The sequence below is a fragment of the Alterinioella sp. B-7 genome (assembly GCF_056857775.1).
In genome coordinates this window covers 282,619-453,894 of record NZ_JBSXNT010000032.1, presented here as the reverse complement: position 1 = coordinate 453,894, position 171,276 = coordinate 282,619, and the positions used below count along the sequence as shown (strand labels likewise).

Sequence of the window (171,276 nt, the reverse complement as noted above, 5' to 3'; positions counted from 1 at the left end):
AGACCGGCTCAGAGCAAACGGCAAAGCTCCAAAACAGGCCATCATCGCTGTCACGCGCAAACTGCTCATCATTCTAAATGCCATGATCCGCGAAAACAGGCCATACCAGCCAACCTGAACAACACACTTGCCCGGGGGGTGCGGGGGGCAGACAGCCCCCCGCGGGTCGGATTGCCGAAGGCAATTCGACACCACGTCTCAGAACGCCCGATCCTTCACCGCCTCCATCGACACATGCGTACTGCTCTGCCCGACATGGGGCAGGCCCGAGACCACCTCGCCCAAGACCCGCCGATAGTCCCGCATATCCCGCGTGCGCACCTTCAGAAGATAGTCGAACGCCCCCGCGATCATGTGGCATTGCTCGATCTCGGGCACCGCCATCACCGCCGCGTTGAACCGGCGCAGCGCGGCCTCGGTCGTGTCGGTCAGCTTGACCTCGACAAAGGCGACGTGATCGCGGCCCAGTTTCGCGGGGTCCACCACGGCGCGGAAGCCGCGGATGACGCCCGCCTCGCGCAGCCGCGCCAGCCGGGTCTGCGTCGGCGTCTTCGACAAGCCGATTCGCGCCGCGATCTCGGTCACGGGCAGGCGGCCATCGGCCAGCAGCAGATCGACGATCTTGCGGTCATAGGCGTCGAGTTGGCTGTCCATCGGTAAAACTCCGTCCATCAGGATCGAACCATACCAAATCTTAGGGCAGATTGCCTGTCAACGGGCGAACCAAAGGCAACCTGCCCGATTGCACGATGCTATCTTGCGCCATCACCCGCAATTCCGCCCCCGAGGTTGCCCGCCCATGTCCACGCTCGACCAACTCCGCCAGCAGATCCGCGCCGCCCATACCGCCGACGAGGCGCGGCTGATCGAAACCCTCACCGACGCGCATGCGCCCGACACCGAGATCCGCGCCGCGATCAGCGCCAATGCCGCCCGGCTGGTCCATGCCATCCGCAATGATGCCAAGCCCGGCCTGATGGAGGTGTTCCTCGCCGAATACGGCCTCTCGACCGAGGAGGGCGTGGCGCTCATGTGCCTGGCCGAAGCGCTCTTGCGCGTGCCCGATGCCGACACGGTGGATGCGCTGATCGAGGACAAGATCGCGCCGTCGGAATGGGGCAGCCACCTGGGCAAGTCGGCCTCCAGCCTGGTCAACGCCTCGACCTGGGCGCTGATGCTGACCGGCAAGGTTCTGCGTGAAGACAAAGAGCCCGGCATCAGCGCCACCCTGCGCGGCGCGGTGAAACGCCTGGGTGAGCCGGTGATCCGCGTCGCCGTGGGGCGGGCCATGCGCGAGATGGGGCAGCAATTCGTCCTGGGCGAAACCATCCGCGACGCGGTCAAGCGCGGCCAGACCAAGGTGCGGCAGGGCTTCACCTACAGCTATGACATGCTGGGCGAGGCGGCGATGACGGCGCATGACGCCGCCGGTTTCATGGCCGCCTACAAGGACGCCATCGCCAAGCTGGCGGGCGAATGCCGCTCGGGCGATATCCGCAACAACCCCGGCATCTCGATCAAGCTCTCGGCCCTGCATCCGCGCTACGAGGAGACCAAATCCGCCCGCATCATGGAGGAGCTTGTGCCGCGCGTGTTGGAGCTGGCGCGCGATGCGAAAGCCGCCGGGATGGGCCTCAATATCGACGCCGAGGAGGCCGACCGGCTGGATCTCTCGCTCGACATCATCGAGGCGGTGCTGCGCGATGACAGCCTTGCCGGGTGGGACGGGTTCGGCGTCGTGGTGCAGGCCTATGGCAAACGCGCGCCGCATGTCATCGACTGGCTGAACGCGCTGGCGGAGGAGCTTGACCGCAAGCTGATGGTGCGCCTCGTCAAGGGGGCCTATTGGGACACCGAGATCAAGCGCGCGCAGGTCGAGGGGCTGGAGGGTTTCCCGGTCTACACCCGCAAACCCGCGACCGACGTGGCCTATATGTGCTGCGCCGCCAAGCTGCTTGGCTATTCGACCGGCATCTATGCGCAATTCGCCACCCATAACGCCCATTCCACCGCCGCGATCCTGGAAATGGCCGGGGACAAGGACGCGTTTGAGTTCCAGCGCCTGCACGGCATGGGCGAGGCGCTGCACGACATCCTGCACCAGCGCCACGGCACCCGCTGCCGTATCTACGCGCCTGTCGGTGCGCATCGCGATCTGCTGGCCTATCTGGTGCGGCGGCTGCTGGAAAACGGCGCCAACAGCAGTTTCGTCAACCAGATCGTGGATGAGGATGTGCCCGCCGAGGTGGTGGCCGAAGACCCGTTCACGGCTTATGCCGAGGCGATCAGGACACCCGCGCCGGGCGTGTCCGACCCCGCCAACATCTTCCCCGGACGTCGCAACTCGCGCGGCTTCGATATGCATTCCCGCGATGACCTGGAAGAGATCGAGGCCGCCCGCGCGCCCTTTGCGGACCACGAGTGGCAAGGCGGGCCGATAATCGCCGGAGAGGTCGCGGGCGAGCCCCCGCATGACGTGATGAACCCGGCCCGTCCCGATGAGCGTGTCGGCCAGTTGACCGACGCGAGTGGCACGGATGTGGAAACCGCGCTTGCCGCCGCGCGCATTTGGGACGCGGCGCCCGAAACCCGCGCCGAGGTGCTCGTGCGCGCCGCCGACCTTTACGAGGAGCACTTCGGCGAATTCTTCGCGGTCCTGACGCGCGAGGCCGGCAAGGCGCTGCCCGACTGCATCGCCGAATTGCGCGAGGCAGTCGATTTCATCCGCTACTACGCAGGCCAGGCCAATGCCGATGCCCCGCGCGGGATCTTCACCTGCATCTCTCCCTGGAACTTCCCGCTGGCGATCTTCTCGGGCCAGATCACCGCCGCGTTGGCGGCGGGCAATGGCGTGCTGGCGAAACCGGCGGAAAACAGCAGCCTTGTCGCCTGCGTGGCGGTGCGGCTCCTGCATGAGGCCGGTGTGCCGCGCGAGGTGTTGCAGCTTCTGCCCGGCAAGGGCAGCGCGCTTGGCCCGGTGCTGACCGGCGACAGCCGCGTCTCGGGCGTCTGTTTCACCGGCTCCACCGCCACCGCGCAGCGCATCAACCGGACGATGGCGGACGGGTTGGACCCGCGCGCGCCACTGATTGCCGAAACCGGGGGCCTGAACGCGATGATCGTGGACAGCACCGCCTTGCCCGAACAGGCGGTGCGCGACGTGATCGCGTCGAGCTTCCAGTCGGCGGGGCAGCGATGCTCGGCGCTGCGCTGCCTCTACGTGCAGGAGGATATCGCGCAAGGCTTCCTCAAGATGCTGAAAGGCGCGATGGATGAGCTGAAACTCGATGACCCGTGGGATACGGCACATGATATCGGGCCGATCATCTCCGAGGCGGCGCGCGACGAGATCGCGGACTATGTAGCGGCGGCGCGCAAGGACGGGCGGTTGCTGCACGAAATTCCGGCCCCGAAAGACGGGGCCTTCCTGGCACCCGCGCTGATCAAGGTGACGGGTATCGCCGACCTGGAACGCGAGGTCTTCGGCCCGGTCCTGCACCTGGCCACCTTCAAGGCGCATCAGGTCGATGACGTGCTGGCGGCGGTGAACGCGCGCGGCTATGGCTTGACCTTCGGGCTGCACAGCCGCATCGACGACCGGGTTCAGCATGTCTCGGACGCGCTGAAAGTCGGCAATATCTATATCAACCGCAACCAGATCGGCGCCATCGTCGGCAGCCAGCCCTTTGGTGGCGAGGGGCTGTCGGGCACCGGCCCCAAGGCGGGCGGGCCGAACTACGTGCCGCGCTTCCGCGCGGTCGATCATGATCTGGAGCCGATGAAAGACGGCGGTGCGGCGGATGTGCAGGCCGTGCAGGCGGCGCTGGCGCGGGCAAATACCGACACTCTGGCGCGGCGCAAGGTCATGACCCTGCCGGGGCCGACGGGGGAATCGAACCGCCTCTCGACCCATGCGCGCGGCACGGTGCTCTGCCTCGGCCCAAGCGCGGACGCCGCCGCCGACCAGGTGCGCATCGCCGAATGGTCGGGCTGCAAGGCGGTGGCGGTGGCACCGGGGGCCGAGATCGACGGCACGCTGTCGCCCGACGCCCTGCGCGATCTGCAGGGGGTCGCGGTCGTGGCTTTCGATGGGCCCGAGACCCAGGCGCGCGCCATCCGTCAGGCGCTGGCGGCCCGTGACGGGGCGCTCATTCCGCTGGCGGGGCAGGCCGACCTGTCGGGCTTCTGCCGGTTGGAGCGCCACGTCTGCATCGACACTACGGCGGCAGGCGGCAACGCCTCGCTTCTGGCCGCGGCAAGCTGATTTCTCCGCCCGGCCCTTGCCCCCCGCGCCCGATCCGCGCAATGAAGGGGCTGAGGTCAGACGGGGAGAGGACGATATGGCGAAACTCGCATTTCTGGGACTGGGCGTCATGGGCTACCCCATGGCGGGTCACCTGCAAAAGGCGGGCCATCAGGTCACGGTCTACAACCGAACCGGGGCGAAGGCCGAGAAATGGGCGGCAGAGCATGGCGGCCATCACGCGCCGACCCCGCGCGAGGCGGCAGACGGCGCGGCGTTCGTCATGGCCTGCGTCGGCAATGATGACGATCTGCGCTCGGTGGTCCTGGGCGAGGACGGCGCCTTTGCCGGGATGGCGGATGGCGCGATCTTCGTCGATCACACCACGGTTTCGGCCATCGTCAGCCGCGAATTGGCCGAGGAGGGCGCGAGCCAGGGTTTCGGCTGGGTCGACGCGCCGGTCTCGGGCGGGCAGGCGGGGGCCGAGAACGGCCAGCTTGCCATCATGTGCGGCGGCGAGGAGGCGCATTTCAGCGCCGCGCGCAAGGTGATGGATCCCTACGCCAAGGCGGTGGAGCATTTCGGCCCGGTCGGCGCGGGGCAACTGACCAAGATGGTCAACCAGATCTGCATCGCGGGCCTGGTCCAGGGCATGTCCGAGGCGTTGTTCTTCGCCATGGAGGCGGGTCTGGACGCAAAGAAAGTCGCGGGGCTGGTGAGCCAGGGCGCGGGCGGATCATGGCAACTGGCCAACCGGGCCGGGACCGTTGTGGACAACAAGTTCGACCACGGATTTGCCGTCGACTGGATGCGCAAGGATCTGGGGATCGCGCTGGAACAGGCGCAGGAAATGGGCGTCAGCCTGCCGGTCACGGCGCTGGTCGATCAGTTTTACGGCGATGTGCAGGGCATGGGCGGCGGACGGTGGGACACGTCGAGCCTGATCCAGCGGTTCCGCAAACTGGCAGGGCAGGGCGTGTAACCTGGCCTCGAATTGCCTGTCGGCAATCCGACCGGGGGCGGGACCTCACGGTCCCGCGGCCTCCGGCGGAGGTATTTTGAGCAAAATGAAAGAGAAGGCGGGGCATTGGGTTTCGAGCTTGGCGAAATCTGGCGGGCAGAGTGGGCGCAGTTCGATCAGGTGATCGACGTGCGCGCGCCTGCCGAATTTGCCGAGGATCATCTGCCCGGTGCGGTTTCGATGCCGGTGCTGTCCGATGCCGAACGGGCGCGGGTCGGCACGATCTATGCGCAGGAGAGCCCCTTTGCCGCGCGCAAGATCGGGGCGGCGCTGGTGGCGCGCAATGCAGCAGCCCATATCGAGGCGCATCTGATGGGCCATGACGGCGGGTGGCAGCCATTGGTCTATTGCTGGCGCGGCGGGCAGCGCTCGGGCTCCTTCGCGACGATCCTGCGTCAGATCGGCTGGCGGGTGGAGGTGCTGGAGGGGGGCTATCGCAGCTACCGGCGGGCTGTCGTGGCGGCGCTCTATGACAGGGATCTGCCGTTCCGCCTGATCCGGCTGGATGGCAATACCGGGACGGCGAAGACGGCGCTGCTGCCGCTTCTGGTCGCGCGCGGCGCGCAGGTCGTGGATCTGGAAAATCTGGCGCGGCATCGCGGCTCGATCCTGGGGGCGGTGGCCGAGGATCAGCCAGCGCAGAAGGGGTTTGAAAGCGCGTTGATGAGCGCGTTTCGCGGGCTCGATCCGACCCAGCCCGTGGTGGTGGAGGCGGAATCGAGCCGCATCGGATCGTTGCGCCTGCCGCCTGCGCTGTGGCGCGCGATGTCGGGCGCGCCGCGTGTCGTGATCGAGGCTCCGCTTGAGGCGCGCGCGCGGTTCCTGCGGGTGGCCTATTCGGACCTGCAGACATCGCGCGGGGGGCTTGTGGACCTGCTGGAAGGGTTGCGCCCGCTGCGCGGCGGGGCGCTGGTCGAGACCTGGCAGGAACAGGCGCGGGCGGGAGAGTGGAAGGCGCTGGCCGCGAGCCTTATGCAGCATCACTACGATCCGGCCTATGCAAGGGCGCGCGAGGCGGGTGCACCTGCCGCAACGGTGCGCGCCGAGCGGCTGGACACGCGCGACCTGCCGGGGTTGGCGGATCGGGTGATGGCGGCACTAGCTCAGGTCGAGTGAGGGCGCGCCTTCGGTGATCTGACCGATGACGGTGCCGGGCGTCTCCGTTCGGGCAAGCGCGGTGATCGTCGCATCCACCGTGTCGGCTGGAACGGCGGCCAGCAGCCCTCCGGCGGTTTGCGGATCGAAGAGAAGCGGCAGGGCGGGGTGATCGCTCGGGCCGATCCGACCCGCAAGTGCCGCCTCATTTTGCGGCTTGAGGGTCGAGGCGATTCCCCTTTCGCCAAGGTCCATCGCGCCGGGCAGGAGGGGGATGGCATCGAGGTCGAGACGTGCCGCGACCCCGGACGCCGCGCAGATATTCATCAGGTGGCCCGCAAGGCCGAAGCCGGTCACATCGGTCATGGCGTGGGCGATCTCGCCGAGGGTGCGGGCGGCGGGACCGGAAGTGAGGCACATGCTGCGCCACGCCTCCGCGACGACCTTACCGGGCGCGGCAATCTGCATCTCACCCGCAAGGATCACTCCGGTGCCGATGGCTTTGGTCAGGATCAGCACGTCGCCCGGTTGCGCCCCGGCCAGCGTGATCGGGTCGCGCTCGGTCAGCCCTGTCACCGTGAAGCCAAGCGTCATCTCGTCGCCCTGGCTGCTGTGACCGCCGACAATCGCCGCGCCCTCTGCGGCGAAGACGGCGCTGGCCTCACTCATGATCTCGCTGAGCCAGCGCGATTGCAGGTCCGGCACGGCGCGCGGCAGGATTACGGTCGCCAGCGCGCTTTGCGGCGCGGCCCCCATGGCCCAACAATCGCCAAGCGCATGGATCGCGGCGATCCGGGCCATCAGGGCGGGATCATCCGTGAAGGCGCGCAGGTGGTCGGTGGTCAGGATCTGACGGTCCTCGCCATGGCTCAGGATCGCGGCATCGTCGCCGGGGCGCGACAGGATATCGGCGCGTGTGGGCGCGGGGAGGGAGGAGAGCGCGGCCGTCAGGCTGCCCGATCCGAGCTTGGCCCCGCAGCCGCCGCATAGGGGCTTGTCGCCGAGCGCTTCGGTGACTCCTGCGGCAGTGGTCCGTGGTGGAGCGGGCGGGCGCATCGGCTCCAACCCCCTGAATTTGTCCATGAATTTCTGGTCGATACGGTCCTTCCAGCGCCACAGGAGCGGCCCCCTCAGGGAAAACCCCGCCTTTTCGGCCAAGGCCCGTCTGGACCCGAGCGAGATCAGCTTGAGATAGTCGCGCTGCGGTTTGAAACGGTGCATCCCGTCCGCGCGCCCCATCGCCATCGCGCGCAGGTTATGGGTCAGGATCGGGGCGGCGCGCACGGCGAAGACGCCTGCCTTGGGGCGCGGCGCGAATCCCAGATGCGCGCAATCGCCTGCCGCGAAGACGCTAGGGTTGCTGGTTTGAAGCGTGGGCGAAACGGCGAGGTATCCGGCCTCGGTCTCCAGGCCGGTTTCCGACAGCCAGCGATAGGGGCGCGGGCCGCCTGCGCCGAGGGTGAAGCGGGCCGGAATGGCGGTGCCGTCGGCCAGTTCCACGCCCGTGCAGGTGATACGGGCGACCTCGGCCCCCTCGTGGCAGGCAACGCCCTGCCGGGATAGTTCAGCCGTCAAACTTTTCCGCGCGCGTTCAGGCAAGGCATCCAGGAGGCGGCCCTGATCGAGCAGCGTGACCTGCGCGTCGCCGGTCGCCTGCCGCAGCCGATGCGCGGCTGCCATGGCCAGCTCCGCCCCCGCCACACCGCCACCGATCACCGCCACCGGGCCGCCGTTCCCGGCCACGAAACGCGCCCATGTATCGGCAAAGCGGTCCAGCGGCTTGGCGGCGACGGCGTGCGCGGAGAACCCCTTGATCTCTGCCATCTCGCCATGGCTGCCGATATCGAGCGAGGCGATGTCATAGGCGATCCGCCGTCCCCCCTTCAGCGTCACGATGTGTGCCACCGGGTCCAGCGATATAGCCGCGTCCAGCACGATCCGCGCGCCCGCGAAGCGCGCCAGTTGGACGAGGTCGATATCCAAGGCTTCCCGCGTGTAATGCCCCGCGATATGGCCGGGCAACATGCCCGAATAGGGCGCGGTGGGGCCGGGGTTGATCAGCGTCAGGCGCGCGCCGGGCAGGCGCTTCATGCCCCAGGATTTCAACACCAGCGCATGGGTATGCCCGCCGCCGATCAGCACGATATCGCGGGTGGCGGGCAGGGCGGGAGTCATGGCGCGGGACCGAAGACGGGGGCGGGATAAATCACGTCGGACAGGTAGAGCCCGTGCGGCGGGCAGACCGTGCCGCAGGCCGCGCGGTCGCGCGCCTCAAGCGCGGCCTTCACGTCCTCCGGTTGCCATGATCCGGACCCGACATGTTCCAGCGTGCCGACGATGGAGCGGACCTGGTTATGCAGAAATGACCGCGCCCGCAGGAAGATCGCCAGTTCTTGGCCCTCGGCGCGGGGAATTTCGCGGATGGTGATTTCATCGAGCGTCTTGACCGGGCTTGCGGCCTGGCAATGGGTGGCGCGGAACGTGGTGAAATCATGCCGCCCGATCAAGTGCGCGGCGCCTTCGCGCATCGCCGCCACGTCCAGCGGCTGTTTCACCTGCCAGGCGAACCCGGCGTCATGGGTCAGCGGCGCGCGGCGCGCGATGAGGCGGAAGATGTATTGCCGTTCGACCGCCGAGAACCGCGCGTGCCAGTCATCCTTGACCCGCGCGCAGGCGACGACGGCCACGGGCTGCGGTTTCAGGTGATAATTCAACGCCTCGGACAGGCGAAAGGGTTCCCAATCGCGGGCCATGTCGCAATGCGCCACTTGGCCAAGCGCGTGAACGCCAGCATCGGTCCGGCCCGCCGCCGCAATCCCCGGCACGCCCGCCTCCAGCCGCGCCAGTGCGGCCTCGACCGCGCCTTGCACCGAGGGCTGGTCAGACTGGCGCTGCCACCCGGCAAAGGGCGCGCCGTCATATTCGATTTTCAGGGCATAGCGCGGCATGGTGTTGCGCTACCCCAATTGACCCTTGCGCGCAATCGGGCCTGTAAACTGCCCGTCCGAATGCCTATTCTCGACCGGAACGGATGGAAAAGGACGTGTGGCGTGGTGATTGGGGCGATCTCCGACAGGATTGGCCGTGGCGTGGAGAGCGTGACCTCCTCGGTGTCGGAGACATTCTTCGAGCCGGTGGTCCGGCTTGGCGTCACCGGCCTCAGCCGCGCGGGCAAGACCGTGTTCATCACCTCGCTGGTGGCGAACCTGCTCGACCGGGGCCGGATGCCCGCGTTGCAGGCCGCCAGTTCGGGGCGCATCCAGTCGGTCTTCCTGCAACCGCAGCCCGACGATACCGTCGCCCGGTTCGATTATGAGAACCACCTGGCCGCACTGACGGGCCGCGAACCGCATTGGCCCGAAAGCACGCGCACCGTGTCGGAGCTGCGGCTGTCGATGCGGGTGCGCCCGTCTGGCCTGCTCTCGGGTCTGTCCGGCCTGCGCACCGTGCATCTCGATATCGTGGATTACCCCGGCGAATGGCTGCTGGATCTGCCGCTGATGGGCCAGAGCTACGAGGAATGGAGTGCGACCAGCCTCGCGCGGGCCGAAGCGCGGCGGGAAGGCGAGGCGTTCATCGCCGCGGTTCGCGATGTCGACGGGGCCGCGCCGCTGGAGGAACCGCAGGCGCAGGCCCTCGCCGCACGATTTTCGGCCTATCTTCGCGACGCGCGCGAGGCGGGCTATTCCGATTGCACGCCGGGCCGGTTCCTGTTGCCGGGAGAGCTGGAGGGCAGCCCCGTCCTGACCTTCGTGCCCCTGCCGCAGGGTGACGCCCGGCGCGGCAGCCTGCGCCGGGAAATGGCGCGCCGGTTCGAGGCCTACAAGGCGCAGGTGGTCAAACCCTTCTTCCGCGATCACTTTGCCCGGATCGACCGTCAGGTGGTGCTGGTCGACGCGCTTGGCGCGATCCATTCGGGCCCCCGCGCGGTCGAGGATCTGCGCGGCGCGATGGTCGAGATCCTCAAGGCGTTCCGGCCTGGCCGCAACTCGTTCCTGACCGCGCTGATGGGACGGCGGGTCGAGAAGATCCTCTTCGCCGCGACCAAGGCCGACCACCTGCACCACACGCAGCACCCGCGCCTGACCGCGATCATGGAGGCGCTGTTGCGCGACGCCCGCGACCGCGCCGATTATGCGGGAGCCACGACCGAGGCCATGGCCATCGCCGCCTTGCGCGCCACGGTCGAGGAAACGCGCGAGCATGGCGGGCGCGATCTGGACCTCGTGCGCGGGCGGCTGCTGGAGACCGGCAAAGAGGCCGCGTTTCACCCCGGCACCCTGCCCGAAGACCCCAATCACCTTCTGTCGCCCGCCCGTGCCGGTGAGGCGAATTGGCTGGACGAGGATTACCGGGTGATGCGCTTCGCGCCCGCGCGCCTGTCGCTGAAACGCGGCGAAGGTCCGCCGCATATAAGGCTGGATCGCGCCGCCGAGTTTCTTTTGGGGGATAAACTGCGATGACTGACCGCAAGGGCCCCGTGCTGATCGAACTGGACGACACCCCCGGTGCCACCCCCGACACCGCGCCGCCCGTGCCGGATATGGATATGCCCGCGCCCTCGGGGCAGGCGATGCAGACCATGGCGGCGCTGGCCACGCGGCGCGGCTCGCGGATCGGGCGGCTTTTCTGGGGGGCGCTGTTGGCGCTGGTGACCTTCGTGGTCTCGCTGGCGGCGTGGAATTTCGTCACCGGATTGCTGGCCGCGAACCCTGTACTTGGCTGGATCGCCACGGTCCTGATCGGGCTCGTCCTGCTGGCCCTCCTCATTATCGCGCTGCGCGAGGCCGCGTCGTTCTTCCGGCTCGGCAAGCTCGACGATCTGCGCCAGCGCTCCGAACATGCGCTGGCGGCGGGTGATCTGGCGGCGGCGCGCGGGGTGACGGAGGATCTGCGTGCGCTCTATGCGAACCGGCCCGAGCTGCGCCTGGGGCGCGAGGCGTTCGAGAGCCGCAAGGGCGATGTGTTCGACGCCGACGGGCTCCTGCATCTGGCTGAAACCCAGATGCTGGCCCCGCTCGATGCCGCAGCACAGGCGCAGGTCGAGGCCGCCGCGCGGCAGGTCGCCATGGTCACGGCACTGGTCCCCATCGCGCTGGCCGATGTGTTCACCGCGCTGACCGCCAACCTGCGCATGATCCGCCGCATCGCGGAAATATACGGTGGGCGGGCCGGGACGCTCGGGGCCTGGCGGCTGACGCGGGCGGTGCTGACCCATCTGGTGGCGACCGGCGCGGTGGCCGTGGGCGATGACCTCATAGGCTCCATCGCGGGGGGGTCGCTGCTGTCCAAGGTTTCGCGCCGGTTTGGCGAGGGCGTGGTGAACGGCGCGCTGACCGCCCGTGTCGGCGTCGCCGCGATGGAGGTCTGCCGCCCGTTGCCCTTCCATCGCGGCACCCGGCCTTCGGTCACGCGGATCGGGCGGCGCGCGCTCAGCGGCCTCTTTGGATCGGGAACATGACCGGCGACCGCCCGGTTCTGGGTATCGTTCTCATGCTCGGGTTCTGCGTGTTGGCGCCCCTGGGCGATTCCATCGCCAAGCTGCTCGGTGGCACCATCCCGCTGCTGCAACTCTTGCTGGTGCGCTTTGCCGTTCAGGGCCTGATCCTGCTGCCCTATGCCGCCGTCATGCGCACGCCGATGCGGATGAGCCCCCGCGTGCTGCGGCTGACCCTGGTGCGCACCGTGCTGCACATCATCGGGATCGCGGCGATGTTCACCTCGCTGCGCTTCCTCGAACTGGCCGATGCCATCGCGATTGCCTTCGTGATGCCCTTCATCATGCTGCTTCTGGGCCATTTCGTCTTGGGCGAGGAGGTCGGCGCGCGCCGGTTCCAGGCCTGTATCGTGGGCTTCATCGGCACGCTTCTGGTGATCCAGCCCAGTTTCGCCGAGGTGGGCTGGCCCGCGCTCTTGCCGTTGACGGTGGCGGTGGTCTTCGCGCTGTTCATGCTGGTCACGCGGCAGGTGGCGAAAGAGGTCGACCCGATCGCGTTGCAGGCGGTCAGCGGGCTGGTGGCGACGCCGCTCCTGCTGCTGTTCCTGGCTGTCCCCGGTGATTACACGCCGCTCAGCCTGGTCTGGCCCTCGGGGGCCGAGGCGGCGCTGCTGCTAGCCATCGGGGTTCTCGGCACGCTCGGGCACCTCCTGATGACCTGGAGCCTGCGCTTTGCCCCCTCGGCCACGGTTGCGCCGATGCAGTATCTCGAGATTCCCATGGCCACGCTGATCGGCTGGCTGATCTTCCGCGACCTGCCGGACGGGCTGGCGGCGATTGGCATCACGCTGACGGTGGCGGCGGGGCTCTACATCATCCTGCGCGAACGCAGGCTTTCCCGCGTCGCGGTGTAAGCGCGGGCATCGGCGGCACAAGGTCGCCGCAGACCAGCCGTGTCAGAACCCGCGTGATCGGCCACATACCCGCCATCGGGGCCAGGACCCGGTCGCGCAGCACCGGCAACACGCGGCTGTCGGACTGGTATTGCGGGGTGAAGGCGGCCGACATGGTCTGATAGGCCCGCACATGCCAGCGCCGTGCGCCCGCATAGAGGCGCAGCGCCTCGTCCCCCCGCGCCTGCCTGAGTGCCAGTTGCAACGCGCGCGCATCCAGCAGCGCCATGTTCGCCCCTTGCCCCAGTTGCGGACTGGCCCGATGCGCCGCGTCCCCGATATGGGCGATGCCGCTGTCCCAGGGCCTGCGCAATGTGCCGTGGCTGTAGCTGGCGAAGGTGAAGGCGGCGTGACCCTCGATCCAGCCCAGGTAAGGGCCGAACGCGGGCCAGAGGTCCGTTGCCGCCTTGCGCCAGTCCTCGAAATCCTGATCCAGCCAGTCGGGATGATGCGCCACCGGCAGGGAATAGAAGATCGCGGCCAGCGGCTGGCCGGGGTTCGAGGGCATCGACCCCACCGGCAGCACGCCCAACATCCGGTCGGCGCGGCGGTAGCGCTGGCTGAGATGATCCTTGGGCAGGCGGCTGTCCTCGGGCCAGGGCACGGTGGCCCAGACCGCTCCGTAGGGCAGGGCGCGGGCCGTCAGAGGCGATAGCGGCGAGCCTGCCCCGCAGGCATCGACAATGAGGTCGAACGGTCCCTCGCGCCCGGCCCCGAAATGCAGGTATCGCCCGTCGCGCCCGGTGGCGCGGTGTTCGGGCGTGATCTCCACCCCCGCCCGGATCGCGGCGCGGTGGATCGCATCAAAAAGGGCCGCGCGGTGGATGCCAAGGCCCTGGCGCTCCGGGGTTTGGCCATAGCGCACGTCGAGGACGCGGCGGCCGGATGTGGCTTCGTTCCCCGCCATCCGGTCTAGGCGCTGGCCGAGATCGCGGGTCATCCGCCCGGCCCCCATCGCGTCCAGCACCGCCATGCCGACGGGTTGCACGACCAGACCAGAGCCCACGGGCGCGGGCCGTGCGAACTGATCGAAGAGGGTCACGCGATGCCCGTCCGCGGCCAGAAGCGCCGCCGCTGACAGGCCCCCGATCCCGGCCCCGGCTATGCCGATTTGCAATGTCATTTCCGCAGGTTAGTGCAGGACTGCGCCGCCGGGTATCGGAAAACGCACGCCGGACACTCTTCCGGTCCCTCACGCCCCCCGCCATGTGGGCCAGGCGCGACAGGTTCCGAGGCCGAGCCTTATTGATCCATCGCATTGTCGCTGCGCGGGCCGTTTGACAGACTCCTACCTGATCGAAACAAAACGGCACAAAGACGATGACACTGGAACACGGACACACGCAGGTCGAGGTTGAGGCGCGGATAAGAACCGGCGGCGGGCGCGGCTACCTGCGCGACACGGTCTATGGCGCTATTGACGGTGCGGTAACAACCTTTGCCATCGTCGCCGGTGTCGCGGGGGCGGGCCTTGCCCCCGGCATCATCATCGCGCTTGGCGTCGCTAATGTGTTGGCCGACGGGTTTTCGATGGCAGCGGCCAATTATTCGGGCACCAAGGCCGAGCTTGATGACATGCAGCGCCTGAAGCTCATCGAGGGTCGCCATATCGACCAGGAACCCACCGGCGAGCGCCGCGAGTTGCGCGAGATCTTGCGACTGAAAGGGCTGTCGGGCGACGTATTGGAGGCCGCAACTGATCAGGTCGCGGCCAGCCGGGCGTCCGCGATCCAGATGATGCTGGTCGATGAATACGGTCGTCCCCCCGTCGATCCGCACCCGATGCGTGCCGCCTTGGCGACCTTCGTTGCGTTCCTGCTGGCCGGGCTGATCCCGCTGCTGCCTTTCCTGTTCGGCATGGCCGAGGCGTTCCGCCTCTCGATCATCCTGACGGGGGCGGTCTTTTTCTCCATCGGTGCAGCCAAGAGCGTCTGGTCGCTGTCGCCCTGGTGGCGCTCGGGGGGCGAGACGCTGGCTATTGGCGGGACGGCCGCAGCGATCGCGTATTTTGTCGGCACCTTGTTCAACGTCTGACCGACAATCCCGCTGCGAGGCTGACGTAGACTGAGGTCGAATGGCCCCTGAAACGGTCCAATCGGCGTCTTTACCCCATGCCGAGAGGCCCCTATAACCGCCCCCATGACTTATGCCACTTTGCGCATCATTCAGCGAATTACTGGCCCGGCGCTCTGAAAGATCGAGCCGCCGGGACACAGGTGTTTGAGCCATCGCACCGCCCTGATATACCCCCCATACTCCGATCAAGACAGGACCGCATCCCATGTGCGCCGACACGCCCGAGCCGTCGCTCGACTACAAATCCACGCTGAACCTTCCGAAAACCGATTTCCCGATGCGCGCGGGCCTGCCCAAGCGCGAACCGGACTGGCTGGCCCGGTGGGACAAGTTGGACATCTATGGCCGCCTGCGCGCCAAGGAAGGCCGCACCCCCTTCACGCTGCATGACGGGCCGCCCTACGCCAACGGCCACCTGCATATCGGCCACGCGCTGAACAAGACCATCAAGGACATGATCGTGCGCTCCCATCAGATGATGGGCCATGACGCGCGCTATGTGCCGGGGTGGGACTGCCACGGGCTTCCGATCGAATGGAAGATCGAGGAGCAATACCGCAAGAAGGGCCGCAACAAGGACGAGGTGGATATCGTCGATTTCCGCCAGGAATGCCGCAAGTTCGCCGAAGGCTGGGTCGATATCCAGCGCGACGAGTTCAAGCGCCTCGGCATCACCGGCAACTGGGACGATCCCTACCTGACCATGGCCTATCACGCCGAGGCGGTGATCGCCGAGGAGTTCCAGAAATTCCTGATGAACGGTACGCTTTACCAGGGCTCCAAGCCGGTGATGTGGTCGCCGGTCGAGAAAACCGCCCTGGCCGAGGCCGAGGTGGAATATCACGACAAGGAAAGCTTCACCATCTGGGTCAAGTTCAAGGTCACCGATTTCCACATGCCCGACCTGGTCCTGTCCGATGAGGAGGAGACCGACGATGCCCGCGAGGCAGTGACGCAAGCCAAGGCCGACGCCGCGCGCGATTTCAAGGGCGCCTATGTGGTGATCTGGACGACGACACCCTGGACGATCCCCTCCAACAAGGCCGTCGTCTTCGGCGACAGCTTCGATTACGGGCTCTACGAGGTCACCGACGCGCGCGAGGAATGTTGGGCCGCCAAGGGCGACCGCTTCATCCTGGCCGACAAGCTGGCTGCGGATGTGATGGCCAAGGCGCGGCTGGAGCCCGGCCAATACCGCCGCCTGCGCAACGTGACACCCGCGCAGTTGTCCGGCATGACGCTGCATCACCCGCTTGCCGGGGCCGAGGGGGCGAACGGTGAATGGGATCAGCCCCGCGATTTCCGCGCCGCCGATTTCGTGACCGATGAGGAAGGCACCGGCTTCGTGCATTGCGCGCCGAGCCACGGGATGGAGGAATATGAACTCTATCGCGGTTTGGGCATGCTGCCCCAGGTGATCACCTATAACGTGATGGACGATGGCGGCTTCCGCGCCGATCTGCCCTTCTTCGGCGGCACCTATATCCTCAACCGCAAGGGCGGCGAGGGCGACGCCAACACCGCCGTGATCGACAAGCTTGCCTCCGTCGGCGGCCTGCTGGCGCGCGGCAAGATCAAGCACAGCTATCCGCACTCGTGGCGCTCCAAGGCCCCCGTGATCTACCGCAACACCGCCCAATGGTTCGCCGCCGTGGACAAGCCCGTCGGCGACGGTCAGGACGATCACGGGCTGACGATCCGCGAACGCGCGCTGACCTCCATCGACAAGCTCGTGAAATGGACGCCGCAGACGGGGCGCAACCGGCTCTACTCGATGATCGAGCAGCGCCCTGACTGGGTGCTCAGCCGCCAACGCGCCTGGGGCGTGCCGCTGACCTGCTTCACCCGGAAAGGCGCGCTGCCGACGGATGAGATATTCCTGCTGCGGGACGCCGTGGTGAATGCGCGCATCGTGCGGGCCTTCGAGGAAGAGGGTGCGGATTGCTGGTATCAGGACGGGGCCAAGGACCGGTTCCTCTCGGGCATCGTCGATCCTGAAGATTACGATCAGGTCTTCGACATCCTCGATGTGTGGTTCGATTCAGGCTCCACACATGCCTTCGTGCTGCGCGACCGCGAGGACGGCACCGAGGACGGTATCGCCGATGTCTACATGGAAGGCACCGACCAGCATCGCGGCTGGTTCCACTCCTCGCTCTTGCAAGCCTGCGGAACGATGGGCCGCGCGCCTTACCGCAACGTGGTCACGCACGGGTTCACGCTGGACGAGAAGGGCATGAAGATGTCCAAGTCGCTCGGCAACACCATCGTGCCCGAGAAGGTGGTGCAGCAATACGGGGCCGATATCCTGCGGCTCTGGGTGGCGCAGGCCGATTACACCAACGATCAGCGTATCGGGCCGGAGATCCTGAAAGGCACCGCCGACAGCTATCGCCGGTTGCGCAACACGATGCGGTTCATGTTGGGCAGCCTCGCCGATTTCAGCGAGGCCGACCGGGTCGAGCCCGCGGATATGCCGGAACTGGAGCGGTGGGTGCTGCACCGGCTGGCGGAACTGGATCACGTGGTGCAGGACGGCTATCGCCGGTTCGACTTCCAGGGCGTGTTCCAGGCGGTTTTCGCCTTCGCCACCGGCGATCTTTCCGCCTTCTATTTCGACATCCGCAAGGACGCGCTCTATTGCGACGGCGACACCGACCGCCGCCGCGCCGCGCGCACCGTGCTGGACCTGATCTTCCACCGGCTGACGACCTGGCTGGCGCCGGTGCTGGTCTTTACCATGGAGGAGGTCTGGCTGGAGCGTTTCCCCGGCGATGACAGCTCGGTCCACCTGGTCGATTTCCCCGTCACGCCTGCCGATTGGCGCGACGAGGGGCTGGCTGCGAAATGGGCGCGTGTGCGCCGCGCCCGCCGCGTGGTGACGGCGGCCCTGGAGGTGCAGCGCCGCGACAAGGTGATCGGTGCCTCGCTGGAGGCCGCGCCCACGGTCCATGTGCGCGATGCGGAGGTGCTGGCGGCGCTGAAAACGGTGAACTTCGCCGATATCGCCATCACCTCGGGCGTGACGCTGACCGGCGATCCCCTGCCCGGTGAGGCGTTCCGCCTGCCCGAAGTGGAGGGCGTCGGCGTTGTCTTCGAGAGGGCGGAGGGCGAGAAATGCCAGCGCTGCTGGAAGATTTTGCCCGATGTGGGACGCCACGATCACCCCGGCGTCTGCGGGCGCTGCGACGCGGCGCTTGGCTGACGTCGAAAGCCGCTGACAAGACAGTCTGACAAGACCCGCGCCGGATCACATTCCCGGCGCGGGTCTTGTCAATTCTTTGAACGCTGACGGTTCTGTCGCCGACCCACAGGCATCAATTCGTTTCCCGGATTGCCTGCCATTGGTCACGAAAGGATCCCCGCCATGCCCGCCGATCTGTCTCTCCGCCTCGACAAGCGTTCGCCCGTCATCAGTTACCCGCCCCGGATCGGGCCGCTCGACCCGGCCTGGCGGGACGCCGCCACATTCGTCCGCGTCACGCCCGAACCGGTGATCGACGGCGACGAGGTCGGGCTGCGTTACCGGTTCCAGTTGCCCGGCAACGTGCTGAACGCGGTTCGCAACTATTCGGAGGAGATGATCGCGGCTGCCGAACGCGCCATCGGTAGCGCCGCGACCGGCAACATTCCCAACGTGGTGCGCGTGCTGCTCAATGACACCAAGTCGCTCACGCGCGATAAATCCTTCACCATCGGTTACAAATTCGTTGCCGACCCGACCCCGGCCAAGGGGATCGAGCGCCTCGGCGTCAAGCGCATCCTCGATCTGGCACATGACACCAAGGAGGCCGACGCAAGCTACAGGGTCTTCACCGAGGTCGATACAACCCGCTTGCCAGCCTTGCGCGGTTCAATTCCCAAAACCGACGACGCCAGCCAGTTCAGCAGGCCCGATTTCCTGCGACTGTCCGGTGACGGACGTCCTGTCGAGATCATCGAAGAGGTCTCGGTCAAGATCGAGCTTGCGGGCATTGCCGACCACGCCTTCGACCATGTGCAGCAGGCCGCCGATGCGATCCGTGACTTCTTTGCCAACGAATCCGACGAAACCTCGCGCCTGGCGCGGGCGCTGGTGTTGTTGAACGGCCTCAAGGACACCCTGGTCGATTTCTTCAAGGACAAGGAAGCCTCCGTCGTCCTCAATTCCTACATCATCCAGCTCAGGACCGTCAGCGAGGAGGACGCCGCAAAGCTACGCGCCGCGCTGGAGGCCGCGATTACCGCGCTGGAGGGGGCCGCGCTCGGTCTCGATGGGGCCTATGAGGCAATGGGCTACGAGTTCGAGAACCCCTTGTACGCGCATGCCGATGACCTGCGTGACCTGGTGCAGCGCCTCGACTAAGGCACCGCGCCGGGACTCGACACGCGCCAAGATCGCGGGCACGGTGTCAGTCTCTGCCCGAAAGGAACATCCATGCCAGTCACACCCGACGCCGTCGCACGCATGGCGAAGGATTACACCGCCGCCTGGAATTCCGGCTCTGCCGATGCCGTCGCGTCCTTCTACGCGCCCGATGTTGAGATCGTTATCAATCGTGGCGACCCCTGGTCGGGGCGCGACAGGGTGCGCGACATGGCGGCAGGCTTCTTTGCCGATGTCCCCGACCTGAGCCTGACCTGCGACGATCTCAGGGTTTCGGGCACCCATGCGATTTTTGTCTGGAGCTTTACGGGCCATGACGCATCCAGCGGGCGGCCCCTGAATGTGCGCGGATGGGAAGAATGGGAGATCGGCGAGGACCTCAAGGTTGCGGCCTCGCGCGGATGGTTCGATGCCGACGATTATGCGCGCCAGGCGTCAGCTGCGTGACCTTGTGCGCATTTGCAGGGGCGATTGTGCCCTTGGCGCCGGACTGAGTCCGTATATCTTTGGGTGAATGACTGCACTCCAACAGGAAGCACCCTATGACCGATAGCTACACGCCCCCCAGGGTCTGGACCTGGGACAAGGAAAACGGCGGGGCCTTCGCCTCGACCAACCGGCCCATCGCCGGGCCGACCCATGAAAAGGCGCTGCCGGTCGGCAAGCATCCGTTCCAGCTCTATTCCCTGGCGACGCCCAACGGGGTCAAGGTCAATGTCCTGTTCGAGGAGTTGCTGGCCGCGGGCCACGCGGGGGCCGAATACGACGCCTGGCTCATTCGCATCGGCGATGGCGATCAGTTCGGGTCGGGCTTCACCGAGGTGAACCCCAATTCCAAGATCCCGGCGCTGATGGACCGTTCGGGGCCGACCCCGGTGCGTGTCTTCGAATCCGGCGCGATCCTGCTGCACCTGGCCGAGAAATTCGACGCCTTCCTGGGCGCGCCCGAGGATCGGCCCGAGATGCTGTCCTGGCTCTTTTGGCAGATGGGCAGCGCGCCTTACCTGGGCGGCGGCTTCGGCCATTTCTACGCCTATGCGCCCGAGCCGATGGAATACCCGATCAACCGCTTCGCGATGGAGGCCAAGCGCCAGCTTGACGTGCTGGACCGTCACCTTGCCGAGCGGGAGTGGATGGCCGGCGACAGCTACACGATTGCCGACATGGCGATCTGGGCCTGGTATGGAAACCTCGCCCTGGGCCGGGCCTATGACGCCGCCGAGTTCCTCGATGTCGCCAGCTACAGGAACGTCGTGAAATGGGCCGAGAAGATCGACGCGCGGCCTGCCGTGAAACGCGGGCGGATGGTCAACAAGACCTCGGGCGATCCGGCGACGCAGCTGCATGAACGCCATGATGCGTCCGATTTCGAGACGCAGACGCAGGACAAGATCGGCCCCGACGCATGATGCGGGCCGGGGTCTCGACTCCGGTCGGGACCCTGATCCTGTCGGCACGGGACGGGGCGATCACGGCGGTTGAGTGGCGCCAGCCGTTGCACGACGATCCCGCGCCGATTTTCGATCAGGCGCGGGCCGAGTTGACGGAATATTTCGCGGGCGCGCGACGGCGTTTCTCCGTTCCGCTGGCCCCCGGTGGCAGCCGGTTTCAGCAGGAATTCTACGCAGCCCTCACGGAAATCCCCCATGGCGAGACCCGCAGCTATGGCGATCTGGCGCAGCGGCTTGGCGTCTCCGCTCAGGCGATCGGGCAGGCGTGCGGGGCCAATCCGATCCCGGTCTTCATCCCCTGTCACCGAGTGTTGGCGGCAAACGGCCTTGGCGGCTATTCCGGCGCGGGCGGGATCGAGACAAAGGTGGCGCTGCTCAGGCTGGAAGGGGCGGCATCGCTTCTGATCTGACCCGCGCGGACCGAGTTCTTTCAAAAGAACTCGTGAAATCCTGTGTCAGGATTTCGCCCCCTCCGGCCAGCGGATCGCAGCCTCACCCGCCGTCAACGCCCCTTTCGCCCGGTCAAAGCGCAGATAGGCCAGCGCCTTGCCCCCCGATTGCGTGAACAGTCTGCCCGCCGGTTTCTCACCCGCGAGAATCTCGGTTCCGACCGGCGCCGTGCCCTCGATCTCGACCTGCGCCAGCCCCTTGCGCAATTCCGTCTTGTGCTTCATCCGCGCGGTCACTTCCTGGCCCACATAGCAGCCCTTGCGATGATCGACGCCGTTCAGCCGGTCGAACCCCATTTCCAGGATATAGCTGTCATCGGGGATCAGCTCGACACCCGCCTCGGGGATGACATGCGCCACGCGCAGCGCGTCCCAATCCGTCACCTGACGCTCGCCCGCGATCCCATAGGCGCGCCAGCCAAGCCCCGCATCGCGCGGATCCGGGTGGCTGCCCTCCGGTCCGTCCTCGCGCCCGCGCGTGACCTCCAGGTCCGTCTCCTCGATCCGCACATCGGCGCGCAGGCGGTACATCGCCAGCCGCTGTGCCAGCGCGGGGGCCAGATCGTCCTTCACGTCGATCAGGATATCCTCGCCCCGGTCCAGCAGGAAGAAATCGGCCAGGTACTTGCCCTGCGGCGACAGCAGCGCGGAATAGACCAGCGCGCCGGGCCTCGCGTCATTCGTCACCAGCCCTTGCAGGAAATCGCCGCGCTCTGACCCCGTCAGGCGCAATACGGTCCGGTCGGCTGCGGTTTCGGCGGTCATGGCGGGCGTCCTCCTTCGGTATCCTGCCCCATATATGCGTGTCTCTCCCCAACGGCCAGAGGGTCCCCGATTGACCATCCCCGACCGCCACGATACCGATTTCACAACCCGTCAGAAAGGACCCGCCATGAGCCTCGCCAATGGCCGCGAATATCTTGCCATCCCCGGCCCCTCGGTGGTGCCCGACCGGGTGCTGCGTGCGATGCACCGGGCCGCGCCGAACATCTATATCGGTGAGTTGGTCGAGATGACGCATGGCATCGTCCGCGACCTGCGCCGTGTCGCCCGGACAAGCCATGACGTGGCGATGTATATCTGCAATGGCCACGGCACCTGGGAGGCGTCCCTCAGCAACACCATGTCACGCGGCGACAAGGTCCTCGTCCTGGATACCGGGCAGTTCGGCCGGGGCTGGGGCGCGACGGCGCAGGGTCTGGGGATCGAGGTCGAGATGTTGCCCGGTGACAGCCGCAAGCCCGTCGACCTGGCCCGCCTGACCGAGGCGCTGCGCGCCGACAGGGACCACCGGATCAAGGGCGTGCTGGCGGTGCATGTCGAGACCTCCTCCTCCGGGCGCAGCGACATTGCCGGGGTGCGCCGCGCGCTGGACGACGCGGGCCATCCGGCGCTGCTGTTCTCGGACAATATCGCCAGCCTGGCGGTGGACGAATTCCACATGGATGATTGGGGCGTCGATGTGATGGTCTCGGCCAGCCAGAAGGGGCTGATGGTGCCGCCGGGCATGGGCTTCGTCTTCTTCTCGCCCCGCGCGGCGCGCGCGAGAGAGACCGCCGACCTGGCCACGCCCTATTGGGATTGGCGCCTGCGTGCCCGGCCCGAGATGTTCTACCAGCATTTCGGCGGCACCGCGCCGACGCATCACCTCTACGGGCTTCGCGAAGCGCTCGACATGATCCTGGACGAGGAGGGGCTGGAGGCCGTCTGGACGCGCCACGCCGCGCTGGCGCGCACCATCTGGGCCGCGGTCGAGGCCTGGGGGCAGGGCAGTGACGTGGCGCTCAACATGACCGACCTGGCGGCGCGGTCGCATTCCGTGACCACGATCCGCATGGGCGAGGGGCAGGGCGACCGGTTGCGCGCCTGGCTGGAGGCGGAAACCGGCGTGACCCTCGGCAAGCCGCTCGGCGCGGAAATGCCAGAGGCGAGCGGTATTTTCCGCATCGGCCACATGGGCCACGTGAACGCGCATATGGTGATGGGCGTGCTTGGCGCGATGCAGGCCGGGATGATCGCGCTGGATATCCCGCACGGGGCCGGGGGTCTGGACGCGGCGGCGGCTGTGGTGGCGGCGGGGTGACCAGCGGGATCAGCCGCGCGCGTCCGCAAGCGCGCCGGGCAGCGCCCCGGCAAAGGCCGCAAGGTCGGCCTCGGTCCCGCAGGAAACCCGGATGCAGCGGTCCTGCGGGGCTGTGAAGGGCATCCGCACGAAAATGTCGCGCGCCCCAAGACCCGCCACGACCTTGCGCGCGAAATCGCCGTCATGGCCGCAATCCATGGCGACGAAATTCGTGGCCGAGGGCAGGGGCGTCAGCCCGTTGTCGCGGGCGATTCGGGCGATGGTCTCGCGCGCCGCGCCGATCCGGGCGACCGTGTCGCGCAGGTGCTCCTGATCCTGAACGGCGGCGAGGGCCGCGGCCTGCCCCAGGCGCCCGACGCCGAAATGGTTGCGGATCCGGTCGAACCCGGCGATCAGCGCGCTGGAGCCAATCGCATAGCCCAACCGCATCCCCGCCAGCCCGTAGGCCTTGGAGAAGGTCCGCATCCGGATCACGCGCGGGGTGTCCGGCGCGAGCGGCGGGATCACGCCCTCGGGCGCGGTGTCTGAATAAGCCTCGTCCAGCACCAGCAGGCAGCCCTCGGGCACCGCGGCGATCATGCGCTCGATCACGTCGGCCCCGTGCCAGCTTCCCATCGGGTTGTCGGGGTTCGAGATATAGACCAGCTTGGCCCCGGTCTCCCGCGCCTTGGCGATCAGCGCCTCGGGGTCTTCATGGTCGCCCTTGAACGGCACCTTGTGCAGAACGCCGCCAAAGCCCGCGACATGGTAGTTGAAGGTAGGATAGGCCCCTTGCGAGGTCACCACCGCGTCGCCTTCGGCCACCAGCAGGCGCACGAGGTTGCCAAGCAGCCCGTCAATGCCCTCGCCAACAAGGATATGCTCCATCGCGATGCCGTGATGGGTGGCCAGCGCGTGGCGCAATTCATGCGAGGCGGAATCGCCGTATTTCCATGCCTCACGCGCTGCCTCGGCCATGGCGGCGATGGCGCGCGGCGAGGGGCCGAAGACGCTTTCATTCGCGCCGAGCCGGGCGGCGAACGGCCTGCCTCGCTCCCGTTCCTGCGTTTCTGGTCCGACAAAGGGAACCGAGGCAGGCAGGCGGGCGACAAGCGGGGTGTAGTTGGGGTTGGACATGGGGGGAATGAATGCGCGGTTGGGGCGGGTTTCGCAAGGGGGAGGGTGGGTGGTTGGTTGGGACGGGCACGCATCGTGCGAGGTCACTCACCTTTGCGGTCTCCACTTCCTACTGCGCAAATCGGGGGATTTGATCGACATCATGTCTCGGTGAACGCGACGAGTCTATTGTCGGCCATCAGCTTAGATACAAGGCTAGGTCCAATGAGAGAGCCCACAGAGCCCCGCTCGCATCATGCGATCCCGTCTTCCGCCATAATGGCCTTTGTCGGTCTGACCTTCACCATCACCTGGGGATTGATCGGGGTTTATGTGCTCCGACCTGATTGGGCCGCAACCACGTTCGGCCAGATCAGCGGCACTCACCCGTTTTTCTTTCTGGCCACTTGGGCACCGGCGATTTCAGCCTTTGTACTGATCCTCTATTTCGCAGGCCTGCGCGGGCTGAGGGCTTTCCTCTCACGACTTCTCATATGGCGCTGCGCACCCGGATGGGTAGCATTTGTCGCCGTCGGCATCCCGTTGGTCTACATAGCAGGCTCGATCCTGAAGGGCGGGCCGGTTCTGGCACCAATGCCACCCGAGGGCATTGGCCCCATGATTGCGCTGCTCTTCATGATGCTCTTTCTTGGCCCGATCGAGGAGTTCGGCTGGCGTGGCGTCGCGCAACCCATTCTCCAACGTTACATGGCCCCGGTCTGGGCAGGGGTGCTCATCGGCACGGTCTGGGGCATCTGGCACCTCCCGGCGTTCTTCCTGTCGGGGACGGTCTTCGGCGACTGGAATTTCCTGCCGTTCCTCGTCGGCAACATCACATTGGCGATTTTGGTGACGCAGATCTTCAACCGCGCCAAGGGCAGCCTGCAATGGCCAATGCTGTTCCATTGGCAGTTGATCAACCCGTTCTGGCCGGACGCGCAACCTTATGACACGTTGATATTGGTGGCTGTTGCGGGCTGCGTCGTATGGTGGAACCGGGACACCATGTTCAAGCGCGCGGGGGCCGTGACACGGCTCATCCCCTGACGAGGACGGACGGAGCTGCAACGAACAGATGGTGCGACATCATTTTTGGGCTGTAGAGTGCGCTTCTGCGTACCTTCCCACCGTCACGGCAGATCGTAAACCGTCACGTCCACGCCCGCCTCGACCAGGCATTTTTCGATCAGCGGCTCGATCTTCTCCCATGACCCGCCTGCCAGCCCTGCCCCGATGCGCGGCATGTGAACGCTGGCGCCTTGATCGGCGGCGCGCTTCGCCACCTCGCAGAGGCCCGCCTCAATGGCCTCGTAGCGGATCGGCGGCACCGGTCCCTGGGGACGGATGCCGTGCTGGCCGATGATGTTGGCGACGCAGAGACCGTCCTCCACCTCGACCACCTGCACCGCACCAAGCGCGAAGCCCTCGCCGCTGGCGTACCAGTCGCGATAGGCCTGCTCGGGCGCGGACCATTTTTCCGAGAGCGCAATGACAAAGCCCTTCCCCCAGGCGCCCTCATCGTTGCAGACATGCGCGATGATGGCGGGGCGGGGCTCCGGCGCGGTGGCATCGCCTTTGGTATAGGTCAGCGAGCCCGCCATCAGGCGACCTCTTCCAGCCGCGCCAATGCGGCCCTGATCTTGGCCTCTTCCTCTTCGCGCGCGTCGAGGTTGGCTTGGGTTTCCTCGACCACTTCCGGCGGGGCGCTTTCGGCGAATTTCGGGTTGTTCAGCCGCCCGCGCAGGCCCCCCAACTCCTTCGCCAGCTTGCCCAACACCTTCTCAAGCCGCGCCTTTTCCTCGGCCACGTCGATGAGGTCGGCGATCGGCAATCCGAAGACCCCGCCCGCGACCGCGATGGTGACGGCCCCCTTGGGCAGGGCATCGACGCGGCTGACACCTTCCACGCGGGCAATCCGCAGGATCATCGCTTCGTTGCGGTCCCAGGCGGCCTGGCCCTTCGCGTCCAGTTCCGCCTGCAACAGCGGCACCTTCAGACCGGCGGGCACGTGCATCTGCGCGCGGACCGAGCGGATTTCGTCAATCAGCGAAATCACCCAGTTCATCTCGGCATCGGCCTCGGCGTCGATCAGTTCCGCGCCGTATTCCGGCCAGTCCCGATGCACCAGCAGGGTGTCGCGCGCGGCGATCTCGCCCCACAGTTCCTCGGTGATGAAGGGCATGACGGGGTGCAGCAGGATCAGGCACTGGTCGATCACCCAGGCCATGGTGGCGCGGGTCTCGGCAATCACCGCTTCGTCACCGCTTGCGAAGAGCGGCTTGGCAAATTCCAGATACCAGTCGCAGACCTTGCCCCAGACCAGCGCATAGAGCCCGTTTGCCGCGTCGTTGAAGCGGTAGGCGGCCAGCGCCTCGTCATGTGCAATGCGCCCTCGTGCGATTTCACCCACGATCCAGCGGTTGACGGTCTGGGTCACGCTGGCGGGGTCGAACCCGTCCACCGGCTTGCAGTCGTTCATCTCGGCAAAGCGCGCGGCATTCCAGAGCTTGGTGCCGAAGTTGCGGTAGCCCTTGATCTTGTCGACGCTCAGTTTCAGCACGCCGCCAAGCGCCGCCATGGACGCATTGGTAAAGCGCAAGGCATCGGCGCCGAACTCATCCACGATCTCCAGCGGGTCGATCACGTTGCCTGTGGTCTTCGACATCTTCTTGCCCTTCTCGTCGCGGACAAGCTGGTGCAGGTAGACGGTGTGGAACGGGTTCTGCTGCGTCACGGCCTGGGACATCATCATCATCCGGGCGACCCAGAAAAAGAGGATATCCTGCCCGGTGATCAGCACATCGGTGGGGAAGTATTTCTTCGTGCTCTCGTCCCAATTGGGCCAGCCAAGCGTGCCGAAGGGCCAGAGCCCGGAGGAAAACCAGGTGTCCAGCACGTCGGGATCACGCCAGACGGGATAAAGCAGTTCTGTCGGGTCTTCCGTCACCTCGTAGCGCGCATAGCTATGCGCCAGCATCTCCTCGGCGGCGCCCCGGTCGGCCACTTCCGTGATGCGGGCGTGGTTGAGCGGCGTGGGCAGCGACGCGATGCGATCCTTGAAGCGCGGGGTGATGTCTTCCAGCGCAGCGCCACACTCGGCGGCTTCGCCGGCATGGACCATATGTTCGGTCACCAAGAGGCGGCCAAGCTCGACATGGTCCAGCGTGCCGTCGCCCTCGTCATCGGTGAAATCCGGCGCGGACAGGTCGAGACCATACCAGACCGGCACCTGATGCCCCCACCAGAGCTGGCGCGAGATGCACCACGGCTCGATGTTCTCCAGCCAGTGGAAGAACACCTTCTCACCGCTCTCGGGCATGATGGTGACGTCGCCCTTTCGCACCGCGTCCAGCGCCGGGCCGACGATCTTGGCGGTATCGACGAACCACTGGTCGGTCAGCATCGGCTCAATCACAACCTTGGACCGGTCGCCGAAGGGCTGCATGATCTTCTTGGATTCGACGTAAGGGAGGGTTTCGGTGATCTCCTCGCCGGTTTCCTTGTCCTTGCGCGTCACCTCATGCGTGACCGCCAGCCCCTCGCCGGTGATCTGCGCGACAACCAGTTTGCGCGCCTCGAACCGGTCCAGCCCGCGCAAGTCATCGGGCACGAGGTTCAGCGTATCGACCTCGGTGCCGGTGAAGTCGGCCCCGTTCGCGATCTCCTGCGCGCGCTCCGCCGCCTCGGCATAGGGCGCGCCATCGGCCCGCATCGCGCCCTTCGTATCCATCAGGCGATACATCGGGATGCCGCCGCGCTTGGCCACTTCATAATCGTTGAAATCATGCGCGCCGGTGATCTTCACCGCGCCCGAGCCGAAATCGGGGTCCGGATACTCATCGGTGATGATCGGGATCAGGCGGCGATGTTCCTTTGGCCCGACGGGGATCTCGCAAAGCTGCCCCACGATGGGGGCATAGCGCGCGTCCGAGGGATGCACCGCGACCGCGCCGTCGCCCAACATGGTCTCGGGCCGGGTCGTGGCGATGGAGATATAGTCGCGCGTCTCGCGCAGGGTCTCAACGCCATCCTCGTCGGTCTCGACATATTCATAGGTGGCTCCGCCCGCGAGCGGGTATTTGAAGTGCCACATATGGCCGTCGACCTCGGTGTTTTCGACCTCCAAGTCGGAAATCGCGGTCTCGAAATGCGGATCCCAGTTCACGAGGCGTTTGCCGCGATAGATCAGGCCCTTTTCGTACATATCGACGAAGACCTTGATCACGGCATCATGGAAATCGGGGCTGTTCTCATGGCCCGTGCGCGGGTCGCCCTGCGCGCCCGCCATGGTGAAGGCGTTGCGGTCCCAGTCGCAGGAGCATCCCAGGCGCTTCAACTGCTCGACGATGGTGCCGCCATATTTGCCCTTCCATTCCCAGACCTTCTCCAGGAACCTCTCGCGCCCCATCTCGCGGCGGCTTTCATTGCCTTCCGCCGCCAGCATCTTCTCGACCTGCAATTGCGTGGCGATACCCGCATGGTCCTGCCCCGGCTGCCACAGCGTGTCGAAGCCGCGCATCCGGTGCCAGCGCACGAGGATATCCTGCAACGTGTTGTTGAAGGCGTGGCCGACATGCAGCGCGCCGGTCACGTTGGGCGGCGGGATCATGATGGTGAAGGTCTCGGGCCGCGATGCATTCGCCCCCGCCGCGAAGGCCCCTGCCTCGTCCCATTTCGCCGTGATCCGCGCTTCGGCCTCGGCCGCGTCAAAGCTCTTTTCCATCGCCCGCATATCCTGTTTCCACTGTCGGACGTGACTTAACGGCTTCGCGGCCAAAGGCCAAGACTGCGCGCGCCCCGGTTGCGGCGATTTGCGCCCTCTGGACAGCGGCGGCGCGGTTGCTACCAATAGGGTCAAGGTGGGGGCAGCGGATAAATGCACGCGGTTGAACACGATAGGCGGCGTCATGGCCGCTAGGGGCGGGTTCCTGACCCGGTTGCGCGGCTTTCGCAGCCGGCCTGAGCCGCGGCTTGCCGACACCCGCGCCGCCCGCACCCATGTCGTGCTGCTCGACGGCACCATGTCGAGCCTCAAGCGCGGTTACGAGACCAATATCGGCCTGACCTACCGCCTTCTGTCCGAGGTCGGTCCCGCCGCCAACCTGATGGTCTATTACGAGCCCGGCATCCAGTGGCGCGGGCTCAAACGATCTGTCGAGGTCATCGCGGGCATCGGCATCAACCGCCAGATCAAGCGCAGCTACCTGTTCCTGGCGCGCAATTACCGCCCCGGCGACAGGATCTTCCTGATGGGGTATTCGCGCGGGGCGTTTGCGGTGCGCAGCCTGGCGGGGCTCATTGACAAGCTCGGCCTGATGCGGCCCGCGCAGATCACCGAAGAAACCATGGCGCGGCTCTATGACCTCTATGAGCGCGAACCGGATGGGGCCTCGGCCCGCGCCTTCCGCGAGACGCGTTGCCATCCGCGCGTCGAGATCACCATGGTGGGCGTCTATGATTGCGTGCGGGCGCTTGGTGTACGCTGGCCGGTGCTATGGCGGCTCGCGCCGCAGGCGCATGAGTTCCACAATCACAGGCTCGGGCCCGCCACACAAAAGGGCAGTCACGCGCTGGCACTGGAGGAGACGCGAGATGCTTACGCGCCGCTTTTGTGGGATGTTCCGCCCGAGCGCGAGGGCGATATCGTGCAGATGTGGTTTCGCGGCACGCATGGCGATGTCGGCGGCAATCTCGGTGACTGGCACGCGGCGCGGCCGCTGTCGAATATCCCGCTGGTCTGGATGCTGGAACGCGCCGAGGCGGCGGGGCTGGTGCTGCCGCCGCATTGGCGCGGTCGCTACCTGACCGATCCGGGCGTGCCCTCGGCGGGCAATCTGCGCGGGTGGGGCTTGCTCTTTCCGCTGCGCCACCGCCGCAAACCGGGCCGCGATCCCTCCGAGAGGGTGCATCCCACCGCCGCTGCCCTGCTGCGCGGCTGGGGCTATGCGGTCGATGCAGAAGGGCGGATCGGGCCACAATAGGGGTGTCGCCGCGCTGGCGCGCGTCGATCCGCCGGGGCTCTGCCGTCGTCATTGTCGCTCGGACCAATGGCGCAACAATGACGACCCCGAGGTTTTTCTGGCAAAATGAAAGGAGATGCAGACAGACTTGACCCGGGTTACCCCTTGCGCGGCTTGGCTCTCAGTGTCGGATCGGCGCTTGCCGGGTCTTCCGGCCAGGGATGCTTGGGATATTGCGCGCGCATGTCCTTGCGCATGTCGGCATAGGAGCCCGCCCAGAAGCCCGGCAGGTCCAGCGTCACCTGGACGGGACGGCTGGCGGGGGACAGCAGCACCATGCGAATGGGCAGGCGCTCGGGCCCGATCACCGGGTGTTTCGTGGTGCCGAAGACCTCTTGCACGCGGCACGAGATCTCCGGTTGGTCGCCGCTGTAATCGACCGGCACCCGGCGGCCCATCGGGGTGGTCCAGTGGGCGGGGGCCAGCCGGTCGACGTCCTGCATACGGTCCCAGGTCAGGCTGGCACGAAGCGCGTCCGCGGGGTCGAAGCGGCGCAGGTCGGCGGCGCTGGTGCAGCCCGTCAGGTAGGGCGCAAGCCAGTCCTCCGCGCGCGCCAGCAGGCCCGCCTCCGACATGTCCGCAACGCCGGAATAGGCAATGCGCGCCCGCAACAGGCGCGCCGCTTTCGTCCAGTTCAGTGCCTCCAGCCCGAGCGCGCGCAGCCCCTCCAGCAGCGCGCCGGTCACGGCCTCTTCTGGCGGGCCTTTCCACGCCTTGTCCTGCAAGACCAGCGCGCCGAACACCTCTTGCTCGCGCGCCATCACCCGGCCTTCGCGCCGTGACCAGTGGCACACCCTGCGCGCCGCGATCTGGCCGCCATAGAGCCCGCGCAATTCCGCCTCGTTCAGCGCCACCGCCTGCCGGATACGCGCCTCGCGCGGGTCGCCGTCCAGATCGGTCGCCACGATCAGACGTTGCCCGGCCAGCGCGTCGCCATCGGGCATCACCGCGCCCTTGCCTCCGGAGAGGACGTAGCGCGGGGCGCTCCCCTTGCGGCGCAGCCCGATCCGGTCGGGATAGGCAAGTGCGGCCTGTTCCCCCAGGCTGCGCGCGGGGCCCTTGGCAAACCGCGCCAGCCGTTTCGCCTCGGCCCTGATCCGGGCGACCGCGCCCGGATCGGCGTTCAGTGCCTTCGGGTCATCCAATGCCCGCAGCCGCAGCCCCAGATCGGTGCCCTGTCCGCGCAGGGGATCACGCTCGGCCAGGATCGCGGCCAGCCGTTCCGCCCCCTTGCCGCCAAGCGCCAGCATATGCGCGAGGCGCGGATGCAGCGGGATGCGGGCCAGTTGGCCCCCATGCGGCGTAATCCGCCCCTCACCGTCCAGCGCCTCCAACCCGCGCAACAGCGCCTGCGCCTCGGCCAATGCGCCTTCGGGCGGCGGCGTGAGGAAGGCCAGCCCCGCGCCGTCGCCCGCGCCCCATTCGGCCAGGTCCAGCGCCAGCCCCGCCAGGTCCGTCGCCTCGATCTCGGCGGGCGGAAAGGCGGGCAGGGCGCCCTCGGCCCCCCTGGTCCAGTTGCGATAGCAGACCCCCGGCGCCACGCGGCCGGCGCGGCCCCGGCGCTGGTCGGCCTCGGCGCGCGAGACAGCTTCTGTCACCAGCCGCGCCATGCCCGAGGAGGGATCGAACCGCGCCCGGCGCGCCCGCCCGCCATCGACCACGGCGCGGATATCGGGGATGGTCAGCGAGGTTTCGGCAATCGCCGTTGCCAGCACCAGCTTGCGTTTCGCGGGGTCGGGCCTGAGCGCCGCGCGCTGTGCCGCCAATGGCATCGCGCCGAAGAGCTGATGCAGGGCGATGCTGTCGGGCAGGTCGCCAAGCAGCCCCGCCACCCGCCGGATCTCGCCCTCGCCGGGCAGGAAGGCGAGGATACCGCCCTCGGCCTCGGCCAGCGCCGTACGGATCAGTTCCGCCACGCTGGTCTCCAGCCGCTCGCGCGCGGGCGCAGGCCGGTCGCGCCAACGGGTCTCGACCGGAAAGCTCTGCCCGTGCGAGGTGATCACCGGCGCGTCGTCCAACAGCGCCGCGACCGGCCCCGCATCCAGTGTTGCCGACATCACCAGCAGCACCAGATCCTCGCGCAGGGCGCCGCGCACTTCCCAGGTCAGGGCCAGCCCTAGATCGGCGTTCAAGGACCGTTCGTGAAACTCGTCGAAGATCACCGCGCCGATGCCCGGTAACTCGGGGTCGCCTTGCAGCATCCGGGTCAGGATGCCCTCGGTCACCACCTCGATCCTCGTCTCCGGCCCGGTCTTGCTGTCGCCCCGCACGCGGTAACCCACGGTCTGCCCGACCGCTTCGCCAAGCGTTTCCGCCATGCGTTCGGCGGCGGCGCGGGTGGCCAGCCGTCGCGGCTCCAGCATCAGGATGCGTCCCTCGACCTGGTCCAGCATCGCCAGCGGCACCCGCGTGGTCTTGCCCGCCCCCGGCGGGGCCTGCAACACGGCCCGCCCCGCGCGGGACAGCACAGCCATCAGGTCGGGCAGGACGGCATCTATGGGCAGGACAGGGGGCAGGGCGGTCTCATTCGGCTCGGCGGGGGTCGCGCCCATAAGGAGGGGCTCATCCGGCCAAGGTCAAGCGGCCCGCACCGGTCCCTCACCCGCCAGCATCGCGGCGCGCAGGATCAGCCCGAAGGCGACCAGTTCGACGATCTCCTCCCAGACCTCGCTGCGCGGCAGGCCAAGCCCGCCCTTCTCGAACGCCATCGACAGCGCGAAGACCGCGACCGCCGCGCCGATCCGCAGGCTGCTCGGCGAGCGCAGCAGGCGTAGAAAAGCGGCAAGCCGGTCGGGCACCTTGCGCACCCAGATCGTCAGCGCCGCCCCGAGCAATGCCAGCGTCAGCACCGACAGCGCGACCTCGACCCCGGTCACGCCCCGCGGCGGCAGGCCGAGGTTGCGGCCAAAGGTGGTCTCGCGCGCGGCCCCGATCAGCGGCACGCAGATCAGCACCAGGCTATAGGCCAGCGCGGCGGCGGCCCGTGGGGTCTCGATCCGGGCGGCAAGCCGGGCGATCCGGTCGAGGAAGACCCCTGCCGCCAACAGCAGCACCGCGATCTGGAGGTTTTCGAGGGGGCCGTTCTCGGCGGCCAGGGGCAAATCACGACCCTGCCATAGAAGGAAACCGGCGATCATCGCGAAGACGATCAGGAACGGGGTGTCGCGGGTCTCAACTCGGGTCTCGGAACGCACGGGGGAAACATGACTCTTCGGAAACGGTTGCAGGCATAACACCGGAATCGGGCCAAGGTTCCCGCAATCATGGGCACGGCCGCCGCTCTGGACAATTCCGCCCAAGACGACAAGGTTGCGTCCAGACACCGCGCCAAGACGAAAGGACCGCCGCGCCATGCCGGACCCGCGCCTGCCCGCCGATCTGCCCGAGCGTATCCTGAAGGGCGAACGCCGTGCGCTGGCCCGCGCCGTCACGCTGGTCGAAAGCACCCGCGCCGATCACAGGGCGCAGGCGACGACGCTCTTGGAGGCGCTGTCGGGCCATGGGCGGCAGGCGCTGCGCCTTGGCCTCTCCGGCACGCCGGGGGTGGGCAAATCCACCTTCATCGAGGCGTTCGGGATGATGCTGATCGAGGCCGGCCTGCGCGTCGCGGTCCTGGCCGTCGATCCGTCCTCGACCCGGTCGGGCGGCTCTATCCTGGGCGACAAGACCCGGATGGAGAGCCTGTCCCGCGAGAAGAACGCCTTTATCCGGCCCTCGCCCTCGCTCAGCCATTTGGGCGGCGTGTCCCGGCGCACGCGCGAGGCGGTCGCGCTGTGTGAGGCCGCCGATTTCGACGTCATCCTGATCGAGACCGTGGGCGTGGGCCAGTCGGAAACCATGGTCGCCGAGATGTGCGACATCTTCGTGCTGCTGCTGGCGCCCGCGGGCGGGGATGAGTTGCAGGGCGTCAAGCGCGGCATCATGGAGATCGCCGACCTGATCCTGGTCAACAAGGCCGATGGCGACCTGAAATCCACCGCCACCCGCACCTGCGCCGATTACGCGGGCGCGCTGCGCCTGATGCGCAAACGCGCCAATGACCCCGAGGGCTTTCCCAAGGCGCTGGCGGTCTCGGCGGTCGAGGGCGACGGGCTGGCGAGGGCCTGGGACGAGATGCGGGCGCTGGCCGACTGGCGCAAGGCAAACGGCCATTGGGACAAGCGCCGCGCCGAGCAGGCCCGCCACTGGTTCGAGGAGGAGGTGCAGAGCGGCCTCCTGGCGCGGCTCACCTCAGACCCCGACACGCGCGCGCGGATCCGCGATCTGGGGGCAGAGGTCGCCGCCGGGACCACCTCGCCCGATGCGGCGGCGGCGGAGGTTCTGGCCGGTTTGATGCCGCCCGATTGATCACCGTCAGGCCGTTTTTTAGGCACCCTCAAAGGGCAGGGTGACGTGAGGGCAGTCAGGCATGCCGAAATCTGCCGATGCCGCTTCCGAAAATCTCAAATCCCTTGCATTTCAACTGATTCCCTCACATATTTTTGCCTGCGACGTTACCACTATCGACCATACTGCTCCTTTCGGCTCAGTCCCTCGATCTTGCACTGACAGAGCCGACCTGCCGCATACTGCGGGCAGCACTACCTAGGAGAAGACGACGATGGCAACTGGCACCGTCAAATGGTTCAACACCACCAAAGGCTACGGCTTCATCGCACCCGATGGCGGGTCCAAGGATGTGTTCGTGCACATCTCCGCGGTTGAGCGCGCGGGCCTCACCGGTCTGGCCGACAACCAGAAAGTGACCTTCGATATCGAGCCCGGCCGCGACGGCCGCGAAAGCGCGACCAACATCGCGCTGGCGTAGGTCGTTTCGGGTTTCACCAGTGTCTGTGTCGGTTTTCGCGTTCGTCCGCAGCGTGCGAGAGGCGGAGAAATCCGATGCGATTGGTAGCCTGACAACGACCAAGGCTTCGCCCCTTTGGGCAGACCACGGGTGAAGAAACGGGCGTGCCGCATCGGTTCGCCCGTTTCTTGTTGCCGAAGACGCATGTTACGTCCGATCCGGTCCGCGGCCATTCTTGCGGTTCGCGACGTTAATGCTTGGTTCTTCGTGGCAGTGCGTCCATAGACACACCATGCTCACACGTCCGGTCAAATCAGCCTGGCAACATGTCAGGTATCTCCCGCTGTGGTCGGCGCTCGTCTATTCGCGGGGGCGTGCCTTTGAGCGACGCTCGCGTGCGCTCGGCAAGGTGGTCGGCTGGACGATGCGGTGGTTTCCCCCCGCGCGCCGCAGATTCGACCGTGAACTGCTGCGGATCTTTCCCGATATGGCGCGCGACGCGCGGATGACGCTTTGCCGCGACATGGGCCGCAACATGGGCCAGACCCTGTTCGAGATCTATCACGGGGCCGAATTTGCCACCCGCCTGAGCCGGTTCTCCGTCTCCGGTCCCGGTCTGGACGCGCTCGATGCCGCGCGGGCCGCCGGCAAGGGCGCGATCATCGTGTCCGGCCATTTCGGCCAATGGGAGGCGGTGCGTGCCGTCCTGCGGGCGCGGGGGATGGAGACCGGCGCGGTCTACCGCCCGCAAACCAACCGCCATTACCAGCGCCGCCTGTTGGCCGGAATCGAGGCCGGCGGCAGGCCGATCGTCGCCACCGGTTTTGGCGGCACCAAGGAAATGGTCGCCCATCTGCGCGTCGGCGGCGTCATCGCGATCCTGTTGGATGAGAAATACGCCGATGGCCAGCGGCTGCCGTTTCTGGGCCTGGATGCGTTGACATCGGTCTCGGCGGCGCAGCTGGCGCTGAAATACGACCTGCCGATGGTGCCCGCCTATGGCACCCGCAGCGCCGATGGCGCCAGCTTCACGGTCGAATTCGAAGGCCCCATCGCCCATAGCGACCCCACCACGATGACGCGGGCCTTCAATGACAGCCTCTCGGCCCGCATCTTGCAGAGGCCGGATCAATGGTACTGGATGCTGCGCCGCTGGCAAGGCGCGTGACGGCGCGCCCGTTCTTCCGTTCAGGCCACCTGACGGCAGTAGCAAGACGCCTTCACCGGCACATCCGCCCGCGCGACGGCCCGATCCAACTGGCGTTTGACATGCGCCGCCTCGACGGTCTCGCCGCGCCGGGTCAGGCATTCATGCAGCCCGTGCAGGCTCCAGACATTGTTGGGATGCTGGCAGGTCCGCGACAGGGTGTCGTCCAGCCCCAGATCGGCGCGGTAGACGGCCTCGGCCTCCTCGTAACGCCCCTGGTCCAGGAGCAGCGCGCCAAGCGCGTGGCGCGTCGGCTGCATCCAGCCCCAGGGCTCGTCATAGGGCAGGGTGTCGTCCAACGCAATGGAGCGGCGCAGGTGGTCGAACGCCGCCTCATGTCGGCCCGACTTGTAGGCCAACTCGCCCAACAGCATCTGCTCGGCCACCGTCAGGATGTCCCGGCAGGTATTGTTGAACAGCATCCGGGTCTCCGGCACGCGGTCGCGGGCCGCGACAAAGGCGTCGCGCTCGGCCTCGGCGGCAGGAATGTCGCCCAGATTGGCCAGTGCCACCGCGCGCGCATAGTGCATCATCGCCGTGGTCACGCAGTAGAGCCCGGCATCCTCGGGCAGCGGCTGGTCCAGGATCTCCTGCCAGCGCCCGAACCGGATCAGCACATGCTGCTTCATCGGGATGAAGCCCTCGAACCAATCCGCCAATGGGCGCAGGAGGTCGTCGGGCAGGGTCTCGATCAGCTCCTGCGCCGCCTCCAGCGCCGGTCCGGGCTGGCCCAGGAACATCGCGCCGTAGATCTTGAAATGGTAATTGTGGCAGCGATAGACCGAATAGAAATTCTCGGCGCCCGCATGGGCAAGGTAGCGCCGGTCGGCCTCGATCGCGGTCTGGTTGCGCAAGACCACGTTCATGTAATCGCCGCAGAGCACGTCGATATGGGTGGACATGTGCAGCAGATGCCCCGCATCGGGCATCAGCATGCTCAGCCGGTCGCCATGGCGCAGCGCCTTTTCGGGATAGGGCGACATCTCCATCAGGTGGATATACATGTGCAGAAGGCCGGGATGATCCCAGGCGCCCGCCAACGAGTCGAAGGCGGTTTCCAGGACCTTGCGCGCCTCTGCCGTATCGGCCCCGCGCGCGGGTTGGCCCGAGACCAGATCCCACAGTTCCCACGGTGTCCGGTTCATCAGCGCCTCGGCAAAGAGGGCGGATACGTCCAGATCGCCCGGATGCGCCTGATGCACGGCGCGCATCGCATCGGCATAGGCATCGGTGGCCTCCGCCAGCGCCGCATCGTCCGCGCTGTCGGGGTAGCGACTGAAAAGCGCCGCGATCAAATCACGTTCCACCGCCGTGATGGCCGCGCCGCTCTCCTGCGCCCTCTTCAACGCACCGCGTGCGGTGGCCAGTGCGTCGGGCGCTTCGCCGGGTTCGAAATCCTCCCACGGCTTGTTGTAATTCGGCCCGATCGCATAGGCGATCCCCCAGAGCGCCATGACGCAACCGGGGTCGGCCTCCAGCGCCGCCTCGAAACAGGTGATCGCCTCTTCATGGTTGAAGGCGTAGGTCCAGTTCAGCCCCCGGTCGACCCATTCCTGCGCCGCGCCCGAGCCCGTGCTGACAGGCCGCGAATAGGCCCCCAGATCGAAATACGCCATCACCCCGTCCCCCCGTTTCGGTTTTTGTTCTGCCACAGGGGTAGCATCTTTTTGCGATTCGGCGGGCCGGGATGCGCCTACCCCCAGGGCGGCACGTAGAACCCGGCCTTGATCCGGTCCATCACCACCGTGGTCTTGAAGCCCTTGATGTCGGGATTGTCATAGAGGAAATTGCGGGTGAATTCCTCGTATTCCTTGATGTCGCGGGCGCTGATCACCAGCACGAAATCGCTGTCTCCAGTGACGTAATAGGCGCTCATCACCACCGGTTCGTGCCGCACCGCGCGCTTGAAATGGTCGATGATGTCAGAGCGTTCGCGCTCCAGCTGAACGGTCACGATCATGGTCAGGGTGCGGCCCACATCCTCACCCGAAATGACCGAGATATCGCCGGTGATCACCTTGTCGCGCCTCAGCCGCGCCAGCCGCCGTTGCACGGATGTGGGCGACAGCCCGACCCGGTGGCCCAGTTGCGCCGAGGTCAGTTGATTGTCCAGTTGCACCTCATGCAGGATCTTGCGATCCAGGTCGTCGATTTTCGCCATTCCGATCCCCTCTTGCGCCGCAAGACTGCACATATCGCACCAATTCGCCGCAAATCCCCCCATTTCGCCGCTATGCTGCGCGCAATCCTGACAGAAAGACAAGACCGATGCTGACCAATGATCAACTGGCCCTCTGGGACCGTGAGAATTTCTTTCACCCCTCCACGCACCTTGCGCAACACGCGCGCGGCGAAACGCCAAGCCGCGTGATCGCCGGTGGCGACGGCGTGCATATCACCGACCGCGACGGGCGGCGGATGCTGGATGCCTTTGCCGGGCTCTATTGCGTGAACGTGGGCTATGGCCGCACCGAGATTGCCGAGGCCATCGCCAAACAGGCGCATGAACTGGCCTATTATCATTCCTATGTCGGCCACGGCACCGAGGCGTCCATTACACTCGCCAAGATGATCCTCGACCGCGCGCCCGCGAGCATGTCCAAGGTCTATTTCGGGCAGAGCGGCTCGGACGCGAACGAGACCAACATCAAGCTGGTCTGGTATTACAACAACATCCGTGGCCTGCCGCAGAAGAAAAAGATCATCTCGCGCTGGCGCGGCTATCACGGCTCGGGGCTGATGACGGGCTCGCTGACGGGGCTGGAGCTGTTCCACAAGAAATTCGACCTGCCGCTTTCCCAGGTGATCCACACCGAAGCGCCCTACTACCTGCGCCGCGCCGATCAGGGCATGAGCGAGGCGCAATTCGCCCAGGACTGCGCCGACAAGCTCGAGGCGCTGATCCAGGCCGAGGGCCCCGACACAATCGCCGCCTTCATCGGCGAGCCGATCCTGGGCACCGGGGGCATCGTGCCGCCGCCCGCTGGCTATTGGGATGCGATCCAGAAGGTGCTCAAGAAACACGACATCTTGCTCATTGCCGATGAGGTCGTCACCGGCTTCGGTCGTCTCGGCACCATGTTCGGCAGCGACCATTACGGCATCACGCCCGATATCATCACCATCGCCAAGGGCCTGACATCGGCCTATGCGCCGCTCTCTGGCTCCATCGTGTCGGACAAGGTCTGGAAGGTGCTGGAGGATGGCACCGACGAGTACGGCCCCATCGGCCATGGCTGGACCTATTCCGCCCATCCCATCGGCGCGGCGGCAGGCGTGGCGAACCTGAAGCTGATCGACGACCTGGGGCTGGTGGAAAACGCCGGCAAGACCGGCGCCTACCTGAATGCCGCACTCAAGGACGCACTGGCGGATCATCCCCATGTGGCCGAGGTGCGCGGCGAAGGGCTGATGGCCGCCGTCGAACTGGCCGAGACGAAAGAGCCGTTCGGGGCCTTCGATCCCGCGCGCAAGATCGGCGCGGCGGTCTCTGCCGCGATGGCCTCGCAGGACGTGATCGCGCGGGCCATGCCGCAGGGCGACATCATCGGCTTCGCGCCGCCGCTCTGCATCACGGAAGCCGAGGTCGACCGCGTCGTCGAGGTGACGAAACGCGCGGTGGAGAGCGTCCTCTCCTGAGCCGCATGGTAACGGTTTCTTAACCCCGCCGATGCCAGAATATCCCCATGCTTCAGACGGCATGAACACCCCAGACACGCGCCCGCAAGGTTCCCTCGTTGCGGGCGCGTTCTGTCCCGGGCCGGCAAATTCCCGGTGGCCCTTCGCGCGCGATCCTCTCATGATGGCGAAACCACACAAGGCCAGAGGGACAGCAGCCCGCCGATGAACAACCGGATTCTCTTCAAGATCCTGCAATTGCGCAAACGCCTCTGGGCGCGGCCATTGCTCTTCTGCATCATGGCGGTCCTTGCCGCCGCATTGGCGCATCTGACCGATTTCGTGGTCCCCGACGACCTGCCGCCGCAGATCAGCCGTGACACGGTCGACAGCCTGCTGACCATCATCTCCTCGTCGATGCTGGCGGTGGCGACCTTCGCCGTCGGCTCGATGGTCTCGGCCTATGCCTCGGCGGGGCAGGCCGCCACCCCGCGCGCCTTCTTCCTGGTGCTCGACGATGACGTGTCTCAGACCGCGCTGTCCAGCTTCATCGGCGCCTTCATCTTCTCCATCGTCGGCCTCATCGCGCTGAAGACCGAGTTCTACGGCCCCGCCGGCATCTTTGCGATGTTCCTTCTGACAATCTCGATCTTCGCCTGGGTGATCCTCACCTTCGTGCGGTGGGTCGACAATATCGCTCGCCTGGGACGCCTCGGCAGCACCATCGACAAGGCCGAGGACGCCGCGGAGGCTTCGATCAGGGACCGGCTGTCGCAGCCCTATCTGGGCGGCGTGCGGCAGACCGAGAAGACGGCGCTCAAGGGCTATGCCGTCCACGCCTCGCAGATCGGCTATGTGCAATATGTCGATGTCCAGGCCCTGCAACAGATCGCCGAGGCGCATGGGCTGCACATCATGCTCGCCGCGCTTCCCGGCACCTTTGTCACCCATGACCGGGCGCTGGTGGTGCTGAACCATGGCGGCATGATCGACGACGACCTGCGCGCCGAGATCGAGGATTGTTTCGTTATTGGAAACAATCGCAGCTTCGAGGAAGACCCCCGCTTCGGCCTTATCGTACTGTCCGAGATCTCGGCCCGCGCCTTGTCGCCCGGTGTCAACGACCCCGGCACCGCCATTGTCACCATCGGGCGCTTCGTCAAGCTCCTGGCACTCTGGACCCGGCCCGAGGATCCCGACAGCCCGCCGCAGATCAAGTATGACCGCCTGATCGTGCCCGAGATCGCCCTGGACGAGATGTTCGACGACGCCTTCACCGCCATCGCCCGCGACGGGGCGGGCACGGTCGAGGTCGGCATCCGCCTGCAAAAGGCGTTCCGCAGCCTGGCGCGGATCAGCTATCCGGGGATGCGGGACCAGGCGCTGCGTCATTCCGGCCTGGCCCTGAAACGCGCCCGCCAGGCCCTGCCGCTGGAGGAGGATTACGCCCGGCTGGAGGCGGTGGCCAGGACCATCTGAGGATCATAACCCGCCAACCCCTCCACCCCCTTGGGCGTCAGCGCATAGACGCCCTTTTCCACCCGCTCGAACCAGCCGTAATGATCGTCGCGCATCAGCCGCGTGGCATGTTCCACCCCGGTTTCGGCCTTCACCACGGCCCCCTTGCAAGGGCCATGCGCGGCCAGATGCGCCGCACAGCGCAGCGCGTCCTGCCGGTAGGCGGTGACCAGCCCCGCCCGCGTCGCGCCGCCCGTGTTGGGATCGCCCACACGGCGGGCGAACTCGCGCAGCAGCCGCTGACGCTTGGGCTTGGAGATGCGCGGCGCGTACGGCCCCGGATCGCAATGCACCTCGACCAGCCCGTCGCGCAGCCGCACCGTGATCAGCCCGAGCCCCAGGCGACGCGCCAGCGCAGTGTTCTCCTTCAGCGCCTTCGCAAAGCCCCGCCCCTTGCCCCTGGGCACCGCCAGGTAGACCAGATCGGCCAGCGCCAGCCGCGCCACGCCCTGGTGGAACAAAGCCAGCGCGAAGCGGGTCTTCATCTCGACGATCACCGGCTCCTCCGCGCCGCGCAGGGCCACCACATCGGCCGCGCCGACCTCGGATTTCACCTCGTAGCCCTGGCCTTGCAGAAAGGCGCGGATGGGGGGGTATAAATCGGTTTCCTTCACCATGACCGTCACGCTAGAAGCGGGCGCAGGGATTGTCACCCGCCAAGCGGCGTTCCGGCTTGACACCGGCCCCCCCGGCGCTTATCCACCGGCCAGAATTCCGAGGGCGCTGACCAGCCTCAGCGCCCTTATCCGTTTCAAAGAACCCGAGGTAAGCCCCATGTCGCGCGTCTGCGAATTGACCGGAAAAGGCCCGATGGTCGGCAACAATGTCAGCCATGCCAACAACAAGACCAAGCGTCGTTTCCTGCCGAACCTGAACGAGGTCACGCTCGGCTCCGACATCCTGGATCGCCGCTTCAAGCTGCGCATCTCCAACGCCGCCCTGCGCACCGTCGACCATCGCGGTGGCCTGGACGCGTTCATGGCCCGCGCCAAGGACGAGGAGCTGTCGGACAAGGCGCTGAAAATCAAGAAGGAAATCGTGAAGGCCCAGGCCGAAGCCTGATCTTCCGATCCCGACCCGACCCGAAACGGCCCGCCGGAGCGATCCGCGCGGGCCGCTTGTCATTTTGCCGCTTTCCCCTGGTCGGGCTCATCCCCTAGAACGGGCCCCATGACCCGGTCCTTTCCCATCCTGACCGCGCTTTTCCTGGCGCTGACACTGGCCCTGACCTCCGTCAGCATGGCCGTGGCGCGCGGCGGCATGAGCCTCTCGGGCGTGATGATTCTCTGCGTGGACGCCACCCAGGTGATCGTGCCGCTCGACCCCGACGGTCGGCCGCGGGAATCGCCGCCCGCCTGTCTTTATTGCACGATGGGCGCGCTGGCGCCGAACGTTGCGGCCCCGCTCGTGGCGCCGGTCGGGCGCGCGCGCCTCGCGCAGGCCGCCCCGGTCTCCGCCATCCCCGACACGGTCCCCGCCCGCGCCCCGCAGGCCCGTGGCCCGCCTCTTTCCGTCTGAACCCGCCACACGAGTTTTCAGACAGAAGGAGACGACGGATGTCGTTCAAACCCACTTTCATCGCCGGGCTTGCCGTACTGAGCCTGCCGGGCATCGCCTCGGCGCAGATGATCATCGAAGACGCCTATGCCCGCGCCTCCGGCCCTTCCGCGCAATCGGGCGCGGCTTTCATGGTCATCCTCAACCAGTCGGATACGGATGACCGGGTGACCGGCGTCACCTCCGACGCCGCCGCGCGGGTCGAGCTGCACACCCATATCGAGGATGAAAACGGCGTCATGCGGATGCGTCACGTTGTGGACGGATTTCCCATCGCGGCGGGCGAAAGCCACACCCTCGCGCGCGGCGGCGACCACATCATGTTCATGGGGTTGAGCCAGCCCTGGCACCAAGCAGACACGATCACCGTCACGCTCACCTTCGAGCATGCCGACCCGGTCGAGTTGTCCATCCCCGTCGACCTGGACCGGATGGATCGCGGCGCGTCGCACTGACCAGGAAGGGGAGGGCAGATCAGGCTTTCGAAGAAGCCCACAAGCGGACCCTCGCGGAACCGGCACTGGCGTGGAAGCGACCTGCCCTCCTAACCAAATATATACCGCACGGATTGCACGGATCAATCCCGACTTGGCCGACGGTTCACGGGGCGGCGTTGCGCATCAGCGTCAGCGCGCGGGCCTCGGCCTCGGCAAAGCCCTCGGGGTTCAGCATCCGGACCTCTCCGCCCTGATCCACCCCCAGATCGCCGATCATCTCGGCGGTGAAGGCGGGGGAATAGTAGGTCAGAACCGCATCGTTGCCGCCCTCGGTCATGTCCTGCCCGAAGAGCCTGTCGCCATCCACCGGGTCACGCAAGGTCAGCGCGTAATAGCCTGACGGGTAGACGAACATGACAAAGCCCTGGTCATCCTCCACCGCGCAGTCGCGCAGATCGTTGTGGCGGCTGCCGCTGCCGGGTGCGGTGCAGAGAACCTGCCATATGCCGTGGGTGGACTCGAGCGTGTAGTCGGACAGGTCGTAATTCCCCGCGCCGACCTGGGCGTGGGCAGGGGCCATGAACATCCCCAGGATCAGGGCAGGGAAGGCCGATTGCAAAAGCGACTTCATGAAAGGACTCCTGAAATGGGAAATATAGTGTATATCACACATTTAGTGGATGATACAGCCCCTTCCCGAACCTTCCGTTCAGGCCAGCACCTCTGCCACCCAGTCCGGTACCGCCTGCGTTGCTGGCCCCGCGATCACCCGGTCGAACAGCCCCGGCACAAGCGACGGCTCCAGGTTGATCTCGAGCGTCTCGACTCCGCAGGCGCGCGCCTCATCGACGAAGCCCGCTGCCGGGTAGACCTCGCCCGAGGTGCCGATGGATACGAACAGGTCGGCCCGCGCCAAAGCACGCCCGATCTCGTCCATGTGAAACGGCATCTCGCCGAACCAGACAATATCGGGTCGGGCCCTTCGCGCGGTGCAGGCGGGGCAGGGGGCCGCCGGGTCCATTGCCCTCGGCGCGGGCCAGCGGTGATCGCAGGCCGCACAGACCGCGCCCGACAACGCCCCGTGCATATGCAGCACGTTCTTGCTGCCCGCGCGTTCATGCAGGTCATCGACATTCTGCGTCACCAGCAGCACCTCGCCCGGATACTCCGCCTCCAGCCGTGCCAGCGCTGCGTGTGCGGCGTTCGGGGCAGCGTCCAGCATGTTGGCGCGGCGGGCATTGTAGAAATCATGCACCAGCGCGGGGTTGCGGGCAAAGCCTTGCGGTGTCGCGACCTCCTCCAGGTCATATTGCGACCACAGCCCGCCCACGTCGCGGAAGGTGCCAAGCCCGCTTTCCGCCGAGATACCCGCCCCGGTCAGGATCACGATCCGCTTCATCTCTCGCCCTCCTCATGGCATCAAGGGCCCGACCCGGTATAGGAGCGCCCCCCGAATGACCCACTCTATCCTCAGCGTCTGTCTCGGCAATATCTGCCGCTCGCCCGCGGGACAGGGCGCGTTGCAGCGCGCGCTTCCGGGGGTGCGCATCGACAGCGCCGGAACCTCCGGCTGGCATGACGGCGATGCGCCCTACGCAGCCATGCAGGAGGCCGCCCGCGCCCTCGGCCTCGACCTCAGCGCGCAGGTCTCGCGCCGCGTGCAGCCGCAGGATTTCACCCGCTTCGACCTGATCCTTGCCATGGATGCGCAGAACCTCGCCGATCTGCGCGCCATCCAGCCCAAAGGCTCACCCGCCCGGTTGGCGCTCTATCTCGATGCCATGGAAAAAGGGCCGCGCGATGTGCGCGACCCCTATTACACCCGTGATTTCAACGGGGTGATGGCCTTGATCGACCGCGGCGCGCGGGCCTGGGCCAGCCGCCTCCAGGGCGATTCAGGTCAACTGCATTGCAACTCCGCGGCTTCCCCGAACGCTTCGTAGCGGTCCCAGAAGGCATCATCATTCGGCCGGTTCGAGGCCCGAACCTCCTGTGCCTCATCGGGGTCGCGGAAGAACCGCGCCGCCTGGCGCATCTCGCGGCGGGTCAACGTCACCCGCGCCACGCTGCCAATGCACGCACATAGTTGCGGCGACGCCTCCGTGCGGTCCGAGCGATTGCACGCGCGCTCCACCGGGTTGGCGTCAACCGGCGCGCCCACCATCATGAAGACCGCCACCAAAAACGGAAATTTCTTGGTCATGAACCTGTCCCTTTCTTGCCTGTCCTTGCGGGGTTTTCCCCGTCTTGAGGCGATAAGATGCACAAGAGGGACGCCCCGCGCAACGGTTCGTTTTGCGCAGGGCGGCAATTGGCGGATCGGCGCGTGTCAGGCGGCCTTGCCCTGCATCCGCGACAGCACGACCTCATCGGCCAGGCGGTGCGGCGAGACACCGCGCGCCACCGCGCCTGACAGGATCGCGTCCAGCGTCGCCTCGGCCTCGGCCAGCTTGTCGGCGACAAAGGCGGGGCGGTCCTTGATGCGCAGGATCTCTGTCGCGACATTCACGATGCCCCCGGCATTGGCGACGTAATCGGGCGCGTAGAGGATGCCGCGCGCGTGCAGCCGGTCGCCATCGGCAGGCGTTGCAAGCTGGTTGTTGGCCCCGCCCGCGACGGCGCCGACCTTGAGGCCCGCGATGCTGGCCTCGTTCAGGATGCCGCCGATGGCGCAGGGCGCCAGGATGTCGGCCTCCATCTCGAGGATGCGGTCGACCGGCACGACCTCCGCCCCGAAGACGTCTGCCGCGCGCGTGCAACGGCCCGCCTCCATATCGGCCACGATCAGGCGCGCGCCGGCTGCGTGCAGCATCTCGGCCAGGTACCAGCCGACATGCCCAAGCCCCTGAACCGCCACCCTGCGCCCGGTCAGATCGGCACTGCCGAAGCGATGCTTCGCGGTGCAGCGGATCGCGTTGAAGATGCCGCGCGCGGTGACGGGCGAGGGGTCGCCGCTGGCAAACTCGCCATCGGCCAGGCCCGCCACGTAAGGCGTCACCCCGGCCAGCACGGCCATATCCTCGGGCGACATGCCCATATCCTCGGCGGTCCAGTAGCGGCCCTGAAGCCCGTCAATGGCGCGGGCGAAGGCCCGCAGCATCTCGGGCGTCTTGGTGGCGGGATCACCCATGATTACCGCCTTGCCGCCGCCAAGCGGCAGGCCCGCCGCCGCGTTCTTGAAGGTCATGCCATGGCTGAGGCGCAGCACATCGTTGATCGCACTCTCCTCGCTGTCATAGGCGCGCATCCGAAGCCCGCCCGCCGCGGGGCCAAGCTGCGTCGAATGGATGGCGATGAACCCGGTCAGCCCGGTCGCGTCGTTCCGGACGCGGATGACATCTTCGTGGCTGTCGCTGGAAAGTCTGGTGATCTGCATGAATATTCCTCCCGATCTTGCGGGAATCGTATCAGATCTGCCTGGGCGAAAGACGCCAAAGACGGGCTTGGGGCGGGGTGGGATTGGTGATATTCTCCATGCGTCGCGCATCACTTGGAGGTTTTCGCCAGATGGACGCAATGGACCGCAAGATTCTCTCGGCGCTGCAAGCCGATGGGCGCCTTTCCGTCACCGACCTGGCGGAGCGTGTCGGCCTCTCGCCCACGCCCTGCGCCCGCCGCATGGCCCGGATGGAGGCGGATGGCATCATCACCGGCTACGCGGCCCGCGTCGATGCCGCGAAACTGGGCTACGGCATCACGGTTTTCGTCTTCGTCGAGCTGGAGCGCCAGTCGCAAAAGACGCTGCAGGAGTTCGAGCGCGCCATCAAGCGCTTCCCGGAAGTGATGGAATGCCACCTGATGACCGGCAGCCGGGACATCCTGCTCAAGATTGCCACCTCAGACCTCACCGCCTTCGACGAGTTCCTGGAAAACAGCCTGCTGCGGGTCGAGGGCATCCGCTCCACCCGCACCAGTTTCTCACTGCGCAGCATGGTCAACCGCGAGGTTGCGCCCTGAGGGTCGGTTTCAGTTTACCCAGTCGGGCCAGTTCATGTTGCTGAAACAGGCGCCGTAAGCGCCGATATTCGGCTGCGTGACACGGCTGGAAACCAATTGGCTTGGAACCCGCACAATCCCGAAACGGCCATCGCCATCGGCATCGACACAGCCGCAATAGGCGTTGCCCTGGCACTGCGCGGTCGAAGCGGCCTGCTGGGTGCAGGCATAGTAGTTGCCGATATTGGGCTGGATGACGCTGGCGGTCGGGGTCTGGACCACCAGAGCGTGACTGACGACGCCGAACCGCCCGTCATTGTCGTAATCCTCGCAGGTTAGGTAGCGGTCGTTGCGGGCCGGGTAGGCCGCCAGTCGGTCCCGGCAGGTAAAGTAATTGCCGGTATTGGCCTCCAGCACGGTGGGCCCGGTCGTCGGGTAGGGGTGGCGCACGATCCCGAAACGCCCGTCCCGGTCGCGATCCTCGCAAGCGCAGAGCGCCGACCCGTTGCAGGCACCTTGCTGCGCGATGGCGGCGGTGCAGGTCTGGTAGGTGCCCAGATTGGGCTGCATCACCTCGGCGTCACGGGCGGCGGGCGCCAGCGTCAATTCGACCAGGCCGAACCGGCCATCATTGTCGCGATCCTCGCAGATCAGCAACCGGTCGGCATTGGCAAATGCGGGGGCGGCCAGCAAGGTGGCCAAGGTGGTGAGAAGACAGAGAACGCGCATGGAATACCTCATCAAATACGGGGTCGAGAAAAGGCCAGAATAGCACGGATCGGCCGTTCCGCATATCCACCCGCGCGGGGGTCCGTCCCCTGGCCGATGCGCCGGGTTCAGTCCCCGACCCGAACCCGCAGCCAATCGGCGAGATCCTGCGCGTCGATCTGCCTCTGCGCGGCGGCGATGATGGTGTCGCCCACGGCAACCGTGTCCCACGCGATCTCGATCCCATTCAGATCCAGGCAGACATCCATACATTGATACGCCGTGCGCTTGTTGCCGTCATTGAAGCAATGCCCGGTGGCAATGGCGACGGCGTAAGCCGCGGCCAGGTCGAAGGCATCCTCGATCATGCCATAGGCGAGGCGATGATCGACCGGCGCAAGCGCGCCTTCCAGCGACTTGTCCCGAGCCCGGCCCTGCAATTCGCCTTGGTTCAGGACGGAATCGTGAATGGCCTCGACCAGATCGGGCGGCAGCAGCACAAGGCTCATTTGTCACGCAGATAGTCGAGAACCGGCTGGTTGACCTTGCGACGGCGCGCGAGGCTCGCCATCCCCTCCTCAACCGTCGCCACCCGGTGCGCGCCCGGCTCGGCCACGGCCTCGGCAGGCACGAAATACCCCACCAGGCGCGAGTTCTTCATCACCGCCACAGGCCGCCCCTTGGCGCGGTCCAATACCTTCTGCGGCTCGCGCATCTCGGTCATCGTGGCGATCTCGGTGGTCAACAGGCGTGTCATGGCATGTCCTTTCAGATATGCATCAGAATACACATTTCACCGCACATTTTCAAGCGTGGGGTCGGGGCTCTCCCCTCAATGCAACCGCGCCCGGGTCAAGTATCCTTCTACCTTCTCTTCACCCAGGGCCTTCAGCGCCTCCAGCCGGTGCATCCCTTCCAGCAGCACGTAGCGCCCCTTGCCCGCGCGGACCCGGATCGGCACCTTCTGGCCGTTCTCCAGGATATCCTCGGCCAGCGCCTGCACCCGCGCCGGGTCCAGCGTCTTGGCGTGCTTGGCGGGCACGTAGATCTCGGCGATGGGGAAGGCCTCGATTTTCAGCATGTCACTCGTCCTGTCTGGGGGTCGTCCGATCATCCTAGCACGGGCGCGCGCCACCCGTGTCACGGTTTCGCATCCCCCGCGCCTCGGCCCGTCTATTCAGCTTGACGGCGCAGCGTCCCGGCACCATATCCTGCGCCCCATGACCGAGCTTGATCACATCCGCAATTTCTCCATCGTGGCGCATATCGACCACGGTAAATCCACGCTGGCCGACCGGCTGATCCAGTCCACCAACACGGTGGCGGAACGCGACATGAAGGAGCAGCTGCTCGACAGCATGGATATCGAGCGTGAACGCGGCATCACCATCAAGGCCAACACCGTGCGCATCGACTACACGGCGCAGAACGGCGAGGCTTACGTGCTCAACCTCATCGACACCCCCGGCCATGTCGATTTCGCCTATGAGGTCAGCCGCTCGATGCAGGCGGTGGAGGGCTCTCTGCTGGTCGTCGATGCCTCCCAGGGCGTCGAGGCACAGACGCTGGCCAATGTCTACCAGGCCATCGACGCGGATCACGAGATCGTGCCGGTGCTCAACAAGATCGACCTGCCCGCGGCGGAGCCCGAGCGGGTCTGCGAACAGATCGAGGATGTGATCGGCATCGACGCCTCCGACGCCGTGATGATCTCGGCCAAGACCGGCCTCGGCATCGCGGATGTGCTCGAGGCCATCGTGCAACGCCTGCCCGCGCCAAAGACCGGCGACCGCGACGCCCCCCTCAAGGCGATGCTGGTCGATAGTAAATACGACCAGTATCTCGGCGTCATCTGTATCGTGCGCATCATCGACGGCACCCTGAAAAAGGGCGACCGCATCCGCATGATGAAGACGGGCGGCACCTATGATGTCGACGATGTCGGCGTCTACCGCCCCGCGATGACCACGGTGGCGGCGCTCGGCCCCGGCGAGATCGGCTTCCTCAACGCCTCGATCAAGCAGGTCCGCGACACCCGCGTCGGCGACACGATCACGCATGAGAAACGCCAATGCACCCAGGCGCTGCCGGGCTTCAAACCCTCGCAGCCGGTGGTGTTCTGCGGCCTCTTCCCGGTCGATTCAGCCGAGTTTGAAGACCTGCGCGACGCCATCGAGAAACTGGCGCTGAACGATGCCAGCTTCTCCTACGAGATGGAGACCTCGGCGGCGCTCGGCTTTGGCTTCCGCTGCGGCTTCCTCGGGCTCTTGCATCTCGAGGTCATCCGCGACCGGATCGAGCGCGAATACGATATCGAGCTGATCACGACGGCGCCCTCCGTGATCTACCACATCTACATGCGCGATGGCACGATGGTGGAGCTTCACAACCCCGCCGACATGCCCGACATGGCCATTGTCGATCATGTCGAGGAGCCGCGCATCAAGGCCACCATCCTGGTCCCCGATGAATATCTCGGCGACGTGCTGAAGCTCTGCCAGGACCGCCGCGGCATCCAGGAGGACCTGACCTATGCCGGCACCCGCGCCATGGTTGTCTACGACCTCCCCCTGAATGAAGTTGTGTTCGATTTCTACGATCGCCTGAAATCGGTAACAAAAGGTTACGCCAGCTTCGATTACCAGATGATCGGCTACCGCGAGGATTATCTCGTCAAGATGCAGGTGCTGGTCAACGAGGAGCCCGTGGACGCCCTCTCGATGATGGTCCACCGCGACCGCGCCGAAATGCGGGGCCGCGCCATGGTGGAAAAGCTCAAGGAACTGATCCCCCGCCACATGTTCAAGATCCCGATCCAAGCGGCCATCGGAGGCCGCGTGATCGCGCGCGAGACGCTCTCGGCCATGCGCAAGGACGTGACCGCGAAATGCTACGGCGGCGATGCCTCCCGCAAGCGGAAGCTGCTGGACAAGCAGAAGGCGGGCAAGAAGAAGATGCGCCAGTTCGGGAAAGTGGAGATTCCGCAGAGCGCTTTCATCAGCGCGTTGAAGATGGATGGGTGACAGACCCTGATCGAAAAGGCCTGGAATGAGCATTTCGGCAACCAACGTCCGGTTTGATCAAGACACCATGTGGGTCAGCCTGTCGGATGGCCGCACCCTAGGCGTGCCTCTGGCATGGTTCCCCCGGCTGATGACCGCAAGTGCCGAGGATCTGGCAAGGGTCGAGATCAGCGCCCACGGGCTGCACTGGGACACCCTGGATGAAGACATCTCGATCCCGGCGCTGCTTGCGGGCCGTGGCGGCCATACGGAGATCGCGGCGGAGTAACATGCGTAGGGCGGGGGTTCACCCCGCCACCCGCTCATCCGATCGGGCGTCCCCGGACCCGACCCGACCTCCACCTCCCCACCCGCCGCCACGCATGGAACCGGACGCCCGGGATCGGCGTTGAAAAAGCGTAAAGAACGGAGGTGCCATCATGGCTACGCATCGCTCATTGCGCCGCCACCCGGGGTTGCGGTGGTTCAACATTCCCCTTTTCGTCGCCAGCATTGCGGGCACGGTCGTGATCGTCGCCCTGGCCCTCGGGTTCTACACCTGGTGGGCCTTCGCGATTTCCGGGGTCGTCGGGATCGTATTGGGCGTGCCGCTCGGCATCTGGGTGACCAATGCGATCAAGCGGGCGGATTCGGCGTGGCCGCCCGAGCGGTTGGGGTGACCTGCCCGCCCCCCCGCCGTCTGTACGGGGGGCGCATCGGGGGGTGTACAGGGGGTGTACACCGGATTTCGCCCCGAAAACCCCTTCGCACCCGCAGCATTCCGGCGCCGCCGACACCCGCCCGAAACGGTCGCCATAACCCCGCGAAACCGTTCAGGTTTCCGCCCCGTATCCCCCGAATTTCCACAGGCTTACCCCCACGCAATCCCCAGAAATTTCTCATGCTGCACTGCTATTTTCTTGGCCGAATCGGTGTCACGGGACATCCTCATCTTACCGCCAAGGGGCTCACGCTCCGACAGCGGGGCGCAAGACACCTGAATGGGATCGCGCAAGGCCGTGACCGGGCTTCGGTACCGGGTCGGACTGCAAGATCGCAGGGAGTGTGACAGAAGGAAAGCTGAGGTCTTTCAGATCTTTAGCGGACCAGGTCATGGGCCCAAGGCAGATGGCGCGTCATGGAAACGGCCCTCGGGTCAAGACCGTGACAGCGGCGGGATGCGAGTCCCAATGCAAACTGGGCCGGATGCCCTTTGGGGGGATAAAGGTTCATTGGAAGGCGTCGGGATGTGTCGCAAGACATGTGATTGGGCTCTGCCCGATCCCCCGGCGTCTTCCGCATTTTTCGCCCCCCAATCTGTCCCAGATCAAGGCGCGCACCGGGCCGCGCCGCTATCCCGGTTCGTGAAAGCGCGCCATATTCGGGAGATTGCCTGTATGAGACTGTTTTTCCTCATGTTCACCATCATCGGCACCTCACTGGCGGGCGCCGGCGTCATCGCGGTGCTGTCCATGGGACTGGCCAGTTGGCAACCCATCGTGGCAGGGGCCGTCCTGGGCGCGCTGCTTGGGCTTCCGGCGGCCTGGATCGTCGCGCAGAAGATCCGGCACCTTCAGTAACCCCTTCACGCGTCGAGGAAAATTCGGACCGCAGCCTCGAACTCGCGGGGCTTGTCGGCATGCAGCCAATGGCCCGCGCCGGGGATCCTGGCGAAGCGCGCGGCGGGGAAATGCGCCCGGATGCGGTCGCGATGGTCGGTCAGGACATAGTCCGACTCGGCCCCGGACAGCATCAGCACCGGCCCGTCAAACTGGCCCGCGACCCCCTCGGGCCAGCCGGTGATTTTGTCCATATCGGCCTCCAGAACATCGAGGTTCAACCGCCATGCCTGGCCCTTAACGTCCAGAGATTGCAGAAGAAACGCGCGCACACCGGCCTCTGGCACCGCGCCTTGCATCGCCTCATCGGCATCGCGGCGGGTCTCGACCTTGTCCAGATCGACATTCCGCATCGCCTCGATCAGATGGCTCTGGCTATGGCCATAGGCGACCGGCGCGATATCGGCGACGACCAGTTTGCGGATCAGCCCCTGCCGCGTCAGGGCCAGCATCATCGCCGCCTTGCCGCCCATGGAATGGCCCAGGACATCCGCCTTTCCGCCATGGGAGTCAATGACTTCCGCCAAGTCCTCGGCCATGCCTGCATAATCCTGCACCGGCTCACGCGGGCTTTCGCCGTGGTTGCGCATGTCGACCGAGATCACCTGGCCGCGATCCGACAACCGCTTGGCGATGACGTTCCAGTTGCGCGCCGATCCGAACAGCCCGTGGGCGATCAGAAGCGGGGGGGCGTCGGTGGCGGATCCGGTGAGGGTGGTGTTGAGCATGATCCCATCGCTACCCCATCGCGCGCGGCGGTGCCAGAGCGGTTGTCGGGGCCAGACCTGCGCGCTAGGCTCCTGCGCCAGAAAGGGGACAGGCGATGGCGGTCGAGCAGGAGGACTACGCGGAAACCAGCGCGCGGTTGCACGATCTGATGATCCGGCAACTGGGCGCGAAGGGCGAGGACTTCCCCGCCACGTTCCGCCATTCCGGACGCCTGCTGCCGCGCAAACCCCGGCAGGCGGCGCAGCGCATCATCGAGACCGGCGCGCAGATCGGGAACCCCAAGCTGGCGCGGGTCACGGATCACACGGGCTTGGCCGAGGATGCGGCCCTCGTTGAACGCCATCTCACGCGGCTGAACCCGCAGGCGAGGCGCGCGCGCGCGCGGGCCAATTTCGCCGCAGGCGTGGCGTTTCAGCTGGTCGTGATCATCGCGCTGGTCATTGTCGTGCTGCGCTGGCGCGGGCTGGTCTGATCCGTAAGAGGCGAGGGTGGGCGGCCCGTCGACGGGCCGCAGATGCGCTCGGTCGACCGAGCGCATCCCCCCTCAATGCTGTGGCCTAAGGAAAGTCCCGTTCCTGAGGTCGCGCATCGCGGTGCGCAATTCCTCCTGCGTGTTCATCACGATGGGCCCATGCCAGGCCACGGGCTCCTCGATCGGGGCGCCTGATATCAGCAGGAACCGCACGCCCTCCTCGCCCGCCTGCACCGTGACCTCGTCGCCGGTGCCAAACCGGATGAGGGTCCGGTTGCCGGACAGGTCACGCATGTTGACCTCCAGGCCCATCACCTCCTTTTCCAGCCGCACCCCGGTGGGCGAAGAGGCGTCGGCAAAGGCCCCCGCGCCTTCGAACACATAGGCGAAGGCGCGGCGGTAAGTGTCGATGCGGAATGTCTTTTTGACGCCCGCGGGCACGGTGACATCCAGGTATTGGGGATCGGCGGCGATGCCGTCGACGGGCCCGCGCTTGCCCCAGAACGCGCCGGTGATGACCTTCACGCGGGTGCCGTCATCATCTACCACCTCGGGGATATCGGTGCCGCGAATGTCCTGGTAGCGCGGCGCGGTCATCTTCAGCGACGAGGGCAGGTTGCCCCAAAGCTGGAACCCGTGCATCTGCCCCGCCGCGTTGCCCGAGGGCATTTCCTGGTGCAAGATGCCGGATCCCGCCGTCATCCATTGCACCGATCCTGCGTCCAGCGTGCCCGAATTGCCCAAGCTGTCGCCATGCTCCACCGATCCGGCCAGCACATAGGTGATGGTCTCGATCCCGCGATGCGGGTGCCAGGGAAAGCCCGCCTGATAGTCAGACGGCCGCTCGCCACGAAAATCGTCGAAGAGGAGGAACGGGTCCAGCTCGCTGGGATCCTGGAACCCGAAGGCGCGGTGCAGCTTGACGCCCGCGCCTTCCATCGTCGGTTGCGCCGGGCGGGTTTCAAGAATGGGTCGGATCGACATGGGGGCGTCTCCTTGTCCTGTCTTGTCAGGAAAGGTAGGGGCGCGCCCGCCCTCACACAATCGCACAGCCGCAAACGGGGCCTGTGCATCGCTGCAGGGGTCGGTTTCAGGCCAGACAGGGGCCCTTCTGCACGGCAAGGCTGACTGAGACCAGAGGAGGGCAGGACATGAAGATCGGGTTTATCGGGCTTGGCAATGTGGGCGGCAAACTGGCGGGGTCGCTCATTCGCAACGGATGGGACGTGACGGTGCGCGACCTGGAGCCGGTGCTGGTCGGGGAATTCGTGGCGCGCGGGGCGACGGCAGGCGACAGTCCGGCACAAATGATGCGCGCCTGCGATGCCGTTATCACCTGTCTGCCGCGCCCCGACATCTCGGCGGCGGTGGTCGAGGGGCCGGAGGGTCTGCTGGAAGGGATGCGCCCGGGCAAGATCTGGATGGAAATGAGCACGACCGACGAGGCCGAGGTCAAGCGGCTCGGGGCGAAGGTGATCGCGTCGGGCGGCAGGGCGGTCGATTGCCCGGTTTCGGGCGGCTGTCACCGGGCCGATACCGGCAATATTTCGATCTTCGCGGGGTGTGACCGGGCCACGTTCGAAATGATCCTGCCCGTCCTGACCACGCTTGGCCGCCGGGTGCTGCATACCGGCGAGATCGGCTCGGCCTCGATCCTCAAGGTGATCACCAATTACCTGGCGACGGCCAACCTGATCACCTGCGCCGAGGCGCTGACCGTGGCCAAGGGGGCGGGGATGGATCTTGGCACCGCCTATGAGGCGATCCGGATCTCGTCGGGCACCAGCTTCGTGCATGAAACCGAAAGCCAGGTGATCCTGAATGGCAGCCGCGATATCAGCTTCACCATGGACCTTGTCGCCAAGGATATCGGCCTCTTCCAGGAGGTCGCGGACCGGGCCGGTATCCCGCTGGAGATGAACCCGCTGATGAGGAAGATCTTCGCCGATGGCATCGCGCGCTACGGCGCGCGGGAGCTGTCGCCCAACATCATCCGGCGGCTGGAGGATGCGACGGGCCTCAGCATCCTCGCCGAGGGGTTTCCGGCGGAAATGGTTGATGATGAACCGGAGGAGCCGGGCCACGAGGTGCGCCGGGCGTGATCCCTCGCCAAGCCCGCGAAACCGGGGTAGAGGGGGGCAGCCAAGAGGGAGCGCCCGTCCATGTCAGACCCCGATGAGGTTATCGAACGCATCACCCCCAACGGCCCGCGCCGGGTCGTGGCGACAGGGATGTTGGGCCTGCTCGGCTCGCTTCTGCTGCTGATCGCGGTGACGACGCCGCCGGTCTCGACCGCCTGGCTGCTGTTCCTCGTGGCCATCGGCGCAGGGGCGCTGTGGCTGTCCTGGATGATCTGGTCCGCCTCCGCCGTGGTGCTGGAACTGACGCGCGAAGTGCTGCGCGAAGAAAACGGCCGCGTGCTGGCGCGGATCGACAATATCAAATCTGTGGATCGCGGCTTTTTCGCCTTCAAACCCGCCGCCGGGTTCCGCATCAGCCTGCATGAAAGGCGCCCGCGCGCCACCGCGCCGGGCCTGTGGTGGCGAAGGGGGCGAATGGTGATGGTGGGCGGCGTGACGTCAGGGTCGCAGACCAAATCGGTGGCCGACCTGATCTCGGTCATGCTGGCCGAGCGGCGCGGGGACATGTGACCGCGCCCCCGCGCGGGCGTGTTCAGAGGCCCTTGGCCCGGTAGCTGGAGGCCACCCGCCCGATGGCGACCATGAAGCCCGCCGTGCGCAGGTCGCTGACCTCGTTATGGCTGTGCCAGACCTCGCGCATCGACTGGTAGGCCGTGCGCATCGTGTCATCCAGCCCCGAGCGCACCAGCTCAAGCTCACCCGCGCCACGCAGGTATCTTTCCTTGAAATCGGGCGTCATCGACCAGGCCCCGCCCAGGTGCTGGTCCAGGCGCTCCAGTTCGTCGACGATCAACTGGTGGCGCGCTTCCTCCTGGCGGCGCTGCATCCGACCAAATCGGATATGGCTGAGGTTCTTGACCCATTCGAAATAGGACACCGTCACGCCGCCGGCATTGGCGTAGAGGTCGGGGATGATGACGCAGCCGTGCTTGCGCAGAATCTCGTCCGCGCCCGCCGTGATCGGGCCGTTCGCGGCCTCGATGATCAGCGGGGCCTTGATGCGCGTGGCGTTGTGCATGTTGATCACGCCCTCGATGGCGGCGGGGATGAGGATGTCGCATTCCGCCTCCAGCATGCGCAGCCCGTCGGCGTGGTAGGTGCCTTCCGGGCAGTCCTTGACGCCGCCATGCTCCGCAATCCAGTCGCGTACCGCGTTGACATTGAGGCCCTTGGGGTTCTCCAACGCGCCGTCGCGTTCGATGATATGGGTGATGATCGACCCGTCCTCGGTCGAGAGGAACTGCGCCGCGTGATAGCCCACATTGCCAAGGCCCTGGACGATGATCCGCTTGCCGTCCAGCTTGCCGGAGAGCCCCGCCTTGGCCACGTCCTCGGGGTGGCGGAAGAATTCCTGCAAGGCATATTCGACGCCGCGCCCGGTTGCCTCGACCCGACCCTGGATGCCGCCCGCATGGGGCGGTTTGCCGGTGACGCAGGCCTTGGCATTGATGTCGGTGGTGTTCATGCGCGCGAACTGGTCGGCGATGATCGCCATCTCGCGCTCGCCGGTGCCCATGTCGGGGGCGGGGACGTTCTGCGCCGGGTTGATCATGTCGCGCTTGATCAGCTCATAGGCAAAGCGGCGCGTGATCTGTTCCAGCTCGAAATCCTCGTATTCGCGCGGGTCGATGCAAAGCCCCCCCTTCGAGCCGCCGAAGGGCGCCTCGACCAGGGCGCATTTGTAGGTCATCAGCGCGGCCAGCGCCTCGACCTCGTCCTGATGCACGTTGGGGGCGTAGCGGATGCCGCCCTTGGCCGGCTCGAAATGCTCCGAATGGACCGATCGGTAGCCGGTGAAGGTGCGGATCTCGCCGCGCAGGCGGACACCGAAGCGCACCGTGTAGGTGGCGTTGCAGACGCGGATTTTCTCCTCCAGCCCGGGCGGCAGATCCATCAGCGCGGCGGCACGGTTGAACATGAGGTCAACTGACTGACGGAAACTCGGCTCTCCCTGGGTGGACATCGCAATTCCTCCTGTGTCGCGTTCCTGGGGGCCGAAATCGGGATCGCGGCCCCTGCCGGGCAGCCGACCACAGCTTGGCCAAGCGATCAAGCAAACCCTTCAATTCCGGGAAAGAAACCGGGAAACCGCGCCGAAATCCGGCCCCTGCCGATTGTCCGCGATCCCAAAACACCGTGTTTCCAGCCCGATTCTGCCCAAATTCTGCCGTGGTTCTAAACGATCCATGCTTTGGGCCGAACCGCTATCGGTCGTTATACCTGTTCTTGCGCGAGGCGCTGAAGATGATGAAAAGATCGGAATTTTCCATGCCCAAGGGCTGCTCGTCCACGGGCCGTTCGCGTCGCTGGCTGGCGCGCTTCGCGCGTGAAGAAGACGGCACCATCACCATTTTCGCACTGATGATCTTCGTGCTGATGCTGGCCGCCGGCGGCATCGCCATCGACGTCATGCGCTACGAGACGCAGCGCACGCAGTTGCAATACACGCTTGACCGCGCCGTGCTGGCCGCCGCCGCCCTGAACCAGATGGAAGACCCCGAAGAGGTCGTGATCGATTACTTCGCCACCTCGGGGCTGGAAAACTACCGCCTCGATGTGGACGTGGAGGAGGGGCTGAACTACCGCCGCGTCTCGGCGTCGGCGGAAATGGACATGCAGTCCTACTTCATGAACATGTTCGGCGTGCGCGCCCTGACATCGCCCGCACGCGGCGCCGCCGAGGAACGCATCATGGATATCGAGATTTCCATGGTCCTGGATATCTCGGGCTCGATGGGGTGGAACAACAAGATCGCCAACATGCGCGACGCGGCGAACGAGTTTGTCGACACGATGCTGGCCATCAACGATGCCGAGGACGGCACCGACGATGGCGAGGACCAGAATGTGTCGATCTCGCTCATCCCGTATAACGGTATGGTTAATGCGGGCTCCACCATTGCCAGCGTCTTCACCCTGTCGAATGAACATACCGAGTCGAACTGTACCCGCTTCGACCAGGCCGATTACTTCAGCACCGCGATCGACCCCGATGTCGCCATCGAACGCATCGCGCATTTCGACTATAACAACCGTGGCCGCTATCGCACCTTCCGTTCGCCCTACTGCACCACGACCGATTATGGCGCGATCCTGCCCTGGTCCGAGGATGCGGATGAGCTGCACGACCGTATCAACAGCCTGAACGCGAATGGCTGGACGGCGATCGACCTGGGGATGCGGTGGGCCGTCGGGCTGATCGACCCCGCCGCGCGGCCCGCGCTGGAGGAACTGATCGACGATGGCGAGGTTCACCCCGACTTCGTCGGCCGCCCCTATGACTATGACGAACCCGAAGTCCTCAAGGTCATCATCTTGATGACGGATGGCGAAAACACCAATCAGTATGACGTGATCCAGACGCGCAAGCGCGGTGGCACAAATGTCTTCGTCGATCCCGACAACGGCAATATCTCCAACTACGACCCGGATTCGGATACCTATTACTGGCAGCGTAACGGCGCGGTCAGAAGCTACCCCGATGACGGTTCGAACGACAACGCGGTCGAGCTTCAGTGGGTCGATCTCTGGGCCAACTATTCGGCCCGGATGCTGGCCGGCGAATACTGGTATTACGGCAATGACTGGGGCCTCTACCAGGATATCCGCTACGACTCGATCGAGCTTTATGCCGGACGGTCCGAGGCCGATGCCAACCTGCGCGCGATCTGCGACGCGGCCAATGCGCAGGGCGTGATCGTCTTCACCATCGCCTTCGAGGCGCCTCCGGGCGGACAGGACGTGATGCAGTACTGCGCCACCACGCCCTCGCATTACTACGACGCCAACGGGATCGAGATCAGCGAAGCCTTCGCCTCCATCGCGCAATCCATCAACCAGCTGCGGCTGATCCAGTAAGGGGATGGAAATGAGGGGCTTGTCACACCTGTCGAGGTTCTGGAAGCGCGAGGACGCGAACGCAACGGTCGAGTTCGTCATCGTCTTCCCGATCATCCTGATCGTCTTTATCGCGGCCTTCGAGACGGCCATGCTGCTGACGCGCCAGGTGATGCTGGAAAAGGCGCTGGACGGGGCCGTGCGCTACATGCGCCTGACCTCGGGCCTCAGCGTCAGCCATGACGCGATCCGCACCAATATCTGCGATAACACGCCGCTGATCCCCGATTGCGGCAACGCGCTGCTGCTGGACCTCCGGGTGATTGATCAGACCACCTATGCGCTGCCCGATTACCAGACGCTCTGCATCGACCGCAGCGGCACGGTGACACCGGCCAACACCTTCAACCCCGGTGCCGAGAACCAGTTGATGCTGGTGCGCGCCTGCGCCGCCGTCGACCGCATCCTGCCCATTTCGGGCCTGGGTCTGGAACTGACCCGCGACGATACCGGCGCGGTCCACCTGATGGCGGCGACCATCTTCGTCAACGAACCCGATTGAGGTATGACATGCGTGCGATGATCCGGAATTTCTGGCGCCGGGACGATGCCAGCGTCGCCCTGGAAGCGGTGATCGTGATGCCGATCCTGACCTGGATCTTCATCGCCAGCTTCGTCTTCTTCGATGCGTTCCGCGTCTACAACACCTCGATCAAGGCGACCTATTCCGTGGCCGACGTGATGTCGCGCCGGACCAACACAATCTCCTCGACCGATATCGAGGGGCTCGCCGAGGTGTTCCAGTTCCTGACCCGCAATACCTCCGGCTCCTCGCTGCGGATCACCCAGATCACCCGGCAAACGGGTGGCTACCGCATCGACTGGAGCCATGGCACCGACGGGCTGACCTATCTGCGCGCCTCGGATTTCCCCGCGATCGTCGATCAGATCCCGATCATGGCCTTTGGCGACCGGATGCTGCTGGTCGAAACCTTCCTGCCGCACCGACCGGCCTTCAACGTCGGTCTCTCCGATCAGGAGTTTGTCAACTTCACCGTGACCCGCCCCCGATTTGCCGGTCAGGTGGATTTCAACGCCAATCTCGGGAACTCCTACGTCTATGAGAACGACGGGTCGCCCACGGGCACCGACGGCTTCTACTATGACGGCTCGGGCAGCGATGACGGGGTCGAGGGCGGCGGAACCTGACGCTGGCGGAACCCCGCGTCGAGAACCGACACCCCGATGTCGCCATCCGCCATTTAACCCCGCCCGGCCCTGTGCTTTAACCTGAGGCGATCAGGAAGGGCGGGGCGATGCGATATTCCGGCTGGCAGGTGCTGAAACAGGGGCTGACAGGCAACAAGGGCTGGCAGCCCGCCTGGCGCGACCCCGATCCGAAACCGCAATATGACGTGCTGATCATCGGCGGCGGCGGGCATGGCCTGGCCACCGCCTTCTACCTCGCCAAGGAGCACGGGATAACCAATGTCGCGGTGCTGGAGCGCGGCTATCTCGGCGGCGGCAATGTGGGCCGCAACACCACCATCGTGCGCGCCAATTACGGGCTTCCCGGCAATTCCGAGTTCTATTCCCATTCCCTGAAACTCTGGGAGGGGATGGAGCAGGAGCTCAATTACAACGTGATGCACAGCCAGCGCGGCATCATCAACCTGTTTCACTCAGACGGCCAGCGCGATGCCTATGCGCGGCGCGGCAACACCATGATCAACCAGGGCGACGACGCGATCCTGCTGGACAATGCGGGCTGTCGGCGGCTGTTGCCCTATCTCGACTATGACCAGACCCGGTTCCCGATCTATGGCGGGCTCTACCATAAACGCGGCGGCACCGCGCGCCATGACGCGGTGGCCTGGGGCTATGCGCGCGGGGCGGATATGCGCGGCGTCGATCTTATACAACAATGTGAGGTCACGGGGATCGACATCGAGAACGGGCGGGTGACAGGCGTGCAGACCTCGCGCGGGCCGATCCGGGCGAAAAAGGTCGCGATGGCCGCTGCCGGACGCTCTGGCCAGGTTGCGGCCATGGCGGGGCTGCGCCTGCCCGTTGAAAGCCATATCCTGCAAGCCTTCGTCACCGAGGGGCTGAAGCCTTGCATCGACCATGTCGTGACCTATGGCATGGGCCATTTCTACATCAGCCAATCCGACAAGGGCGGGCTGGTCTTCGGCGGCGACCTGGATTTCTACGCCTCCTATGCCGCGCGCGGCAACCTGCCCACGGCAGAGCATGTGATCGAGGCGGGCATGACCCTGATGCCGATGATCGGCAAGGCGCGCCTCTTGCGCTCGTGGGGCGGGATCATGGACATGTCCTCGGACGGCTCGCCGATTATCGACAAGGCCCCGGTCGAGGGGCTCTATGTCAACGCGGGCTGGTGTTATGGCGGCTTCAAGGCGGTGCCGGGATCGGGCTTTTCCTATGCCCACCTGATTGCCACCGACCGCCATCACGCGCCCGCCGCGCGGTTCCGGCTGGACCGGTTCAACACCGGCCTCGTCATGGATGAAGAGGCCAAGGGCAGCCAGCACAACCTGCATTGAGGGGAGAGACACGATGCGCATCAAATGCCCCCTCTGCGGGGACCGCGACAGCCGCGAATACACCTATATGGGGCATGAAACCTATCTGGACCGGCCCGGTGACGAGGGCTGGAGCGCGGATTGGGACGACTACCTGCACCTGCGTGACAATCCGGCGGGCGTGACGCGCGACCTGTGGTATCACGGGGCCGGCTGCACGTCCTGGCTGCTGGTCGAGCGCGACACCGTCACCCATGACATCTTGCGGGTGGAGCTTGCCCGCGACGCCAAGCGGGGGCGCGGCTGATGCGGATCGAGGGATATGGCCGGATCGACCGGGATACGCCGCTGAACTTCTCATTCGACGCGCGCAACTTCCAGGGTTTCAAGGGCGACACGCTGGCCTCGGCGCTGCTGGCAAACGGCGTCCGTCTCATGGGCCGGTCCTTCAAGTACCACCGCCCGCGCGGGGTGCTGACGGCGGGCTCCGAGGAGCCCAATGCGCTGATGGAGATCGGGCAGGGCGCGGCAAGAACCCCCAATGTGCGCGCCACGATGCAGGAGGTGTTCGCAGGGCTTGAGGCACGCAGCCAGAACCGGATGGGACCGCTGCGCCATGACCTTCTGTCGGTCAATGACCTGCTGCCGAATTTCCTCAGCGCGGGGTTCTACTACAAGACCTTCATGTGGCCGCGCGCCTTCTGGGAAAAGATCTATGAACCCGTGATCCGCCGTGCCGCGGGTCTCGGGTCGCTCTCCGGACAGGCCAACCCGGACCGGTATGAGACCGGTTTTGCCCATTGCGACATCCTGGTGATCGGTTCCGGCCCCACCGGGTTGATGGCGGCGCTGACGGCGGCTGAGGGCGGGGCCGATGTGATCCTGGCCGAGGAAAGCGCGCATTTCGGCGGGCGGCTTATCTCCGAGGCCGAGGAACTGGACGGCCAGCCCGGCCCCGACTGGGTCGCCGAGATGCTGGAGGCGCTGCACGAGACGGGCCGCGTGCGCCTGATGAACCGCACCACCGTGACCGGGGCCTATGACGGCGGCACCTATGGCGCGCTGGAACGCGTCGGCCTGCACCTGCCCATGACGCCCGACCTGCCGCAGGAATGTTTCTGGCGCATCCATGCGCGGCAGGCGGTGCTGGCGGCGGGCGCTTTGGAGCGGCCCATTGCCTTCCCGATGAACGACCGCCCCGGCATCATGATGGCCAGCGCGATCCGCAGCTACCTGCACCACTACGGCGTGGCGGCGGGGCGCAAGGTGACGCTCTTTGCCACAAATGACGACGCGCATCGCACCGCCTTGGACCTGATGGCGGCAGGCGTCGAGGTGGCGGGGGTCATGGATAGCCGCACGGACGCGCAGGCGCAGGGGGACTATCCGCTCTTTGCCGGGGCGCAGGTGATCTCGACCCGTGGCCGTCAGGCGCTGCGCGAAATCACCATCCGGCAGGGCGGCTCCGAGCAGAGGATCGAGACCGATTGCCTCGGCGTCTCGGGCGGCTGGAACCCGACCCTGCACCTGACCTGTCACATGAATGGCCGCCCGGTCTGGAACGAGGATATCGCCGCGTTCGTCCCCACCGAGGGCGCGGTGCCCGGTCTGACGCCCGCCGGGGCCTGCAACGGGGTCTATTCGACCTCCCGGTGCCTCTCCGCCGGGGTCGCGGCGGCGGGGGCTGCGTTGCAGGCGATGGGGGCCAAGGCGCCCGAGATGGAGATCCCCGAGGCCAGCGACAGCCCCGGCAAGGCCCGCGCGCTGTGGCTTGTCGAGGGCAAGGGTCGCGCCTGGCTGGACTTCGCCAATGACGTGACCTCCAAGGATATCAAGCTGGCGGCGCAGGAAAATTTCCGTTCCGTCGAGCATATGAAACGCTACACGACGCAAGGGATGGCGCCCGATCAGGGCAAGAACTCCAATATCGGCGCGCTGGCGCTGCTGGCCGATGCCACGGGCCGCGCCATTCCCGAAACCGGCACCACCACCTATCGCCCGCCCTTCGCGCCGGTCAGCCTGGCGGCCATCGGCGCGGGCGGACAGGGTAAGGCGTTCGCGCCGCAACGCTTCACCACATCGCACGAGGCCAGCGTTGCGCGGGGCGCGCCGATGATCGAGGCGGGGCTGTGGTATCGCCCCTCCTATGTCCCGCGTCCGGGCGAGGCCACCTGGCGCGAGGCCTGCGACCGCGAGGTGACGATGGTGCGGACACATGTCGGGGTCTGCGATGTCTCGACCCTCGGCAAGATCGACATTCAGGGCCCGGATGCGGCGGCGTTTCTGGACTTTGTCTATGCCAACATGTTCTCGACGCTCAAGGTGGGGCGCGTGCGCTATGGCCTCATGCTGCGCGAGGATGGGCATGTCATGGATGACGGCACCACGGCGCGGCTCGGAGAGACCCATTACGTCATGACCACCACCACCGCTGCGGCGGGCGAGGTCATGAAACACCTTGATTTCGTTCAGCAATGTCTGCGCCCCGACCTGAACCTGCGCACCATTTCCGTCACCGAGCAATGGGCGCAATTCGGCGTCGTCGGACCGCGTTCGCGGGAGCTTCTGAACACGCTGCTAGATAGCCCCATCGACAATGACAGCTTCCCCTTCATGGCCTGCGGCGAGGTCGGCGTGGCCGGTGTCGCGGCGCGTCTCTTCCGGATCTCGTTCTCCGGCGAACAGGCCTATGAGATCGCGGTGCCCGCGCGCTATGGCGATGCGCTCTACCGCCTGCTGGTGGCGCAGGCCGAGGCGCTTGGCGGCGGGGCTTACGGGATGGAAGCGCTGAATGTGCTGCGCATCGAAAAGGGCTTCATCACTCATTCGGAAATTCACGGCCGCATCACCGCGTTCGATATCGGGATGGACCGGATGATTTCGGCCAGGAAGATGTGCATCGGCAAACCGGCGGCAAGCCGCGCGGGGTTGCAAGACCCGATGCGCGAGCGGCTTATCGGCCTGAAGCCCGTCGGCGCGGTCAAGCAGCTGACGGCGGGCGCGCATCTGTTCGAGGAGGGGGCCGCGCCGGTCGCCGCCAACGATCTGGGGTATGTCACCTCGGTCGGGTTTTCGCCCACGATGGGGCATTTCATCGGGCTCGGGTTTCTGTCCGATGGCCCGTCGCGCATCGGGGATCGGATGAAGATGGTCGACCACCTGCGCGGGGTCGAGACGTTGGTGGAGATCTGCGACCCGGTCTTCCATGACCCGGAGGGGGAGAAGCTACGTGGTTGATCTGATTGCGAAAACACCCTGCGCGGACTTGTTGCCGATCAAGGTCGAGGCGGTGACCCTGTCCGAGGTCACGCCCGAGGCGATCACCTCGATCATGCCTTATGAGGGGAAATGGGAGGTCGCGTCGGAGGCGCTGAAATCGGCGCATGGGATCACCTTGCCCGGCCCCGGTCGCAGCACGGGAAAGGGCGACATCCGCGCGATCTGGACCGGGGCGGGGCAGGCGATGGTGCTCGGGGCCCGCCTTGATGCGGGGCTCGCACCCCATGCGGCATTGAGCGATCAATCCGATGCCTGGGCGCTGATGCGGCTGGAGGGGGCGGGGGGCGAGGATGTGCTGGCGCGGCTGACGCCGATTGACCTCAATCCCGGTGTCTTCAAACGCGGTCATGTCGCGCGCAGCCTGCTTGGCCACATGAATGCGGTCATCGCGCGCGTGGGGGCGGAGGCGTTCGAGATCATGGTGTTCCGGTCGATGGCCGGAACGGCGGTGCATGAGTTGGAAGAGGCGATGAAATCCGTCGCCGCGCGGGCCGCGTTGCGGTGATTTCTGACAGGTTTGTCAGGAATTCCTGACAGGTTTGTCCGGTTTTGATGGTCGCGGGAGGCGGGGGTCTCCCCTCCGCACGGATCAGAACAGCTTGTCACCCATCTGGTCGATCAGCTGCTTGGATTTGACCACGGCCATCTCGACGGCCTGATCCTCGGAGCCGAACGTGTCGGCGCGGATCAGGCTGTGGGTTTTCAACTCGCCATCCACCTCCTTCTCGATCTTCGCGCCGAGGCGGAACTGAGTGCCTTCCTTGACCGGCTCGGGCGTGATGCGGAAGCCCTGATAGGTCTCAGCCTCGGCTTCTTTCGGGCTGGAGGAACCGAAGAGTTTGGAGAGTAGGGACATGGGCGCGCTCCTTGGCAAGGTCGGCGGCATGGTGGCACAGGTTGGATGAGGATGCACGGGGGGAGTGGGGGCGCGGAGCCGGGCGGGTGCCTGCCCTACGGTTCAGGCGAGGTTGGCGACATCCGGGGTCAGGTGATGGATGTAGCGCCGATAGGCGTGGCGCTGCGGGATGCCCATGACATGCTCAGCGGTCTGATACATGGCGTGCCAGGCCTCGGGTGAGGTCGGGCCGGAGCAATCGACATCGCCAAGAAACCCGACCAGCATCAGATGGGCGTCAACGCCTTGATCGCGCAGCCAGATCAGATGGGCCAGACGATTGGCATATTGATAGAAATGCAGCATCCAATTGCGGTCCTCTGCCACACCCAAGCGCTGCTTGCATTGGTTGAGGCTACTTTCGATAAGTGTTCGGGATCGGCCTGAGCTTTGCGTCGGGCTGCTAAAGAATTCGGGGATATGGGCCTTGGCCTCGACCAGAACGACGCTGTCTCCCGCTCGACCCAAGGCATCCCATTGGGGCCCACGTTTCGGCCAGAAGCGACTAAGCGGCTCTGCCAAGTGGTCCAGCCCGAGCAGGCTTAGAAACGCCGCGTCGCGGTATTCGGCATGTTCATCCTCGGCGCGCGGTGATAACCAGTCGATCGGCCCGAGGGCAGCGGGTTGAAGCAGATCGGGCCGGTTTTCGACAGCCCGCTGCATCCATTTCAACGATCCCTTGTGGCCTTTCGGCTGGATAACCCTCACTGATCCAGGAAACTCCGCAATTTCCGCGACCGGCTCGGGTGTTTCAGCTTCCTGAGCGCCTTCGCCTCGATCTGGCGGATGCGCTCGCGTGTCACCGAAAACTGCTGGCCCACTTCCTCAAGCGTGTGGTCGGTGTTCATGCCGATTCCGAAGCGCATCCGCAGCACCCGTTCCTCGCGCGGGGTGAGGCTGGCCAGCACCCGTGTCGTGGTTTCTTTCAGGTTGTCCTGAATGGCGCTGTCCAAGGGCAGGACGGCGTTCTTGTCCTCGATGAAATCGCCGAGCTGCGAATCTTCCTCGTCGCCAATCGGCGTCTCCAGCGAGATCGGTTCCTTGGCGATTTTCATCACCTTGCGGACCTTTTCTAGCGGCATTTGCAGCTTTTCGGCCAGTTCCTCGGGCGTCGGTTCGCGGCCGATTTCGTGCAGCATCTGGCGGCCGGTGCGCACCAGCTTGTTGATCGTCTCGATCATGTGCACGGGGATGCGGATGGTGCGGGCCTGATCCGCGATGGAGCGGGTGATCGCCTGACGGATCCACCAGGTCGCGTAGGTGCTGAATTTATAGCCACGGCGGTATTCGAACTTGTCGACCGCCTTCATCAACCCGATATTGCCTTCCTGAATGAGATCAAGGAATTGCAGGCCCCGGTTGGTGTATTTCTTGGCGATGGAGATCACCAGGCGCAGGTTGGCCTCGACCATTTCCTTTTTCGCCTGGCGGGCTTCCTTCTCGCCCTTCTGGACCTGCTGCACGATGCGGCGGAATTCGGAGATGTCCAGCCCGACATACTGGCCCACCTGCGCCATGTCGCCCCGCAGGGTCTCGACCTGGTCCATGGAACGCTCGAACAGCGCCTCCCACCCGCGGCCGGATTTCTCCTGCATCCGCTCGACCCAGGAGGGGTCCAGCTCGTGGCCGCGATAGGCCTCGATGAACTCGCGGCGGTTGATGCGGGCCTGGTCGGCGAGCTTGACCATGCCGCTGTCGATCGACATGACGCGGCGGTTGATGCCGTAAAGCTGGTCGATCAGCGCCTCGATCCGGTTGTTATGCAGGTGCAATTCGTTGACCAGCAGCACGATCTCGGCGCGCAGTTTCTGATAGGTCGTCTCCTCGGACTTGGAGAAGCTCGAATCCTCGTTCAGCGTGGCCGAGATGCGCAGATCCTGCATCTCGCTGAGCTTGGCATAGTCGCGCGCGATCAGGTCCAGCGTTTCCAGCACGCGCGGCTTCAGCGCGGCCTCCATCGCGGCGAGGCTCATATTGGCCTGCTCGTCCTCATCCTCGTCATCGTCGGTGGCGATGGGGTTGCCGTCGGCATCCAGTTCCTGGGTCTTTTCGGATTTCGCGGTCTCGTCACTGGCCGTGGGGGCGGCGGCGCCGGGGACCACGGGGGCGGCAACCTCGCCGTCCTCCTCCAGCGTGCTGCCGAAGGTGGCATCCAGGTCGATCACGTCGCGCAGCAGGATTTCCTCTTCCAGCAATTCGTCGCGCCAGATGGTGATGGCCTGGAAGGTCAGCGGGCTTTCGCAGAGCCCCGCGATCATCGTGTTGCGGCCGGCCTCGATGCGCTTGGCGATGGCGATCTCGCCCTCGCGGGACAGCAGTTCGACGCTGCCCATCTCGCGCAGATACATGCGCACGGGGTCGTCAGTGCGGTCGAGCTTTTCGGTCGCGGTGGCGGAGACGGCCACTTCGCGGGATTTCGAGGTCTCGACGATCTCGGTCGAGCCCTTGTCCTCTTCCTCGGCCTCTTCATCCTCGATGATGTTGATGCCCATCTCGGAGAGCATCGACATCACGTCCTCGATCTGCTCGGAACTGACCTGTTCCGGCGGCAGGACCGCGTTCAGCTGATCGTAGGTGATGTAGCCCTTGACCCTTGCGTCGGCGATCATCTTCTTGACGGCGGTCTGGCTCATGTCGAGACCGGTATCTGCCTCTTCCCCGTCGGGTTTGCGATCGTCGTTGTCTTTGGCCATTCGGTTTCCCCTTCACGGGCGAGGTGATTCGGTCCCCGCGTAAGATACATGTCTAATTGCGAATCACTGATTCGCACACCCGGATCAGCGGGTTTTCTTGACCCATGCCTTGCCGTCTATCAAGTCGCGGAGATGACGCGACAGCGCGCCCTCGTCCTCGCCCGGTGCCGCCCCGTCGCTGGTTTTCGGCGCATCGGCCTGCTGGCGGGCGTGCAGCGCGTGGTTCAGCCGCCAGTTCAGCCGCGCCTCGTCGGTATGGTCCAGATCTTCCAAAGCCTCGGTCATCTCGTTCTGGATGCCGCGCCGGGCGGCCAGCTTGGCAAACTCCTCGGCCAGGCAGCGCGCCGCCTTCTCGGTGTCGCCGGGGGTGCGGATCCAGGGTGCGATCCGGACATGGCCAAGGTTGAGCAGCGTTTCAAGGGCAGGGGTCAAATTAGCCCGGTCCAGCGCCTCGGCAAGCGCGTCGCGGTCCCGATGCGGCGTCGCCATGAGGATCCCCGCCAGTCGGGCGTGATCGGGGTTGGCGGGCGCCATCTGTTCGATCTGGCGCTCGAACCGGTCGATCAGGGCGGGCGTCAGGCAGAGCGTGGCCAGGATCAGCGCGTGGCGCATATCGGCGTCAGACATTGCGCCCGCGGCCAGAACCGAGGCGCGGGTCTGGGCCATGGGGGCGGCGGGAGCATTTCGCCCCTTCGAGGGCGTCCAGGTTCCGCCCTTGCGCGGGGCGCGGAAAAGCTGGAACCGCAGGTCGTTCAGCGCCTGGCCGTAATGCCGTTTCAGCGACGGATCCTTTATCCGGGCGACCGCGCTGCGCAGCGATTTGTCCAGCGTGGCGCGGCGTTCGGGGCTGTCGAAGCTGCGCCCTTCGGTCTCGCGCTGCCAGAGCAGGTTGACCATCGGCTGCGCGCTGTCCAGCAGGTCCTGCATGGCGCGCGCGCCCCTGGCCTTGATCAGGTCGTCGGGATCCTGCCCCTCGGGCATCAGGCAGAAGCGCAGCGATTTGCCGGCCTCCAAGAGCGGCAGCGCCAGGTCGATGAGGCGCATCGCGGCCTGAAGCCCCGCCCGGTCGCCATCCAGCGCCACGATGGGCTCATCCGAGATGCGCCACAGCAGTTGCAACTGGCTTTCGGTGATCGCGGTGCCAAGCGGCGCGACGGACGCCGTGAACCCGGCGCGGTCCAGCGCGATCACGTCCATGTAGCCCTCGGCCACAATGAGCGGCTTGCCCTTGCCCGCCGCCTCGCGCGCAGGCCCGTGGTTGTAGAGCGCGCGGCCCTTGTCGAAAAGCTCGGTCTCGCGGGAGTTGAGGTATTTCGCCCGCGCGTTCTGGTCCATCGCGCGGCCGCCAAAGCCGATGCAGCGCCCGCGCGGGTCGCGGATCGGGAACATGATGCGGTCGCGGAAGGCGTCATAAGGATTTCCGCCATCGTCGGGCTGGCTGGCGATCCCGGCGGCGACGATCAGTTCGGGCGCATGGCCCTTGTCCTTCAATGCCTGGAACGCGCCCTGCCTTGCATTGGGGGCATAGCCGATCTCGAACCGTTCTTGGGCGGCCTCGTCCAACCCGCGCCCGTCCAGATAGTCGCGCGCCGCGCCACCGCTGCCCGCGCGCAGCTGCATCCGGTACCAGGCGACGGCGGCCTCGGTCACCTCGGCGATCAGGCCGCGCCGGTCGGCCTTTTGCTGCGCCTGCGGATCACGGGAGGGCATGGTCATCCCGGCCTCGCGCGCGAGGATCTCGACCGCTTCCATGAAGCCGACATTCTCGGTGGCCTGCACGAAGCTGAGCGCATCGCCCTTCTCGTGGCAGCCGAAGCAGTAATAGAACCCCTTGCGGTCATCGACGTGGAACGAGGGCGATTTTTCCTGGTGGAACGGGCAAGGCGCCCACATGTCGCCCTTGGCCTGGTTCGACTTGCGATTGTCCCACATGACCTTGCGGCCCACGACCTGCGCAAGCGAGGTGCGGCTGCGAAGTTCATCCAGAAAACCGGGGGGCAGACTCATGTCGCGCAGTATCTGCGCCACGCGGGGCAGAGTCCAGCGGATGCGACAGGTTGGAGTTTCACTAAAATGTCACGATTGCGTCGGGTCGGGACCGTAATTGCAGCGCAGGAAGGGGCATTGGGGGCGATCTTCACGGGAGCGCGAGATGTTGAAGAGTTTTCTGACGGACGACAGCGGCGCGATCACCGTCGATTGGGTGGTGCTGACGGCGGCGCTCTGCGGTCTTGCGATTGCGGTGACAGCGCTGATCAGCGCCGGCGCGCGGACGCCCACGAATGCGCTCAACTCGACTCTGTCGACCGATGTTGTCGGCGATCACGACAGTTTCGATTGAGGCCCACGCCTCGACCCTGCCGCCCGTCCGGTGCAGTATCGGGGCGATGCAGACGCAACTCACCATTTCCACGCACGGCCCCGGCCTGACCGAGATCACGCGGGAGGTCGCCGATTGGCTGGCCCGGATCGGCGCGCGCGACGGCCTGGTGACGCTGTTCATCCGGCACAGCTCGGCCTCGCTGCTGATCCAGGAAAACGCCGACCCCGAGGTGCAGGCCGACCTGACCGCCTTCTTCCACCGCCTCGTGCCGCCCTCGGACGATCCCGAGATGGCCTACCTGACCCACACTTACGAAGGCCCAGACGACATGCCCGGCCATATCAAGGCGGCGCTGCTGCCGGTCAGCCTGCAGATCCCGGTGGCGGAGGGCCGGATGGCGCTTGGCACCTGGCAAGGCATCTACGTGGTCGAACACCGCACCCGCCCGCATCAGCGCCATGTCGCGCTGCATTTCCGGGTCGATTGACCCTGTGGCAACAGGTGGCCCCCATGATCTAGGGGCTGCAATTCCCCACTACCCAAGCCCTCGCGTCGGGCCTATAGTGCCTGTGGATAAGCGGGGCATCAGACCCCAGAGGCTTGAGCAGTCAAAGACGAGGGGGGATCGGCCCATGCGCTGCCCGTTTTGCGGAAATGTAGATACCCAGGTGAAGGATTCGCGCCCGGCGGAGGATCACGTGGCCATCCGGCGGCGGCGGTTCTGCCCGGCCTGCGGGGGGCGCTTCACCACCTATGAGCGCGTGCAGCTGCGCGACCTCGTGGTGATCAAGACGAATGGCAAGCGCGAGGATTTCGACCGCGACAAGCTGGAACGCTCGATCCGCATCTCGATGCAGAAACGCCCGGTCGAGCCCGAGCGCATCGACCAGATGATCTCGGGCATCGTGCGGCGGCTGGAAAGCATGGGCGAGACCGACATCCCCTCGAACAAGATCGGCGAGATCGTGATGGAGAGCCTGGCCCGGATTGATACGGTGGCCTATGTCCGCTTCGCCTCGGTTTACAAGAACTTCCAGGAAGCCGATGATTTCGAGGAATTCGTCGCCGAACTGCGCCCGCCCGTCCTGCCCGAAAGCTGAGCCATGAGCGGCGATGACGCCCGTTGGATGCGCACGGCCCTTGGCCTCGGCGCGCGGGGGCAGGGCCGTGTCTGGCCCAACCCCGCCGTGGGCTGCGTGATCGTGCGCGACGGCCGGGTGGTCGGGCGCGGCTGGACCGGGCCCGGCGGTCGCCCCCATGCCGAGACGGAGGCGCTGCGCCAGGCCGGAGAGGCCGCGCGCGGGGCCACGGCCTATGTCACGCTGGAGCCATGCGCCCATTTCGGACGCACGCCGCCCTGTGTCGAGGCGCTGATCCGCGCCGCGGTGGCGCGGGTCGTCATCGCCATGGGCGACCCCGATCCGCGCACTGACGGGGCCGGGGTCGAACGGCTGCGCGCGGCGGGGATCGCGGTGACATCGGGTGTCGAGGAAAGGGCCGCCGCCCGCGCCCATCAGGGCTTTGTAAGCCGCGTGACCAAGGGCCGCCCTACGCTGACCCTGAAACTGGCCAGTTCCCTCGACGGTCGCATCGCCACGGGGACAGGTGAAAGCCAGTGGATCACCGGCCCCGAGGCGCGCCGCGCGGTCCACGCCATGCGCGTGCGCCATGACGCGGTGCTGGTGGGGGCGGGGACTGCGCGGGCCGATGACCCATCGCTGACCGTGCGCGGCCTTGGCATGGCGCATCAGCCGGTGCGTGTCGTGATCAGCCGCCGGTTGGACCTGCCCACGGACAGCCAGCTTGCCCGCAGCGCGCGGGATATTCCGCTGTGGCTGATCTGTGCCGAGGATGCGCCGGAAGAGCGCCAGGCCGACTGGCGCGAACTCGGAGCCGAGATCATCGCCTTGCCCGCGCCGCTCGACTTGGGCCAGGCCCTTGCCGCGATGGGCCAGCGCGGCCTCACCCGCGTTTTCTGCGAGGGCGGCGGCGCGCTCGCGGCGTCGCTGCTCCAGGCCGATCTGGTCGATGATCTGATCACCTTCACCGCCGGCATGACGCTCGGGGCCGAAGGGCTGCCCGCGATTGGCCCCCTGGCGCTTGCCGCGCTCGATCAGGCACCACGCTATGCCCTGCGCGAGACCCGTCAGATCGGCACCGATATCCTGACCCATTGGTCCCGCGCCTGACGCGACTTTCTCTTTCATTTTGCCAAAAATACCTGACTCCGTCTCTTACCGCCGGGACCGTCATTCGCCATTGAAGACCAGTTCAAGCCGAGAAGGTCCCCGGCACGGGGGCCGCCGAGGGCGCCTTCACCGCCACAGATGCGCATGCCCCGCGAACCAGCCCTGCAATTTCGCCAGCGCGCGCAGGCGGATCGCGGGGCGGGGGATGGTGTCGCTGGCCAGCCGCTCCAACGCCACTTCCGGCGGGCAGGCCATGCCGGTGACGGGATCGAAATAGCGCGGATAGGCGATGAGGACGGCATGGGCGAGAGCCGTCAGCGAAGGGCGGGCCGCCCGGCGCGCGGGGATGGGGCCGAGGTCATCCGTCAGCCCCCACCCGGCATAGAATGGCGCGCCGAGGCAGGTGACGGGAACGCCCCGGATCAGCGCCTCGAAGCCGAGGAGCGAGGTCATGGTCACCACCCGGTCCGCGCGGGCGATCAGCGCCACGGGGTCGGCATGGTCGGCCACGATATCGGCCAGCCCTTCCAGCGCGTCGCGCGTAATCTTGCCTTCGCGCAACCCCGCCTCCACATCCGGGTGCGGTTTGTAGATCAGGCAGGCCTCGGGGTGCAGCGCGCGCGCCTTGCGCAGTAGTTCCAGGTTGGTCCGGATCTCGCCCGCGCCAAGCCGGATCGAGGCGTCATCCTCGACCTGTCCCGGCACCAGCACCACTTCGCGGCCCTCGGGCAGGTCCAGCGCGGGCACCCCGCCGATATTGTATTTGCTGAGCCCCGTGCGGATCAGCGCCTCGACCAGCGCCTCGGCGCGGCGCAGGCGGGGTTGGGGCAGGGCGGCGGCCTGGGTGATCAGCGCCTCTAGGCGGCTGGCCCGCGTCGGGTCGTAGTAGATGCCGAGATCGTCCAGCACCAGGCTGAGCGGCGGCACCAGGTCCGCGCCGAGCCCGCGCGAGCGCAGGAACCCGTCCTCGACCCGAACCAGGGGCCGCCCCGCACAGGCCGCGCGGACCTCCTCCGTTTCCTGCCCGGCCCAGACCATGACGGGGCGGTTCATCGCCACCGCCGCTGTCGGCGTCTTGGCAAAGCGCAACGCCTGCCCCGCGCCGCCGAAGACCTTTTGCAAGGGCGCGCGTTTCCAGGCCCGCATACCAAGGGCGACATGGCCAAAGCGATCCTCGCGCCAGGCCCGCGCGCGGGCCTCCAATGTCGCCAGCACATCCTCGAAGACGCAGAGCCGGTCGCGATAGGGGTCATACCAGGTCGGGAATTCCAGCATCGTCACGGCGAATAGCTGTGCGCGGGTCAGGCGCCGCGCGCGTCGCGCGACCGGGTTGCGATCCTCGGTCAGGCCCCATCCGGCATAGAAGGGCTGGCCGAAGATCTGCGGCTTGTGGCCCGCGAAAATGGCCTCGTAGCCAAGCTGCGAGGTCACGGCATAGACCGCGACAGCCCCCTCCATCAGCCGCCAGGGCGAGATCGGAGCGGAGACAAGCGTGGTGCGCTCGTCGCAATCCTCATCCCCGAAATGGCCCGGTCGGTGGCCCGCGCGGGTTTCGGGGTGGGTCTTGATCACGATCCGCGCAGCCGGATGCTCCAGCCGTGCCTGCACCAGCATCTCGCGGAACGTGGCGGCATCGGCCCCGCCATGGCGGATCGAGGCATCGCCCTCGGTCTGGTCGATGACCAGCACATAGCCGGGGGCAGGGGGCGCGACCTTGGGGTCGACGGCACTGTACTTGGTCAGGTGCCCTTCGACCATCCGCGCCATCCCCTCGCGGGCGCGGTCCAGCAGCGCGGTATCGTCCAGCGGATGGGTGGCCAGCATGTGCTCAAGGTCACTGGGCGCGGAACTGTCGAAATAGACGCCGCGCCGGTCGATGGTCAGGCCGAGCGGCGGTTCGCCCTCGCGGCCCGGATGCAGCGAGCGCAGGAAGGCATCCTCGACCCGCACCAGATGCGCGCCCGTGGCCGCCGCCGCCGCCTCGCCGCGGTTCGCATAGGGGCTGCGGCCCCAGACCAGCACGTCATCCTCCGGCCCCGGCTTGCCGAGGCGCAGGTCGTGACCCGCCAGCGTCAGGATGCGCCGCACGCGGGCATTGGTCAGGAAGCCGCCGTTGAAATAGTACGCCCGCCGAGATGTCCCCCCGGCGGGCGTGTCTGTTCCGTCGCCTTGCGCCAAGGAGCTACTCGGCCAGGCTGCTGATCGAGCCCGCGGTGCCAAGCGTACCGGTCAGCGCGCTGATCACCTGGTTCCACTGGGCAAAGGGGGCCAGCGTGACATAGAGCGTATCCTCGTCCCTGATCACGAAATCGCGGGCCTCGAACATGCCGGTGGGCGCGGTCAGGTCCAGCACGTAGATGAAGCGCTGCGTGCCGACGATGTCGTTGCGCCCCAACACGGCGCGGGCAATCGCCTCGGGCTCGTTGCGCAGGATGAAGACGCCGGTGGGATCGGCAAGGCTCGGGTTCAGGCCGCCGACGGTGGCGATCGCCTCGATGGCCGAGATCGTCTGGCTTTCGAAGGGCACCCGTGTCTGCGCGTTGGTGGCCCCGAGTGCGGTGAAGGTGCGGCGGTCCTCCTCGACCAGGATGCGGTCACCCGCGCGCAGCGCGATGTCCAGTTCCGGGTTGGAGTAGAGATCCTCGAACCAGATCGTGCCGGTATGGCCGCCGCGCACCACGGTGATCTGGGCGATCTCGGGCTCGATGGCGACGCCGCCCGCCCGCGCCAGCATTGCCGACAGCGTCCGGGTGGGCCGTTCGATGGCGAAGACGCCTTGCGCCCCCACGGCCCCCGCCACGGTCACGGTCGCCCCGTCGCCCGCCACGCGGCGCACGATGATCTGCGGATCGGGGGTCTGTTCATCCAGGTTGCGGGTCAGGATCTGGCGCAGGCCCTCGGGCGTGTTGCCCGCGGCGCGGACCCGGCCCGCATAGGGAATGAAGATGAACCCGGCACCATCGACCTGCACCTCGTCCAGCACCGTGCTTGGCGCGCCGGTGGCCCCGAGCAGCGGATCGGTCACGTTTTCCCAGATCGACAGCGACAGCGTGTCGCCGGGCCGGATCTCGTCCGAGCCAAGCTGGCCGGCGTTGATGAATTCCTGCGAGAAGCCGAGCGCCTCGACCACCGATGTGGCGCGCAGCACGCGGTCATTGACGGTGACGACAAAGGCATCGCCCTGACGTTGCACGGATCCTGCGAAGAGCTCGCTGCGGTTGGGGCCGGATCGCGGCAGCAGCCCACATTGGGCCACCAGCGATACAACCACCAAGAGGGCGACGAACCGCGCCCCTCGGGAAGCCAGTGATGTCACGGATTTCGGCTCCTTATTTGCCTGTACTGCCTCGGTTTATTTTTTTGTCACTCTAGCGAAAAGTTTTTCGCCTGACCAGTTTTTGTTATTTCACCAGCCGCAGGTGTTGCCGTGGTGCAGGTCGGCCCGCATCCAGCGCCTCGTAGGGGTCGTCCGGCGACAGCATCATGTCGACCACCTGGCGCAGGAGTTGCCGCCGCCCGCGCGCCGAATAGAAGCTGCCGGTGATCTGCGAGGTCTCCAGCAGGTAATGGCGATAATCGCGATAGGCGCGGCTGTCGGGGCGGGTCGGCGTCTGGAAGAACTCGTCGAGGCTCTGGGTCGAGACGAATTCCGGCTTGAGGTAGACCGCCGTGCCGAACGCCTTGAGCGGCAGCCCGCGCCAGAGCGCTTGTTGCGCGGCGGTGGAATTCACGGTGACGGCGCTGCGCGCATCGTCCAGCAGGCGCGCGAGCTTGCCGCCGCGCACGTAGTGGACGCGGGCAGCGACCCCCTCATCCCGCGCGATCCGGGCGATGACGCGGGGCAGGGGAACGCGGCCATCCTCCAGCGGGTGCGATTTGATGACCAGGTGGTGATGCTGCGGCGCGCCCGCGGCAAAGCCCTCGATCAGCATTTGCAGGAAATCGGACTGGGTGTCGAAGGGGCCATGTTGCTGGAAGCTGGAATCATGTTCCAGTTGCAACAGCGCCAGGTGATAGGGAAAGCCGCCGGTCTTGATGCGCCAGGTGGCGATCTTGCGCGACAGCGAGATGGCGGGCATGAAGGCGATCCGGCGCAGGTAGAGGCGCAACTCCCGCGCCACGGTGATATTGCGGTGCGGTCGGAAGTTCCGGTAGCGGAAGTTCAGGAACATCACGAACCAGTGGTAGAGCGCGCCGTAGAAGATGTGCTGCCGCATGTCGCCCCATTTCGCGGGCGTGTCGGGCAGGTCCAGGTCCAGCCCCTTCAGCGCGCGGCGCATCTGCGGCACGGTGGTCTCCATCAGCCGCGAATGCCCGTTCGACCCGCCACGTTCATAGGTGACCCAATAGGGCCGCAGGTAGCCTTCCTCGAACACATGCACGCGCAGGCCGCGTGCCCTGGCGATCTCGACCGCACTTGCGTGGATGGGGCGTGTGTCGCCGTAAAGCACGATATCGGTGGTATGGTGGCGCTCCAGCAACTCGGTGAACCGCGCGGGCCAGTTCTCGACCGTGCCGCGATAGGGGATGTAGCTTGGCCGGTGGTGCCAGAAGGCGCTGTCGCCCTGGTTGAAGCCGACCCGCCAGACATCGGCGCCTGCCGCGCGCAGCATCTGGCCGAGCCGGTGAAAGAACGGCCCGTGCGGTCCCTGGAGGAACAGGAAGGATCGGTTTTCTGCGGCCATTACAGGCACGTCCGGCCTCGTGATCATGAGAGAGTGGTAGCGTGTCGTGATCTCTCTTGCACGGGGCAATGGCACCTTGAGGGCCGGTTTATGCCTTGATTGTGGCGCGGGCCTTGGCGATAGGTGAGGGCAGCAACCCGGAGTACCCCCCATGTTCACAGGCATCATCACCGATATCGGCCGTATCCGCACGCTGGAAAACCGCGGCGATCTGCGCGCCCGCATCGAGACCGGCTATGACACCGCGGGTATCGAGATCGGGGCCTCCATCGCCTGTGACGGGGTTTGTCTTACGGCGGTGGCGCTCGGGGGCGATTGGTTCGACGTCGATATCTCGGCCGAGACCGTCTCGAAGACCAATATCGGGGATTGGGCCGAAGGCGGGCGAATCAACCTGGAACGCGCCCTCAAGGTGGGGGATGAGTTGGGCGGCCATATCGTCTCGGGCCATGTCGATGGCGTGGCCGAGGTGGTGGCGATGCGCGACGAGGGCGACAGCACCCGCGTGACGTTCCGCGCGCCCGAGGATCTGGCCCGCTTCATCGCGCCCAAAGGGTCCGTGGCCCTCAATGGCACCTCGCTCACGGTGAACGAGGTCGCGGGCCGCGATTTCGGTGTCAACCTGATCCCGCATACGCAGGAGGTGACGACCTGGGGGCTGGTGAAGCAAGGCGACCGGATCAACCTGGAGATCGACACGCTGGCCCGTTACGTGGCGCGGTTGCAGGATTACACGGGCTGATCTCGCCTCTTTTTCAGGCAGGCGCGGAATGGCAGGCCCCTACTGCAATGGCCCACTGGTGCGCGCGCCCCGGTTCGGTCTAGACTCGGCCCATGACCCAGATCGGACATAATAACGGCCCCGCGCTGGAGCCGGGCTTCGGCTTTCGCAAACACGCCTGGGGCAAGGCGCGCAAGGCGCTGATGAAGACCCTGCCGCTGGAGATCCTGCGTGTCCGCGTGGCGCGCGCAGACCGGCTCGGGATCGACTACCGCACCTATGCCTCGATCCGCGCGGCATCCGGCCATGACGTGGTGGCGTTCCTCTTTTCCGGCAATGCGCTGGAGATGCGCCGGGGGGGCGCGATCGCGCCGGACCGGCAGGCGCGGCTGATCGGTCTGAAGGACGCCGCAGGCCGCATCGGGGCGATCTACGCCCCCGCCGACCCGGACGCGGTGCTTGCGGAAAACGCCATGCTGCTCGACGCCACCACCCGCGCGCCCGGCTTCACCGAAAGCTGGTCGGCCACACGCGACCGGTTGCGCGCCACCCTGCGCCGCCACGGCCTGCCTGCGGATGGCACCGTCCTGATCCCCGCCACCGCCGTCGAACGCGACTGGTGCGCGGCGGGCAAACTGGCGGGTGTGATCGACGCAGAGCGCTTCTTCTCCTCATCTTCTTCGTGAAAATACCTGCGCCCGCTATCTGGTCCATGCACGGCTGAAAGGGGAGGCGGCGGGGCCGTGAGGCTCCGCCCCCAGTCGGATTGCGCAGCAATTCGAGACAAGAGGCCTTATCTCCGGCGCTCAGCCGACCATGAACCCTTCCGGAAACGGATCGCCCGGATCCAGCAGGTGCTGCGACAGCCCGTAAATCCAGCCCTGACCCGACAGGCTCGGCACGATGGCCTCAAAGCCCCCCACCTCCGTCACGTCCTCGATCCGGCCCGTGAAGCGCGTCCCGAGCGGTCCCTCGTTGATGTAATCCTGCCCCACCTCCAACAGCCCGCGCGCGTGCAGGCAGGCCATCCTGGCGCAGGTGCCGGTGCCGCAGGGCGACCGGTCCAGCGCCCCCGCGCCGCCGGTGGCCAGGGTCACCACGCTGCGGCCCGATGCGCCCTCGGCCCGCGCCGGACTGGTGAGTTGCGAGATCGTCGGGCCGGTGATCGCGGCGTTCTCGGGATGGGTCACCGGCAGCTGCTCGCGCGCCGCCCGCCGCAGCGCCTCCGAGATGCGCATGATCTCGCCCGCGTTCCCGGCGTGCAGGTCGACGCCGAACTGCGCCGCCTCGGCGATGACGAAGAACATGCCGCCCCAGGCGATATCGACCCGCGCGGGCCCCAACCCCGGCATCTCGATCGGCGCATCGAGATGCATCGCGAAGACCGGCACGTTGCGGAACCCGACGTGCGTGACCTTGCCGCCCGCGCAATCCGCCCGCACCTCGATCAGCCCCGCGGGGGCCTCCAGCACAAGCTCGGTCACGGGCTCGATCATCGGCAGGATGCCGGTCTCCAGCAGGGCGGTGACGACGCAGATCGTGTTGGAGCCCGACATCGGCGGGTATTCCGTCTGCTCCATGATGATGAAACCGGCATCGGCGCGCGGGTCGCAGGGCTCCACCAGCGCGTTGCAGCACAGCGCCGGGTGCCCGCGCGGCTCACGCAGCATGAGCTTGCGGATATGGTCGCCCTCGGCCGCCAACCATTGCATCTTCTCGAAGACCGAATTGCCGGGGATGGGCGGCAGCCCGCCAGTGATGACGCGCCCCGGTTCGCCCTCGGCATGGACCTCCACGCTGGTGATCATCCGTGATGCGCGCATGACCGTCCCTCCCCCCTGGGCGGAAAGGCTACGCCCCGGCGTGACGTCATGTCCAGTGGCCCGCATGCACACTGGCGCTGGACCCGCGCCTGCGCTATGCCCGGACCCGAAACGCGAGGAGGCCCGCACCCATGAGCTACGAGACCCCCGGCCCGGTCGAGACCGATTATTCCGATGCCGTCTCCTCGATCGAGGAGATCATCGACGACGCCCGCAATGGCCGCATGTTCATCCTGGTCGATCACGAGGACCGCGAGAATGAGGGCGACCTGGTGATCCCGGCGCAGATGGCGACGCCCGAGGCGATCAATTTCATGGCCATGCACGGGCGCGGGCTGATCTGCCTGTCGCTGCCGGGCAGCCGCATCGACGCGCTCGGGCTGCAACTGATGTCGACCTACAATTCCTCGCGCCACGAGACCGCCTTCACCATTTCCATCGAGGCGCGCGAGGGGGTGACCACCGGCATTTCCGCCGCCGACCGCGCGCGCACCGTCTCCGTGGCCATCGACGCCACCAAGGGCGCCGCCGATATCGCCACGCCGGGCCATGTCTTTCCGCTGCGCGCGCGCGAGGGCGGCGTGCTTGTGCGCGCGGGCCATACCGAGGCCGCGGTCGATATCAGCCGGTTGGCGGGGCTCAACCCCTCGGGCGTGATCTGCGAGATCATGAACGAGGACGGCTCCATGGCACGGCTGCCCGACCTCGTTGCCTTCGCGCAGCGGCATAACCTCAAGATCGGCACGATCAGCGACCTGATCGCCTATCGCCGCCGCCACGACAACCTGGTCCGGGTGCGCGTCGAGGAAACCATCACCTCCGAATTCGGCGGCGAATGGCAGATGCGGATCTACACCGACGAGACGCAAGGGGCAGAACATATCGCGCTAGTCAAGGGCGACATCTCGGGCGACGAGCCCGTTCTGGTGCGGATGCACGCGCTGGATCCGCTGCTTGATGTGGTCGGCACCGGCGGCGCGGGGCGCAGCCGCGAATTTGGCGACGCGATGGAGCTTATCGCCGAGGAAGGGCGCGGCGCGCTGGTCCTTCTGCGCGACCTGCACATGAAGCTGACCCCGGAGCATGAGGCCTCCCCCCAGACCTTGCGCCAATACGGGCTCGGGGCGCAGATCCTGTCCTCGCTCGGGCTGTCGAAACTGGTCCTGCTGACCAACTCGCCGACGCCCAAGGTGGTGGGGCTGGATGCCTACGGGCTGGAGATTGTCGGCACCCGCAAGATATCGGAGATCGGATAATGGCCGGATCGGAGACACATTACAGCCTGCCACTGCCCGAGTTCGACAAGCCGGTGAAGCTGCTGATCGTGGTCGCCCCCTATTACAAGGACATCGCCGATGACCTTGTCGCGGGCGCCATCGCGGCGGCGGAGGCGGTCGGCGCGGCCCATGAGATCATCGAAGTGCCCGGCGCGCTGGAGGTGCCGACCGCCATCGCCATCGCCTACAAGCAGAGCAATTTCGACGGGTTCGTGGCGCTTGGCTGCGTCATTCGGGGCGAGACCACGCATTACGAGACGGTGTGCAACGACAGCTCGCGCGCATTGCAGTTGATGGGGCTGGACGGGGCCTGCATCGGCAATGGCATCCTGACCGTGGAAACCCGCGCGCAGGCCGAGGTGCGGGCCGATCCGAAGGGCCAGAACAAGGGCGGCGGGGCTGCCGCGGCGGCGCTGCACCTCATCGCGTTGACGCGGAAGCTCGGGCGGCCTAAAGGCGGCATCGGATTCAAGCCGCGCGGTGAAGAGATGCTGATCGCGGAGAACAAGGACACCGCATGACCGACCCCCGACCCTCAGCACCGAGTCGCGACGAGAAACGCCAGATGAAATCTGCGGCGCGGCTCTATGCCGTGCAGGCGCTGTTTCAGATGGAGGCGTCCGGGCAGAGCGCCGACAAGGTGCGGGTCGAGTTCGAGACCTACCGCTTCGGCGAGGAGGTCGCGGGCGAGGAACTGGCCGAGGGCGATGTGGATCTCTTCCGCAAGCTCATTGACGACACGGTGAACTGGCAGGCGAAGATCGACCAGATGACCGACCGGGCGCTGGTGGCGAAATGGCCGATCGCGCGCATCGACCCCACCATCCGGGCGCTCTTCCGCGTTGCGGGGGCGGAACTGACGCAATCCGACACGCCGCCCAAGGTGGTGATCAACGAATATGTCGATGTCGCGCGGGCCTTCTTCCCGGAAGGGCGCGAGCCGAAATTCGTCAATGCCGTGCTGGACCACATGGCGCGGGAAGCCAGGCCCGAGGCATTCTGAGCCGTCCAGCACCACGGACTTGATATATATCAAGGCGAACACCTGCTTTTTCTGACAGGGCGGATGTAACGCGACGCACGCGTTCCGAGACCCCGAAACCGGAGAAAGGAGACAGCATGGCCGTTATCTCGAATGCGCTGCGCCACCCGGAACAGATGCCGAAGATGGCCCGCGCCCTTGGTGTGGACCTCGTCAGGGCCACCGCCGATGGCAGGCTGCGCCCCTTCGAGCGGCACGATATGGCGTATCGGTGCAGCACCTGCACGGACAGGCCGGCCTGCGATGCCTGGCTGGCGGATAACAGCGGCGCTGCCGAAGCCGCCCCGGCGTTTTGCCGAAACAAGACCCGGCTGGACGCCCTGAGGGGCTGAGGGTCTGCGCCGCTCATCGGCGGATCAACTGGGTATGACCCAATCCGTCCCGCGTGCCGTGGTGACGTATTCCGGCCAGCGGAAATTCAGCGGCGGGGCGTAGTCGCAAAGCGGGGCAAGCCATGTCGCGCCGCCGATCCCGCCCCCCGTGCGGTCTCGGAACTCCGCCTGTGCCGCCTCCAGAACCCCGGTATCCCCCAGGCAATCCAGCGCCGTCATCGCCACCACTTCTGCCGCCACCTGCGTCATCGGGTCGATGCAAGGGGGATGCCCGCCAAGCGCGTTCATCGCCCATGCCGGATAGGCATAGCCCGGCGGGGCCTGAAGGGCAGGGCGGCCCAGGTAGAGCCGCACGGTCGGCGCGTGCCAGCAATATTCCGTGTAGTCGTCCGAGGTGAAATGGCGTTGCGAGGGCGGCAGGGTGGCACGCAGCTGTCGCTCGGCCTCCTCGGGGTCGATCAACTCCGAGATCATCGGCAGGAAGGGGGCCTCCATCGGCTCCAGCCCCAGTTCGGACTGGATTGCACGGGCGAAATCGGCGGCCTCCGCACCCCATTGCGGCGCGCCGACCTCCTCCAGATTGGTGTAGGTCGCACGGGCCAGCGCGTGGTTGGGCAGGCCGGGGCGGGATTTGGCGACCCAATGCCTGCGCCAGGTGCAATGCGTCAGCCGCGCGGCGGCCTCGGCGAAATGATCCAGGCCGCGAATGATATGCTCGGCCTCCGCGACCTCGGAAATGCGGATGAAATACATGATCTGCGCCATCTGCGCCGGGATGTTGTCGGCGGTGGCCTGCCCGTGCGCAAGGATGGTCTCGTTCATCGACCAGCTTTGGCCGGGGGCCATGACATGCTCGCGCAGCGCCTTGGCCGTTTGATACATCTGCACCATCGCATCCGTCGCGCCGGGGGCGCGCGGGCTGGCATGGCTGGCCGGGATGGGCGAGGCACCGCCGCCCGCCATCCAGGTCTCGGGCGCGTCGCAGGTAAACTCGTAGATGACGCTATAACCCACACCACAATGCGTGTCCCACCGCACGGTGTTGCAATAGGGGGCCATGTAGAAGGGGTGAAAACTGATCGCGGCATCGAGATCGTCGTAATAACCCGCCGCCGCGTGGATCGGTTTCGACCCGCGCACCTTCTCCGCCGGTTCGCCAAAGAACTTGAGGCGGCCCTTGATCCCATGCGCCTCCATCGCCGCCTTGGCCGCCAGAAACCCGCCAAGCGCCCCCATGCCGAGCGCCGAATGCGGATCGGTATGGCCGCCCGCGTGGGCGGAGAGCCCGTCGCGCGGGGCCTGCCGGGGCTCCGCCGCCTGGCAATTGCCCGGAATGCCGTCATATTCGGCATAGCCGCCGATCACCGGCCCGTCGCCATTGCCCCAGGTGGCGCAGAAGGCCGTGGGCATGCCCCCGCTGCCTTCCTCGACCTCGAAACCCTCGCGGCGCAACAGGTCGACATAGAAGGCGGCGGAGCGGTATTCCCGCCAGGCGGTCTCGCCATGGTCCCAGATCGTCCGCGTCCAGCCCGAGATCTCGCCCATCCGGCCCCTGACCGTCTCGCGCGCCGTTGCTTTCGCCTGCTTCATGCCGTCCTCCCCCATGCTGCGCCAAGGCTAGCCAGGCGAACAGGCTGCGGCAACCGGGCGGCTTGTCATGCGCGACCGGCACATTACCTTGATTGACAGGAGGTTCATCCCATGCCCGATCATATCCGCTTCATCCTCAAACATGCCGCCATCGGCTTCGGCATCTCCGCCGGGTTCGCGGCGCTGCTGCTGTGGCTCAATATCGGCAATCTCTGGCACCTGGTCACGCACACGTCGGAAGGCCCCATCGCCGTGATCATGCTGGTGATCTTCGGCGGCATCACCTTCGGCTCGGCCCAGGTCGGGTTCAAGATCATGACGATGGGCGAGGAGGAGGATGACGACGATAGCGGCAAGCGCGACGCCCTGCCGGTTCTCGACGCCGTTCCGGTGCCGGTGCAAAGCGACCGCTGAGCGGTGCCGGAAGAGGGAGAATATCGGCGGGGGACCACCATGAACGTGGGGGTGTCGAATTCCCGGGGACCTGTATGAACAGGTGGGCGCCAGGTAAACGGACCAGGGTCCGCACAGAGCCAGCTCCCTTGGAATTGCTTAAGGCCACTGGAATATTGCCCCTTCACAGGAAAGGCAGACCCCGCCTAGGCCAGACATAGGGCTGCGGCCTCTCCGGAACAAGGGGGTTTCGGCGCGTGCCCTGCCCCTTGCCATATGTTCACGAATTGTTCATGCTTTCCCGATGACCGACCCGGCCCCGTTCGATCCCCCCGCCCTGATGCCCGGCCAGCTTCTGGCGCGCGGCGTCTGTCGGCACTTGCGCCAGCACGATTTCGCGACATTGGAGGAGTTCGTGCCCGACCGGGGCCTGCGCGTCGACGTGATGGCGCTCGGTCCCAGGGGCGAGGTCTGGATCATCGAATGCAAGAGCAGCCGGGCCGATTTCACCTCGGACGCGAAATGGCAGGGCTACCTGGACTGGTCCGACCGTTATTTTTGGGCCGTGGACGAGGATTTCCCGACCGATCTGCTGCCCGAGGGCACCGGCCTGATCATCGCCGATGCCTATGATGCCGAGATCCTGCGGATGGGGCCGGAAACCAAACTGCCGGCCGCCCGCCGCAAGGTGCTGACCCGCAAATTTGCCCGCACCGCCGCGCAGCGCCTGCACCTCTTCCGCGATCCCAAACCCGGAACAATTTGACTAAAGTTTGCCTTCTTTGTTCCAAAAATATCCCGGGGAGTTTGAGGGGCTGGCCCCTCAATCCACGCTCTCGTCCGGGCTCAGCCCTTGGCCGATCTCGCGGCCTCCGCCGCCGCGCGCAGTTCCTCGGCGATCTCCAGCGCCTCCTCGGGCTCGAAATCCATCGGCAGGTCGATGCCATCCGCCTCGATATAGATTCGTACCATGCCCAGGTTGGTCGGTCCGATCTGGATATTCGCGGTCACGTCGCTTTCGCTGTTGATGCTCATCTGTCTTCTCCGGCTCGCATGGGGTTCTCAGGCAGGTAGAGGCTGCCCCCTGCCGCTGCAAGCGTCAATCCGAACCGGCATGAAAGGGGCCACGCGACCGATCAGAAGGCTTGCAATCCCCGCGCCCGTTTTGTATCCCCCGCGCCAGTGCCGCCTTAGCTCAGTTGGTTAGAGCGCCGGATTGTGGATCCGGAGGTCTCCCGTTCAAGCCGGGAAGGCGGTACCATCCTTCCCGACCCCGTTCAGGCCGCCGCAACCATCCCGGTTACCGCGCCCCTGCCGTAATTGCTGCCGAACTCGGTCGCCATGAAGTCGGAGAGGGCAACCTGTTCCTGGCGCACGAACCCCGCGCTTGGCAGTTTGCCCATACGCATCAGGTCCATCACGCCGCAGACGCCCGAGGCCGTGGTGATCTGGATCGCGCCCCAGATCCGTCCGCCGCTTTCCTGCGCCATGGATTTGTTGATGAAGCTCTTTTCGCGATATTCGCCCCCGATCCAGCCGGTGGCGGTGCAGAAGATCAGAACCACATCCTGATCGGTGCGCGGCAAGGCGGTCTCGAACACGTCGCGCAACAGGTCACGGCGGCTTTCCAGCCGCAGGTCGTGCAGCAGCATCTTGATGATCTCGCAATGGCCCGGATAGCGGATCGTGCGATAGGAGACGCGGCGCGCGCGGCCCGCCAGCGTCTCGGTCAGGGTGCCGAGGCCACCGGATGTGTTGAAGCACTCGTAATCGGTGCCATCGACGCTGATCAGGTCCAGATCCTCCAGCGGGGCGGCCTTGATCACCTTGCCATCCTCGATCACGTCGCAGGGGTTGCAATATTCGTTGATCAGCCCGTCCGTGGACCAGGTCAGGTTGTATTTCAACGCGTTGGTCGGGTAGAGCGGCAGCGCGCCCACCCGCAGCGACAGCGTGTCCAGCGTGTCGAACTCGGCGGCCAGCGACGCGCCCGCGATGCCGACGAAGCCCGGTGCCAATCCGCATTGCGGCATGAAACCGGTCGTGGCCCCCTGGGCCAGCTTGCGCACGGCATCCGTCGCCGCGACATCCTCGGTCAGGTCGAAGTAATGCGCCCCGGCCTGTTTCGCGGCGGCGGCGATTGTCGGCGTCAGGAAGAACGGTGCCGCACTGACCACGGCGTCGAAGCCTTGCAGGCTGTCGGCCAGCGCCTCGGCGTCGCCGGCATCCGCCTGTATCACATTGAAGCCCATCTTCTGCGCGCGCGTCAGGTTGCCCAGGTCAGCATCGGCCAGGGTGACAGTGTAATTGGGCGAGCGGTGCAGAAACTCGGCGATCATGTGGCCGATCTTGCCCGCGCCGACGATACAGACATTCCAGGTGGTCATTGCGCGCTACTCCTCAATGGCGGTTTTGCCTGGAAGAGTGCCGAAGGTTGGGCCGGTCTGTCGCCTGCCAATGGGCCGGAACCCGCGCGATTTCAGGCATTTTGCCGGATCAGGGGGTATTTGCGTCCGCCAGGTTGCGAATCTGGCGTTCGATCCGCTCCGCCGTATCCTCTTGCCTGCGGTCGAACTTGCGCCCGAAGACGACCGAGGTGTTGGTCCGCGTCACCCCCGGTATTTCGCCGATCTCATCGACCAGAATGTCGAGATCCTCGATCCGGGGGGCCTCGGCCGACAGGAACAGGTCGTATTCGCCATTGATCGAATAGCAGGCCTGGATCTCGGGATAGCCCGAGAGGCGTTGCAGGATCTTGCGCGTGTCTTGCTGCCGGATTTCCAGGAACATCAGGATCTGCACGGTTTCCTCGCCCGGTGTACGGCTGAGGATGACCGAGTAGCCCGAGATCGTGCCGTCCTTCTCCATCCGCGCGATGCGTTCATGCACGGTCGAGCGCGCCACCTCCAGCCGCGCCGCGATGGTCGAGGTCGAGGCCCGCGCGTTGCGCTGCAATTCCCGGATGATGCGTCTGTCCAACGTGTCGCGCATGCAATTTGCCGCCTTTTTCGGAAGTTCGCCGGATTTCGCGGGTTTTCTGCCATTCTGTCAAGGGGCGATGGCTGTGCCGTGGCGGCACTGGACAATCCACGGTCAAACCGCAAGATGTGGCCCGGATCAAACGGGGGCCTCCGATGGACCGGGTCGAGATTGTTCATGAAAACCTGACGACGCGCCTGCCCGCCGGGGATTTTCCATCGGGCCGCGCGCCGGTTCCGCCGCTCACGGGGATCGAGGGCGTGGCGCTTTTCCGCGCGCAATGCCTCAGCCGCGCGCTGGACCGGGAAAGCCGCGCGATGCAGAAGGCGGGGCAGGGCTTCTATACAATCGGCTCGTCGGGGCATGAAGGCATGGCCGCCGTCGCCGCCGCCCTGCGCCCGACCGATCCGGCCTTCCTGCATTACCGCGATGCGGCGTTCCAGATCGCGCGGGCGGGGCAGGTGCCGGGGGTCAACATCACCTGGGACATGGCTCTGAGCTTCGCCTGTTCGGCGGAGGATCCCATTTCGGGCGGGCGGCACAAGGTGCTTGGCAGCCGCGCCCTGATGATCCCGCCGCAGACCTCGACCATCGCCAGCCACCTGCCCAAGGCCGTGGGAGCGGCCTATGCCATCGGGCTGGCGCGGCGGCATCCGCCGGAGCATCGGTTGTATGAAAAGGACGCCATCGCGGTCTGTTCCTTCGGCGATGCCTCGGCTAACCATTCGACCGCGCAAGGAGCGATCAACGCGGCGGGCTGGACCGCCGTTCAAGGCACGCCCCTGCCGCTCATGTTCATTTGCGAGGATAATGGCATCGGCATCTCGACCAGGACGCCCAAGGGCTGGATCGAGAACTCAATGCGCCACCGTCCCGGTATCCGCTATTTCAAGGCCGACGGGCTGGACATGTTCGACACCTACCGCGCCGCGCGCGAGGCCGCCGAGTACACCCGCCGCCACCGCAAGCCCGCCTTCCTGCATCTCCGTACCGTGCGGCTCTACGGCCATGCCGGGGCGGATGTGGCGACGTCCTACCTGCCGCGCGAGGAGGTGGAGCGCGATGAGGCCAACGACCCGCTGCTGCATTCCGCGCGATTGCTGGCGGAGGAGGGGGCGCTGGCCCCCGAGGACGCGCTGGCGATCTACCAGGAGACCTGCGCCCGCGTCGCGCAAGTCGCCGCCGAAGTCATCCAGCGCCCGCGCCTGAATACCGCCGCCGACGTGATGTCCACCATCATTCCGCCCAAACGGAGCTGCGCGCCGACGAATGGCCCGGCACCCGAGGCGCGCGCGGCGCGGTTCGGCAGCGACATGAAGGCGATGGACGCCCCGCAAACCCTGTCGAAATGCCTCAACATGGCGCTGACCGACCTGATGCTGGAACATGGTGAGATCACCCTCATGGGCGAGGATGTCGGGCTGAAGGGCGGTGTCTATGGCGTCACGCAGAAGCTGCAATCGCGCTTTGGCCGCGACCGGGTGATCGACACGCTGCTGGACGAACAGAGCATCCTGGGCCTCGCCATCGGACTTGCCGGCAACGGCTTTGTCCCCATCCCCGAGATCCAGTTCCTGGCCTATCTGCACAATGCCGAGGACCAACTGCGCGGTGAGGCGGCGACGCTGCCCTTCTTCAGCCGTGGCCAGTTCACCAACCCGATGGTGCTGCGCATTGCGGGGCTCGGCTATCAAAAGGGGTTTGGCGGGCATTTCCACAATGACAACAGCCTCGCCGTCCTGCGCGACATTCCGGGGCTCGTCATCGCCTGCCCCTCGACCGGGGCGGATGGGGCAAGGATGCTGCGCGAATGCGTGCGTCTGGCGCGCGAGGAAAACCGCGTGGTGGTGTGTGTCGAACCCATCGCGCTCTACCCGATGCGCGATCTGGATGAGGCGGGCGATGGCGGTTGGATGACGCCCTATCCCGCGCCGGATGAGCGGATCGCGATGTGCGAGATCGGCCAGCATGGCGACGGGGAAGACCTCGCCATCGTCACCTATGGCAACGGGCATTACCTGTCCCGGCAGGCCGAAACGGCGCTGGCGCAGGCCGGAACGCGCACACGGATCATCGACATCCGCTGGCTGGCCCCGCTGCCGGTTGAGGCGATCTTGCAGGCGGTCCGCGACTGCGCGCATGTCCTCATCGTCGATGAATGCCGCTTTACCGGCGGGCAGGCCGAGGCGCTGATGGGGCATTTCCACGAGGCGGGAGTGCCCAGTTTCGCGCGTGTCACCGCCGAGGACAGCTTCATCGCCACCGGCCCGGCCTATGGCGCGACCCTGCCGTCGAAGGAGGGGATCATCGCGGCGGCGAAGGCCCTGGTGGAGGGCAGGTCATGACAAGGCGCGCGGTTCTCATCCTGCCCGGTCGCGGCACCTATAACGCGGGCGAGCTTGGTTATCTGAAACGCCACCATGCGGATCGCGTCGACCTGATCGCGCGCTTCGATGCCATCCGCGAAGCGGCGGGCGAAGTGCCGGTCTCGACCCTCGACGGGGCGGAGAAATTCAGCCTGTCCAGGTATTCACGCGGCGACGTTGCCTCGCCCCTCATTGCCGCCTGCGTGCTGGCCGATGCCGCGGCGCTGGCCGATGACATCGAGATTGTCGCCGTCACCGGCAATTCCATGGGCTGGTATCTGGCCCTGGCCGCAGGCGGCGCGGTCACGCCCGAGGACGGGTTTCACATCGTCAACACCATGGGCGGGTTGATGCAGGCGCAGCTGATCGGCGGGCAACTGGTCTATCCCTGGATGGGCGTGGACTGGGTGCCGGAGGCGGCGCGCAAGGCCGATCTTCTGGCGCAGGTGGAAGAGATCGGCGCGCGGGAGGGGCAGGCGCTGGCGCTGTCGATCGACCTGGGCGGAATGCTGGTTCTGGCGGGCGATGAGGCGGGGCTGGCGGCCTTCGAGGCGGCCGTGCCGCGCGTGAATGACCGCTTTCCGATGCGCCTGCCCAATCACGCGGCGTTTCACACGCGGCTTCAGGCGCCGGTCGCCGCCCTTGGCCGTGACGCGCTGGCGCGGTCCATCTTCCACCAGCCCGCAAAGCCCCTGATCGACGGGCGCGGCCATATCTGGTGGCCCGGTGCAAGCGACCCTGCGCGGCTGCATGACTACACTTTTGGCCACCAGGTGACGGAAGCCTACGATTTCACCGCCGCGATCCGCATGGCGGCGCGGGAATTTGCCCCCGACCTCTTCATTGTCACCGGGCCGGGCGACACGCTTGGCGGCGCGGTGGCGCAATCGCTGGTGGCCTGCGGCTGGCGCGGTATGGGCAGCAAGGCCGATTTCACGCAGGTGCAGGAAGCGGAGGGCCTGCTGGCCTCGATGGGCCGATCCGATCAGCGCGGGCACGTCACCTGACGCGGACCCGGTGAATTGTGATCGTTTCGCCACAGGGGTGGGTGTTCCCAGCATTGCGCGAATGCCCGATTTGTTGCAGCATAATTTCGTGACGCCCCTGGCGCGGAGCCGATTTTCAGGGCTCCCGCGCCCCCATGACGATATTTTCTGGAGTTGGATTTGCCCAAATCGCCATTGCCCGCCCGATTGACCGGACTGACCTGCACCCTTGCCCTGACCTTGGCCGCCCCGGCCCTTGCCACCGGGATCGAGCCACCGAGTGAAGAAGTTCTGGCCGAACAGATGGCCGAGTTCCTGACCGATGCCCCCGGCTCGATCTTCGCGATGAACCCGTTCCGGGCCGAACAGACGGTGACCGGCGAGGATGGATTGCAGGTGCAGCTTATCTCGACCAACCCGGTCATCAACACCTGGTTCGTGCTGCGGGTCGAGGAGGCGGACGCCCGACGTCCGTCCTTCTATCACCTTGAAAACACCGATCCGGAGGTCTGGCATCTCTCGCTTGGCGGGGATGGCGACGATCCCTTCATCCTGATCGAGGGCGATGACGACGCCGAGGAATGCGCGCCATGGGCGGGCCGCAGCCCCGAGTTGGAGGAGGCGGGCGATACCGGCCTGCCTTATGCGCCGCTCTGCGACGGGCGGCTCTACCTTCGCAACCGCGTGTCGGGGTCGCGCACCAACCGCGAGGCGATTGCGGAATTCCTGCGCGACAACGTCATTTTCGGCGATTCCATCGTCAACCTGATCAAGGGCACCTTTTACGAGGATGCCTTCCTCGAAGATAGCGACGAGATCGAGGAGGCCGATGCCGGTGCCGTGGTCGAGGCGCTTGGCCAGGCCAACCTGTCGCGGTTCCCGGTGATGAATGCCAGCCCCGGTTTCGACCTGGTCGGCGCCGAGGGCGGCATGGAGGCGGGCAGCTGGTACGCGGTCGAGGATGCGCCGGGGATCTATTCCAGCGTCATGCAGCCGGGAATGATCAGCGACGAGATCCTGAACCGCTCGGGCGAGACCAACTGGCTGGACGGGGTCGAGCGCAACGCCAATGTCTACCTCGTGGCCTTCGACATGTCGCAGTTTGAACTGGGATATGAGCTTGGCACCGATCACCCCTCCTTCGGCTGGTCCTCGCGGCCTTCGGGGGCCGGGCGCGACTGGTCCATCCCGGGCCCCGACGGGTTCAACAGCCCCGCGCCACTGGTGATGAACGGGATGCTCAGCCCCGCCCTTCTGGACCGGGTCGCCGCCACCTTCACCGGTGGCTACAAGCGCGATCACGGTGCCTGGCGCTTTGGTCCGATGGCAACCTACAATAACGGCCACCATTACGGGTTCCTGGTCAATGGTACGCTGCTCAGCCGTCTCTGGCCGGGACTGGCGACGATCTACGTGCTGGATGACGGCACCTTTGGCATGACCACCTGGACCGAGGAGATGAACGAACTGCTGCCGCGGCTTCGCTTTGCCCGCCAGAATGGCGTGGCGCTGATCAATCCCGATCCCGAAACGGGCGAGGGTGTGCCGGGCGATCTGGTCACCTCCTGGGGTGGCGGCAACTGGTCGGGGTCTGCCGATGCGCAGCTGCGCACCCTGCGCGCCGGATCGTGCCTGCGCGAGGTCGATGGGCGGCAATTCCTGCTCTACGCCTATTTCTCGACCGCGACGCCCTCGGGCATGGCGCGGACCTTCCAGGCATATGGCTGCGACTACGCCATGCTGATGGACATGAACAGCCAGGAGCACACCTATATGGCGCTCTACCCCCAGATCGACGACGATGACTGGATCGAGGCCGAGCACCTGGTCTCGGGCATGGCAAATGTCGATCAGAACTCCCGCCGCGGCGCGATTCCGCGTTTCGTGGGCTTCGCCGACAATCGCGACTTCTTCTACCTTCTGCGCCGCGAGTAACCATCAGACAAAGGACTGTCCCCATGCGATATCTCACCCTAGTGTTCGTGACCATCCTGAGCGGCGTCATGGGCGCCGGGGCGGGGGCGCAATCGCTCGCCGAGTTGAACGAGGAAATGTTCCAGCAGATGCGCGATGTGCGCGGCGTCTCGAATGCCGAGATCCAGCGCATCCGCCGCATCTTCGAGGGCTCCTCCTATATCGGGCAGGGCAATCCGGCGGTGACACGCCATCCGATGACACCCGAGGAGGCGGCGGCGCGGCTTGGCGGGTCCGTGGCTCAGGTGCAGGCCAGCTACCGCAACGCACGGTTCGAGCGGATCTGCGGCGGTCCTTACATGGTGCCGCTCTATGATCCGGCAACCGAGAGCCCCGAGGATGCCACCACCTGCGTGGACATGTTCGAATATCCCAATATCCCGATGGTCTACCCCGTGGTCTGGGTGCGCGCCAACGAGGCGCATCAGCTCTGCGCCGCCGAAGGCGGACGCATGGGGGACGCGCATGAATGGGAAGGCGCGGCGGCGGGGGCGTTGCTGGAGCCCGATTACCGGTTCGACATCGGCAACCCGCAGGGAATGCGCGCCTGGCACAACCAGCAATGGGCCAATACCCGCAACCAGTATTCCATCGGCCAGTGGCGCGCCGGCGTCTGCGCGACGGGCAGCCGAAAAACGCCAGGCTGCAATGGCGGCAGCTTCACCGGCTGCGGGTCGAACACCTATCCGGCGGGCTCGTTCCCGCAATGCCAAAGCCCGCTTGGCGTCTATGACATCGACGGCAACGTGGCCGAGCATATGAACCTGCCGCTCAATGAAAGCCAGATGGCCAGCCGGGGCTCGACCACGCTTGGCGTGACCGAGATGAAGGGCAGCTGGTTCATCTGGGACACGGTGCGTGCGCATGAGCATTGGGCGCGCTGGCGGGCGCCGTTCTGGCATGGCAGCCGGGTGATGTCGCCGGCGAGCCATCGCAACTATCACCTGGGCTTTCGCTGTTTCCGCGATGTGAACTGAGGCGGGGGGGGAGGGTTTTTGAAAACCCTCCCGAGCGATTTGGAAATCGCCCGGCCCCGACAAAAAAACGCCCCCGCCTGAGTAAGGTCGGGGGCGTTCTCTTGTTCCGGTCAGGTCGGTGTCAGCGCGAGGCCAGCTGGATCGCGGGGCGACCGATCGGGCCGTCGGTGTTCAGCAGGCCCGCATAGGTGCCGTCCATCAGCAGATCCTCAAGATCGACCGCCTGGCCGTTGACGAAGGCGGTGCGGCTGACCAGGCGGATGCCATGGCTGTAATCGGCATAGGCGGCCCCGTGCACCGTCGAAAGCGGCTGGATCGGGTTGCCGCCGGGGCGGTGCCAGCCATAGATCGCGACGCGGCCGGGGGCGCGGGCCAGGCGGTTGGTCAAGACCAGGTCCTTCTTCTGGCCCGAAACCAGCATCCCGAGGCGGCCGCCGGCATTGGCGCGCTGGGCCTCCACGGTGGCGTTGTGGCGCAGGAAATAGTTGGTCGAGGCCATCTGGCTGGTCGGGTCCATCGGCGAGGGCGACAGGCGCAGATCGGCCTGGGCATAGATCGCGTCGACTATGCGGGTGGTCGGCAGCATCATGTCGAAGGCTTCCGCGATCTGACCGGCGGCAGACAGGCCAAGCGGCACGCGCACGAAGTCGCGGTCGCTGCCGACGGCCAGGTAATCGGGCGTCACGCAGATGGTGATCTGGGCGCTGCGGCCATTGGGCAGGACGCCGGTAAAGCTGACCGGGGCCAGGTCGCGCAGGAAGTCGGGCACGTTGCCGCGCAGGACTTCGCGGGCGATGGCCGCGTCGCGGGTCGTGCCGGAGGCCGAGGCAAGCGTCTGGATGAAGGGGGTGCCGCCGGCCGCGTTGCCCGGACGGCGCGGAATGGCGCGCGACAGGCGGGTGGAGCAGGCATTCGCGTTACGGTCGAAGGCGGGTGCGGTCGAGACCTCGGGCGTGGCTGTTGCCAGTGTTACCGGAACGTCCGGCGTGGAGGCCACGGCCACGGCCAGGGTCGGCGCGACCTCAAGATTGGCGGGGCGCAGGGTCGGGCGCAGGCTGCTGGCCAGCACGATGCCGCCCTCGGGTGCCTCTGCCACGGTCGGGCGCTGCGCCGGACGCGCGGCCAGCACGTTTGCGGGGTTGGTCAGGTTGCGGATCGACGCGGCAAGATGTTCGATATGATCGGGGCGCGGCTGTGCCTCGACCGGCGGGCTACCGGAGATGATCGTGGGCTCGGGTTCGACCCAGGTATTGGGGGCCGGCATGACATAGTCGCTTTCAGCTTCCATCGGCGGCAGCGCGGCCAGTTCCAGACGGGCGGGCGCGTCGAAGCCCGTGGTCGGCGCGCCGGATGCGGCGGGCGGGATCGCCACGGTGCCTAGCCCGATATCCGCGATGCGGATCTCAATTGGCCTGTCCTCGACCGGTTCGATCCGCGCCACCGGGGCGAGGCGGGTCACCAGCAGGATGAGAATTGTAGCACATACGATCGCGGAGGCCGCCAGCACGACCAAGACGGCCGTCGGCGATTCCATTAGATCGGCATGACTGGTTGCGGCCCGCGGCTTGCGCAGGTTGATAAATCTGTCCCTCATGAATTTTGAAATACTCTGACAAAATTAAGGAAACAAGAAGGCGAAGATCGCGTAACCGGAAAGCCGGGTTTTCCGGCGGGTTTTCGCCGGTTTTTGCTGCGCTGCGGCGAAAATCCGCGAAAGGGTCAGATACTGGTCTTCTTGAAGATCGCCTCGGGGATGGCGCAGATGATCGACATGACCAGCCACCAGATGCGCCGCACATAGATCACGTTGCGCCCCTTTTTGACCGCGTTCACAATCGCTTCGCCGACCTCGGAGGGCTCTGCCGTCAGCGCTCCGGGCGTGTCCATTCCCGCCGTCATCGCGGTATTGACGAAGCCAGGTTGCACGGTGACGACATGCACGCCCTGCCTGGCCAACCGGTTGCGCAACCCCGACAGAAAGGCGGTAAACCCGGCCTTGGCGGAGCCGTAGACATAGTTCGACGCCCGCCCGCGATCGCCCGCGACCGAGCTGATTCCCACGATGGTGCCCGACCCGCGCGTGGCAAAGCGGTTGGCCAGCACGCCCAGGATCAGCGCGGGGCCTTCGAAATTGGCGCGGATCACGCCAAGCGCGGCCTCCACGTCATCCTCGTTCTCGGTCTGGTCGCCCAGGACGCCAATCGCGCTGACCACGATTTCGGGCAGGACCGGCAGGCCGTCGACAAAGGCCTCATGCTGCCGCACCTCCAGCGCGTCGAAATCGTGCAGGCTGACCTCGACGCCGTAGCGGGTTTGCAGGTCGTCGCGGTCGGTCCCGAGGTTCTCTGCATGGCGCGCGGCCAGCTGGATCGGGTGGCCTTCGGCGGCAAAGGCGCGGGCGGTGGCGCGGGCGATGTCGGAACGCGCGCCGAGGATGAGGACAGGGCCGGTCATAATTTCAGTCTTTCGGATTGGGAGGAGGAAAAGGCGGGGGCGAGGCCGGTCTCGCGCCGCCACGCGGCGAACGCGGCGGCGCGGGGGTCGGCGCGGGCCAGCGTGGGCGCGGGCATCCTTGCGTCCTTGGCCAGGTAGAAGCGCCCGCCATGGGCCAGAGTGATCGCATCCAGCCGGGGCATCAGATCGCGGGTCTTGCGCGTGTTCGGGAAGTCCAGCGCCAGCGTGTAACCCTCCATCGGGAAGGAGATCGGGCTGTCTTGTGGACCGAACCGCTTGAGCACCGACAGGAACGAAGCCTGGCCCGAGCCCGCAATCGCCTCCATCAGCGCGTGCAGCCCCGGCGCGCCGCGTTCCAGCGGCAACACGCATTGGAATTGCAGGAACCCGCGCCGCCCGTAGAGGCGGTTCCATTTGGCGATGGAGTCGAGCGGGTAGAAATAGCTGTCCCAGTCGACGGTGGAAATCCCGGTCTGGCGCTTGCCGTTCCAGTAATAGAGCGCATTGAAGGCGCGCACGGTCAGCGGGTTCAGCGCGAAACCGGGCAGGGGAAACGGAAAGGTGCGGCGTGGGCGGGCGGGCACGTGCAAGGGGCGGTGCCGGTGCTGCGGCGCGACCTCGGTTGCGCGCGCATGTTCGCCCACCATGACCAGCGAGCGGCCAAGCCTGTCGCCCGTCGCGGTGCAGTCGATCCAGGCGACGGAATAGGTGGCACCGAGGTTGTCCTCGAAGATCTCGATCGCGGCATCCAGGTCGCGGGCAGGGATCATCTGCTGCCGGATCCAGCCGCTCTCTACCCGTCGCAGCCGGATGGCACAGCGCAGGATCACCCCGGTCAGGCCCATGCCGCCAAGGGTCCAGTCGAAAAGCTCGGGGTTTTCACCGGCGGAACAACGCGTGACTTCGCCACCCGGTCCCATCAGGTCGATCCAGTCCACGCAGGCGCGGAAAGACCCGTCGATATGGTGGTTCTTGCCATGCACATCCGCCGCGATTGCCCCGCCAAGCGTGATCAGCTTGGTCCCTGGCGTGACCAACGGGAACCAGCCGCGCGGCAGGCAGGCGGAGATGACGTCGGCCAGGAGCACTCCGGCCTCGGCCACCAGCACGCCGGTCTCCTCGTCGAACGAGATCATCCGGTCGAAATTGCGCATGTCGATCGTGTTGCTGCGGCTGGCGGCGCTATCCCCGTAGGAGCGTCCATTGCCGCGCGCGATGGCGTGACCGCGCGCGATGACGGCTTTCAGCTCGGCCTCGCTGCGCGGCGCGCTGACGTTGCAGTCGAGCACCGGCACATTGCCCCATCCCGTCAGCTTCATCCCGCGCCCTCCAGCCGGGTGCTATCGGCAAAGACATAGCGTCGGTCGAGCAGGTATTTGGTGACATAGCCGACGGAAAGCCCCAGGACCGCGCCGACCTCGCGCATCAGATCGGTGCCCCAGATCAGCCAGAAGGCGGTTTCCGTGCCCCAGAAGATCGCCGTCGTCACCAGCCCCATCGCGGTATAGAGCGCGAACTTGGTGGAATGGGCGCGGACGCCGGTGCTGAGGTCGTAGAAGATCCAGCGCTTGTCGAGGATGTATTTCACCACCAGCCCGACGCCGGTGCCCGTGGCAACAGCCAGCGCGAAGAGGGCCGCGCCGTCGCCCCATGCCAGCACGATGCGCTGCGCCCCCAGGTTGGCGATCGTGGCGACGGCGGCGAAACCGGCATAGCGCAGGGCGAGGGTCGCGGGGCTCATAGCAGCATCGCCCCCGCGCCGAGTGCCGCCATGATCAGGATACAGATCAGGCTGGTGCGGTTGGTGACGGCATAGACCAGCGGGTCGTCATGCATCTCGCCCCGGCTGGCGACCAGCACCGCCTTCGAGACCCAGTAGAGCAGCAGCGCGCAGACCCCCCAAAGCAACACCGGCGCGGAATATCGCGCCTGGATGTCGGGCGCATTGAGGTAGAGCGCCAGCACCAGCACCGAGACGAAGCCCGACGCGGTCGCCATCTGCATGGTCAGCGGCAGATCCTCGACCGAATAGCCGCGCCCGGCCGCCGCCACGCGGCCCGAGTCGCGCATATGGACCAGCTCGGCCAGCCGCTTGACGGCGGCGAGCGAGAAGAAAAGGAATATGGAAAAGGCCAGGATCCAGATCGACAGGTCGATGCCGGTGGCGACGCCCCCGCCGATGATGCGGATCGTGTAGAGGCCCGCCAGCACGCAGATGTCGATGATCGGCTTGCGCTTGAGGAACAGCGAATAGCTCATCGTGATACAGAAATAGAGCGCGATGACACCGACGAAGGCCCATCCGAGCGTCAGCGCCACGAGGTGCCCCGCGATAAGCAGAACGGGCACCATCGCCGTTCCCAGAGGCACCGGCAACCGGCCCGAGGCCAGCGGGCGGAACCGCTTGCGCGCATGGGCACGGTCGGGGCCGAGGTCGAGCAGATCGTTCAGCAGGTAGCCCGCCGAGGCGACCAACCCGAAGGCAATGAATGCCAGAAGCCCCTGAAAGAAGGTCAGCGCGGAAAAGGAGTGATCGGCGATGATCGGCATGAAGACCAGCAGGTTCTTCAGCCATTGATGCGGGCGCATCGCCTTGAGGATCGGCCAGACGGGGGCTTCGGGCGGCGAGATATGGGTGACATCGGCATTGATGCCATCGACCTGGGCGCGGAACTTCGCGGTTGCGCCCACGGTGATTGCCGCCCCCGAGACCTTCCAGCAGGCCAGGTCGGCGGTGCTGTCGCCGATATAGGTGAAGTGATCGCCGAAGCGCTCGGCCATCAGGGCGGCCTTGGCCTCGCCCTTCAGGTTGCGGTCGGGCGTGGTGCCGTGGACCTCGTCGAACAGGCCCAGATGGTCCGCGACCTGATCGGCCAGCATCTGGTCCGAGGCCGTGACCAGCGCCGTGCGCCCGCCCTCGGCGCGCCAGGCCTCGATCCGGGCGATGACCTCCGGGTCATAGGGCAGGGTGATGACATCGACGGGGCCAAGCTCGGCGAGGCGGCGTTTCAGTGCGGGGATGCCGCGGCTGAGGCTGCGCGCGGCGATGAACGGTGCCTTCCAGTCCAGCGCCATGGCCGACCAGAGGCATTCGTAGATCATGTCGCCACGGATCAAGCTGCCGTCGAGATCGACCGCAAGGATCCTGTCCGTGGTGCTGCTATCGCGCATCATTCTGCCCGGTCTTCTTTTCTGCCTGCCACGCGCCCTTGGGCTTACCCCGTTTTCCCGAGGATTTCCCGCTTTTTCCGGACGCTTTGCGAAAGCTGGCACAGGGCTGTGACATAAGCCAGCCGAAACTATGGCGTTCCTTGGGTCTCGCGGCTCGACAGGTCAGGGGGCTTTGGCTAGGCTGACTGCCAATCATTTCAATCATTCGCGGACCCTTAGCCGATGCCGTCATATTTCCCCTCTCTTGCCGTAGCCCTGCTTGCGCTCGCCCCTCTGATGGCCAATGCGCAGGATGACGACGCGCTGGCACGATGCCTCGAGATTGCGGGCACGCCCAATGCCGGTGTGCCCATCACCCCCGAAGTCCAGGCCGAGGAGGTCGCGGCCATCCGCGAGGCCGCACCTTTCTGCGCCGAAGCCGTCGAGGCCGGGGCCACGGATGCGGCGGCGCTTTTCCACCACGGCACCGCGCTGCAACTGGTCGGCGACCACAGGGCGGCGATCGCGCAGTTCGAGGCGGCGTCGGAGGCGGGGCTTGGGGCGGCCGATACCAAACTGGGCGACTATAGCCTCTTCGGGATCGGCCCCGCGCGGACCGACCTGGACCGGGCGGCGGAGCATTACCGGCGCGGCGTCGAACGCGGCGACCTTGCGGCGATGGCGACGCTTGGCCTGCTCTACCGGATCGGACGCGGCGTGCCGCGCGATGCGGGCCGGATGGTGGAGCTGATGACGCAGGCGGCGGACGGGGGCTATCACTTCGCGCAGCTGCGATTGGGCCAGACCTACCTGACCGGCGATGGTATTCCGGGCGGCGCGGATGAGACGCTGAACATCCCCGACCGGGACCGCGCGGCGCGGTATTTCTCGATGGCCGCCGAACAGGGCAGCGTTGAGGCGGCGCTGGAACTGGCCAAGATCTATTCCGAGGCCGATGGCCCCGGCACCGGCGATCCCGATCTGCAACTGCGCTGGACGCAAACCGCCGCCGATGCGGGGCTGGCCGAGGCGGTCGGCGCGCTCGGCTTCCTCTATGAACGCGGGCGCGGGGTCGAGGCTGACCCGGAGCGCGCGGCGGAGCTTTACGTGGCCGCGCTGGAAACCGGCGATGTCGATCTGGACGGCCTGCGCGGCGAGGTCGGGGGACGGGTGCCGCCCTGGGACGACGCCACCGCGCGCGCCTTCCAGGTGATCTTGCAGGAACGCGGGCTCTATCGCGGGGCCATCGACGGCATCATCGGGCCGGGGTCACGCGCGGGCGCCGCGGCGCTGGACGATTAATCAATCGTGACGGTCTGGCGCAAGTCGCCGCTGGCCCGGTCATAGATCAGGATCAGGTCGTTCGCCGTGACCACCGCGTACCAATCGGGGCCGAAGGTCACGGCGCGGGCGCTCTCGCCCTCGGGCAGGGTGACCTGATCGGGCAGGGCGACCGGGCTGCCGCTTTCGAACCGGGTGACAAAGACCGCCACGACCGTTATCAGCCCCACAATCATCGTCACCGTCAGCACGGTCACAAGGATGCGCAGCACCCGCAGGTTCAGCGGGTCGCGGTCTTCTGTCGCCGGAGTATCGTCCATGTCAGGCCCTTCGCCAAAGATCATCACGGTCCATATCGGCCCGGAGCCGGGCAAGCGGCTTGATAAGGCACTGGCGCGCGATGTGCCAGAGGCGGCGAGCCTGAGCCGCTCGCGCCTTGCGCGCCTGTTCGCGGAGGGCGCGGTGCGGGTGAACGGCGCGGTGGCGACGGATGCGCGGGCGAAACCCGCCGAGGGCGATCTGGTCGAGATCACGGTCGAGGAAGCGGTCGAGGTCGACACGCGGCCCGAGGACATCCCGCTGGAGATCCTGCACGAGGACGCCGACCTGATCGTCGTCAACAAGCCCGTCGGCATGGTCGTCCACCCCGCCCCCGGCACGCCCTCGGGCACGCTGGTCAATGCGCTCTTGCATCATTTCGGCGGCAACCTGTCCGGGATCGGCGGCGAAAAGCGCCCCGGTATCGTGCATCGGATCGACAAGGACACCTCGGGCCTTCTGGTGGTGGCGAAATCCGACACCGCGCATCACGGGCTGGCGGCCCAATTCGAGGCGCATAGCGTCGCGCGGCACTACCTGGCGATCTGCCACGGGGTGCCGGACGCCTCGGACCCGCGCCTGCGCGGTCTGCCGGGGGTCAGTTTCGAGGCGGCGGGCGTGCTCAAGATCACGACGCAACTGGCCCGCCACAAGACCGACCGGCAGCGGCAGGCGGTGTTGTTCAACGGCGGGCGTCACGCGGTGACACGGGCGCGGGTCGAGGAGGGGTTCGGCGCGGTCGCGCTGATCAATTGCTGGCTGGAGACGGGCCGCACGCATCAGATCCGGGTGCATCTGTCCCATGCCGGGCACGCGCTGATCGGTGATCAGACCTATGGCGGGCGGCGGCGGGTGTCGGCCAAGGGCATGGGCGAGGCGCTGGCCGCCGACCTCAACGCCTTCCCCCGCCAGGCGCTGCATGCCGCGAGCCTGGGATTCGTTCACCCCGTCAGCGGCGCGCGGCTGAGTTTTTCGGCCCCGCTGCCCGAGGATATGGCGCAGCTCTTGCACCGCCTGCGCGAAGCGGCCTCGTAACATGTGCGCAATTGCACGTGAATTCACTGAAACGTGGATTGTCGTGCAAGGAACATTAAGCCTATCTTGGGGTTGATCTGATAACCGCCCCTTGAAATGGGGCCCCCACCGGCCCATCTCGGGTGTAAAGTTAAAGAGATTTACATTTGAGTCAGCCGAAACAGGGAATGAACGCGATGAGCAGCTATGCCAATCTTCCGGCCCCGTCGCCGGAACAGGGCCTCAACCGGTATCTTCAGGAAATCCGCAAATTTCCGATGCTGGAGCCCGAACAGGAATACATGCTGGCCAAACGGTGGGTGGACCATGAGGACACCGACGCCGCGCACCAGCTTGTGACCAGCCACCTGCGCCTGGCCGCCAAGATCGCCATGGGCTATCGCGGCTACGGTCTGCCGCAGGCCGAGGTGATTTCCGAGGCCAATGTCGGCCTGATGCAGGCGGTCAAGAAATTCGATCCCGAGAAGGGCTTTCGCCTCGCCACCTACGCGATGTGGTGGATCCGCGCGTCGATCCAGGAATACGTCCTGCGGTCCTGGTCGATGGTCAAGCTCGGCACCACCTCGGCGCAGAAGAAGCTGTTCTTCAACCTGCGCAAGGCCAAGGCCCGCATCGGCGCGCTGGAGGATGGTGATCTCAGGCCCGAGAACGTGGCGCAGATCGCCAATGACCTCGGCGTGACCGAGGATGAGGTGATCTCGATGAACCGGCGCCTGTCGGGGGGCGATGCCTCGCTCAACGCGATGGTCGGCTCGGATGACGGCTCGACCACGCAATGGCAGGACTGGCTGGAAGACGAAGACGCCACCACCGCCGATGACTACGCCGAGAAGGACGAGTTCGATCACCGCATGGACCTGATGAAACAGGCGATGGAGGTGCTGAACGAGCGTGAGCGCGACATCCTCACGCAGCGCCGCCTCATGGATCAGCCGGTGACGTTGGAAGACCTCTCGGGGGTCTACGATGTCAGCCGCGAGCGTATCCGCCAGATCGAGGTGCGCGCGTTCGAGAAGCTGCAAAAGAAGATGCGCGACCTGGCCCGTGAACAGGGTGTAACGGTTCCGGCCTGATCGGTCCGGCGAGACGGAAATCAGGGGCCTGCCTTTTCGGCGGGTCCTTTTTGCGGTTAGGTGGCCGGGAAGAGAAACCGGAAAAGGGGGCAGAGATGACAGAGATCACACGTTGGGGCATTCTGGGCGCGGCGGATTTCGCCCGCACCACCATGGGCCCGGCCATCCACAATGCCGAAAACGCGGTGCTGGCGGCGGTAGCGACGCGCGATGCGGCCAAGGCGGCCCCCTTTGCCGCGCTGGCGCCGGGGCTGCGGGTGCATGACAGCTATGACGCGCTGCTGGCCGATCCGGAGATCGACGCGGTCTATATCCCGTTGCCCAATGCGCTGCATGTGGAATGGTGCGAGAAGGTCGTGCGGGCAGGCAAGCACGTCTTGTGCGAGAAACCCATCGCCATGACGGTCGAGGAGATCGACCGCCTGATCGCGCTGCGCGACGAGACCGGGCTGATGATCGCCGAGGCCTACATGATCCCGCATCACCCGCAATGGCACTTGGTGAAGTCGCTGCTGGCGGACGGGACCATCGGCACGCTGCGCCATATCGAGAGCTATTTCAGTTTCGGCCTGGACGATCCCGCAAACATCCGGCTCGACCCCGACCTGGGCGGCGGCGTGACGCGCGATATCGGGGTCTACACGCTCGGCTCGGCCCGGCTGGCGACAGGGCGCGAACCGGTGATCGAGGCGGCGCGGCTTGGCTGGCAGGGCGGGGTCGATGTGTCGGCCCGGATCTGGGCCAGCTTCGGCGACGTGACCTGCGCCTGCCACATGAGCATGAGGACCACCCGGCGCCAGATGGCGATCTATCACGGCAGCGGCGGCTATATCGAGATGCAGGCCCCCTTCAACCCGATCTCGCATCGCGAGGCTTCCGTGCGGGTGGTCACGCCGGACGGGGTCGAAACCCTGACCCGGCTGCACCACGCGCGCCAGTATGTCACCCAGGTCGAGGCGTTCGGGCGCTCGGCGGCCACGGGCGCGGATTACCCCGTCCCGCTGGAGTTCTCGCGCGGGACCCAAGTGGCGCTGGAAGCCGTCTTTGCCGCCGATGCCGGGTGATCGGGATTGGACAGGTGTGATGCCCATGCGTAGAGTGCCCTTGGGTCAATAACCCGCGAGGGTTGCAACCCTCGCGGGGCGAAGCCGGGGGGACAGCATGGGCGAACCGATCAAATCCATCACCATCGTGGGGGGCGGCACGGCGGGCTGGATGACCGCGCTGATCCTGCAAAGCTACCTCAGCCGCGCGGCGACCGGGGGCAAGGCGGCCAGGATCACCTTGATCGAGTCGCCCAATATCCCCACCGTCGGCGTCGGCGAGGCGACGGTGCCCGGAATGCCGCGCACCCTGCGCACGGCGGGCCTGTCGGAGCAGGAATTCTTCAAGACCTGCAACGCCTCCTTCAAGCTCGGTGTCCTCTTCGCCAATTGGAATACCGATAAGCATGGCCGCCAGGTCGATTACGTGAACCCGTTTTCCGGCCCCGGCGTGATCGACGGGATCGAGCAGGCCTATTACTACCTGCAGCATGGCGCGGGCGGGCAGGATTTCACGCAAATCTTCTGCCCGCATACCGACCTGGCCCGCGCCGGAAAGGGGCCGCGCCCCCTGGGCGAGAAGCCCTATACGATGAAGATCGGCCATGCCTATCACCTGGACGCGGGCAAGTTCGCAAACATGGTGCGCGATATCTGCGTCGAACGCGGCGTGCAGCATATCCGCGAGGACGTGCTGGATGTCGAACAGGACGAACGTGGCTATGTCTCGGCGCTGCAACTGGACAAGACCGGGCGGCACGAGGTGGAGCTTGTGGTCGACTGCACCGGCTTCAAGGGCGTCATCATCAACCAGGTGATGAAGGAGCCCTTCATCGACTACTCAAGATACCTCGCCAATGACCGCGCCATGGCGGTGCAGATCCCGCATCCCGACCCGACCAGGATCCCCTCGATGACGCGCGCCTATGCGCTTGGCGCGGGCTGGTCCTGGCGGGTGCCGCTCTTCAACCGGATCGGCACCGGCTATGTCTATTCCTCGGCGCATCGCACCGATGAGGAGGCGCGCGACGAGTTCGTGGCCCATCTGGGCGACACCTGGAACGGGGTCGAACCGCGCGTCATTCCGATGCGGATCGGGCGCAATCAGAATGCCTGGGTCAAGAACGTGGTTGCCGTGGGCCTGTCCGGCGGCTTCATCGAGCCGCTGGAATCCACCGCCATCCACATGATCGACACCGCCGTGCGCTGGCTGGCGATCTATTTTCCCGACAGCGACTACGCCGAGCCGCTGCGCAAGCATTACAACAAGCTCGTTGGCAACCTCTATGACGAGGTGCGCGATTTCATCTGCCTGCACTATGCGCTCGGCAATCGCACCGACAGCCAGTACTGGATCGACGCGCGCGAGGGGCTGGAGGTGCCGGACAGCCTGGCCGAAAACCTGGAGGTCTGGCGCTACGCGCTGCCCGGCCCCTATGACCTGAAATTCGACTCGCTGTTTTCTGCCGGGACGTATCAGGCGGTTCTGCTCGGCAAGAAGGTCTACGAGACGGGCTTTGCCGCGCCCTCCTTCGCCAAGAACCTCTCGCTCAGCACCGAGCTGTGGCAGCGCCACCTCGCCAAAGCGCGCGAGACCTCGAAAATCCTGGTGCAGAGGATGGCGGATCACCACACGCTGCTGCTGGAGTTGCGTGGCGAGTTGCAAAAGCCCGCCCCGGCCCCGAATTTCGTGACCGCGCAGCCGACGGTCGCCATGCCCGGCACGCCGGTGATGACACGCAAACCGACGCCGCCCGCGCTGGATGAGGACGGCGCCAGCCTGCTTTAGTCAGGAAGCCGGTCGCGCAGCACGCGGACCATGTTTTCGCCCATCACCTTGCGGATCTGGGTCTCGCTGGCACCGGCGCGGAGCAGCGCATCGGTCAGCGCGGCCAGTTCCGAGGTGTCGAAGGCGGTGGCCACCGAGCCGTCGAAATCCGACCCGAGCGAGACGTTATCCTCGCCCACCACCCCGATCGCGGCCATGATCGTGGCGGCGATGCCATCGGGGCTGTCGTCGCAGGTCACGTCGGCCCAGTAGCCGATGCCGATCACGCCGCCGGTCGCGGCGATCTCGCGCATCAGATCATCGGGGAAGTTGCGGTTGGTGTCGCAGACCGAGCGGATGCCGGTATGGCTGACAATGAGCGGCATATCGGCGATTGCCAGCACGTCGCGCGCCACCTGCGTGCTGGAATGGGCGAGGTCCAGAACCATGCCGCGCGCGGCGACCTCGGCCACCAGTTCGGCGCCGAACTCGGTCAGGCCCCCGTTGCCGATGCCGTGCAGCGACCCGCCAGCCGCGTTGTCGAAGAAATGTTGCAGCCCGATGACGCGGTAGCCTGCGTCCTCCAACGCATCGAGATTGGCAAGGTCGCCTTCCAGCGCATGGCTGCCCTCGATCCCCAGAAGCGCGGCGGTGACATCCTCGCCCGCCTCGCGCGCCTCCAGAACGGCGTCGAGCCCGCCGCGCGTGGTCACGAGGCGCAGCGCACCCTCTGACGCGTCCTCGAACCCCTGCAACCGTTCGGCCTGGTAGAGCGCGCGTTCCAGCAGGCTGTCCCAGGTGCGTGGCGGCCAGAGCTGGCCCATGGCAAGCAGGGTGATGTTGTCGCGCGCGTCGCGCTCGTTCTCGTCGTAATTCAGGCCGGCGGGGCTTTTCGTGACGGCGGTGAAGACCTGGATGGCGACATTGCCCTCCTGCAAGCGCGGCAGGTCGACATGGCCCCGGTCGCCGCGTTCCAGCAGGTCGCGGTCCCACAAGAGGCTGTCGGCGTGCCAGTCGCCGATGGTCAGGGTGCCATGCAGCGCCGCCGCCTCCTCCGACACCGGGTAGGGCTCATGCTCGGCCACCGCGTTGCGGCTGTTTTCGACATAGCCGGGGCCAAAGACCAGGAAGAGGCCGAGCGCCACCAGAACCAGGAGGATGATCCGTCCCAACCATTTCCCCAAACGCCGCATGATCCGATCCTCCGCGTTGCGATTGGGGCCGACGCTAGGCGCGGGAGGCCCGCCTTGGCAAGACGGGGTGGCGATCCTAGGTTCTAGGGGGACGCGACGTAAGAGGGAGAGAGCATCATGGCCGGAGGATGGGCAAGGGACGGTGCGGTCGGCGAACAGATCGACGCCTCGATCCAGGATGAACTGGCGCGGATGAAGGCGCGCAAGACTCCCCAGGGTGAAAGCCTGACCCATTGCGCCGAATGCGAGGAGCCGATCCCCGAGGCGCGGCGCAAGGCCATTCCCGGTGTCAAGCTCTGCATCGACTGCGCCTCCGAGCGCGATGGCGGCTACCGAGAGGCCGGGTTCAACCGGCGCGGATCGAAAGACAGTCAGTTGAAGTGAGCCGCTGGCTGCGGCGTTTTGCCTGACAGAAGTGATCGGGATTGACAAAGCCGACAGAATCCATCAGGTAAGCGCTGCGCACCAGCGAAACGATGTTCCTTTGCCCGCTGACCGGGACGCCACGCCCATGATGATCTGCCACTGCAATTCGATCCGCGACCGCGACATTCACGCCGCCATCTCCTGGATGCGCGCCGCCGACCCCGCCACCATCATCACGCCCGGCAAGGTCTATCGCGCGCTCGGCAAAAAGGCCGATTGCGGCGGTTGCCTTCCGCTCTTCATGCAGGCCATGCTGGAGGCACCGGGTATGGAGGTTCCCGCAAATCTGAGGGGCCTTCGCAGAGTAGACATGGAAAGGAACCAGGCATGAAGGGCGACGCGAAAGTCATCGAATATCTCAATGCCGCCTTGCGCAGCGAGTTGACCGCAGTGAGCCAGTATTGGCTGCATTACCGTTTGCAGGAGGATTGGGGCTACGGCCATATCGCCGACAAGTCCCGCGCCGAAAGCATCGAGGAGATGCACCATGCCGACAAGCTGATCACACGCATCATCTTCCTGGGCGGGCATCCCAACCTGCAAAAGCTGGACGCGCTGCGCATCGGCGAAACCCTCAAGGAAACCATGGAGGCGGACCTCGCCGGTGAGCATGACGCGCGCAGCCTCTATATCGAGGCGCGCGACCATTGCGAGGTGGTCAAGGATTACGTCTCCAAGGACCTGTTCGAGGACCTGATCGCGGATGAGGAAGGGCACATCGACTTTCTCGAAACGCAGATCGAGCTGCATGACCGCCTGGGTGAGGCCAATTACGGGCTGCTTCAGGCCAAACCGGCCAGTGACGCCGAGGGATAACCCCGGCCTGCGCCCGCCCGATCAGTCCCGGCGGGCGCGCAACCACCGGATGAGCGGCTTGACGTCCAATGCCGCCACGGCCACGCCAAGCGGAAACATCCACAGCCCGAACACAGGCAGGAAGGCCAGCAGGCCACCCGCCATCAACACCAGCCCAAGCAGAAGCCGCAGCCCCGGCGGGACGTGACGGCGCACCCAGACCAACGCACGCAGGATGCGCTGCCGGAGGGCGCGCCATTGCAGGCGCAGATAGTCGCGCGGTGGCCGGGTCATGCCGGACAACCGGTCAAACCGGGCGTGTCGAGTGAGGCGGGGGGCGTCAAATGCGGCTCCGTTTCCGGTGGGTGTCAGGCGGCTTTCGTCAGCGCAGGCGTGTGCATTGCCCGCGAATGGGGCGCGGATCCAGCCGGAAATGGGTGTCCGGGTCGATCCAGACAACCAGGCTGCTGCCCCAAAGCGAACTCATGACCTCGCCCTCCAGTTCCCCGATCAGGGCTGGATCGTCCGCGAGGATCCCCGTCCAGGTGAGATGCGCCAGCCGGATCGAACTCGGCGTCTCGACGATCCGCCCGGTTCCGCCGGTTTTCTCAAGGGCGTATTGCCCGAAGACCTGCCCCCGCATCTCGCTCTCGCCAAAGCGCGGGCTGGCGAGGGTCAGGTCGGACGCGGCGCGAAAACGCGCGCCTGCCGCGTAGGTGATCGTCATCCGCGACGGCCCCCTCATCCTCGATACAGGACCAGGTGCCGGTCAGGGACTGCGCGCCGACGGGGGGTGCCAGCAGCAGCGCCGCCAGCGCTCCCTTGATCACTCCATCGCCTCAAGCTCGTCGATCAGGCTTTCGATCATCGACAGGCCCTTGTCCCAGAAGGCGGGGTCGCTGGCATCGAGGCCAAAGGGGGCCAGAAGCTCCTTGTGGTGCTTGGACCCGCCGGCTTTCAGCATCTCGAAATACTTCTCTTCGAAACCCTCCGCCCCTTCCGCGTAGACGGCATAGAGCGCGTTCACCAGCCCGTCGCCGAAAGCGTAGGCATAGACGTAGAAGGGGGAATGGACGAAATGCGGGATATAGGCCCAGAAGGTTTCATACCCGTCCATGAAGTCGAAGACGGGCCCGAGGCTTTCGGCCTGCACGCTCATCCACAGCGCGTTGATGTCGTCGGGGGTCAGTTCGCCTGTCGCACGCGCCGCATGCAGCTTGCACTCGAAATCGTAGAATGCGATCTGGCGCACGACCGTGTTGATCATGTCCTCGACCTTGCCCGCCAGCAGCACCTTGCGCTGTTCGGGGGTTTCGGCGGCGTCCAGCAGCTTGCGGAATGTCAGCATCTCGCCGAAGACGCTGGCGGTTTCGGCAAGCGTCAGAGGCGTGGAGGAGAGAAGCTCGCCCTGTCCCGCAGCCAGCCGCTGATGCACGCCGTGGCCAAGCTCATGCGCCAGCGTCATCACGTCGCGTGGTTTGCCGAGATAGTTGAGCAACACGTAAGGATGCGCGTCGGCGACGGTGGGGTGCGCGAAGGCACCGGGGGCCTTGCCTTCCTTGACGGCGGCGTCGATCCAGCCCTTGTCGAAGAAGGGTTCCGCCAGGTCGGCCATGCGGGGGTCGAAGGCCGAATAGGCCTCCATCACCGTGCTGCGCGCCTGGCTCCAGTTGACCAGCGCGGTGTCCTCCATCGGCAGCGGGGCGTTGCGGTCCCAGACCTGCATCGTCTCCAGCCCGAGCCACTTGGCTTTCAGCGCGTAGTAGCGGTGGCTGAGGCGCGGATAGGCGGCGACGACGGCATCGCGCAGGGCCTCGACGACCTCGGGCTCCACGTGGTTGGCCAGGTGGCGGCCTGCTTGCGGGGTGGGCAGCTTGCGCCAGCGGTCCTCGATCTCCTTTTCCTTGGTGATCGTGTTGTGGACGCGCGCGAAGAGGCTGACCCGCGCCTGGAAGGTCTCGGCCAGCGCGCGGGCACCAGCCTCGCGCTTGGCGCGGTCCTGTTCGGTCAGCAGGTTCAGCGTGGCCTCGATGCCCAGTTTCTCGCCATCCACGTCGAAACTCAGCCCCGCGATGGTCTCGTCGAACAGCTTGTTCCACGCGGCAGATCCCACGGTGGATTGGTCGTGCAGGAACTTCTCCAACTCATCCGACAGCTGGTAGGGCTTCATCGCGCGCATCCGGTCCAGCACCGGGCGGTAGCGGGCGAGGTCGGCATTGGCGGCCATGAGCGCCTCGTAGGCTTTGTCCTCGATGCGGTTGAACTCGAGGCTGAAGAAGACCAGCGGCGTGGTGGCGGTGGTGATCGCCTCCTGCATGTCGGACATGAACTTGGTGCGCGCGGGGTCGGTGGTGTGCTGGTAGTAGCGCAGCCCCGCGAAGGACATCAGGCGGCCCGCGATCATGTCGATCTTCTCGTAGCGGTGCACGCAGGCGAGCATGTCATCGGCGCGCAGATCGGTCAGCTTGCCTTCGTAATCCGTCGCGAAATTTGCGCATTCCGTCATCAGCCAGTCTCGGTCGCGGGCGATCTCGGGCGCGTCGGGCGAGGTGTAGAGGTCGCTCAGGTCCCATTCCGGCAGGTCGCCCAGGTCCTTGCCCCCGGTATCGGCATGGGCATCGGAAAGCGGAGCGGGCTGGCGGGTGGTGAACGTGAACATCATCAAGACCTCGTTTCGAATGGGTTTGGCAGAGATATGCGGGCGGGCAGGGGCTTTGGCAATGGGGGGCGGCGGTTCCGTTTTTCGTGCAATAGTGGAATTTCTGCCGTAACCTGTGTGCATGAGGCCCTTTCGCGCAGATTTTTCGCAATGGAATGAAGGGGAGAGATCATGAACAGACCGATATTGGCCGTTTCTATCGTGCTTGCGGTCGGCGGCGTGGCGGGATGCGAATTTTCGGGCGATTCCGCCTTTCCGGTGAGGCAGTACAGCACCGTGGCGAACCGAGACCTGGTGGAGATCATCCGGTATCAGGGACGCGCCTACGAGGTGCAGGACATCACGTTCGAATATAGCGGCGGGCGGATCGAGACCCGGCGCTATGTCATCATCGGGATGCGGCGGGTCGCCTGTGATGGCGAAGACTGCCAGAATGCCCTGGAACGCGGCCTTGCCAATACGAATGAGGGCGACGACGATTATTGATGCCGCGCGGGGCGATCGGCCCTCCCTCGTGCAGAATGAAGGGGAAAAACCCGTGCAGAAAATCCTTGCCGCCCTGGTGGTGACCATGGGCCTGAGCGCCTGCGATTCCGGTATCGTCGCCACCAACCGGACGAATCTCCTCAACGAGGCCATGGGCGATGTCGTGGAGCGAAGCGAGGGCGCGGCCATTACCGTCGATGGTCAGACCTACCTGGTGACGCGGGTCGAACGGACCTTCACCGACGATGACAGCTATAGCCAGTATTACGGCCAACGCCGGACGATCTATTACGATGAGATCAACGTGCGCGGGGTTCCGGTGGACTGTTTCCGGGTGCAGGACTGCGCCCAACAGGTGCGCGAGCAAATCGCCCGGCAATCGGATCGCCGTATCCCGGTCGATGACGGCGACCAGATGTAGATCTGTCAGAGGTCGACAGGCTCGGTCGTCGGCTCTTCCCCGGCCTCGGGGGCATCCTCGGGGGCATCCTCGGGGTCGGTGCGGCGGCGGATCAGGATATCGCCATTGGGCAGCATCTCGGGCGCGTGATAGGCCGAAAGATCGTCGATCATGCCGCTCAGATCCTGCAACAGCGGCAGCATCTGTTCCTCGAAGACGGGGCGCATCTCATCCACCAGACCCTCAAGGATAAGGCGCGAGCCCTCGGACAGCAGGCCGAAGCCGTCACGGATACCCGGCTCCTCCGTCTCCTGCGCGGTGGCGGGCAGGGCGAGGGTCAGGCAAAGGGCGGCGGGCAGGATCTGTTTCATGGCTCTGAATATGGGCGGGCAGAGGCCGCGTTTCAATCCTGCGCTGCAAGCTGAACCGTGACCGGGAAATGGTCCGATGCGGTCAGCAGTGCCTTGCAAAGCGTATCGTCGCGCCAGCAGGCGGGGTCGTCGAACGGGTGCCAGATACGCCAGCCTGATGCACGCGGGCGCATGAGCGGGCAGACCATGAGGTAATCCAACAGCGCCGAGAGGTAGCGGTTTTCGTCGCGCAGGTAGAACCGCGCCGTGGCCGGTTGGGCGGCGATCCTGCTTTGCAGGGCGCGCGCGGCATGGGGGTCGTATAGCTGCATCTCGTCGGGCAGGTCGGAGCCGAGGATCACCTCCACCCCCGAGCGGCCGAACAGCTCCTCGAATTCATCCAGCCCCGGCCCGTCATTCAGGTCGCCCGCCAGGATCAGCGGGTCGCCTTCCTCAAGGTGATGCGTCACGCGGGCGCGCAGCCAGATACATTGCGCCAGTTGCTTGCGCCGGTTGGCGATGGCCAGGCGCATCATGTCATCGCGGTTGCGCGCGCCATGCGGCGCTTTCGATTTCACATGGGCCCCGATCATGCGGAAACCGCCCTGCGCGGTCTCGATCGCGGCCTCCAGCGGCGGCTTGGAAAAGGTGATCAGGTCTTCTGTCGCGTCGATATCCAGGTCGATGCGGAAGGTGCTGTCGAAGCGCGGCGGGTTGCGCGAACCCTTCTTGCCGGTCTCGAACCCGACGGGATCATGGCGCGCCGACATCATGTCGGGATCGTAGAGCAGCATGATCTCCTGCTGCGTGTCATTGGGATAGCCGATCAGCACCTCGCGCGCCCGGATACCCGCCAGCGCCGCGAAATTGGCCAAGGCAAGCGCCCCGTCGCGGTGGCGCGAACTGTCCGGCGCCTCGATCACCATCACCGCGTCGGCGTCGATGGCGCGGAAGACCTGGGCCAGCGCCGCGATCTGGTCCTCGCGCGTGACATCCTGCCGCCCGGACCAGCCGCCATCGTCCAGAAGCGCGCCCGCGTCATCGAAGAGGTTGGCGAACCATTCCACGTTATAGGTGGCGATGCGCATCGCGGTTCTACCCCCCGTGATGTGTCTGGATTTCTTCCCAGGCGTTGTTGATGGCAATGAGGCGGGATTGCGCCAGCTTGATCGCCTCCTCCGGCACGCCGCGCGCCATCATCCGGTCGGGATGGGTGTCGCGCACGAGGCCGCGCCAGACCTTGCGGATATCTTCCAGCGACATGGTGCTGTCGACGCCGAGAACGGTATAGGGATCGGGGCGCGCATCGGGCACGTTGCGCGCGCGCAGGGCGGCGAACTCGCGCTTGGTCATGCCGAAGATCTCGGCCACGCGGGCCAGGAACAAATCCTCGTTCGGGTGATAGGTGCCATCGGCCACGGCGATGTGGAAGAGGCCATCCATCAGGTCGGACAGGACCGCGCTGTCGCTGTGGAACATGGCGGCGATCTTGCGCGCGTAATCCTCGAACCCCGCCACATCCTCGCGCGCCAGGTTGAAGACGCGGGCCGCCGATTTCTCATCGGCCTGCGGAATGGCAAAGACCTCGCGAAAGGCGGTGACCTCGTTGCGGGTAACGCGCCCGTCGGCCTTGGCCATCTTGGCCCCGAGTGCAATGACGGCAATGGCGAACCCCACGGTCAGTTCGGGCGGCTTGCGCAGCTTGTCGAACATCGCGCCGAGCCCCTCGCCGGAGGCAAGGGCAGAAAGCGCTTCGGTGATCCGGGTCCAAAGTGACATGGGGGCCTGTCTAACGCTTGCGACCGGAAATGTCAGAGGAATTTCTGCATCAGCACAAGATCGTGCCAGCGCCCGAATTTCCAGCCGACCTGGGGCAGGCGGGCAATCCGGGTGTATCCAAGGGTCGCGTGAAAGGCGATGCCATCCGCGTTTTCGCCGGAGATCGCGGCGATGAGGGAATGTGTGCCAGCAGTGCGGGCGTGATCCTCCAGCCGCGTCAGCAACGCCCGGCCAAGCCCGCGCCCCTTCGCGTCGTCCGCGACATGGATCGAGTGTTCCAGCGTGTGGACATATCCCGGCCCGCCCCGAAACTGGAACGCGGTGGCAAAGCCGGTCACCCGCCCGCCCGATCGTGCCACGAAAAAGGGCTGGCGGGCGATTGCCCCGGCCACATCCACCGCGGTTTTCTCGACGGTCGTGAAGGTGGCCACGGTGTCCCGGATCACCACGTTCCAGAGCGCCGCGATGCCCTCGGCGTCAGCGGGCGTGGCGGCGTTTACCACAGATCGACATCGTCCGACCGGGTGGAAAACAGCGCCCGTATCTCGGGCTGGTCGCCTTGCCGGACGGCAATCCGGTCGTCACTGATCAGCGGGGCCAGCGCGGCCCTCAGCGCGTCGGCCTCGGGGTGGTAGAGGACCATCTCCTTGAGACGCACGCCCGCATCGGGCAGCCGCTTGGCCGGGTGCGCCGCGCCCTGCCATTCGATCAGCGCGGGAAAACAGCCGTCGAAGGGCAGGCACCCATCCTCGGGGATGGTCATGCGCCAGCGAAACTCGGCGCGCTCCAGGTCCCAGACCTTGCCGATGCCGTCCGGGGCCAGTGCCATGGCCGCCTGCAAATCGTCGCAGCGGCAGATCCAGTTGGTCACGCGTGGGGGGCCATCGAACCGGTCCAGGTCGAACCAGCGCGGCTGATCGGGGCCGGGGGCGTCGGGGTCGATGGCGATGACCTCGAGATATTCGCCGCCGCCGAGCGACAGCAGACGGTTATGCGTGCCCATGTGGGGGTGCTTGCCCTCGGGCGACAGGCGGACGCCCAGGGCCTCCTCGACATGCGCCACGCCCGGCCGTAGCGGGTCGCAGGATATCGCGAGGTGGTCGAATGTCAGCATGGCGGCGGCTCCGGGCGTTGCTATGGTCGCGTTCAGCAAACCCCCTTGGCATTCCCGCCGCAAGAGGAGAAGGTCGCCGCCATGGAGATGACCCGGAAGAAAACCGCCCTGCGCGAGGCCGCCTTCGCTGCCCGCGAAGTGGCCTTTGGCACCGGGCTGGACGGGCCCGCGCAGGCCGCCCTGCTGGAGGAAATCGGCCCGGTCCGGGACCGGATCATCGCAGGCTACATGCCGATGCGCACCGAGATCGACCCGCTGCCGGTGATGGCGGCGCTGGCGGACCACAACCGGATTTGCGTGCCGGTGATCGCGGGGCGCGCCCTGCCGCTCAGGTTCCGCGAATGGCGACCGGATGGCGCGATGGTGGACGGGCCTTTCGGCGCGCTGGTGCCCGAGGCGGGCGATTGGCTGGAGCCCGATATCCTGATCGTGCCTCTGGTCGGCTTCGACACCGGGTGCAACCGGATCGGCTATGGCGGCGGGTTCTATGACCGCACGCTGGAGGGGCTGAGGGCGACGCGCCCGACGCGGGCGATCGGATTTGCCTATGACGCACAGGAGCTGACCGGGCTGGTGGTGGAGGAGACCGACCAGGTGCTGGACGGCGTGGTCACGGAATCGCGCGTGATCCGGCCCTTGCCGGACCCGTCCAGACCCCCTAAGCCGGGGATATGAGACTTCTTTTTCTTGGCGACGTGATGGGCCGCGCGGGCCGCACCGCCGTTTGTGAGACACTGCCGAAGCTGCGCAAGGACTGGCGGCTGGATTTCGTCGTGGTGAACGGCGAGAATGCCTCCTCCGGGCACGGGCTGACCACGGCGCACGCGGAATTGCTGCTGAAGGCCGGGGCCGATTGCCTGACGCTTGGCGATCATGCCTTCGATCAGCGCGACATGCTGCAATATATCGAGAAGGAGCCGCGCATCCTGCGGCCCCTGAACTATGCCAAGACGGCACCGGGCAGCGGCGCGCGCCTTTTTGAGGCCCCCGGCGGGCGCAAGGTTCTGGTGGCGCAGGCGCTTGGGCAGGTGTTCATGAAACGGCCCTTTTCGGACCCGTTCTCGGCGCTGGAAACCGTGCTGCGCACCCATCCGCTCGGCGCATCGGCGGCGGCCAGCATCGTCGACATCCATTGCGAGGCGACATCCGAGAAGATGGCCGTGGGGCATTTCTGCGATGGCCGCGCGTCATTGGTCGTCGGCACCCATACCCATGTGCCGACCGCCGATGCGATGATCCGGCCGGGCGGCACAGCGTATCTGAGCGATGCGGGGATGTGCGGCGATTACGATTCTGTCATCGGGATGGAGAAGGAGGAGCCCCTGCGCCGCTTCATCACGGGGATGCAGAAGAACCGCTTTACGCCTGCGCGGGGCCCCGCGACACTGTCCGGCGTCTATGTCGAAACTGATGACAGGACCGGCAAGGCGCTGCGCATTGACCCGGTGCGCGTTGGCGGTCGATTGCAACAATCCGGTCCCGGCGGGGCGGGCTGAGACCTGAGGCAGCGCTCGGTCGACCGAGCGCCCGTGCGGCCCGTCGACGGGCCGCCGCCCGGATCATCCGCCCCCCGAAACAGGGCCTTGCGGTGGCCGCACCGACCGGCCAATGATGGGGCGCGCAACCCGAGGGGGCCGAACACAGTCATGATTGCCGAGATGCTCTCGCCTGCGATGCAGTCGATCCTGACCCTTGGCGTCGTCGCGGCGATGTTCGTGATGTTCGTGCGTGAGACCTACCCCGCCGAGGTCGTGGCCATCGCAGGTGCCGCCGTGCTGCTGGCGCTCGGCCTCTTGCCCTACCAGGACGCGCTGTCGGTGCTGTCCAACCCCGCCCCCTGGACCATCGCCGCGATGTTCATCGTGATGGGCGCGCTGGTGCGCACCGGCGCGCTGTCGTGGTTTTCCAACCATGCCGAGGCGCAGGCGCAGACCCGGCCCAAGCGGGCGCTGGCGGGGCTTCTGGCCTTTGTCGTCGTCGCCTCGGCCTTCGTCTCCAACACGCCGGTGGTCGTGGTGATGATCCCGGTCTTCGTGCAGATTGCCCGCTCGCTCGGGCGGCCCGCATCGAAACTGCTGATCCCGCTCAGCTATGGCGCGATCATGGGCGGCACGCTGACCCTCATTGGCACCTCGACCAACCTGCTGGTGGATGGTGTGGCGCGCGCCAACGGCCTGGCCCCGTTCACGATTTTCGAGGTCACGCCGATGGGCATCGTGGTGGTGATCTGGGGCATGGCCTACATGGCGCTGCTCGGGCCGAAACTGCTGCCCGAGCGCGACTCGATGGCCGACATGCTGTCGGGGCGCAAGCGGATGAAGTTCTTTACCGAGGTGGCGGTGCCCGAGGACAGCGCTTTCATCGGCCAGAATGTGAACGAGGTGGACCTCTTTCGCCGCGACGGGATGCGCCTCATTGACGTGCTGCGCGGCGATGCGTCCCTGCGCCGCAACATGGCCGAGGTGGAGTTGCAGGCGGGCGACCGCGTCGTTTTGCGCACCGACATGGCGGAGGTGCTCGGCCTTCAGGCCAGCAAGGATCTGCGCACGGTGGACAAGCTCTCCTCGGTCGAGACCACCACCGTCGAGGTGCTGATCACGCCGGAATGCCGCATGGTGGGCCGCTCGCTCGGCTCGTTGCGCCTGCGTCGGCGCTACGGGGTCTATCCGCTGGCCGTGCATCGCCGGAACCAGAATATCGGGCGGCAGCTGGACCAGCTTGTCGTGCGGGTCGGCGACACCCTGCTGATCGAGGGCGATCCCGCCGATATCCGCCGCCTCGCCAGCGAAATGAACCTGGTCGATGTCAGCCAGCCCACCGAACGCGCCTATCGCCGGGGGCGGGCACCGGTCGCCTTCGTCGCCATGGCCGGGATCGTGGCGCTGGCGGCCCTCGGCATCGCGCCGATCTTCCTGGCCGCCGTGCTGGCGGTGGCCGTCGTCCTCCTGACCCGCTGCATCGACGCGGAGGAGGCGTTCTCCTTCATCGACGGGCGGCTTCTGGCGCTGATCTTCTCGATGCTTGCCATCGGCGCGGCGCTGGAGGCCACCGGCGCGGTGGCGCTGATCGTCGATACGCTGGCGCCGGGTCTCACCGGGCTGCACCCGTTCTTCCTGATCTGGGCCATCTACCTGATCACCTCGGTGTTGACGGAACTGGTCTCGAACAACGCCGTTGCCGTGGTCGTGACGCCCGTGGCCATCGGCCTTGGCACCGCCATCGGCGTCGACCCCCGCCCGCTGGTCATCGCGGTGATGATCGCCGCCTCGGCCAGTTTCGCGACACCCATCGGCTATCAGACCAACATGCTGGTCTATGGCCCCGGCGGTTACCGCTTCACGGATTTCATGAAAATCGGTATACCCCTCAATCTGAGCCTGGGGGTGGTGTCGAGCCTCGTCATCCCCCTGATCTGGCCGTTGTGACCCGTTGAAAGGACCACGATATGCGCGTTTTTGCCCTGATCCCCGCCCTGGCGCTTGGCGCCTGCACCAGTTTCGGCGCACCCCGCCCGGCGGATGTCACGCTGTCCCAGACCCACCTGACGGTGCGCATGTCGAACGGAGAGCGCTGCATCGGCCCGCGGCCCGCGGGGGAAGCCGGGGGGTGGTCCGGCCGGTTCACGGATTGCAGCGCGCGCTATGATTATAACGTTGCGATCCAGCCGGGCACCAACCCGGTGCGGATGGTGTTCAGCGAGGTGCTGACCGCGCTTGGCCTGCAATCGGCGCTGGTGCCCGCGGCGGATGTCACGATCAGCGACGGCTCGGGGCGCACCTGGCGCTATGTCACGCCCGAGCGGATCGACAACTGAAGGTTGCGCGGGCCTGCGCTCGGTCGACCGAGCGCGGATGCGGCCCGTCGACGGGCCGCCGCCCGCCCGCTGATCAGAGCGGCCAGAACACCAGGATCGCGGGGACCGAGACGGCGACTACGATGACCTCAAGTGGCAGCCCCATGCGCCAGTAATCCCCGAAACTGTAGCCGCCGGGGCCAAGCACCAGCGTGTTGTTCTTGTGCCCGATCGGGGTGAGGAACGCCGCCGAGGCCGCCACCGCCACCGCCATCAGGAACGGGTCGGGGTTCTTGTCCAGCGCGGCTGCCATCTGGATGCCAACGGGCGCCGCCACGATCGTCGTCGCGGTGTTGTTCAGCACGTCCGACAGCGTCATCGTCACCACCATCAGCACCGTCAACACGGCCCAGGCCGGCAAGCCTTGCGTCAGCCCCACCAAGGCACCCGCTATGAGCTCGGTCCCGCCCGAGCTCTCTAGCGCCGCGCCAAGCGGGATCATCGAGCCGAGAAGCACCACGACTGGCCACTCGATATGGGTATAGATCTCGGTCAGCGGCAGAATCCTGGCCAGCACATAGCCGATCACCACGAGGCCAAGCGCAATCGGCAGGTAGAGCAGCCCGACCGACGCCGCCAGCACCGCCGCGCCGAAGAACCCGATGGCCAGCCAGGTCTTGCTGTCCTGCGTCACCGCAAGGCCCCGGTCGGCCAGGGCCAGCCCGCCGATCCAGTCGATCACGTCCTCGGTCGTATCGGTGGGGGTCAGCAGAAGCAGGATGTCGCCCGGTTCGATCACCGCCTGGCGCAGGCGCTTGCGGACATGTTTGCCGCGCCGTGCAATGCCCATCAGGACCGTGCGCTTGCGCCACGAGAGGCCGATTGCCTGCGCGCTGCGCCCGGCCAGGCGGCTGTCGGGCGGGATCAGAACCTCGGTCAGGCGCACGCCTTCGCCGACCACCTCGCCGATGGCGTGGCCCTCGGGCATGAAATCCAGCTTGGCGGCGGCGCGAAACTCGTCCAGCGCGTCGGGTGCGGCTTCCATCACCAGCACATCGCCCGCGCGCAGCTCCAGGTTGCGCCCGGTGCCGAAGCGCCGCTTGCCGTCGCGGATCAGCCCCATGATGGCGACATCGGATTTCTCGGCGATCTCCATCATGTCCTGCAACCGCTTGCCGACAAGGCTGTTCTCCTCGGGCAGGGTCAGCTCCGAGATATAGGGCGACAGATCGCTCAGCGGATCGCCCCCGACACCGGAATCGCGTTTCGGGATCAGGCGCCAGCCGATCAGCGCCACAAAGGCCAGCCCCGCGATGGCCGCCGTGCCGCCCACGGGGGCGAAATCGAACATCGAGAACGGTTCGCCCAGGGCGTCGTTGCGGAACGAGGCGATGATGATGTTGGGGGGCGTGCCGATCAGCGTGGCCATGCCGCCCAGGATGGTCGCGAAGGACAGCGGCATCAGGCTGAGCCCCGGTGACCGCCCCGCCTTGCGCGCGGTGGCGATATCGACGGGCATGAGCAGCGCCAGCGCCGCGACATTGTTCATGAAGGCCGACAGGATCCCACCGACGCCGCCCATGATCGCGATATGACCGCCGAGCCTGCGGGTGCTGTCGACCAGCGTGCGGGTGATCAGGAACACCGCGCCCGAGCGCACCAGCCCCGCCGACACGATCAGCACCAGCGCCACCACCAGCGTGGCCGGGTGGCCGAAGCCCGAGAACGCGTCATCGACCGGCACGACGCCCAGGACGACGCCCGCCATCAGCGCGCTGAACGCCACCAGGTCATAGCGGAACCGGCCCCACAGAAGCAGCCCGAAGACGGCCCCGAAAAGCGTGAAGAGGAGGATCTGGTCATTGCTCATCGCACAGTCTTAGCGTGCGATTCCAATGCCGTCACGGGGGGTCAGATGAATTGCGCGGTCGGGCCGGGGCGGGCATTGGCGACGGCCAGCGCGTCGCACAGGTCGATCGACTTGTCGAACAGCGCCCGGCCGATGATCGCGCCTGAGATATGCGGCACGTATTTCAGCCGCGCGATGTCGTCGAGGCTCCAGGACAGGCCGCGCGCGATGACCGGCGCGCGCGCGCTTTCGGCCAGGTGGCTGACCAGTCCGAGCGAGCCGTCGCTATCGGCGATGTCGGCGTCGATATCGGTGATGATCACGGCGGCCAGCGGATCCTCGCGGAAGGCGGCGATGAAATCCTCGGGCCGGATCGCGGCGGTCGAACGCCAGCCATCGCTCATCAGCCCGCCCTGGAACACATCGACGGTCAGCACGATCTGGTCGGGAAACCGCTTGGCCGCGGCCTTGACCAGGTCAGGGCTGTGCACCGCGAAAGAGCCGACGACGATCCGGCCCGCGCCGAGGTCGATCCACTTGGCGATCTGATCGAGGCTGCGAAAACCGCCGCCAAGCTGCACCGGGATGCCGGAATTGCGCAGGATATTCTTGACCAGATCGTCGCTGCCCATGCCGCCCGCGACCCAGTCAAGCTCGGTCAGGTGCATCCATTCGGCGCCGTCCTCGGCAAAGCTGTGGGCCTTGGCGACCGGGTCGACATGCCAGATCTGAGGTTCCTCCAGCCGCCCGCGATGCAGGCTGACGCAGCGCCCGTTCTGCAACTCGATCGTGGGGTAGATCATCATGGCCGGTCCCTCCCTTGGGTTCGCGGCCAGCCTAGCCTGAGTCGCGGCCAGTCTGGTAATCCGAAAACGGCACAGATGCGGCTTTGTGCGGCGTCTCAAGCGCCATCTTGCGCGCCGCGTGGGGGATGCAGTAGACAGCACCAAACCACGACCAGATTGACCGGGAGACGAGGCACCATGGCGGGCCATTCCAAATGGGCGAATATCCAGCATCGCAAGGGACGTCAGGACAAGCTGCGTTCCAAGCTGTTTTCAAAGCTGGCCAAGGAGATCACCGTGGCCGCCAAGATGGGCGACCCGGACCCCGACAAGAACCCGCGCCTGCGCCTGGCCGTGAAAGAGGCCAAGTCGCAATCCGTGCCCAAGGACGTGATCCAGCGCGCGATCGACAAGTCGCAGGCCGCGGGCGGCGAGGATTTCGAGGAGATCCGCTATGAAGGCTACGGCCCCGGCGGCGTTGCCGTGATCGTCGAGGCGATGACCGACAACCGCAACCGGACCGCCTCGACCGTGCGGTCAACTTTTTCAAAACATGGCGGAAATCTGGGCGAGACCGGCTCGGTCGGCTTCATGTTCGAGCGCAAGGGCGAGATCGTCTATGGCCCGGATGCGGGCGATGAGGACGCGGTGATGGAGGCCGCGATCGAGGCCGGCGCGGAGAACGTGGAATCGAGCGAAGATGGCCATGTCATCACCTGCGCCGATACCGATCTGAACGAGGTTTCGACCGCGCTGGAGGCGACCCTTGGTGAGTCGGAGACCGCCAAGCTGATCTGGGCGCCGACCACCACGACCGAGCTGGATTTCGACGGCGCGCAGAAGCTGATGAAGCTGATCGAGGTGCTGGAAGACGATGACGACATCCAGCGGGTCACCGCGAATTTCGAGATCTCCGACGCGGTGATGGCGGAGCTGGAAAGCGCCTGAATCGGGGGGGTGCCCCCCGTACACCCCCCGATGCACCCCCTGTACATACGCACGATGCCCCAGGACCGGGGCGGAAGCCGCGTCGACGCGGCTTGGCCCGCGTTTTCGAAAACGCGGATGACGCTCCATCGACGGAGCGTGGTTTACGCCGCGTCGACGCGGCGCGCCACCGCCTGGGTCAGCCACTGGCGATAGAATTTCAGCGGGCGTTCGAAGACCTGGGCGAAACCGAAACAGGCGGCCAGGGTCAGGCCGAGGAGCCAGAGGTTATAGGCAGGCAGGGTCTCGGGCAGGGTGGCATCCAGAAGATGCAGCACCGGGTAGTGCATGACATAGAGCGAGAAGCTGGCGCCCGCGATCCAGCGGATGAGGCGTGCGGGACGGCCCGTGAAGCTCTGTCGCAGGTCTGACAGCAGCGCCGCCGCGCCGATGAGGTGCAGCGCCACGAGGCCGGCGAGCGCGGTGTTCCAGATGACCTCGTCCGAGTAGCCGAATTGGGGAAACCGGGGCAGCGCGTCGGCCAGTCCGGAGGCTTTCGCCGCCACGATCAGGGCGGGCGTGCCGAGCGCGAGGCCCCAGGCCAGGGCGGGGTGCAGGGAGGGGCCGCGCGAGATCTGCCGCCAGACCCAGACGCCGAGCGCCCAGGCGGGCAGCAGCAACAGGATGTTCAGCCCCGCCAGCAGCACCACCAGGGCGATCATCACCACCCTGAGCGCGCCGCGCAGGAACAGGGCCGCGCCGAAGAGGATGTAATAGGCAACCTCGTAGCTCAGCGACCAGAGCGGGCCGTTGGTGCCGAGGCGCAGGATGTCTCCGAAACCGCTCCATTGCGGGGTGAGGGTCAGGCCGCGGATCAGGAAATCGCGCAGGGGCAGGGCCTGGTAATAGCCGGTGGGGTAGGCCTCGATCGTTACGCGCGTGCCGATGGCGTCGAAGGCCAGCGTCAGGATCAGGGCCGGAACGATGACGGAGAATATGCGCGTCATGCGGTTGAAGCTGTAGGTCGCCAGGTCGCCGTCGCGCCCCGCCGCATAGGCGATGACGAGGCCGGAGATGACGAAGAACACCACCACCGCATCCGAGGCGATGTTGGTCTCGCGCAGCCAGATGTAATCGCCACCGGTAAAGCGGACATGCGCGAGATGGCCGAAAAGGACGGCCAGGGCCGCCAGCGCCCGGATCGCGTCGAGCCAGAGGGAGAAACCGCGGCTCATGGATCGGTCGCGGGGTCGGTGCCGGGCGGCTGGGTGCGGGTGGGCAGCTTGGCCTTCAGTGCCAGCCACGACTGCGCAAAGGGCACCATTATCGCGGCGGTGAAACTGGGGTGCGGCTGTTCCAGCTTGGCCCCCGCCTTGTCGGCGACGCCGAAGGTCAGCTCCTCGTAGCTGTCGGGGATGTAGAGCGTGCCGAAGGCCCAATCCCAGAAGGCGAAGATCGAGCCGTAATTCTTGTTGAAATGCCTGGCGGCGGCGGAATGGTGGATCTGGTGCTGCGCGGGCGAGATCAGGATATGCTCGATCACCCGGCCATAGCTGAGCCAGATATGGGAATGGCGCAGGTTCGAGCCTGCGGTGTTGAACAGGACATAGATCACATTCGCGCCGCCGATGGCGACAAGGTCGATGCGCCCGATCAGGCCATAGAGCAGCGCGCCCTGCGCGACGCCCACGACCACCGAGGAGAAGATGTTGCGCAGCACGGTCTCGACCGGGTGAACGCGGGCCACGGTTACCGGCGTCAGCACATCCGCCGAATGGTGGACGGCGTGGAAGGGCCAGAGCGTGCTCCATTCATGATGGATGCGGTGGGTCCAGTATTTGCAGAAATCGTTGACCGTGACGACGATCAGCGTGGTGATCAGCGCGCGGGTGGGGGTGACGGGCGGCAGGGTGAACGCAGAGCCGGACGCGCCCGCGATGGCGGTCAGGGTCTGGTAGGCGATGAGCGGGGTGAAGACCAGCGCGCCGAAGACCCCGATGGTGCCGAGCGCGTAATTGGCCAGGAACAGCTTGAGATCGACGAGGTTCGAGCGATGCGTATAGACCGCGCGCGGCACCAGCCAGGTGAGGAAGGTCCTGGGCCGACCCCGCGCAAGCCAGATGACATAGGCCAGGAGGATCGTCGCGGCCAGGTAGAACAGCGCAAAGCGCAGGTGGGGGTCGAAAGGCGCGCGCGCCATGGCCGCGAAGAAGGCGTTGAAACTGTCCATCCTGGTCCTGCCCGTTTTTATTGGCTGGACAGGGCGTAACCGATAAACGTGGCGATAACTTGGCCTCGATGCGCAGGCAAATCGGCAATTTGTCTCAAGTCACGCCCGGTTCCTCCAGGATCTTGCGCGCCGCGCGCCGCAAGCCCTTCGTCAGCGGGTCGAGCGCGGCGGCGGTCTGGCGCGAGACCTGCCAGTAGAGCGGCGTCGAGATCCGGTGGTCCGGGATCAGTTCGACAAGCCGGCCATCGGCCAGCATTGGGGCCGCGATCGCGACCGGGTTCATGCCCCATCCAAGACCCATCATGGCGGCCTCGACAAATCCTTGCGCGGTCGGCAGGTAATGCAGCGGCAGGGCGACGCGGAGACCGAGCGCCGAGGCGACCCAGGCATGTTGCAACCGGTCCTTGCGGTCGAAGGCGAGGCAGGGCGCGTGGTTCAGGGCCTCGGGCGTGACGCCCTGGGCGAACCACCGGGCGGCAAAGCCGGGCGCGCAGGTCGCGGCATAGGAGAGCGCGCCCAACGCAGTGCAATCGCAGCCCGGAATGGGCGCGGCATGGGCGGTGATGGCCGCCGAGACCTCGCCGCGTCTGAGCCAATCGGCGCTGTGGTCCTGGTCGTCGACGGTGATGTCGTAGCGGAAGCCCTCGACCTCGGCCAGCGCGGGCAGCACCCATGTCGCAAGGCTGTCGGCATTGATGGCAAGGCGCAGCGGCCTGTCGCGGTCAGGCAGCAACCCGCCCAGATCGGCGGTCAGGGTCTTTTCCAGCAGGCCCACCTCCTCGGCATGGCGGTTGAGCCGCGCGCCGGTGGGCGTGGCGGTGCAGGGCCGCCCGCGCCGGATCAGGATGGCGCCGACGCGATCCTCCAGCGTCTTGATGCGCAGGGATATGGCGGGTTGGGTCAGGCCAAGCTCGGCCGCGGCCCCGTCGAAGGAGCCGGTCCTGAGGATGGCCGCCAGCGCGGCGAGGGCGTCGTAATCGAGCTGCATAAGATTCACTTATGCAAGGAAACAAGATTTAAGTCGATCTTATTGTCAAACCGCGATACCCCCAGCCCGGTCGAGAAGGAGTTGCCCCATGTTGTCCGCCGCATCCGCCGGGTTCTACCTCGGCTTCAGCCTGATCCTGGCCATCGGGGCGCAGAACGCCTTTGTCCTGCGGCAAGGCTTGCGCCGTTCGCACGTGTTGCCGGTGGTGCTGACCTGTGCCGTTTCGGATGCGATCCTGATCGCGCTGGGCGTCAGCAGCTTTGCCGTGATCGCCGAGCTTCTGCCCTGGGCCGTGCCCGCGCTTCGCTACGGAGGCGCGGCCTTCCTGATCCTTTACGGGGCCCGCGCGTTCCGGTCTGCCTGGCGGGGTGGCGAGGCGCTGGCGGTTGCCGGGACCGGCACCGGCAACGGCAGCTTGCGCGCGGCGGTCCTGACCTGCCTGGCGCTGACATGGGCGAACCCGCATGTCTACCTGGACACGGTCGTCCTGATCGGCACCATCGCCACGCAATACGGGCCAAACCGGGTCTGGTTCGGGGTGGGCGCGATCATGGCCAGTTTCGTCTTCTTCTTCAGCCTCGGCTATGGCGCGCGGGCCTTGGCGCCGATCTTCGCGCGGCCCCGCGCCTGGCAGGGGCTGGATGTGGTGATCGGGCTGGTGATGTGGGCCATCGCGGCCAAACTGCTGGCCGGGTAACAGGCATATCGGCTTGTGGCCCGCGCGCGAATGCGGTTCTTTGCGCCCATGTCCGACATCGCCGCCACTGCCAGAGTTTCGCGCCCCCTATGGGGGGTGTTCTGGATGCTGGTGACGGGGGCCTCCTTCGTGGCGGTCACGGCGCTGGTCAAACTGGTGGGCGACGGCATCCCGCCCGCGCAATCGGCCTTCCTGCGCTATGCGATGGGTCTGGTTCTGGTGCTGCCGATGTTCCTGCCGGTCTTCAAGGCACGGCTGAGCCGGCGGGCGCTGACGCTGTTCGGCCTGCGCGGCGCGTTCCATACCTTCGGGGTGATCTTGTGGTTCTATGCGATGACGCAGATCCCCGTCGCCGAGGTCACGGCGATGAACTTCCTCAACCCGATCTATGTCACCCTGCTGGCCGCCGTCTTATTGGGCGAGAGGCTGGCGATCCGGCGCATCCTGGCGATCCTGGTGGCCTTCGCGGGCGCGCTGGTCATCCTGCGCCCCGGTCTCCGCGAGGTCGGCCCCGGCCATATCGCGATGCTGTTCACGGCGGCCAGTTTCGCGGGCGGCTACCTGATCGCCAAGATCATGGCCGACGAGGTCGCGCCCACGGTCGTCGTGGGGATGCTGTCGCTGACCGTCACCATCGGGCTGGCGCCCTTCGCCTGGGCGGTCTGGGTCGAGCCAACATGGGCCGAGATCGGTTGGCTGTTCCTGGTCGCGGTCTTCGCGACACTGGGCCATTACACGATGACGCTGGCCTTTGCCGCCGCCCCCCTTGCGGTGACGCAGCCGGTGACCTTCGTGCAACTGATCTGGGCGACGCTGGTGGGGGCGATCCTGTTCGATGAGCCGGCGGATCTCTACGTGATCCTGGGCGGCGGGCTGATCATCGCGGCGATCAGCTATATCACCATGCGCGAGGCGCTGTTGCGCCGCCGCCAGATGACGCCCGCCGTGTCGCAGACCAAGCTTTGAGACACGCGGTTTGACCTTGATCAAGGCGGGCGGCGGCGGATGGGTCTATTTCCTGAGCGAAACACTACAGAACCAAGGAGATGGTCGCAGATGTCGCACACCCCCCATGAACTGGCCGAGGATTTCCCCGATGACGTGGAGCGCATCCACGCGCTGAAGGAGGAGAACGCGCATTTCGCCCGGCTGGTCGAGGAGTATCACGCGGTGAACCGCGCCGTGCATCGCGCCGAGACCGGCATCGAGCCTTGCGAGGAACTGGCCGAGGTCGAGATGCGCAAGACGCGCATGCGGTTGAAGGACGAGATCGCGGGCCTGCTGGCGAAAGCCTGAGACGGGCGGGGATGCGCGGGGTCGACCCCGCGCGGGCGAGCTTGCGTCAACGCAAGCTATCCCTCCCTCACGCTCCGACCTCGTAGGGCAATGTCCCGCGCCGGTCGTGATCGACGCGCAGGTGCCGCTCCAGTGGTGGGACCGAGCGTTGGTGGCAGCCCACCCTCTCGCAGATGCGGCAGGAGATGCCGATGGGCTCATAGGCATCCGCGCTGGCCAGGTCCATGCCGTCGGCATAGACCATCGCCTCGGCATGGCGCACCTCGCAGCCCAGGCCGATGGCGTAGCGGCGAATGGGCGCGTGGAACGATCCGCCCGGTTTCGACACGTCGCGCGCGAGGCAGAGGTAGCGCACGCCGTCCGGCGTTTCGGCAAGCTGGCGCAGGAAGCGGCCCGGTGTCTCGAAGGCGCGGTGCACGTTCCACAGCGGGCAGGCACCGCCGAAGCGGGCGAATTGCAGCCGGGTGGCGGAATGGCGCTTGGTGATCGTGCCGGCCTGATCGACGCGCACGAAGAAGAACGGGATGCCCTTGGCGCCGGGGCGTTGCAGGGTCGAGAGGCGATGGGCGACCTGCTCGATCGAGGCGCCGAAGAGGATCGAGAGCCGTTCGAGGTCATGGCGGCTGCGCGCGGCGGCCTCGGCAAAGCGGGTATAGGGCATCTGCACCGCGCCCGCGAAATAATTGGCCATGCCGATCTTGGCGATGTCGCGGGCGGTGCCGGACTGGAACCGGGCAAGGTCGAGCGTCGCCTCCAGCAGGCGATCCTGATCCAGCAGCGCCAGTTGATGCAGCAGCTGGAAGCGCTGCGTTTCCGGGGCGGTGCGGGGCGAGAGCGTCAGTTCCTTGCGGTCGCGGTCATAATGGCGGATGCCGTCGCCCTCGGCATGGCGGATGGTCAGCCCGCGCCCGGTCAATGTGCGGCGGATATGGGCGTCGAGGTTGCCATCGGCGGCCGCGGCGAAGCGTTCGGCGGCGCGATCGACCGCGTCGATGTAATTGTCGCAATAGTGGAAGAAATCGCGCACCTCCTCCCAGGGGCTTGCCGCGACGGGGCCGCCTTCGCGCCCCAGAGCCTCGTCGAGCGAGGCCAGCCTCTCATGGGTCTGGCGGTAGGCCGAGTGCAGTTCCAGGAAGGCGCGGGCAAAGGCGGGCGCGTTGGAGCCGACCAGCCGCAGGTCGGGCAGGGGCGGCGTGGCATCGGCGAAGACCGGATCGGCCAGCGCCTCGCGCATGTCCGAGACCAGCCGTTCGGTATCGCCCGAGCCAAGCTCGGCCACGTCGAAGCCGAACTCCTGCACGAGGCCAAGCATCACGCCGGAGGAGACCGGGCGATTGTTGTTCTCCATCTGGTTGAGATAGGGGAGCGAGACGCCGAGCTTGGCGGCGAAGTCCTTTTGCGTCAGCCCGAGCCGCCCGCGCAATTCGCGCAGCTTGGCCCCGGCATAGAGTTTCTGAACGGCCATCACATCGCCTCATCGTTGCAAAGTCACCATGGGATTTGCAAAGCGGCGCTGCAAGGGGTTACGCGGGCGCGACCTGCCGTTCGCGATACATGGTGTAGAGGATCGCCACGAGGGCCAGCGCCGACGAGATCAGCATGATCACGATCAGCGGCATGGCGGAGGAGCCCGGCCCCAGGAGCCAGCCCGCATAGGCCGAGAGGCACGCGCCGCCGAAGATCATGATCGCGCCGCCGATGCCGCTGGCCGAGCCCGCCAGGTGCGGGCGCACCGACAGCATCCCGGCATTGGCGTTGGGCATCAGCATCCCGTTGCCCAGGCCCACCAGCGTGACCGAGCCGAAGAAGCTGAGCGCCGTGCTGATCCCCGCCAGCGCCAGCACGAAGGGGATGATCATGCCGAGGGTCGAGATCATCGCGCCCACGGTGATCATCCAGTTGACGCCCTTGCGCACCGAGTAGCGGCCCGAGATGAAATTGCCGGTGAAATAGCCCAGGGCGGGCGCGCCGACGGCGAAGCCCACCTGCACCGAGTTGAGCCCGAAGACATCGGTGCCCACGAAGGGCGCGCCGCCGATGAAGGCAAAGAACGCGCCCGAGGCGAAAGTGGCCGACAGGCAGTAGCCCCAGAAGCGGCGCGAGGCGAAGAGCTCGGGGTATTCGCGGACCTGGTCGCGGAAGCTGGCCGTGGTGCTGCGCGCGGTCTCGCCCAGATCGGCCCAGGTCAGCGCCAGAACCGCAAGACCCGCCATCAGCAGGAGGATGAAATTCGCCTGCCAGCCGAAAGCCTGGTCCAGCACGCCGCCGAAGGCCGGGCCGATCATCGGCACGACGGCCATGCCCATGGTGACATAGCCGATCATCGAGGCGGCCTCGGCCTGCGGAACCATGTCGCGCACCACGGCGCGGCCAAGCACCAGCCCCGAGACGATCACCGCCTGGCCCATGCGGAAGACCAGGAAACTGACCGCCGTGGGCGCGAGGATGCAGCCAAGTGTGGCGAGGCTGAAGAGGGCGAGGCTGATCAGCAGCACGGGGCGGCGGCCGAACCGGTCCGAGATCGGCCCGATGAAAAGCTGCAACACCGCGTTCACCGCCAGGTAGAGCGAGACCGACAACTGCATCAGCGCGTAATCGGCGTTGAAATATTCGGCCATCGCGGGCAGGGAGGGCAGGAACACGTTCATCGACAGCGCGCCGATGCCGGTCAGCGCGATCAGGGTCGAGATATGCGGAGGTGTGGCCCGGTCAAGGTAACGGCCACGCGGAAGCGAGGACATGGCGCTTACTTAATTTGACAAGCAATGGAATGTCCATGTGCACCCTTGCACAAAGGGGCAGGCCGGCCTCCACATTTGCAGCCAGATCATTTGCGGATTTGCAGTTGCGAACTCAGCGAAGCTGCGCAATTTGCAAATATTCCGTTTTCCTCTGGGAACGCGCCTCCGGCCTCTGTAGGTTGCGGCCAGAATTGCCATGCGTTGCAGGGGAAGGGGAGCGTGATGAAGGATATTCTGGACGAATTGGAGGCCCGCCGCGAGGAGGCCCGCGCAGGCGGCGGCGAAAAGCGCATCGCGGCGCAGCATTCCAAGGGTAAGCTGACCGCGCGCGAACGTATCGACCTGCTGCTGGACGAGGGCAGTTTCGAAGAGTTCGACATGTTCAAGACGCATCGCTGCACCGATTTCGGGATGCAGGCCTCGAAGCCGCGCGGCGATGGCGTGGTGACGGGCTGGGGCACCGTGAACGGGCGCATGGTCTACGTGTTCTCCCAGGATTTCACCGTCTTCGGCGGTTCCCTCTCGGAGACCCATGCCGAGAAGATCTGCAAGGTCATGGATATGGCGATGCAGAACGGCGCACCCGTCATCGGCATCAACGATTCGGGCGGGGCGCGCATCCAGGAAGGCGTGGCCTCGCTGGCCGGGTACGCGGAAGTGTTCCAGCGCAACATCATGGCGTCGGGCGTGGTGCCGCAGATCTCCGTCATCATGGGGCCATGCGCGGGCGGCGCGGTCTACAGCCCTGCGATGACCGATTTCATCTTCATGGTGAAGGATTCGTCCTACATGTTCGTGACCGGCCCGGATGTGGTGAAGACCGTCACGAATGAACAGGTCACGGCGGAGGAACTGGGCGGGGCCAGCACCCATACCCGCAAATCTTCGGTCGCCGATGGCGCGTTCGAGGATGACGTGGAGGCGATGTCGGAGGTGCGGCGGCTGGTCGATTTCCTGCCGCTCTCCAACCGCGAGAAACCGCCGGTGCGCCCCTTCTTCGACGACCCGGACCGGATCGAGGACAGCCTGGACACGCTGATCCCCGACAATGCCAACGCGCCCTATGACATGAAGGAATTGATCGTGAAGCTCGCCGACGAGGGCGATTTCTACGAGATCCAGGAGGAGTTCGCCAAGAACATCCTGACCGGGTTCATCCGGCTGGAAGGCACCACCGTGGGCGTGGTGGCGAACCAGCCCATGGTGCTGGCGGGATGCCTGGATATAGACAGCAGCCGCAAGGCGGCACGGTTCGTCCGGTTCTGCGATGCCTTCGAGATCCCGATCCTGACGCTGGTTGATGTGCCGGGCTTCCTGCCGGGGACGGCCCAGGAATATGGCGGGGTGATCAAGCACGGCGCGAAACTGCTTTTTGCCTATGGCGAGGCGACGGTGCCCAAGGTCACGGTGATCACCCGCAAGGCCTATGGCGGGGCCTATGACGTGATGGCCTCCAAGCATCTGCGCGGCGACCTGAACTATGCCTGGCCCACGGCGGAGATCGCGGTGATGGGGGCCAAGGGGGCCTCCGAGATCATCCACCGTTCCGACGCGGGCGATGCCGAGAAGCTGGCCGCCCATACCCGCGATTACGAGGATCGCTTCGCCAACCCCTTCGTGGCGGCGGAGAGGGGCTTCATCGACGAGGTGATCATGCCGCATTCGACGCGCAAGCGGGTCTGCCGGGCCTTCGCCTCGCTGCGCGGCAAGAAGCTGCAGAACCCGTGGAAGAAGCACGACAATATTCCTCTGTGATGATGCGGCGCGCGGTGGGGCATAAGGCCGGGCGGCGGGCGTCGCGTCGGGATGGCGGGGTCAAACCCCGGCCCATGGTTGCCGTTCTGGCAAGTCTCCTTGCGCTTGCCGGGTGCCGGGACGAGGGGCTTACCCTGCCCTCGGGGCTGGAGGCCGAACTTCAGGGCACCGTGATCGAGCCGCAGAGCGCCTCGGGCGAGACCTGGCTGATCCTGCGCGTCCTGGCTCCGGACCTTGCCGCGCAGCAGGTCAGCGCCGAGGCGCGGGCGGCGGATACCGATGCGCTCTGTGCCGAATGGGGCGTGCCAGCGGCGCTGGAGGCCGACCCGACCCCCGATCAGATCACCGTGCAGATCATGAGCGAGCCGGTGGAACGCGGCCAGCCCGCCCCCGGCGTGACCCAGGTTTTCGCCGGATACCGGTTTGAAAACGGCACCTGCATCTGGGAGGATTTCTGATGCACGCACAACATGTTGCGAGACGACGTTGCTGTGGATATCTTTCTGATGCAGCGAAGGCACAGAACACAATCGCGCCACAATCGCGCTGCAATGCCGCCCCTGTTCCGGGTAGTATCGGCCCTGGCCAGATCGCATTGGCCAAACCTGGGTTCCTGCCCGGCCTTCGGGCTGGCCGGACCCTAACAAACAGGAGAGCAGGATGTCATATCGCATCAAAGCCCTTCTGGCTCTGGGGCTTGTCGTCGGCGTGTCCGCCTGCGCATCGGCACCTGAACCGGAAGAGATCATCATCATTGAGCCCGCGCCCATCGTGGCCGAGCCTGTGTACAACAAGTACTCCTGATGACGCCTTTGCCGGACGGGCCCTGACGCCCGTCCGGGTTTTCCATCGCCATCCCTGCCGGGGGGTGGGCGCATGATCAAGCATCGCGGTTTCCCCTCGCGCCTGCCCGGCACCGATTTCCAGTTCACCATCCGACGTGAGAACAAGGACGGGGCCACGCCCCTGAAGCCGCGCGAGCGTCATGCCGACCGGCGCCCCGCCGACCGGCGCGCCGACGCGGGCTTTGTCGAGGCGCTGTGGATGTGCTTCGGCGAGGAGCCTTTCGCGCGCGGCAACCTGGATGCGGGGCGGCTGAGCTGGCTGTTGGGGCGCGAGGTGATCGCGCTGGATGACCCGTTCGACCCCTGCGACTATGACGCGATGCTGCAACTGGATGTGGCGCGCGCGCGGGCGGCCTTTCCCGACGTTTTCAGCGGCAAGGGCATCTGGGGAGGGTCGGCATGAACCTGCCTATGCCCGGCGCGTTTGCGCAGGATTGCGCCCAAGGACGGAGGCGCGTCGAATCCGGCTTCTGCCCGCGCGTCGCCCGTGCCAACGTCCCCCTGCCGGCCCTTGTCCCCAGCTTCATTCGGGCCGGTGGTAATGTGACGTGTTACCCTTCCCCTTTAAAACGGCCCGTCGGCATTGACGGCGGGCCGTCTTTTTACGAGTCGGGTTCCCGTCATCATGATAACAACCGCGATGAGGTTCGAGAAACATGCAGAGATTCAAGATATTGGCGCTTGGCGTTCTTATCGTGGCGGGCCTGTCCGGCTGCCTGCGCAACGATCTGGACCGCGCCGCGGTCGGGGCGGCTGTCGGCGGTGTCGGTGCGGCGGCCGTGGGTGGCAGTATTGCCACGGGCGTCGTGGTCGGCGGCTTGGCGGGCGCGGTCTGCGACGAGGTCACGCGCCTCTGCCGCTAGGCGGGACGCCGACCAATCCGGGCCGATCGCGGAACAAGACTGGCGCTGGCGTGTTTTCCTTCCAGTTGGAAATGACAGGAAAGGTAAGACGCCATGTTTAGGAAGAAATGGATACTGGTCGCAACCGCCCTCACGGCCCTGGCGGCCTGCGGCGATACTTTGGGTGAACAACTCGCCGGGGGCGCGCTGGCCGGGGGCGGTGTCGCTGCCGTCACGGGCGGCAATGTCGCGGGCGGTGCCGCGGTCGGTGCTGTCGGCAACGCCGCCTACTGCCAGTCCAACCCGGGCCGCTGCTGACCCTGCCTTTCCGGCCCCGCGCCCCCTGAGGGCGGCAGGCCACCATGATCGAACTGCAAGGACCGCAGGCGCATTTCGCGCCCGCGGTCTTTTTTGTTGCCGCAACGCACAAGCCAAGAGGGACGTAAGATGTTCAAGAAGATCCTGATCGCCAATCGGGGCGAGATCGCCTGCCGCGTCATCAAGACCGCCCGGAAAATGGGTATCCGGACGGTCGCGATCTATTCCGATGCCGACCGCCATGCGCTGCATGTCAGGATGGCGGATGAGGCGGTCCATATTGGCCCCGCGCCCGCCAACCAGTCCTATATCGTCATCGACAAGGTGATGGAGGCTGTTCGCGCGACCGGGGCCGAGGCGGTGCATCCGGGCTACGGCTTCCTGTCGGAAAACGCCAAGTTTGCCGAGGCGCTGGAGGCCGAGGGCGTTGCCTTCATCGGCCCGCCCGTGGGTGCCATCGAGGCGATGGGCGACAAGATCACCTCGAAGAAGATCGCGCAGGAGGCCGATGTCTCGACCGTGCCGGGTTACATGGGCCTGATCGCGGATGCCGACGAGGCGGTGAAGATCTCGGGCGAGATCGGCTATCCGGTGATGATCAAGGCCAGCGCGGGCGGCGGCGGCAAGGGGATGCGGATCGCCTGGGACGACGACGAGGCGCGCGAGGGGTTCCAGAGTTCGAAGAACGAGGCGGCCAGCAGCTTTGGCGATGACCGCATCTTCATCGAGAAATTCGTCACCCAGCCGCGCCATATCGAGATCCAGGTTCTGTGCGATACCCATGGCAACGGCATCTACCTGGGCGAGCGCGAATGCTCGATCCAGCGCCGCAACCAGAAGGTGGTGGAGGAGGCGCCCTCGCCCTTCCTGGATGAAGACACGCGCAAGGCGATGGGCGAGCAGGCGGTGGCGCTGGCGCAGGCGGTGGATTACGCCAGCGCGGGCACGGTGGAGTTCATCGTCGATGGCGACAGGAATTTCTACTTCCTCGAGATGAACACGCGGTTGCAGGTGGAACATCCCGTGACCGAGCTGATCACCGGCGTCGACCTGGTCGAACAGATGATCCGGGTCGCGGCGGGCGAAAAGCTGGCGCTGACCCAGGAGGATGTAAAGCTGACCGGGTGGGCCATCGAGAACCGGCTATACGCGGAAGACCCCTATCGCGGCTTCCTGCCCTCGATCGGGCGGCTCACGCGCTATCGACCGCCGATGGAGCAGGCCGCGGGGCCCTTGCAGGAAACCGGCAAATGGCAGGGCGACGCGCCTGCGGGCGACGTGGCGATCCGCAACGACACCGGCGTTTTCGAGGGCGGCGAGATCTCCATGTATTACGACCCGATGATCGCCAAGCTCTGCACCTGGGCGCCCACGCGCGCCGAGGCCATCGAGGCGATGCGCAATGCGCTGGACGCGTTCGAGGTCGAGGGGATCGGGCATAACCTGCCCTTCCTCGCCGCCGTGATGGACCATCCGATCTTCATCGAGGGCGCCATGACGACCGCCTTCATCGAGGAGCAATATCCCGACGGGTTCGAGGGTGTGACGCCCGATGAGGCCACGGTGCAGAAACTGGCCGCCGTCGCCGCCCATATGAAGATGCTGAAGGAGGAACGCGCGGCGCAGATCTCGGGCGCGATGGCCAATCACCGCCGCCGGGTGGAGCCCGACTGGGTCGCCTTCATCGGGCGCGAGGCGATCCCGGTTCATATCGAGCATGACGGCGACGGCACGCGGGTGCGGCTGCTGGACGGGACCGAGTTCGAGGTGAGATCGGACTGGAGGCTTGGCGACAGCGTGTTCCGCGGCCAGGTCGGCGGCGAGCGCATGATCGTGAAGACCGAGTTCATCCGCGGCGGCGCGCGGCTGCGCTATCGCGGGGCGGATATGAAGGTTGCGGTGCGCACGCCCCGGCAGGCCGAGTTGCAGGCGATGATGCCGGTGAAACTGCCGCCCGACACCTCCAGGCTGCTGCTCTGCCCGATGCCGGGGCTGGTGGTGAAACTGGCCGTCGAGACCGGCCAGGAGGTGCAGGAGGGGCAGGCGCTGTGCACCATCGAGGCGATGAAGATGGAGAACATCCTGCGCGCCGAGAGGAAGGGCGTGGTGGCCAGGATCAACGCGGCCGAGGGCGACAGCCTGGCGGTGGATGACGTGATCATGGAGTTTGAATAGGCCCATGCAGGGCGCGGCCCCGACAGGTTTGGTTCCTCTGACCCGCTGCGCAGGCCGCGCGCCCGGCCTTGTCGCGGATGGTCGGCGGGCAGGCGCGCGTCATTCGGTATTGCGCATTTCCTCGATCCGGAGCGGAAGGTTGTCGATGATGCGGATGATGGCGCGCACGTCCCAGGGGGTCGGCTTGCGGATGGCGACACGGCCATCGCGTTGCAAGATCACCATGGAAAAGCCGCGCGGGCGCAGTCTTTGCCGTGCATCGCTGCGGGCATCCGGGTCGGCATCGAGGATCACGACCACGTCGCGCTCGATCAGCGGACCGGGGCGGGCCAGCAGCAGTTGCAATTGCTCGTTGAAGCGCGGGTCGCGGTCGGTATCGGCGAAGATCACGATGGGGCGCGACACCCAGAGATGTTCCTCCAGCGTGGTGTCGGCGGCGTCGAAGACCTGCAAGGGCGGCAGGGAGGGCGGGGTGACGCCCTCGACCGGCTCCATGTTGTCCTCGGGGCTGAGCGGCACGACCTCGACCGCGGGATCGCCGTCGGTGGCGGTCTCCTGCGCGGGGGCGGGGCCGGTGAGGATGAAGGCGAGGAACAGGGCAAGGGTGTGGCGCATAGGGTCTCCAGTCGCACCAGATATAGGCGCGCGAAACGGAATTGCGAAGGGCTTTGCGGGGTTTAACGGGATCTGCCAACGCAGACGTGACATTGGGCGTGCGCGGGCCGGGAATGGAATGAGAGGACAGCGAGATGAGTGAGAAGACCGATAAATGGGCCGATCTGGCGGCAAGCGAGCTGCGCAAGCGCAGCCTGGACGATCTGACCTGGAACACGCTGGAAGGTATCGCGGTCAAGCCGCTCTATACCGAGGAGGACACGGACGGGCTGGATCACATGGGCAGCCTGCCGGGCTTTGCCCCTTTCACGCGCGGGCCGAAGGCGACGATGTATGCAGGACGGCCCTGGACGATCCGGCAATATGCGGGGTTTTCGACGGCGGAGGAATCGAACGCCTTTTACCGCCGCAACCTGGCCGCCGGGCAGCAGGGCGTCTCGGTCGCCTTCGATCTGGCGACCCATCGCGGCTATGACAGCGACCATCCGCGGGTGGAGGGAGATGTCGGCAAGGCGGGGGTGGCGATTGACAGCGTCGAGGACATGAAGATCCTCTTTGACGGCATCCCGCTGGACCAGGTGAGCGTCAGCATGACGATGAACGGCGCGGTGATCCCGATCCTGGCCAGCTTCATCGTCGCGGGCGAGGAGCAGGGGCATGACAAGGCGCAGCTCTCGGGGACGATCCAGAACGACATCCTGAAGGAGTTCATGGTCCGCAACACCTATATCTACCCGCCGGAACCGTCGATGCGGATCATCTCGGACATTATCGAATATACCAGCGCCGAGATGCCGCGCTTCAACTCGATCAGCATCTCCGGCTACCACATGCAGGAGGCCGGCGCGAACCTGGTGCAGGAGCTGGCCTATACCCTGGCCGACGGGCGCGAATACGTGAAGGCGGCCATCGCGGCAGGGATGGATGTGGACAAGTTCGCCGGGCGGTTGAGCTTCTTCTTCGCCATCGGGATGAATTTCTTCATGGAGGCCGCCAAGCTGCGCGCCGCGCGCCTGCTGTGGCACCGGATCATGACCGAGGTCGGGGCGAAGAACGACCGCTCCAAGATGCTGCGCACGCATTGCCAGACCAGCGGCGTCAGCTTGCAGGAGCAGGACCCCTATAACAACGTGATCCGCACCGCCTGTGAGGCGATGAGCGCGGTTCTGGGCGGCACGCAGTCGCTGCACACCAACGCGCTGGACGAGGCGATTGCCCTGCCCACGGATTTCTCGGCCCGCATCGCGCGCAACACGCAGCTGATCTTGCAGGAGGAGACCGGGATTACCAATGTGGTCGATCCGCTGGCGGGCTCCTACTACGTCGAGAGCCTGACGGCGGAACTGGCGGAAAAGGCCTGGGAATTGATGGAAGAGGTCGAGGAGATGGGCGGCATGACCAAGGCCGTCGCCTCCGGCATGCCCAAGCTGCGCATCGAGGAATCGGCGGCGCGGCGGCAGGCGATGATCGACCGGGGCGAGGAGGTGATCGTCGGCGTCAACAAGTATCGCAAGGCGAAGGAAGACCCGATCGACATCCTGGACGTGGATAACGTCAAGGTCCGCGAAAGCCAGATCGCGCGGCTGGAGAAGATGCGGGAGGCGCGCGACGAGGCGGCCTGTTCGCAGGCACTGGACGAACTGACGCGGCGCGCGCGCGACGGCGGCAATCTGTTGGAAGCAGCGGTCGAGGCGGCGCGGGCGCGGGCATCGGTAGGAGAGATCAGCATGGCGATGGAAAAGGAATTCGGCCGACACCGGGCCGAGGTGAAGACATTGGCCGGGGTCTATGGCGCGGCCTATGAGGGCGATGCGGGTTTTGCCGCGATCCAGGCGGAAGTGGAAGCCTTTGCCGAGGAGGAAGGCCGCCGCCCGCGCATGCTGGTCGTCAAGATGGGCCAGGACGGGCATGACCGGGGCGCCAAGGTGATCGCCACGGCCTTCGCCGATATAGGCTTTGACGTGGATGTCGGGCCGCTCTTCCAGACGCCCGAGGAGGCGGCGCAGGATGCCATCGACAATGACGTGCATATCATCGGGATTTCCAGCCAGGCGGCGGGGCACAAGACGCTGGCGCCGAAGCTGATCGCGGCGCTGAAGGCGGAAGGGGCCGAGGATATCATCGTGATCTGCGGCGGCGTCATCCCGCAGCAGGATTACGCCTTCCTGAAGGAGGCCGGGGTCAAGGCGATCTTCGGGCCGGGGACCAATATCCCCGAAGCGGCGAAGGATATCCTGGCGCTGGTGCGCGCGACGCGGGGCGGGTGACTGGTTTCGAATTGCCTGTCGGCAATCCGACCGGCGGCGGCGGCTCCGCCGCCGCGTTTCCGGGGCTCTGCCCCGGACCCCGAGGTATTTTAAGCAAAATGAAAGGGTTACATTAGTGCATGGCCTTGCGGATGCGGCGGGTCAGCAGCCAGACGGTGGCGATGACCGGCAGCACCAGAAGGGCGGTCAGGGTGGGTTTCTCGATGCCGGCCCGATAGGCCAGCGGGGCCAGCAGGTAGGCGAGCAGGTTGACGCCGTAATAGCTGATCGCGACGACCGAGAGGCCCTCGACGGTTTCCTGCAAGCGCAGTTGCAGCGCCGCGCGGCGGTCCATGCTGGCCAGAACCTCCTGGTTCTGGGCCGAGCGCCCGACCTCGACCTTGGTGCGGAGGAGGTCGCTGGCGCGCTGCGCCCGGTCGGTCATCGAACGCAATTGCCGTTCGGTGCTTTTTACCGTGCGCATGGCGGGATCGAAGCGGCGCATCATGAATTCGGCGAAGGTCTGGTGTCCGTTGAACCGGTTCTCGCGCAGCACCTGGACCCGCTGGTTGACGATGGCCTCATAGGCGCCGGTGGCCCCGAAGCGGAAGGCGGCGCGCGACATCAGGGTTTCCAGATCGGTGGCGAGCGTCAAGAGCTGTTCCAGCGCGGCCTCGGGCGCGGCGGTCTCCTGGCTCATCTCGTCGAGCAGGGCCGAGAGCCCGCCGTCGATCCGGGCCATCGCCGCGTTCAGGTCGCGCGCGCGGGGCAGGCCGAGCATGGCCATGGCCTTGTAGGTCTCGACCTCGCAGAGCCGTTGCAGGATGCGCCCGATCCGGGCCGGGCCGGTCTCTGTGCCCGCGAAGATCGCGAACCGCATATGGCCGCCCGCGTCGATGCGGAAATCGCTTGCGATGACGGCGCTGTCATCGAGCACGGCGCTGGCGGCGAGGCTCTCGGGTTCGAACCAGTCGCGCAAGGCTTGCGTGATCGTGGCGTCGTTTCCCGGCCGCCTGAGGATGCGGACCTGCGCCGAGGTGATGCGCTGGCCGGGGGCGGCGGCCAGCCAGTCCTCGGGCAGGGCAGCCCAGATGGCGGGATCGAAGGGGCGCTCGCCCAGGCCCGCGCTGAGGATCGTGTAGGTCACGAACTCGGTATGGCTCTCCCATTTCAGGTCATGGCGTCCGATCTTGCCGGAATAATGCGTGGCGCCGGGCTGCGGATGCTGCGCGCCGTGGCGGTCCAGCAGAGCCAGCAGGTGCTGCCGGTCGGCCTCGCGGTCGCGGGCGGCGGCGTCGTTGGGGCGCTTGATGGCCAGCCAGATGGCCTCGGCCTCGGCCCCCACGGTCGGGAAGGGGCGGGCATGCAGCTCGTTGCTCAACTCATAGCGGAGCGGGTGATCTTCGATAGGTGGCATGGGCGCGCGCGATCCTGCTTGGGGTCCTGGCCCCATGTCATAGGGGCGCAACCGCGGCGCGCAAGAAAAAAACGGCAATGAAATGAGGGATTTACCCGTGTGCCACGGTATGCCGCGACGGGTTGGGGATTGGTTCTGCGGGGAAAATCCCCTTGTGGCGGGTGACGTAGGGTCAGATTGACGCGGGCGGTGCCGCCGGAAATGCCTGCCTGCCGTCGCGGATCAGTTGTGACAGGTGAAAACCCCGTGTAAGACAACGCGCAACTCCGCGTTGCGGGACCAAGGAAGGGGATTATCCGTGAAGATAGGTGCACCGAAGGAAGTGGAGGCGGGCGAAAACCGGGTGGCGATGACCCCCGAGAGCGCCACGCAGTTGCAGAAACTGGGCTATGACTGCCTGATCGAGACCGGCGCGGGGGCGGGTGCGGGCTTTGCCGATGCCGATTACGAGGCGGCGGGCGTCAGCGTGATCAAGACCGCGGCGGCGCTGTGGAAAGAGGCCGACATCATCGCCAAGGTGCGCCAGCCCACTGCCACCGAGTTGAAGCGGCTGGATGACACCAAGACGTTGATTTCCTTCTTCAACCCGGCGGGCAACGAAGAGGGCATGGAGGCCGCCAGGGCCAAGGGCGCCAATGTCATCGCGATGGAAATGGTGCCCCGCATCAGCCGCGCGCAGAAAATGGACGCGCTGTCGTCCATGGCCAATATCGCGGGCTACCGCGCGGTGATCGAGGCGGGTAACAATTATGGCCGCTTCTTCACCGGTCAGATCACGGCGGCGGGCAAGGTGCCGCCCGCCAAGGTTCTGGTGGTCGGCGCGGGCGTGGCGGGGCTTGCCGCGATCGGCACCTCGACCAGCCTGGGCGCGATCACCTATGCCTTCGACGTGCGCCCCGAAGTGGCCGAGCAGGTCGAATCGATGGGGGCCGAGTTCGTCTATCTCGATTTCGAGGAGAAGACGGAGGATGGCGCGGCCACGGGCGGTTACGCCAGCGTGTCCAGCCCCGAATTCCGCGAGGCGCAGCTGGCCAAGTTCCGCGAATTGGCCCCCGAGATGGATATCGTCATCACCACGGCGCTGATCCCGAACCGCGAGGCGCCCGAGCTCTGGACCGAGGATATGGTCGCGGCGATGAAGCCGGGTTCCGTCATCGTGGACCTCGCCGCCGAGAAGGGCGGCAACTGCAAGCTGACCGTCAAGGACGAGAAGATCGTCACCGACAACGGCGTCACCATCATCGGCTACACCGACTTCCCCAGCCGGATGGCGGCGCAGGCCTCGACGCTTTACGCCACCAATATCCGCCACATGATGACCGACCTGACGCCCGAGAAGGACGGCCAGATCAATCATGACATGGAGGATGACGTGATCCGGGGGGCGACCGTGACGCATCGCGGCGAGATCACATTCCCGCCGCCGCCGCCCAAGGTGCAGGCCATCGCCGCGCGCCCGCAGGCCGAAAAGCCGCGCGCGCTGACGGCGGAGGAGAAACGCGCCGCCGAACTGACCGCGTTCCAGAAGCAGACCAAGAACCAGATCGGCCTGCTTGCGGGCGGAACGCTGGCGGTGCTGCTGGTGGGCGTCTACGCGCCCGAAAGCTTCATGAGCCATTTCATCGTCTTCGCGCTGGCCTGTTTCGTGGGCTTCCAGGTGATCTGGGGCGTGGCGCATTCCCTGCACACGCCGCTGATGGCCGTGACAAATGCGATTTCCGGCATCATCATTCTGGGCGCGCTGTTGCAGATCGGATCGGGCCATTGGCTGGTGGTGATCCTGGCCTCCGTGTCCGTCCTCATTGCCACGATCAACATTGTCGGTGGCTTCCTCGTGACACGGCGGATGCTCGCCATGTTCCAGAAATCCTGAACGGGAGATTGAACCCATGAGCATCGGTCTCGTCTCGGCCGCCTATATTTCGGCGGCAATCCTCTTCATCCTCTCGCTTGGCGGTCTCTCGGGCCAGGAAAGCGCGAAACGCGCGGTCTGGTATGGCATCGCGGGCATGGCTCTGGCGGTTGTGGCCACGGTCTTTGGCCCCGGCATCGCCAACTGGTTCCTGATCCTCGTCTGCGTCGTCGTGGGCGCGGTCATCGGTTACTATGTCGCCGCACGTGTGCAAATGACGGAAATGCCGCAACTGGTCGCGGCGCTGCACAGTTTCGTCGGCCTGGCCGCCGTCTTCATCGGCTTCAACGCCGAGCTGATCATGAACAAGATCAACCGCCTGCGCGAGGCTGCCGATACCGAGGGGCTGGACGCGCTGTTCGGTTTTGCCGCCACGGTGGCGCACAAGACGCCGGTGGAGCTGGCGATCCTCAAGGTCGAGGTCTTCCTGGGCGTCTTCATCGGTGCCATCACCTTCACCGGGTCGGTCATCGCCTTCGGCAAACTGGCGGGCAAGGTGAGCTCCAAGGCGGAGAAGCTGCCGGGCGGTCACATGCTGAACGCGGGCGCGGCGGCGATCTCGGTCATCCTGCTGATCATCTACATGCAGACGGGGGGCGGTTGGGCGCTTGTCCTCATGTCGCTTTTCGCCTTCTTCATCGGCTATCACCTGATCATGGGGATCGGCGGCGCGGATATGCCGGTGGTGGTCTCGATGCTCAACTCCTATTCCGGGTGGGCGGCGGCGGCGATCGGTTTCAGCCTCGGCAATGACCTGCTTATCGTGACCGGGGCGCTTGTCGGCTCCTCGGGGGCGATCCTGTCCTATATCATGTGCAAGGCGATGAACCGCAGCTTCGTTTCCGTGATCCTGGGCGGCTTCGGCAATACGACCGGCCCCGCGCAGGAGATCGAGGGTGAACAGGTCGCCATCGATTCCGACGGGGTCGCGGCGGCGCTGAACGAGGCTGACAGCATCATCATCATCCCCGGTTACGGCATGGCGGTGGCGCAGGCGCAGCAGGCGGTGAGCGAGCTGACCAAGAAGCTGCGCGCGCAGGGCAAGACCGTGCGCTTCGCCATCCACCCCGTCGCGGGGCGCCTGCCGGGGCATATGAACGTGCTGCTGGCCGAGGCGAAGGTGCCCTATGACATCGTGATGGAGATGGACGAGATCAACGACGACTTCCCCGATACGGACGTTGTCATCGTGATCGGCTCGAACGACATCGTGAACCCGGCGGCGCAGGAAGACCCGAACAGCCCCATCGCGGGCATGCCGGTGCTGGAATGCTGGAAGGCCAAGCAGGTCTTCGTGTCCAAGCGCGGCCAGGGCACCGGCTATTCCGGGATCGAGAACCCGCTGTTCTACAAGGAGAACACGCGCATGTTCTATGGCGATGCCAAGGCCTCCCTGACCGAGCTTCTGCCCAAGGTCGACTGAAACCGCACGATATACCGAACAGACGCCCCCGGCCCATCGCGGTCGGGGGTTTTTCGTTTCCTGACAGGGTCTTTCATGGCAGGGTCGCCATGGGGTCCGATTTTGATCAGGAGTTCTTATCCACATGCGTCTTATTCTCGCCGCCGCCATTTTCGCGGCCTCCGGCCTTGCCGCGCAGGCCGAATGCACCCAGGTCCAGTTCCCGAGCGGGGCCTATTCCACCACCGTCGCCGACACCGCCTGGCACGCGACCAGCAATTGTTTCGTGCTGGATGTGCAGGCGGGCCAGACCGCGCGGATTTGGGTGATGGACAGCGATGACGTGGTGTTCGACGTGCCGGGGCTTGGCGATGGCTACCGCGATGTGACCTTCTCGCTCGGGTCGAATTACCTCGACGTCTACACGATGCGTGAAAGCAACGTGGAGGGCGGCGTGCCCTACCGGATCGCATTCGACATCCGCTAGGATCATCCAGGTTCTTTGCCGAAGGCCCCCGCCATGCGACACTGGGGGCCTGACCCCATTTGAAAAGGAGACTTTCCATGCGCATTTTCGCCATCGCCTCGCTGATCATCGCCAGCCTCTTCATCCTTCCCGCCGCCGCCACCGCGCAGCAGGATTGCCAACAGGTGCAGTTCCCGCACGGGGCCTATACACATTCGGTGCAGGGCTACGCCAATCCGCAGCGGTCGACCTGCTATTACCTCGATGTGCGACCGGGGCAGGAGGCGCAGGTGCGCATCCTCGAAGGGCCGGTCTTCCTCACCACATCGGACACCAGCGGCCAGTTCACCAATGTGCAGTTCTACACGCAATCCGGACGGCTCTTTGTCTATGTCCATACCGATTACGCGGGCTATCAGCAGTTCCTGATCCAGTTCACCTTCGTCTGAGGGGAACACGCCCGCGCCCCAGCTGATGGCGTCATAGACGGGCGCGGAGCACCGCCAGCCGGTCGCGGACCGCCTCGTGGATCGGGCCGTCGCGCGGGGCGTCGCGCAGGGTTGTGAACCAATGTTCGGGCGGGTTGCGGCCCGCGCTTGCCCGTTCCCAGACCAACGCGCGCAAGACGGCCTCGGCCCCCGGCGGCAGGCGGTCGGGGATGTCGTGCCCGTTCAGCGTGGCCCAGACCCCGGTCCAGAGCCGCCCGACCGACCACGGGTTGTAACCGCCGCCGCCAAGCACCAGCAGGCGCGGCGGCGCGAGGTCCATCAGCGCGCGGACCACGGCCCAATGCGCGTTGTTCGAGAGGGCAAGGCGCGAGAGCGGATCCTCCAGCACCGCGTCGGCCCCGCATTGCAGCACCACGGCATCGGGGGCGAAATCGGCGGTGGCGGGCAGGATCAGGGCGTCGCGCACCAACGCCATCTCGCTATCGTTGAACCCCCTCGGCACCGGCAGGTTGAAGCAATTTCCGCCGCCGGTATCCGTCAGCGCGCCGGTGAAGGGCCAGCGTTTCTCCTCATGCACCGAGATCAGCCTTGTGTCGGGATCGCCCGCGAACCCCACCTCGACTCCGTCCATGTGATGCGCGTCGATATCGACATAGACGATGCGCCGCGCGCCCGCCCGGCGCAGGGCCAGCATCGCCAGCACCGGATCGTTGAGGTAGCAGAACCCGCCCGCGCGGTCGGGCATCCCGTGATGGGTGCCGCCGCCGGGATGGTGGATGATCCCGCCCGCCGCCAGAAGCTCGCCCGCCAGCAGGGACGCCCCGGCGGCGGTGGCGGGACGGCGGAACATCTCCGCGTAGATCGGGTTCGACATGGTGCCGATCCCGTGCCGGTCGCGTATCTCGGGCGTGACGGTTTGCGTTGCCTCGGCCTGTTGCAGCGCGGCGAGGTACGCGGGCGTGTGCCAGATCTCCAGCGCGCCGGGTTTGGCGCGCGGCGAGGCGCGATATTGCGCGGGCGGCAACCAGCCCAGGGCGCGGGTCAGGTCCATCACGGTCGAGACGCGCGGCACGCGAAGCGGATGCGTCAGCCCGTAGCTGGAGCCGCGATAGATCTCGGACCCCAGGAAAAGCGGGCGGGGCAGGGGCATCGTGCGGTCCATGTCCTCGGTGTCGTCCAGTTTCCCATGCAACCACAAGGTGTTGCGTTTGAATGCGGGCAGGAAAGCATATATTCTAGACCGCAGCAGAAGTGAAATGGCGCGAACAGGCGAGCATGACCAAGAGCAGCGATACCTCCCACCAGGCGCCGATGCGCCTGCGTGCCGCCCGCAAGCAGGACCCGCGCACGCAGTTTGCCGCGCTGCCCTACCGCCGCCGCAAAGGGCAGCTGCAAGTGCTGCTGATCACCAGCCTCGACACCGACCGCTGGATCCTGCCCAAGGGCTGGCCGATGGATGGCTGCACCCCCGCCGCCACCGCCGCGCAGGAAGCGTGGGAGGAGGCGGGCATTCGCGGCGTCGTCAGCGAAGCCTGCCTGGGGTTCTATTCCTACACCAAGACGCTGCCCGAGGGCGGCACGATCCCCTGCATCGCCGCCATCTTTCCGCTTGAGGTGCAAGACCTCGCCGACGATTTCCCCGAGGCGGGCCGGCGCAGGCGCAAATGGTTCACGTCGGCCAAGGCCGCATCGCGGATAAGTGAACCCGATCTCAAGAAAATCCTGCGAAACTTCGATCCCGGTCGCGCGGGCTGACAATCCGGCGCGAAAAACTTGATTCTCTTCCGCCAGGGGCTAATGTGCCGCCACCATGATCCGATACACTTTGAAATGTTCCGACGGGCACAGCTTTGACAGCTGGTTCAAATCTGCCGACGCGTTCGATGCGCTGTCGCGGCGCGGCCTGCTGTCCTGCACGGTCTGCGGCGGCGAAGACGTGCAGAAGGCCATGATGGCCCCGCAGGTCAAGAAGAAATCCGGCGCGGCGGAGGCGGCGGAACCGGCTGAGGCTCCGGTCTCGCTCTCCGGTCCCGCCACGCAGATGGAGGCGGCCTTGGCCGCGTTCCGCAAGCATCTGGATGCACATTCCACCTATGTCGGCAGCAATTTCGCGCAGGAGGCGCGCAGCATCCATCTGGGCGAGGCCCCCGAACGCCTGATCCATGGCGAGGCCAAGCCCGAGGAAGCCAAGGCCCTGATCGACGATGGCGTGCCGGTGGCCCCCCTGCCGGTCATGCCCAAGGCGAGGCGGAACTGAGATGCGGGCGCTGGTCACCGGGGCATCGCGCGGGATCGGCCTGGAACTGGCCCGAGGGCTGGCCGCGCGCGGCGCTCATGTCGTGGCGACCAGCACCGGCGGCGGTGTGGCCGACTCCGATCTTGCCTGGGATGAGGTCGATGTCACCGATCCCGGCGCGATAAAGGCGCTGTCTGCGCGCCATGATGAACCGCTCGACCTGCTGGTTTGCAATGCAGGTGTCTACCTCGACAAGCTGCATGAGCTTGAGACCGGCTTTCCCCCCGATCTCTGGGCGCAGGGCTTCGCGGTCAACGTCACCGGCGTGTTTCTGACCGTGCAGGCGTTCCTGCCGCAATTGCGCGCCACGAGCGGGGCGAAGATCGCCATCATCAGCAGCCAGATGGGCAGCACCACGAATGCGCCGGGCGGCTCCTATATCTACCGCGCATCGAAGGCGGCGGCGACCAACCTGGGCCGGAACCTTGCTGCTGAGTTGAAGTCCGAAGGCATCTCCGTCGGTATCTACCACCCCGGTTGGGTGCAGACCGACATGGGCGGCAAGGCCGCCGACCTGACGCCGGAGACCTCGGCCACCGGCCTGATCGGGCGCATCGACGTGCTGTCGCCCAAGACCAGCGGCTGTTTCGAAACCTGGGACGGCCACGCGATCCCTTACTGATCCGGCTATTCCGCCGCCACGTCCTCGACCTTTTCGGCCTCGACAAAGGCGCGCAACTCTTCATCCTCCATCTGGATCTCGATCGTGCGCAGCGCATGATCCAGCGATGCGCGGTGCAGCGCGGCCAGGTCGCTATCCTCCAAGAGCCGTGCGATCCGCGCCTCGATATCGCCCGAGCGGATCGACTTATCTTCCTCGGCGTTGAGGTCGAATTTCTCCCAATAGCCCAGGTCTATGCGGCTGTCGTCCTTGGAATTGGCCGTGCCGCGCAGCTTTTTCAGAAGGAATTCTTCCCGGCTCTTGATCGCGTAATGGTTCATCTGCGCGAACTCGTAGGACACGATATCCTTGTTCGAACGCCAGCCCGTGCGCATGTATTTCGGCCCCATCGGCGCGCCGCTGGCATTGACCCAATGCACCTGGTCGTCCAGCACCGGGCGCTTTTTCTCGAACTTGGGGCGATGCACGCCCATGTAGTCGAAGCTGGCGGGGCGGAAGAGCGTCTTGAAGCCCCAGACCAGCCCGTTTTCCGGCTCCACCACGTTGCAGGCGCGGGTGAAGCGGCGGGTCACCGGTTCGGGCGCCATGTGTTTCTGCCCGGCCGAGCCGAAGAAACGCCAGTTGACGGAAATCGCTTCGGTCTCGGGCGGGCAGGCCGCGATCAGCGCGTCGATGCTGCCATCGCCCGCATGGATGTTGAGGAATTCATCGGCATCCGCGATCAAAACCCAACTGGCCTCCTGCACCGTGGGCATCTTGTTGGCGCGGCTATAGGCGCGGCGCTGCGGATCCTGGCGGCCCGAGATGGGGTTGTCGTAGTGTTCGATCACGCCCATCGCATCCAGCCGGTTCAGCACCAGGTTGGAGCCATCGGTGCAATCATTCGAAAAGATCACGAAATCGTCGAAGCCGATATTCAGGTAATGCGCGATCCATTCCAGCAGGTAAGGGCCCTCGTTCTTCATTGTCGTGACCACGACCTTGCGGCCATTGCCGGCGAAGGGCGGGGCCAGCTTGGGCCGCATCGGCAGCCCGTCATCCTTGGTCGAGACGATATTGCCGTTTTCATCCAGCGTCTTGCCGGTGTCCTTGGCCTTCTGGATCAGGGTGACCAGCTTCTTGCGGGTCTCCTTGGGCAGATCCTCCAGCGCCGGGGTCTTGGCCGGTTTCTCGGCTTCGGTCTCTGGCGTTTCATCGTCCGAGGTCTCGCCGCCCTCCAGCGCGACGCCGGTGATCTTGGCCAACTCCTCGGCATCGGTCGCATCCTGCCGCTTCTCGGCATTGCGGATCCCGGTGGAGCGGGCGATCATCTTTGCGATCTGCTTGTCCGGCACGCCATCGGCCTGCATCTTGCGGATCAGTTCCTGCGTCTCTTTCGGCAGGTGCTGCGTGAACAAAACCTCATCCAGCTGGTCGATACGCTTCTTGCCCGCCTCGCGCAGGCTATCGACCCATTCGTCATACTCGCCGGTGGCGCGCAACCGGTCGACATTGGCCTGGTGATAGGCGAGGGCCGCCTCCTGCAATTCGGCCAGTTTCGGATCGGCCAGCATCTTCTCCATCTCGGCCTTGACCTTGGGCGCGTGGCGCGCGGCGCCCTCATGTTCCACCTCGTTGCGGTCGAAGATCGAGAAATAGGAGGCGTTATACTTGTCCTCCTTGTTGTTCACATTGCCCCGCATCCGGCGCAGCAGATACGCCTCGTAGCTTTTCACGGCATAGTGATTGAGCTCGACGAATTCGTAGCTCAGCGTCGGACCCGTAGAGCGCCAGCCGCCGGTCTTGAAGCTCGACGTCATCGGCTTGCCGCCGCCATTGACCCATTTCAGCGCCTCAAGCTGCGCCACCCGTTCGGGGTTGGAATTGCGCTGCTTGATCGAGGGGCGGTGGATGCCGAATTTCATGTTCGGGAAGGGCCGCACCATGGATTTGACGCCCCATCCCTTGCGAAACTTGTCGGGCGCGCCGCGGGTGTAGCTTTCGGTGACCAGGCCGGGGCGCCAATCGAGGATCTCGTTCGAGCCGTAGAAGCGCCAGGTGATCATGATCCCTTCGGTATCGTCGGGCATGGCATCGACCAGCTCCTGCACCGTGCCGTCGCCAAGTTTGATGTTCACGAATTCATCCGCGTCCATCGTCAGCACCCAGTCGCTGTCCATCACTTCCGGGTTCTTCATCCCCAGATGCAGCGCGTTGGGTTGCGGTTTCTTGCCCTTGGGCACGTCATTGCGGAAATGCTGCACATAGCCCATTTCCTGCAACCGGATCAGCATCGCGTCGGTGCCGTCCTGGCAATTGTTGGTGTAGACGCAGATATTGTCGAAGCCCAGAAGCGAATGATAGGCGACCCATTCCACCAGCGAATGGCCCTCATCCTTCATCATCGACAGAATCGTGTATTGGTGTCTTGCCATGGTCGCCCCGGGGCCGGATTGCTGCTCTGATCTGATGGCCCGTCTTTTAGCGGCGGGTCCGTCTTGCTTGGACCCGATTAAATCCGAGATTGCGTTAAAATGCGAGGGGTGAGGCGGGGATTGCATAAAATCGCGCGTGTTTTGCGGCGGGTGAGCCGGTTCACAATCCCGCCCGCGCGCATCACTTTGCGATCACGGGCATTTGTGTGCAGGCGCGCGCAACCGGTTCTGCGCCGGGACCGGTTTGCAAACCACGAAAAGAGCCCCAAATAGAAGTGTGTAGCACAGGCGCGCAGCGCGATACGCCGCGCGCCAGCCCGCACCAACCGTTCTTCATTCGTGCCCGGCTGCTGCCCGGTCGGGTGCCCCAAGGGTGTGGTGTGGAGGCCGGTCCCGGCGCGGCTGAGTTCGCCTTCCGCGTCGGGGCCGGTCTTTTATCGTTCCTTGTCCGCGCTTCAGCCGCGCGCAAGCACCGCCTGCGCCAGTTGGCCGATATGCTGGTTGACGCTGCCCGGGCTCATGCCGGGGCGCAGGCTGTCATCGTAGAGCATCCTGAGCAGCAATTCGTCATGGCGCGTCAGCACGCCGAACTCCTCGTCATCATTGAAGATCGAAGGCCGCGCGGCGGGGCTGTCATTGCTCAGCCCCATGCCCTGGGCCAGCTCCTCCTCCATGCAGGATTGACGCATCAGGGGCGGATGCTCGGCGCGCACGATGGCGATGGCCCGCGCGATGCCCTGGTTCGGGTCGGCGGCGGGGATGGCGATGACCATGCAGAAGGTGTTGCGCCCCATGCGCGTCACGGCGCGGGTGGCGTTGCGGCTGAGGCCGGGGACCATCTGTTGCAGGACCGGACCGGCATTGGCGCGTTCCGCATCGCTGAGCACCAGGACATGGAAATTGGCGGCGCCATTGGTCAGGCCGACGGGATGGCCGCTGGCGCGTTGCAGGCGCTGCGCCACGCGGGTCAGCGCGGCTTGATCGCTGCGTTGCTGCGCGGCGGGGACGGAGGCGCCAAAGCGCACGCCGATGCGGATCGGCTGTTCCCAGCGGCGCAGGGGGGCAGCGGAACCGCTGCCGGACATGCCCGAGCCGTATTCGGTGCGCATCGCGATGGCCATGAAATTGCGCGCGAGCGTCGCCGCATCCAGCGCGCCCGCGTTGCGATCCTGGCGCAGGTTGCCTTGCGAGACGAGGCGCTGTTCAAGCTGGCGGTAATAGACACCCAGTTGCGACCGGTCGGGGCCTTGTGCCGTGGCGGCCAGGTCGGCGGCGGATGTGGTGGAACGGGTAACCGTCTGTGCGGCTGCAGGCAGCGCAACGACCACCGCGATGGCGGTCAGCGTGGCGACGATATGGGCAAGCGCGCCCTTCCAGGGCGTGTTGCATGTCAACTTCATTCAGTCCCTCCCAAGGGGTGATCAGCAGAGGTGAGTGCGGTGCGATCACATGGGCGCGATCATCGGGATCGGAGGGGATTCTGTCAACAATTCGGGAAAAAACGTGATCAGGGGCCGGCAGGGGCGGCAGTTGTTGTAGAATAATGGTCTGCAAGGGGCTGAAACGGAACGGAAAACCCATATCGGCGGAAAGCCCCGCAGGTGGCCGTCAAAGGGGTGCGCTGAGGCCCGCGGACTGCAATTGGTTGAGCCGCGCATAGGCGCCCTTGCGCGCCATCAGCGCCTCGTGGGTGCCTTGCTCGATCACCGCGCCCTGGTCCATGACCACGATATGATCGGCGGCGCGGATGGTGGACAGGCGATGCGCGATCACCAAGGTGGTGCGTCCGGCGGAAAGGCGGCGCAGCGCCTCGTTCACCAGTTGCTCGGAGCGCGCGTCGAGGGCCGAGGTCGGCTCGTCCAGCAACAGGATCGGCGCATCGCGCAACATGGCGCGGGCGATGGCGACGCGCTGGCGTTGACCGCCCGAAAGCGATCCGCCGCGCGGGCCCACGGGTGTGTTCAGGCCAAGCGGCAAACCGTCCGCGAAATCCGTGACATGTGCGGCCTCGGCGGCGGCCTGTACCTGCGCATCCGTGGCGTCGAGGCGGCCAAGGCGGATGTTCTGCGCGATGGTCTCGTCAAACAGCGCGGTTTCCTGGCCGACCAGCGCGATGGCATTGCGCAGCTCTTCCAGATCGGCGGCGTCGATGGCGGTGCCCGCGATGCTGACCTCGCCCAGATCGGGGTCGATGAGGCGGGTCAGCAGCGAGAACACGGTGCTTTTGCCCGCGCCCGAGGGGCCGACAAGCGCGGTGGTCCTGCCTTCCTCGGCGGTCAGGTCAAAGCCGCGCAACACGGGCGTGTCGCCATAGGAAAAACTGACGGAATCGAAGCGAATATCACCGGATTTCAGGCGCTTGGGCGAGGCGGGCGGCAGGATCGTGGGCCGCGCCTCCAGCACCGAATAGAGCCGCTCCAGCGAGGCCAGCGCGGCCTGGATATGGCCCGAGACGGCAGAGAGGCGGCGCAGGGGGTCGAAGACCAGCGCCAGCGCGGTGAAGAAGGACATGAATTCGCCCACAGTCTTTTCGCCCGCGATGATCTGCTGGCCGCCATAGATCAGGACGGCGAAGAAGCCGATGGCGGCGATGACGTCGATCACGGCCGGATTGGCCGCCTTGCCGCGCTCGGCACGCAACTGGGCGTCGAGGAAACGGTCGACCTCCTGGTCGAAGCGGGTTGCCTCGTGATCTTCCAACCTGTTGACCTTGATGGAAATAATCCCGTGGAAGATCTCGTCAAGCTGCGTCGAGAGCCTTGCTGCCGCCTCGCGCGCGGCGCGGGTGGTCTTGCGGATCAGCTTTTGCAGCAGCGAGAGCGGCAGGATCAGGATCGGAACGCCCGCCAGCGCCAGCAGCGCCCAGGTCCAGTCCGAGATCAGCATCACCGTCAGAAGCGAGATCACCGAGATCGTGTCGCGCCCGATCGTCATCAGCGTGGCGCTTGCAACCCCTTGTAATGCTTGGGTATCCCCGCGAACACGCTCAATGAGCGATCCTGGCGCGTTGTCCTGGAAGAACCGCGCATCGAGGCTGAGGAGGTGGCCCAGAAGCCTCGTTTGCAGGGCCGTCGTCACCCGCAACCCGATGGTCACGATCAACACGCGCTGGCCAAAGCCCGAGATCGCGCGCAGGACGAAGATGCCCGAGATCGCCAGCGCGACCCAGGTGACGGCAGAGCTGTTTCCGTCAATGAAAACAAGGTCGAAAAGGGGCTGGATCAGGTAGGAAATCGCGCCCAGTGTGCTGCCTTCGATCACCATCAGGATGAAGGCCACGATCAGCAGGCGCCAGAACCCCACGACATGTTCGCGCCAGAGGCGGATCAGCAGGTTTTTCGACGGCTCACTCACGGCGCAGCATCCAGTCCAGCAGGCGATTCTTGACACGTTTGTCAGAAAAAACTGACTCAACTGTCCGGAAATCATACTCCGTGTCGACCCATTCGAGGAAATCGATCCCCGTCTCGGCCCGCGCCTTGGCATAGGCGGCGAGGAAGGCGTCGAGGATGCCGGTGCGCGAAATGGAAAGATGCGCGCGGGTCCAGTGCAACTGCCGCGCCGCCCGGGCCGGATCGCCGCCTTGCGACAGCAGGTAGAGGACCGAGGCCAGCCCGGCACGGTCGGCGCCGGATTTGCAATGGATGAAGACGGGCTTTTCGGCGGCCTCGATCAGGTCGAGGGCCGCGTGGATCTGCTCGGGCGTGGGGGCGGAGCTGGAATAGAGCCGCCCGTTGACCAGCGTGATGCCGTGTTGCGCGCAGGCCTCCTCCTCCAGCATGTAGCTGCCCCATTGATTGCGGCCACGGAAGTTGATGATGGTGCGGATGCCCATGCCGGCAAGTCCGGCGACATCCTCGGGCGACGGCTGATTGCCGCGCCAGATGCCGGGGGCAACCTCGCTGCGGTTCTTCCACAGCCGCCGGACAAAGCCGTGATCCCAGAAATTCATGTCATGGCGCGCGGCGCGGCGGGCGCCGGGCGCATCCAGATCGGCGCCGAAGCGCGCCCGCCACTCGGCCCGCCGGGCGCGCTGGCGGGCGCGGCGGGTGCGAAGGGCGGTGCGGATACGGTCGATCATGAAAACCCGGCAAGACGTTGCGGAAGGGGGTGAGATAGGGGCAGGGCGCGCTCAGGGCAACAGGTAAAGCCAGAAGGACGCGGTCAGCACGGTCAGCGCGGTGCCGATCAGCACCGCCGAGGCGGCGACACGGCGGGCGACACCATACATGTTGGCGAAGATGTAGGAATTGACGCCGGGGGCCATGGCCGCCGTGACCACCGCGCCGCGCAGTTGCGCATCGCTGATCTCCATCACGTAGCGGCCCATGCCATAGGCGATGGCGGGGTGCAGCATCAGCGACAGGATGCAGATGAAGGCGATGACCTTGGCGTCGCCCTCGGGGCGATAGCGGAAGAGGACGCCGCCGAGACCGAAGAGGGCCACCGGCAAGGCCGAGCGTGCCATGAGGTCGATCGCGTCGGTGGCGACCTCGGGCATGGGCAGGCCGGTCAGGTTGACGACAAAGCCCAGGCCCACACCGATCATCAGCGAGTTGCGGAACATCGCCCTGGCGACCGTGACCAGCACGCGCAGGGGGCTGCGACTGCGGGCCGAGACGGTCTCCATCACGGTGATGCCGACAAAGTAGCAAAACGCGGCATGGACCGAGACGATGGCATAGCTGGGTCCAAGCGATCCGGGACCGAAGGCGCTTTCCATCACGGGCAGGCCCAGGAGGACGGAATTGGCGAAGAGGCAGACGAAGCCGATGGCGACGGAATCGGTCCAGGGTCGGCCAAAGACATGCCGCGCGCCGAGCGTGCCGAGGGTAAAGCTGATCAGCGAGCCGGTATAGAACGAGACCAGCAGCGCCCATTCGAAATTCTGCCCAAGGTCCAGCGTCGAGATGGCGCGGAAAAGCAGGCTGGGAATGGCGAATTTCTGCGTGAAGACCATCAGCGCGTCGGTGCCCTCATCGCTGAAGAGGCCGCCCCAGACGGTCACATATCCCGCCCCCACGACAAGGAAGACCGGCAGCACGATAAGAAGCAGGTCGAGCATCTCAGGTCTCGATCTCGATCCGCATCCCGTCATAGGCGGGGGTCACGTGGGCGGGGGTTTCCGCCGCGACGGTTTCGTAATCGAGGTCATTGTGCATGTTGGTCAGCACGGCGCGGGCCGGGGCGATCTGCGCGATCCAGGTCAGCGTGTTGGCCAGGTGCGAATGCGACGGGTGCGGGTCGCGGCGCAGCGCGTCGACGATCCAGAGGTCGAGCCCCTGCAACGCGGCGCGGCTTTCGGGGTAGAGGTCGGAGACATCGGGCAGGTAGGCGACATCGCCGATGCGGTAGCCGAGGCTGTCGATATTGCCATGCTTGACGCGGAAGGGGGTCAAGGTAACGGGGCCGCCGGGGCCGTCGATGGCAATGTCGCCGCCGATCCCGTGCAGGTCCAGGATCGGTGGGTAATCCGATCCCTCGGGCTGTACGAAGGCATAGCCGAAACGCGAGATCAGGTCGTTCTGCGTTGCGCCATCGGCATAGACGGGCAGGCGCTTTCGCATATTGATCACGATCATGCGCAAATCGTCGAGGCCGTGGGTGTGATCGGCATGGGAATGGGTGTAGACGACGCCATGCAGCGCGCCGATACCGGCATCCAGGAGCTGCGCGCGCAGGTCGGGCGAGGTGTCGATCAGGACGGCTGTGGTGCCATCCTCGCCCATGCGCTCGATAAGCACGGAGCAGCGGCGACGGGTGTTCCTGGGGTTGGCCGGGTCGCAGGCGCCCCAATGGTTGCCGATGCGCGGGACACCGCCCGATGAACCGCAGCCGAGGATTGTGAAGCGAAGACGGGGCATTACGCGGCGGCCTTGGAAAAGAGGCGGTCGAAATTGCGGGTGGTCTGCGCGAAGAATTCTGCCGGGTCCACGCCAAAGGTCTCCGCCGCGCGGGTGGCGGTGAAGGCGGTATAGGCGGGCTCGTTCCGCTTGCCCCGGCGCGGCGGCGGCGCGAGGTAGGGCGCGTCGGTTTCGACAAGGATGCGGTCGAGCGGTGCGGCGGCGAAGATGTTGCGCAGCTCCTGCGATTTCGGGAAGGCGGTGATGCCGGACATGGAGAGGTAGAAGCCAAGCCCTAGGGCGGTTTCGGCGAGCGCCGCACCGGAGGAGAAGCAGTGCATGACGCAGGAGAACGCGCCCGCGCCATGTTCCTCGGTCAGGATGCGGGCCATATCGTCATCGGCGTCGCGGGCGTGGATGATCAGCGGCAGGCCGGTCTGGCGCGCGGCCTCGATATGGATGCGCAGGCTTTGCTGCTGCACGGGTTTGCTGTCGGCGGTGTAGTGATAGTCCAGCCCGGTTTCGCCGATGCCGACGAATTTGGGATGGTCGGCAAGGCTTACGAGGTCATCGACCGTGACCAGCGGCTCGCTGGCCGCACTCATCGGGTGGGTGCCTGCGGCCCAGAAGACGGGATCGTGTGCCTCGGCGATGGCGCGGACAGAACCGGCGTTCTTCAGCTTGGTGCAGATCGTGACCATTCGGGTGACGCCCGCCGCGACGGCGCGGTCGATCACCTGGGGCAATTCCTCGGCGAAATCGGGGAAATCCAGGTGGCAATGGCTGTCAACGATAGGCGGCAGGTCGGGCAACGGGGCTGTCCTTCGTGGCGGGGTGAACCGGTCAGAGGGGCAGACGCTCGGCGGTGCTGCCAATTCTCAGACACATATCAAGGATCAGCGCGGCAGGGTCAAGATTGACCGCCTTGCCGGCGCGGGCGCGTGCCGTCAGATCGGCGGCAAGATCGGCCCAGGCGCGGCCTGCGCCCATGTCGGGGGCGAGGCGGGTCAGCAGTTGCGTTTCATCGGGCAGGATCTCGGGCGGGGGCGATCCGGTGGCGCCGGTGCGGGCAAGCCGGGCCATGAAGCGGTCGATCAGGTCGAGGGTGAGGGTGAACCGGTCCTCGGCCCCGCGCGCGCCCGCGGATTGGCTGAGTTTCGCGGCGAGACCACGATCCAACCGGGGCAGAGTGGCGGCGAGGTTCAGGATCTCGGCATAGAGCGTCAGCCCCTCTTGCTGGATCAGCGCGACGGCCTCACCCACGGAGCCGCCCGCAAGCTCGGCCAGCCCCGCGTTTTCCGGCGCGTCGATGCCCGCCTGCCCAAGCGCGGCGCGCATGTCCTCGGCCCCGAGCGTGGCCAGGGGCAGCGTGCGGCAGCGCGAGCGGATCGTCGGCAGCAGGCGCGAGGGCTGGTGCGAGACCAGCAGCAGCGTGGCGCCCTTGGGCGGTTCCTCCAGCATTTTCAAGAGCGCATTGGCCGCACTCGGGTTCATCTCGTCGGCGGCATCGACGATGACCACGCGGCGGCCCCCATCGGCGGCGGACATGCCGAAGAACGGGTGCAGCTTGCGCACCTCCTCGACCGTGATGACGGTCTTCAGCTTGGCGGTCTTCACGTCCCAGGGGCGGCGCAAAAGAAAGAGGCGCGGCTCGGTCATGGCGTGGATGTGATGCGCGACGGGGTGGTTGGCGGGGATGTCGAGGGTGTCCGGTTTCGGGGCGGCAAAGAGCGCGTCGGCCTGACCCTCGGGGGTGGCCAGAAGAAACCGCGCGATGCGCCAGGCCAGCGTGGCCTTGCCGACGCCCTTGGGGCCCGTGAGCAGCCAGGCGTGGTGCATCCGGCCTGAATTGAAGGCGTCGAGGGTGGTGGTTTCGGCAATCTCCTGCCCGAACAGGCGCTGCGTCTCACGCGGATGCGGGGCACCGGGGGCACGATCGGCCTCGGGGACGGCTTCCATCTCGCCAAGCGTGCTCATGTCAGGCGGTCCAGGACGAGGGCGCGGATATCGGCGGCGATGGCGTCGGCCTCCCGGCCCGCGTTGATGACGTGGCAGCGGGCGGGGAATTCGTCGGCCAAGGAGAGGAAGCCCGCGCGCAAGGCTTGCTGGAAGGGCAGGCCGAACTCCTCGAACCGGTCCTCGCCGGAGCTGCGGGCGAGGCCGCGGGTCAGGGCGGCCGCAGGGTCCATGTCGAGGATCAGGGTCAGGTCGGGCTCCACCCCGATGGCGGCCTTGTGGATGGCATCGGCAAAGCCGCGCAGGTCGCCGCGTGTGGCGCCCTGGTAGACGCGGGTGGAATCGGCGAAGCGGTCGGTGATGACGATCTTGCCTGCCTCAAGCGAGGGGCGGATCGTGCGTTCCAGATGGTCGCGGCGGGCGGCGTTGAAGAGCAGCGTTTCCGTCTCCGGCGACCAGCGCTCGGGGTCGCCTTCGACCAGCAGGCGGCGGATTTCCTCGGCCCCCGGCGCGCCACCCGGTTCGCGGGTCTGCACCACGTCATGCCCGGCCGCGCGCAGGGTATCCGCCAGCCGCGTTGCCTGCGTGCTCTTGCCCGAGCCGTCGATCCCTTCGAGGGAGAGGAACATATGCGGTCAGCCCGCGGCCAGAGTATTGGTGCCGTTGCGGATCATCTGCATGACCTGGTCCGCGGCGGTGCGCAGGCGGTCCATGAACCCGGCCATGCCGACGCTTTCCGCAGCCAGGAGCGGCACGGTGCGATCCTCGAACCCTTCGACCCGGATCACCAGGTAGCCCAGTTCCTGACCCTCGGCGATGGGCGCGGGGATCGGGCCGGTAAAGACTGCCTCGGCCTCGACCCCGTCGTCGATCAGGGCGGGCAGCAGCATGGTTACACCCGCGGCGGTTTCGAGGCCCACGGTGGCGGCATTGCCCAGGAACACCTCCGCCTCGGTCACAAGGGTGCCGGGCGCCACGACCTCACGCTCGGCGAACTGGCGGAACGACCAGTTGACGATGCGCTCGGCCTCGCGCGCGCGCGCCTCGGCGCTGGGCAGACCGGCAATCACGAAGGTCACGCGGCGGTCGCCCTGCTGCGCGGATCCGACCAGGCCGTAGCCCGCGGCCTCGGTATGCCCGGTCTTGAGCCCGTCGGCCCCGATCCCCAGCGCCAGCAGCGGGTTGCGGTTGAAGCGGTTGTCGGGCGCGCGGCCGTCAAAGGCAAATTCGGTCTCGGCGAAATAGGGGTAATATTGCGGGAACTCGGTGATCAGCCGTTGGGCCAGGATGCCCAGGTCGCGCACCGACATGACATGGCCGAGCTCGGGCCAGCCATTGGAATTGCGGAAGGTGGAATTCATCATCCCCAACTGGCGCGCGCGCTGCGTCATCAGGTCGGCGAAGCCTGCTTCGGTGCCATCGGGGCTGAGCGCCTCGGCCAGCACCGCGCTGGCGTCATTGCCCGACAGCACGATGACCCCGCGCAGGAGATCCTCGACGCTGACCCGGTCGCGGGTGGTAAGGAACATGGTCGAGCCGCCGTAATCCATCGCCTCCTGGCTTACGGGAAGCATCGTGTCCAGCGTAAGGCGGCCATCCTCCAGAGCCTCGAACACCATGTTGATGGTCATCAGCTTGGACATGGAGGCGGGCGGCAGCGGCACATCGGCATCGACATCCAGCAGCACCTGACCGGTATTGTGGTCGATCACATAGGCGGCGCTGGCCTGGGTCTCGAAGGCATGAAGGGGGGCGGCCAGAAGGCCGAGGAAGAGGGTAAGGGCGAGGCTGAGGCGTGTGAACATGGGGCGCGTGTCTTTCGCGGATCAGTTGGTGACGAAATAGGCGTCGGTAAAGCCGAGGCCGCGCACGGAGTCCAGCAGTTGCGCGCGTTCCGACGCGGTGGCGGCGGGGCCGACCACGACGCGCCAGAAATCCCGGCCCGAAGAGGTCTGCTCATGAACCGTGGGCACCATGCCGGCCTGCCGCATCATGTCGGCAGTGTTGTCGGCATTGGCCTCGACACTGAAGATGCCGATCTGGATATAGGGACGGTCGAGGGAACTGGCCTGCGGCGCGGGGCCGGCGGGGGCATCGGCCTCGGCGGCGTCGATCGCGGCGGCTGCGGCGGCGATAGGATCGTCCAGCGAGGTGGTGGCGATGTCGCCGGTGGCGGCGGTGTCCTCGGACGGGCCGTCCTCGGGGTCCGTTTCCGCCACTTCCTCGCGCCTGAGCGCGGTGACGTTGAGCGAGACCGGCGAACCCGCCACCATGTTGAGCGCGTCTGCGGCATCCGAGGAGACCTGCAACGTCGGGCCGGGGGTCTCCCGTTCGCGCCGGAAAAGCGCGCCGATGACGAAACGGCCGTTTTCCTCGTTGCGGATGATGACGCGTTCGGGGTCGCTGGCCTCGGGGCTCGCGACCCAGACCCCGCCGAGCGACGGGCGACCGTCCCAGAGCCCCTCATCGGTGACCTGGAACACCTCGGGCGCCTCGACATCGCGTTCGACCAGCCGGGTGGAACTGGCCCGCGTCGGCGTGTCGGAGCTGCCCGCGCCCGCGCCCGCGCCGAAGGGCAGTTGCAGCCCGCCCTCGCAAGCCGCAAGGGTCAGGGCCAGGGTCAGGACAAAGGCAACGCGGCCCGTCCGGCATGTGAGTGCGTGAATATTCATTGCTCGATTTCCCCTGCTCGGGACGCGGGCCGTGCATCTGTTCCCGATGCCGCGCGCCCCATGCCCTGCCATAGCGTTTGGAGGGCCCGTGCCCCCGGACCCTTTGCGAGAAAGGATACGTGCTATGGCGCGCCACTGCAAACCCCTCATGCGCAGATCGGCAACAACCTGCGGTTTCAGGGGCGGCTGGGGGCGGGCGACGGGGCCACTTTCAGAATCGAACCGGGGCGGGTAAGGGGCAGAGGCCGGAGGAGTGGCAGAGTGGTCGATTGCACCGGTCTTGAAAACCGGCGTGCGTGAGAGCGTACCGTGGGTTCGAATCCCACCTCCTCCGCCATTATCCTCATTGCGAACCAGTGACACCGCCCTGACGGGCACGGATTTTTCCGTGTTATCAAAGGGGTTTGCGTGAACAGACCGAACCTCATAGACGAGCGGCATGGCCAAAGCTGGGCTCAGAATGGCCCTCAATCTCAGTTTGGGCGAACCTCGCCCTTTGCGGTTCGGCCCACTTTTCTTACGCTTTTTCAATGACCTGACTTCGAACCCCGCCAAAACCCAAACGCGCGTTCCGAACGATATCCATGCCAACGGAGATCGAACACGCGGTAGCCTTTGTATCGGTGTCCGCGCTGGCGCAGTAGTGGGCCAGCGTGTCGCGCAGGATCCGCGCCGTCTCGCGTTGCTGGTCGTTGATGTGGCGCAGGCTTTCGAGCGGGGAGGCCGTGCCGGAAATCGGATCCAGCCCGTAATCGTTCTGGAGTTGACGGGTGAATTCCTCTTCCAGCGTGCGGCGGGCATCGGTGACGAAGCGCTGGAGGCGGTTGCGGGTGGACTGATCAAACGCCATCCTTACTCCTCACTGCCGAAGCTGAATGAGACTTCGATCTCGTCGTAAAGCGCGAGCTGGGCTTTGATCTCGTTGAGTTTGAGGATGAGGGCATCCAGGTCGGCAGCCGTTGTCATTTTTGTGGGCACAGAAATCGCCTGCTCGAACTTGGCCGGGCCCTTCTTGCCCTTTTCAGCGCGCTCGTCCTCGATCCGCTGGCGGATGCGTTCCTGGCCTTGTCGTTGAATCGAGCGCCGGAGCTCGTCAATCGTGCTGCTGATGTCATAGTCACGGGCAAGCAGCTTGCGCAGGCCCGCAAGGTCGTGGGGCGCCGTCAGTTCAAGACCGTCCAGCTGGCCGATGGCGCTGCCGCGCTCTTCCTGGGTCAACTCTCCCCATTCAGGCACGCGTTGAAGCTCTTCCGCACCTTCCTTGATGCGTAGTTTTTGCTGGTCTGAAAGCGAGATCACCGCCTCACGGACGCGGCCTTTGACGTGCGTGAGCAAGGAGCTGAAGTCCGCGCTATGCTTGAAGAAATCCTCGGTCTTGAGGCGCTCGGAGAGTGCCGACAGGTCTTCGCTTAGCTCGTTTCGCAGTTCACCCGGCACGCCTGTATCCGGGAGCGCTTCGATATCTTGGCGGTGCGACTGAAGTTCGCGCAGGGTTCCATCAAGGCCATTGTCCAACGCACGCTTTACCTCGAGTGCCCATTTGAGATTGTCGGAGAGAGCAGATGTCTCCGCGCCGAGGCGTTGTGGCGCGTCTGACGCGTCGGTGAACATGACGTCCGCGAGCTCCTGGTTCATCACTCGGACACGGTCGCCGCCAGCAAGCCCCAAACCGCCGAGCTTCTCTCCCAACGAGCCGTAATCGTGTTGGAAGCGTGGGAAATGCTTGACGGCGGCTTTGCTGATTTCCTGTTCAAGCGGAATGACAATGTCGCCGATCAACTCGGTTATGATCCCGAGGCGTTGGCCCGGCTGATCCGTGGTCTTTCTACATGATCCCTGTTCCGGCGCATGCGAAGTTTGCAGAAATTCGCCTCCGTGCACGCCTCGGTTACCAACCACTTCAACCAGGAACGCAGTCTCTCCAGCCGGCCCCACTTCAAGCTGAACCGAGCCGCCGCTCTCGTCGAGTGGCGCGGCCTTTGCGCTGCAAAAGCGGCAGCGTCACTGTCCTAGCTGAGACTGGTTCGAATTCGTCTAGCAGCACCGCCTCTTGCCCCCGCGAAAGCGTTCTCCCCATCCGGCTGCGACCGGATTTTCTTGTAGTTTCCGAAGGCGATAGCGAACAGCGCGGATGTGTCACTTACGCATGATCGAGCGCCTGGGTGATTGGCAAGCTCGGCGGCGACCCCGTCGGTTTCATGGCCGGTTCTGCCGACCATGCCGACGACCTCGAGCCCGGCGGCGCGGAAGGCTGCGCTGGGACCGTGACCGACGACGCCGGGCCATGGTTCTTGGCCTTCAGGCCCTATACCACCTCAACCATCCACCCGCGCCGGATCGACTGGCACCAGGGCGCCGCGTCCCTGCACGACCTGTCCGGCAAGGCGGCAGGCGCGGGCGATGCTGGCCTCCATCGGGCTGTCATCGGCGATCCCGGCCAGGATCGCGGCATTGAAACTGTCGCCTGCCGCCGTGGTGTCGATGACGGAGGAGAGCGGCGGCACCGGATACGTGCCCTGCGCGTCGCCTTGTCTGTAATGCACCGGATCGGACCCGTTCTTGACCACCACGGTTTCGGCCCCTGCAGCGGTGTAGCGGTCGGCCGTGGCCTCAGGATCGGCATCGTCGAACCAGCGGGCCTCGTCCTCGAAGGAGGGCAGGGCGATGTCGCAGATGGCGGCCCCTTGCATGATCGTCTCGGTCATCTCTCCCATGTCGGACCAGAGCCGGGGGCGGAGGTTGGGATCAAACGCGATGCGCTTGCCCGCCGCGCGCGCGGTCCGCAGGGCATCGAGCAGGGTCTTGCGCGCCTCGGGGGCGAGGATGGCAAGGGTAATGCCCGAAAAATAGACCAGATCGGCCTCCTCCATCGCACGGGCCAGCGCCGCCGCGTCATTGGCCAGCAGCCGCGCGGCGGAGTGGTCGCGCCAATAGGAGAAACTTCGCTCGCCATCGGTCAGCGTGATCAGGTAGAGGCCGACGGTTCGGTCAGGGACAGTGCGGATATGATCGGTGCCGATCCCGCAGCCCGCGACGGCCTCGCGCAGTTGCCGCGAAATGGCATCCGTCCCGATCGCGGTCTGGAACGAGACCGCCATATCCGGGCGTAGCCGGGCCAAATACCAGGCGGTGTTGAACGTATCGCCCGCAAAGCCCAGGCGGTAATTGCCCGGAGCCTCTGCCGGGGCAAGCTCGGCCATGCATTCGCCAATCGCCAGAACGCGCATCTCGACATGCCTTCCGTTAGTTTCAGGGTCCGGGTTTCACGAAAACAGCATTCCGCCATTGATGTCGATATTGGCCCCGGTGATGAAGGCGGAATCGTCACAGGCCAGGAACAGGACCAGGTTGGCGGCATCCTCGGGCACGCCCTGGCGTTTGACCGGGGCGGCGGCCTCGAAGCCCTTGCGGGCTGCGTCGGGCGTGTGGATGTTGTAGAAATCGGTGTCGATCATGCCGGGGCAGAGCGCGTTGACCCGGATCGCCGGACCCAGTTCCTTGGCCAGCCCCCGCGTCATCGTCATCACCGCCCGCCGATGTTCCAACGACATCTCGGCAATGGGTTTGCGCACGACGAGGCCCCCGGCACTGTTCACCAGAACGTCGATGCCGCCGAATTCCGAGACGGTCGCCGCGACCACGGAAGGCGTGCTGGTGCTTGATCCCGGCGATTGCAACTTCTCGCTCGCCCGTCATATCGACCGCCCGGTGCGCATCACGTTTGAAAAGGGCCGCGCCACGGCAATAGAGGGCGGGCTTGATGCCATGCTGATCCGCGAGGCGCTGCGCGGGGCGGGGGATGAGGGGGCGTGGAATGCCGGTCACATCGCCTGGGGGCTGGACCCCCGAGCGCTCTGGACGCAGCCGATTTCGCAGACCCCTGACACCGGCGGCGGCGCGGATATCGAGAGCTTTCGCGGCGCGGTCCAGGTCCAGCTTGGCAGCAATGACGATGTCGCCTTTGGCGGCAGTAACAGTAGCCGCGCCCATCTGGGCCTCTGCCTGCGCGGGGCGTCCCTCTTTCTCGACGATGACCCGGTCGTTCTGGACGGCGACTTGCACGCCTGACCGCCTGCTGGCCCGGAACCCGCCGTGGGCGTTCGACGTTCAGTCAGTGGACCGGGACGGCGGAAGGATCATGAGCCATGGCATCGAGGGCGATCTGGAAAGGGCAACTCAGGCTGTCGCTGGTCTCGATCCCGGTTGGACGCGACAATATCACGAAAGGCGATGTCTCCGACGACGCGGAATACGTCTTGCCGGGGACCGGCGACGATGACCGACCAGAAGGCGAGAATGTCGTCGACCTGATGGATGCGCTGAAGATAAGCCTCAAGCAGAGCAAGGGCGGGAAGAAGAAAGCCTCATGAGATCGCTGGACGCATATGAGAAGAAGCGCGATTTCGACGTGACGCCCGAGCCGCGCGCGGAGCTGGTCGAGGCGGGCGGCGACCGGCTGTCCTTCGTGGTTCAGAAACACGACGCCAGCCGGTTGCACTATGATTTCCGGCTGGAATGGAACGGCGTGCTGCTGTCCTGGGCGGTGACCAAGGGCCCCTCCGACGACCCGTCCGAAAAGCGCCTGTCGGTCCGCACCGAGGATCACCCCGTTTCCTATGGCGGGTTCGAGGGCACCATCCCCGAAGAGGAATATGGCGGCGGCACCGTGATGCTGTGGGATAGCGGCTGGTGGGAGCCTCTGCACGATCCCGAGGAGGGGCTCAAGGAAGGCAAGCTGCATTTCCGGCTGCACGGCGCGCGGATGAAGGGCGGTTGGGCGCTGGTGCGGATGAATACCGACGGAGACAAGCGCGAGAACTGGCTGTTGATCAAGGAACGCGACGATTTCGCGGGGCGCAGCGCCGATGCGCTGACCAACAAGCACCGCACCAGCGTCACCACCGGGCGCGGGATGCGGGCGATCGCCCACGATCACGCGAACCACAACCCCGCCGAACACGACAAGAAACGCCCGAGGTTTCGCAAGGTCCAGCTTGCCGCGCTCAAGGATGCCCCGCCCGAGGGCGCGGACTGGCAGCATGATGCCAAATTCGACGGCTACCGCTGTGTCATCGCGGTCGGCAAGGGCGGTGTGCGGCTCTATTCGCGCAACGGCAAGGACTGGTCGGACCGCTTCGGCGCGCTCTGCGACGCGGTGGCGGCGCTGGACTGCGGATCGGCGCTGATCGACGGCGAGGTGATCGCGGGCGGCGGGGGCGGCGATTTCTCGACCCTGCAAAAGGCGCTGAAATCGGGCGATCCGCTGACCTTCTACGCCTTCGACTGCCTTGTGCGGGACGGCGACGACCTGACCGGAAAGCCGCTTTCAGACCGGCGTGCGGCGCTGGAAGACCTGTTCGAGGGCTTGGCCCCACGCGGCCCCCTGCGCCTCAGCCCGGTGATCGAGGGCGAGGGCCGCGCCGCGCTCAAGGCGATGTGCGAGGCGGGCGGCGAGGGGATCGTGTCGAAGCGTCTCGACGCGCCCTATCGCGGCGGGCGGGGCCGCGCCTGGATCAAGTCCAAATGCGTCCGCCGGGCCGAGTTCGTGGTCGCGGGCTGGTCGCCCTCGGACAAAGCAGGCCGTCCGTTTTCCTCCTTGATTCTGGGCAGTTATGAGGGCGGCGACCTCGTCTATCGCGGTCGGGTCGGCGCCGGATTCGACGAGGAGGATCTCGAGAGCCTGCACGCCGCGCTGAAGCCGCTGGCGCGCAAGACCGCGCCCTTTGACGGCGAGTTGCCTGCCGAGGCAAAGGGTGCAAAATGGGTGACGCCCAAGCTGGTCGTCGAGGCCGAATATACCGAATTTACCAGCGAAGGCCGGATCCGCCACGGCGTCTACCAGGGCCTGCGCGAGGACAAGGAGGCCGAAGAGGTGAGTGCAAAGGCGGAAGCCGAGACAGAGACGCGCGAGGAAGATGGCGGCGCGCGCGAGATCGGCGGCGTCCGCGTCTCCAGCACGGGCCGCGAGGTCTACCCGGAGGCGGGCCTGACAAAGGGCGACGTGGCAGACTACTATGCGAAACTGGCCGACCGGATGCTGGTCCATGCGGGCGACCGGCCCTTGTCGCTGCTGCGCTGCCCTGACGGCATCTCGGGCGAGTGCTTTTTCCAGAAACATGCCGGCAAGGGCTTCCCGGACGGAGTCAAATCCATGCCGATCGAGGAAAAGGACGGCGAGACCGAGGATTACATCTATGTCTCGACGAAGGAGGGGCTGATCGGCGCGGCGCAAATGGGCACACTGGAGTTTCACATCTGGGGGGCCGCGCGCGACAGGATAGAGCGGCCCGACCGCATGGTCTTCGATCTCGATCCCGATGAGGGGTTGGATTTTGCCGATGTGAAATCCGCCGCGCAGGAGGTGCGCGAGGGGCTTGTGGCCTGCGGACTGGACTGCGTGCCGATGGTGACTGGCGGCAAGGGCGTGCATGTCATCGTGCCGCTGCGGCGCATCTCGGGTTGGGACACGGTCAAGTATTTCGCCCGCACGCTGGCCCGGATCCTCGCCGATCGCGCGCCCGACAGATACACCGCGACGATGTCGAAGTCGAAACGCGAGGGGCGCGTCTTCATCGACTGGCTGCGCAATGAACGCGGGGCAACGGCCATCGCGCCCTATTCGCTGCGCGCCCGCCCCGGTGCCGCCATCGCGGTGCCCGTGACGTGGAAGGAACTGGACGCGCTGGACCGGCCCGACGGCTTCCATATCGGTGACATTGCCGACCGCCTCACGCGGGCCTGCCCGTTGGAGGGCACAACCCCGCGCGGCATCGGCAAGCAGGCGGTCGAGGCGCTTGAAGACTGGTCGGCCAGTTGACATGGGCGTGATCGGCTATTGGCAAGCCGCATGGTTTGGCCCCATCTAACCGGTAACGCAAGTGCAAGATATCGAAGGGGACATGCCATGACGTATCAGAAAACCGAAAAGGCCATCGCGTCGCTGACGCCCGAGCAATACCGCGTCACGCAACAAAACGGGACCGAGCGGCCCGGCACCGGCGAATACCTCGATAATCACGCGCCGGGGATCTATGTCGATGTCGTCTCGGGCGAGCCTCTGTTCGCGTCATCGGCCAAGTTCGACTCCGGGTGTGGCTGGCCGTCCTTCAGCAAGCCGATCGAGCCCGCCCATGTCAACGAATTGCGCGACGACAGCCACGGCATGACCCGCACCGAAGTGCGCAGCGCCCATGGCGACAGCCATCTGGGCCATGTCTTTCCCGACGGCCCGCGCGAGACCGGCGGGCTGCGCTATTGCATCAATTCCGCCAGCCTGCGCTTCATCCATCGAGACGAGATGGCGGCCGAAGGCTATGGCGATTACCTGACCCAAGTGGAGGACGTATCATGAGTGACCGCGCTGTTCTGGCCGGGGGCTGTTTCTGGGGCATGCAGGACCTGATCCGCAAGCTCGACGGGGTCGAGGCGACGCGTGTCGGCTATACCGGCGGCGACGTGCCCAATGCGACCTATGGCAACCACGGCGACCATGCCGAGGGAATCGAGATCATCTACGACCCCGCGCGCATCAGCTATCGCCAGATCCTGGAGTTCTTCTTCCAGATCCACGACCCGACCACGCGTGACCGCCAGGGCAATGATCGCGGGCGCAGCTATCGCTCGGCGATCTATTATACCGACGAGGAGCAGAAACAGGTCGCGCTGGACACCATCGCCGATGTCGAGGCCTCGGGGCACTGGCCCGGCAAGGTGGTGACCGAGGTCGAGCCCGTCGGCGATTTCTGGGAGGCCGAGCCGATGCACCAGGATTACCTGGAACGGGTGCCGAACGGCTATACCTGCCACTATCCGCGCCCCGACTGGGTGCTGCCCCGGCGCAACGCGGCGGAGTAGCGGGGCAAGCGTTGCCCTTGATGGATACAGAAAGCCCGCCGTCGGCCATCGGGTTCGGCGGCGGCTGTCATTGGTGCACCGAGGCGGTCTTTGCAGCGCTTCGCGGTGTCACCGAGGTTCGGCAGGGCTTCATCCGCTCCGACCCGCCCGACGATGCGCCGTCCGAGGCGGTCTTGATGCGCTACGACCCCGACGCGATCCCGCTGGCTGTACTGGCCGAGATCCATCTGCGCACCCATTCCAGCACCTCCAACCACAAGATGCGCGGCAAATACCGCAGCGCGGTCTACACCTTCTCCGACGATCAGGCCCGCGCCGTGCGGGGCATCCTCGCCCGTATCAGCACGCGGGAGGAACAAGCTTACGTCACCCGCGTTCTTCCTTTCAGGGGCTTCGACGCGTCCGATCCGCGCTATCACGCCTACGCCGCGCGCAACGCGGGCAACGCGTTCCGCACCCGCTATATCGACCCCAAGCTGGCGCGGCTGCGCGCCGAATACGCGGGGTTTGTGAAAGAGGAGGAGGGGACGCGATGAGCGAGCATGATCTTGACGTGGCGATCCTGGGGGCTGGCACCGCGGGCATGACGGCCTACCGGCAGGCGCGGAAATACACGGGCCGGGTCGCGTTGATCGACGGCGGCACGCTTGGCACCACCTGCGCGCGGGTGGGCTGCATGCCGTCGAAACTGCTGATCGCTGCCGCCAATGCGCGCCACGAGGCGCAGCAGGCTGGTCCTTTCGGCCTTGAGGTCGGCGATGTCGGCGTCGATGGCCGCGCGGTGATGAAACGGGTGCGCGAGGAACGCGACCGCTTCGTCGGCTTCGTCCGCGATGCGCTGGAGGGGTTCGATCAGTCCAACATCATCCGCCAGAACGCGCGCTTTGCCGACAACAATACCCTGGTGCTGGAGGATGGCTCCAAGCTGACCGCCCGCGCTACGGTGATCGCCACCGGCTCGCGGCCCCATATCCCCGAGCCGTTCGAGGTCGCGGGCGACCGGCTGATCACCAATGACGACCTGTTCGACCGGGAGGACCTGCCCGCCTCCGTCGCCGTGTTCGGTGCGGGCGTGATCGGGCTGGAACTGGGTCAGGCGCTGCACCGGCTCGGGGTGCGGGTGCGCCTGTTCGAGCTTGGCGACAATGTCGGCGCAATCACCGACCCTGACGTGCGGGCCTGCGCGCAAGAGGTGCTCGGGGCCGGTTTCCCGGCGCTCTGGAACGCCGAGACCGAGATCGACCGCGACGGCGACGAGATCGTCGTGACATGGACAGCGGGCGGCAAGCGCGTCGAGGAGCGATTTGACTACATTCTTGCCGCGACGGGCAGGCGGCCCAATCTCGATAGGCTCGGGCTGGAGAACACGAAGGTGGAGGTGAACGACCACGGCATTCCCCTCTATGACCGCCAATCCATGCGCGCGGGCGACTGCCCGATCTATATCGCGGGCGATGCGGCGGCGGATCTGCCGCTGTTGCACGAGGCCGCGGACGAGGGCCGGATCGCGGGCGAGAACGCGGCGCATTTCCCCGAAAGCTACCGCAAGACGCGGCGGGTGCCGTTGAGCATCGTCTTCTCGGACCCGCAGATTGCCGTCGCGGGCGAAAGCCATGCCGAC

General features: G+C 66.0%; 171 protein-coding genes and 2 tRNA genes (1 of these 173 only partly in view). 97 read left to right on the top strand and 76 right to left on the bottom strand.

The genetic code is table 11. From position 1 onward, the window contains the following. Positions 1-198: 198 nt before the first annotated feature. Positions 199-654: an Lrp/AsnC family transcriptional regulator gene (locus tag AC13C7_RS11860; protein WP_172320796.1), complete on the bottom strand. Its 456-nt coding sequence runs from the start codon at positions 652-654 to the stop codon at positions 199-201. 145 nt (positions 655-799) lie between these two features. Between AC13C7_RS11860 and putA the strand changes: the two genes are divergently transcribed. The 3 genes from putA (at position 800) to mnmH (ending at position 6,380) form a co-directional block, all read left to right on the top strand. Next, on the top strand, positions 800-4,264 hold the full coding sequence (putA, locus tag AC13C7_RS11855) for a bifunctional proline dehydrogenase/L-glutamate gamma-semialdehyde dehydrogenase PutA (protein ID WP_482867600.1): 3,465 nt from the start codon (positions 800-802) through the stop codon (positions 4,262-4,264). A gap of 76 nt (positions 4,265-4,340) precedes the next feature. Next, positions 4,341-5,225, top strand: coding sequence for an NAD(P)-dependent oxidoreductase (locus tag AC13C7_RS11850; RefSeq protein ID WP_482867599.1), 885 nt, complete (start codon positions 4,341-4,343; stop codon positions 5,223-5,225). A gap of 105 nt (positions 5,226-5,330) precedes the next feature. Next, complete coding sequence (mnmH, locus tag AC13C7_RS11845) at positions 5,331-6,380, top strand: tRNA 2-selenouridine(34) synthase MnmH (protein WP_482867598.1); 1,050 nt, start codon at positions 5,331-5,333, stop codon at positions 6,378-6,380. Here mnmH and selD read toward each other — a convergent pair. Together selD and truA are read right to left on the bottom strand one after the other, a co-directional pair. Further along, entirely contained in the window at positions 6,363-8,534 is a 2,172-nt protein-coding gene (gene selD, locus AC13C7_RS11840) for a selenide, water dikinase SelD (RefSeq protein WP_482867597.1), read from the bottom strand. The two genes, mnmH and selD, sit on opposite strands and share 18 nt — an antisense overlap. Further along, positions 8,531-9,307: a tRNA pseudouridine(38-40) synthase TruA gene (gene truA, locus AC13C7_RS11835; RefSeq protein ID WP_482867596.1), complete on the bottom strand. Its 777-nt coding sequence runs from the start codon at positions 9,305-9,307 to the stop codon at positions 8,531-8,533. Before truA ends, selD begins: the two co-directional genes overlap by 4 nt. Before the next feature lie 102 nt (positions 9,308-9,409). On the opposite strand from truA, the gene AC13C7_RS11830 reads away from it, so the two are divergent. Genes AC13C7_RS11830 through AC13C7_RS11820 form a run of 3 tightly spaced genes read left to right on the top strand, consistent with a single transcriptional unit; the run spans position 9,410 to position 12,710 of the window. Continuing rightward, a complete protein-coding gene (locus AC13C7_RS11830; RefSeq protein WP_482867595.1) occupies positions 9,410-10,822 on the top strand; it encodes a YcjX family GTP-binding protein in 1,413 nt (470 codons plus the stop codon). Beyond that, on the top strand, positions 10,819-11,820 hold the full coding sequence (locus AC13C7_RS11825; RefSeq protein ID WP_446169093.1) for a YcjF family protein: 1,002 nt from the start codon (positions 10,819-10,821) through the stop codon (positions 11,818-11,820). The genes AC13C7_RS11830 and AC13C7_RS11825 overlap by 4 nt, the downstream gene beginning before the upstream one ends. After that, entirely contained in the window at positions 11,817-12,710 is an 894-nt protein-coding gene (locus AC13C7_RS11820; protein WP_482867594.1) for a DMT family transporter, read from the top strand. Before AC13C7_RS11825 ends, AC13C7_RS11820 begins: the two co-directional genes overlap by 4 nt. Here AC13C7_RS11820 and AC13C7_RS11815 read toward each other — a convergent pair. Then, positions 12,670-13,872, bottom strand: coding sequence for an FAD-dependent oxidoreductase (locus tag AC13C7_RS11815; RefSeq protein WP_482867593.1), 1,203 nt, complete (start codon positions 13,870-13,872; stop codon positions 12,670-12,672). The two genes, AC13C7_RS11820 and AC13C7_RS11815, sit on opposite strands and share 41 nt — an antisense overlap. Positions 13,873-14,069: 197 nt before the next feature. Between AC13C7_RS11815 and AC13C7_RS11810 the strand changes: the two genes are divergently transcribed. The 6 genes from AC13C7_RS11810 (at position 14,070) to AC13C7_RS11785 (ending at position 21,052) form a co-directional block, all read left to right on the top strand. Then, positions 14,070-14,783 (top strand): VIT1/CCC1 transporter family protein, encoded by a 714-nt coding sequence (locus tag AC13C7_RS11810; protein WP_482867592.1) that lies wholly within the window; start codon positions 14,070-14,072, stop codon positions 14,781-14,783. 247 nt (positions 14,784-15,030) lie between these two features. Further along, entirely contained in the window at positions 15,031-18,030 is a 3,000-nt protein-coding gene (ileS, locus tag AC13C7_RS11805) for an isoleucine--tRNA ligase (RefSeq protein WP_482867591.1), read from the top strand. A gap of 162 nt (positions 18,031-18,192) precedes the next feature. Then, the gene (locus AC13C7_RS11800) at positions 18,193-19,170 is read left to right on the top strand and encodes a hypothetical protein (RefSeq protein ID WP_482867590.1); all 978 of its coding nucleotides are present in this window, start codon (positions 18,193-18,195) and stop codon (positions 19,168-19,170) included. Positions 19,171-19,242: 72 nt separating this feature from the next. Continuing rightward, complete coding sequence (locus AC13C7_RS11795; RefSeq protein ID WP_482867589.1) at positions 19,243-19,638, top strand: nuclear transport factor 2 family protein; 396 nt, start codon at positions 19,243-19,245, stop codon at positions 19,636-19,638. Positions 19,639-19,733: 95 nt separating this feature from the next. Continuing rightward, positions 19,734-20,600: a glutathione-dependent disulfide-bond oxidoreductase gene (yghU, locus tag AC13C7_RS11790; protein WP_482867588.1), complete on the top strand. Its 867-nt coding sequence runs from the start codon at positions 19,734-19,736 to the stop codon at positions 20,598-20,600. Further along, positions 20,597-21,052 carry a methylated-DNA--[protein]-cysteine S-methyltransferase gene (locus tag AC13C7_RS11785; RefSeq protein ID WP_482867587.1) on the top strand — a complete coding sequence of 152 codons (456 nt, stop codon included), beginning with the start codon at positions 20,597-20,599 and terminating at the stop codon, positions 21,050-21,052. Before yghU ends, AC13C7_RS11785 begins: the two co-directional genes overlap by 4 nt. Before the next feature lie 45 nt (positions 21,053-21,097). Here the strand turns inward: AC13C7_RS11785 and ygfZ are convergent, their stop codons facing one another. After that, entirely contained in the window at positions 21,098-21,856 is a 759-nt protein-coding gene (gene ygfZ, locus AC13C7_RS11780) for a CAF17-like 4Fe-4S cluster assembly/insertion protein YgfZ (protein ID WP_482867586.1), read from the bottom strand. Between the two features lie 127 nt (positions 21,857-21,983). Between ygfZ and AC13C7_RS11775 the strand changes: the two genes are divergently transcribed. Continuing rightward, positions 21,984-23,174 (top strand): pyridoxal-phosphate-dependent aminotransferase family protein, encoded by a 1,191-nt coding sequence (locus AC13C7_RS11775; RefSeq protein ID WP_482867585.1) that lies wholly within the window; start codon positions 21,984-21,986, stop codon positions 23,172-23,174. Between the two features lie 9 nt (positions 23,175-23,183). Here the strand turns inward: AC13C7_RS11775 and AC13C7_RS11770 are convergent, their stop codons facing one another. Continuing rightward, positions 23,184-24,290 carry a pyridoxal phosphate-dependent aminotransferase gene (locus tag AC13C7_RS11770; protein ID WP_482867584.1) on the bottom strand — a complete coding sequence of 369 codons (1,107 nt, stop codon included), beginning with the start codon at positions 24,288-24,290 and terminating at the stop codon, positions 23,184-23,186. A gap of 258 nt (positions 24,291-24,548) precedes the next feature. Here AC13C7_RS11770 and AC13C7_RS11765 point away from each other — a divergent pair, with 258 nt between their 5' ends. Next, complete coding sequence (locus AC13C7_RS11765; RefSeq protein WP_482867583.1) at positions 24,549-25,316, top strand: CPBP family intramembrane glutamic endopeptidase; 768 nt, start codon at positions 24,549-24,551, stop codon at positions 25,314-25,316. 83 nt (positions 25,317-25,399) lie between these two features. On the opposite strand, the gene AC13C7_RS11760 is transcribed toward AC13C7_RS11765, so the two are convergent. Both AC13C7_RS11760 and AC13C7_RS11755 read right to left on the bottom strand, forming a co-directional pair. Continuing rightward, complete coding sequence (locus AC13C7_RS11760) at positions 25,400-25,870, bottom strand: macro domain-containing protein (RefSeq protein ID WP_482867582.1); 471 nt, start codon at positions 25,868-25,870, stop codon at positions 25,400-25,402. Continuing rightward, positions 25,870-28,992 carry a valine--tRNA ligase gene (locus AC13C7_RS11755; RefSeq protein ID WP_482867581.1) on the bottom strand — a complete coding sequence of 1,041 codons (3,123 nt, stop codon included), beginning with the start codon at positions 28,990-28,992 and terminating at the stop codon, positions 25,870-25,872. The genes AC13C7_RS11760 and AC13C7_RS11755 overlap by 1 nt, the downstream gene beginning before the upstream one ends. Positions 28,993-29,176: 184 nt before the next feature. Between AC13C7_RS11755 and AC13C7_RS11750 the strand changes: the two genes are divergently transcribed. Further along, complete coding sequence (locus tag AC13C7_RS11750) at positions 29,177-30,250, top strand: DUF2235 domain-containing protein (RefSeq protein WP_446120800.1); 1,074 nt, start codon at positions 29,177-29,179, stop codon at positions 30,248-30,250. 137 nt (positions 30,251-30,387) lie between these two features. Here AC13C7_RS11750 and hrpB read toward each other — a convergent pair whose 3' ends face one another. After that, positions 30,388-32,841, bottom strand: coding sequence for an ATP-dependent helicase HrpB (gene hrpB, locus AC13C7_RS11745; RefSeq protein WP_482867580.1), 2,454 nt, complete (start codon positions 32,839-32,841; stop codon positions 30,388-30,390). A gap of 24 nt (positions 32,842-32,865) precedes the next feature. Then, a complete protein-coding gene (locus tag AC13C7_RS11740; protein ID WP_482867579.1) occupies positions 32,866-33,483 on the bottom strand; it encodes a hypothetical protein in 618 nt (205 codons plus the stop codon). A 157-nt stretch (positions 33,484-33,640) separates the two neighbouring features. Between AC13C7_RS11740 and meaB the strand changes: the two genes are divergently transcribed. The 3 genes from meaB (at position 33,641) to AC13C7_RS11725 (ending at position 36,243) form a co-directional block, all read left to right on the top strand. After that, positions 33,641-34,636 (top strand): methylmalonyl Co-A mutase-associated GTPase MeaB, encoded by a 996-nt coding sequence (meaB, locus tag AC13C7_RS11735; protein WP_482867578.1) that lies wholly within the window; start codon positions 33,641-33,643, stop codon positions 34,634-34,636. Between the two features lie 253 nt (positions 34,637-34,889). Beyond that, complete coding sequence (locus AC13C7_RS11730) at positions 34,890-35,096, top strand: cold-shock protein (protein WP_172320772.1); 207 nt, start codon at positions 34,890-34,892, stop codon at positions 35,094-35,096. Positions 35,097-35,367: 271 nt separating this feature from the next. Then, positions 35,368-36,243: a lysophospholipid acyltransferase family protein gene (locus AC13C7_RS11725; RefSeq protein WP_482867577.1), complete on the top strand. Its 876-nt coding sequence runs from the start codon at positions 35,368-35,370 to the stop codon at positions 36,241-36,243. 20 nt (positions 36,244-36,263) lie between these two features. Here AC13C7_RS11725 and AC13C7_RS11720 read toward each other — a convergent pair whose 3' ends face one another. After that, entirely contained in the window at positions 36,264-37,898 is a 1,635-nt protein-coding gene (locus tag AC13C7_RS11720; RefSeq protein ID WP_482867576.1) for a hypothetical protein, read from the bottom strand. A gap of 77 nt (positions 37,899-37,975) precedes the next feature. Beyond that, the gene (locus AC13C7_RS11715; RefSeq protein ID WP_482867575.1) at positions 37,976-38,443 is read right to left on the bottom strand and encodes an Lrp/AsnC family transcriptional regulator; all 468 of its coding nucleotides are present in this window, start codon (positions 38,441-38,443) and stop codon (positions 37,976-37,978) included. Positions 38,444-38,550: 107 nt separating this feature from the next. Here AC13C7_RS11715 and AC13C7_RS11710 point away from each other — a divergent pair, with 107 nt between their 5' ends. Continuing rightward, positions 38,551-39,921: an aminotransferase gene (locus AC13C7_RS11710; RefSeq protein ID WP_482867574.1), complete on the top strand. Its 1,371-nt coding sequence runs from the start codon at positions 38,551-38,553 to the stop codon at positions 39,919-39,921. 204 nt (positions 39,922-40,125) lie between these two features. After that, complete coding sequence (locus tag AC13C7_RS11705) at positions 40,126-41,379, top strand: DUF2254 domain-containing protein (protein ID WP_446120816.1); 1,254 nt, start codon at positions 40,126-40,128, stop codon at positions 41,377-41,379. Here AC13C7_RS11705 and AC13C7_RS11700 read toward each other — a convergent pair. Beyond that, entirely contained in the window at positions 41,343-42,035 is a 693-nt protein-coding gene (locus AC13C7_RS11700; protein WP_446120818.1) for a DUF2161 domain-containing phosphodiesterase, read from the bottom strand. The two genes, AC13C7_RS11705 and AC13C7_RS11700, sit on opposite strands and share 37 nt — an antisense overlap. 157 nt (positions 42,036-42,192) lie before the next feature. Here AC13C7_RS11700 and rpmB point away from each other — a divergent pair, with 157 nt between their 5' ends. The 3 genes from rpmB to AC13C7_RS11685 all read left to right on the top strand — a co-directional run bounded on the left by rpmB (position 42,193) and on the right by AC13C7_RS11685 (position 43,430). Beyond that, positions 42,193-42,480 (top strand): 50S ribosomal protein L28, encoded by a 288-nt coding sequence (gene rpmB / locus AC13C7_RS11695; protein ID WP_172320767.1) that lies wholly within the window; start codon positions 42,193-42,195, stop codon positions 42,478-42,480. 108 nt (positions 42,481-42,588) lie between these two features. Then, the gene (locus tag AC13C7_RS11690; protein ID WP_482867573.1) at positions 42,589-42,936 is read left to right on the top strand and encodes a hypothetical protein; all 348 of its coding nucleotides are present in this window, start codon (positions 42,589-42,591) and stop codon (positions 42,934-42,936) included. Between the two features lie 38 nt (positions 42,937-42,974). Beyond that, positions 42,975-43,430 carry a copper chaperone PCu(A)C gene (locus AC13C7_RS11685; protein WP_482867572.1) on the top strand — a complete coding sequence of 152 codons (456 nt, stop codon included), beginning with the start codon at positions 42,975-42,977 and terminating at the stop codon, positions 43,428-43,430. A 145-nt stretch (positions 43,431-43,575) separates the two neighbouring features. Here AC13C7_RS11685 and AC13C7_RS11680 read toward each other — a convergent pair whose 3' ends face one another. Continuing rightward, complete coding sequence (locus tag AC13C7_RS11680; RefSeq protein WP_482867571.1) at positions 43,576-44,043, bottom strand: invasion associated locus B family protein; 468 nt, start codon at positions 44,041-44,043, stop codon at positions 43,576-43,578. A gap of 78 nt (positions 44,044-44,121) precedes the next feature. Continuing rightward, positions 44,122-44,811 carry an NAD-dependent deacylase gene (locus AC13C7_RS11675; RefSeq protein ID WP_482867570.1) on the bottom strand — a complete coding sequence of 230 codons (690 nt, stop codon included), beginning with the start codon at positions 44,809-44,811 and terminating at the stop codon, positions 44,122-44,124. Between the two features lie 55 nt (positions 44,812-44,866). On the opposite strand from AC13C7_RS11675, the gene AC13C7_RS11670 reads away from it, so the two are divergent. Continuing rightward, positions 44,867-45,355, top strand: coding sequence for a low molecular weight protein-tyrosine-phosphatase (locus AC13C7_RS11670; protein ID WP_172320762.1), 489 nt, complete (start codon positions 44,867-44,869; stop codon positions 45,353-45,355). Here AC13C7_RS11670 and AC13C7_RS11665 read toward each other — a convergent pair. After that, positions 45,313-45,615 (bottom strand): hypothetical protein, encoded by a 303-nt coding sequence (locus AC13C7_RS11665; protein ID WP_172320761.1) that lies wholly within the window; start codon positions 45,613-45,615, stop codon positions 45,313-45,315. The genes AC13C7_RS11670 and AC13C7_RS11665 overlap by 43 nt on opposite strands. A gap of 126 nt (positions 45,616-45,741) precedes the next feature. After that, positions 45,742-46,788, bottom strand: coding sequence for a Glu/Leu/Phe/Val family dehydrogenase (locus tag AC13C7_RS11660; RefSeq protein WP_482867569.1), 1,047 nt, complete (start codon positions 46,786-46,788; stop codon positions 45,742-45,744). Positions 46,789-46,919: 131 nt separating this feature from the next. Here AC13C7_RS11660 and AC13C7_RS11655 point away from each other — a divergent pair, with 131 nt between their 5' ends. Then, entirely contained in the window at positions 46,920-47,369 is a 450-nt protein-coding gene (locus AC13C7_RS11655; RefSeq protein WP_172320759.1) for an Lrp/AsnC family transcriptional regulator, read from the top strand. A gap of 9 nt (positions 47,370-47,378) precedes the next feature. Here AC13C7_RS11655 and AC13C7_RS11650 read toward each other — a convergent pair whose 3' ends face one another. From AC13C7_RS11650 to AC13C7_RS11635, 4 genes are all read right to left on the bottom strand, one after another. After that, the gene (locus AC13C7_RS11650) at positions 47,379-48,077 is read right to left on the bottom strand and encodes a hypothetical protein (protein ID WP_482867568.1); all 699 of its coding nucleotides are present in this window, start codon (positions 48,075-48,077) and stop codon (positions 47,379-47,381) included. A gap of 107 nt (positions 48,078-48,184) precedes the next feature. Next, positions 48,185-48,565: a type II toxin-antitoxin system death-on-curing family toxin gene (locus AC13C7_RS11645; RefSeq protein ID WP_482867567.1), complete on the bottom strand. Its 381-nt coding sequence runs from the start codon at positions 48,563-48,565 to the stop codon at positions 48,185-48,187. Then, entirely contained in the window at positions 48,562-48,813 is a 252-nt protein-coding gene (locus AC13C7_RS11640; protein ID WP_172320756.1) for a hypothetical protein, read from the bottom strand. Before AC13C7_RS11640 ends, AC13C7_RS11645 begins: the two co-directional genes overlap by 4 nt. A gap of 75 nt (positions 48,814-48,888) precedes the next feature. Beyond that, positions 48,889-49,137: a ParB N-terminal domain-containing protein gene (locus AC13C7_RS11635; RefSeq protein WP_482867566.1), complete on the bottom strand. Its 249-nt coding sequence runs from the start codon at positions 49,135-49,137 to the stop codon at positions 48,889-48,891. 139 nt (positions 49,138-49,276) lie between these two features. Between AC13C7_RS11635 and lepA the strand changes: the two genes are divergently transcribed. From lepA to AC13C7_RS11615, 4 genes are all read left to right on the top strand, one after another. Next, complete coding sequence (gene lepA / locus AC13C7_RS11630) at positions 49,277-51,079, top strand: translation elongation factor 4 (protein WP_482867565.1); 1,803 nt, start codon at positions 49,277-49,279, stop codon at positions 51,077-51,079. Between the two features lie 25 nt (positions 51,080-51,104). Continuing rightward, complete coding sequence (locus AC13C7_RS11625; protein WP_482867564.1) at positions 51,105-51,347, top strand: DUF2442 domain-containing protein; 243 nt, start codon at positions 51,105-51,107, stop codon at positions 51,345-51,347. A gap of 151 nt (positions 51,348-51,498) precedes the next feature. Then, entirely contained in the window at positions 51,499-51,738 is a 240-nt protein-coding gene (locus tag AC13C7_RS11620) for a hypothetical protein (RefSeq protein ID WP_474889855.1), read from the top strand. 717 nt (positions 51,739-52,455) lie between these two features. Then, positions 52,456-52,638 (top strand): hypothetical protein, encoded by a 183-nt coding sequence (locus AC13C7_RS11615; protein WP_482867563.1) that lies wholly within the window; start codon positions 52,456-52,458, stop codon positions 52,636-52,638. 5 nt (positions 52,639-52,643) lie between these two features. On the opposite strand, the gene AC13C7_RS11610 is transcribed toward AC13C7_RS11615, so the two are convergent. Then, complete coding sequence (locus AC13C7_RS11610; RefSeq protein WP_482867562.1) at positions 52,644-53,405, bottom strand: alpha/beta fold hydrolase; 762 nt, start codon at positions 53,403-53,405, stop codon at positions 52,644-52,646. A gap of 95 nt (positions 53,406-53,500) precedes the next feature. On the opposite strand from AC13C7_RS11610, the gene AC13C7_RS11605 reads away from it, so the two are divergent. Beyond that, on the top strand, positions 53,501-53,878 hold the full coding sequence (locus tag AC13C7_RS11605; RefSeq protein WP_172320749.1) for a hypothetical protein: 378 nt from the start codon (positions 53,501-53,503) through the stop codon (positions 53,876-53,878). Positions 53,879-53,950: 72 nt separating this feature from the next. Here the strand turns inward: AC13C7_RS11605 and AC13C7_RS11600 are convergent, their stop codons facing one another. Next, the gene (locus tag AC13C7_RS11600; RefSeq protein WP_172320748.1) at positions 53,951-54,862 is read right to left on the bottom strand and encodes a pirin family protein; all 912 of its coding nucleotides are present in this window, start codon (positions 54,860-54,862) and stop codon (positions 53,951-53,953) included. Positions 54,863-55,029: 167 nt separating this feature from the next. Between AC13C7_RS11600 and AC13C7_RS11595 the strand changes: the two genes are divergently transcribed. Together AC13C7_RS11595 and AC13C7_RS11590 are read left to right on the top strand one after the other, a co-directional pair. Continuing rightward, complete coding sequence (locus tag AC13C7_RS11595) at positions 55,030-55,980, top strand: NAD(P)-dependent oxidoreductase (RefSeq protein WP_482867561.1); 951 nt, start codon at positions 55,030-55,032, stop codon at positions 55,978-55,980. Positions 55,981-56,040: 60 nt separating this feature from the next. Continuing rightward, entirely contained in the window at positions 56,041-56,529 is a 489-nt protein-coding gene (locus AC13C7_RS11590; RefSeq protein ID WP_446120866.1) for a hypothetical protein, read from the top strand. 22 nt (positions 56,530-56,551) lie between these two features. Here the strand turns inward: AC13C7_RS11590 and AC13C7_RS11585 are convergent, their stop codons facing one another. After that, positions 56,552-57,982 (bottom strand): Glu/Leu/Phe/Val family dehydrogenase, encoded by a 1,431-nt coding sequence (locus AC13C7_RS11585; protein ID WP_172320746.1) that lies wholly within the window; start codon positions 57,980-57,982, stop codon positions 56,552-56,554. Positions 57,983-58,263: 281 nt separating this feature from the next. Between AC13C7_RS11585 and AC13C7_RS11580 the strand changes: the two genes are divergently transcribed. The 7 genes from AC13C7_RS11580 to AC13C7_RS11550 all read left to right on the top strand — a co-directional run bounded on the left by AC13C7_RS11580 (position 58,264) and on the right by AC13C7_RS11550 (position 66,186). Then, positions 58,264-59,877, top strand: a complete 1,614-nt coding sequence (locus AC13C7_RS11580; RefSeq protein ID WP_474889851.1) for a TadE/TadG family type IV pilus assembly protein — start codon at positions 58,264-58,266, stop codon at positions 59,875-59,877. 10 nt (positions 59,878-59,887) lie between these two features. After that, the gene (locus AC13C7_RS11575; RefSeq protein WP_172320744.1) at positions 59,888-60,418 is read left to right on the top strand and encodes a TadE/TadG family type IV pilus assembly protein; all 531 of its coding nucleotides are present in this window, start codon (positions 59,888-59,890) and stop codon (positions 60,416-60,418) included. Between the two features lie 8 nt (positions 60,419-60,426). Further along, positions 60,427-61,065: a TadE/TadG family type IV pilus assembly protein gene (locus AC13C7_RS11570; RefSeq protein ID WP_172320743.1), complete on the top strand. Its 639-nt coding sequence runs from the start codon at positions 60,427-60,429 to the stop codon at positions 61,063-61,065. 107 nt (positions 61,066-61,172) lie between these two features. Continuing rightward, complete coding sequence (locus tag AC13C7_RS11565; protein WP_172320742.1) at positions 61,173-62,423, top strand: sarcosine oxidase subunit beta family protein; 1,251 nt, start codon at positions 61,173-61,175, stop codon at positions 62,421-62,423. A 13-nt stretch (positions 62,424-62,436) separates the two neighbouring features. Then, complete coding sequence (locus AC13C7_RS11560; RefSeq protein WP_172320741.1) at positions 62,437-62,709, top strand: sarcosine oxidase subunit delta; 273 nt, start codon at positions 62,437-62,439, stop codon at positions 62,707-62,709. Continuing rightward, the gene (locus AC13C7_RS11555; RefSeq protein ID WP_482867560.1) at positions 62,709-65,639 is read left to right on the top strand and encodes a sarcosine oxidase subunit alpha family protein; all 2,931 of its coding nucleotides are present in this window, start codon (positions 62,709-62,711) and stop codon (positions 65,637-65,639) included. Before AC13C7_RS11560 ends, AC13C7_RS11555 begins: the two co-directional genes overlap by 1 nt. Before the next feature lie 28 nt (positions 65,640-65,667). Further along, a complete protein-coding gene (locus AC13C7_RS11550) occupies positions 65,668-66,186 on the top strand; it encodes a sarcosine oxidase subunit gamma (protein WP_482867559.1) in 519 nt (172 codons plus the stop codon). Positions 66,187-66,270: 84 nt separating this feature from the next. On the opposite strand, the gene AC13C7_RS11545 is transcribed toward AC13C7_RS11550, so the two are convergent. The 4 genes from AC13C7_RS11545 to dnaG form a co-directional block, all read right to left on the bottom strand. Beyond that, the gene (locus AC13C7_RS11545; protein WP_172320738.1) at positions 66,271-66,537 is read right to left on the bottom strand and encodes an HlyU family transcriptional regulator; all 267 of its coding nucleotides are present in this window, start codon (positions 66,535-66,537) and stop codon (positions 66,271-66,273) included. A gap of 102 nt (positions 66,538-66,639) precedes the next feature. Further along, positions 66,640-67,239, bottom strand: coding sequence for a hypothetical protein (locus AC13C7_RS11540; RefSeq protein ID WP_172320737.1), 600 nt, complete (start codon positions 67,237-67,239; stop codon positions 66,640-66,642). Between the two features lie 41 nt (positions 67,240-67,280). After that, positions 67,281-69,269: an RNA polymerase sigma factor RpoD gene (rpoD, locus tag AC13C7_RS11535; RefSeq protein ID WP_482867558.1), complete on the bottom strand. Its 1,989-nt coding sequence runs from the start codon at positions 69,267-69,269 to the stop codon at positions 67,281-67,283. A gap of 84 nt (positions 69,270-69,353) precedes the next feature. Next, entirely contained in the window at positions 69,354-71,276 is a 1,923-nt protein-coding gene (dnaG, locus tag AC13C7_RS11530; protein ID WP_482867557.1) for a DNA primase, read from the bottom strand. Positions 71,277-71,421: 145 nt separating this feature from the next. Here dnaG and AC13C7_RS11525 point away from each other — a divergent pair, with 145 nt between their 5' ends. The 4 genes from AC13C7_RS11525 (at position 71,422) to ribD (ending at position 73,781) form a co-directional block, all read left to right on the top strand. Further along, positions 71,422-71,610, top strand: coding sequence for a hypothetical protein (locus tag AC13C7_RS11525; protein WP_172320734.1), 189 nt, complete (start codon positions 71,422-71,424; stop codon positions 71,608-71,610). A 46-nt stretch (positions 71,611-71,656) separates the two neighbouring features. Next, the gene (locus AC13C7_RS11520; protein WP_482867556.1) at positions 71,657-72,079 is read left to right on the top strand and encodes a secondary thiamine-phosphate synthase enzyme YjbQ; all 423 of its coding nucleotides are present in this window, start codon (positions 71,657-71,659) and stop codon (positions 72,077-72,079) included. 145 nt (positions 72,080-72,224) lie between these two features. After that, entirely contained in the window at positions 72,225-72,692 is a 468-nt protein-coding gene (gene nrdR, locus AC13C7_RS11515; RefSeq protein WP_172320732.1) for a transcriptional regulator NrdR, read from the top strand. Between the two features lie 3 nt (positions 72,693-72,695). Then, a complete protein-coding gene (gene ribD, locus AC13C7_RS11510) occupies positions 72,696-73,781 on the top strand; it encodes a bifunctional diaminohydroxyphosphoribosylaminopyrimidine deaminase/5-amino-6-(5-phosphoribosylamino)uracil reductase RibD (protein WP_482867555.1) in 1,086 nt (361 codons plus the stop codon). Between the two features lie 126 nt (positions 73,782-73,907). Here the strand turns inward: ribD and AC13C7_RS11505 are convergent, their stop codons facing one another. The 3 genes from AC13C7_RS11505 to AC13C7_RS11495 all read right to left on the bottom strand — a co-directional run bounded on the left by AC13C7_RS11505 (position 73,908) and on the right by AC13C7_RS11495 (position 78,466). Beyond that, on the bottom strand, positions 73,908-75,959 hold the full coding sequence (locus AC13C7_RS11505; protein WP_482867554.1) for a capsular polysaccharide biosynthesis protein: 2,052 nt from the start codon (positions 75,957-75,959) through the stop codon (positions 73,908-73,910). Positions 75,960-75,963: 4 nt separating this feature from the next. After that, complete coding sequence (locus tag AC13C7_RS11500; RefSeq protein WP_456236977.1) at positions 75,964-77,097, bottom strand: polysaccharide biosynthesis/export family protein; 1,134 nt, start codon at positions 77,095-77,097, stop codon at positions 75,964-75,966. A gap of 85 nt (positions 77,098-77,182) precedes the next feature. After that, positions 77,183-78,466, bottom strand: coding sequence for a capsule biosynthesis protein (locus AC13C7_RS11495; protein ID WP_482867553.1), 1,284 nt, complete (start codon positions 78,464-78,466; stop codon positions 77,183-77,185). A gap of 151 nt (positions 78,467-78,617) precedes the next feature. Between AC13C7_RS11495 and AC13C7_RS11490 the strand changes: the two genes are divergently transcribed. Continuing rightward, on the top strand, positions 78,618-79,208 hold the full coding sequence (locus AC13C7_RS11490; protein ID WP_482867552.1) for a riboflavin synthase: 591 nt from the start codon (positions 78,618-78,620) through the stop codon (positions 79,206-79,208). A gap of 92 nt (positions 79,209-79,300) precedes the next feature. Continuing rightward, complete coding sequence (locus AC13C7_RS11485; RefSeq protein ID WP_482867551.1) at positions 79,301-79,873, top strand: hypothetical protein; 573 nt, start codon at positions 79,301-79,303, stop codon at positions 79,871-79,873. A 120-nt stretch (positions 79,874-79,993) separates the two neighbouring features. Here AC13C7_RS11485 and AC13C7_RS11480 read toward each other — a convergent pair whose 3' ends face one another. Continuing rightward, on the bottom strand, positions 79,994-81,010 hold the full coding sequence (locus AC13C7_RS11480) for a proline racemase family protein (RefSeq protein ID WP_482867550.1): 1,017 nt from the start codon (positions 81,008-81,010) through the stop codon (positions 79,994-79,996). Between the two features lie 131 nt (positions 81,011-81,141). On the opposite strand from AC13C7_RS11480, the gene ribB reads away from it, so the two are divergent. From ribB to AC13C7_RS11460, 4 genes are all read left to right on the top strand, one after another. Continuing rightward, entirely contained in the window at positions 81,142-82,266 is a 1,125-nt protein-coding gene (gene ribB, locus AC13C7_RS11475) for a 3,4-dihydroxy-2-butanone-4-phosphate synthase (protein ID WP_172320725.1), read from the top strand. Beyond that, positions 82,266-82,808 carry a 6,7-dimethyl-8-ribityllumazine synthase gene (locus AC13C7_RS11470; RefSeq protein WP_482867549.1) on the top strand — a complete coding sequence of 181 codons (543 nt, stop codon included), beginning with the start codon at positions 82,266-82,268 and terminating at the stop codon, positions 82,806-82,808. The genes ribB and AC13C7_RS11470 overlap by 1 nt, the downstream gene beginning before the upstream one ends. Further along, a complete protein-coding gene (nusB, locus tag AC13C7_RS11465) occupies positions 82,805-83,290 on the top strand; it encodes a transcription antitermination factor NusB (RefSeq protein ID WP_446118950.1) in 486 nt (161 codons plus the stop codon). Before AC13C7_RS11470 ends, nusB begins: the two co-directional genes overlap by 4 nt. A gap of 116 nt (positions 83,291-83,406) precedes the next feature. Next, on the top strand, positions 83,407-83,661 hold the full coding sequence (locus AC13C7_RS11460; protein ID WP_446170245.1) for a DUF6455 family protein: 255 nt from the start codon (positions 83,407-83,409) through the stop codon (positions 83,659-83,661). 24 nt (positions 83,662-83,685) lie between these two features. On the opposite strand, the gene AC13C7_RS11455 is transcribed toward AC13C7_RS11460, so the two are convergent. Continuing rightward, positions 83,686-85,251 (bottom strand): zinc-binding metallopeptidase family protein, encoded by a 1,566-nt coding sequence (locus AC13C7_RS11455; RefSeq protein WP_482867548.1) that lies wholly within the window; start codon positions 85,249-85,251, stop codon positions 83,686-83,688. A 111-nt stretch (positions 85,252-85,362) separates the two neighbouring features. Between AC13C7_RS11455 and AC13C7_RS11450 the strand changes: the two genes are divergently transcribed. Further along, positions 85,363-85,665 (top strand): hypothetical protein, encoded by a 303-nt coding sequence (locus AC13C7_RS11450; RefSeq protein ID WP_172320720.1) that lies wholly within the window; start codon positions 85,363-85,365, stop codon positions 85,663-85,665. A 283-nt stretch (positions 85,666-85,948) separates the two neighbouring features. Continuing rightward, positions 85,949-86,410: an MmcB family DNA repair protein gene (locus AC13C7_RS11445; RefSeq protein ID WP_474889199.1), complete on the top strand. Its 462-nt coding sequence runs from the start codon at positions 85,949-85,951 to the stop codon at positions 86,408-86,410. 80 nt (positions 86,411-86,490) lie between these two features. Here AC13C7_RS11445 and AC13C7_RS11440 read toward each other — a convergent pair whose 3' ends face one another. Further along, a complete protein-coding gene (locus tag AC13C7_RS11440; protein WP_446118940.1) occupies positions 86,491-86,679 on the bottom strand; it encodes a DUF6324 family protein in 189 nt (62 codons plus the stop codon). Between the two features lie 149 nt (positions 86,680-86,828). Between AC13C7_RS11440 and AC13C7_RS11435 the strand changes: the two genes are divergently transcribed. After that, positions 86,829-86,905 (top strand) — tRNA-His (locus AC13C7_RS11435). A 16-nt stretch (positions 86,906-86,921) separates the two neighbouring features. Here AC13C7_RS11435 and AC13C7_RS11430 read toward each other — a convergent pair. Together AC13C7_RS11430 and AC13C7_RS11425 are read right to left on the bottom strand one after the other, a co-directional pair. Then, the gene (locus AC13C7_RS11430; RefSeq protein WP_172320718.1) at positions 86,922-88,031 is read right to left on the bottom strand and encodes a saccharopine dehydrogenase family protein; all 1,110 of its coding nucleotides are present in this window, start codon (positions 88,029-88,031) and stop codon (positions 86,922-86,924) included. Between the two features lie 109 nt (positions 88,032-88,140). Continuing rightward, complete coding sequence (locus tag AC13C7_RS11425; protein WP_172320717.1) at positions 88,141-88,635, bottom strand: Lrp/AsnC family transcriptional regulator; 495 nt, start codon at positions 88,633-88,635, stop codon at positions 88,141-88,143. A 143-nt stretch (positions 88,636-88,778) separates the two neighbouring features. Here AC13C7_RS11425 and AC13C7_RS11420 point away from each other — a divergent pair, with 143 nt between their 5' ends. The 4 genes from AC13C7_RS11420 to AC13C7_RS11405 all read left to right on the top strand — a co-directional run bounded on the left by AC13C7_RS11420 (position 88,779) and on the right by AC13C7_RS11405 (position 94,926). Further along, positions 88,779-90,968 carry a dehydrogenase E1 component subunit alpha/beta gene (locus tag AC13C7_RS11420; RefSeq protein ID WP_482867547.1) on the top strand — a complete coding sequence of 730 codons (2,190 nt, stop codon included), beginning with the start codon at positions 88,779-88,781 and terminating at the stop codon, positions 90,966-90,968. Next, positions 90,965-91,996 (top strand): ACP S-malonyltransferase, encoded by a 1,032-nt coding sequence (locus AC13C7_RS11415; protein WP_482867546.1) that lies wholly within the window; start codon positions 90,965-90,967, stop codon positions 91,994-91,996. The genes AC13C7_RS11420 and AC13C7_RS11415 overlap by 4 nt, the downstream gene beginning before the upstream one ends. 186 nt (positions 91,997-92,182) lie before the next feature. After that, a complete protein-coding gene (locus tag AC13C7_RS11410) occupies positions 92,183-93,910 on the top strand; it encodes a hypothetical protein (protein ID WP_482867545.1) in 1,728 nt (575 codons plus the stop codon). Positions 93,911-93,933: 23 nt separating this feature from the next. Then, positions 93,934-94,926, top strand: coding sequence for an SUMF1/EgtB/PvdO family nonheme iron enzyme (locus tag AC13C7_RS11405; RefSeq protein ID WP_172320713.1), 993 nt, complete (start codon positions 93,934-93,936; stop codon positions 94,924-94,926). A gap of 121 nt (positions 94,927-95,047) precedes the next feature. On the opposite strand, the gene AC13C7_RS11400 is transcribed toward AC13C7_RS11405, so the two are convergent. The 5 genes from AC13C7_RS11400 to AC13C7_RS11380 all read right to left on the bottom strand — a co-directional run bounded on the left by AC13C7_RS11400 (position 95,048) and on the right by AC13C7_RS11380 (position 100,554). Next, positions 95,048-96,460, bottom strand: coding sequence for a hypothetical protein (locus AC13C7_RS11400; RefSeq protein ID WP_482867544.1), 1,413 nt, complete (start codon positions 96,458-96,460; stop codon positions 95,048-95,050). Positions 96,461-96,645: 185 nt separating this feature from the next. Then, positions 96,646-97,380: an SDR family oxidoreductase gene (locus AC13C7_RS11395; protein ID WP_446117425.1), complete on the bottom strand. Its 735-nt coding sequence runs from the start codon at positions 97,378-97,380 to the stop codon at positions 96,646-96,648. Further along, positions 97,377-98,699: an FAD-binding oxidoreductase gene (locus AC13C7_RS11390; protein ID WP_172320708.1), complete on the bottom strand. Its 1,323-nt coding sequence runs from the start codon at positions 98,697-98,699 to the stop codon at positions 97,377-97,379. The genes AC13C7_RS11395 and AC13C7_RS11390 overlap by 4 nt, the downstream gene beginning before the upstream one ends. After that, the gene (locus AC13C7_RS11385) at positions 98,696-99,121 is read right to left on the bottom strand and encodes a GtrA family protein (RefSeq protein ID WP_172320707.1); all 426 of its coding nucleotides are present in this window, start codon (positions 99,119-99,121) and stop codon (positions 98,696-98,698) included. The genes AC13C7_RS11390 and AC13C7_RS11385 overlap by 4 nt, the downstream gene beginning before the upstream one ends. Then, complete coding sequence (locus AC13C7_RS11380; protein ID WP_482867543.1) at positions 99,118-100,554, bottom strand: UbiA family prenyltransferase; 1,437 nt, start codon at positions 100,552-100,554, stop codon at positions 99,118-99,120. The genes AC13C7_RS11385 and AC13C7_RS11380 overlap by 4 nt, the downstream gene beginning before the upstream one ends. A 273-nt stretch (positions 100,555-100,827) precedes the next feature. Between AC13C7_RS11380 and AC13C7_RS11375 the strand changes: the two genes are divergently transcribed. Further along, positions 100,828-101,832, top strand: a complete 1,005-nt coding sequence (locus AC13C7_RS11375; RefSeq protein WP_172320705.1) for a tetratricopeptide repeat protein — start codon at positions 100,828-100,830, stop codon at positions 101,830-101,832. Here AC13C7_RS11375 and AC13C7_RS11370 read toward each other — a convergent pair. Continuing rightward, positions 101,829-102,131, bottom strand: a complete 303-nt coding sequence (locus AC13C7_RS11370) for a DUF6476 family protein (RefSeq protein ID WP_172320704.1) — start codon at positions 102,129-102,131, stop codon at positions 101,829-101,831. The genes AC13C7_RS11375 and AC13C7_RS11370 overlap by 4 nt on opposite strands. On the opposite strand from AC13C7_RS11370, the gene AC13C7_RS11365 reads away from it, so the two are divergent. From AC13C7_RS11365 to AC13C7_RS11350, 4 genes are all read left to right on the top strand, one after another. Further along, positions 102,130-103,164, top strand: a complete 1,035-nt coding sequence (locus tag AC13C7_RS11365; RefSeq protein ID WP_482867542.1) for an RluA family pseudouridine synthase — start codon at positions 102,130-102,132, stop codon at positions 103,162-103,164. The two genes, AC13C7_RS11370 and AC13C7_RS11365, sit on opposite strands and share 2 nt — an antisense overlap. Positions 103,165-103,340: 176 nt before the next feature. After that, on the top strand, positions 103,341-104,237 hold the full coding sequence (rpoH, locus tag AC13C7_RS11360) for an RNA polymerase sigma factor RpoH (protein WP_172320701.1): 897 nt from the start codon (positions 103,341-103,343) through the stop codon (positions 104,235-104,237). Between the two features lie 95 nt (positions 104,238-104,332). After that, positions 104,333-105,301, top strand: coding sequence for a Gfo/Idh/MocA family protein (locus tag AC13C7_RS11355; protein ID WP_482867541.1), 969 nt, complete (start codon positions 104,333-104,335; stop codon positions 105,299-105,301). A gap of 97 nt (positions 105,302-105,398) precedes the next feature. Then, a complete protein-coding gene (locus tag AC13C7_RS11350) occupies positions 105,399-107,069 on the top strand; it encodes a tryptophan halogenase family protein (protein ID WP_446117432.1) in 1,671 nt (556 codons plus the stop codon). On the opposite strand, the gene AC13C7_RS11345 is transcribed toward AC13C7_RS11350, so the two are convergent. Further along, the gene (locus tag AC13C7_RS11345; protein WP_482867540.1) at positions 107,066-108,241 is read right to left on the bottom strand and encodes a dipeptidase; all 1,176 of its coding nucleotides are present in this window, start codon (positions 108,239-108,241) and stop codon (positions 107,066-107,068) included. The genes AC13C7_RS11350 and AC13C7_RS11345 overlap by 4 nt on opposite strands. 117 nt (positions 108,242-108,358) lie before the next feature. Here AC13C7_RS11345 and AC13C7_RS11340 point away from each other — a divergent pair, with 117 nt between their 5' ends. The 3 genes from AC13C7_RS11340 to bfr all read left to right on the top strand — a co-directional run bounded on the left by AC13C7_RS11340 (position 108,359) and on the right by bfr (position 109,483). Next, positions 108,359-108,625 carry a DksA/TraR family C4-type zinc finger protein gene (locus AC13C7_RS11340; protein ID WP_172320696.1) on the top strand — a complete coding sequence of 89 codons (267 nt, stop codon included), beginning with the start codon at positions 108,359-108,361 and terminating at the stop codon, positions 108,623-108,625. A gap of 127 nt (positions 108,626-108,752) precedes the next feature. After that, positions 108,753-108,998: a (2Fe-2S)-binding protein gene (locus tag AC13C7_RS11335; RefSeq protein WP_172320695.1), complete on the top strand. Its 246-nt coding sequence runs from the start codon at positions 108,753-108,755 to the stop codon at positions 108,996-108,998. Continuing rightward, the gene (gene bfr / locus AC13C7_RS11330; protein ID WP_482867539.1) at positions 108,995-109,483 is read left to right on the top strand and encodes a bacterioferritin; all 489 of its coding nucleotides are present in this window, start codon (positions 108,995-108,997) and stop codon (positions 109,481-109,483) included. Before AC13C7_RS11335 ends, bfr begins: the two co-directional genes overlap by 4 nt. A gap of 21 nt (positions 109,484-109,504) precedes the next feature. Here bfr and AC13C7_RS11325 read toward each other — a convergent pair whose 3' ends face one another. The 3 genes from AC13C7_RS11325 to AC13C7_RS11315 form a co-directional block, all read right to left on the bottom strand. Continuing rightward, a complete protein-coding gene (locus AC13C7_RS11325) occupies positions 109,505-109,756 on the bottom strand; it encodes a hypothetical protein (RefSeq protein WP_446117434.1) in 252 nt (83 codons plus the stop codon). Between the two features lie 88 nt (positions 109,757-109,844). Further along, positions 109,845-110,189, bottom strand: a complete 345-nt coding sequence (locus tag AC13C7_RS11320) for a hypothetical protein (RefSeq protein ID WP_482867538.1) — start codon at positions 110,187-110,189, stop codon at positions 109,845-109,847. A 99-nt stretch (positions 110,190-110,288) separates the two neighbouring features. Then, positions 110,289-112,124, bottom strand: coding sequence for a M3 family oligoendopeptidase (locus AC13C7_RS11315; protein ID WP_482867537.1), 1,836 nt, complete (start codon positions 112,122-112,124; stop codon positions 110,289-110,291). Positions 112,125-112,292: 168 nt separating this feature from the next. On the opposite strand from AC13C7_RS11315, the gene AC13C7_RS11310 reads away from it, so the two are divergent. Both AC13C7_RS11310 and AC13C7_RS11305 read left to right on the top strand, forming a co-directional pair. Next, positions 112,293-112,607 (top strand): hypothetical protein, encoded by a 315-nt coding sequence (locus AC13C7_RS11310; protein WP_446170334.1) that lies wholly within the window; start codon positions 112,293-112,295, stop codon positions 112,605-112,607. A gap of 52 nt (positions 112,608-112,659) precedes the next feature. Then, positions 112,660-113,028, top strand: a complete 369-nt coding sequence (locus AC13C7_RS11305; RefSeq protein ID WP_482867536.1) for a hypothetical protein — start codon at positions 112,660-112,662, stop codon at positions 113,026-113,028. 5 nt (positions 113,029-113,033) lie between these two features. Here the strand turns inward: AC13C7_RS11305 and AC13C7_RS11300 are convergent, their stop codons facing one another. Genes AC13C7_RS11300 through AC13C7_RS11280 form a run of 5 tightly spaced genes read right to left on the bottom strand, consistent with a single transcriptional unit; the run spans position 113,034 to position 116,250 of the window. After that, complete coding sequence (locus AC13C7_RS11300) at positions 113,034-113,378, bottom strand: AAA+ family ATPase (RefSeq protein WP_172320686.1); 345 nt, start codon at positions 113,376-113,378, stop codon at positions 113,034-113,036. A gap of 32 nt (positions 113,379-113,410) precedes the next feature. Then, positions 113,411-114,445: an endonuclease/exonuclease/phosphatase family protein gene (locus tag AC13C7_RS11295; protein WP_482867535.1), complete on the bottom strand. Its 1,035-nt coding sequence runs from the start codon at positions 114,443-114,445 to the stop codon at positions 113,411-113,413. Positions 114,446-114,452: 7 nt separating this feature from the next. Continuing rightward, a complete protein-coding gene (locus tag AC13C7_RS11290; protein WP_446117309.1) occupies positions 114,453-115,136 on the bottom strand; it encodes a TerB family tellurite resistance protein in 684 nt (227 codons plus the stop codon). 32 nt (positions 115,137-115,168) lie between these two features. Then, the gene (locus AC13C7_RS11285; protein ID WP_482867534.1) at positions 115,169-115,639 is read right to left on the bottom strand and encodes a GNAT family N-acetyltransferase; all 471 of its coding nucleotides are present in this window, start codon (positions 115,637-115,639) and stop codon (positions 115,169-115,171) included. Then, entirely contained in the window at positions 115,633-116,250 is a 618-nt protein-coding gene (locus AC13C7_RS11280) for a VOC family protein (RefSeq protein WP_482867533.1), read from the bottom strand. The genes AC13C7_RS11285 and AC13C7_RS11280 overlap by 7 nt, the downstream gene beginning before the upstream one ends. An 87-nt stretch (positions 116,251-116,337) precedes the next feature. Between AC13C7_RS11280 and AC13C7_RS11275 the strand changes: the two genes are divergently transcribed. From AC13C7_RS11275 to AC13C7_RS11260, 4 genes are all read left to right on the top strand, one after another. Further along, positions 116,338-116,925 carry a 5-formyltetrahydrofolate cyclo-ligase gene (locus tag AC13C7_RS11275; RefSeq protein ID WP_482867532.1) on the top strand — a complete coding sequence of 196 codons (588 nt, stop codon included), beginning with the start codon at positions 116,338-116,340 and terminating at the stop codon, positions 116,923-116,925. Continuing rightward, positions 116,922-117,746 (top strand): TIGR00282 family metallophosphoesterase, encoded by an 825-nt coding sequence (locus AC13C7_RS11270; RefSeq protein ID WP_482867531.1) that lies wholly within the window; start codon positions 116,922-116,924, stop codon positions 117,744-117,746. Before AC13C7_RS11275 ends, AC13C7_RS11270 begins: the two co-directional genes overlap by 4 nt. Before the next feature lie 150 nt (positions 117,747-117,896). Further along, positions 117,897-119,675 (top strand): SLC13 family permease, encoded by a 1,779-nt coding sequence (locus AC13C7_RS11265; protein ID WP_172320678.1) that lies wholly within the window; start codon positions 117,897-117,899, stop codon positions 119,673-119,675. A 20-nt stretch (positions 119,676-119,695) separates the two neighbouring features. Continuing rightward, positions 119,696-120,064, top strand: a complete 369-nt coding sequence (locus AC13C7_RS11260; RefSeq protein ID WP_172320677.1) for a hypothetical protein — start codon at positions 119,696-119,698, stop codon at positions 120,062-120,064. A gap of 73 nt (positions 120,065-120,137) precedes the next feature. Here AC13C7_RS11260 and AC13C7_RS11255 read toward each other — a convergent pair whose 3' ends face one another. Beyond that, positions 120,138-121,913, bottom strand: a complete 1,776-nt coding sequence (locus tag AC13C7_RS11255) for an SLC13 family permease (protein ID WP_482867530.1) — start codon at positions 121,911-121,913, stop codon at positions 120,138-120,140. Between the two features lie 41 nt (positions 121,914-121,954). Then, the gene (locus tag AC13C7_RS11250; RefSeq protein ID WP_482867529.1) at positions 121,955-122,698 is read right to left on the bottom strand and encodes a 1-(5-phosphoribosyl)-5-[(5-phosphoribosylamino)methylideneamino] imidazole-4-carboxamide isomerase; all 744 of its coding nucleotides are present in this window, start codon (positions 122,696-122,698) and stop codon (positions 121,955-121,957) included. A gap of 177 nt (positions 122,699-122,875) precedes the next feature. Between AC13C7_RS11250 and AC13C7_RS11245 the strand changes: the two genes are divergently transcribed. Further along, positions 122,876-123,625, top strand: a complete 750-nt coding sequence (locus AC13C7_RS11245) for a YebC/PmpR family DNA-binding transcriptional regulator (RefSeq protein WP_446121968.1) — start codon at positions 122,876-122,878, stop codon at positions 123,623-123,625. Positions 123,626-123,768: 143 nt separating this feature from the next. Here AC13C7_RS11245 and AC13C7_RS11240 read toward each other — a convergent pair whose 3' ends face one another. From AC13C7_RS11240 to AC13C7_RS11230, 3 genes are all read right to left on the bottom strand, one after another. Continuing rightward, positions 123,769-124,839: an acyltransferase family protein gene (locus AC13C7_RS11240; protein WP_482867528.1), complete on the bottom strand. Its 1,071-nt coding sequence runs from the start codon at positions 124,837-124,839 to the stop codon at positions 123,769-123,771. Then, positions 124,836-125,834 carry a sterol desaturase family protein gene (locus AC13C7_RS11235; protein ID WP_172320672.1) on the bottom strand — a complete coding sequence of 333 codons (999 nt, stop codon included), beginning with the start codon at positions 125,832-125,834 and terminating at the stop codon, positions 124,836-124,838. Before AC13C7_RS11235 ends, AC13C7_RS11240 begins: the two co-directional genes overlap by 4 nt. A gap of 94 nt (positions 125,835-125,928) precedes the next feature. Next, on the bottom strand, positions 125,929-126,822 hold the full coding sequence (locus AC13C7_RS11230; RefSeq protein WP_172320671.1) for a LysR family transcriptional regulator ArgP: 894 nt from the start codon (positions 126,820-126,822) through the stop codon (positions 125,929-125,931). A gap of 88 nt (positions 126,823-126,910) precedes the next feature. Between AC13C7_RS11230 and AC13C7_RS11225 the strand changes: the two genes are divergently transcribed. The 3 genes from AC13C7_RS11225 (at position 126,911) to AC13C7_RS11215 (ending at position 128,815) form a co-directional block, all read left to right on the top strand. Further along, complete coding sequence (locus tag AC13C7_RS11225) at positions 126,911-127,519, top strand: LysE/ArgO family amino acid transporter (protein WP_482867527.1); 609 nt, start codon at positions 126,911-126,913, stop codon at positions 127,517-127,519. A gap of 48 nt (positions 127,520-127,567) precedes the next feature. Further along, positions 127,568-128,485 carry a DMT family transporter gene (locus tag AC13C7_RS11220; RefSeq protein WP_482867526.1) on the top strand — a complete coding sequence of 306 codons (918 nt, stop codon included), beginning with the start codon at positions 127,568-127,570 and terminating at the stop codon, positions 128,483-128,485. 90 nt (positions 128,486-128,575) lie between these two features. Further along, positions 128,576-128,815, top strand: coding sequence for an HP1242/YdcH family protein (locus AC13C7_RS11215; protein ID WP_172320666.1), 240 nt, complete (start codon positions 128,576-128,578; stop codon positions 128,813-128,815). A 67-nt stretch (positions 128,816-128,882) separates the two neighbouring features. Here the strand turns inward: AC13C7_RS11215 and AC13C7_RS11210 are convergent, their stop codons facing one another. Together AC13C7_RS11210 and AC13C7_RS11205 are read right to left on the bottom strand one after the other, a co-directional pair. Then, on the bottom strand, positions 128,883-130,280 hold the full coding sequence (locus AC13C7_RS11210) for a helix-turn-helix domain-containing protein (protein ID WP_446121955.1): 1,398 nt from the start codon (positions 130,278-130,280) through the stop codon (positions 128,883-128,885). 58 nt (positions 130,281-130,338) lie between these two features. Beyond that, a complete protein-coding gene (locus tag AC13C7_RS11205; protein WP_482867525.1) occupies positions 130,339-131,556 on the bottom strand; it encodes a multidrug effflux MFS transporter in 1,218 nt (405 codons plus the stop codon). Positions 131,557-131,778: 222 nt separating this feature from the next. Here AC13C7_RS11205 and AC13C7_RS11200 point away from each other — a divergent pair, with 222 nt between their 5' ends. From AC13C7_RS11200 to AC13C7_RS11170, 7 genes are all read left to right on the top strand, one after another. After that, the gene (locus AC13C7_RS11200) at positions 131,779-133,311 is read left to right on the top strand and encodes an acyl-CoA carboxylase subunit beta (protein ID WP_172320663.1); all 1,533 of its coding nucleotides are present in this window, start codon (positions 131,779-131,781) and stop codon (positions 133,309-133,311) included. Between the two features lie 74 nt (positions 133,312-133,385). Beyond that, positions 133,386-133,769 carry a DUF6497 family protein gene (locus AC13C7_RS11195; RefSeq protein ID WP_172320662.1) on the top strand — a complete coding sequence of 128 codons (384 nt, stop codon included), beginning with the start codon at positions 133,386-133,388 and terminating at the stop codon, positions 133,767-133,769. 202 nt (positions 133,770-133,971) lie between these two features. After that, positions 133,972-134,115, top strand: coding sequence for a hypothetical protein (locus tag AC13C7_RS11190; protein WP_172320660.1), 144 nt, complete (start codon positions 133,972-133,974; stop codon positions 134,113-134,115). Between the two features lie 72 nt (positions 134,116-134,187). Further along, entirely contained in the window at positions 134,188-134,559 is a 372-nt protein-coding gene (locus AC13C7_RS11185) for a hypothetical protein (RefSeq protein WP_172320659.1), read from the top strand. Between the two features lie 253 nt (positions 134,560-134,812). Next, on the top strand, positions 134,813-135,019 hold the full coding sequence (locus tag AC13C7_RS11180) for a hypothetical protein (RefSeq protein WP_172320658.1): 207 nt from the start codon (positions 134,813-134,815) through the stop codon (positions 135,017-135,019). 93 nt (positions 135,020-135,112) lie between these two features. Further along, positions 135,113-135,316: a hypothetical protein gene (locus tag AC13C7_RS11175; RefSeq protein ID WP_482867524.1), complete on the top strand. Its 204-nt coding sequence runs from the start codon at positions 135,113-135,115 to the stop codon at positions 135,314-135,316. A 129-nt stretch (positions 135,317-135,445) separates the two neighbouring features. Next, positions 135,446-137,491, top strand: a complete 2,046-nt coding sequence (locus AC13C7_RS11170; protein ID WP_482867523.1) for an acetyl-CoA carboxylase biotin carboxylase subunit — start codon at positions 135,446-135,448, stop codon at positions 137,489-137,491. Between the two features lie 99 nt (positions 137,492-137,590). On the opposite strand, the gene AC13C7_RS11165 is transcribed toward AC13C7_RS11170, so the two are convergent. Continuing rightward, positions 137,591-138,106 carry a DUF4174 domain-containing protein gene (locus AC13C7_RS11165; RefSeq protein ID WP_172320655.1) on the bottom strand — a complete coding sequence of 172 codons (516 nt, stop codon included), beginning with the start codon at positions 138,104-138,106 and terminating at the stop codon, positions 137,591-137,593. A gap of 134 nt (positions 138,107-138,240) precedes the next feature. Between AC13C7_RS11165 and scpA the strand changes: the two genes are divergently transcribed. Next, on the top strand, positions 138,241-140,373 hold the full coding sequence (gene scpA, locus AC13C7_RS11160; RefSeq protein WP_482867522.1) for a methylmalonyl-CoA mutase: 2,133 nt from the start codon (positions 138,241-138,243) through the stop codon (positions 140,371-140,373). Positions 140,374-140,485: 112 nt separating this feature from the next. Here scpA and AC13C7_RS11155 read toward each other — a convergent pair whose 3' ends face one another. Then, a complete protein-coding gene (locus AC13C7_RS11155) occupies positions 140,486-141,769 on the bottom strand; it encodes a DUF3422 family protein (RefSeq protein ID WP_482867521.1) in 1,284 nt (427 codons plus the stop codon). Positions 141,770-142,067: 298 nt separating this feature from the next. On the opposite strand from AC13C7_RS11155, the gene AC13C7_RS11150 reads away from it, so the two are divergent. The 4 genes from AC13C7_RS11150 to AC13C7_RS11135 all read left to right on the top strand — a co-directional run bounded on the left by AC13C7_RS11150 (position 142,068) and on the right by AC13C7_RS11135 (position 145,998). Continuing rightward, a complete protein-coding gene (locus AC13C7_RS11150) occupies positions 142,068-143,642 on the top strand; it encodes a Re/Si-specific NAD(P)(+) transhydrogenase subunit alpha (protein ID WP_482867520.1) in 1,575 nt (524 codons plus the stop codon). Between the two features lie 16 nt (positions 143,643-143,658). Then, positions 143,659-145,104, top strand: a complete 1,446-nt coding sequence (locus AC13C7_RS11145; protein WP_172320651.1) for an NAD(P)(+) transhydrogenase (Re/Si-specific) subunit beta — start codon at positions 143,659-143,661, stop codon at positions 145,102-145,104. Between the two features lie 124 nt (positions 145,105-145,228). Further along, on the top strand, positions 145,229-145,570 hold the full coding sequence (locus tag AC13C7_RS11140) for a hypothetical protein (RefSeq protein WP_172320650.1): 342 nt from the start codon (positions 145,229-145,231) through the stop codon (positions 145,568-145,570). Between the two features lie 77 nt (positions 145,571-145,647). Continuing rightward, the gene (locus AC13C7_RS11135; protein ID WP_172320649.1) at positions 145,648-145,998 is read left to right on the top strand and encodes an immunoglobulin domain-containing protein; all 351 of its coding nucleotides are present in this window, start codon (positions 145,648-145,650) and stop codon (positions 145,996-145,998) included. Between the two features lie 31 nt (positions 145,999-146,029). On the opposite strand, the gene AC13C7_RS11130 is transcribed toward AC13C7_RS11135, so the two are convergent. Continuing rightward, the gene (locus tag AC13C7_RS11130; protein ID WP_482867519.1) at positions 146,030-147,160 is read right to left on the bottom strand and encodes an arginase family protein; all 1,131 of its coding nucleotides are present in this window, start codon (positions 147,158-147,160) and stop codon (positions 146,030-146,032) included. 113 nt (positions 147,161-147,273) lie between these two features. Between AC13C7_RS11130 and AC13C7_RS11125 the strand changes: the two genes are divergently transcribed. The 3 genes from AC13C7_RS11125 to AC13C7_RS11115 are packed head-to-tail and all read left to right on the top strand — an operon-like array spanning position 147,274 to position 148,916. Then, the gene (locus AC13C7_RS11125; protein WP_482867518.1) at positions 147,274-147,753 is read left to right on the top strand and encodes an NUDIX hydrolase; all 480 of its coding nucleotides are present in this window, start codon (positions 147,274-147,276) and stop codon (positions 147,751-147,753) included. A gap of 55 nt (positions 147,754-147,808) precedes the next feature. Beyond that, positions 147,809-148,255, top strand: coding sequence for a DUF1178 family protein (locus tag AC13C7_RS11120; protein ID WP_446121926.1), 447 nt, complete (start codon positions 147,809-147,811; stop codon positions 148,253-148,255). Between the two features lies 1 nt (position 148,256). Next, entirely contained in the window at positions 148,257-148,916 is a 660-nt protein-coding gene (locus AC13C7_RS11115; RefSeq protein WP_446121924.1) for an SDR family oxidoreductase, read from the top strand. Positions 148,917-148,921: 5 nt separating this feature from the next. Here AC13C7_RS11115 and AC13C7_RS11110 read toward each other — a convergent pair whose 3' ends face one another. The 11 genes from AC13C7_RS11110 to AC13C7_RS11060 all read right to left on the bottom strand — a co-directional run bounded on the left by AC13C7_RS11110 (position 148,922) and on the right by AC13C7_RS11060 (position 161,801). Continuing rightward, positions 148,922-151,330, bottom strand: coding sequence for a glycosyltransferase family 2 protein (locus AC13C7_RS11110; RefSeq protein ID WP_482867517.1), 2,409 nt, complete (start codon positions 151,328-151,330; stop codon positions 148,922-148,924). Between the two features lie 455 nt (positions 151,331-151,785). Then, the gene (locus tag AC13C7_RS11105; RefSeq protein ID WP_172320644.1) at positions 151,786-152,730 is read right to left on the bottom strand and encodes a DUF2927 domain-containing protein; all 945 of its coding nucleotides are present in this window, start codon (positions 152,728-152,730) and stop codon (positions 151,786-151,788) included. Positions 152,731-152,938: 208 nt separating this feature from the next. Next, positions 152,939-154,684 carry an ABC transporter ATP-binding protein gene (locus AC13C7_RS11100; RefSeq protein WP_328700541.1) on the bottom strand — a complete coding sequence of 582 codons (1,746 nt, stop codon included), beginning with the start codon at positions 154,682-154,684 and terminating at the stop codon, positions 152,939-152,941. Continuing rightward, complete coding sequence (locus AC13C7_RS11095; protein WP_446117930.1) at positions 154,677-155,411, bottom strand: protein tyrosine phosphatase family protein; 735 nt, start codon at positions 155,409-155,411, stop codon at positions 154,677-154,679. Before AC13C7_RS11095 ends, AC13C7_RS11100 begins: the two co-directional genes overlap by 8 nt. A 51-nt stretch (positions 155,412-155,462) precedes the next feature. Continuing rightward, a complete protein-coding gene (locus tag AC13C7_RS11090) occupies positions 155,463-156,395 on the bottom strand; it encodes an AEC family transporter (protein WP_482867516.1) in 933 nt (310 codons plus the stop codon). Between the two features lies 1 nt (position 156,396). Then, the gene (locus AC13C7_RS11085) at positions 156,397-157,194 is read right to left on the bottom strand and encodes an MBL fold metallo-hydrolase (protein ID WP_482867515.1); all 798 of its coding nucleotides are present in this window, start codon (positions 157,192-157,194) and stop codon (positions 156,397-156,399) included. Next, on the bottom strand, positions 157,194-157,985 hold the full coding sequence (locus tag AC13C7_RS11080) for a TatD family hydrolase (protein ID WP_482867514.1): 792 nt from the start codon (positions 157,983-157,985) through the stop codon (positions 157,194-157,196). The genes AC13C7_RS11085 and AC13C7_RS11080 overlap by 1 nt, the downstream gene beginning before the upstream one ends. A gap of 31 nt (positions 157,986-158,016) precedes the next feature. Next, complete coding sequence (locus AC13C7_RS11075; RefSeq protein WP_482867513.1) at positions 158,017-159,150, bottom strand: DNA polymerase III subunit delta'; 1,134 nt, start codon at positions 159,148-159,150, stop codon at positions 158,017-158,019. After that, on the bottom strand, positions 159,147-159,758 hold the full coding sequence (tmk, locus tag AC13C7_RS11070; RefSeq protein ID WP_482867512.1) for a dTMP kinase: 612 nt from the start codon (positions 159,756-159,758) through the stop codon (positions 159,147-159,149). The genes AC13C7_RS11075 and tmk overlap by 4 nt, the downstream gene beginning before the upstream one ends. Before the next feature lie 6 nt (positions 159,759-159,764). Then, positions 159,765-160,934, bottom strand: coding sequence for a D-alanyl-D-alanine carboxypeptidase family protein (locus tag AC13C7_RS11065; RefSeq protein WP_482867511.1), 1,170 nt, complete (start codon positions 160,932-160,934; stop codon positions 159,765-159,767). Between the two features lie 21 nt (positions 160,935-160,955). Next, on the bottom strand, positions 160,956-161,801 hold the full coding sequence (locus tag AC13C7_RS11060; RefSeq protein WP_482867510.1) for an SPOR domain-containing protein: 846 nt from the start codon (positions 161,799-161,801) through the stop codon (positions 160,956-160,958). Between the two features lie 247 nt (positions 161,802-162,048). Here AC13C7_RS11060 and AC13C7_RS11055 point away from each other — a divergent pair. Next, positions 162,049-162,138: transfer RNA gene (locus tag AC13C7_RS11055), tRNA-Ser, on the top strand. Between the two features lie 180 nt (positions 162,139-162,318). Here the strand turns inward: AC13C7_RS11055 and AC13C7_RS11050 are convergent. The 4 genes from AC13C7_RS11050 to AC13C7_RS11035 all read right to left on the bottom strand — a co-directional run bounded on the left by AC13C7_RS11050 (position 162,319) and on the right by AC13C7_RS11035 (position 165,442). Continuing rightward, the gene (locus tag AC13C7_RS11050) at positions 162,319-162,651 is read right to left on the bottom strand and encodes a hypothetical protein (protein ID WP_446119949.1); all 333 of its coding nucleotides are present in this window, start codon (positions 162,649-162,651) and stop codon (positions 162,319-162,321) included. 2 nt (positions 162,652-162,653) lie between these two features. After that, on the bottom strand, positions 162,654-163,580 hold the full coding sequence (locus AC13C7_RS11045) for a hypothetical protein (protein WP_482867509.1): 927 nt from the start codon (positions 163,578-163,580) through the stop codon (positions 162,654-162,656). Between the two features lie 536 nt (positions 163,581-164,116). Then, positions 164,117-165,028 carry a sugar kinase gene (locus AC13C7_RS11040; RefSeq protein ID WP_482867508.1) on the bottom strand — a complete coding sequence of 304 codons (912 nt, stop codon included), beginning with the start codon at positions 165,026-165,028 and terminating at the stop codon, positions 164,117-164,119. Positions 165,029-165,064: 36 nt separating this feature from the next. Then, positions 165,065-165,442, bottom strand: coding sequence for an SDR family NAD(P)-dependent oxidoreductase (locus tag AC13C7_RS11035; protein ID WP_482867507.1), 378 nt, complete (start codon positions 165,440-165,442; stop codon positions 165,065-165,067). Here AC13C7_RS11035 and AC13C7_RS11030 point away from each other — a divergent pair. The 7 genes from AC13C7_RS11030 to AC13C7_RS11000 all read left to right on the top strand — a co-directional run. Continuing rightward, entirely contained in the window at positions 165,408-165,869 is a 462-nt protein-coding gene (locus AC13C7_RS11030; RefSeq protein ID WP_482867506.1) for a 2,5-dihydroxypyridine 5,6-dioxygenase NicX family protein, read from the top strand. The genes AC13C7_RS11035 and AC13C7_RS11030 overlap by 35 nt on opposite strands. Before the next feature lie 77 nt (positions 165,870-165,946). Then, a complete protein-coding gene (locus tag AC13C7_RS11025) occupies positions 165,947-166,171 on the top strand; it encodes a hypothetical protein (protein WP_482867505.1) in 225 nt (74 codons plus the stop codon). After that, positions 166,168-168,618 (top strand): DNA ligase D, encoded by a 2,451-nt coding sequence (gene ligD / locus AC13C7_RS11020; protein WP_482867504.1) that lies wholly within the window; start codon positions 166,168-166,170, stop codon positions 168,616-168,618. The genes AC13C7_RS11025 and ligD overlap by 4 nt, the downstream gene beginning before the upstream one ends. A gap of 87 nt (positions 168,619-168,705) precedes the next feature. Continuing rightward, positions 168,706-169,152, top strand: coding sequence for a peptide-methionine (R)-S-oxide reductase MsrB (msrB, locus tag AC13C7_RS11015; protein WP_482867503.1), 447 nt, complete (start codon positions 168,706-168,708; stop codon positions 169,150-169,152). Further along, positions 169,149-169,655, top strand: a complete 507-nt coding sequence (gene msrA / locus AC13C7_RS11010) for a peptide-methionine (S)-S-oxide reductase MsrA (RefSeq protein WP_482867502.1) — start codon at positions 169,149-169,151, stop codon at positions 169,653-169,655. Before msrB ends, msrA begins: the two co-directional genes overlap by 4 nt. A 20-nt stretch (positions 169,656-169,675) precedes the next feature. Continuing rightward, positions 169,676-170,191 (top strand): peptide-methionine (S)-S-oxide reductase, encoded by a 516-nt coding sequence (locus tag AC13C7_RS11005; protein WP_482867501.1) that lies wholly within the window; start codon positions 169,676-169,678, stop codon positions 170,189-170,191. Then, a protein-coding gene (locus tag AC13C7_RS11000) for a dihydrolipoyl dehydrogenase (RefSeq protein ID WP_482867500.1) crosses the window boundary here: on the top strand, positions 170,188-171,276 show its 5' portion. 345 nt of this gene lie beyond the right edge of the window; 1,089 of the gene's 1,434 nt are visible here — the first part of the coding sequence; its start codon is at positions 170,188-170,190; its stop codon lies beyond the right edge, outside the window. The genes AC13C7_RS11005 and AC13C7_RS11000 overlap by 4 nt, the downstream gene beginning before the upstream one ends.

Excerpts from the sequence above, each read along its gene's own strand:
- AC13C7_RS11860 (WP_172320796.1), bottom strand. The coding sequence starts at position 654 with ATGGACAGCCAACTCGACGCCTATGACCGCAAGATCGTCGATCTGCTG.
- putA (WP_482867600.1), top strand. The coding sequence starts at position 800 with ATGTCCACGCTCGACCAACTCCGCCAGCAGATCCGCGCCGCCCATACC.
- AC13C7_RS11850 (WP_482867599.1), top strand. The coding sequence starts at position 4,341 with ATGGCGAAACTCGCATTTCTGGGACTGGGCGTCATGGGCTACCCCATG.
- selD (WP_482867597.1), bottom strand. The coding sequence starts at position 8,534 with ATGACTCCCGCCCTGCCCGCCACCCGCGATATCGTGCTGATCGGCGGC.
- truA (WP_482867596.1), bottom strand. The coding sequence starts at position 9,307 with ATGCCGCGCTATGCCCTGAAAATCGAATATGACGGCGCGCCCTTTGCC.
- AC13C7_RS11825 (WP_446169093.1), top strand. The coding sequence starts at position 10,819 with ATGACTGACCGCAAGGGCCCCGTGCTGATCGAACTGGACGACACCCCC.
- AC13C7_RS11820 (WP_482867594.1), top strand. The coding sequence starts at position 11,817 with ATGACCGGCGACCGCCCGGTTCTGGGTATCGTTCTCATGCTCGGGTTC.
- AC13C7_RS11815 (WP_482867593.1), bottom strand. The coding sequence starts at position 13,872 with ATGACATTGCAAATCGGCATAGCCGGGGCCGGGATCGGGGGCCTGTCA.
- AC13C7_RS11810 (WP_482867592.1), top strand. The coding sequence starts at position 14,070 with ATGACACTGGAACACGGACACACGCAGGTCGAGGTTGAGGCGCGGATA.
- ileS (WP_482867591.1), top strand. The coding sequence starts at position 15,031 with ATGTGCGCCGACACGCCCGAGCCGTCGCTCGACTACAAATCCACGCTG.
- AC13C7_RS11800 (WP_482867590.1), top strand. The coding sequence starts at position 18,193 with ATGCCCGCCGATCTGTCTCTCCGCCTCGACAAGCGTTCGCCCGTCATC.
- AC13C7_RS11795 (WP_482867589.1), top strand. The coding sequence starts at position 19,243 with ATGCCAGTCACACCCGACGCCGTCGCACGCATGGCGAAGGATTACACC.
- yghU (WP_482867588.1), top strand. The coding sequence starts at position 19,734 with ATGACCGATAGCTACACGCCCCCCAGGGTCTGGACCTGGGACAAGGAA.
- AC13C7_RS11785 (WP_482867587.1), top strand. The coding sequence starts at position 20,597 with ATGATGCGGGCCGGGGTCTCGACTCCGGTCGGGACCCTGATCCTGTCG.
- ygfZ (WP_482867586.1), bottom strand. The coding sequence starts at position 21,856 with ATGACCGCCGAAACCGCAGCCGACCGGACCGTATTGCGCCTGACGGGG.
- AC13C7_RS11775 (WP_482867585.1), top strand. The coding sequence starts at position 21,984 with ATGAGCCTCGCCAATGGCCGCGAATATCTTGCCATCCCCGGCCCCTCG.
- AC13C7_RS11770 (WP_482867584.1), bottom strand. The coding sequence starts at position 24,290 with ATGTCCAACCCCAACTACACCCCGCTTGTCGCCCGCCTGCCTGCCTCG.
- AC13C7_RS11765 (WP_482867583.1), top strand. The coding sequence starts at position 24,549 with ATGGCCTTTGTCGGTCTGACCTTCACCATCACCTGGGGATTGATCGGG.
- AC13C7_RS11760 (WP_482867582.1), bottom strand. The coding sequence starts at position 25,870 with ATGGCGGGCTCGCTGACCTATACCAAAGGCGATGCCACCGCGCCGGAG.
- AC13C7_RS11755 (WP_482867581.1), bottom strand. The coding sequence starts at position 28,992 with ATGGAAAAGAGCTTTGACGCGGCCGAGGCCGAAGCGCGGATCACGGCG.
- AC13C7_RS11750 (WP_446120800.1), top strand. The coding sequence starts at position 29,177 with ATGGCCGCTAGGGGCGGGTTCCTGACCCGGTTGCGCGGCTTTCGCAGC.
- hrpB (WP_482867580.1), bottom strand. The coding sequence starts at position 32,841 with ATGGGCGCGACCCCCGCCGAGCCGAATGAGACCGCCCTGCCCCCTGTC.
- meaB (WP_482867578.1), top strand. The coding sequence starts at position 33,641 with ATGCCGGACCCGCGCCTGCCCGCCGATCTGCCCGAGCGTATCCTGAAG.
- AC13C7_RS11730 (WP_172320772.1), top strand. The coding sequence starts at position 34,890 with ATGGCAACTGGCACCGTCAAATGGTTCAACACCACCAAAGGCTACGGC.
- AC13C7_RS11725 (WP_482867577.1), top strand. The coding sequence starts at position 35,368 with ATGCTCACACGTCCGGTCAAATCAGCCTGGCAACATGTCAGGTATCTC.
- AC13C7_RS11720 (WP_482867576.1), bottom strand. The coding sequence starts at position 37,898 with ATGGCGTATTTCGATCTGGGGGCCTATTCGCGGCCTGTCAGCACGGGC.
- AC13C7_RS11715 (WP_482867575.1), bottom strand. The coding sequence starts at position 38,443 with ATGGCGAAAATCGACGACCTGGATCGCAAGATCCTGCATGAGGTGCAA.
- AC13C7_RS11710 (WP_482867574.1), top strand. The coding sequence starts at position 38,551 with ATGCTGACCAATGATCAACTGGCCCTCTGGGACCGTGAGAATTTCTTT.
- AC13C7_RS11705 (WP_446120816.1), top strand. The coding sequence starts at position 40,126 with ATGAACAACCGGATTCTCTTCAAGATCCTGCAATTGCGCAAACGCCTC.
- AC13C7_RS11700 (WP_446120818.1), bottom strand. The coding sequence starts at position 42,035 with ATGGTGAAGGAAACCGATTTATACCCCCCCATCCGCGCCTTTCTGCAA.
- rpmB (WP_172320767.1), top strand. The coding sequence starts at position 42,193 with ATGTCGCGCGTCTGCGAATTGACCGGAAAAGGCCCGATGGTCGGCAAC.
- AC13C7_RS11690 (WP_482867573.1), top strand. The coding sequence starts at position 42,589 with ATGACCCGGTCCTTTCCCATCCTGACCGCGCTTTTCCTGGCGCTGACA.
- AC13C7_RS11685 (WP_482867572.1), top strand. The coding sequence starts at position 42,975 with ATGTCGTTCAAACCCACTTTCATCGCCGGGCTTGCCGTACTGAGCCTG.
- AC13C7_RS11680 (WP_482867571.1), bottom strand. The coding sequence starts at position 44,043 with ATGAAGTCGCTTTTGCAATCGGCCTTCCCTGCCCTGATCCTGGGGATG.
- AC13C7_RS11675 (WP_482867570.1), bottom strand. The coding sequence starts at position 44,811 with ATGAAGCGGATCGTGATCCTGACCGGGGCGGGTATCTCGGCGGAAAGC.
- AC13C7_RS11670 (WP_172320762.1), top strand. The coding sequence starts at position 44,867 with ATGACCCACTCTATCCTCAGCGTCTGTCTCGGCAATATCTGCCGCTCG.
- AC13C7_RS11665 (WP_172320761.1), bottom strand. The coding sequence starts at position 45,615 with ATGACCAAGAAATTTCCGTTTTTGGTGGCGGTCTTCATGATGGTGGGC.
- AC13C7_RS11660 (WP_482867569.1), bottom strand. The coding sequence starts at position 46,788 with ATGCAGATCACCAGACTTTCCAGCGACAGCCACGAAGATGTCATCCGC.
- AC13C7_RS11655 (WP_172320759.1), top strand. The coding sequence starts at position 46,920 with ATGGACGCAATGGACCGCAAGATTCTCTCGGCGCTGCAAGCCGATGGG.
- AC13C7_RS11650 (WP_482867568.1), bottom strand. The coding sequence starts at position 48,077 with ATGCGCGTTCTCTGTCTTCTCACCACCTTGGCCACCTTGCTGGCCGCC.
- AC13C7_RS11645 (WP_482867567.1), bottom strand. The coding sequence starts at position 48,565 with ATGAGCCTTGTGCTGCTGCCGCCCGATCTGGTCGAGGCCATTCACGAT.
- AC13C7_RS11640 (WP_172320756.1), bottom strand. The coding sequence starts at position 48,813 with ATGACACGCCTGTTGACCACCGAGATCGCCACGATGACCGAGATGCGC.
- AC13C7_RS11635 (WP_482867566.1), bottom strand. The coding sequence starts at position 49,137 with ATGCTGAAAATCGAGGCCTTCCCCATCGCCGAGATCTACGTGCCCGCC.
- lepA (WP_482867565.1), top strand. The coding sequence starts at position 49,277 with ATGACCGAGCTTGATCACATCCGCAATTTCTCCATCGTGGCGCATATC.
- AC13C7_RS11625 (WP_482867564.1), top strand. The coding sequence starts at position 51,105 with ATGAGCATTTCGGCAACCAACGTCCGGTTTGATCAAGACACCATGTGG.
- AC13C7_RS11620 (WP_474889855.1), top strand. The coding sequence starts at position 51,499 with ATGGCTACGCATCGCTCATTGCGCCGCCACCCGGGGTTGCGGTGGTTC.
- AC13C7_RS11615 (WP_482867563.1), top strand. The coding sequence starts at position 52,456 with ATGAGACTGTTTTTCCTCATGTTCACCATCATCGGCACCTCACTGGCG.
- AC13C7_RS11610 (WP_482867562.1), bottom strand. The coding sequence starts at position 53,405 with ATGCTCAACACCACCCTCACCGGATCCGCCACCGACGCCCCCCCGCTT.
- AC13C7_RS11605 (WP_172320749.1), top strand. The coding sequence starts at position 53,501 with ATGGCGGTCGAGCAGGAGGACTACGCGGAAACCAGCGCGCGGTTGCAC.
- AC13C7_RS11600 (WP_172320748.1), bottom strand. The coding sequence starts at position 54,862 with ATGTCGATCCGACCCATTCTTGAAACCCGCCCGGCGCAACCGACGATG.
- AC13C7_RS11595 (WP_482867561.1), top strand. The coding sequence starts at position 55,030 with ATGAAGATCGGGTTTATCGGGCTTGGCAATGTGGGCGGCAAACTGGCG.
- AC13C7_RS11590 (WP_446120866.1), top strand. The coding sequence starts at position 56,041 with ATGTCAGACCCCGATGAGGTTATCGAACGCATCACCCCCAACGGCCCG.
- AC13C7_RS11585 (WP_172320746.1), bottom strand. The coding sequence starts at position 57,982 with ATGTCCACCCAGGGAGAGCCGAGTTTCCGTCAGTCAGTTGACCTCATG.
- AC13C7_RS11580 (WP_474889851.1), top strand. The coding sequence starts at position 58,264 with ATGATGAAAAGATCGGAATTTTCCATGCCCAAGGGCTGCTCGTCCACG.
- AC13C7_RS11575 (WP_172320744.1), top strand. The coding sequence starts at position 59,888 with ATGAGGGGCTTGTCACACCTGTCGAGGTTCTGGAAGCGCGAGGACGCG.
- AC13C7_RS11570 (WP_172320743.1), top strand. The coding sequence starts at position 60,427 with ATGCGTGCGATGATCCGGAATTTCTGGCGCCGGGACGATGCCAGCGTC.
- AC13C7_RS11565 (WP_172320742.1), top strand. The coding sequence starts at position 61,173 with ATGCGATATTCCGGCTGGCAGGTGCTGAAACAGGGGCTGACAGGCAAC.
- AC13C7_RS11560 (WP_172320741.1), top strand. The coding sequence starts at position 62,437 with ATGCGCATCAAATGCCCCCTCTGCGGGGACCGCGACAGCCGCGAATAC.
- AC13C7_RS11555 (WP_482867560.1), top strand. The coding sequence starts at position 62,709 with ATGCGGATCGAGGGATATGGCCGGATCGACCGGGATACGCCGCTGAAC.
- AC13C7_RS11545 (WP_172320738.1), bottom strand. The coding sequence starts at position 66,537 with ATGTCCCTACTCTCCAAACTCTTCGGTTCCTCCAGCCCGAAAGAAGCC.
- AC13C7_RS11540 (WP_172320737.1), bottom strand. The coding sequence starts at position 67,239 with ATGCAGCGGGCTGTCGAAAACCGGCCCGATCTGCTTCAACCCGCTGCC.
- rpoD (WP_482867558.1), bottom strand. The coding sequence starts at position 69,269 with ATGGCCAAAGACAACGACGATCGCAAACCCGACGGGGAAGAGGCAGAT.
- dnaG (WP_482867557.1), bottom strand. The coding sequence starts at position 71,276 with ATGAGTCTGCCCCCCGGTTTTCTGGATGAACTTCGCAGCCGCACCTCG.
- AC13C7_RS11525 (WP_172320734.1), top strand. The coding sequence starts at position 71,422 with ATGTTGAAGAGTTTTCTGACGGACGACAGCGGCGCGATCACCGTCGAT.
- AC13C7_RS11520 (WP_482867556.1), top strand. The coding sequence starts at position 71,657 with ATGCAGACGCAACTCACCATTTCCACGCACGGCCCCGGCCTGACCGAG.
- nrdR (WP_172320732.1), top strand. The coding sequence starts at position 72,225 with ATGCGCTGCCCGTTTTGCGGAAATGTAGATACCCAGGTGAAGGATTCG.
- ribD (WP_482867555.1), top strand. The coding sequence starts at position 72,696 with ATGAGCGGCGATGACGCCCGTTGGATGCGCACGGCCCTTGGCCTCGGC.
- AC13C7_RS11495 (WP_482867553.1), bottom strand. The coding sequence starts at position 78,466 with ATGGCCGCAGAAAACCGATCCTTCCTGTTCCTCCAGGGACCGCACGGG.
- AC13C7_RS11490 (WP_482867552.1), top strand. The coding sequence starts at position 78,618 with ATGTTCACAGGCATCATCACCGATATCGGCCGTATCCGCACGCTGGAA.
- AC13C7_RS11485 (WP_482867551.1), top strand. The coding sequence starts at position 79,301 with ATGACCCAGATCGGACATAATAACGGCCCCGCGCTGGAGCCGGGCTTC.
- AC13C7_RS11480 (WP_482867550.1), bottom strand. The coding sequence starts at position 81,010 with ATGCGCGCATCACGGATGATCACCAGCGTGGAGGTCCATGCCGAGGGC.
- ribB (WP_172320725.1), top strand. The coding sequence starts at position 81,142 with ATGAGCTACGAGACCCCCGGCCCGGTCGAGACCGATTATTCCGATGCC.
- AC13C7_RS11470 (WP_482867549.1), top strand. The coding sequence starts at position 82,266 with ATGGCCGGATCGGAGACACATTACAGCCTGCCACTGCCCGAGTTCGAC.
- nusB (WP_446118950.1), top strand. The coding sequence starts at position 82,805 with ATGACCGACCCCCGACCCTCAGCACCGAGTCGCGACGAGAAACGCCAG.
- AC13C7_RS11460 (WP_446170245.1), top strand. The coding sequence starts at position 83,407 with ATGGCCGTTATCTCGAATGCGCTGCGCCACCCGGAACAGATGCCGAAG.
- AC13C7_RS11455 (WP_482867548.1), bottom strand. The coding sequence starts at position 85,251 with ATGAAGCAGGCGAAAGCAACGGCGCGCGAGACGGTCAGGGGCCGGATG.
- AC13C7_RS11450 (WP_172320720.1), top strand. The coding sequence starts at position 85,363 with ATGCCCGATCATATCCGCTTCATCCTCAAACATGCCGCCATCGGCTTC.
- AC13C7_RS11445 (WP_474889199.1), top strand. The coding sequence starts at position 85,949 with ATGACCGACCCGGCCCCGTTCGATCCCCCCGCCCTGATGCCCGGCCAG.
- AC13C7_RS11440 (WP_446118940.1), bottom strand. The coding sequence starts at position 86,679 with ATGAGCATCAACAGCGAAAGCGACGTGACCGCGAATATCCAGATCGGA.
- AC13C7_RS11430 (WP_172320718.1), bottom strand. The coding sequence starts at position 88,031 with ATGACCACCTGGAATGTCTGTATCGTCGGCGCGGGCAAGATCGGCCAC.
- AC13C7_RS11425 (WP_172320717.1), bottom strand. The coding sequence starts at position 88,635 with ATGCGCGACACGTTGGACAGACGCATCATCCGGGAATTGCAGCGCAAC.
- AC13C7_RS11420 (WP_482867547.1), top strand. The coding sequence starts at position 88,779 with ATGGACCGGGTCGAGATTGTTCATGAAAACCTGACGACGCGCCTGCCC.
- AC13C7_RS11415 (WP_482867546.1), top strand. The coding sequence starts at position 90,965 with ATGACAAGGCGCGCGGTTCTCATCCTGCCCGGTCGCGGCACCTATAAC.
- AC13C7_RS11405 (WP_172320713.1), top strand. The coding sequence starts at position 93,934 with ATGCGATATCTCACCCTAGTGTTCGTGACCATCCTGAGCGGCGTCATG.
- AC13C7_RS11400 (WP_482867544.1), bottom strand. The coding sequence starts at position 96,460 with ATGGAATCGCCGACGGCCGTCTTGGTCGTGCTGGCGGCCTCCGCGATC.
- AC13C7_RS11395 (WP_446117425.1), bottom strand. The coding sequence starts at position 97,380 with ATGACCGGCCCTGTCCTCATCCTCGGCGCGCGTTCCGACATCGCCCGC.
- AC13C7_RS11390 (WP_172320708.1), bottom strand. The coding sequence starts at position 98,699 with ATGAAGCTGACGGGATGGGGCAATGTGCCGGTGCTCGACTGCAACGTC.
- AC13C7_RS11385 (WP_172320707.1), bottom strand. The coding sequence starts at position 99,121 with ATGAGCCCCGCGACCCTCGCCCTGCGCTATGCCGGTTTCGCCGCCGTC.
- AC13C7_RS11380 (WP_482867543.1), bottom strand. The coding sequence starts at position 100,554 with ATGATGCGCGATAGCAGCACCACGGACAGGATCCTTGCGGTCGATCTC.
- AC13C7_RS11375 (WP_172320705.1), top strand. The coding sequence starts at position 100,828 with ATGGCCAATGCGCAGGATGACGACGCGCTGGCACGATGCCTCGAGATT.
- AC13C7_RS11365 (WP_482867542.1), top strand. The coding sequence starts at position 102,130 with ATGTCAGGCCCTTCGCCAAAGATCATCACGGTCCATATCGGCCCGGAG.
- AC13C7_RS11370 (WP_172320704.1), bottom strand. The coding sequence starts at position 102,131 with ATGGACGATACTCCGGCGACAGAAGACCGCGACCCGCTGAACCTGCGG.
- rpoH (WP_172320701.1), top strand. The coding sequence starts at position 103,341 with ATGAGCAGCTATGCCAATCTTCCGGCCCCGTCGCCGGAACAGGGCCTC.
- AC13C7_RS11355 (WP_482867541.1), top strand. The coding sequence starts at position 104,333 with ATGACAGAGATCACACGTTGGGGCATTCTGGGCGCGGCGGATTTCGCC.
- AC13C7_RS11350 (WP_446117432.1), top strand. The coding sequence starts at position 105,399 with ATGGGCGAACCGATCAAATCCATCACCATCGTGGGGGGCGGCACGGCG.
- AC13C7_RS11345 (WP_482867540.1), bottom strand. The coding sequence starts at position 108,241 with ATGCGGCGTTTGGGGAAATGGTTGGGACGGATCATCCTCCTGGTTCTG.
- AC13C7_RS11340 (WP_172320696.1), top strand. The coding sequence starts at position 108,359 with ATGGCCGGAGGATGGGCAAGGGACGGTGCGGTCGGCGAACAGATCGAC.
- AC13C7_RS11335 (WP_172320695.1), top strand. The coding sequence starts at position 108,753 with ATGATGATCTGCCACTGCAATTCGATCCGCGACCGCGACATTCACGCC.
- bfr (WP_482867539.1), top strand. The coding sequence starts at position 108,995 with ATGAAGGGCGACGCGAAAGTCATCGAATATCTCAATGCCGCCTTGCGC.
- AC13C7_RS11325 (WP_446117434.1), bottom strand. The coding sequence starts at position 109,756 with ATGACCCGGCCACCGCGCGACTATCTGCGCCTGCAATGGCGCGCCCTC.
- AC13C7_RS11320 (WP_482867538.1), bottom strand. The coding sequence starts at position 110,189 with ATGACGATCACCTACGCGGCAGGCGCGCGTTTTCGCGCCGCGTCCGAC.
- AC13C7_RS11315 (WP_482867537.1), bottom strand. The coding sequence starts at position 112,124 with ATGATGTTCACGTTCACCACCCGCCAGCCCGCTCCGCTTTCCGATGCC.
- AC13C7_RS11310 (WP_446170334.1), top strand. The coding sequence starts at position 112,293 with ATGAACAGACCGATATTGGCCGTTTCTATCGTGCTTGCGGTCGGCGGC.
- AC13C7_RS11300 (WP_172320686.1), bottom strand. The coding sequence starts at position 113,378 with ATGAAACAGATCCTGCCCGCCGCCCTTTGCCTGACCCTCGCCCTGCCC.
- AC13C7_RS11295 (WP_482867535.1), bottom strand. The coding sequence starts at position 114,445 with ATGCGCATCGCCACCTATAACGTGGAATGGTTCGCCAACCTCTTCGAT.
- AC13C7_RS11290 (WP_446117309.1), bottom strand. The coding sequence starts at position 115,136 with ATGTCACTTTGGACCCGGATCACCGAAGCGCTTTCTGCCCTTGCCTCC.
- AC13C7_RS11280 (WP_482867533.1), bottom strand. The coding sequence starts at position 116,250 with ATGCTGACATTCGACCACCTCGCGATATCCTGCGACCCGCTACGGCCG.
- AC13C7_RS11275 (WP_482867532.1), top strand. The coding sequence starts at position 116,338 with ATGACCCGGAAGAAAACCGCCCTGCGCGAGGCCGCCTTCGCTGCCCGC.
- AC13C7_RS11270 (WP_482867531.1), top strand. The coding sequence starts at position 116,922 with ATGAGACTTCTTTTTCTTGGCGACGTGATGGGCCGCGCGGGCCGCACC.
- AC13C7_RS11265 (WP_172320678.1), top strand. The coding sequence starts at position 117,897 with ATGATTGCCGAGATGCTCTCGCCTGCGATGCAGTCGATCCTGACCCTT.
- AC13C7_RS11260 (WP_172320677.1), top strand. The coding sequence starts at position 119,696 with ATGCGCGTTTTTGCCCTGATCCCCGCCCTGGCGCTTGGCGCCTGCACC.
- AC13C7_RS11255 (WP_482867530.1), bottom strand. The coding sequence starts at position 121,913 with ATGAGCAATGACCAGATCCTCCTCTTCACGCTTTTCGGGGCCGTCTTC.
- AC13C7_RS11250 (WP_482867529.1), bottom strand. The coding sequence starts at position 122,698 with ATGATGATCTACCCCACGATCGAGTTGCAGAACGGGCGCTGCGTCAGC.
- AC13C7_RS11245 (WP_446121968.1), top strand. The coding sequence starts at position 122,876 with ATGGCGGGCCATTCCAAATGGGCGAATATCCAGCATCGCAAGGGACGT.
- AC13C7_RS11240 (WP_482867528.1), bottom strand. The coding sequence starts at position 124,839 with ATGAGCCGCGGTTTCTCCCTCTGGCTCGACGCGATCCGGGCGCTGGCG.
- AC13C7_RS11235 (WP_172320672.1), bottom strand. The coding sequence starts at position 125,834 with ATGGACAGTTTCAACGCCTTCTTCGCGGCCATGGCGCGCGCGCCTTTC.
- AC13C7_RS11230 (WP_172320671.1), bottom strand. The coding sequence starts at position 126,822 with ATGCAGCTCGATTACGACGCCCTCGCCGCGCTGGCGGCCATCCTCAGG.
- AC13C7_RS11225 (WP_482867527.1), top strand. The coding sequence starts at position 126,911 with ATGTTGTCCGCCGCATCCGCCGGGTTCTACCTCGGCTTCAGCCTGATC.
- AC13C7_RS11220 (WP_482867526.1), top strand. The coding sequence starts at position 127,568 with ATGTCCGACATCGCCGCCACTGCCAGAGTTTCGCGCCCCCTATGGGGG.
- AC13C7_RS11215 (WP_172320666.1), top strand. The coding sequence starts at position 128,576 with ATGTCGCACACCCCCCATGAACTGGCCGAGGATTTCCCCGATGACGTG.
- AC13C7_RS11210 (WP_446121955.1), bottom strand. The coding sequence starts at position 130,280 with ATGGCCGTTCAGAAACTCTATGCCGGGGCCAAGCTGCGCGAATTGCGC.
- AC13C7_RS11205 (WP_482867525.1), bottom strand. The coding sequence starts at position 131,556 with ATGTCCTCGCTTCCGCGTGGCCGTTACCTTGACCGGGCCACACCTCCG.
- AC13C7_RS11200 (WP_172320663.1), top strand. The coding sequence starts at position 131,779 with ATGAAGGATATTCTGGACGAATTGGAGGCCCGCCGCGAGGAGGCCCGC.
- AC13C7_RS11195 (WP_172320662.1), top strand. The coding sequence starts at position 133,386 with ATGGTTGCCGTTCTGGCAAGTCTCCTTGCGCTTGCCGGGTGCCGGGAC.
- AC13C7_RS11190 (WP_172320660.1), top strand. The coding sequence starts at position 133,972 with ATGTCATATCGCATCAAAGCCCTTCTGGCTCTGGGGCTTGTCGTCGGC.
- AC13C7_RS11185 (WP_172320659.1), top strand. The coding sequence starts at position 134,188 with ATGATCAAGCATCGCGGTTTCCCCTCGCGCCTGCCCGGCACCGATTTC.
- AC13C7_RS11180 (WP_172320658.1), top strand. The coding sequence starts at position 134,813 with ATGCAGAGATTCAAGATATTGGCGCTTGGCGTTCTTATCGTGGCGGGC.
- AC13C7_RS11175 (WP_482867524.1), top strand. The coding sequence starts at position 135,113 with ATGTTTAGGAAGAAATGGATACTGGTCGCAACCGCCCTCACGGCCCTG.
- AC13C7_RS11170 (WP_482867523.1), top strand. The coding sequence starts at position 135,446 with ATGTTCAAGAAGATCCTGATCGCCAATCGGGGCGAGATCGCCTGCCGC.
- AC13C7_RS11165 (WP_172320655.1), bottom strand. The coding sequence starts at position 138,106 with ATGCGCCACACCCTTGCCCTGTTCCTCGCCTTCATCCTCACCGGCCCC.
- scpA (WP_482867522.1), top strand. The coding sequence starts at position 138,241 with ATGAGTGAGAAGACCGATAAATGGGCCGATCTGGCGGCAAGCGAGCTG.
- AC13C7_RS11155 (WP_482867521.1), bottom strand. The coding sequence starts at position 141,769 with ATGCCACCTATCGAAGATCACCCGCTCCGCTATGAGTTGAGCAACGAG.
- AC13C7_RS11145 (WP_172320651.1), top strand. The coding sequence starts at position 143,659 with ATGAGCATCGGTCTCGTCTCGGCCGCCTATATTTCGGCGGCAATCCTC.
- AC13C7_RS11140 (WP_172320650.1), top strand. The coding sequence starts at position 145,229 with ATGCGTCTTATTCTCGCCGCCGCCATTTTCGCGGCCTCCGGCCTTGCC.
- AC13C7_RS11135 (WP_172320649.1), top strand. The coding sequence starts at position 145,648 with ATGCGCATTTTCGCCATCGCCTCGCTGATCATCGCCAGCCTCTTCATC.
- AC13C7_RS11130 (WP_482867519.1), bottom strand. The coding sequence starts at position 147,160 with ATGGACCGCACGATGCCCCTGCCCCGCCCGCTTTTCCTGGGGTCCGAG.
- AC13C7_RS11125 (WP_482867518.1), top strand. The coding sequence starts at position 147,274 with ATGACCAAGAGCAGCGATACCTCCCACCAGGCGCCGATGCGCCTGCGT.
- AC13C7_RS11120 (WP_446121926.1), top strand. The coding sequence starts at position 147,809 with ATGATCCGATACACTTTGAAATGTTCCGACGGGCACAGCTTTGACAGC.
- AC13C7_RS11115 (WP_446121924.1), top strand. The coding sequence starts at position 148,257 with ATGCGGGCGCTGGTCACCGGGGCATCGCGCGGGATCGGCCTGGAACTG.
- AC13C7_RS11110 (WP_482867517.1), bottom strand. The coding sequence starts at position 151,330 with ATGGCAAGACACCAATACACGATTCTGTCGATGATGAAGGATGAGGGC.
- AC13C7_RS11105 (WP_172320644.1), bottom strand. The coding sequence starts at position 152,730 with ATGAAGTTGACATGCAACACGCCCTGGAAGGGCGCGCTTGCCCATATC.
- AC13C7_RS11095 (WP_446117930.1), bottom strand. The coding sequence starts at position 155,411 with ATGATCGACCGTATCCGCACCGCCCTTCGCACCCGCCGCGCCCGCCAG.
- AC13C7_RS11090 (WP_482867516.1), bottom strand. The coding sequence starts at position 156,395 with ATGCTCGACCTGCTTCTTATCGTGCTGCCGGTCTTCCTTGTCGTGGGG.
- AC13C7_RS11085 (WP_482867515.1), bottom strand. The coding sequence starts at position 157,194 with ATGCCCCGTCTTCGCTTCACAATCCTCGGCTGCGGTTCATCGGGCGGT.
- AC13C7_RS11075 (WP_482867513.1), bottom strand. The coding sequence starts at position 159,150 with ATGAGCACGCTTGGCGAGATGGAAGCCGTCCCCGAGGCCGATCGTGCC.
- tmk (WP_482867512.1), bottom strand. The coding sequence starts at position 159,758 with ATGTTCCTCTCCCTCGAAGGGATCGACGGCTCGGGCAAGAGCACGCAG.
- AC13C7_RS11065 (WP_482867511.1), bottom strand. The coding sequence starts at position 160,934 with ATGTTCACACGCCTCAGCCTCGCCCTTACCCTCTTCCTCGGCCTTCTG.
- AC13C7_RS11060 (WP_482867510.1), bottom strand. The coding sequence starts at position 161,801 with ATGAATATTCACGCACTCACATGCCGGACGGGCCGCGTTGCCTTTGTC.
- AC13C7_RS11050 (WP_446119949.1), bottom strand. The coding sequence starts at position 162,651 with ATGGCGTTTGATCAGTCCACCCGCAACCGCCTCCAGCGCTTCGTCACC.
- AC13C7_RS11040 (WP_482867508.1), bottom strand. The coding sequence starts at position 165,028 with ATGCGCGTTCTGGCGATTGGCGAATGCATGGCCGAGCTTGCCCCGGCA.
- AC13C7_RS11030 (WP_482867506.1), top strand. The coding sequence starts at position 165,408 with ATGCCGCCGAATTCCGAGACGGTCGCCGCGACCACGGAAGGCGTGCTG.
- AC13C7_RS11025 (WP_482867505.1), top strand. The coding sequence starts at position 165,947 with ATGGCATCGAGGGCGATCTGGAAAGGGCAACTCAGGCTGTCGCTGGTC.
- ligD (WP_482867504.1), top strand. The coding sequence starts at position 166,168 with ATGAGATCGCTGGACGCATATGAGAAGAAGCGCGATTTCGACGTGACG.
- msrB (WP_482867503.1), top strand. The coding sequence starts at position 168,706 with ATGACGTATCAGAAAACCGAAAAGGCCATCGCGTCGCTGACGCCCGAG.
- msrA (WP_482867502.1), top strand. The coding sequence starts at position 169,149 with ATGAGTGACCGCGCTGTTCTGGCCGGGGGCTGTTTCTGGGGCATGCAG.
- AC13C7_RS11005 (WP_482867501.1), top strand. The coding sequence starts at position 169,676 with ATGGATACAGAAAGCCCGCCGTCGGCCATCGGGTTCGGCGGCGGCTGT.